This window comes from Nonomuraea sp. NPDC049152, assembly GCF_040648355.1.
Lineage (GTDB): Bacteria > Actinomycetota > Actinomycetes > Streptosporangiales > Streptosporangiaceae > Nonomuraea.
Window position 1 is genome coordinate 1 of record NZ_JBEZDO010000002.1, and the last position, 226,388, is coordinate 226,388.

207 protein-coding genes, 3 tRNA genes, 2 rRNA genes and 1 pseudogene (1 of these 213 running past the window's edge) are annotated in these 226,388 nt (G+C 70.8%); 132 read left to right on the top strand and 81 right to left on the bottom strand.

All coding sequences use genetic code 11. The annotated features are described in order from the left end of the window. Window positions 1–91, top strand: a 23S ribosomal RNA gene (locus AB0B45_RS03735); the annotation flags it as partial. 64 nt (window positions 92–155) lie between these two features. Beyond that, window positions 156–272: ribosomal RNA gene (gene rrf, locus AB0B45_RS03740) — 5S ribosomal RNA — on the top strand. A gap of 154 nt (window positions 273–426) precedes the next feature. Here the strand turns inward: rrf and AB0B45_RS03745 are convergent. Continuing rightward, window positions 427–1,101, bottom strand: coding sequence for a carbohydrate-binding protein (locus AB0B45_RS03745; RefSeq protein WP_358124765.1), 675 nt, complete (start codon window positions 1,099–1,101; stop codon window positions 427–429). 131 nt (window positions 1,102–1,232) lie between these two features. Between AB0B45_RS03745 and AB0B45_RS03750 the strand changes: the two genes are divergently transcribed. The 19 genes from AB0B45_RS03750 to AB0B45_RS03840 all read left to right on the top strand — a co-directional run bounded on the left by AB0B45_RS03750 (window position 1,233) and on the right by AB0B45_RS03840 (window position 25,597). Further along, complete coding sequence (locus AB0B45_RS03750; RefSeq protein WP_358126242.1) at window positions 1,233–2,522, top strand: folylpolyglutamate synthase/dihydrofolate synthase family protein; 1,290 nt, start codon at window positions 1,233–1,235, stop codon at window positions 2,520–2,522. Further along, window positions 2,519–2,860, top strand: a complete 342-nt coding sequence (locus AB0B45_RS03755; RefSeq protein WP_358124768.1) for a DUF4233 domain-containing protein — start codon at window positions 2,519–2,521, stop codon at window positions 2,858–2,860. Before AB0B45_RS03750 ends, AB0B45_RS03755 begins: the two co-directional genes overlap by 4 nt. Before the next feature lie 11 nt (window positions 2,861–2,871). Further along, window positions 2,872–5,031: a hypothetical protein gene (locus AB0B45_RS03760; protein ID WP_358124770.1), complete on the top strand. Its 2,160-nt coding sequence runs from the start codon at window positions 2,872–2,874 to the stop codon at window positions 5,029–5,031. A 100-nt stretch (window positions 5,032–5,131) separates the two neighbouring features. After that, window positions 5,132–5,542 (top strand): nucleoside-diphosphate kinase, encoded by a 411-nt coding sequence (ndk, locus tag AB0B45_RS03765; RefSeq protein WP_358124773.1) that lies wholly within the window; start codon window positions 5,132–5,134, stop codon window positions 5,540–5,542. 1,259 nt (window positions 5,543–6,801) lie between these two features. Then, window positions 6,802–7,833 (top strand): rod shape-determining protein, encoded by a 1,032-nt coding sequence (locus AB0B45_RS03770; protein ID WP_358124776.1) that lies wholly within the window; start codon window positions 6,802–6,804, stop codon window positions 7,831–7,833. A gap of 1 nt (window position 7,834) precedes the next feature. Continuing rightward, the gene (gene mreC / locus AB0B45_RS03775) at window positions 7,835–8,713 is read left to right on the top strand and encodes a rod shape-determining protein MreC (protein ID WP_358124779.1); all 879 of its coding nucleotides are present in this window, start codon (window positions 7,835–7,837) and stop codon (window positions 8,711–8,713) included. Further along, window positions 8,710–9,174 carry a rod shape-determining protein MreD gene (gene mreD, locus AB0B45_RS03780; protein WP_358124781.1) on the top strand — a complete coding sequence of 155 codons (465 nt, stop codon included), beginning with the start codon at window positions 8,710–8,712 and terminating at the stop codon, window positions 9,172–9,174. Before mreC ends, mreD begins: the two co-directional genes overlap by 4 nt. Continuing rightward, entirely contained in the window at window positions 9,171–11,336 is a 2,166-nt protein-coding gene (mrdA, locus tag AB0B45_RS03785) for a penicillin-binding protein 2 (protein ID WP_358124784.1), read from the top strand. The genes mreD and mrdA overlap by 4 nt, the downstream gene beginning before the upstream one ends. Continuing rightward, window positions 11,333–12,496, top strand: a complete 1,164-nt coding sequence (rodA, locus tag AB0B45_RS03790) for a rod shape-determining protein RodA (protein WP_358124787.1) — start codon at window positions 11,333–11,335, stop codon at window positions 12,494–12,496. The genes mrdA and rodA overlap by 4 nt, the downstream gene beginning before the upstream one ends. A 105-nt stretch (window positions 12,497–12,601) precedes the next feature. Then, the gene (locus AB0B45_RS03795) at window positions 12,602–14,512 is read left to right on the top strand and encodes a TIGR03960 family B12-binding radical SAM protein (protein ID WP_358124790.1); all 1,911 of its coding nucleotides are present in this window, start codon (window positions 12,602–12,604) and stop codon (window positions 14,510–14,512) included. A gap of 94 nt (window positions 14,513–14,606) precedes the next feature. After that, on the top strand, window positions 14,607–15,362 hold the full coding sequence (locus tag AB0B45_RS03800) for a TIGR03936 family radical SAM-associated protein (protein ID WP_358124793.1): 756 nt from the start codon (window positions 14,607–14,609) through the stop codon (window positions 15,360–15,362). A gap of 223 nt (window positions 15,363–15,585) precedes the next feature. Continuing rightward, window positions 15,586–18,363 (top strand): Rne/Rng family ribonuclease, encoded by a 2,778-nt coding sequence (locus tag AB0B45_RS03805; RefSeq protein WP_358124795.1) that lies wholly within the window; start codon window positions 15,586–15,588, stop codon window positions 18,361–18,363. Between the two features lie 274 nt (window positions 18,364–18,637). Then, the gene (gene rplU, locus AB0B45_RS03810; RefSeq protein WP_184973140.1) at window positions 18,638–18,940 is read left to right on the top strand and encodes a 50S ribosomal protein L21; all 303 of its coding nucleotides are present in this window, start codon (window positions 18,638–18,640) and stop codon (window positions 18,938–18,940) included. Window positions 18,941–18,955: 15 nt separating this feature from the next. Next, the gene (gene rpmA, locus AB0B45_RS03815; RefSeq protein WP_012893687.1) at window positions 18,956–19,213 is read left to right on the top strand and encodes a 50S ribosomal protein L27; all 258 of its coding nucleotides are present in this window, start codon (window positions 18,956–18,958) and stop codon (window positions 19,211–19,213) included. Between the two features lie 315 nt (window positions 19,214–19,528). Further along, window positions 19,529–20,881 carry a GTPase ObgE gene (obgE, locus tag AB0B45_RS03820; RefSeq protein WP_358124798.1) on the top strand — a complete coding sequence of 451 codons (1,353 nt, stop codon included), beginning with the start codon at window positions 19,529–19,531 and terminating at the stop codon, window positions 20,879–20,881. Between the two features lie 86 nt (window positions 20,882–20,967). Continuing rightward, complete coding sequence (proB, locus tag AB0B45_RS03825; RefSeq protein WP_358124802.1) at window positions 20,968–22,086, top strand: glutamate 5-kinase; 1,119 nt, start codon at window positions 20,968–20,970, stop codon at window positions 22,084–22,086. A gap of 25 nt (window positions 22,087–22,111) precedes the next feature. Beyond that, on the top strand, window positions 22,112–23,392 hold the full coding sequence (locus AB0B45_RS03830; protein ID WP_358124805.1) for a glutamate-5-semialdehyde dehydrogenase: 1,281 nt from the start codon (window positions 22,112–22,114) through the stop codon (window positions 23,390–23,392). A 51-nt stretch (window positions 23,393–23,443) separates the two neighbouring features. Continuing rightward, entirely contained in the window at window positions 23,444–23,620 is a 177-nt protein-coding gene (locus tag AB0B45_RS03835; RefSeq protein ID WP_358124808.1) for a hypothetical protein, read from the top strand. A gap of 78 nt (window positions 23,621–23,698) precedes the next feature. Then, window positions 23,699–25,597: a protein kinase gene (locus tag AB0B45_RS03840; RefSeq protein ID WP_358124811.1), complete on the top strand. Its 1,899-nt coding sequence runs from the start codon at window positions 23,699–23,701 to the stop codon at window positions 25,595–25,597. 57 nt (window positions 25,598–25,654) lie between these two features. Here the strand turns inward: AB0B45_RS03840 and AB0B45_RS03845 are convergent, their stop codons facing one another. Next, window positions 25,655–26,671: a M48 family metallopeptidase gene (locus AB0B45_RS03845; RefSeq protein WP_358124813.1), complete on the bottom strand. Its 1,017-nt coding sequence runs from the start codon at window positions 26,669–26,671 to the stop codon at window positions 25,655–25,657. A gap of 95 nt (window positions 26,672–26,766) precedes the next feature. On the opposite strand from AB0B45_RS03845, the gene nadD reads away from it, so the two are divergent. Next, entirely contained in the window at window positions 26,767–27,381 is a 615-nt protein-coding gene (nadD, locus tag AB0B45_RS03850; protein ID WP_358124815.1) for a nicotinate-nucleotide adenylyltransferase, read from the top strand. 90 nt (window positions 27,382–27,471) lie between these two features. Here nadD and AB0B45_RS03855 read toward each other — a convergent pair whose 3' ends face one another. Then, a complete protein-coding gene (locus tag AB0B45_RS03855; protein ID WP_358124818.1) occupies window positions 27,472–27,897 on the bottom strand; it encodes a nuclear transport factor 2 family protein in 426 nt (141 codons plus the stop codon). Window positions 27,898–27,998: 101 nt separating this feature from the next. Here AB0B45_RS03855 and AB0B45_RS03860 point away from each other — a divergent pair, with 101 nt between their 5' ends. From AB0B45_RS03860 to AB0B45_RS03875, 4 genes are all read left to right on the top strand, one after another. Continuing rightward, a complete protein-coding gene (locus AB0B45_RS03860; RefSeq protein WP_358124820.1) occupies window positions 27,999–28,733 on the top strand; it encodes a helix-turn-helix transcriptional regulator in 735 nt (244 codons plus the stop codon). 208 nt (window positions 28,734–28,941) lie between these two features. Then, window positions 28,942–29,337, top strand: coding sequence for a ribosome silencing factor (rsfS, locus tag AB0B45_RS03865; protein ID WP_358124823.1), 396 nt, complete (start codon window positions 28,942–28,944; stop codon window positions 29,335–29,337). Next, on the top strand, window positions 29,334–29,963 hold the full coding sequence (locus AB0B45_RS03870; RefSeq protein WP_358124826.1) for a histidine phosphatase family protein: 630 nt from the start codon (window positions 29,334–29,336) through the stop codon (window positions 29,961–29,963). The genes rsfS and AB0B45_RS03870 overlap by 4 nt, the downstream gene beginning before the upstream one ends. Window positions 29,964–30,091: 128 nt before the next feature. Beyond that, window positions 30,092–30,164 (top strand) — tRNA-Ala (locus AB0B45_RS03875). 47 nt (window positions 30,165–30,211) lie between these two features. Here the strand turns inward: AB0B45_RS03875 and AB0B45_RS03880 are convergent. Continuing rightward, window positions 30,212–31,531, bottom strand: coding sequence for a serine/threonine-protein kinase (locus tag AB0B45_RS03880; protein WP_358124829.1), 1,320 nt, complete (start codon window positions 31,529–31,531; stop codon window positions 30,212–30,214). A gap of 199 nt (window positions 31,532–31,730) precedes the next feature. Here AB0B45_RS03880 and AB0B45_RS03885 point away from each other — a divergent pair, with 199 nt between their 5' ends. Then, complete coding sequence (locus tag AB0B45_RS03885) at window positions 31,731–32,243, top strand: sigma-70 family RNA polymerase sigma factor (RefSeq protein WP_358124833.1); 513 nt, start codon at window positions 31,731–31,733, stop codon at window positions 32,241–32,243. Then, entirely contained in the window at window positions 32,240–33,499 is a 1,260-nt protein-coding gene (locus AB0B45_RS03890; protein WP_358124836.1) for a hypothetical protein, read from the top strand. The genes AB0B45_RS03885 and AB0B45_RS03890 overlap by 4 nt, the downstream gene beginning before the upstream one ends. A gap of 221 nt (window positions 33,500–33,720) precedes the next feature. On the opposite strand, the gene AB0B45_RS03895 is transcribed toward AB0B45_RS03890, so the two are convergent. Both AB0B45_RS03895 and AB0B45_RS03900 read right to left on the bottom strand, forming a co-directional pair. Further along, window positions 33,721–34,098, bottom strand: coding sequence for a cupin domain-containing protein (locus AB0B45_RS03895; RefSeq protein WP_358124839.1), 378 nt, complete (start codon window positions 34,096–34,098; stop codon window positions 33,721–33,723). Next, the gene (locus tag AB0B45_RS03900; protein ID WP_358124842.1) at window positions 34,098–34,472 is read right to left on the bottom strand and encodes a cupin domain-containing protein; all 375 of its coding nucleotides are present in this window, start codon (window positions 34,470–34,472) and stop codon (window positions 34,098–34,100) included. The genes AB0B45_RS03895 and AB0B45_RS03900 overlap by 1 nt, the downstream gene beginning before the upstream one ends. Before the next feature lie 63 nt (window positions 34,473–34,535). On the opposite strand from AB0B45_RS03900, the gene AB0B45_RS03905 reads away from it, so the two are divergent. Further along, entirely contained in the window at window positions 34,536–34,991 is a 456-nt protein-coding gene (locus tag AB0B45_RS03905) for a MarR family winged helix-turn-helix transcriptional regulator (RefSeq protein WP_358124845.1), read from the top strand. Here AB0B45_RS03905 and AB0B45_RS03910 read toward each other — a convergent pair. Next, window positions 34,982–35,992, bottom strand: a complete 1,011-nt coding sequence (locus AB0B45_RS03910; protein ID WP_358124848.1) for a nucleobase:cation symporter-2 family protein — start codon at window positions 35,990–35,992, stop codon at window positions 34,982–34,984. The genes AB0B45_RS03905 and AB0B45_RS03910 overlap by 10 nt on opposite strands. Window positions 35,993–36,149: 157 nt before the next feature. On the opposite strand from AB0B45_RS03910, the gene AB0B45_RS03915 reads away from it, so the two are divergent. Further along, window positions 36,150–36,602 carry a hypothetical protein gene (locus AB0B45_RS03915; RefSeq protein WP_358124851.1) on the top strand — a complete coding sequence of 151 codons (453 nt, stop codon included), beginning with the start codon at window positions 36,150–36,152 and terminating at the stop codon, window positions 36,600–36,602. On the opposite strand, the gene AB0B45_RS03920 is transcribed toward AB0B45_RS03915, so the two are convergent. After that, complete coding sequence (locus tag AB0B45_RS03920) at window positions 36,589–37,032, bottom strand: hypothetical protein (protein WP_358124854.1); 444 nt, start codon at window positions 37,030–37,032, stop codon at window positions 36,589–36,591. The genes AB0B45_RS03915 and AB0B45_RS03920 overlap by 14 nt on opposite strands. Before the next feature lie 84 nt (window positions 37,033–37,116). Here AB0B45_RS03920 and AB0B45_RS03925 point away from each other — a divergent pair, with 84 nt between their 5' ends. Beyond that, complete coding sequence (locus AB0B45_RS03925; RefSeq protein ID WP_358124856.1) at window positions 37,117–37,881, top strand: NAD(P)H-binding protein; 765 nt, start codon at window positions 37,117–37,119, stop codon at window positions 37,879–37,881. Here AB0B45_RS03925 and AB0B45_RS03930 read toward each other — a convergent pair. The 5 genes from AB0B45_RS03930 to AB0B45_RS03950 form a co-directional block, all read right to left on the bottom strand. After that, window positions 37,863–38,240: a hypothetical protein gene (locus tag AB0B45_RS03930; RefSeq protein ID WP_358124859.1), complete on the bottom strand. Its 378-nt coding sequence runs from the start codon at window positions 38,238–38,240 to the stop codon at window positions 37,863–37,865. The two genes, AB0B45_RS03925 and AB0B45_RS03930, sit on opposite strands and share 19 nt — an antisense overlap. A gap of 99 nt (window positions 38,241–38,339) precedes the next feature. Then, complete coding sequence (locus tag AB0B45_RS03935) at window positions 38,340–39,713, bottom strand: hypothetical protein (protein ID WP_358124862.1); 1,374 nt, start codon at window positions 39,711–39,713, stop codon at window positions 38,340–38,342. An 84-nt stretch (window positions 39,714–39,797) separates the two neighbouring features. Then, a complete protein-coding gene (locus AB0B45_RS03940) occupies window positions 39,798–40,181 on the bottom strand; it encodes a helix-turn-helix domain-containing protein (protein WP_358124865.1) in 384 nt (127 codons plus the stop codon). A gap of 24 nt (window positions 40,182–40,205) precedes the next feature. After that, on the bottom strand, window positions 40,206–41,441 hold the full coding sequence (locus AB0B45_RS03945; RefSeq protein WP_358124868.1) for a phosphoribosyltransferase family protein: 1,236 nt from the start codon (window positions 41,439–41,441) through the stop codon (window positions 40,206–40,208). Between the two features lie 55 nt (window positions 41,442–41,496). Then, entirely contained in the window at window positions 41,497–42,486 is a 990-nt protein-coding gene (locus AB0B45_RS03950) for a serine hydrolase (RefSeq protein ID WP_358124871.1), read from the bottom strand. A gap of 129 nt (window positions 42,487–42,615) precedes the next feature. On the opposite strand from AB0B45_RS03950, the gene AB0B45_RS03955 reads away from it, so the two are divergent. After that, complete coding sequence (locus AB0B45_RS03955; protein ID WP_358124874.1) at window positions 42,616–42,996, top strand: hypothetical protein; 381 nt, start codon at window positions 42,616–42,618, stop codon at window positions 42,994–42,996. Here AB0B45_RS03955 and AB0B45_RS03960 read toward each other — a convergent pair. Then, window positions 42,972–43,466, bottom strand: a complete 495-nt coding sequence (locus AB0B45_RS03960; RefSeq protein ID WP_358124877.1) for a DUF523 domain-containing protein — start codon at window positions 43,464–43,466, stop codon at window positions 42,972–42,974. The genes AB0B45_RS03955 and AB0B45_RS03960 overlap by 25 nt on opposite strands. Before the next feature lie 87 nt (window positions 43,467–43,553). Between AB0B45_RS03960 and AB0B45_RS03965 the strand changes: the two genes are divergently transcribed. The 8 genes from AB0B45_RS03965 to AB0B45_RS04000 all read left to right on the top strand — a co-directional run bounded on the left by AB0B45_RS03965 (window position 43,554) and on the right by AB0B45_RS04000 (window position 49,892). Further along, on the top strand, window positions 43,554–43,916 hold the full coding sequence (locus AB0B45_RS03965) for a hypothetical protein (protein ID WP_358124879.1): 363 nt from the start codon (window positions 43,554–43,556) through the stop codon (window positions 43,914–43,916). Beyond that, window positions 43,913–44,296, top strand: a complete 384-nt coding sequence (locus tag AB0B45_RS03970) for a hypothetical protein (RefSeq protein ID WP_358124882.1) — start codon at window positions 43,913–43,915, stop codon at window positions 44,294–44,296. Before AB0B45_RS03965 ends, AB0B45_RS03970 begins: the two co-directional genes overlap by 4 nt. A 31-nt stretch (window positions 44,297–44,327) precedes the next feature. Next, window positions 44,328–44,954 carry an SRPBCC family protein gene (locus AB0B45_RS03975; RefSeq protein ID WP_358124885.1) on the top strand — a complete coding sequence of 209 codons (627 nt, stop codon included), beginning with the start codon at window positions 44,328–44,330 and terminating at the stop codon, window positions 44,952–44,954. Between the two features lie 595 nt (window positions 44,955–45,549). Then, on the top strand, window positions 45,550–46,809 hold the full coding sequence (locus AB0B45_RS03980; protein WP_358124887.1) for an MFS transporter: 1,260 nt from the start codon (window positions 45,550–45,552) through the stop codon (window positions 46,807–46,809). Then, entirely contained in the window at window positions 46,806–47,642 is an 837-nt protein-coding gene (locus AB0B45_RS03985) for a metal-dependent hydrolase (RefSeq protein ID WP_358124890.1), read from the top strand. The genes AB0B45_RS03980 and AB0B45_RS03985 overlap by 4 nt, the downstream gene beginning before the upstream one ends. A 116-nt stretch (window positions 47,643–47,758) precedes the next feature. Beyond that, complete coding sequence (locus AB0B45_RS03990) at window positions 47,759–48,934, top strand: amidohydrolase (protein ID WP_358124893.1); 1,176 nt, start codon at window positions 47,759–47,761, stop codon at window positions 48,932–48,934. A 209-nt stretch (window positions 48,935–49,143) separates the two neighbouring features. Continuing rightward, window positions 49,144–49,359: a helix-turn-helix domain-containing protein gene (locus tag AB0B45_RS03995; RefSeq protein ID WP_358124896.1), complete on the top strand. Its 216-nt coding sequence runs from the start codon at window positions 49,144–49,146 to the stop codon at window positions 49,357–49,359. Between the two features lie 2 nt (window positions 49,360–49,361). Further along, a complete protein-coding gene (locus AB0B45_RS04000; protein WP_358124899.1) occupies window positions 49,362–49,892 on the top strand; it encodes a Clp protease N-terminal domain-containing protein in 531 nt (176 codons plus the stop codon). Between the two features lie 55 nt (window positions 49,893–49,947). On the opposite strand, the gene sigJ is transcribed toward AB0B45_RS04000, so the two are convergent. Then, window positions 49,948–50,847 (bottom strand): RNA polymerase sigma factor SigJ, encoded by a 900-nt coding sequence (gene sigJ, locus AB0B45_RS04005; protein ID WP_358124902.1) that lies wholly within the window; start codon window positions 50,845–50,847, stop codon window positions 49,948–49,950. A gap of 69 nt (window positions 50,848–50,916) precedes the next feature. Between sigJ and AB0B45_RS04010 the strand changes: the two genes are divergently transcribed. Continuing rightward, a tRNA-Ala gene (locus tag AB0B45_RS04010) sits at window positions 50,917–50,989 on the top strand. A gap of 385 nt (window positions 50,990–51,374) precedes the next feature. Here the strand turns inward: AB0B45_RS04010 and AB0B45_RS04015 are convergent. Further along, window positions 51,375–51,689, bottom strand: a complete 315-nt coding sequence (locus tag AB0B45_RS04015; RefSeq protein WP_358124905.1) for a hypothetical protein — start codon at window positions 51,687–51,689, stop codon at window positions 51,375–51,377. A gap of 447 nt (window positions 51,690–52,136) precedes the next feature. Here AB0B45_RS04015 and AB0B45_RS04020 point away from each other — a divergent pair, with 447 nt between their 5' ends. Continuing rightward, window positions 52,137–52,958 (top strand): nitroreductase/quinone reductase family protein, encoded by an 822-nt coding sequence (locus tag AB0B45_RS04020; protein WP_358124908.1) that lies wholly within the window; start codon window positions 52,137–52,139, stop codon window positions 52,956–52,958. A 255-nt stretch (window positions 52,959–53,213) separates the two neighbouring features. Here the strand turns inward: AB0B45_RS04020 and AB0B45_RS04025 are convergent, their stop codons facing one another. Beyond that, the gene (locus AB0B45_RS04025; protein WP_358124911.1) at window positions 53,214–54,650 is read right to left on the bottom strand and encodes an alpha/beta fold hydrolase; all 1,437 of its coding nucleotides are present in this window, start codon (window positions 54,648–54,650) and stop codon (window positions 53,214–53,216) included. A gap of 52 nt (window positions 54,651–54,702) precedes the next feature. On the opposite strand from AB0B45_RS04025, the gene AB0B45_RS04030 reads away from it, so the two are divergent. Further along, window positions 54,703–55,206, top strand: a complete 504-nt coding sequence (locus AB0B45_RS04030; protein WP_358124914.1) for a hypothetical protein — start codon at window positions 54,703–54,705, stop codon at window positions 55,204–55,206. Between the two features lie 197 nt (window positions 55,207–55,403). On the opposite strand, the gene AB0B45_RS04035 is transcribed toward AB0B45_RS04030, so the two are convergent. Then, window positions 55,404–56,102 carry a class I SAM-dependent methyltransferase gene (locus AB0B45_RS04035; protein ID WP_358124918.1) on the bottom strand — a complete coding sequence of 233 codons (699 nt, stop codon included), beginning with the start codon at window positions 56,100–56,102 and terminating at the stop codon, window positions 55,404–55,406. Between the two features lie 141 nt (window positions 56,103–56,243). Between AB0B45_RS04035 and AB0B45_RS04040 the strand changes: the two genes are divergently transcribed. Further along, window positions 56,244–56,543 carry a hypothetical protein gene (locus AB0B45_RS04040; protein WP_358124921.1) on the top strand — a complete coding sequence of 100 codons (300 nt, stop codon included), beginning with the start codon at window positions 56,244–56,246 and terminating at the stop codon, window positions 56,541–56,543. Here AB0B45_RS04040 and AB0B45_RS04045 read toward each other — a convergent pair. Further along, a complete protein-coding gene (locus AB0B45_RS04045) occupies window positions 56,513–57,235 on the bottom strand; it encodes a hypothetical protein (protein ID WP_358124923.1) in 723 nt (240 codons plus the stop codon). The genes AB0B45_RS04040 and AB0B45_RS04045 overlap by 31 nt on opposite strands. Before the next feature lie 56 nt (window positions 57,236–57,291). On the opposite strand from AB0B45_RS04045, the gene AB0B45_RS04050 reads away from it, so the two are divergent. The 3 genes from AB0B45_RS04050 to AB0B45_RS04060 all read left to right on the top strand — a co-directional run bounded on the left by AB0B45_RS04050 (window position 57,292) and on the right by AB0B45_RS04060 (window position 59,235). Continuing rightward, complete coding sequence (locus tag AB0B45_RS04050) at window positions 57,292–57,927, top strand: hypothetical protein (RefSeq protein ID WP_358124925.1); 636 nt, start codon at window positions 57,292–57,294, stop codon at window positions 57,925–57,927. An 88-nt stretch (window positions 57,928–58,015) separates the two neighbouring features. Then, entirely contained in the window at window positions 58,016–58,804 is a 789-nt protein-coding gene (locus tag AB0B45_RS04055) for an LLM class flavin-dependent oxidoreductase (protein ID WP_358124928.1), read from the top strand. Between the two features lie 35 nt (window positions 58,805–58,839). Further along, a complete protein-coding gene (locus AB0B45_RS04060) occupies window positions 58,840–59,235 on the top strand; it encodes a DUF3224 domain-containing protein (RefSeq protein WP_358124931.1) in 396 nt (131 codons plus the stop codon). Between the two features lie 5 nt (window positions 59,236–59,240). Here AB0B45_RS04060 and AB0B45_RS04065 read toward each other — a convergent pair whose 3' ends face one another. The 4 genes from AB0B45_RS04065 to AB0B45_RS04080 form a co-directional block, all read right to left on the bottom strand. Beyond that, entirely contained in the window at window positions 59,241–60,017 is a 777-nt protein-coding gene (locus tag AB0B45_RS04065) for an alpha/beta fold hydrolase (RefSeq protein WP_358124934.1), read from the bottom strand. Window positions 60,018–60,186: 169 nt separating this feature from the next. Beyond that, window positions 60,187–60,660: a DUF1990 domain-containing protein gene (locus AB0B45_RS04070; protein ID WP_358124938.1), complete on the bottom strand. Its 474-nt coding sequence runs from the start codon at window positions 60,658–60,660 to the stop codon at window positions 60,187–60,189. Window positions 60,661–60,667: 7 nt separating this feature from the next. Further along, window positions 60,668–61,420, bottom strand: a complete 753-nt coding sequence (locus AB0B45_RS04075; protein ID WP_358124941.1) for a YndJ family protein — start codon at window positions 61,418–61,420, stop codon at window positions 60,668–60,670. 110 nt (window positions 61,421–61,530) lie between these two features. After that, window positions 61,531–62,508: a helix-turn-helix domain-containing protein gene (locus AB0B45_RS04080; RefSeq protein ID WP_358124944.1), complete on the bottom strand. Its 978-nt coding sequence runs from the start codon at window positions 62,506–62,508 to the stop codon at window positions 61,531–61,533. 84 nt (window positions 62,509–62,592) lie between these two features. Between AB0B45_RS04080 and AB0B45_RS04085 the strand changes: the two genes are divergently transcribed. The 3 genes from AB0B45_RS04085 to AB0B45_RS04095 all read left to right on the top strand — a co-directional run bounded on the left by AB0B45_RS04085 (window position 62,593) and on the right by AB0B45_RS04095 (window position 67,985). Beyond that, the gene (locus AB0B45_RS04085) at window positions 62,593–63,132 is read left to right on the top strand and encodes a TIGR03086 family metal-binding protein (protein ID WP_358124947.1); all 540 of its coding nucleotides are present in this window, start codon (window positions 62,593–62,595) and stop codon (window positions 63,130–63,132) included. Window positions 63,133–63,220: 88 nt separating this feature from the next. Continuing rightward, window positions 63,221–64,759: a von Willebrand factor type A domain-containing protein gene (locus tag AB0B45_RS04090; protein WP_358124950.1), complete on the top strand. Its 1,539-nt coding sequence runs from the start codon at window positions 63,221–63,223 to the stop codon at window positions 64,757–64,759. 418 nt (window positions 64,760–65,177) lie between these two features. Next, window positions 65,178–67,985, top strand: a complete 2,808-nt coding sequence (locus tag AB0B45_RS04095; RefSeq protein WP_358124952.1) for an FAD-binding and (Fe-S)-binding domain-containing protein — start codon at window positions 65,178–65,180, stop codon at window positions 67,983–67,985. Window positions 67,986–68,077: 92 nt separating this feature from the next. On the opposite strand, the gene AB0B45_RS04100 is transcribed toward AB0B45_RS04095, so the two are convergent. Beyond that, a complete protein-coding gene (locus AB0B45_RS04100; protein ID WP_358124955.1) occupies window positions 68,078–69,763 on the bottom strand; it encodes a right-handed parallel beta-helix repeat-containing protein in 1,686 nt (561 codons plus the stop codon). Between the two features lie 68 nt (window positions 69,764–69,831). On the opposite strand from AB0B45_RS04100, the gene AB0B45_RS04105 reads away from it, so the two are divergent. Further along, complete coding sequence (locus AB0B45_RS04105; RefSeq protein ID WP_358124958.1) at window positions 69,832–70,650, top strand: TetR/AcrR family transcriptional regulator; 819 nt, start codon at window positions 69,832–69,834, stop codon at window positions 70,648–70,650. A gap of 45 nt (window positions 70,651–70,695) precedes the next feature. On the opposite strand, the gene AB0B45_RS04110 is transcribed toward AB0B45_RS04105, so the two are convergent. The 5 genes from AB0B45_RS04110 to rpmG form a co-directional block, all read right to left on the bottom strand. Further along, window positions 70,696–71,340 carry a hypothetical protein gene (locus AB0B45_RS04110; RefSeq protein ID WP_358124961.1) on the bottom strand — a complete coding sequence of 215 codons (645 nt, stop codon included), beginning with the start codon at window positions 71,338–71,340 and terminating at the stop codon, window positions 70,696–70,698. Between the two features lie 125 nt (window positions 71,341–71,465). Then, on the bottom strand, window positions 71,466–71,951 hold the full coding sequence (locus AB0B45_RS04115; RefSeq protein WP_358124963.1) for an EF-hand domain-containing protein: 486 nt from the start codon (window positions 71,949–71,951) through the stop codon (window positions 71,466–71,468). Continuing rightward, entirely contained in the window at window positions 71,941–72,690 is a 750-nt protein-coding gene (locus tag AB0B45_RS04120) for a tRNA-dependent cyclodipeptide synthase (protein ID WP_358124967.1), read from the bottom strand. Before AB0B45_RS04120 ends, AB0B45_RS04115 begins: the two co-directional genes overlap by 11 nt. Before the next feature lie 31 nt (window positions 72,691–72,721). Then, a complete protein-coding gene (locus AB0B45_RS04125; RefSeq protein ID WP_358124970.1) occupies window positions 72,722–72,967 on the bottom strand; it encodes a type B 50S ribosomal protein L31 in 246 nt (81 codons plus the stop codon). Continuing rightward, window positions 72,964–73,128, bottom strand: a complete 165-nt coding sequence (gene rpmG, locus AB0B45_RS04130; RefSeq protein ID WP_358124973.1) for a 50S ribosomal protein L33 — start codon at window positions 73,126–73,128, stop codon at window positions 72,964–72,966. Before rpmG ends, AB0B45_RS04125 begins: the two co-directional genes overlap by 4 nt. Before the next feature lie 116 nt (window positions 73,129–73,244). Here rpmG and AB0B45_RS04135 point away from each other — a divergent pair. The 5 genes from AB0B45_RS04135 to AB0B45_RS04155 all read left to right on the top strand — a co-directional run bounded on the left by AB0B45_RS04135 (window position 73,245) and on the right by AB0B45_RS04155 (window position 76,776). After that, window positions 73,245–73,320, top strand: a tRNA-Ala gene (locus AB0B45_RS04135). A 61-nt stretch (window positions 73,321–73,381) separates the two neighbouring features. After that, on the top strand, window positions 73,382–73,933 hold the full coding sequence (locus AB0B45_RS04140) for an MFS transporter (protein ID WP_358124976.1): 552 nt from the start codon (window positions 73,382–73,384) through the stop codon (window positions 73,931–73,933). A 65-nt stretch (window positions 73,934–73,998) separates the two neighbouring features. Then, on the top strand, window positions 73,999–75,003 hold the full coding sequence (locus AB0B45_RS04145; RefSeq protein ID WP_358124978.1) for an ABC transporter substrate-binding protein: 1,005 nt from the start codon (window positions 73,999–74,001) through the stop codon (window positions 75,001–75,003). 1 nt (window position 75,004) lies between these two features. Next, window positions 75,005–76,012, top strand: coding sequence for an iron ABC transporter permease (locus tag AB0B45_RS04150; RefSeq protein ID WP_358124981.1), 1,008 nt, complete (start codon window positions 75,005–75,007; stop codon window positions 76,010–76,012). Continuing rightward, on the top strand, window positions 76,009–76,776 hold the full coding sequence (locus AB0B45_RS04155) for an ABC transporter ATP-binding protein (RefSeq protein WP_358124983.1): 768 nt from the start codon (window positions 76,009–76,011) through the stop codon (window positions 76,774–76,776). Before AB0B45_RS04150 ends, AB0B45_RS04155 begins: the two co-directional genes overlap by 4 nt. A 28-nt stretch (window positions 76,777–76,804) precedes the next feature. On the opposite strand, the gene AB0B45_RS04160 is transcribed toward AB0B45_RS04155, so the two are convergent. Continuing rightward, window positions 76,805–77,407, bottom strand: coding sequence for a TetR family transcriptional regulator C-terminal domain-containing protein (locus AB0B45_RS04160; RefSeq protein WP_358124986.1), 603 nt, complete (start codon window positions 77,405–77,407; stop codon window positions 76,805–76,807). Window positions 77,408–77,444: 37 nt separating this feature from the next. Between AB0B45_RS04160 and AB0B45_RS04165 the strand changes: the two genes are divergently transcribed. Continuing rightward, window positions 77,445–77,903: a hypothetical protein gene (locus tag AB0B45_RS04165; protein ID WP_358124989.1), complete on the top strand. Its 459-nt coding sequence runs from the start codon at window positions 77,445–77,447 to the stop codon at window positions 77,901–77,903. Between the two features lie 9 nt (window positions 77,904–77,912). Then, entirely contained in the window at window positions 77,913–78,677 is a 765-nt protein-coding gene (locus AB0B45_RS04170; RefSeq protein ID WP_358124992.1) for a class II aldolase/adducin family protein, read from the top strand. Window positions 78,678–78,701: 24 nt separating this feature from the next. On the opposite strand, the gene AB0B45_RS04175 is transcribed toward AB0B45_RS04170, so the two are convergent. Then, on the bottom strand, window positions 78,702–79,652 hold the full coding sequence (locus AB0B45_RS04175) for a helix-turn-helix domain-containing protein (protein ID WP_358124995.1): 951 nt from the start codon (window positions 79,650–79,652) through the stop codon (window positions 78,702–78,704). 72 nt (window positions 79,653–79,724) lie between these two features. On the opposite strand from AB0B45_RS04175, the gene AB0B45_RS04180 reads away from it, so the two are divergent. Together AB0B45_RS04180 and AB0B45_RS04185 are read left to right on the top strand one after the other, a co-directional pair. Continuing rightward, the gene (locus AB0B45_RS04180) at window positions 79,725–81,038 is read left to right on the top strand and encodes an MFS transporter (RefSeq protein WP_358124997.1); all 1,314 of its coding nucleotides are present in this window, start codon (window positions 79,725–79,727) and stop codon (window positions 81,036–81,038) included. Beyond that, window positions 80,980–81,609: an aminoacyl-tRNA hydrolase gene (locus AB0B45_RS04185; RefSeq protein WP_358124999.1), complete on the top strand. Its 630-nt coding sequence runs from the start codon at window positions 80,980–80,982 to the stop codon at window positions 81,607–81,609. The genes AB0B45_RS04180 and AB0B45_RS04185 overlap by 59 nt, the downstream gene beginning before the upstream one ends. A gap of 7 nt (window positions 81,610–81,616) precedes the next feature. Here AB0B45_RS04185 and AB0B45_RS04190 read toward each other — a convergent pair whose 3' ends face one another. Beyond that, window positions 81,617–82,474, bottom strand: a complete 858-nt coding sequence (locus AB0B45_RS04190) for a DUF3616 domain-containing protein (protein ID WP_358125001.1) — start codon at window positions 82,472–82,474, stop codon at window positions 81,617–81,619. Between the two features lie 110 nt (window positions 82,475–82,584). On the opposite strand from AB0B45_RS04190, the gene AB0B45_RS04195 reads away from it, so the two are divergent. The 7 genes from AB0B45_RS04195 (at window position 82,585) to AB0B45_RS04225 (ending at window position 90,305) form a co-directional block, all read left to right on the top strand. Beyond that, a complete protein-coding gene (locus AB0B45_RS04195) occupies window positions 82,585–83,625 on the top strand; it encodes a hypothetical protein (RefSeq protein ID WP_358125003.1) in 1,041 nt (346 codons plus the stop codon). A gap of 109 nt (window positions 83,626–83,734) precedes the next feature. Next, window positions 83,735–85,681 carry an ATP-dependent zinc metalloprotease FtsH gene (ftsH, locus tag AB0B45_RS04200; RefSeq protein ID WP_358125006.1) on the top strand — a complete coding sequence of 649 codons (1,947 nt, stop codon included), beginning with the start codon at window positions 83,735–83,737 and terminating at the stop codon, window positions 85,679–85,681. 81 nt (window positions 85,682–85,762) lie between these two features. Further along, window positions 85,763–86,500, top strand: coding sequence for a DUF937 domain-containing protein (locus tag AB0B45_RS04205; protein WP_358125009.1), 738 nt, complete (start codon window positions 85,763–85,765; stop codon window positions 86,498–86,500). A 57-nt stretch (window positions 86,501–86,557) separates the two neighbouring features. Continuing rightward, the gene (locus tag AB0B45_RS04210; RefSeq protein WP_358125012.1) at window positions 86,558–87,139 is read left to right on the top strand and encodes a nucleoside triphosphate pyrophosphatase; all 582 of its coding nucleotides are present in this window, start codon (window positions 86,558–86,560) and stop codon (window positions 87,137–87,139) included. A gap of 9 nt (window positions 87,140–87,148) precedes the next feature. Further along, window positions 87,149–87,901 (top strand): EI24 domain-containing protein, encoded by a 753-nt coding sequence (locus AB0B45_RS04215; protein ID WP_358125015.1) that lies wholly within the window; start codon window positions 87,149–87,151, stop codon window positions 87,899–87,901. A 314-nt stretch (window positions 87,902–88,215) separates the two neighbouring features. Beyond that, entirely contained in the window at window positions 88,216–88,920 is a 705-nt protein-coding gene (locus AB0B45_RS04220) for a carbon-nitrogen hydrolase family protein (protein ID WP_358125018.1), read from the top strand. 290 nt (window positions 88,921–89,210) lie between these two features. Then, window positions 89,211–90,305, top strand: coding sequence for a DUF4192 domain-containing protein (locus AB0B45_RS04225; protein ID WP_358125021.1), 1,095 nt, complete (start codon window positions 89,211–89,213; stop codon window positions 90,303–90,305). Between the two features lie 228 nt (window positions 90,306–90,533). Here the strand turns inward: AB0B45_RS04225 and AB0B45_RS04230 are convergent, their stop codons facing one another. The 3 genes from AB0B45_RS04230 to AB0B45_RS04240 all read right to left on the bottom strand — a co-directional run bounded on the left by AB0B45_RS04230 (window position 90,534) and on the right by AB0B45_RS04240 (window position 92,286). Further along, entirely contained in the window at window positions 90,534–91,238 is a 705-nt protein-coding gene (locus AB0B45_RS04230; RefSeq protein WP_358125024.1) for a hypothetical protein, read from the bottom strand. A gap of 299 nt (window positions 91,239–91,537) precedes the next feature. Next, window positions 91,538–91,696: a hypothetical protein gene (locus AB0B45_RS04235; protein WP_183654975.1), complete on the bottom strand. Its 159-nt coding sequence runs from the start codon at window positions 91,694–91,696 to the stop codon at window positions 91,538–91,540. Between the two features lie 17 nt (window positions 91,697–91,713). After that, a complete protein-coding gene (locus tag AB0B45_RS04240; RefSeq protein ID WP_358125027.1) occupies window positions 91,714–92,286 on the bottom strand; it encodes a dihydrofolate reductase family protein in 573 nt (190 codons plus the stop codon). 72 nt (window positions 92,287–92,358) lie between these two features. Here AB0B45_RS04240 and AB0B45_RS04245 point away from each other — a divergent pair, with 72 nt between their 5' ends. From AB0B45_RS04245 to AB0B45_RS04260, 4 genes are all read left to right on the top strand, one after another. Continuing rightward, window positions 92,359–92,931 (top strand): TetR family transcriptional regulator, encoded by a 573-nt coding sequence (locus AB0B45_RS04245; RefSeq protein ID WP_358125030.1) that lies wholly within the window; start codon window positions 92,359–92,361, stop codon window positions 92,929–92,931. A 513-nt stretch (window positions 92,932–93,444) separates the two neighbouring features. Then, a complete protein-coding gene (locus tag AB0B45_RS04250) occupies window positions 93,445–93,978 on the top strand; it encodes a hypothetical protein (protein WP_358125033.1) in 534 nt (177 codons plus the stop codon). A gap of 20 nt (window positions 93,979–93,998) precedes the next feature. After that, entirely contained in the window at window positions 93,999–94,547 is a 549-nt protein-coding gene (locus AB0B45_RS04255; RefSeq protein WP_358125036.1) for an RNA polymerase sigma factor, read from the top strand. Beyond that, window positions 94,540–95,391: a CU044_5270 family protein gene (locus AB0B45_RS04260; protein ID WP_358125039.1), complete on the top strand. Its 852-nt coding sequence runs from the start codon at window positions 94,540–94,542 to the stop codon at window positions 95,389–95,391. The genes AB0B45_RS04255 and AB0B45_RS04260 overlap by 8 nt, the downstream gene beginning before the upstream one ends. 632 nt (window positions 95,392–96,023) lie before the next feature. Here AB0B45_RS04260 and AB0B45_RS04265 read toward each other — a convergent pair. Beyond that, a complete protein-coding gene (locus AB0B45_RS04265; protein ID WP_358125042.1) occupies window positions 96,024–96,365 on the bottom strand; it encodes a hypothetical protein in 342 nt (113 codons plus the stop codon). A gap of 196 nt (window positions 96,366–96,561) precedes the next feature. Between AB0B45_RS04265 and AB0B45_RS04270 the strand changes: the two genes are divergently transcribed. After that, window positions 96,562–97,122, top strand: coding sequence for a DUF1707 and DUF4870 domain-containing protein (locus tag AB0B45_RS04270; protein ID WP_358125045.1), 561 nt, complete (start codon window positions 96,562–96,564; stop codon window positions 97,120–97,122). 275 nt (window positions 97,123–97,397) lie between these two features. Here the strand turns inward: AB0B45_RS04270 and AB0B45_RS04275 are convergent, their stop codons facing one another. Then, window positions 97,398–97,688: a septal ring lytic transglycosylase RlpA family protein gene (locus AB0B45_RS04275; RefSeq protein WP_358125048.1), complete on the bottom strand. Its 291-nt coding sequence runs from the start codon at window positions 97,686–97,688 to the stop codon at window positions 97,398–97,400. On the opposite strand from AB0B45_RS04275, the gene AB0B45_RS04280 reads away from it, so the two are divergent. Further along, complete coding sequence (locus tag AB0B45_RS04280; RefSeq protein WP_358125051.1) at window positions 97,678–98,208, top strand: hypothetical protein; 531 nt, start codon at window positions 97,678–97,680, stop codon at window positions 98,206–98,208. The two genes, AB0B45_RS04275 and AB0B45_RS04280, sit on opposite strands and share 11 nt — an antisense overlap. Before the next feature lie 816 nt (window positions 98,209–99,024). Then, window positions 99,025–99,168 (top strand): annotated as a pseudogene (locus AB0B45_RS04285) (IS481 family transposase); the annotation flags it as partial. Here the strand turns inward: AB0B45_RS04285 and AB0B45_RS04290 are convergent. The 3 genes from AB0B45_RS04290 to AB0B45_RS04300 all read right to left on the bottom strand — a co-directional run bounded on the left by AB0B45_RS04290 (window position 99,159) and on the right by AB0B45_RS04300 (window position 102,082). Next, on the bottom strand, window positions 99,159–99,761 hold the full coding sequence (locus AB0B45_RS04290; protein ID WP_358125054.1) for a hypothetical protein: 603 nt from the start codon (window positions 99,759–99,761) through the stop codon (window positions 99,159–99,161). The pseudogene AB0B45_RS04285 and the gene AB0B45_RS04290 sit on opposite strands and share 10 nt — an antisense overlap. A 199-nt stretch (window positions 99,762–99,960) precedes the next feature. Beyond that, the gene (locus AB0B45_RS04295) at window positions 99,961–101,487 is read right to left on the bottom strand and encodes an ATP-dependent DNA ligase (protein WP_358125057.1); all 1,527 of its coding nucleotides are present in this window, start codon (window positions 101,485–101,487) and stop codon (window positions 99,961–99,963) included. Between the two features lie 220 nt (window positions 101,488–101,707). Next, the gene (locus AB0B45_RS04300; protein WP_358125060.1) at window positions 101,708–102,082 is read right to left on the bottom strand and encodes an FKBP-type peptidyl-prolyl cis-trans isomerase; all 375 of its coding nucleotides are present in this window, start codon (window positions 102,080–102,082) and stop codon (window positions 101,708–101,710) included. Between the two features lie 142 nt (window positions 102,083–102,224). Here AB0B45_RS04300 and AB0B45_RS04305 point away from each other — a divergent pair, with 142 nt between their 5' ends. Beyond that, window positions 102,225–102,764, top strand: a complete 540-nt coding sequence (locus AB0B45_RS04305; protein WP_358125062.1) for an SDR family oxidoreductase — start codon at window positions 102,225–102,227, stop codon at window positions 102,762–102,764. Here the strand turns inward: AB0B45_RS04305 and AB0B45_RS04310 are convergent. Continuing rightward, window positions 102,728–104,167, bottom strand: coding sequence for a GuaB1 family IMP dehydrogenase-related protein (locus AB0B45_RS04310; RefSeq protein ID WP_358125065.1), 1,440 nt, complete (start codon window positions 104,165–104,167; stop codon window positions 102,728–102,730). The two genes, AB0B45_RS04305 and AB0B45_RS04310, sit on opposite strands and share 37 nt — an antisense overlap. Before the next feature lie 135 nt (window positions 104,168–104,302). On the opposite strand from AB0B45_RS04310, the gene AB0B45_RS04315 reads away from it, so the two are divergent. Then, entirely contained in the window at window positions 104,303–104,755 is a 453-nt protein-coding gene (locus tag AB0B45_RS04315; RefSeq protein ID WP_358125067.1) for an effector binding domain-containing protein, read from the top strand. Window positions 104,756–104,776: 21 nt separating this feature from the next. On the opposite strand, the gene AB0B45_RS04320 is transcribed toward AB0B45_RS04315, so the two are convergent. From AB0B45_RS04320 to AB0B45_RS04340, 5 genes are all read right to left on the bottom strand, one after another. Next, window positions 104,777–105,304, bottom strand: a complete 528-nt coding sequence (locus AB0B45_RS04320; RefSeq protein ID WP_358125070.1) for a hypothetical protein — start codon at window positions 105,302–105,304, stop codon at window positions 104,777–104,779. Then, on the bottom strand, window positions 105,301–105,495 hold the full coding sequence (locus tag AB0B45_RS04325) for a helix-turn-helix transcriptional regulator (protein ID WP_203946469.1): 195 nt from the start codon (window positions 105,493–105,495) through the stop codon (window positions 105,301–105,303). The genes AB0B45_RS04320 and AB0B45_RS04325 overlap by 4 nt, the downstream gene beginning before the upstream one ends. A 42-nt stretch (window positions 105,496–105,537) precedes the next feature. Next, window positions 105,538–106,308 carry an ABC transporter permease gene (locus tag AB0B45_RS04330; RefSeq protein ID WP_358125073.1) on the bottom strand — a complete coding sequence of 257 codons (771 nt, stop codon included), beginning with the start codon at window positions 106,306–106,308 and terminating at the stop codon, window positions 105,538–105,540. Then, entirely contained in the window at window positions 106,305–107,129 is an 825-nt protein-coding gene (locus tag AB0B45_RS04335; protein ID WP_358125075.1) for an ABC transporter ATP-binding protein, read from the bottom strand. The genes AB0B45_RS04330 and AB0B45_RS04335 overlap by 4 nt, the downstream gene beginning before the upstream one ends. A gap of 69 nt (window positions 107,130–107,198) precedes the next feature. Further along, window positions 107,199–107,729 carry a helix-turn-helix domain-containing protein gene (locus tag AB0B45_RS04340; protein ID WP_358125079.1) on the bottom strand — a complete coding sequence of 177 codons (531 nt, stop codon included), beginning with the start codon at window positions 107,727–107,729 and terminating at the stop codon, window positions 107,199–107,201. 66 nt (window positions 107,730–107,795) lie between these two features. On the opposite strand from AB0B45_RS04340, the gene AB0B45_RS04345 reads away from it, so the two are divergent. Next, the gene (locus AB0B45_RS04345; protein ID WP_358125082.1) at window positions 107,796–109,019 is read left to right on the top strand and encodes an FAD-dependent monooxygenase; all 1,224 of its coding nucleotides are present in this window, start codon (window positions 107,796–107,798) and stop codon (window positions 109,017–109,019) included. On the opposite strand, the gene AB0B45_RS04350 is transcribed toward AB0B45_RS04345, so the two are convergent. Then, on the bottom strand, window positions 108,994–110,094 hold the full coding sequence (locus AB0B45_RS04350) for a CaiB/BaiF CoA-transferase family protein (protein ID WP_358125085.1): 1,101 nt from the start codon (window positions 110,092–110,094) through the stop codon (window positions 108,994–108,996). The two genes, AB0B45_RS04345 and AB0B45_RS04350, sit on opposite strands and share 26 nt — an antisense overlap. A gap of 115 nt (window positions 110,095–110,209) precedes the next feature. On the opposite strand from AB0B45_RS04350, the gene AB0B45_RS04355 reads away from it, so the two are divergent. The 4 genes from AB0B45_RS04355 to AB0B45_RS04370 all read left to right on the top strand — a co-directional run bounded on the left by AB0B45_RS04355 (window position 110,210) and on the right by AB0B45_RS04370 (window position 115,551). Then, window positions 110,210–111,736 carry a serine/threonine-protein kinase gene (locus tag AB0B45_RS04355; protein WP_358125088.1) on the top strand — a complete coding sequence of 509 codons (1,527 nt, stop codon included), beginning with the start codon at window positions 110,210–110,212 and terminating at the stop codon, window positions 111,734–111,736. Between the two features lie 75 nt (window positions 111,737–111,811). Further along, complete coding sequence (locus AB0B45_RS04360) at window positions 111,812–112,780, top strand: NAD(P)-dependent oxidoreductase (RefSeq protein ID WP_358125090.1); 969 nt, start codon at window positions 111,812–111,814, stop codon at window positions 112,778–112,780. Window positions 112,781–112,938: 158 nt separating this feature from the next. Next, window positions 112,939–114,288 carry an FAD-binding oxidoreductase gene (locus tag AB0B45_RS04365; RefSeq protein WP_358126245.1) on the top strand — a complete coding sequence of 450 codons (1,350 nt, stop codon included), beginning with the start codon at window positions 112,939–112,941 and terminating at the stop codon, window positions 114,286–114,288. 3 nt (window positions 114,289–114,291) lie between these two features. Next, complete coding sequence (locus AB0B45_RS04370; RefSeq protein ID WP_358125092.1) at window positions 114,292–115,551, top strand: class I SAM-dependent methyltransferase; 1,260 nt, start codon at window positions 114,292–114,294, stop codon at window positions 115,549–115,551. 52 nt (window positions 115,552–115,603) lie between these two features. Here the strand turns inward: AB0B45_RS04370 and AB0B45_RS04375 are convergent, their stop codons facing one another. From AB0B45_RS04375 to AB0B45_RS04390, 4 genes are all read right to left on the bottom strand, one after another. Beyond that, window positions 115,604–116,164, bottom strand: a complete 561-nt coding sequence (locus AB0B45_RS04375) for a hypothetical protein (protein ID WP_358125095.1) — start codon at window positions 116,162–116,164, stop codon at window positions 115,604–115,606. A gap of 21 nt (window positions 116,165–116,185) precedes the next feature. Further along, a complete protein-coding gene (locus AB0B45_RS04380) occupies window positions 116,186–116,647 on the bottom strand; it encodes a hypothetical protein (protein WP_358125098.1) in 462 nt (153 codons plus the stop codon). A 71-nt stretch (window positions 116,648–116,718) separates the two neighbouring features. After that, entirely contained in the window at window positions 116,719–117,156 is a 438-nt protein-coding gene (locus AB0B45_RS04385; protein ID WP_358125101.1) for a MarR family transcriptional regulator, read from the bottom strand. 104 nt (window positions 117,157–117,260) lie between these two features. Further along, window positions 117,261–118,796 carry a long-chain fatty acid--CoA ligase gene (locus AB0B45_RS04390; RefSeq protein ID WP_358125103.1) on the bottom strand — a complete coding sequence of 512 codons (1,536 nt, stop codon included), beginning with the start codon at window positions 118,794–118,796 and terminating at the stop codon, window positions 117,261–117,263. 111 nt (window positions 118,797–118,907) lie between these two features. On the opposite strand from AB0B45_RS04390, the gene AB0B45_RS04395 reads away from it, so the two are divergent. From AB0B45_RS04395 to AB0B45_RS04405, 3 genes are all read left to right on the top strand, one after another. Beyond that, a complete protein-coding gene (locus AB0B45_RS04395; protein WP_358125106.1) occupies window positions 118,908–120,482 on the top strand; it encodes a GMC family oxidoreductase N-terminal domain-containing protein in 1,575 nt (524 codons plus the stop codon). A 67-nt stretch (window positions 120,483–120,549) separates the two neighbouring features. Beyond that, window positions 120,550–121,779, top strand: a complete 1,230-nt coding sequence (locus AB0B45_RS04400; RefSeq protein ID WP_358125108.1) for a cytochrome P450 — start codon at window positions 120,550–120,552, stop codon at window positions 121,777–121,779. 32 nt (window positions 121,780–121,811) lie between these two features. Continuing rightward, on the top strand, window positions 121,812–122,642 hold the full coding sequence (locus AB0B45_RS04405) for an alpha/beta hydrolase (RefSeq protein ID WP_358125111.1): 831 nt from the start codon (window positions 121,812–121,814) through the stop codon (window positions 122,640–122,642). Here the strand turns inward: AB0B45_RS04405 and AB0B45_RS04410 are convergent. Both AB0B45_RS04410 and AB0B45_RS04415 read right to left on the bottom strand, forming a co-directional pair. Then, window positions 122,608–123,654: a methyltransferase domain-containing protein gene (locus AB0B45_RS04410; protein WP_358125114.1), complete on the bottom strand. Its 1,047-nt coding sequence runs from the start codon at window positions 123,652–123,654 to the stop codon at window positions 122,608–122,610. The genes AB0B45_RS04405 and AB0B45_RS04410 overlap by 35 nt on opposite strands. A gap of 219 nt (window positions 123,655–123,873) precedes the next feature. Next, on the bottom strand, window positions 123,874–125,070 hold the full coding sequence (locus AB0B45_RS04415; RefSeq protein WP_358125117.1) for a beta-ketoacyl-[acyl-carrier-protein] synthase family protein: 1,197 nt from the start codon (window positions 125,068–125,070) through the stop codon (window positions 123,874–123,876). Window positions 125,071–125,196: 126 nt separating this feature from the next. Here AB0B45_RS04415 and AB0B45_RS04420 point away from each other — a divergent pair, with 126 nt between their 5' ends. Beyond that, window positions 125,197–126,438: a cytochrome P450 gene (locus AB0B45_RS04420; RefSeq protein WP_358125120.1), complete on the top strand. Its 1,242-nt coding sequence runs from the start codon at window positions 125,197–125,199 to the stop codon at window positions 126,436–126,438. Window positions 126,439–126,454: 16 nt separating this feature from the next. On the opposite strand, the gene AB0B45_RS04425 is transcribed toward AB0B45_RS04420, so the two are convergent. Further along, window positions 126,455–127,936, bottom strand: a complete 1,482-nt coding sequence (locus tag AB0B45_RS04425; protein WP_358125123.1) for a hypothetical protein — start codon at window positions 127,934–127,936, stop codon at window positions 126,455–126,457. Between the two features lie 555 nt (window positions 127,937–128,491). Here AB0B45_RS04425 and leuS point away from each other — a divergent pair. The 3 genes from leuS (at window position 128,492) to AB0B45_RS04440 (ending at window position 134,877) form a co-directional block, all read left to right on the top strand. Continuing rightward, window positions 128,492–130,948, top strand: a complete 2,457-nt coding sequence (leuS, locus tag AB0B45_RS04430; protein ID WP_358126248.1) for a leucine--tRNA ligase — start codon at window positions 128,492–128,494, stop codon at window positions 130,946–130,948. A gap of 189 nt (window positions 130,949–131,137) precedes the next feature. Then, entirely contained in the window at window positions 131,138–131,656 is a 519-nt protein-coding gene (locus tag AB0B45_RS04435) for a DUF1697 domain-containing protein (protein ID WP_358125126.1), read from the top strand. 125 nt (window positions 131,657–131,781) lie between these two features. Beyond that, window positions 131,782–134,877, top strand: coding sequence for a PDZ domain-containing protein (locus tag AB0B45_RS04440; protein WP_358125128.1), 3,096 nt, complete (start codon window positions 131,782–131,784; stop codon window positions 134,875–134,877). A gap of 271 nt (window positions 134,878–135,148) precedes the next feature. Here the strand turns inward: AB0B45_RS04440 and AB0B45_RS04445 are convergent, their stop codons facing one another. From AB0B45_RS04445 to AB0B45_RS04455, 3 genes are all read right to left on the bottom strand, one after another. Beyond that, complete coding sequence (locus AB0B45_RS04445; protein WP_358125131.1) at window positions 135,149–136,255, bottom strand: aminotransferase class I/II-fold pyridoxal phosphate-dependent enzyme; 1,107 nt, start codon at window positions 136,253–136,255, stop codon at window positions 135,149–135,151. A gap of 215 nt (window positions 136,256–136,470) precedes the next feature. Beyond that, window positions 136,471–137,178 (bottom strand): transcriptional repressor LexA, encoded by a 708-nt coding sequence (lexA, locus tag AB0B45_RS04450; protein ID WP_358125134.1) that lies wholly within the window; start codon window positions 137,176–137,178, stop codon window positions 136,471–136,473. 27 nt (window positions 137,179–137,205) lie between these two features. Further along, window positions 137,206–137,481, bottom strand: a complete 276-nt coding sequence (locus AB0B45_RS04455) for a hypothetical protein (protein ID WP_358125138.1) — start codon at window positions 137,479–137,481, stop codon at window positions 137,206–137,208. Window positions 137,482–138,418: 937 nt separating this feature from the next. Here AB0B45_RS04455 and AB0B45_RS04460 point away from each other — a divergent pair. From AB0B45_RS04460 to AB0B45_RS04480, 5 genes are all read left to right on the top strand, one after another. After that, complete coding sequence (locus tag AB0B45_RS04460; RefSeq protein WP_358125141.1) at window positions 138,419–138,724, top strand: LysM peptidoglycan-binding domain-containing protein; 306 nt, start codon at window positions 138,419–138,421, stop codon at window positions 138,722–138,724. A gap of 228 nt (window positions 138,725–138,952) precedes the next feature. Continuing rightward, entirely contained in the window at window positions 138,953–139,195 is a 243-nt protein-coding gene (locus AB0B45_RS04465; RefSeq protein WP_358125144.1) for an SMI1/KNR4 family protein, read from the top strand. A gap of 56 nt (window positions 139,196–139,251) precedes the next feature. Continuing rightward, window positions 139,252–139,383, top strand: a complete 132-nt coding sequence (locus AB0B45_RS04470; RefSeq protein WP_358125146.1) for a hypothetical protein — start codon at window positions 139,252–139,254, stop codon at window positions 139,381–139,383. Between the two features lie 469 nt (window positions 139,384–139,852). Beyond that, window positions 139,853–140,308 carry a transcriptional regulator NrdR gene (gene nrdR, locus AB0B45_RS04475; protein ID WP_358125148.1) on the top strand — a complete coding sequence of 152 codons (456 nt, stop codon included), beginning with the start codon at window positions 139,853–139,855 and terminating at the stop codon, window positions 140,306–140,308. Then, window positions 140,305–143,109, top strand: coding sequence for a vitamin B12-dependent ribonucleotide reductase (locus AB0B45_RS04480; RefSeq protein ID WP_358125151.1), 2,805 nt, complete (start codon window positions 140,305–140,307; stop codon window positions 143,107–143,109). The genes nrdR and AB0B45_RS04480 overlap by 4 nt, the downstream gene beginning before the upstream one ends. A gap of 101 nt (window positions 143,110–143,210) precedes the next feature. On the opposite strand, the gene AB0B45_RS04485 is transcribed toward AB0B45_RS04480, so the two are convergent. Beyond that, window positions 143,211–143,591: a nuclear transport factor 2 family protein gene (locus AB0B45_RS04485; RefSeq protein ID WP_358125154.1), complete on the bottom strand. Its 381-nt coding sequence runs from the start codon at window positions 143,589–143,591 to the stop codon at window positions 143,211–143,213. An 88-nt stretch (window positions 143,592–143,679) separates the two neighbouring features. On the opposite strand from AB0B45_RS04485, the gene AB0B45_RS04490 reads away from it, so the two are divergent. Both AB0B45_RS04490 and soxR read left to right on the top strand, forming a co-directional pair. Further along, on the top strand, window positions 143,680–144,654 hold the full coding sequence (locus AB0B45_RS04490; protein WP_358125156.1) for a helix-turn-helix transcriptional regulator: 975 nt from the start codon (window positions 143,680–143,682) through the stop codon (window positions 144,652–144,654). Between the two features lie 36 nt (window positions 144,655–144,690). Then, window positions 144,691–145,146: a redox-sensitive transcriptional activator SoxR gene (gene soxR, locus AB0B45_RS04495; RefSeq protein WP_358125159.1), complete on the top strand. Its 456-nt coding sequence runs from the start codon at window positions 144,691–144,693 to the stop codon at window positions 145,144–145,146. Between the two features lie 8 nt (window positions 145,147–145,154). Here the strand turns inward: soxR and AB0B45_RS04500 are convergent, their stop codons facing one another. Continuing rightward, on the bottom strand, window positions 145,155–146,168 hold the full coding sequence (locus tag AB0B45_RS04500; protein WP_358125162.1) for a LacI family DNA-binding transcriptional regulator: 1,014 nt from the start codon (window positions 146,166–146,168) through the stop codon (window positions 145,155–145,157). A 230-nt stretch (window positions 146,169–146,398) separates the two neighbouring features. Here AB0B45_RS04500 and AB0B45_RS04505 point away from each other — a divergent pair, with 230 nt between their 5' ends. From AB0B45_RS04505 to AB0B45_RS04515, 3 genes are read left to right on the top strand one after another with little or no spacing between them, the layout of a single operon-like run. After that, a complete protein-coding gene (locus AB0B45_RS04505; protein ID WP_358125165.1) occupies window positions 146,399–147,709 on the top strand; it encodes an extracellular solute-binding protein in 1,311 nt (436 codons plus the stop codon). Next, entirely contained in the window at window positions 147,706–148,560 is an 855-nt protein-coding gene (locus AB0B45_RS04510; protein ID WP_358125167.1) for a sugar ABC transporter permease, read from the top strand. The genes AB0B45_RS04505 and AB0B45_RS04510 overlap by 4 nt, the downstream gene beginning before the upstream one ends. After that, window positions 148,557–149,363: a carbohydrate ABC transporter permease gene (locus AB0B45_RS04515; RefSeq protein ID WP_358125170.1), complete on the top strand. Its 807-nt coding sequence runs from the start codon at window positions 148,557–148,559 to the stop codon at window positions 149,361–149,363. The genes AB0B45_RS04510 and AB0B45_RS04515 overlap by 4 nt, the downstream gene beginning before the upstream one ends. A gap of 5 nt (window positions 149,364–149,368) precedes the next feature. Here AB0B45_RS04515 and AB0B45_RS04520 read toward each other — a convergent pair whose 3' ends face one another. Next, window positions 149,369–149,806, bottom strand: coding sequence for a hypothetical protein (locus AB0B45_RS04520; RefSeq protein WP_358125173.1), 438 nt, complete (start codon window positions 149,804–149,806; stop codon window positions 149,369–149,371). Window positions 149,807–149,910: 104 nt separating this feature from the next. Here AB0B45_RS04520 and AB0B45_RS04525 point away from each other — a divergent pair, with 104 nt between their 5' ends. Beyond that, complete coding sequence (locus AB0B45_RS04525) at window positions 149,911–151,119, top strand: amidohydrolase (RefSeq protein WP_358125176.1); 1,209 nt, start codon at window positions 149,911–149,913, stop codon at window positions 151,117–151,119. A 270-nt stretch (window positions 151,120–151,389) separates the two neighbouring features. Here AB0B45_RS04525 and AB0B45_RS04530 read toward each other — a convergent pair whose 3' ends face one another. Beyond that, entirely contained in the window at window positions 151,390–151,908 is a 519-nt protein-coding gene (locus tag AB0B45_RS04530) for a helix-turn-helix domain-containing protein (RefSeq protein ID WP_358125178.1), read from the bottom strand. A 44-nt stretch (window positions 151,909–151,952) separates the two neighbouring features. On the opposite strand from AB0B45_RS04530, the gene AB0B45_RS04535 reads away from it, so the two are divergent. Then, a complete protein-coding gene (locus AB0B45_RS04535; protein ID WP_358125181.1) occupies window positions 151,953–153,311 on the top strand; it encodes an MFS transporter in 1,359 nt (452 codons plus the stop codon). Here the strand turns inward: AB0B45_RS04535 and AB0B45_RS04540 are convergent. After that, window positions 153,219–153,791 carry an ABATE domain-containing protein gene (locus tag AB0B45_RS04540; protein ID WP_358125184.1) on the bottom strand — a complete coding sequence of 191 codons (573 nt, stop codon included), beginning with the start codon at window positions 153,789–153,791 and terminating at the stop codon, window positions 153,219–153,221. The two genes, AB0B45_RS04535 and AB0B45_RS04540, sit on opposite strands and share 93 nt — an antisense overlap. A 50-nt stretch (window positions 153,792–153,841) precedes the next feature. Between AB0B45_RS04540 and AB0B45_RS04545 the strand changes: the two genes are divergently transcribed. After that, entirely contained in the window at window positions 153,842–154,693 is an 852-nt protein-coding gene (locus tag AB0B45_RS04545; protein WP_358125187.1) for an alpha/beta hydrolase, read from the top strand. Here the strand turns inward: AB0B45_RS04545 and AB0B45_RS04550 are convergent, their stop codons facing one another. Together AB0B45_RS04550 and aceE are read right to left on the bottom strand one after the other, a co-directional pair. Beyond that, a complete protein-coding gene (locus AB0B45_RS04550) occupies window positions 154,694–155,725 on the bottom strand; it encodes a PrsW family intramembrane metalloprotease (protein WP_358125189.1) in 1,032 nt (343 codons plus the stop codon). Window positions 155,726–155,832: 107 nt separating this feature from the next. Further along, window positions 155,833–158,268 (bottom strand): pyruvate dehydrogenase (acetyl-transferring), homodimeric type, encoded by a 2,436-nt coding sequence (gene aceE, locus AB0B45_RS04555; RefSeq protein WP_358125192.1) that lies wholly within the window; start codon window positions 158,266–158,268, stop codon window positions 155,833–155,835. Window positions 158,269–158,305: 37 nt separating this feature from the next. Here aceE and AB0B45_RS04560 point away from each other — a divergent pair, with 37 nt between their 5' ends. After that, complete coding sequence (locus tag AB0B45_RS04560; protein ID WP_358125195.1) at window positions 158,306–158,911, top strand: GntR family transcriptional regulator; 606 nt, start codon at window positions 158,306–158,308, stop codon at window positions 158,909–158,911. On the opposite strand, the gene AB0B45_RS04565 is transcribed toward AB0B45_RS04560, so the two are convergent. Beyond that, window positions 158,899–160,371 carry an MFS transporter gene (locus AB0B45_RS04565; protein WP_358125198.1) on the bottom strand — a complete coding sequence of 491 codons (1,473 nt, stop codon included), beginning with the start codon at window positions 160,369–160,371 and terminating at the stop codon, window positions 158,899–158,901. The genes AB0B45_RS04560 and AB0B45_RS04565 overlap by 13 nt on opposite strands. Window positions 160,372–160,434: 63 nt before the next feature. Here AB0B45_RS04565 and AB0B45_RS04570 point away from each other — a divergent pair, with 63 nt between their 5' ends. Beyond that, a complete protein-coding gene (locus AB0B45_RS04570; protein WP_358125201.1) occupies window positions 160,435–161,064 on the top strand; it encodes a TetR family transcriptional regulator in 630 nt (209 codons plus the stop codon). A 62-nt stretch (window positions 161,065–161,126) separates the two neighbouring features. Beyond that, window positions 161,127–161,750, top strand: a complete 624-nt coding sequence (locus tag AB0B45_RS04575) for a pyridoxamine 5'-phosphate oxidase family protein (RefSeq protein WP_358125204.1) — start codon at window positions 161,127–161,129, stop codon at window positions 161,748–161,750. Here the strand turns inward: AB0B45_RS04575 and AB0B45_RS04580 are convergent. Beyond that, the gene (locus AB0B45_RS04580; RefSeq protein WP_358125206.1) at window positions 161,747–161,899 is read right to left on the bottom strand and encodes a hypothetical protein; all 153 of its coding nucleotides are present in this window, start codon (window positions 161,897–161,899) and stop codon (window positions 161,747–161,749) included. The two genes, AB0B45_RS04575 and AB0B45_RS04580, sit on opposite strands and share 4 nt — an antisense overlap. Before the next feature lie 380 nt (window positions 161,900–162,279). On the opposite strand from AB0B45_RS04580, the gene AB0B45_RS04585 reads away from it, so the two are divergent. The 8 genes from AB0B45_RS04585 (at window position 162,280) to sthA (ending at window position 175,154) form a co-directional block, all read left to right on the top strand. Continuing rightward, complete coding sequence (locus tag AB0B45_RS04585; RefSeq protein ID WP_358125209.1) at window positions 162,280–165,738, top strand: WD40 repeat domain-containing serine/threonine-protein kinase; 3,459 nt, start codon at window positions 162,280–162,282, stop codon at window positions 165,736–165,738. A gap of 16 nt (window positions 165,739–165,754) precedes the next feature. Further along, window positions 165,755–169,075, top strand: coding sequence for a WD40 repeat domain-containing serine/threonine-protein kinase (locus tag AB0B45_RS04590; protein WP_358125212.1), 3,321 nt, complete (start codon window positions 165,755–165,757; stop codon window positions 169,073–169,075). A 76-nt stretch (window positions 169,076–169,151) separates the two neighbouring features. Beyond that, the gene (locus AB0B45_RS04595) at window positions 169,152–170,255 is read left to right on the top strand and encodes an MFS transporter (RefSeq protein ID WP_358125215.1); all 1,104 of its coding nucleotides are present in this window, start codon (window positions 169,152–169,154) and stop codon (window positions 170,253–170,255) included. A gap of 47 nt (window positions 170,256–170,302) precedes the next feature. Then, the gene (locus tag AB0B45_RS04600) at window positions 170,303–171,055 is read left to right on the top strand and encodes a glucose 1-dehydrogenase (protein WP_358125218.1); all 753 of its coding nucleotides are present in this window, start codon (window positions 170,303–170,305) and stop codon (window positions 171,053–171,055) included. 72 nt (window positions 171,056–171,127) lie between these two features. Beyond that, window positions 171,128–172,234: a hypothetical protein gene (locus AB0B45_RS04605; protein WP_358125221.1), complete on the top strand. Its 1,107-nt coding sequence runs from the start codon at window positions 171,128–171,130 to the stop codon at window positions 172,232–172,234. Continuing rightward, complete coding sequence (locus AB0B45_RS04610) at window positions 172,231–173,427, top strand: S8 family serine peptidase (RefSeq protein WP_358125224.1); 1,197 nt, start codon at window positions 172,231–172,233, stop codon at window positions 173,425–173,427. The genes AB0B45_RS04605 and AB0B45_RS04610 overlap by 4 nt, the downstream gene beginning before the upstream one ends. A gap of 56 nt (window positions 173,428–173,483) precedes the next feature. Further along, window positions 173,484–173,735, top strand: coding sequence for a hypothetical protein (locus tag AB0B45_RS04615; RefSeq protein ID WP_358125226.1), 252 nt, complete (start codon window positions 173,484–173,486; stop codon window positions 173,733–173,735). 15 nt (window positions 173,736–173,750) lie between these two features. After that, window positions 173,751–175,154 (top strand): Si-specific NAD(P)(+) transhydrogenase, encoded by a 1,404-nt coding sequence (gene sthA, locus AB0B45_RS04620; RefSeq protein WP_358125228.1) that lies wholly within the window; start codon window positions 173,751–173,753, stop codon window positions 175,152–175,154. A 35-nt stretch (window positions 175,155–175,189) separates the two neighbouring features. On the opposite strand, the gene AB0B45_RS04625 is transcribed toward sthA, so the two are convergent. Both AB0B45_RS04625 and AB0B45_RS04630 read right to left on the bottom strand, forming a co-directional pair. Then, entirely contained in the window at window positions 175,190–175,726 is a 537-nt protein-coding gene (locus AB0B45_RS04625; protein ID WP_358125231.1) for a hypothetical protein, read from the bottom strand. Between the two features lie 85 nt (window positions 175,727–175,811). After that, window positions 175,812–176,252, bottom strand: a complete 441-nt coding sequence (locus tag AB0B45_RS04630) for a MarR family winged helix-turn-helix transcriptional regulator (protein ID WP_358125233.1) — start codon at window positions 176,250–176,252, stop codon at window positions 175,812–175,814. Between the two features lie 202 nt (window positions 176,253–176,454). Between AB0B45_RS04630 and AB0B45_RS04635 the strand changes: the two genes are divergently transcribed. Then, window positions 176,455–176,847, top strand: a complete 393-nt coding sequence (locus AB0B45_RS04635; protein ID WP_358125236.1) for a DUF1992 domain-containing protein — start codon at window positions 176,455–176,457, stop codon at window positions 176,845–176,847. Between the two features lie 240 nt (window positions 176,848–177,087). Continuing rightward, the gene (locus AB0B45_RS04640; protein WP_358125239.1) at window positions 177,088–177,582 is read left to right on the top strand and encodes a hypothetical protein; all 495 of its coding nucleotides are present in this window, start codon (window positions 177,088–177,090) and stop codon (window positions 177,580–177,582) included. A 268-nt stretch (window positions 177,583–177,850) separates the two neighbouring features. Here the strand turns inward: AB0B45_RS04640 and AB0B45_RS04645 are convergent, their stop codons facing one another. Further along, entirely contained in the window at window positions 177,851–178,429 is a 579-nt protein-coding gene (locus AB0B45_RS04645) for a TetR/AcrR family transcriptional regulator (protein WP_358125241.1), read from the bottom strand. Window positions 178,430–178,506: 77 nt separating this feature from the next. Between AB0B45_RS04645 and AB0B45_RS04650 the strand changes: the two genes are divergently transcribed. Next, window positions 178,507–179,502 (top strand): alpha/beta hydrolase, encoded by a 996-nt coding sequence (locus AB0B45_RS04650; protein WP_358125244.1) that lies wholly within the window; start codon window positions 178,507–178,509, stop codon window positions 179,500–179,502. 122 nt (window positions 179,503–179,624) lie between these two features. On the opposite strand, the gene AB0B45_RS04655 is transcribed toward AB0B45_RS04650, so the two are convergent. Continuing rightward, the gene (locus tag AB0B45_RS04655; RefSeq protein WP_358125247.1) at window positions 179,625–179,855 is read right to left on the bottom strand and encodes a hypothetical protein; all 231 of its coding nucleotides are present in this window, start codon (window positions 179,853–179,855) and stop codon (window positions 179,625–179,627) included. 205 nt (window positions 179,856–180,060) lie between these two features. Here AB0B45_RS04655 and AB0B45_RS04660 point away from each other — a divergent pair, with 205 nt between their 5' ends. From AB0B45_RS04660 to AB0B45_RS04670, 3 genes are all read left to right on the top strand, one after another. Then, complete coding sequence (locus tag AB0B45_RS04660; RefSeq protein WP_358125251.1) at window positions 180,061–181,266, top strand: ROK family transcriptional regulator; 1,206 nt, start codon at window positions 180,061–180,063, stop codon at window positions 181,264–181,266. A 506-nt stretch (window positions 181,267–181,772) separates the two neighbouring features. Next, window positions 181,773–183,548 (top strand): ABC transporter ATP-binding protein, encoded by a 1,776-nt coding sequence (locus tag AB0B45_RS04665; protein ID WP_358125254.1) that lies wholly within the window; start codon window positions 181,773–181,775, stop codon window positions 183,546–183,548. 44 nt (window positions 183,549–183,592) lie between these two features. Beyond that, window positions 183,593–185,446, top strand: a complete 1,854-nt coding sequence (locus AB0B45_RS04670; RefSeq protein ID WP_358125257.1) for an ABC transporter ATP-binding protein — start codon at window positions 183,593–183,595, stop codon at window positions 185,444–185,446. On the opposite strand, the gene AB0B45_RS04675 is transcribed toward AB0B45_RS04670, so the two are convergent. Genes AB0B45_RS04675 through AB0B45_RS04685 form a run of 3 tightly spaced genes read right to left on the bottom strand, consistent with a single transcriptional unit; the run spans window position 185,447 to window position 201,463 of the window. Continuing rightward, window positions 185,447–185,662 carry an MbtH family protein gene (locus AB0B45_RS04675; protein WP_358125259.1) on the bottom strand — a complete coding sequence of 72 codons (216 nt, stop codon included), beginning with the start codon at window positions 185,660–185,662 and terminating at the stop codon, window positions 185,447–185,449. It abuts the gene before it with no gap. Further along, the gene (locus tag AB0B45_RS04680) at window positions 185,659–200,436 is read right to left on the bottom strand and encodes an amino acid adenylation domain-containing protein (protein WP_358125262.1); all 14,778 of its coding nucleotides are present in this window, start codon (window positions 200,434–200,436) and stop codon (window positions 185,659–185,661) included. Before AB0B45_RS04680 ends, AB0B45_RS04675 begins: the two co-directional genes overlap by 4 nt. A 16-nt stretch (window positions 200,437–200,452) precedes the next feature. Continuing rightward, complete coding sequence (locus AB0B45_RS04685; protein ID WP_358125265.1) at window positions 200,453–201,463, bottom strand: iron-siderophore ABC transporter substrate-binding protein; 1,011 nt, start codon at window positions 201,461–201,463, stop codon at window positions 200,453–200,455. Between the two features lie 141 nt (window positions 201,464–201,604). On the opposite strand from AB0B45_RS04685, the gene AB0B45_RS04690 reads away from it, so the two are divergent. The 3 genes from AB0B45_RS04690 to AB0B45_RS04700 are packed head-to-tail and all read left to right on the top strand — an operon-like array spanning window position 201,605 to window position 204,536. Beyond that, window positions 201,605–202,621 (top strand): iron chelate uptake ABC transporter family permease subunit, encoded by a 1,017-nt coding sequence (locus tag AB0B45_RS04690; RefSeq protein ID WP_358125268.1) that lies wholly within the window; start codon window positions 201,605–201,607, stop codon window positions 202,619–202,621. 3 nt (window positions 202,622–202,624) lie between these two features. Next, complete coding sequence (locus AB0B45_RS04695; protein WP_358125271.1) at window positions 202,625–203,698, top strand: iron chelate uptake ABC transporter family permease subunit; 1,074 nt, start codon at window positions 202,625–202,627, stop codon at window positions 203,696–203,698. Between the two features lie 4 nt (window positions 203,699–203,702). Then, window positions 203,703–204,536, top strand: coding sequence for an ABC transporter ATP-binding protein (locus tag AB0B45_RS04700; RefSeq protein WP_358125274.1), 834 nt, complete (start codon window positions 203,703–203,705; stop codon window positions 204,534–204,536). On the opposite strand, the gene AB0B45_RS04705 is transcribed toward AB0B45_RS04700, so the two are convergent. Then, window positions 204,502–205,776 (bottom strand): lysine N(6)-hydroxylase/L-ornithine N(5)-oxygenase family protein, encoded by a 1,275-nt coding sequence (locus AB0B45_RS04705; protein WP_358125276.1) that lies wholly within the window; start codon window positions 205,774–205,776, stop codon window positions 204,502–204,504. The two genes, AB0B45_RS04700 and AB0B45_RS04705, sit on opposite strands and share 35 nt — an antisense overlap. Before the next feature lie 81 nt (window positions 205,777–205,857). On the opposite strand from AB0B45_RS04705, the gene AB0B45_RS04710 reads away from it, so the two are divergent. Further along, window positions 205,858–206,796: a methionyl-tRNA formyltransferase gene (locus AB0B45_RS04710; protein ID WP_358125278.1), complete on the top strand. Its 939-nt coding sequence runs from the start codon at window positions 205,858–205,860 to the stop codon at window positions 206,794–206,796. A 27-nt stretch (window positions 206,797–206,823) separates the two neighbouring features. Here the strand turns inward: AB0B45_RS04710 and AB0B45_RS04715 are convergent, their stop codons facing one another. Continuing rightward, a complete protein-coding gene (locus AB0B45_RS04715) occupies window positions 206,824–207,762 on the bottom strand; it encodes a MerR family transcriptional regulator (protein ID WP_358125281.1) in 939 nt (312 codons plus the stop codon). Window positions 207,763–207,853: 91 nt separating this feature from the next. Next, a complete protein-coding gene (locus tag AB0B45_RS04720; RefSeq protein WP_358125284.1) occupies window positions 207,854–208,501 on the bottom strand; it encodes a helix-turn-helix domain-containing protein in 648 nt (215 codons plus the stop codon). Window positions 208,502–208,606: 105 nt separating this feature from the next. Here AB0B45_RS04720 and AB0B45_RS04725 point away from each other — a divergent pair, with 105 nt between their 5' ends. Continuing rightward, window positions 208,607–209,338: an SDR family NAD(P)-dependent oxidoreductase gene (locus AB0B45_RS04725; protein ID WP_358125287.1), complete on the top strand. Its 732-nt coding sequence runs from the start codon at window positions 208,607–208,609 to the stop codon at window positions 209,336–209,338. Between the two features lie 120 nt (window positions 209,339–209,458). Here the strand turns inward: AB0B45_RS04725 and AB0B45_RS04730 are convergent, their stop codons facing one another. Then, on the bottom strand, window positions 209,459–210,100 hold the full coding sequence (locus tag AB0B45_RS04730) for an NAD(P)H-dependent oxidoreductase (RefSeq protein ID WP_358125290.1): 642 nt from the start codon (window positions 210,098–210,100) through the stop codon (window positions 209,459–209,461). A gap of 88 nt (window positions 210,101–210,188) precedes the next feature. On the opposite strand from AB0B45_RS04730, the gene AB0B45_RS04735 reads away from it, so the two are divergent. After that, window positions 210,189–210,689 carry a MarR family transcriptional regulator gene (locus AB0B45_RS04735; protein ID WP_358125293.1) on the top strand — a complete coding sequence of 167 codons (501 nt, stop codon included), beginning with the start codon at window positions 210,189–210,191 and terminating at the stop codon, window positions 210,687–210,689. Between the two features lie 50 nt (window positions 210,690–210,739). After that, entirely contained in the window at window positions 210,740–211,681 is a 942-nt protein-coding gene (locus tag AB0B45_RS04740) for a DMT family transporter (RefSeq protein ID WP_358125295.1), read from the top strand. A 28-nt stretch (window positions 211,682–211,709) separates the two neighbouring features. Here AB0B45_RS04740 and AB0B45_RS04745 read toward each other — a convergent pair whose 3' ends face one another. Both AB0B45_RS04745 and AB0B45_RS04750 read right to left on the bottom strand, forming a co-directional pair. After that, complete coding sequence (locus AB0B45_RS04745; protein ID WP_358125298.1) at window positions 211,710–212,504, bottom strand: DoxX family protein; 795 nt, start codon at window positions 212,502–212,504, stop codon at window positions 211,710–211,712. 35 nt (window positions 212,505–212,539) lie between these two features. Beyond that, on the bottom strand, window positions 212,540–214,060 hold the full coding sequence (locus AB0B45_RS04750; RefSeq protein WP_358125301.1) for an MFS transporter: 1,521 nt from the start codon (window positions 214,058–214,060) through the stop codon (window positions 212,540–212,542). 175 nt (window positions 214,061–214,235) lie between these two features. Here AB0B45_RS04750 and AB0B45_RS04755 point away from each other — a divergent pair, with 175 nt between their 5' ends. The 7 genes from AB0B45_RS04755 (at window position 214,236) to AB0B45_RS04785 (ending at window position 225,328) form a co-directional block, all read left to right on the top strand. Then, window positions 214,236–215,999, top strand: a complete 1,764-nt coding sequence (locus AB0B45_RS04755; RefSeq protein ID WP_358125304.1) for a hypothetical protein — start codon at window positions 214,236–214,238, stop codon at window positions 215,997–215,999. Window positions 216,000–216,088: 89 nt separating this feature from the next. Continuing rightward, window positions 216,089–218,422, top strand: coding sequence for an AAA family ATPase (locus AB0B45_RS04760; protein ID WP_358125306.1), 2,334 nt, complete (start codon window positions 216,089–216,091; stop codon window positions 218,420–218,422). A gap of 88 nt (window positions 218,423–218,510) precedes the next feature. Then, on the top strand, window positions 218,511–219,491 hold the full coding sequence (locus AB0B45_RS04765; RefSeq protein WP_358126251.1) for an ABC transporter permease: 981 nt from the start codon (window positions 218,511–218,513) through the stop codon (window positions 219,489–219,491). Between the two features lie 2 nt (window positions 219,492–219,493). Further along, window positions 219,494–220,393 carry an ABC transporter permease gene (locus AB0B45_RS04770; RefSeq protein ID WP_358125309.1) on the top strand — a complete coding sequence of 300 codons (900 nt, stop codon included), beginning with the start codon at window positions 219,494–219,496 and terminating at the stop codon, window positions 220,391–220,393. Then, window positions 220,390–222,414 carry an ABC transporter ATP-binding protein gene (locus AB0B45_RS04775; protein WP_358125312.1) on the top strand — a complete coding sequence of 675 codons (2,025 nt, stop codon included), beginning with the start codon at window positions 220,390–220,392 and terminating at the stop codon, window positions 222,412–222,414. Before AB0B45_RS04770 ends, AB0B45_RS04775 begins: the two co-directional genes overlap by 4 nt. A gap of 9 nt (window positions 222,415–222,423) precedes the next feature. Then, window positions 222,424–224,127: an ABC transporter family substrate-binding protein gene (locus tag AB0B45_RS04780; protein WP_358125315.1), complete on the top strand. Its 1,704-nt coding sequence runs from the start codon at window positions 222,424–222,426 to the stop codon at window positions 224,125–224,127. A 103-nt stretch (window positions 224,128–224,230) separates the two neighbouring features. Beyond that, window positions 224,231–225,328 carry a winged helix DNA-binding domain-containing protein gene (locus AB0B45_RS04785; RefSeq protein ID WP_358125318.1) on the top strand — a complete coding sequence of 366 codons (1,098 nt, stop codon included), beginning with the start codon at window positions 224,231–224,233 and terminating at the stop codon, window positions 225,326–225,328. Between the two features lie 36 nt (window positions 225,329–225,364). On the opposite strand, the gene AB0B45_RS04790 is transcribed toward AB0B45_RS04785, so the two are convergent. Then, entirely contained in the window at window positions 225,365–226,222 is an 858-nt protein-coding gene (locus AB0B45_RS04790) for a biotin-dependent carboxyltransferase family protein (RefSeq protein WP_358125321.1), read from the bottom strand. Further along, window positions 226,219–226,388, bottom strand: partial view of an allophanate hydrolase subunit 1 gene (locus tag AB0B45_RS04795; RefSeq protein WP_358125325.1) — the 3' portion only. Its footprint extends 451 nt past the window's final position; only the last 170 of its 621 coding nucleotides appear in the window; its start codon lies off the right edge, out of view; the stop codon is at window positions 226,219–226,221. The genes AB0B45_RS04790 and AB0B45_RS04795 overlap by 4 nt, the downstream gene beginning before the upstream one ends.

Sequence of the window (226,388 nt, forward strand, 5' to 3'; positions counted from 1 at the left end):
CTCCCGGTAGACGACCGGGTTGATAGGCCGGAGGTGGAAGCACGGTAACGTGTGGAGCTGACCGGTACTAATAGGCCGAGGACTTGACCACAAAGCATACTTTTCTTGCTCGCGTCCACTAGGCAATTCTGAGACAGCAAATGGTCTCATGGGGTTGCGGCGGTTATAGCGTGGGGGAAACACCCGGTTACATTCCGAACCCGGAAGTTAAGCTCTTCAGCGCCGATGGTACTGCACTCGGGAGGGTGTGGGAGAGTAGGTCGCCGCCGCGCAATCTTTGTTGGAAGGCCTTGTTGGGGGAAACCCTGGCAGGGCTTTTCGGCATTTCCGGGGGCTTTTTGGGTATGCGCTTTCCCGGTGTTTTTCGGGGTGTTTTGGGGAGGGCTTCACCGGCTTGGTGGGGCCCTTTTGTTATTTCTGGGGATGTCAGACGCGTTGCCAGAGTGCGGGAGTGTTGAGCGGTTCCCGGCCAGCCTGTGCCGCGTGCGACTGGAGGCAGCGGTACGTCTGCCCGCCGTACACGACCTGAGCGCCGGTGGGATACGTCGTGCCCACCCGCCATGTGCCGCTTCCCGGGGGTGGTGACGATGGGGGCGGTGACGACGGTGGACTGCCCGGCACGTTAAGCACGAAGTCGAACGTGGCCGTGCCCGGCTGAGGGACGTTCATGAGCAGTGCGGGGTTGAAGATGCTGTCGGTGTTGTTGCGTGGTTCGCCGGGGAAGTAGAGCTGCGTGGTGAGGACGGGACGGTTCGGCTGGCCGCGCAGGCCGTACCCGACGTTGTCGTAGGCGCCCTGGGCGTCGGCCTGCCAGAAGTCCATGAGCACGTTGGGCAGCGGCTGGCAGGCGAGGCCGAAGACGTAGCCGCTGACCGTCAGGGCGGTGCCGGAGCCGGGAAGGACGGAGCGGCGCGGGGAGTTCGGCTTGAAGTAGGGGCCCTCGGTCTGCGGGGGCGTGGGGTCGTCGCCGTCGTCGCACGAAGGGGTGAGGGCGGGCGGCGCTCCGGCCAGCGCGTGTGCGTGGCTGACGACCAAGGGGAGCGGGGCGGCTAACAAAGCCGCCTTCAGCACGGTTTTCCGGGTGATTCCTTCGCTTTCCATGGGCCAAGAATGGCAACGGCCGGCGGGGCGGCCTACCCTCCAAACGTGCATACGACCGACGTTATGGAAGGGCCTGCCGTACGAGCGGATAGGGTTGTGGGGTGGATTATCGTGCGGTCGAGCGGGCCATCATGGAACGCGGCGTCGAGTGGGACTTCGAGCCGACGCTGGACAGAATCGTGGCCCTCCTGGATCTGCTCGGCTCCCCGCAGCAGGCCTACCCCGTCGTGCACATCGCCGGCACGAACGGCAAGACGAGCACGGCGCGGCTGACCGAGGTCCTGCTGAGGGAGCGCAACCTCCGTGTGGGGCGCTTCACGAGCCCCCATCTGGTCACCATGCGCGAGCGGATCGTCGTGGACGGCGAGTCGCTGGACGAGGAGCGGTTCGCGGCGGTCTACGAGGAGATCGCGCCCTACGTCGAGCTGAACGACACCAAGGGCAGGCGCATCCAGTACTTCGAGCTGCTGACGGCGATGGCCTACGCGGCCTTCGCCGACACCCCCGTCGACGTGGCGGTGATCGAGACGGGGATGGGCGGCACGTGGGACGCCACCAACGTGGTGGACTCCGCCGTTTCCGTCATCACGCCCATCTCGCTCGACCACACCGACAGGCTCGGTCCCGACATCCCGTCGATCGCCGGCGAGAAGGCGGGCATCATCAAGGCCGGTGGCACCACGATCCTCGCGCAGCAGGACCTCGAGGCCGCCGAGGTGCTCATGCGCAAGGCCGCCGACGTGGGCGCGGTGGTGGCGCGCGAGGGGCTGGAGTTCGGCGTGCTGAGCCGCGAGGTGGCGATGGGCGGCCAGCTGCTCACCCTGCGCGGCCTCAAGGGCGTCTACGAGGACGTCTACCTGCCCCTGTACGGCGCGCACCAGGCGAGCAACGCCGTCTGCGCGCTGGCGGCCGTCGAGGCGCTGACCGGGGGCGACGACCCCCTCGACATCGAGCTGGTACGGCAGGCGTTCGCCCAGGCCTCCTCACCGGGGCGCCTGGAGGTCGTCCGCAGGAGCCCCACGGTCGTCATCGACGCCGCGCACAACGTCGGCGGCATGGAGGCCACGCTCGACGGGCTGCATGAGGCCTTCGACTTCGCCAAGGTGATCGGCGTCGTGGCGGTCATGGCCGACAAGGACGTCAGCGGCCTGCTCGAGCTCCTGGAGCCGATCCTGGAGGAGATCATCGTCACCCGGAACTCCTCGCCGCGTTCGATGTCCGCCGAGGAGCTGGGCGAGCTGGCCGTGGGCGTGTTCGGAGAGGACCGCGTGCATGTCGTGGAGCGGCTCGACGACGCCATCGACAGGGGCATCGGCATCGCCGACGCCGCGGGCGAGTTCAGCGGCACCGGCGTCCTCATCACCGGCTCGGTCGTCACCGCGGGCGACGCGCGCCTGCTGCTGAAGGCGGACAAGTCATGAACTTCGAGGTGACCCCCGGCATGCGCCGTCTCGGCGCGAGCGTGCTCGGCATGCAGGCGATCGTGGTCGCGCTCATCACCCCCGTGGCCATCCAGGTCCAGGGGATCTCGGTGGGGGTGGCGGTGACGGTCGGCATCGGCCTCGCCGTGCTGTGCGTGGTCGCGGCGGGCCTGCTCAAGCGGCCTGTCGGCTACGTCATCGGCAGCATCGTGCAGGTGCTCGCGATCGCCACGGGGTTTCTGGTGCCCATGATGTTCTTCCTCGGAGCGATCTTCGGGGCACTGTGGATCACTGCGATATTCGTCGCTCGCCGTGTCGAGGGCGTGACTTCCCGCTAAAGTCGGCCAACATGGCCGTCCCCCCCATCGAGCGGTTCGAGGCCGTCGGCCTCGACGGACCCGCCTCAGGCGCCAGGTTCTCCTGGCTGCTTGACGTGATACTCGGGCTGCTGATCGTCGCCGCGCTGCCCCTGGCGATCCTCGCCATCCCCAACACCGTGTCCCTGGTCTCCGGGCTGCTGCCGCCGGAGTTCGACAGGCTCGACCTGATCAGGGCGCACGGCCTCGCGCTGCCCGCGATGATGCTGACCGTGCCGCTGGCGTCGGTGCTCGTGCAGCGGATGAAAGCCGCGCCGATCCTGCTCACCGGGCTGGCCGTGCTGGCCCTGGCCGACGCGGCGGGCGGCTTCGCGGGATCGGCCTTCCTGGTGGGCGTGCTGCGCGTGATCCACGGCATCGGCGCCGGCCTGCTGGTTCCCGCGCTGCTGATGGCGGCCTGGGAGCGGGCGCCACTACTGCGCGCGCTGTGGACGGGCATGCTCGCCGTCAGCCTGCTCGCCGCCCAGGCGCTGGCGCTGTGGCCGCTCGACGACGTGCGCGACTGGCGGATCACGCTGCAGCCGTACCCGTTGCTGACCGGCATCGCGCTCGGGCTGGCGGCGATCTACCTCGCGCTCGGCGTCGCGACGGGCACCACGAGCACGCCAGGACCCCGCGCGATCGAGCGCACCAGACTGACTCTGACCGCGGTTCCCGCGGCGGGGCTGGCCGTGCTCGCCGTCGGCACCACTTTCGGCTGGCCGCCAGGGCTGGTCATCCTGGCCGCGCTGTTCTCGCTCGCCGCGCTGCTGACGCTGGCCTCGATCGGCACGTTCGAGGGACCTGCGGGCCGCAGCCTCGCCTACGCGATGCTCGCGGTGGGCGTCGTGGTGCTGCCGACGGCTGCCCAGGTCACCTACATGGAGCTGGGCGGCGTCGGCGGGCCGGGGCTCAGCGGCCTGTGGCTGCCCTTCCTCATCTGCGCGCTCATGGGCGCGGGCGCGGCGCTGGCCGTCGGCGTGCTCGACAGGGCGTCGATGCAGCGGCTGTCGCGGGCGGGCCTGGTGACGATCGTGGTGGGGTTGTGCGCGGTGCGGCTCATGGTGCCGGCCACCGACGGCTTCATGCTCGTCGTGCCGTTCGCGCTGCTGGCCGTGGGCGCGGCGGTGGCGCTGACGGCGGCGCTGCGGATGTCGGGGCCGGGGGCGGCGCTCTACGGGCTGTCGCTGTGCTTCCCCGGCGTGCTGGCCGGATACCTGCTCGGCACCGGCGTGCAGATGGTGCTGCTCGGCAGGCCGCAGTCGGCGCAGCAGCTCGTCGACAGGTTCGTGGAGGCGCTGCACCTGTGGGCGCTCATCGGCGGGTTCCTGGTGGTGGCCGTGATCGTCCTGGCGGCTCTGCTGGGACGGCGCTCCGCCGCCCGCGGCTCCACCTCCGAAACCGATTCTGTCTCGGAGACAAACCGCGAGCCCGACGCCGATTCCGGGGCAGACCGCGAGCCCGGCACGGGTCTGGGGGCAGACCGCGGGAGCCGCACCGGTTCCAGGGGAGACCACCAGAGCGGTGCCGGGAGCGGCTCCGAGACCGCCTGCGGCGCTCCAGGGGCTGGGGAGAGTACGGCTTCGGCGTCCGATGCGCTCCGGGCGCCCACGTCTGAGCAGGCTGTTGACGGTTCGCGACGAGAGGGGCCCGAGGAGTTCCCCGTGGCCGGCGACGGTATCGCGCCGGAGGAGCCGGCTGGGGCTCCTGCGAAGCCTAGCCCGACGCCCCAGGGAGAGGACGCGCCGACGGGAGAGGTGCCCAGGGTGCCCGCCTCGCCCGCCAAGCCGGTCCAGCGGACGGTTTCGCGTGACAGGGGCTCCTCCGACGGGGCGTCCGCTGGCGAGAGCCGCCCCGGGTCCTCCTCCCAGGGTGGCTCAACGGGGGCGACTCCATACGGCACCACCTCGTCTGGGGGTGACTCGCAGGCGACGCCCGCATCCGCATCATCCGAGGGTGGAATCCCACTCAAGGCTAAGCGCAAAGACGCCGCTGACGCAGGACCCGTGGATGACGGTGCCGCGTCGGATGGGGCGGTGCGGGATGGGCCGGCGGCGGGGGATGTCGAGGCCGAGCGGCCCGGTGAGGGGACGGGGCCGACGCCGGTGGTGCCGCCGCCCACGCAGTCGCCCGAAGACTCCGCCGCCGACTAGGTGAGAGCCGTCGAGCACGGGGAATTCGCGAGAGGGCGGTAAGCTTCGCGCGTTCGCCGCATTTCGCGACCAAGACATCCAGTTCAAAGGAGAACCACCAGTGTCCGAGCGCACTCTTGTCCTGATCAAGCCCGACGGGGTGAAGCGCGGCCTCATCGGTGACGTGATCGCTCGCATCGAGCGCAAGGGCCTCAAGATCGTGGCCATGGAGCTGCGCCAGCTCGACGCCGAGACCGCCAAGGCCCACTACGCCGAGCACTCCGAGCGGCCGTTCTTCGGCGAGCTGGTGGAGTTCATCACCTCCGCGCCGCTGGTCGCGCTGGTGGTCGAGGGACCCCGCGCGGTCGAGGCGTTCCGTTCGCTGGCGGGTCTGACCGACCCGGTGAAGTCCGCCCCCGGCACGATCCGCGGCGACCACGCGCTGGAGATCGGCGAGAACGTCGTCCACGGCTCCGACTCGACCGACTCCGCCGCGCGCGAGATCAAGATCTTCTTCCCGGACCGCTTCTAAGGTTCGACCCCGAACGCCGGCCCCGCACGACCGCGGGGCCGGCGTTCGGCGTTTGATGGCTTGGGCGATGGCTTTGTGGGGGAGACCTCCTATGTCGGTCCTGTGTGGCGATGGCCTGGGATGCCGGTTCTGGGGGGCGGTGATCCTGGGGGGCCATGGCGCGGGCCATAGAGGGTCCCGACGGAACGGCGCTGCACGGGGGCGAGGGGGGCTGCGGGGCGGGGCGGTCGTGAGCCGAGGCCCGTGCGCTGGGGTGATGGGAGCGGCGGTGCTTATGCCTATGGGGCCATGATGCTCGCCCGTGGGGTTCCCGCGGGAGCGGCGCTGTCCGGGATAGGTGGTGAGGGGGCTGAGTCGCGGGGCGGTGGTTGTGCGAGGGCCTGAGCGGCGGGCCGGTGGTTGTGCGAGGGCCTGAGCGGCGGGCCGGTGGTTGTGCGAGGGCCTGAGCGGCGGGCCGGTGGTTGTGCCTGGGGGCCCGTGGGTGGGGTCATGGGCGGGCGGCGGTGGTCCTGCCGGGGGTTGGTGTGCGCCATGGGGTTTCCGTGTGGGAGCGGTGCTGCTCGTGGGTGGCGAGGGGCTGGGCGGCGGGGCGCTTGGTCGTGCCCGTGGATCGAGGACTTTGGCGCGGCGACCGGCTGGGGTCGTGGGCGGGTGGCGGAGGTTCCTGGCGGCGTTGACGCTGGCCATGGGGTTCCGGCGGGAGCGGTGCTGCGTGGGTGACGGAGTTCCTGGTGGATGTTGGCGCTGACCGTCGGGGTTCCGGTGGCAGTGGTGCTCAGGCTCCGGTGGTGATCGGGTCTGCGCGGTGGGGGTCTGCGCGGCGGGATGTCGAGGGTGGTCGTGGGAGGTGGGGGCGGCGTGTGGTTTGGGGGTCAGTGGGCGGTTTGCGGCGTCAGGGGATGAGGGGTGTGAGGCGATGTTGCGGCACGGGTCCTCGGTGATCTCCCGTGGGGCGACTTTGCGATGTGCTTACCGTGCATCTCTCCGGCGAAAGGGATCAAACGTCACCTCTCAAACCCCTGACGATTCGGGCCAGTCGTCATCTCGGGTCCTCCCGTAGACGGCCCTTGGTGACCGCTCTTGGGGGTGCGCGCACGGCGTGTCGCAGGTGATGGTGATTTGCGGGCAAACGGGTGGTGACGTGGAGGCGACAAGATTTTTGTGGGGCACCCGTGCTCATTGCGCTCCCATGCGGGTACGTCACGTTACGATTCAAATGCGATCCGTAATTATTCGCGAACGACGTTACGGGGCTCCCCATGAGCAGCAGGCTCGCCTTTCTCGGCCGTGACATGGCGGTCGATCTCGGTACCGCCAACACGTTGGTCTACGTGCGTGGCCGCGGCATCGTGCTCAACGAGCCGTCCGTCGTCGCGATCAACACGACCACCGGCAAGATCGTCGCGGTCGGCATCGAGGCCAAGCGGATGATCGGCCGAACGCCGGGCAACATCGTGGCCGTCCGTCCCCTGAAGGACGGGGTGATCGCCGACTTCGACGTGACCGAACGGATGTTGCGCTACTTCATCCAGCGGGTGCACAAGCGCCGCCACTTCGCCAAGCCGCGCATCATCATCGCCGTGCCCAGCGGGATCACCGGCGTGGAGCAGCGGGCCGTGAAGGAGGCCGGCTACCAGGCCGGCGCGCGCAAGGTCTACATCGTCGAGGAGCCCATGGCCGCGGCGATCGGCGCGGGGCTGCCTGTTCACGAGCCGACGGGCAACATGGTCGTCGACATCGGCGGCGGCACCACCGAGGTCGCCATCATCTCGATGGGCGGCGTGGTGACCAGCCAGTCGATCAGGGTCGGCGGCGACGAGCTCGACCAGGCGGTGATCACCTTTGCGAAGAAGGAGCACTCCCTGATGCTCGGCGAGCGCACCGCCGAGGAGATCAAGATGGCCATCGGCTCGGCGTGCGCGTCCGAGGAGGAGTTCCACGCCGAGATCCGCGGCCGTGACCTGGTCAGCGGGCTGCCCAAGACGATCGTGGTCTCCGCCGAGGAGATCAGGAAGGCGATCAGGGAGCAGGTCAACACCATCATCGACGCGGTCAAGACCACGCTCGACAAGTGCCCGCCCGAGCTGTCCGGCGACCTGATGGACAGGGGCATCGCGCTCACCGGCGGCGGCGCCCTGCTCAAGGGGCTCGACGAGCGACTGAGGGACGAGACCGGCATGCCGGTGCACATGGTGGAGAACCCGCTCGACTCCGTGGCGCTCGGCTCGGGTAAGTGCGTCGAGGAGTTCGAGGCGCTCCACGCGGTGCTCGTCCCGGAACCGCGCCACTGAGATGAGAGACACGCGCCGGGCCCGGCTGATCCTCGGACTGCTGCTCGCCGCGGCGCTGGTCGTGCTCACCATCGATCATCGCGCGGGTGGGAGCTCGCCGTTCGGCCCGCTGCGCGGAGTCGGTTCCTCCCTGTTCGGTGCCGCGGAACGGTTCGTCGCCGGTGTGGTGACCCCGGTCAGCGAGTTCGTCGGCGCGATCGCGGGAGCGACGGGAGCCCGCGACAGGATCAAGGAACTGGAGGCGCAGAACGCCAAGCTCCGCGCCGATCTCGCGAGGCAGTCCCTGGACAAGGCCCGGTCGGCGGAGCTGCGCAGGCTGCTCGGCACCTCCCAGCGCGGCGGCTACACGGTCGTGCCCGCCAACGTGGTCGCTCGCAGGGGTCATCCAGGTTTCGAGGACGCGATCGAGATCGACGCGGGCACCAGCGACGGGGTGCGGCCCGAGATGACGGTGATCAACGGTGAGGGCCTGGTCGGCAGGGTGGTGCGCGCCACGGCGAGCAACTCGACCGTCATGCTGCTGAGCGATCCCGCCTCGTCGGCGGGCGCCAGGCTGGAGGGCGGCAACGAGATCGGCGTCATCCACGGTGTCGGCGAGTACGGCAGGCTGGTGCAGTTCCGGCTGCTCGACTCGACCGCGCAGCTGACGCCTGGCACCAGGATCGTCAGCTTCGGCTCGCAGCGCGGCGTGCCGTACGTTCCTGGGGTGCCGATCGGGGTGATCGAGCGGGTGGAGGCGACGCCGGGCGAGCTGACCCGCATCGCCTACGCGCGGCCCTTCGCGAACCTCAGCGCGCTCGACGCGGTGGGGGTGGTGATCGCCGCGCCCAAGCGCGACCCGCGTGACGCGGTGCTGCCCAAGCTGGCGGGGGAACGATGATCGCTGTCCTGGCCGTGCTGGTCGCGCTGCTGGTGCAGGTCACGGTCGTCAACAGGTTCCCGCTCCCGCCCGGCGGCGGGCCCGATCTGGTGCTGCTGGTCGTGATCGGGGTGGCGCTGGCCAGGGGGCCCTCGGCGGGGGCGGCGATCGGGTTCAGCGCGGGGATGCTGGTGGACCTGATGCCGCCGACCGCGCACGTGCTCGGGCAGTACGCCTTCGTCTACGCGCTGGTCGGTTACGTCGCGGGCCGCGGGCTGGGCGGGACGGTCCCGACCGTCATGCTCTGCGTGCTCGCGGCGCCGCTGCTGGCGGCCGCCGTGGGCTGGCTGATCGGCGACCCGCGCGTGACGGCGGCGTCGATCGTGGCGGGCGTGCCCGTGACCGTGTGCTACTCGCTGCTCGCCGCGCCCGCGGTCATCTGGCTGGTGACCATCGGCAGATCGGAGGAGTACGCGGCATGACCAGGATGCGCACCAGGCTCGTCGTGCTCCACGTGCTCGTCGTCACGCTGCTGGCGGTACTGTCCGTACGGCTGTGGCAGGTCCAGATGATGCGGGGCGCGGAGTTCGTCAGCGCCGCCGACGAGACCAGGAACAGGAACGTCATCGTGCCCGCCGTACGAGGGCAGATCCTCGACGCGTGGGGGCGGCCGCTCGTCCGCAACCGGACGGCGCTGGTGATCTCGGTGGACAGGACCGCGCTGATCAGGATGAGCGACGGCGGTGCCGGGGTACTCGAACGGCTCTCGGCCGTGCTCGGCACGCCTGCCAAGCTGCTGGAGAAGCGCATCCAGCCGTGCGGGCCCGGCGTGACGAGGCCGTGCTGGACGGGCTCGCCGTACCAGCCGATCCCCATCGACCAGAAGGCCACCACCCGCGAGGCGCTGCAGATCCTGGAGCGGCAGGAGGAGTTCCCAGGCGTGACGGCCGAGGTGCAGGCCGTCAGGGAGTACCCGGGAGGGAGGTCGGGCGCGCAGATGCTCGGCTACCTGCAGCCGGCCACCGAGGAGGAGCTGGAGAAGCGCGAGGGGCTGAAGGCCGAGTTCTCCGGCGTCGACGTGGTGGGGCGCGACGGCCTGGAGTACGTCTACGACGAGGCGTTGCGCGGCAAGACGGGGCTGCGCAAGGTCCAGGTCGACCGGATGGGCAAGTCGCTCGGCGTGGAGCAGCGGGTGGCGCCCATTCCCGGTGACACGCTGATCACCAGCATCGACGCGCGGATCCAGGGCATCGTGGAGAAGGCCATCCACGGGGCGATGAAGAAGGTCCCGCAGGCCGACGGGGCGGCGGGAGTCGTCCTCGATCCGCGGTCGGGCAGGGTGCTGGCGCTGGCCAGCGCGCCCGGTTACGACCCGGCCATCTGGACGGGCGGGATCTCCGAGAAGGAGTACCAGCGGCTGCTGTCGGAGAAGGAGGGCAAGCCGCTGGTCTCGCGGGCCATCAACGGGCAGTTCGCGCCCGGCTCGACGTTCAAGGTGTCGTCGGTCTCGGCGATGCTGCGCGCCGGATACCCGCTGCACGGCCAGTACGCGTGCCCCGGCTCGTACATGGTCGGCAGCAGGTCGTTCAGCAACTTCCGGGGTATCGGGCTCGGCACGCTCACGCTGCACACCGCGCTGGTGAAGTCGTGCGACACGATCTTCTACAGGTCCTCCTACGAGCAGTGGCTCAAGGACGGGGGGCTGCGGCCGAAGAAGCCGCCGAAGGAGCGCTTCGCCAACATGGCCAGGTCCTTCGGCTTCGGCCGTCCCACGGGTATCGACCTGCCGGGCGAGTCGTCGGGCAGGATCCCCGACAGGACGTGGAAGAAAGAGATGTGGACGGCCACCAGTGCCAACAACTGCCGCCGTTCGCGCACCGGTTATCCGGAGGTGGCCGACAAGGCCAGAGCCGCCTTCCTCAAGCGCCTGGCGTACGAGAACTGCCTGGAGGGCTACCTGCTGCGGCCCGGTGACGCCGCGAACTTCTCCATCGGGCAGGGCGACGTGCTCGTCACGCCGCTGCAGCTGGCGGCCGCCTACGCGGCGCTGGTCGGCGACGGCAAGCTGCGCAGCCCCCGGATCGGGTGGGCACGGGTACGGCCCGACGGCACGCTGGTGAAGAAGATCGAGGTGCCGGTCAGGGGCGAGCTGCCGCTGAGCTCCACCGAGCGGGCCTACATCAAGAACGCGCTCAGCCAGGTCGCCTCCGACGGCACCGCGGCGGGCGCCTTCAGCGGGTTCCCGATGGACAAGGTGAAGGTCGGCGGCAAGACGGGCACGGCCGAGGTGTGGGGCAAGGCCGACACCTCGTGGTTCGCCTCGTTCGCGCCGACCAACAAGCCCAGGTTCGTGGTCGTGGTGATGGTGTCGCAGGGCGGCATGGGCGGTTCCACCGCGGCGCCCGCCGCCAGGGAGATCTACGAGGGGATCTACGGGTTCGGGTCCGGGGCGGACGGCGAGGCCAAGAACCAGGCCATGGACCAGCCCAAGGAGACCAAGAAGCCCGAGGACGCCGAGGACGCCGAGGATGCCGGGGACGCCGGGGACGCCGGGGACGCCAAGGGGCAGCGCAAGGGCGGGCGGCCCGAGCTGCCGACCGGCGAGCTGCCGAAGATCAAGAGCGATGGCACGGTGGCGCGATGACGGCCCGCACGCACCTGAGGCCCCGCAGACCCTTCGCGTTGAAGGCCGTGGGCACGGAGTCGGCGCTGTGGCGGCTCGACTGGGTCATGCTGGTGGCGGTGGCCGCTCTTGGCGTGATCGGCACGCTGCTGGTGTGGTCGTCGACCCGTACGTGGGCGCTGGGGTCCACGGGGCTGGTCAAGAAGCACGCGCTCAACCTGGTCATCGGCGCGGTGATGTGCGGCATGGTGGCGATGGTCGACCACCGGCTGCTGCGGGCCTACGCGCCGATGGCGTACCTGGTGACCCTGGTCGGGCTCGTGCTGGTGGCGACGCCCGTGGGCACGACGGTCAACGGCTCGCACTCCTGGATCATGCTCGGTGGCGGTTTCGCGATCCAGCCCTCGGAGTTCGCCAAGGTCGGGCTCATCCTGATGCTGTCGATGCTGCTCGCCCAGCCGGCTGAGGGCACCGATCGGCCGCGCGGGCTCGACGTGCTGTTCGCGCTGGTGCTGGCGGCTGGGACGATGGGCCTGGTCATGCTCCAGCCCGACCTCGGCACCACGCTGGTGCTGGCCGTCATCACCGCGGCGGCGCTGGTCATCGGCGGTGTCCAGAAGCGGTGGATCGTCCTGCTGACGCTGTCCGTCATGGCGGCAGGGGCGTGCGTGTGGCTCTTCGAGCTGCTGGAGCCGTACCAGATCGCGCGGTTCACCGCCTTCCTCGACCCGAGCGTGGACCCGCGCGGGGTCGGCTACAACAGCACGCAGTCGCTGATCGCGATCGGCTCTGGCGAGTTCTTCGGCAAGGGCCTGTTCATGGGCGGGCAGACGACGGGCAGGTTCGTGCCCGAGCAGCACACCGACTTCATCTTCACCGTCGCGGGGGAGGAGTTCGGCTTCCTCGGCTCGGTCACGGTCGTGGCGCTGCTCGGTGTGGTGCTGCTGCGCGGCCTGCACATCGCCAAACAGTGCGACGACCGCTTCGGCACGCTGGTGGCGGGCACGATCGTGTGCTGGCTGGCGTTCCAGTCGTTCGTCAACATCGGGATGACCATCGGGATCATGCCGATCACCGGGCTGCCGCTGCCGTTCGTCTCCTACGGCGGCACCTCGACCTTCGCCAACCTGATCGCGGTGGGGATGCTCCAGGCGATCAGGATCAGGGAGAGAGCCTTCTGACCTGGGGCGGCGCCCGGCGTGCGGGCCGGGGCGGGTCGTCGCCCGCCCGCCGGGCTCCGGGCCTGACCGACCCAGTGGTGTTGTCGCTCCATTACCCTTGGTGCTATGTCTGTCGAGTCATTGTTCCCACGCCTGGAAGCGCTGCTGCCCAAGGTGCAGAAGCCGATCCAGTATGTCGGGGGTGAGCTCAACTCGACGGTGAAGGACTGGGACGAGGCGTCGGTGCGCTGGGCGCTGATGTATCCCGACGCCTACGAGGTGGGTCTGCCCAACCAGGGCGTGGCCATCCTCTACGAGATCCTCAACGAGCTGCCCGACACGCTGGCCGAGCGCACCTACTCGGTGTGGCCCGACCTCGAGGCGCTCATGCGCGCGGAGGGCGTCCCTCAGTTCACCGTGGACGGTCACCGCCCCGTGCGCGCCTTCGACGTGCTCGGGGTGTCGTTCTCCACGGAGTTGGGCTATACCAACATGCTGACCGCGCTCGATCTGGCCGGCATCCCGCTGATGTCGGTCGAGCGCGGCGACGACGACCCGATCGTGCTGGCCGGCGGCCACGCCGCCTTCAACCCCGAGCCGATCGCCGACTTCCTCGACGCGGCCGTGCTGGGCGACGGCGAGCAGATCGCCATCGCCATCAGCGAGGTCGTCCGCGAGTGGAAGGCCGAGGGGCGGCCCGGTGGCCGTGACGAGCTGCTGATGCGGCTCGCCGAGTCCGGCGGGGTCTACGTCCCGAAGTTCTACGACGTCGAGTACCACCCCGACGGGCGCATCAAGCGCGTCGCTCCCAACCGGAGCAACGTGCCGTGGCGCGTGCACAAGCACACCGTCATGGACCTCGACGAGTGGCCTTATCCGAAGAAACCGCTCGTCCCGCTGGCCGAGACGGTGCACGAGCGGTTCAGCGTGGAGATCTTCCGCGGCTGCACCAGGGGCTGCAGGTTCTGCCAGGCCGGCATGATCACGCGTCCGGTCCGTGAGCGGTCGATCACCACGATCGGCGCCATGGTCGAGAACGGCATCCGCGAGTCCGGCTTCAACGAGGTCGGTCTGCTGTCGCTGTCGTCGGCCGACCACTCCGAGATCGGCGAAGTGGCCAAGGGCCTCGCCGACCGCTACGAGGGCACCAACACCTCGCTGTCGCTGCCCTCGACCAGAGTCGACGCCTTCAACATCGACCTGGCCAACGAGTTCTCGCGCAACGGCCGCCGTTCGGGCCTGACCTTCGCGCCCGAAGGTGGTTCCGAGCGCATGCGTAAGGTGATCAACAAGATGGTCACCGAGGAAGACCTGATCCGCACCGTCACCACGGCCTACAGCCAGGGCTGGCGGCAGGTGAAGCTCTACTTCATGTGCGGCCTGCCCACCGAGCAGGACGAGGACGTGCTCGGCATCGCCGACCTGGCCAAGAAGGTCATCAAGGCGGGCCGCGAGGCCACGGGCTCTCGCGACATCCGCTGCACGGTCTCCATCGGCGGGTTCGTGCCCAAGCCGCACACCCCGTTCCAGTGGGCCGCGCAGGCCGACCACGAGACCGTCGACCGGCGGCTCAGGGCCCTGCGCGAGTCGCTGCGTGGCGACAGGGAGTACGGCAGGGCCATCGGCTACCGTTACCACGACGGCAAGCCCTCGATCGTGGAGGGCCTGCTCTCGCGCGGCGACCGCAGGGTCGGCGCGATCATCAGGTCCGTCTGGGAGGACGGCGGCCGCTTCGACGGCTGGAGCGAGCACTTCTCCTACGACCGTTGGATGACCGCCGCGGAGAAGACGGGCGTCGAGGTCGACTGGTACACCACGCGCGAGCGCGAGGAGAACGAGGTCCTGCCATGGGACCACCTCGACGCCGGCCTCGACCGCGAATGGCTCTGGCAGGACTGGCAGGACGCCGTCACCGAGGCGGAGGTCGAGGACTGCAGGTGGACGCCGTGCTACGACTGTGGCGTCTGCCCGACCATGGGCACCGAGATTCAAATCGGTCCGACGGGTAAGAAGCTGCTGCCGCTCACTGTGGTATAGAGACGGCCTTATCCTGAAAACGAAGTAACTCTGACACGGGAAGGAAGAACACGTTCTGAAGCCTGTTCCCGATGGGCCTCCGCCCGCGCCCACGGTGCAGCGCGTACGCGTGCGCTACGCCAAGCGCGGACGCCTGCGCTTCACAAGCCACCGCGACATCTCGCGAGCCGTCGAAAGGGCGGTCCGCCGTGCCGGCATTCCTGTGGCTTTCAGCGCGGGATTCTCTCCCCATCCGAAGATCTCCTACGCGGGTGCGGCGCCGACGGGTGTCGCCAGCGAGGCCGAATACCTCGAGCTCGGTCTGACCGAGCCGTGCGATCCCGGCAGGATCCGCGCGGATCTCGACGCCTCGCTGCCTCCAGGCCTCGACGTCCTCGACGTCGTCGAGGCGCGCTCTGGAGCGCTCGCCGACCGCCTGGAGGGTTCGGCATGGGAGCTGAGGCTGCCCGGCGCGGACAGTGAGCTCGCGCGCGTGGCGGTGGAGAAGTTCCTCGCGGCGGGCACCGTCGAGGTCGAACGCCTCACCAAGAAGGGGATGCGGCGATTCGACGCCCGCGAGGCGGTGCTGACACTGGCTTCAGAAGGAACCGCAGCTCAGGTGCCAGGACAGTCGTGTGTCATACTGCGCATGGTTGTTCGGCACATGACTCCTGCCGTACGACCCGACGACGTGCTCACGGGCCTGCGCCTTGTGGCCGACTTCGCGCCGCCGGTCCCCCCCGAGGTGACCAGGCTGGCGCAGGGGCCGCTCGACGCCGTATCCGGTGAACCCGCTGACCCGTTCGACCTGGACCGCGACATGACGCGCGGCGGCGAAGCGGGACCGGCAGGCGCGCACGTCGACGGCTAGTGAGAGACGTGACCTGCCGCACTGGCACGAACGTGACATGGCGGTCCCGCGTCTCACACGAGAAGGAAGAGCTTCGCGAGCCCCGCACGGTGGCGGGGATCGAGGGCTCGACCGCTGACAGGACTTGGCGTCCGTGCCTTTCGCAGGCGCGGGCGGACAACGAGACACGAGGGCTCCTGCGCGGCGCGGCGACGCGCCCGGGAGCTGACGGGAGAGCGCCCGCATGCTCGACAACGAGCCCGGTACCGGGGCCCATGGCCCTGACGGGGAAACAACAGAACAGACTGCCGCGCCGAAGCGCCGGCGCTCGGCGAGCAGGCCCGCGGGGCCGCCGCCGGAGATCGACGATGCTCCCACGGTAGTCGTCACCACGCAGGCTTCCGGCCCGGCCGGGTCGGCGTCAACCGATTTTTCCGCCTCCGCCGAGGCGGCCACGGGCCGGTCCAACGGCACGTCAGGCTCCGTCGCCGACGGTACGGCCAGCGTGGTCGAGGAGACCGTGGCCGAGGCCGTGGAGGCGCCCGCCCCCAAGCGCGCCACCAGGTCCAGGTCGACCGCCACGACGGCCACGCGCCGCCGTACCACCAAGAAGGCCGCGGAAGAGGCGCAGGCGGCCGAGGAGGCCGCCGCGGGCGAGGCTCCCGCGGACGTGTCCGCAGGTGGGGACGCGACCGCGGAGGCCGCCGTGGAGGAGGCGCCGAAGCGGCGCCGTACGCGCAAGAAGGCCGAGCCCGAGCCTGAGCCGGAGTCGCCGGTCGAGGCCGTCGTGGCCGCCGAGCTGATGGAGACGCTGCCGGAGAGCGAGCCGCTCGACGACGAGCCGGCGGGCGAGGACCTCGACGAGGAGTCGGTCGGCAGGCCCGCCCTGTTCGCCGACCCGTTCGGCGTCGCCGCGCAGGCGGCTCAGGAGCCGGGCACCGCCTTCCAGCGGCCCGCCGCCGTCTTCACGCCGCTGTTCCAGGCGCCCGACCCGAGCCAGGCCCAGCCCGTCAGGATCGAGCCGGTGCAGCCGGTCAAGCCGCAGGCGGCCGACGAGGCCGAAGCGCTGTTCGGCGAGCCGGCCGAGGACACCGACGAGACCGAGGACGAGGTCGAGAGCGACGAGTCCGAGGACGACGGCGGCAGCCGTCGCCGTCGCCGCCGCAGGGGCGGCAGGGGCCGAGGCAAGTCGCGCGAGCGCGACGAGGACGCGGGCGACTCCGACGACTCGGAAGAGGACGAGGAGGACGCCGACGGCGGCGAGGACGCCGAGCAGTCGCAGGCCGACGAGGAGGAGTCGACGGGTTCGCGGCGCCGCAGGCGCAGGCGGCGCAGGGGCGGCGACGAGACCCCCGAGCCCGCCAGCGACGACCCGCCGAACACGGTGGTGCGCATCCGCGCGCCGCGCACCGGCAGGTCGAGCTCGCTCGACATCTCCGCCGACGGCGTGCAGAGCGTGCGCGGCTCCACCCGCCTGGAGGCCAAGAAGCAGCGCCGCCGCGAGGGGCGCGAGCTGGGCCGTCGCAGGCCGCCGATCATCACCGAGTCGGAGTTCCTGGCCCGGCGCGAGTCCGTCGACAGGATGATGGTGGTGCGCCGCCACGGCGACCGCACCCAGATCGCGGTCCTGGAGGACGGCGTCCTCGTCGAGCACTACGTCAACCGCGAGGCCAGCCAGTCGTACGTGGGCAACGTCTACCTCGGCAAGGTGCAGAACGTGCTGCCCTCGATGGAGGCGGCGTTCGTCGACATCGGCAAGGGCCGCAACGCCGTCCTCTACGCCGGCGAGGTCAACTTCGACACCGCGGGTCTGGAGGGCCAGCCCAAGCGCATCGAGGCCGCGCTCAAGTCGGGGCAGTCGGTGCTGGTGCAGGTCACCAAGGACCCCATGGGCCACAAGGGCGCCAGGCTCACCAGCCAGATCTCGCTGCCGGGCCGCTACCTCGTGTACGTGCCCGACGGGTCGATGACCGGCATCAGCCGCAAGCTGCCCGACAAGGAGCGCACGCGGCTCAAGAGCATCCTGAAGAAGGTCATGCCGGAGAACGCCGGCGTCATCGTGCGCACGGCCGCGGAGGGCGCCTCGGAGGAGGAGCTCGGCCGCGACGTGGCCAGGCTGTCGGCGCAGTGGGAGGCCATCCAGAAGAAGGCCAAGTCCGCCAGCCCGCCCGAGCTGCTGTCGTCCGAGCCTGACCTGACCGTCCGCGTGGTCCGCGACGTGTTCAACGAGGACTTCACCTCGCTGGTCGTGCAGGGCGAGGACGCCTGGGAGACGGTCGACGAGTACGTCAAGTACGTCGCGCCGCACCTGGCCGACCGGCTGTCGCGCTGGGACGAGGACGGCGACGTCTTCGAGTCGTACCGGATCGACGAGCAGCTGGGCAAGGCGCTGGAGCGCAAGGTGTGGCTGCCGTCCGGCGGCTCACTGGTGATCGACCGCACCGAGGCGATGACCGTCGTCGACGTCAACACGGGCAAGTTCACCGGGCAGGGCGGCAACCTCGAGGAGACCGTCACCCGCAACAACCTGGAGGCGGCCGAGGAGATCGTCCGCCAGCTCAGGCTGCGTGACATCGGCGGCATCATCGTCATCGACTTCATCGACATGGTCCTGGAGTCCAACCGCGACCTGGTGCTGCGGCGGATGCTGGAGTGCCTGGCGCGCGACAGGACCAAGCACCAGGTCGCCGAGGTCACCTCGCTCGGCCTGGTCCAGATGACCCGTAAGAGGGTCGGTCAGGGCCTCCTGGAGGCCTTCTCGACGCCGTGCGACTGCTGCAACGGGCGTGGCCTGATCGTCTCGGCCGAGCCGGTCGAGGGCAAGCCGGAGCCGCGCGGCACGCAGGGCAAGATGGCCATCGAGAAGGCGGTCGCGGAGAAGGTTTCCGCGGCCAACGACTCCCTCAGCCGTGATACCGTGACCGGTGCGCTTGATGACGTTCCGGGCACGGAGGACGACCAGGCGAACCAGACTTCAGGCAGGGGGCGGCGACGCTCCCGCCGAGCCAAGTCGGCAGAGTAGCGCCGTCTTCGGCGGCGCCCCGCTCCGGCGGGGCGCCAACCGAGTCGGCCCTTCCGCGTCGGCGTGACCTTCCCTTGAACGGGGGGCACGTCAGCGGGCATGGCCGACTTGTCCGACGATCCAGCCGGTTCGACCGGGGGCCGCTAATCCGGTAACCTAGTCAATCGGTGCGTCCAGTGACGCGCCCTGTTCGCGCGCCCACTCGGTTCGTCGGTTCCAGACAGTGATCGAATGCCGGGCGCAGCATTCAGAGAGTCAGCAGAAGGGTTCCGCGGTGTACGCGATCGTTCGTTGCGGCGGCAGGCAGCAGAAGGTCTCCGTCGGTGACGTCCTCGAGGTGGACAAGGTCGCCGGCGAGGTCGGTTCTTCGGTTTCGCTGCCGACGGTGCTCGTCGTCAACGACGGCGACGTGACCACGGAGGCGGGCAAGTTCACGGTCAGCGCCGAGATTCTCGGCGAGACCAAGGGCCCCAAGATCCGCATCCTCAAGTACAAGAACAAGACCGGTTACAAGAAGCGCCAGGGTCACCGCCAGCGGTACACCCAGGTGAAGATCACCGGTATCAACCAGGCCTGATCGGGAGTTTGAGAGATGGCACACAAGAAGGGCGCGTCGTCCACCCGGAACGGCCGTGACTCCAACGCCCAGCGCCTGGGCGTCAAGCGCTTCGGTGGCCAGCTGGTCAACGCGGGCGAGATCATCGTCCGCCAGCGCGGCACCCACTTCCACCCCGGCGACAACGTCGGCCGTGGTGGCGACGACACGCTGTTCGCGCTGGCCGCCGGCCACGTGCAGTTCGGCGTCAAGCGCGGCCGTCGCGCCGTGAGCATCGTCCCGGTCGCGGAGTAAATCCGTCGCCGACAGGCGTTGTAGCAAGGGGTGGATCGCCATGGTCCACCCCTTGTTCGCGTTCCCGGGCCTTGGAGGTCCGGTACGGCACGCGAGCGACGGGGACGACGGCGGCCACGACAAGACCACGTAAGCGGCCATCGACCCGCCAGGGGGCGACCGGGCGGTCACAGAGGAACCACGGTGGGCGGCCGGTCGGGCCGCGTCACGGTGGCCGGCCACGTGCGCTGGAGCAGCGTCTCCCTGGAGGGACGCCGGCCACGTGGGAAGGGTGGGCTATCGCTGGCCTGCCGTACAGGATGGAGAAAAAGGGCTGTGGCGGATTTCGTTGATCAGGTGATCCTGCATATCAAAGCCGGTGATGGCGGGAACGGCTGCGCGTCCGTCCACCGGGAGAAGTTCAAGCCGCTCGGCGGCCCCGACGGGGGCAACGGCGGCAGGGGTGGCGACGTCATCCTGGAGGTCGACCCCAACACCGCCACGCTGCTCGACTACCACCGCCGCCCGCACCGCAAGGCCGACAACGGCAAGCAGGGGCAGGGCAGCAACAGGGAAGGCGCCAACGGCGGCGACGTGGTCCTGCCGGTGCCCAACGGGACCGTGGTCAAGGACGCGAACAGCGGCGAGGTGCTGGTCGACCTGGTCGGCGTGGGCACCCGCTATGTGATCGCCCAGGGCGGTCACGGCGGTCTCGGCAACGCCGCTCTGGCGACGTCGAAGCGGAAGGCGCCGGGGTTCGCGCTGCTCGGTGAGCCCGGCGACGCGCTCGACGTGGTGCTGGAGCTCAAGAGCGTCGCCGACGTGGCGCTGGTCGGCTTCCCCAGCGCGGGCAAGTCGTCGCTGATCGCGGCGCTCAGCGCGGCCCGACCGAAGATCGCCGACTATCCGTTCACGACGCTGATCCCGAACCTCGGCGTGGTCACCGCGGGGGAGACCGTGTTCACCGTGGCCGACGTGCCCGGGCTCATCCCTGGCGCCTCGCAGGGCAAGGGGCTCGGCCACGAGTTCCTCCGCCACGTCGAGCGGTGCGACATGCTCGTGCACGTCATCGACTGCGCGACCATGGAACCTGGACGCGATCCGATCACCGACTACGAGGTGATCGAGGCCGAGCTGCACGCCTACGGCCAGCTCGAGGACAGGCCCAGGATGGTCGTGCTGAACAAGGCCGACGTGCCCGACGGCCGCGACCTGGCCGACATCGTGCGCGCCGACCTGGAGTCGCGCGGGCTGAAGGTGTTCACGGTCTCGGCGGCGACGCACGAGGGGCTGCGGGAGTTCACCTTCGCGATGGGCGAGTGGGTGGCCGCGGCGCGCGCCAGCAAGCCGGTCGAGGAGCCGACACGGCTGGTGCTGCGGCCGAAGCAGCTCGGCACGGCGGGCTTCAGCGTCCGCAAGGTCAACGACAACCTCTTCCAGGTCACCGGTGAGAAGCCGGAGCGGTGGATCAGGCAGACCGACTTCACCAACGACGAGGCCGTGGGCTACCTGGCCGACCGGCTGGAGCGGCTGGGGGTCGAGGAGGAGCTGGTCAAGGCGGGCGCGGTCGCCGGAGCCGAGGTCGTCATCGGGTCGATGGAGGACGGCTACATCTTCGACTGGCAGCCGACGCTCAGCGCCGAGTCCATCCACACGGGGCCGAGGGGCACCGACAACAGGCTCGGCTGATTTCATGATCGCGGAGAGCGGTAGGGTGTGCGCACGGCCCGGGGGACTCCCGGGCCGGGCAGCGGGCCTCGGATAGGGTTCAGGACGTGCGGGAACAGATCAGCTCAGCGTCGAGGGTCGTCGTCAAGGTCGGCTCCTCCTCGCTCACCACCCCTCAGGGCGTGATCGACGTCGACCGGGTCGACGCGCTGGTCGACGTGCTGTCGGCGCGGCGCCGTACCGGCACGCAGATCGTGCTGGTCTCCTCCGGCGCGATCGCGGCGGGCCTCGGCCCGCTGGGGCTGTCCTCGCGTCCGCGCGACCTGGCCACCCAGCAGGCCGCCGCCTCCGTCGGCCAGGGCGTGCTCGTCGCCCGCTACACCTCCTCCTTCGCCAGGTACGGCATGCGCGTCGGCCAGGTGCTGCTGACGGCCGACGACATGATGCGCCGCTCGCACCACGCCAACGCCCAGCGCACGCTCAACCGGCTGCTGGAGCTCGGCATCATGCCGGTCGTCAACGAGAACGACACCGTGGCCACCGACGAGATCCGCTTCGGCGACAACGACCGCCTGGCGGCCCTGGTGGCGCACCTCATCCACGCCGACGCGCTGGTGCTGCTGTCCGACGTCGACGCGCTCTACGACGGGCCGCCCTCGCGCGCTGGCTCCACCAGGCTGGCCGAGGTGCGCGGACCCGAAGACCTGGTCGGCGTCGAGCTCGGCAAGAACGGCGCGGCCGTCGGCACGGGCGGCATGGTGACCAAGGTGCAGGCCGCGCGCATCGCCACGGGAGCGGGCGTGCCCGTGGTGCTGACCGCCGCCGCGCACGCCGCGCAGGCGCTGGCCGGAGCCGACGTCGGCACGTTCTTCCACCCAGGCGGCCGGCACCCTGGCACCAGGTTGCTGTGGCTGGCCCACGCGACCACCGGGCGCGGGCGGCTGACGCTCGACGAGGGCGCGGTCGAGGCGGTCGTCTCGCGGCGCAAGTCGCTGCTGCCGGCGGGCGTGGTGTCGGTGGAGGGGGAGTTCGCCGCCGGCGACCCCGTCGACCTGTGCGGGCCGCGCGGGCGCGTGGTCGCGCGCGGGCTGGTCAACTTCGACGCCGGCGAGATCCCCGGGCTGCTGGGGCGCTCGACGAAGGAGCTGGCCAGCGAGCTCGGTCCGGAATATGAACGCGAGCTCATCCACCGTGACGACATCGTCATACTGGAGTCCCACAGCTGACAGGCGCGGAGAGAGGACGGGCGCGATGTCCGAGGAGTTCCTGAAGGTTGCCCACGCGGCGCGAGAGGCCGCCGCCGAGCTGGCCCCGCTGCCGCGGGCGGCCAAGGACAGGGCACTGCGCGCCATCGCCGACGCTCTGGTCGAGCACGGCAAGGAGATCATCGAGGCCAACGCCGTCGACGTGGACAAGGCGCGCGAGGGCGGCACCTCCGGGGCCATGATCGACAGGTTGCGGCTCGACGAGGCCAGGATCGAGGCCATCGCGCAGGCCGTCCGCGACATCGCCGAGCTGCCCGATCCTGTCGGCGAGGTCGTACGCGGCGGCACCCTGCCCAACGGCCTGGAGCTGCGCCAGCTCAGGGTGCCGCTCGGCGTGATCGGCATCATCTACGAGGGCCGTCCCAACGTCACCGTCGACGGCGCGGCGCTCTGCCTCAAGAGCGGCAACGCGGTCCTGCTGCGCGGCTCCTCCAGCGCCTACTCCTCCAACACCGCGCTCGTGAAGATCATGCAGGCGGCACTGGAGGCGACCGAGGTGCCCTCAGGTGCCGTCCAGCTGGTGCCCGGCCTGACGCGCGACTCGGTCAAGGAGCTGATGCGGGCGCGCGGGCTGGTCGACGTGCTGATCCCGCGCGGCGGCGCCTCGCTGATCAACTCGGTGGTAGAGGAGTCGACCGTTCCGGTGATCGAGACGGGCGTGGGCAACTGCCACGTGTACGTCGACGCGGACGCCGATCTCGACCTGGCCGTGCAGATCCTGGTCAACGCCAAGGCTCAGCGGCCCTCGGTGTGCAACGCGGCGGAGACGTTCCTCGTCCACGCGGACGTGGCCGAGCGCTTCCTGCCCATGGCGCTCGCCGCGCTGGCCGAGGCGGGAGTCACCGTCCACGGCGACGAGCGCGTGGCCGCCTACGACGGGGTGGTGCCGGCGACGGAGGACGACTTCTACGCCGAGTACCTGTCGCTCGACATCGCCGCCTCCGTCGTCGGCTCGCTGGAGGCGGCCGTCGCCCACATCAGGAAGTACGGCTCGGGTCACACCGACGCGATCGTCACCCGCTCGCAGGGGGCCGCCCGCAGGTTCGTCCAGCGGGTCGACTCCGCCGCCGTCGCGGTCAACGCCTCGACGAGGTTCACCGACGGCGGCGAGTTCGGGTTCGGCGCGGAGATCGGCATCTCCACCCAGAAACTCCACGCACGCGGACCCATGGGTCTTCCCGAGTTGACCTCTACCAAATGGGTCTACACCGGCGAAGGGCATCTTCGCACGTCAAAGGGGACGGTCATCCCGGTCTCCAACGGCTGAGGCGCGTGTCTGAGTTGGCACTCGGCCCCGTTCATGGATTGACTGGCCTTCATGGCTTTGGTGATAGCGATCATTTTCGCGGGTGTGGTGCTGTTCGCCGCCGACCGGGTGCTGCTGTGGATGGAGAGCCGCGGACACATCAACTGGCGCAGGAAGGGCCGTAAGAGGCTCGCGGAGGAGCCCACAACGGGGCTCGATGCGATGCTGTCCGACACTTCCCATCGATGACCGGCGCGCCGCGATCGTAAACGAGCGGCGCACCGCTAAGGTTGTGCCCCTTATGGGCGCGCCGAGCGGGGAGGGAGCGTGAGCAAGCTCGGCAAGGTCGGGCCTTACACCTTGCTCGAACGGCTCGGCCGTGGGGGCATGGGTGAGGTGTATCTCGCCAGCACCCGCAGGGGTGAGCACGTCGCTCTCAAGGTGCTTCACGACCTGATCGAGGATTCCGCCTCGCGCATCCGCCTGGAGCGCGAGGTACGGGCGTTGCGCAGGGTCGAGAGCCCGTACGTCGCCAGAGTGCTCGACGCCGATCTCAGCTGTGCCAGGCCGTATCTGGTGATGGAGCACATCGAGGGCGACACCCTGCTCGATCGGGTACGGCGCAGCGGCCCGCTGCGCGGCGCCGACCTGGTGGAGGTGGCGCAGGGGGTGGCGGCGGCGCTGGCGATCGTCCACGCCGCGGGTGTCATCCACCGCGACCTCAAGCCCGCCAACATCCTCATGGGCGCCGAGGGGCCCGTGCTGATCGACTTCGGCATCGCGCAGGTGATCGACGCCACGAGGCTGACGATGACGGGCACCTTCCTCGGCACGCCCGGATACGCGGCGCCCGAGCTGTTCGCCGACGAGCACGTGGGCGAGCCCGCCGACGTGCACGCGTGGGCGGCGACGGTGGCCTTCGCCGCGACGGGACGGCCCACGTTCGGGCGGGGCACGGTCGAGGCGCAGATGTACGCCGTGCTCAACGGGCAGGCCGACCTCAAGGGCGTGCCAGTGGGGCTGCTGCCGCTGGTGCGGGCGGCGCTCAACAGGGAGCCGGGCAAGCGGCCCACCGCCGCGCTGCTGGCCGACCGGCTGGCCAGGCTCGCCAGGGCGACCGGCGCGGCCACCGATGACGATGTGAAGGCGCTCAGAGGCAGGGCGGCCGACGCGGCCAGGGCGGCGCGGGTCCGCGCCGACGAGGAGGTCAAGCCGGTCAGGGGCAAGACCGAGGAGCCCAAGGTCGTCAAGCCCAGGGTCGCGGAGGACGGCAAGGCGGCCCGGTCGAGGGCGGTCGAGGAGGGCAAGGTCGTCAGGCCGCGTCCCGCCGCCGACGACGGCAAGCCGGTCAGGCCAAGGGCCCCGGAGGACGGCAAGGCCGTCAGGCCCAGGACTCCGGAGGACGGGAAGGCCGTCAGGGCCAGGACCCCGGAGGACGGCAAGACCGGTAGGTCCAGGGCCTTGGAGGAGGGCAAGGTCGCCAGGTCGCGTGTCGCCGACGACGCCAAGGCGGGGCGTGGCCGGGTCGCGGAGGAGCCGAAAGCGGCGCGCGGGCGGGCGGCGGAGGATCCGAAGATCGTCCGAAGCCGCATGCCTGGGACCTCGCGCGGCCGTACCGCCGACGACGGCAAGGCGGCCGCGCGGGCGCGGGCCAGGGTGACGCGCGTCAGACGGACCTCGGCCGCGCAGGCGGAGGCGGCCTCGACCACCCTGCCCGCCGGCAACGCGGCCCTGCTCCTGCTGGCCGTGCTGGCCGTGCCGTGCGTGGTGGCGACGGTGATCTGGCCGATCGCGGGCGTGGCGATCACCGGGGTGTTCGTGGTGCTGGTGCGCACGGTGTGGACCGGCCACTGGATGGTCAGGAGACGCACCTCGAAACGGGTGCGGGTGTCGCTGCGGGTGCTGCTGTTCCCGATCGCGCTCGCCGGTTCGGCGATCACCTCGGCCGGCTGGCCAGGCCTGCCCGTCGCCGCGGCGGCCGGCGGGGTGCTGTGGATGGTCGCGGGCGGCGAACTCGGGCCCGACTGGTGGCAGCAGCCCGCGCCGGTGACCGCGGCGGGCGTCGTGTTCGGCGTGCTGTGCGGGGCGATCACCGGCAGGGAGGTCGAGCGGGTCGGCACGAACATGCCCGATCTGCGCAAGGAGGGCCTGCGCGCCCTGGCGGTACTGGGCGGCTTCGTCGCCGTCTGCGCCGCCGCCGTCCGCGCGATCGCCCTCCTGCTCTAGACGAGCACAGGGAAAAGGTCTGGAAGGTATCGCTTCCAGACCTTTTTCGTGGGTCGGTCAGTTGCCGTCGCGGCGGGAGAAGCGGTTGAAGATGCGCTCGCCCGCGTTGACCGCGCCCTCGGCGACGTCGCGCAGGACGCCGATGAACGGGTCCTGGGACTCCGACCAGGAGCGGCGGTAGGACTCGGCGGCCGCCTTGACCTCGTCGGTGACGCGGGCGTTGGCGTCGTCCTCGCGGCGAGGGTAGTCGCCGCCGATGATGCGCTCGTAATCGCCGCTGCGCTGCCACTTGTCGAGCTCGGCGACGCGGACCACCGCGAAGGGGTGGGTGGTGCCGAGCAGGTTGAGCACTTTCAGGAAGCCGTCCCGCAGGTCGCCCGCGGTGTCGTACTCCTGGTACTGGGCCAGGAAGGCCTCGATGTTCATCTCGTTGGTGTAGTCGCCGCCCGCGAGCTTCATCAGCGCGCGCTTGCCGGCCTCCGGGTCCTGCCCGGTGAGCAGGCCGCCGCGGTCGGCGGACAGCTCCGACTTGCGGTACCACTCCTCCAGTCCCGCCACGATCGCGCGCAGGCCGATGTAGCCGAGCGGGATCCAGGCCACACGGGTGGCGAGGCGGGTGAGGATGTCGAGCATCGTCCGGTAGACGGCGTGACCCGACAGGATGTGGGCGGTCTCGTGGCCGATGACGAAACGCTGCTCCTCCTCGTTCATGAGGTTCAGCAGACCCGTCGTCACCACGATGAACGGGTCGTCGAAGCCGATCGCCTTGGCCTGGACCTGCGGATCCTGCTGAACGTAGATCTCAGGGACCCGGTGCAGATCGAGGATGTAGGCGGCATCGCGGCCCATGTCGTATAGGGAGCGGAACTGGGTCTCGCTCACCCGTACGGCAGAGGCTAGGTACATAAGGCGCAGCCGGCGCTCGCTGATCAGCCCGGACATCTGCTTGAGAACCGTGTCGAACCCACTGAGCTTGCGCAGAGCGACCAGAGCGGACCTGTCTGCGGGGTGTTCGTAGGCACGGGACGAGATGCCGGGCAATTGCACGCGGTTGCGATCCGGGGTGGTCGTCATGTCCGGCATGCTACGTCGGCGGCGGGTGCGATGCGCGCTTCTCCTCAAGGGGGGTGCTTAATGCTTGCGTCGGACATCCGCGTAAGGTCCGTTTCATGATGAACGTTCCCAGGGTCCAGGGAAAGCGACGCGTGGGGGTAATGGGAGGAACCTTTGACCCGATCCACCACGGTCACCTGGTCGCCGCGAGCGAAGTGGCCCATCACTTCGACCTCGACGAGGTCGTCTTCGTGCCGACGGGCCGGCCGTACCAGAAGGCGGAGAGGGAGGTGTCGGCGCCCGAGGACAGGTACCTGATGACGGTCATCGCCACCGCGTCGAACCCGCGCTTCTCAGTGAGCAGGGTGGACGTGGACCGGCCGGGGCCGACGTTCACGATCGACACCCTGCGTGACATCAAGCGGATCTACGGTCCCGAGGCCGACCTGTACTTCATCACCGGCGCCGACGCGCTGTCGGCGATACTGGACTGGCAGGACGCCTCCGAGCTGTTCGAGCTGGCCCATTTCGTGGGCTGTACCAGGCCGGGGCACACGCTGCTCGATCCCGGGCTTCCCGAGGGAAAGGTGAGCCTGATCGAGATCCCCGCGCTGGCGATCTCCTCCTCCGAGTGCAGGCACAGGGTGTCGAAGGGCGAGCCGATCTGGTACCTGGTGCCCGACGGGATCGTGCAGTACATCGGGAAGCGCGGGCTCTACCACGCGGGCTAAGCGCGTGTCCTGTAGATCACGAGGCCAGATCCGCGGGCCGCGGCCTCACCCGCTCGCGACCCCCTTGCCGGGCAATCGGGCGCTCCTGCGTCACCTGGAGTGTTCGCCGCTCTTGATCATGTTGACGCTGAACCAGCCCCAGTACACCCGGTGGTGCTGGATCAGACCGTCGCGGACCTCCATGACCTCGACGATGTCCATCTGGTCACCATCAGTGGTCTGACGGGGATACTCCCAGGTCACCCGGGCGCCGTCGGAGAGAAACCCGGCCCGGAACCGGCGGCGTTGCGGAGGCTGGTGGGCGAAGACCCGCTCGACGAATCGGCGCAGCGCATCGCGGCCCCGCACCACCCCCTCCTCGACCCCGAGCAGGTGGCAGATCAGCGGGCTCTCCAGGGTGGCGTCAACGTGATAGAGCGCCATCGCGGCGTCCAGGTCCTTGGCGCCCAGCGCCTCGTCCCACGCCTGGAAGATGTGCTCGATCGCGCCGGTCGCGTCGTCGTGTCGTCGGCTCATGTCCGCTCCTCATCGCGCATGGTCCATGTGGAGTACACCGCCGACGCTAAGGGCGGGAAATTTTGGGATGGGGCAAAGCGTGCTTGTGTCAGTGTGAGGACATGACCGAGATGACCTCACTCGCCCAGCCGCACGATCGCGACCTGGCGCCGGTGGCGGCGCTGTTCGGGGATTCGACGCGGGTGAAGATGCTGACCGTGCTGGCTGACGGCCACGCCTTGCCAGCTGGGGAACTCGCCCGGAGCGCGGGCGTGCACCCGGCGACCGCGACCGCTCACCTGCGTCGCCTGGTCGAGGGCGGGCTGGTCCGCGTGCGGGTGCAGGGGCGCCATCGCTACCACGAACTCGCCGGCGAGCATGTCGCGGCGGTTCTTGAGGCCCTGGCCCAGGTCGCTCCGCCGGCCCCGGTCCGGTCCCTTCGTCAGCACCGCGACGTGGCCGCGCTCACCGAGGCGCGCACCTGCTACGACCATCTCGCCGGGCGGCGAGGCGTCGAGCTCCGCGACCGGCTGCTCGCCGCCGGCGCACTGCGCCCGATCAACGACCGTGACCACGTCATGACCGCTCAGGGCATGCGGCTGATCGCCGAACTGGGGATCGACCCCGACCGCATCACGGCCACCCGGCGGGTCTTCGCTCGCTCCTGCGTCGACTGGACCCACCGGCGCCCCCACCTGGCCGGAGCCCTGCCCGCTGCCATCACCGGTCAGCTGCTCGCCCGTGGATGGCTCTCCCGCAACACCGGTCGCGGCCTACGAGTGGCACCCGACTACGATCAGCAACTCGGGCAATGGCTCTCATCCCAGCCAGAGGCCATCGAAACGGAACATCCTTAAGAGGTCGCGCAAAGCGGGGCGGTGGGCGGACCGTATCTCCGTTCTCGACCAGGGCAGGGTCGCGGAGAAGGGCGCTGATGGCCCGGGGCGGGATTTGCGGCAAGATGTACGGCCTGCGCGCACGGAGCTATATCTGGCAGCAGCCGGGGATACTATCAGGGTAAGCGTGGGCTATACACGTAGTCACACAGGAGGACAGACCCACATCGTGACAGCAACCGAAAGATCCGTTCAGCTCGTCAGAGTCGCGGCCGAGGCCGCCGCCGACAAGCTGGCCGACGACATTCTCGCTTACGACGTGAGCGACCAGCTCGTCATCACCGACGCCTTCGTCCTCTGCTCCGCGACCAACGACCGTCAGGTGCGCGCCATCGTCGACGAGATCGAGGACAGGCTGCGCATCGAGTGCGATGCCAAGCCGGTCCGCCGCGAGGGCGAGAGGGAGGGGCGCTGGGTGCTCCTCGACTTCGTCGACATCGTCGTCCACGTGCAGCATGAAGAGGACCGCACCTTCTACGCGCTCGAGCGCCTCTGGAAGGACTGCCCCGCCATCACGCTGCCGGAGAGCGTCACCCAGACCGCCGCCCAGAGGTCGCGTACGTGAGCAAGCGGATCGTCTGCCTGCGCCACGGCCAGACCCTGTGGAATGTGGAGCACCGCTTCCAAGGTCACACCGACATCCCGCTCGACGAGACGGGCCTCGCCCAGGCGGCGAGGGCGGCCTCGCTGCTGGCCTCGCTGCGGCCCACCATGATCGTCTCCTCCGACCTGCGGCGGGCCAACGACACGGCGCTCGCGCTCGGCCGGCTGGTCGGCCTCGACGTCTCGGTCGACAAGGCCTTCCGCGAGCGCGGCGGCGGCGCGTGGGAGGGCCTGACCCGCGAGGAGATCGCCGAGCGCTGGCCCGCCGAATACGTCTCATGGGAAGCGCCCGACGGCGAGCCCGTGCCGGAGGTGGCCGACCGGGTCGGGGCGGCCCTGCGCAAGTGGGCGGGCGAGCTCGACGACAACGGGCTGCTGGTCGTCGCCTCCCACGGGGCGGCGCTGCGGCTCGGCATCGCCCACCTGCTCGGGTTGCCGCAGGAGCTGTGGTCGGCGCTCGGTGGGCTCGGCAACTGCTCGTGGTCGGTGCTGGAGGAGGGGCGCAAGGGCTGGCGCCTGCTCGAGCACAACGCGGGCACGCTACCCGAGCCGATCAACAGCGACGACACCCCCGAAGCCGCGTCCTGACCGTCGGGGGGCGCTCACGCGTCCCCTGACTGCAGGTGAACGGGGTCGGAACTCTCGATTATGTGAATCGGGAGAGATGGTTATATGCTCTGCGAGCGCCGCAACGGGAGGACTCGGAGCGGTGACCAGGGGCTATAGCGCAGTTGGTAGCGCACCTCCATGGCATGGAGGGGGTCAGGAGTTCGAGTCTCCTTAGCTCCACAATCTGAAGGCCCGGTTCCGTCATCGGAACCGGGCCTTTTCGCTGGTCAGGTGGCGTGATGCGGACGTCGCGACTGCCTGGACTCCCAGGCCCAGCCGGCCGCGATGAGAACGATGATGGTGATCACGGTCAGCGAGATCGTCGCGGCGGACTCTCCGTCGTCGCGCAGCATCGTGCTCCGGAGAATCTCGGCGACGCCGTCAAAAGCGGAAGCGGTGGCGCCGCCGCCGAAGAGGAATGCGGCGACACCGACGACGACGGCGACGGTCTGGCCGGCGCTCGGCGGTATGAATCGTGCGATTCCGGCGCACAGCACGCCGGTGAAGAGGGCGTCGACGATGATGGCGACCAGCATGGCGACTTCGGCCGGGTCACCGGGTTCCAGATAGTCCTCGAGATAGTCCCAGGCGACGCCGAGGTTCATGAGACCGACGACGCCGAGTGCGACGATGATCGCGATCATCACCGCAACGCCCTTTCGCTGCCACTTCGGGGGTTCCGGCGTAGTGAGGATCTTGGTGTCACGCTGCGGGTGGACATGAGTGGCCGGCTGCTCGCCCGCCATGGTCAGTGCCTCGGCGACCGTCGGCCTCTTGTCCGGGTCCTTGTCCAGCAGCCGGGTGACGAGCGGCGTGAGCTGCCCGGCTTGTTGCGGCGCCGGGGCCTCCTCCAGGAGGACCGCGGTCAGCGTCGCGGTCTGGGTGTCGCGGTGGAACGGCGAGACGCCCTCGACGGCCTGGTAGAGGGTCGCGCCGAGGGAGAACAGGTCGCTGGCGGGGAGTCCGTCGGTGCCACGTAACCGTTCGGGGGCCATGTACTCCGGCGAGCCGACGAACATCCCTGTGGCGGTCAGGGTGGTATCGGTGCTGTGGACCGCGGTACCGAAATCGGTGAGCAGGACCTTCCCGTTCTTGGCGAGCATGACGTTGGCCGGCTTGATGTCGCGGTGCACGACACCTTCCCGGTGTGCCACGCCGATCGCCTCCAGCAGTGCCACGGCGACGTTCGCGGCCCGCTCCACCGGCAGCGGTCCGTGCGTCTTGATGTGCTCGTTCAGCGAGCAGCCGTCGATCAGCTCCATGACGATCCAGGGGAGGCCGTCCTCGACGACGACGTCGTGGATCGCGACGATGTTCTCGTACGTGCGCAGCCGAGCGGCGTTGCGGGCCTCACGCGTTGCGCGCGCGAGCCGCTCGGCCTGCTCGGCCTGTGACGTCCCCGGCAGCAACCGCAGTTCCTTGATCGCTACCTCGACGTCAAGGGTCTCGTCACGGGCCTGCCAGACCCGCCCGAAACCGCCGGATCCCAGTTCGGCGACCAGCCGGTAGCGTCCGCCGACCACATGACCGGCCCGCGTCGTTGTCATGGCCACCCCCGCCTTGCTAGCGCGACAGTTGATCAGATTACATCCGCCGGCATGAGCGTCGTTCCCGCTCGCTCATACCTCGGCCAATGGCCTCGCCTCCGGGCTCTGGTACGGGAGCCGCTCGTGCCGGCGTGGCGTGAGGACGGTGTGAATTCTGGTTGGGCGGTAATCGGGAGGGCCCTCCGAGACAGTTCTAGATGTGGACGATCCAGAAGAACGATTCACCAACCTCTATGACCGGCATTATCGGAACGTGCTGGGCTATGCCCTGCTTCGTGCCGAGTGGGCCATGGCGGAGGACCTGACCAGCGAGACCTTTCTGGTCGCCTGGCGGCGTCTGGACGATCTGCCAGATCCGCCGTTGCCGTGGTTGCTCGGCGTGACCCGCAACCTGCTGCGCAACCATCGTGTCCGCCGGCTGCGCGGTGACGAGCTGATCGCTCGGCTCGCCGGGCTGAGCACCTTCGTCGAGGGCGACGTGGCCGAGCGGGTCGCCGGCCGGCAGGAGGCCCTCGCCGTACTGGCCGGTCTGCGGGAACAGGACGTCGAGGCGGTGGTCCTGGCCAACTGGTACGGCCTGACCCCGGAGCAGGCGGCTCAGGCGGCGGGCTGCTCGCCGCGCACGTACAACGTCCGGCTGCACCGCGCACGTCGTCGCCTGGCCGACGCGCTCAAGCCCTCGCCTCGCTTCAACTTCCAGGGACAGGCATGAACGAAAAAGACGCCATCGACGAGCTCATCGCCGCACTACGTCCGGACGCGCTCACCGAGGACGCCTATCGGCGGCGCCGCTCGGCGGATCTGGCTCGCGCGTTCGAGTCACCTCGTACACCCCAACACTTCCGGAGGTTCTCCATGGCTCAGCGCCGACCCCTGCTCGTCATTGCCGCCGCGGCCGCGGGGCTCGCGGCCGCGGCGATCGTCGTTCCGCAGTTGGTCTCGCAGGACGCATCGCCCAGCGGCCCGGCCACTGCCCAGCAGCCCGGGGTGCGAGCGCCCTCGGTGGACGCAGGGGCGAAGGCCACGACCACCGGTACCGCCGCGAACACCCGGACGATCCTGCTCGCGGCGGCCAAGGTGGCCGCCGAGGAACCGATCACGTCGGGCACGTTCTGGTACTCCAGGGTGCGCACCGCCCAGAAGGTCACCACCGCCCCGGAGGAGTACATGGCCAAGCTCGAACCACTGCTCGACGAGTGGAAGGCCAAGGAGACGGAGCTGAAGGACAAGCCCGCCGAGCTGAAGGCCGCCAAGAAGGAGTTCGACGAGAAGGTCCTCCAGCTGAAGACGGCGAAACTGCCGTACACCGCGATCCGCAGTGAAACCACCGAGATGTGGCTGTCGCGCAAGGACGCGAGCGGCCGCCGGGTGAAGAACCAGGACGTGAAGGTCGAGTTCGCGACTCCGGAGGACGAGGCCAAGTGGAAGCAGGCGGGCTCTCCTCGCCTCTCCGACGATGACCGGCCGCGCACGAAGGAAGGTGCGCCTGAGGGCATCATGTCGATCGGCAACGACAGCCTCACCTGGTCCAACATCTCCAAGCTGCCGACGGGCAAGGAGGAGTTGAAGGCGAAGCTGCATGACCTGTACGACCAGTACGACCAGAGCGACAGGTCGGTCCCGCTCGCCATCTACATGTGGCAGACGGGCACGGATCTGCTGTCCGCGCCGATCACGCCGGGCACCAGGGCGGCCCTCTACCAGGTGCTGGCCGACTCCACGTCCGGTCTGAAGTCGCAGACGGGAGTGGCCGACGGCATGGGGCGCACGGGAGTCGCCCTGGAGACGACCGGGCCCGACGACGCCGGCGTGGCTGACGGGATCACCTACCGTCTGATCTTCGACGACAAGACCGCCAAGCTCCTGGAGCTCGACGTCGTCGAAGCGGGGTCCTCGACGCCGCTGCTGCGGCAGACCTACGAGGCCATGGGCTACGTCGGCGAGCTGGGCGCGAAGCCGGCCCAGTGACCCGGGCCTGATCCTGCAGGCGTCGGGCGGGGGCCGACGTCTGCGGGATCGGTCCTCCGGCACCCTCATCTCTCTTTCGGCACCCTCAGTCGCGGAGACCTCGGTGGAGACCGGGGTCTCCGCTTCTTCGCGTGCTTGGCCGTGCGGAGGCGTCCCGGCACTGAGCCCACCGCCACGAGAAGCTCGTCCCGCCGATCAGGCCCTGTCGAGGCCTGATGGGTTCACCGCGCCCACGGCGGGACGAACGGTTCCATGCCCTGCATGATCGCCTGACCGCCGACGGGCAGCACCGCGACGAGCTCGGCGGGCTCGTCGTGCGGGTTGCCCACGGCGAACGGGGTGTGCGGCGGCACGATCAGCGCGTCGCCCGCGGTGAGCTGGTGCTCCTCGCCTTCGAGCGTCGCGGTCAGGCCGCCGGACAGCACGACGAAGATCTCCTCCCTGTCGACCATGTGGACGTTGTCGGCGGGCGTGCCCGCGTCCATCGTGAAGCGCCACACGCAGGTCTCGCTCGCGCCCCTGCTGGGGGCGGCGAGACCGATGGCCGTGACGTGCGGAACGGTGAAGGTGGGCGCGTCGGCCCCGTGGATGACGGCCATCACACCGCCGCCGGGGGAACGATGGTGGTGCCGTCGGACAGGCGGGCCAGCGCGCCGACCGGCAGCGCGACGATCAGCTCGAGCGGCTCGTCGTGCGGGTTGCCCAAGCCGAACATGACCTCCGCCGGCACGACGATCGCGTCGCCCGAGGTGACGGGGTGGTCGGTGCCCGCGAGGCGCGCCACACCACTGCCCGAGACGACGACAAGGACCTCCTCGCGGTCGAAGGAGTGCTCGTTCGGCACGGTGCCGGGCGCGACGGTGGTGCGCCAGACACAGGTCTCCTTCGCGCCCCTGCTCGGTGACGCCAGGCCGGTGAAACGGGTGGCGCCGATGGTGAAGACGGGAGCCGTCGCTCCGCTGATGACGGGCAAAGGTGTATCCTTCCAGAGATCTACAACCAAGGTGTTCAACCATGGTTGTCTATCTTGGGAGGGATGTCAATGGACTTCGGTGTCCTGCTCGGGCTCGCCTACAACCAGTACGTCGCCGAGCTGCACGAACACCTGGCCGAACGCGGGTTCACCGACCTGCGGCAGACGTTCGGCTTCGCGCTCAAGGTGCTGGCGGTGGAGCCCCACACGACCAGCAGGCTCGCGGCCAAACTGCAGGTCACCCCGCAGGGCGCCGCCAAGACGGTCGAGGAGATGGTGGCCGCCGGATACGTCGAACGGGTCCCCGACCCCTCGGACGCGCGGGTCAAGATGCTGCACCTCACCGACACCGCGCGCGCCCTGCTGGCGGTCGCCCACGACTTCCACGTCGACTACGAGCGGCGGGTGGCCGCCGAACTGGGCGAGGACCGCGTGGCGGCGCTGCGTGAAGTGCTCACCGCGGTGGTGGCTCGCAGCGACTCGCCCGAGGGCCTCGCTCGCACGCTGCGTCAGCTCTGAGCGACGGCCTTCCTGTCCGTGTGGTTGAACAGCAGGTTGAGCAGGATCACCGCGACCACCCAGCGGCTCTTCACCCCGGTCAGGCCGACGAGGCCGACGTTCTGCGCGAAGGCGGTGTAGGGGAAGGTGTTGAAGACGCCGCCGAGCGCCGTTGACAGGCCGTCGGCGCGCAGGCCGTCGGCCAGCCGCCCGGGCGGCAGGTCCGACTCGGTGATCTCGGCGACGGCGATGAAGTCGCCCGTCGTCTCGGTCATCGACACCAGCATCACGATGATCATCGAGACGACGGCGGCCACCTCGAAGGTGGGCAGCCCGAAGTGGAACGGCGTGCTGACGCCGATCAGGGCGGCCTGGCCGACGTGGGAGAAGTCGGTGAAACCGAATGGGATCGCCACCAGCGTGCCGACCACGATGCCCAGCAGCACCGCGATCCGCGACAGCGCGGGAGGCGCGAACCTGTAGAGGGCGATGACGAGCGCGAGGACGGCCGCGGCGAGCGCGATGTTGCGCGGCTCGCCGTACGAGGGGGAGCCGGCTCCTCCCGCGGCCCACGTGGCGGCCACCGGCAGGAGCGTAATGCCGATGATGGTGATGACCGTGCCGGTGACCAGCGGGGGGAAGAAGCGCAGGAGCCGGCTGAAGAACGGCGCCAGCGCCACCACCAGCAGCCCCGAGACGATCACGGCTCCGTAGATCGCGGGCAGCCCGCCGCCCGCGGTGCCGATGAGCACCATCGGGGTGACGGCGGCGAACGTGCAGCCCTGCATGATCGGCATGCGGACGCCGAAGCGCCACACGCCGACGCACTGGATGAGCGTGGCGATGCCGGAGACGAGCAGGTCGGCGTTGATGAGGTAGGCGAGGTCTTCGGGCGGCAGCTTCATCGCGCCGCCGACGATGAGGGGCACCGCGACCGCTCCCGCGTACATCGCGAGCACGTGTTGCAGGCCGAGCGCGGCGGTCTGGGGGAGGGGCAACCGCTGGTCCACCGGGTGTGTCATGTGGCTCTCCGGAGGTCGGGGATGCGGTCAGTACATCAACCGTGTGTTTCCCGCGCGTGTCCCCCGCTCACGAAACTCCGGCCCGTGGAACGTGGCGGTTTTGGAGGATCCTCCATGCTGACAGGAGATGTCAGTGGATGAGGCTTACGGTCCTGGCATGAATGATTTCGACTTCTTCGTCGGCACATGGAACGTCCACAACCGCCTGCTCGCCGAGCGGCTGGCGGGCAGTGACGAGTGGGAGGAGTTCCCCGGCAGGTCCACGGCGCACCGCCCCTTCGACGGCGCGGCCAGCTTCGACGAGATCACCTTCCCCACCAAGGGGTTCTCGGGGCTGACGCTGCGGCTGTTCGACCCCGTCACCGAGGAGTGGTCGATCTACTGGGCCAACAGCAAGTACGGCAGGCTCGAACAGCCGCCGGTCGTGGGCCGCTTCGACGGCGACAGGGGCGAGTTCTACGCCGACGACCAGCACGAGGGCAGGCCCGTGCGCTGCCGTTTCATCTGGACGGTCATCGACAAGGATCGGTGCAGGTGGGAGCAGGCCTTCTCCGAAGACGGAGAGGTGACGTGGGAGACGAACTGGACCATGGACTTCACCAGGGCGTGACGTCCTGGGCGGTGGCAGCGGTGCGGCCGGTGCCCGCCGCCGCCTCGTTCAGCCTGATCGCCCCGAACACCAGGGCAGCCAGCAGGACCAGGAACAGGATCACCCCGATCACCATCCGTCGCCAGCGTGGTTTCGGCGGCGGCGCGTAGACGACGGGCGGAAGCTCGTCCGGTGTGTACGGCAGGCGCACCGTCCCAGGACCCTCGAACGCGGAAGGGTCGTACGGCGCCGCGGCCGGAGGCACCCCGGGCCCGGTCGGTTGAGCTCGGGGGGCGGGCGGCTGGATGCCCGGCTCCGTCGGCTGTCCTGGATGGGGCCGGGCGGGCGGTCCTGCCGGCGGTGGGGGCTGGACCGGCAGCGGCTGGCTCACCTGGCCCGGCTGCGGCCGACGGATCCGCACCGTGCGGTTGGGATCGCCCTCTGACGTCATGAATGCCCCCGCAAGCCTCGCCGATCTCTCCCGCCGAATATAGCCAGGTGTCACAAATCGCGATACCGCTCCGTCTCTCCTCGCATGACACGAATTCTGGTGACAGGCGCCAGCGGCAGGCTGGGCACGGCGATGGTACGGCGGCTGGCCGAAGCGGGCCACGAGGTGCGGGCCACGAGCCGCCGGGCCAGGCGGGCGGGCGGAGGGGTGGCCGAGTGGGTCGTGGCCGACCTGGCCACGGGCGCGGGCCTCGCCGAGGCGGTCGAAGGAGTGGCCGCGGTGCTGCACCTGGCCTCCGCTCCTTACAAGGGCAGGTACACCGACGAAGTCGAGCTCGACGGCACCCTCGGGCTGATCGAGGCGGCGGCGAAGGCGGGTGTGGGACACCTGGTCTACGTCTCGATCGTGGGCGCGGACAAGGTGCCGTGGGGGTACTTCAGGAGCAAGGTCAGGGCGGAGCGGATCGTCGCGGCGGGCGCCGTACCGTACTCGATCGTGCGGGCGACGCAGTTCCACGAGTTCGCCGACCAGGTGTTCGCCAAGCTGCCCGTACTGCCGGTGGACGCGGGCGTCAAGGCGCAGCCCGTCGACGTGCGGGACCTGGCCGGGCATCTGACCGAGCGGGTGGCGCTGGGCCCTTCGTCGGGAATCGGAGAGTACGGGGGGCCCGAGGTGCTCACGATGGCCGAGCTGGCCGGGCGGTGGCGCGCCGCGCGGGGGGCGCGCAGGCCGGTCCTGCGGATGCGGGTGCCGGGGGAGCTGGGGCGCGCCTTCAGGGCCGGACACCTGACGACGCGGGCCGAGCCGTACGGGCGGATCGGGTGGCGGGACTACCTGGAGGGCCACTGATCGGAAGGCGGCTGCTGCCAGCCCTGCGCCTGGGGGTACTGCGGGGTCTGCGGCGGGTTGCGGCGGGCGACCACGCCCATGATCAGGAAGCCGGTGCCGGCCAGGTTGACCACCAAGAACACGAAGCCGGTGACGGCGTTGACCACCTTGAAGATCTCGAAGCCGCCGGACTCGACGATCGAAGGCAGCATGACCTGCCAGGCACCCTGCAGGATGGAGCCGACCAGCAGCACGACGCAGCCGATCAGGCCGAAGGTCGCGGCTCGTCCGTGCTCGCCTCTGGCACGAGCGGTCAACACGATGCCCACGACCAGGAGGATCACCGTCGGGATGACGAACAGGATGGCGCCTACGCTCATAAGTCGTGGATGCTACGGCATCGGGCATCACTCGCGCAGGACCCCTCGGGCGGGTGGCTGCTTGCCGGGGGTACGGCAGACCGTACCCCCGGCCGGCCGTCAGAGGGCGCGCAGGTAGGCCAGGGAGGGCATGAAGAAGTACTCCCCGCCGAGCATCGTCACCGTCTGCGTGACCTGGGTCTGCGGGGGCGACATCTCAGGCTTGCCCCAGACCTTGGGGAAAGTCACCTTGATGTCCCGGACGCCCTGCCCGATCACCGGGTCATGCCCGGTGGCCGGGTTGAGGAAGTCGGGGTTGTTCGCCCAGTCGCGCTGGGTGAACTCGAACTGGTTCTCCAGGCTTGAGTTGAACGCCATGAACAGCAGCCCGACGCCCGCGCTCGGCCTGGTGGCCGGCGCGGCGTCGTCCCACGGCCGGTCGGCGCGCTCGCCGTACGTCTGGCCGCGCCGGGCCATGAGCACGTTCCTGATGCCGTCGAACCGGGGGTTGGTCTTGCGGATGTGCCCGCTGAACGGGCACTTGCCTCCCTCGTCGGCGTCGAAGGTGAAGTCGTTGGCGACGGGGCCGCCGCCCGCCTTCGCCTTCGACGTGACCGGCGTGCCGTCCTTGAAGCGGCCGACGAGCATCGCTCCCGCGCGCTCGCGGTCGGCGCCGGTCAGCCCGAGGGCGTCGGCCAGGTCCTGCTCGATCTCCTTGAACGCCCTGACGTTCTGCTCCAGCTTGCGAAAGACGAAGTAGCTGCCGAAGTGCCGGTTCGCGTTGGGCGCGAACGGGTCGGCGACCAGCACGTTGCCCAGCGGGAAGGCCGGGTTCCAGTGCGCGCGCGGCTCCTTGTCGACCTCGTCGGCGACGAACAGCGGCTGGCTGCGGCCGTCGACGTAGCCGAAGTGCTCGATGCCGTCGCCCGCCGGGTTGCGCATGCCCTTGCCCGTCTCCTCGCCGAGGACGCGGGCGGTGTCGGGCAGCAGGTCGAGGATCTCCTTCCGCAGTCTGGCGACCGGCTCGGGGCCGGAGTCGCCGATGAGGACGACGGCGTGGATCTCGCGCTGGTAGGCCGTCTCCCACTCGGTCACGGCGGGGTCCTTGACCTCGGCGATCCTGCGCTTCATGCCGTCGCGGAAGGTGCGGTCGCCGAACCTGCGCAGCTCCTCGACGCTGTGGCCGAGGTCGCGGTAGCCGGCCTTGCTGATGCCGAGCCCCACGTACGGCGTGCCGGGCTTCCTCCCCTTGGAGAATTCCCTGACCTCTTCGAGGTGCTTGCGAGCGGACTTCATATGCCTGGTGGCAATTGTCCGCAAAAAGCGCCTTCCATCCGAAATGTCGTTAAATCTGATGAAGAGTAGAGAAAGGTGCTCGCGGACGTGAGCGCGCAGGATGTTCGGCTGGAGATTGTCCAGCATCTCCTTGGTGTCCGCGTCGAGCGTGGCCGAATCCCAGGCCAAGGGTCGTGCGTTGTCGAGGTCGACAGGCATGTGTCGAATCCCTTCCCCGTTGCGATGTGTCGCCGGGCCCCCAAGTCCGGTATGTCATTCTGACTCAGGAATATGGGGAAAGGTTCAGATTTTCGCGTCGTGTTGTTTCTGGGCGGCGACGATGTCGGTGGCGCGCAGCGCGATCCAGTCGAGCAGGCCCCGAAGTGGCGCGGAACCCTCCTCGCCGAGCGGCGTCAGCCGGTAGGAGACCTTCGGCGGGATGTCCGGCTCGACCATGCGCTCGATCAGCCCGTCGCGGGCCAGGACGCGCAGGTTCTGCGAGAGCATCTTCTCGCTGATCCCGCCGATGCGGTCGCGCAGCTGGTAGAAGCGGAGCGGGCCTTCACGCAGCGCGGCCAGCACGAGGATGCCCCACCTGCTGGTCACGTGGTCGAACACCTCCCGGCCTGGGCAGTCGCCGTTGAAGGCGTCGGTGCTCGGGTCGGGCTCCGCCGTACTAACTTCCATGCACCGAGCTTACCCCTGGAAAGCTCAGCGGTTGAGGTGTCGCACGAACCACGCGCTGGCCAGCTCGGCCACCACCTGCAGCGTGCCCGGCTCCTCGAACAGATGGGTCGCGCCGGGCACGATCTCCAGCTTGTTCGGGCAGTGCAGCTGCTGCTGGGCCGCCCGGTTCAGCCCGAGCACCTGCTGGTCGCGCTCGCCGACGATGAGCAGGGTCGGCGCGGTGACCTCCGACAGGCGGGCGCCCGCCAGATCGGGGCGACCCCCGCGCGAGACGACCGCGGCGATCTCGTCGCCCAGCTCGGCGGCGGCCAGCAGCGCCGCCGCCGCGCCCGTGCTGGCGCCGAAGAAGCCGATCCGCGCCGTCGGCATGCGCTCGCGCACCCACGCGGTACCCCTGCGCAGCCGGACAGCGAGCAACGGGATGTCGAAGACGTCCTCGCCTGGGCGGGTCAGGTCGAACAGCAGCGTGCCGAGTCGCGCGTGGTTGAGCGTCGCCGCGACCCGCTGGTTGCGCGGGCTGTGCCTGCCGCTGCCGCTGCCGTGCGCGAACACCACGATCCCGCCCGCGCCCTGCGGCGCGGTCAGCTCGACCTCGCCCTCGAAGGCGTCGGTCCCCGACACCGTCTCGTGCGGTACGGCCACGGCCGCCCGGTCCAGCAGCGCGATCACCTCGTCGTCGTCCACCTGGTCGAAGTTCTCGTACCACTCCGAGATGGACCGCAGGCCCTGCGGCTCGCTCAGGCAGAACACCTCGTCGGCATCGGGCAGCGTCGTGCCGGGCGCGCGCACCGGCGCCGCCACGACCACCTTCGCCGCCCTGTGCATCCTGGCCATCTCGCAGGCCGCCCTCGCCGTCGAGCCCGTGGCGATCCCGTCGTCGACCACGATGACGGTGCGGCCGGCCAGCGGGACCCTCGCGCGCCCCGCCCTGACGCGCGCGGCCTGCTCCTCGATGGCGGCCTTCTCCCGCTCGGTCACCCGCGCGGCGTCCTCGGACGTCACGCCCGCCGCCCGCATCACGGACTCGTGCACGACACGCACGCCGTCCTCGCCCAGGGCGCCGAACCCCAGCTCGGGCCGGCCAGGCACGCCCAGCTTGCGGACGAGCGCGACGTCCAGGGGGGCGTCGAGCGCCTTGGCGATCTCGAAGGCGACCGGCACCCCACCGCGCGACAGTCCCAGGACGACGGGGTTCTCCTTCGCCAGGTGCCGCAGCTGTGCGGCGAGCCGCCGCCCCGCGTCCGCGCGATCGATGAACATGTCTTGGAGCTTCCCCAGCGCCCGGATTTGACACCGAATGCCCTGGTAACGGGGGTCAATCCTTGACACGCGCCTCGAACAGCTCATCCAGGACGGCCTGCGGGGTCTCCCACTCGTCGGGGGAGTCGTAGCGGCCCGCGGTGATGACCACGACCAGGCCGAGATCGGGGTAGAGGACCAGACGCTGCCCCCCGTTGCCGTTGCCCGCCGCGAACGGGGGCTGCTCCGTGCCCAGCCACCACTGGTAGCCGTAGGCGGCGCCCTCGCCGATCTCCACCTGCGGGCTCAGCGCCCTGTCGAGCCACGACGAGGGAACGACCCCCGCGCCGCCGTCGAGCACGGCCCGCCCGATCCTGGCCAGGTCGCGCGGCGCCAGCCGCAGGCCCGACGCCGCCGAATGCACCCCGTCGTCGCCCGCCAGCCACTCGAACGAGCCGATGCCGAGCGGCTCGAACAGCCGCTTGCGCGCGAACTCCGGCAGCGTCTCGCCCGCGCCCTTCACGATGAGCCTGGCCACGATCGCCGACGCGCCACCACAGTAGTGCCACCGTCGTCCGGGCTCCTTGACGATCGGCCGCTCCAGCACGAAGCGGTGCCTGTCGGGCGCGAGCTCCATCGCGATCTCGCTGTTCTCCGGTGTGGTGTACGGCAGGTCCTCACGCCACTCGACGCCGAGCGTCATCGTCAGCACGTGCTCGATCCTCAACGCCGCCCTGCGCGGGTCGGCGGCCAGGTCGGGGTATTCGGGGAAGTGCGCGAGCAGCGGCTCCTCCGGCGCGGGCACCAGGCCGTCGGCCAGGGCGATGCCGTACAGGAGGCTGACGACGCTCTTGGTCACCGACCTGAGGTCGTGCAGCGTGTCGGGGCCGAAGGAGACCACGCCGCGGGAGACGCCCCACGATTGGTCCTCGCCCTCGCCGTACCGCTCGAACAGCAGCCTGCCGTCCTTCAGCACCACGAGCCCGTGCAGGTCGCCGAACCTGCCCGCCAGCCGCTCCTCCAGGTCGGGTACGAAACCGGCTTCGCCGGGCGTGATGCGTTTCATTGGCTCCATGTCCTCAGGAATAGCCCCTGACACGGCGTCAGGGGCAAGTGGTCGGTACGCCCTGCGGTGTAGCCGCGATGCCCACACCGGGGGGATTGCGGCAGGCCGCCGGATTGCGAGCGTGGAGCTGTGAACACTCTCAGAAAGAGCCTCGCAGCGCTCGCCGTCGTCTACGCCGTCAGCTTCTACCTCGGCGCCGTCCTGCACGCGGGGGTCGTCATCGGTCCCGTCACCGAGCCGGTGGTCCTGCCCGCCATCGTCGTCGAGACCGTCTGCGGCACCGCGCTGCTCGTCGGCGCGTACGGCGCGTTCGCCGCCAAGCCGTGGGCGTGGACGGGCCTGCAGGTCAGCCACGCCGTCGCGCTGGGCGGCGTGCTGCTCGGCATCGTAGCCATCGCGTTCGCGGGAGGCGAGTCCACCCCGCTGAACGACTGGTACCACCGGATCATCGCGACCCTGCTCGTACTGAGCCTGGCGGGATCCCTCTACGTCTCGAGGGCGCGCAGGTAGTCGCCAGCCTCGGCGATGTGGTCCTCGGTGAAGACCTTGATGCCGTGCAGCTCCAGCAGGCTCGTGGTGACTCCCTGGCCTGGCAGCCTGCGCCCGCGGAAGGTGCCGTCGTAAATGGCCAGCGCGCCGCAGGAGGGGCTGCCCTCCTTCAGGATCGCCATCTTGATGTCGAAGGAACCCGCGACCGCGAGCGCGGCCTGCGCTCCGGCGAGGAAGGCGCCCGTGACGTCCTGGCCGTCGGTGGCCAGCACGCGGGCGGCTCCCGCCAGGACGGCGGCCCCGCCCGCCCCGCCCTCGATCTCGGCCGCGGTACGCGGCGTCGGCAGCCCGCCCTCGACCTCGGGGCAGAAGGGCACCAGCCTGCCCTGCTCACGCCACTCGGCGAGCAGGGCGTCGGTGCTGGTCTTGGCGCCCCCGTCGTAACGCACGCGGCGGCCCATCAGGCAGGCGCTGACCAGGATTCGTTCCATTCCATCAATCGTATGCCCGGGCTCGCGGCATCAGCAGAACGGGGACCAGCGCGAGACCGACCTGAGTGCGCGGTAGCCTGTCCCGCGATGAACACCACCCTGGCGACCTGCGTGATCGTCGGCGCCCTGCTGCTGGCCCTGGTGAGCCTGATCGTCGCGATCCGTGACCGTGCGATGGGCATGGTCCTGCTGATCGGCTTCGCCGTACTCGAAGTGGCCGTGCTGGTGCAGGCGGGCGTGGCGATCTCCGCCGTGGTGGGCGGGCAGGGGCCGCAGGAGAAGGCGACGCTCTTCGGCTACCTCGCCGGCACCGCGCTCATCCCGCCCGCGGGCGTGTTCCTCGCGCTGGCCGAGCGCAGCAGGTGGGGCTCGGCGATCCTGGTCGTCACCGGGTTCGCGATCGCGGTGATGACCGGACGGCTGCTGCAGATCTGGCAGGGCGTCGCATGAACGACCGCGTCGGCATCGCGACCGGCCCGGGGCGGGCGCTGCTGGCCCTCTACGGGTTGTTCGCGCTGGCCGCGGGGTCGCGGGCGGCCGTGCAGATCCTCACCAAGTTCGGCGAGGCGCCGCTGGCGTACTCGCTGTCTGCCTTCGCCGCAGCCGTCTACATCCTGCTGACCGTGGCCCTCGCCCGCGGCGCGCGCCGCCTGGCGCTCTGGGCGCTCGGCATCGAGCTGGCGGGCGTCCTGGTCATCGGAACGGCCAGCCTGCTCGCGCCCTCCGCCTTCCCGCACGACACGGTCTGGTCCGGCTACGGCAAGGGCTACCTCTTCATTCCCCTCGTGCTCCCGCTCGTCGGTCTCTACTGGTTGCTGCGCAGGCGTTAACGCCGCGTGCTGATGGGCAGTTCACGCTTCCATGAGCACCATCGAACATTCAGTTGACGTCAAGGTCCCCGTCCCCGTCGCATACAACCAGTGGACGCAGTTCGAGAGCTTCCCCGAATTCATGGAGGGAGTGGAGTCGGTCAAACAGCTGACCGACACACGCACCCAGTGGCTGGTCGACATCGCAGGAGTCACCAGGGAGTTCGAGGCCGAGATCACCGAGCAGCACCCGGATGAGCGGGTCGCGTGGCGCTCGGTCGACAAGCCGCACCAGGCCGGTGTGGTCACCTTCCACCGGCTCGACGACACCACCACCAGGGTCACGCTCCAGATGGAGTACGACCCCGAGGGCTTCGTCGAGACCGTCGGCGACTGGCTGCAGATCGTGCGGGCGCGAGTGCGCGGCGACCTGGACCGGTTCAAGGACTACATCGAGTCCCGTGGCGGCGAGAGCGGCGCGTGGCGCGGCGACGTGCCGGGCAGGCACCAGCCCGGCTCCGGTTCGGGCGCCGCGTACGGCGAGCCGGAGCCGCCCCGCACGGTCGGCGACGACTACCCGCCGGAGGTTCCGCTTCCCCCGCCCGGCCCCGGCCCCGTCCCTCCCGCCGGGCGCCGTCTCGGCGAGGAGCCGCCGCCCGCCCCCGGTCCGATCGTCTAGCCGCTCGCGTACGGCATCCCGTTCGGACGGCATCCCGTTCGCACAGGATCGCTCGTCGTAAGGCATCTCCTCTCGCAGGGGATCGCCTGCCGTAAGGGATCGCTTTTCGTACGGCATCGCGTTGTCGGGCGGGTGCGTGGTCGTCGCGCACAAGGGCCCCCGTGGCGTCGCCACGTGACCCGTGGACACGCGGATGCCGGACGGGCCGGGCCTCGATCGGCCGGTCTCACGAAGAGCAGGTCTCCTCAGCCCCCATCCCACCCCGGGATGGGGGCTCTCTTCTGCCCGGCGAAGCTCCTGTGCGGGCCGGGCGCACCTTCGCGAAACGCACCCGCACGCGGGGCAGACCTCTTGAGACGCCGGCCGCATGCCCGGGGCGACCTCCTGTAGACGTCGGCCGCATGCCGGAAGGGGTCCGTTTCGTGGTGCGGGGGACGGGTGTCGGTCGCGTGCCGAGAGGGTGGACGGCGTGCGAACATCCGCCTCAGGGTGGGGTTTCTCTCATGATTCAGGAATAAACGGCTGTTTCAGTCCTGTTAGGCTGATGACTCATCAAGTCATCCCATGATTCAACGACTGGAGGAATCGGTCCGGCATGAGCGTGCTCACCCAAGAGTCCAGAGGCGGCAGAACCGGCTCGTTGGCCTGGCTCCTCGTGCTGGGAATCGTCCTCGCGGCGCTCAACCTCCGCACCGCCGTCACCAGCGTCGGCCCCCTGCTCGACCAGCTCGCCGCAGGTCTGGGCATGTCGAGTGTCGGCACGGGGCTCCTCACCACCCTACCCGTGCTCGCCTTCGCGACGGTCGGCGCGATCACTCCGTCGCTCTCCCGCAAGATCGGCGAGCACCGCCTCCTGCTGCTGGCGCTGATCACGCTCGGCATCGGCCTGGTGGTCAGGGCGTCGGTCGCCTCCGCGCCGGTGTTCCTGGTGAGCAGCGCGGTCGCGCTGTCCGGCGGCGCGGTCGGCAACGTGCTCATCCCGACCCTGATCAAGCGTCACTTCCCCGCCCGCGCGGGGGTCATGACCACCGTCTACACCACCGCGCTCGCGGTGGGCACCATGCTCGCCGCCTCCGCCACCGTCCCGATCGAGCGCGCCACCGACGGCAACTGGCATGTCGCGCTCGGCGTGTGGGCGGCTCTAGCGGTTGTCGCCGCCATTCCGTGGCTTGCGCTGTTGCGCAGTGAGCCGGAGCGGGACAACAGCAGGTCGGAGGCGACTCCCGGCCGCCTCGTGCGCAGCAAGCTGGCGTGGGCGGTGGCCGTGTACTTCGGCACCCAGTCGATGATCGCCTACATCATGTTCGGCTGGCTCGCCAAGATCCTCACCGACGGCGGCTACACCACGAGCCAGGCCGGGATGATCCTGGGCGTCTTCACCGCGCTCAGCATCCCCGTCTCGCTGGTGCTGCCCTCGCTGGCCACGCGGTTCCGCGACCAGCGGCCCGTCGTCGCGGGTCTCGTGGGCTTCTACGTGGTCGGCTTCCTCGGCCTGTGGTTCGCGCCCTCGTCGACCGCCTGGGTGTGGGTGCTGTTCGTCGGCATCGGCATGGGCTCGTTCCCGCTGGCGCTGACCATGCTCGCGCTGCGCACCCGCACCGCCGCCGCGACCGCGGCGCTGTCGGCCTTCGGGCAGAGTGTCGGGTACCTGATCGCAGGCGCGGGCCCGCTCCTGGTGGGCGTGTTGTACGAGGCCACCGGCGGGTGGCAGGTGCCGTACCTGATGATGCTCGTGGTCGTCGGCGTCCAGCTGCTCACCGGCTGGTACGCCGGAGGCAACCGCTTCCTCGAGGACGAGGGCGCCGGCCGCCCCGCGCGGGTCGAGCAGGACAGGGCTGACAAGATAGCGGCGTGAGATCCACTGTTGTCACTTTCCCAGAAGGCCAGGTCAGCGGGTATTCGGAGATCGTCGGGTCCGTGCCGACGGGGGTACGGCACGGCCTCGTCACCGCTCTGACGCCCTTCCACCCGCTCGACCACACCTGGCCCGACCAGCCCGCCGATCTGGGCACGATCGGCGGGCTTCCTGTCGTCGACTGCGTGACGGGCGCCATGTCGGCCGACGGCGAGGTCCTCCTCGGCGAGGACATCCCCGTACGGCGGGGCGCCGAGGGCTGGGAGTGGCTGGTCGTGCACGTGACGGACACACCGATCGAGGTCGGGACCCAGGTCGAGCTCGCGGTCGACGCCGCGTACCGTCAGTCGCTGTCGGCCGGGCACACCGCCTGCCATCTGGCCGCGCTCGCACTCAACGCCGCGCTGGCGGGGCACTGGCGCAAGGAGTCCAGGCTCGACGCCCTCGGGCACCCCGACTTCGACCAGAGCGCGATCACCTCCTCCCGGATCACGCCGAACGGCAGCCTGGACGAGTACCGGCTCGGCAAGTCGCTGCGCAAGAAGGGCTTCTCCGCCGAGGGGCTCGACCTCGACGAGGTCGCCGGCCGGGCCAACGACACCCTCAAGACGTGGGTCGGCGCCGACGCGCCGGTCTGGATCGACGTGCCGGGTCCTGGGCTCACTGCCCGGCGCACCTGGCACTGCGCGCTGCCCGAGGGTGAGGTCTCCATCCCGTGCGGTGGCACGCACGTGGAGCGCACCTCACGGCTGGGTTCGGTGACCGTGGCGCTCTCGCTGTCGGAGGACGGGAGCGCGCTCACGATGCGCACGACCGTCGCCCCTGGGGGCTGACGTCAGGGCGGGGGCCGGAGTCCCGCTGGAGTGGCGTGATGGACGGGCGCCCGCCGGTGACCGCGGTGGGCTCTCGGGTGCCTGCCGTACCAAATAGCGGTATACCATTAAATTCCATGACGACCGAGCTGCTGCTGCGCAACGCCAACCTCTGGGGCAAGGGCCCCGCCGACGTGCTGATCAGGGACGGGCGCATCGCCGGGACAGGGGCAGGGCTCCCGGGCGCGGCACACGTCGAGGACCTGGGCGGCAAGCTCGTCATCCCCGGCCTCATCGACGGCCACGCCCACATCGACAAGACGCTGTGGGGCGGCCCCTGGGCGCCCCACAGCTCCGCGCCAGGCCTCATGGGCAAGATCCGCGGCGGTCAGGAGCGCCGCCCCGAGCTCGGCATCCCCAGCGCCGACTACATCTCCGCCCTCCTGGAGAACATGATCACGCTCGGCACCACGCACGTCCGCACGCACGTGGACGTCGACACCGTCATGGGCCTCGACGCCGTTGACGCCGTCCGGGAGGCGTTCGAGCGCCACGAAGGCCGCATCACCGGGCAGCTCGTCGCCTTCCCCCAGGCCGGCCTGCTCATCGCGCCGGGCACCGACCGGCTCCTGGAGGAGGCGCTCATGCAGGGCGTCGACCTGATCGGCGGCCTCGACCCCGCCGGGCTCGAGGACGACGCGATCAAGCACCTGGACCTCGTGTTCGGGCTCGCCGACAAGTACGGCGTCGGCGTCGACATCCACCTGCACGACCGTGGCTCCCTCGGCGAATGGCAGTACCGCCTCATCATCGAGCGCACGAAGGCGCTCGGGCTCAATGGCAAGGTGACCGTCAGCCACGGGTTCGCGCTCAGCGACGCGGCGCCCGCCGTACGGGCCGAACTGCTCGACGGGCTCGCCGCGGCGGGGATCTCCATCGCCTCCATCGCGCCGCCTGGGCGCGCGATGCCGCTGAAGGAGCTGGCGGCGGCGGGCGTGGCGATGACGCTGGGCAACGACGGCGTGCGCGACCTGTGGAGCCCGTTCGGCACGGGCTGCATGCTCGACCGCGCGCTGCTGCAGGCCCAGCAGACCGGGCCGCTCGACGAGGACATCGAGCTGGCCCTCGACGCGGCGACGTACGGCGGCGCGCGCGTCACCGGGCTCGCCGGCTACGGCCTCGGCGTGGGCGACCTCGCCGACCTGGTGGTGGTCGACGCCCGCAACGCCGCCGAGGCGGTCTGCGTCCGGCCTGTCAGGTCGCTGGTGCTGAAGGCCGGCCGCGTCGTCGCCCGCGACGGCTCCCTCGTCTGACGGCGACGACCGCCGTACCCGCGAGTGGCCGCCTGGATCGTGCACCTGGCCGACCCTGCCGTCACCTGGATCGGCCAGGTCCTCACCGTCGACGGGGGCCTGGAACTCACCTGAGGTTCGCGCCGTGACGGGCCACGGCACCAAGCCCGGCCGCGCCGGGTGTCAGCTTATGTTGACAAGCACCCGCTTGTCAGCTCATGCTGACACCTATGAACGTCACCGAACTGGCCGAGGCGGCCGGAGACACGGACCCCGGCGCGGGGCTCGCCGCGGTGGCGGCGCTTCGCGGCCTGCTGGAGGAGCTGGAGGCCGTCCACGTCACCAACGCGCGGGCACAGGGCTGGTCGTGGGAGCAGATCGCCGACGCGCTGGGCGTCAGGCGGCAGTCCGCGCACCGCAAGCACGCCCGCAGGATCGGGAGGTAACCGTGTTCGCCAGATTCACCGACCCCGCCCGCCGCGCCGTCATGCGCGCGGGACTGCTGTCCATGGACGCGGGCCGTACCACGCTCGCCCCCGACATCCTGCTGCTCGGCCTCGCAGAGGAGCATCCACTGCCCCACCTGCCCGACCCCGAGGCGCTCCGCCCCCACCTCGACACCGGCCGCACCCGCGAGCTGCTCGCCGCGATCGGCATCGACGTCGACGAGGTACGGCGGCGCACCCGCCACGGCGTCGACGACCCAGCGCTCTGGCGCCTGGGCCGCTCCCGCGTCAACCCGCTGCGCGTCACGCTGTCGGGCCCGCTCGGCGTGCTCCCGCTGGAGACGCACGCGCGCAAGGCCGTCGAGGTGGCGATGTGGAAGCCCGGTCCTGTGACGGGGGAGCGGCTGCTGTGGGGGCTGCTGGCCGACGGGGCCAACGGCATGGCCCGCCTCCTGCACCGCTCCGGCGCCGACCTGCGCGCCCTGGTGCGGGTCGCGGGCATCCCCGTCCACCGGTCCCGCCGTACGGCTTAGCTCCTCCCTGGTCCCGGTCCCCGCGGACACGGGCGGGGACCGGGCAGGGCGGCGCTCAGGAGGGCGGGGTGAGGTGGCCGATCTTGTCGGGGTTGGCCATGAGGTAGATCGTGTCGACCTTCCCGTCCGAGATCACCAGTGACATCACCGTGACCACCCGGCCCGCGGCGACGCCCACCACGGCCGGCGCGCCGTTCATCTCGGTGACCACGGTCTCGAGGCCCGCGTACTCCTCCACCCCGATCGACGCCATGAACTTCTCGATCCCCGCCGCCGTGGTGACCGCGGTGAGGAAGCGGACCACGTTCTCCTGGCCCGCCAGGACCCTCAGCGGCGAGCGAGCCTTGCCGCCGCCGTCGCTGACCAGCGTGACCTCCTGCGACAGCAGCGCGATCAGCGCTTCGAGGTCGCCGCCTGTCGAGGCGTCGATGAACCGCTCGGTGATGTCCCGCCGCCGCGCCCTGTCGGTGTCGAACCTGGGCCGCTTGTCGTTCACGTGGTCGCGGGCGCGCTTGGCCAGCTGCCTGGTGGCCGCCTCGCTCCTGCCGACCACCTCGGCGATCTCGGAGAACGGCAGGTCGAACGCTTCGCGCAACACGAACACCGCCCGTTCGAGCGGCGACAGCGTCTCCATCACCACCAGCAGCGCCAACTCGACGGTGTCGGTCAGTTCGGCGCGCTCGGCCGCGTCCGGCGTGGTGCCGATCGGCTCGGGCAGCCAGGGCCCGACGTACGACTCGCGCCGCGACCGCGCCCACCGGAGCCGGTCGATGGCCAGGCGCGAGGTGACGCGGATCAGGTACGCCTTGGCGTCCTCGACCGTCGCGTGGTCCACCCCCGCCCATCGCAGCCACGACTCCTGGACCACGTCCTCGGCGTCGGCGACGCTGCCCAGGATCCTGTAGGCCACTCCGGTGAGGAGCCTCCGATGCTCTTCGAAAATCTCCGTCGACATGGACAGAGCGTTGCACAGTCACTGATTCGTGGTGAGCGGCGGATTCGGCTACACTAACCAACGTCGCAAGGGGCTATAGCGCAGTTGGTAGCGCACCTCCATGGCATGGAGGGGGTCAGGAGTTCGAGTCTCCTTAGCTCCACCCAAGACGTGTTACTCGAACACCCTCTTCGAGGGCGGAAGCGAGTGGCGCGGAAGTTTGAGAGACGGCGGTGTCCTTTGGGGGCATCGCCGTTTTTGCGTTGGACGTGCAGGAGCGGGGCGAAGGGTTCCGTGGGATCGTCGGCGCTGACATCGGGCGTTAGGTCGGTGTCGTCGGCGTCGATGTAGAGGCGTGTGAAGAACGCCTGGTTGAGCAGGCGGCGGGCGGTCTCGTCGGCGGTGCCGTACAGCTCGTGAGGGTTGCTCAGGAGGTCCAGCACGGTCGTGAGGGGTGAGGTTGGGGTGTTCGCTGCGGGAGAGTCGGGCTTCGAGGCTGGCTGAGATAGTTATGGTGCTTGCGGGCGCATGCCCGCCCCGTGCAGTCATCAGGCCAGCGCCAGGCACAACAGGAACGGCATAGGGATGAGCACGGCCGCGCTGAGCCATGCCGCTAGCCGCCGTCCGCGCCAGAGCGGGAGGGCCACGTTGGTCACGACCACCGCTGTCAATGTGAACAGGCCGGTCACCACCAGGAGAATCATGATGATCGGGGCGTGGTCTAAGGTGTGGTAATCGCAGTTGGTGAGACCGGGGTTGGCAAGGTCTTTCACGCTTTTGCAGTCCATCGGCATGTACTCGGTCAGTAGCCACCACGCCAGATAGAGCGGCACGATCGCAGGTACACCGAGTCCGAGGTTCACCACAGCGGGCACCCAGAGGTCACCCCATACTCGGACCTTGCGACCGGCATGTGTATCAGTCCTGTACGCGCCCATCGTCACGCTCTCCCGCTCGTGCTCCTGCTCGCCCGCGGCTTTTCTCGCGCATTTGAGCCTCTACCGTGCCACAAACGGCGACAGGACTTGCCCCACAACACCGTCGCAAAGGTCGCGTAGGGTCTGGTCAAGCCACGCCTCTTGGCCCCGGGATCGGCGGGGCCTCCACCTTCGGGAGATCGCCGGCACTCAGGTGTGCCGCTTTTGCGGAGAATATCTTGATGAAGTAGCGTGACCTGCGTGACTGCCGGGTCGGCCTTGGGCCACGCACCAGAGAGCAGCCCGGCTGACGCTTGATCGCCGGGCGGGCCCGCGGCCCGCCGTCCTCTTCTCCATTCAGTACGGCACAGCAGGAACCACCAATGGAGAAGAATGGATTTCAACAAGCAGGTCATCGACGAGTTCCGCGCCAACAACGGCCAAGTCGGTGGCTATTTCGAGGGAGCGAGGCTGCTCCTGCTCACCACTACCGGCGCCCGCTCGGGCAAGCCACACACGACCCCGCTCGCCTACCTGCCCGACGGCGTCGAGCGCATGCTGGTCATCGCCTCCGCCGGGGGAGCGCCGAACCACCCGGCCTGGTACCACAATCTGAAGTCCAACCCGCGCGCCACCGTGGAGACCGGCGTCCTCATCTTCGATGTCGAGGCGGAGGTCCTGGAGGGCACCGAGCGTGACGCGGCGTTCGCCCGCGCGGTGGAAGGCGACCCTGGCTGGGCCGACTACCAGGCCAAGACGACGCGCACCATCCCGGTCGTCGCACTTCGCGTGACTGGTCCGCCCCGGGATAGCGCACCGTCGGGCGGTGCGTACCTCAAGCTGGTGCACGACGGCTTCCGCCGAGAACTCGCGCTGATCCGCAAGGAGCTGTCCGATTCAGGACGGCCAGGGCTGGGCGTGCAGCTGAGGATCAACTGCTTGACCGTCTGCCAGGGGCTGCACCATCACCACACGGGTGAGGACACCATGATGTTCCCCGGCCTGGCCGAGCAGCATCCCTCGCTCGCTCCGACCTTGGAGCGGCTGGCCAAGGAGCACGAGCGCATCACCGTACTCCTGGAAGAGCTGAAGCAGGCCCTTTCCGGTGAGGATCCGCTGAAGGTACGGGCCGAGATCGAACGGCTCGTCGATGAGCTCGAAGCGCACCTGGCGTATGAGGAGGAGCAACTGATCCCGATTCTCGACCTGGCCTGAAGTCCGAGAAGTTGGGAAACGATCTCGGACCAGCCGGGAAGCGATCTTCTTTGCCCCTCTGAATACACAGCTCAGCCATCCTCGTGAACACCCCACCCAGGTCAAAGGCCGCTTCTGAGTGATCAGAGGCGGCCTTTTCCGTGCTCGGGTGGGCCGGGATGGCCACGGCTCCGCCGCGCCGCCTTCGGCTCGCCCCTGGCGTGGGAGCGAGGCCGCCGACGGCATGGTCGGAGCCGTGTCAAAGCCGGTCGGAGCTCAGTCGGACGTCCTGGACGTGCCGCCGGCGGTCGTGGTCGGCTGCAGGCGGGAGGAGGTGAAGAGCGGAGCGCCCCAGGGAAGGTTGTCCGTCGGCCACAGCTCACGCTGCTGCTTCTTGACCATCATCTCGGCTCTGCCGCCCACGGGGCAGCGGAAGCCGTGCGGAGGCAGGGTCAGCGAGATCAGGTAGTTGTCGATCGGCACCGTGCTGCACTCGTCCTTGCCGTAGATGCGGTGACCCCAGCCCTCGTAGGTGATCAGGCGCGCCTTGGGGCCAAGCTGACGGGCCACGTTGGCGGACCAGGAGTACGGGGTGGACGGGTCGTGCAAGGAGTTGCCCAGCAGGATCGGAGCACTGCCCGTGTAGCGCAGCCGGTGCTGCGGGTTGGTGGTGGGGTGGTCGAGGCAGACGGGCAGGTCCTCGATCGGCATCGGGTTGTGGCGCATGTCCGGGGCGCGGCGGTTGGAGCTGCGCAGCAGCCAGGCGTATTCCTTGTAGTTGCGCACCCGCAGGGTGTAGTCCTGGCAGAGGACCGCGGTGGGCAGCTGGGCGACTTCCCCTGAAACGGGCTGCCGGCCGGGTAGCGGGGGCACCCACGACGGCGGCTCACCGCCGTCCAGGGCGCGAAGCATCTCGCTCAGCAGCTGCCAGGCAGGCCCTTCGGTGCCCAGCACGCCCTGCCACAGGACCTGGATCTCGGTCATCGGGCGGTCCGTGACGCCCGGGTAGTACAGCCGGCCGCTGCGCGCCTTGGCCAGGATTCTCTCCCACACGGCCCGGACGTCCTTGCCATGCAGGGCGCAGCCGGGCTCCTGGTCGCACCAGCCGACGAACTGGTCGAAGGCGTCCTCGACGGCTGAGGCCTCGCTGTCGAGGAAGGCCTTGACGCCAAGGCTGTGGTCCATGTTGCTGTCCAGGGCCATGGCCCGGATCCGGTTCGGGAACAGCTCGGCGTACATCTGGCCGATCAGCGTCCCGTACGAGATCCCGTAGTAGGTGAGCTTCTCCTCGCCCAGCGCGGCGCGCAGGGCGTCCATGTCGCGTGCGACGTTGGCCGAGTCGACGTGGTCGTACAGCGGGCCGGTACGGGCCCGGCAATCCGCACGCAGCTTCTTGGCGTAGGCGGTCCAGCGGACGAAGTCGGCCTGGCTTTTCATGACGGCGTACGGCATCTGGTTGTACACCGACGCCGAGCAGATCACCGGGTGGCTGCGGCCCACACCCCGAGGGTCGAAGCCGACGATGTCGAACCGCTTCCGCAGTTCCTCGGTGAAGAAGTCCGGAGCGCCGAAGACGGCCTCCACGCCCGACCCGCCAGGACCGCCCGGGTTGATCACCAGGGATCCGACGCGGGCCGCGGGGTCGGTGGCCTTGCGGCGGGCGATGGCCAGGTCGATGGTGAGTCCGTTCGGACGGGACCAGTCAATCGGCACCGCCAGCTTGCCACACTCGGCGGACGGCTCTTCCTGGCACGGAGTCCAGGCGATGCGGCCCTTCGCGGGGGCCGGGGTTGCAGAGGTCGCCGGAGTCGCGGATGCTGTCGGAGTCGGCGATGCCGTCGGAGTTGACGATGCCGTCGGGGTTCCCGAAGCGGTCGGAGTCGCCGTGGCTCCGTCTCCAGGGACCGCCGCGACCGCCGACGATATCGGTAACAGCGTTGCCATTGCCACGAAAGCGGCGGCAAGCAGAGAAGACCTTCTTCGCACAGTGCTCCAATCGTCGATCGGCCGACCGGCCCGCTCATGCGGCCCCCGGTCGGCCCTGATCACCTCGGTCGACAGCCGCGACGGCGCAGAAGCCGGCGGCGGCGAACGCGGCCCCCGTCTTGACCGCGACAAATCGACGGCAGCACGTTACAGCAGCAGCATCCAGAAGATCCTGACAATGGCGGTTAAGATCGCAGTTGCCAGTCCATGTACGGATTCACGACGTCAGCTGACCTGCGAATCCCCCGAGGACCCCCGTCGGCGATCGGTCCCCCTGGCATGAACGCACCCGAGACCCAGACGGATCTGGCCGAAGGTAGCGCAGCCCGCCCGGACCGCCGCCCCCTTGCCGACGGTGTCGAGCCTGATGACGGCCACGCCGTGCACGGCGCGACAGGTCGCGGGCCGGCTCCCACGTGCCGTCCGTGGTGTTCGTGATGGCGCTGTGGGCGACGAACGGCACCCCCTCCACGGTCGAGGTCATGGACGCCGCCGCGAGCGGGCCATCAGCGAGACGCCCGGCAGCCACGAGACGGGCAGGTACCGCTCGGCCGTCACGACGGCGGTCAGCGCCAGGTTCACGGGGCCGGGCAGTTCCTCCAGGTCGCAGCCGGTCGCGTTGCGCCTGCGGAAGGCCGCGACGGGCCGCAGCAGGACGTTCCAGCTCCACAGCCGCTCGATCTCCAGCCCTGCGCCCCGGATCACCTCGGCGAGGTTCTCGCGGGTGTAGCGGCGGTGGTGGCCAAGGGCGACGTCGTGCGCCGACCACAGGCGCATGTCGCACGGCACGGCGACGAACGCGGTGCCGCCGGGCTTCAGCACCCTCGCGATCTCGGCAGCCGCGGCCCGGTCGTCGTCGATGTGCTCCAGCACGTCCAGCGCCGTCACCAGGTCGAACTCGGCGTCGCCCATGGGGAGCGCGCGAAGGTCGGCCTTGACGGCGTCGAGCCCGCGTTCCCTGGCGTAGGCGACGGCGGTGTCGGACTGGTCGGCTGCGAGTGCGTGCCAGCCGTACCGCTGGAAGACCCTGGTGTTGCCGCCGCCCGCGGCGCCGACGTCGAGCGCGCGGCCAGGACGCCCGATCCTGCGCAGCTCGCGCGCGAGGATGGCCCGCCGCTCCCTGTACCACCAGTGACGGTCCTCCAACTCGACCGCGCGCCTGATCTCGGCGGCTTCCATTGCTCTCCTCAGGTGCGGCGACACACGCGATTCCAGGCAGCATCCTGGCGGCTGGGCGGCGCGCGATCCAAAGTGAGTGGCAAGTAGTCACGAATCTTGACTATAGTTTGGAGCTCAAGGACTTATCGGGAGGAGAGCGAGATGTTCGTCGAACTGACCCGTTTCACCGCGACACGCGCCGCCGAGCTGCTGGCCGCGCGGCCGCAGATGGTCGCCGACTTCGCGGCCGACCGCGCCGGCTTCCTCGGCGCCAGGCTGGTACGACTGGCCGACGACCAGTGGCTGGACATCGTCGACTGGCGCTCGGCCGACGACTTCGCCGCCTCGCGCGCCAAGGGCCCCAACCTGCCGGGCATCGCCGCCTTCTTCGCCGCGATCGACGCGCTGGTCAGCGACGAGCAGGGCGAGGCTCAGACCCTGGACAGCGTCCGCAGGCCCTGAAGCAGCAGCGCCCGCTCCGCCTCCGCCAGCATCCCGTACGGCACCGCCGCCCGCAGGTTGGTGTCCCGCTCGACCGCCTCCCACAAGGGTCCCTCGTACAGCGAGGCGACCTCCTGGGCGGTGAGCCCGGCCGCCTGCCAAGCGGCGGCGTGCGCGTCGGCCCGGTGGTAGCGGAACGCGGCGACCCTGTTGAACAGCACCACCCCGGGCGAGACCCCCTCAGGCTCGTACGGCGGAGCCATCAGCTCCAGCGCCCCGCCCGGCACCCGCGAGGCCCCGTCCAGCAGCCTGCCGAGCAGCGCGGCCAGCTCGGACGCGAGCGCTTCGTGCCCGGCCCACAGCTTGGCCGTCGCCCGCCCGTGCAGGTCGTAGAGCCCCTCGATGAAGGCCAGCGTGGCCGGCGTGGCGTGCAGCCCGCCGTGCTCGTCCTCGCGCAGGGCTCCTTGAAGGAGCTGCGCCGCCACCTCGTCGGCCCGCTCCTCGGCCGTGCCGTACCGGTAGACGATCGCCAGGCCCGCACGGGTGAGGGGCCGCAGCGGCAGCACGTAGCGCTGGTCGATCAGGAAGCCGACGCGCAGTCCCGACCGCCGCACGTACTCCACTCCGGTCTGCCGGTCGGCGGCGTGGACGTCGATGTGCACGGCGTCGATCAGGGGCGCGATCGCCGCCGCATAGTCCGCAAGCTCCTGCATGGTGGGTCATTATGGTGATCTGTTCGGATGGACGGAAATCACTACGATGGTCGGCCATGATGACAGCCGCGGTAAGCGCCTTACTTCTGATCGCCGCTCCTGACCCCGTCGTCGCGCTCAAGCAGCAGTTCGTCCCCGGCCACGGGGTGACGTTCACCGAGCGCGCCAAGACGATGATCGACGGCGATCCTTTCAGCAGCAGCAAGCGCAGGGGCGTCGTGCAGTTCGACCGCTCCGGAGTCGTCTCCTACGACGTCAAAGCCAGGTCGGGACTGGCCAAGGGAGCCGTCCGCACGATCGCCGTGGGTGAGGCCACCTACCAGCGGGGCGGGGTGATCGGCAAGAAGTGGGTCAGGTCGCCCAGCAAGCCGGGCGCGCGGACCCCCTTCTTCAGCCCGATCCTCGTCCTCGACCCCTCCGCCATGAAGGCCATGCTCGCGACCAAGGGCATGATCACCGGGAGCGCCCTCTACGAGGCCTCGCCCTCCTTCCGCGCCACGGTGCAGAGCGCGAAGGAGGCCCCCTCCTCCATCTTCTGGAAGCTGTCCACCGACCCCGAAGGACGGCCCGCCAAGCTGGTGACCTGGTGGACCGAGCCGCCGGGCGCGCTCGGCAGCGTCTCCAAGAAGAGCACGCTCCGCTTCACCTCCTGGGGCGTCCCCGTGAACATCACGGCTCCGCCTTCCTCCTGACGGAGTACGCGGACCGTCAACTCCTGGAGGATGCCGCACCGGCGGCCGACGGGCGATCGTGGGGGCACATCCGACGAAGGAGACCCAAATGACCACGCGCCCTTTCAGGTTCGGCGCCGTCGCGGGCTACGCGCCCAGTGGTGGAGCATGGACGGGGCTCGCCCGCCGCGCGGAGCAGCTCGGCTACGACACCCTGCTGATCCCTGACACGTTGGGCACGTTCGCGCCGTTCCCCGCGCTGGCCGCCGCTGCCGCCGTCACGACCGGCCTGCGCCTCGGCACCTACGTACTCAGCGCGCCCAACCGCACGCCCGGCCAGGTGGCGTGGGAGGCGCGCGCCCTTCAGAGCCTGTCGGACGGCCGCTTCGAGCTGGGCCTCGGCGCTGGCCGCCCCGGCGCCGAGGCCGACACCGACAAACTCGGCGTCCCGTACGGCACGCCCGCCGAGCGCGTCGCCCGCCTCACGGAGACCATCGACGCGGCGGGCGAGATGCCGATCCTCATCGCCGCCGCGGGACCCCGCCTGCTCCGCCTGGCCGCGCGCAGGGCCGACACCATCGCCCTCGCCGTGCCCGCGCAGTCCACCGAGGAGCAGCTCGCCGCCAAGCTCGACGAACTGTACGAGCTGGCGGGCGACCGCTTCCCGAAGCTGGAGCTCAACCTCAACCTGGCGGCCATCGGCGAGGACCTGCCGCCGTGGCTCAGGCAACAGGTCGGCGGCGAGCCGCACGGCGTGGGATTCCTGAAGGGGTCGGTCGAGGAGATGGCAGAGACGCTGCAGAAGCGAAGGGAGCGCCTCGGCATCTCCTACATCTCCATCAACGCCTACTACCTGGAGGCGTTCGCGCCGGTGGTGGAGCGGCTCTCCGGTACCTGACACAAGATGGCAGGTATGAGGGGGACGATGGATCCATGACCGCACAAGGAACCTTTGACATCTTCGGCTGGACCCCCCAGGAGCCCTACGACGTCGCCGACGGGGTGTCACTCGCCTTCGTCACCCTCGGCAAGACCTTCGAGGGCGACCTGAAGGGATCGAGCACCGTCACCATGATCATCTCGTCGTCGGAGCGTGAGGAGTCCAAGTCGTACGTGGCGATGGAACGGGTCTCGGGCGCGATCGGCGATCGCTCCGGCACGTTCGTGCTGCAGCACAACGCGGTCAGCGACGAGGGCGAGGACTCGCTTGCCTGCACGGTCGTGCCGGGCTCCGGCACCGACGGGCTGAAGGGGCTGCGAGGCGAGCTGCAAATCCTCATCGCGCCCGACGGCGGCCACTCCTACGTCTTCGACTACCGGCTGCCCTGACGCGCTCACCGCGCCAGGGCCACGACGGCGGCGATGAGCTCGGGGCCGTCGAGCAGCGACCTGTCGTTGTGTCCCGCCCCCTCGACCTCGACCAGCGTGACCGGTCCTCCGGCGGAGGCGGCCACCGTACGGCTCAGCGCGGGCGGGACGATCGTGTCGCGGGAGCCGTACACGACCGTGGTGGGCACCCGCACCGAGGCGAGCGGGCCCGCGACGGGGAGGCGGTCGCGCAGCAGCAGGCCGACGGGCAGGAACGGGTAGTTGTGGCGGCCCGCCGCGGCCAGATCGGTGAAAGGGGAGCGCAGCAGCAGGCCCATGGGCGGCTGCCGGACCGCCAGCGCGGTGGCGACGGCGGCGCCCAGGCTCTCGCCGAAGTAGATGACCGGCCCCTTCACCAGGGCGCGCGCGGCGAGGGCGTCGCGCAGCAGGCCGTCCTCCGAGGGGGAACCCGGATTGCCGCCGTAGCCGCGGTAGTCCATGAGCAGCACGTCGAACCCCTCGCGGGCCAGGGCGGCGGCCAGCGGCGCGCGATGCAGGCGGTTGCCCGCGTTGCCGCCCGTCACCAGGACGGTCACCCCTCGGCGCCCGCCCGTGACGTGCCAGGCCGTCAGTGTGAGGCCGTCCGAGGTGGTGAACGTGACGTCGTGGGCGCCCGGCAGGACCGAGCCCGCCGACGGCACGAGGCTGGAGTCGGGCAGGTAGATCAGGCGGCGCTGGAACACCCACAACAGGGCCAGCGCCACCGCGCCGACCGCCAGGACGGCGAGCACGGCCTTGATCACGTCAGGCCCTCGCCCGGTGCGCGCACGCTCACACTGTCCGATCCTGGTCGCCGCGCGTCCGTCAGTAAAGGGCGGGCGCGCGGACCTGCAGGGGCAGTCAGCAGAGGGCCGGCGCGCGGGCCTACGGGTGCGGTCATCGAAGGGCCGGCACGCGGGCGTACTGGCGCGGTCATCGAAGATCCAGAGCGCGGGCGTACAGGCGCAGGAAGACGCGCTGGACCAGGGGGACGAGCGGGCCGCCGAGCCGGGTGAGCAGGCTTCCTGGACGGCTGAACACGGTGATCGTGACCTTGGCCCTGCCGTCCGGCAGGCGCTCCACGAGGAAGCTCTCCTCGCCGCTCTCGGGGTGACCGGGCAGCGTGCCGTAGGCCCAGCCGACCCTGTCGGCCTCCTCGACCACCCAGACCACCCGGCAGGGGGCGTCCAGTACGGCCAGCCGTACGGTGATCTCCACACCCGGCGCCGCCCTCGGCGCCGAGACGCGCGGGCGCAGGCCGACGCGGCGCTGCGCCTGCCAGGTCATCAGCGCCTGCGCCGCCTCCTCGAAGGAGGCCCTGAGCACCCGGGAGTGACGCAGGTGGTGGTAACCGCCGGGCAGCTCGCCGGTCAGCGTCGCGCCGACGTCGGGATAGGTGTAGTCCATCGAAGCCTCACAGGGGATCGAGCCGCCGCAGCGCGGCGACGGCGCAGAGGGCGAAACCGAAGGCGTTGCCGACGCCGTGCGTGGCGATCATCGTCTCCAGCGATGGGTGCGGCAGCCCCGTCGCCTGGCCGACCGCCCACGCCATGGCCAGCGCCATGGTGACGGCGAGCACGGCTCCCGACAGCAGGAAGACGCCGCGGAAGCGCCGCCAGGCCAGCCAGCCGACCCACCACATGCCCGCCGTCAGCACCGAAGAACCGGCCAGTTCGGCCCAGTCGCCCACGAAGTAGCCGCCCAGGACGAGCAGCGTGCCCGCGGGAACGGTCAACGCCGCGACCGGCGACCGCGACTCCCGGCCGACCAGCCCGGCCACCAGCGCGGCGGCGAACCCCGCGAAGTGGAAGTGCGCGACTGTGAGGGCGAGCATCCGCGGGGTGTAGCCGAGCAGGTCGTAGCCGCCGCGCTCGGCGAGCAGCGCGACGGCGGCGACGGACGGGGTGGCCAGCGCGGTGGCGGCCGCGAGCCTGGCGGGGTCGAGGGCGCGCAGGCGGGGGAGCGCGTGAAAGGCCAGGTAGAGTGCGGCGACGCCGTACACGGCGGCGAGCGTCACGGCGACGGGGCCGCGTGGCAGCCAGAGCGACAGCGCGCCCGCCGCCGCGCCGATGAGGAACGGCCAGGGCCGCACGTCGAGCAGGCGCAGGCCGAGCGGGATGACGACCAGCATGCCGAGGGTCACGATGACGCCGACCAGGGGGGTCACGCGCGCCTCCTCCGTCGTTTGAACGTGTTCAAACACGACGATAGCCCAGCCCGGAGACGGGCGACCGGGCAGGTGGCCGCGAGGCAGGCCCGGCCTTCAGCGGTGGAGTCTCAGCGGGCGGCGCCGAAGGCGCGCCGGTAGGCCGAGGGGGAGGTGCGCATCGCGCGGCTGAAGTGGTGGCGGAAGGTGACGGGGCTCTCGAAGCCGACCGCCGCCCCGATCTCCTCCACCGGGGCGCCCGTCGACTCCAGCATCGGCAGGCTGGCCGCGACCCGCTGCGAGATCACCCAGCGCAGCGGCGAGGTGCCAGTCTGCGCCTTGAAGTGCCTGATGAACGTGCGCTCCGACAGGTGCGCCACCCTGGCCAGATCGGCCACGGTGATCGGGTCGGCCAGGTGCGCCATGGCCCACTCCATCGCCCTGGCCACCGCGTCGTCGTCCTCCACCGCCGTCACGGCCGCCTGGATGAATTGCGCCTGCCCGCCGTCCCGGTGCGGCGGGATGACCAGGCGGCGGGCGACCGCGTTGGCCACGTTCGCGCCATGGTCGTTGCGGACCAGGTGGATCAGCAGGTCGAGACCCGCCGCGCTGCCCGCGCTCGTCAGGATCCGGCCGCCGTCGACGTAGAGCACGTCAGGGGTGACGCGCACCGAGGGGAAGCGGAGCTGGAGCAGGTCGGCGTACTTCCAGTGGGTGGTCGCCTCCCTGCCGTCAAGCAGGCCCGCGGCGGCGAGTGCGAAGGCGCCCGAACAGATCGACACGATCCTGGCCCCTCGCGCGTGGGCGTCCCTCAGCGCTTCGACCAGCACGGCGGAGACCGGGCCCCGCACGTCCGCCACCCCCGGCACGATCACGGTGTCCGCCGCCGCCAGCACGTCGAGGCCGTGGCCGGCCCGCATGCTGAACCCGCCGACCACCCGCAGCGGGTCGCCGCTCTCCGCGCAGACCTTGAGGTCGTACCACGGCACCCGCAGCTCGGGCCTGGGCAGACCGAAGATCTCCACGACGCAGCCGAGCTCGAAGGGCGCCATGCCGTCGAAGGCCAGCGCGGCCACCGTGTGCAGCCGGGTGGGCAGCGGAACCAGCATGTCAGGATCGTATGCGTCCGGCGCCGGCCGCTTCGGTGCGGGGCGGCGTGCCGACCTGCGGGCGTGGCTGGCACGCTGAATGTCATGGACGACATGCTCAAGCACCTGACCTCAGCCTCGCGGTCAACGGTCGCGCTCGTGCGTGATCTGAGCGAGGAGGAGCTCGCCCTGCCCACGCCGTGCGCCGACTTCGACGTGCGCCGCCTTCTCGCGCACCTGGAATGGGTGGCGGAGATGTTCGAGTCGATGGCCGCCAAGGGGCCGAGGCCTGAGCAGGGCGAGTACACCGGCGACTTTCCCGAGCGGATGGGACGGGCGCTCGCCGCATGGTCAGAGCCGGAGGCGTGGGAGGGCGAGAGCTCGGTCGGCATGCCCATGGCCACGACCGCCCACCTGCTGCTCGTCGACCTGATCGTGCACGGCTGGGACCTGGCCGCCGCGACCGGCCGCCCCTACCAGCAGGACGAGCAGGCGGTGGAGAAGGCGCTGGCCTTCACCGAGCAGATGGCGCCGATGGGCAGGGCGAAAGGCGCGTTCGGCCGGCAGGTCGAGGTGCCCGGCGACGCGGCCGCCCTCGACCGGCTGCTCGGCGTCACGGGGAGGGACCCGGCCTGGACCCCGTGATCACGTATTGAACACGGTTTGCGCTCGCTTACGTCAAGCCCCCGGCCATACTCCTGACCGCCCCGTTGAGGCGGTGGAGGTGGTTGCGATGAGACTCAGTCCCTTACTGGTGATCGCGTTGTTGCTGGTTCTCGCCGCGTGCGGCGGCGGGCCCGAAGGGTCGGTGAAGCCGGCGAGCGAGCGCGCCGCGCCGATCCAGCCGCCGGGCGTCAGGGCGACGACGGCCCCCCTGCCCAGCGCCAGCGCGGGATCCGACCAGAAGGCGCCGGCCGAGTCCAGCGCCGCGGCCGAAGCGGAGGCCGACGCGGCGACCGACACCGAGACCGACACCGAGGCGTCGCAGGTGTCGACGTTCGCTCTCGACGTCGACACCGCGTCGTACGGCTACGCCCGCCGTACCCTCGGCGAGGGCCGCTGGCCCGAACCGGCGCAGGTGCGGCCCGAGGAGTTCGTCAACGCCTTCCGCCAGGATTACGCGCAGCCGCCCGACGACGGGTTCACCGTCCACGTCGACGGCGCGAGGCTGCACGACGACAACACCGTGGTGCTCAGGGTCGGCCTGCAGACCAGGGCCGCCGACGCCGCCGCCAGGCGTCCGGCGAACCTCACGTTCGTCGTCGACGTGTCGGGCTCGATGGCCGAGCCCGGCAGGCTCGACCTGGTCAAGCAGGCGCTGCACACGCTGGTCGACCAGCTCGCCCCCGGCGACCAGGTGTCGATCGTCTCCTTCAGCGACGAGGCCAGGCTGGTCGCCTCGATGACCCCGCTGACCGCCCGCGCCGACCTGCACGCCGCCATCGACAGACTCGCCGTCGAGGGGTCGACCAACCTGGAGGACGGGCTGGTCACCGGCTACCGGGAGGCCGAGCGCTCCTACCGCTCCGCCGCGACCAACAGGGTCATCCTGCTGTCCGACGGCCTGGCCAACACCGGGAGCACCGCCTGGCAGGCCATCCTCGACAGGGTCAAGGAGTACGCGGGCAAGCGGGTCACGCTCCTGTCGGTCGGCGTGGGCAGGGACTACGGCGACGAGCTCATGGAGCAGCTCGCCGACAACGGCGACGGCGCCGCGGTCTACGTGAGCACCGTCGAGGAGGCGCGCAAGGTCTTCGTCGAGCAGCTGCCCGCCAACCTGGAACTGCGCGCCCGCGACGCCAAGGCGCAGGTCGTCTTCAACCCGTCGGTGGTCCAGAGCTACCGGCTCGTCGGCTACGAGAACCGCGCGCTGTCGAGCGAGGACTTCCGCGACGACGCCAAGGACGGCGGCGAGGTCGGTCCAGGGCACTCCGTCACCGCGCTCTATTCGGTACGGCTGCGCGCGGGCGCTTCGGGCCAGCTGGCCTCGGCGACCGTACGCTGGCAGGAACCCGACACCCGCAGGCCCGCCGAGGTCAGCACGTCTATGGCCGCCGCCGACCTGAGCGGCGCCCTGTGGAAGGACTCGCCTTCCCGGCTGCAGGTCGACGTCGTGGCCGCCGCCTTCGCGCTGTACATGCGGGACAGGGAGGCGTTCGGCATGGACCTGCCGACGCTGGGCGAACACGCGGGCCGGCTGGCGTCCACGACCGAGGACCCCGCGGTGGCCGAGCTCGCGGGCCTGATCGAGAAGGCCAGGACGGTCGCCTGACGGCATGGGCCTACGTCGTCGTCAGGGCGGCCGCTCCCCAGCGGCGGCCGCGAAGACGCCGGCGCTCCGCTCGGAGGTCAGTCCCAGCCGGGGGTCGGCGGGAGGGGCCAGGTGGGTGGGTCCGGCAGTGGGCGGTCGGAGGACGGCGGCGCGCTGGACGCGCGCCCGCTGAGCCAGCCGAGGAGGCCGTGGCCGGGCCCCGTGACGACGGGGCCGGTCGGCGACGGGATCCAGGATCGGCCGAGGTCGGCGGCTTCGACGCACGGTAGTGGCAGGCTCGGCTCGCCTGGCCAGGGACTGCGGTGCCCCGCATGCGCTGTTCCGATGAGATCGCTCTAGGGGTATCGTCCTCCATAGTTCGAAATGTCAGACCATAGTTCCATTTATCGGAAAATGGTCCGCGGGAAACGGGTGTGATGTGACCGTCGAGAACCACTGGACACTGGCCGACCTGGAGACAGTCGTTCCCGGCGGCGTTCGGACACGCGCCACCGATCGGCTGCGCCTGGCCCACGACGCGTCCCACTTCCTGCTGCACCCTCGCGCGGTCGTCACCCCGACCGACCCCGCCCAGATCGGTCAACTGCTCCGGTTGAGCGGCCGGCACGGCATGCCGCTGACCTTCCGCTCGGGCGGCACCAGTCTCAGCGGGCAAGGCGTCACCGAGCACCTGCTCGTCGACACCCGCCGAAACTTCAAGGACCTGCAGGTCCTCGACGACGGCATGCGGGTCAGGGTGCAGCCGGGGGTCACCCTGCGCCAGGTCAACCTCCGGCTCGCCCCCTACGGCCGTAAGCTCGGCCCCGACCCCGCGAGCGAGTCGGCGTGCACGATCGGCGGCGTCGTCGCCAACAACTCCAGCGGCATGACCTGCGGAACCGAGCACAACACCTACCGCACCCTGGAGTCACTGCTGCTGGTGCTACCGAGCGGCACCCTCCTCGACACCGGCGCCCCGGACGCAGACGAGCGGCTGCGCGCCACCGAGCCCGGCCTGTTCGCCGGCCTCGAGCGCCTGCGCGACCGGGTGCGCGCCGACCCTGACTCGGTGAGACGCCTCAAGGCCCAGTTCGCCATGAAGAACACCATGGGCTACGGGCTCAACGCCTTCCTCGACCACACCTCGCCGAGCGAGATCCTGACCCGTCTCGTGGTCGGCAGTGAGGGAACGCTGGCCTTCGTCGCCGAGGCGACCTTCCGCACCGTCCCCTTGCACCGCCACGCCGCCGCGGGGCTGCTGGTCTTCGAGACCCTCGGGCAGGCGATGGCGGCGATGCCCGCGCTGGTGGCCGCGGGACCCGCCGCCATCGAACTGCTGGACGCCGTGGCCCTGCGCGTCGCCCAGCTCGACCCGAAGGCCGACCCGATCCTGCGCGCTCTCACCGTGCGCGAGCATGCCGCTCTGCTCGTCGAATGGCAGGAGAGCGACCCCGGCGTCCTCGATGATCGCGTGCGCGCCGTCGGCGCGGTCCTGGCCGAGCTGCCCCTCGCGAGCCCGCCGCGGCTCAGCGGCGAGGCGACGGTACGGGCGGCGCTCTGGCACATCCGCAAGGGCCTCTACGCCGCCGTGGCCGGTGCCCGTCCGCCGGAGACCACCGCTCTCCTGGAGGACATCGCGGTCCCCGTACCCGCCCTGGTGGAGACGTGCGCGCAGCTCACCGAGCTGTTCGGGCGGCACGGCTACGAGGACAGCGTCATCTTCGGCCACGCCAAGGACGGCAACCTGCACTTCATGCTCACCGAGCGTTTCTCCAGCGGAAGGGCGCCTGAGCGGTACGAGGCGTTCACCGAGGACATGGTGGACCTCGTCCTCGCGCACGGCGGCACGCTCAAGGCGGAGCACGGCACCGGCCGCGTCATGGCGCCGTTCGTCCGCCGCCAGTTCGGCGACGAGCTCTACGAGGTCATGCGCGAGCTCAAGACGCTGTGCGACCCCACCGGCATCCTCAATCCCGGCGTGCTGATCAGCGACGACGCCGCGGTCCACCTGCGCCACCTCAAGTCCGTGCCGACAGTCGATCCCGAGGTGGACCGATGTGTCGAATGCGGTTACTGCGAGCCCGTCTGCCCCAGCAAGGACCTGACCACCACACCGAGACAGCGCATCGTGCTCCGCCGTGAGATCGCCGTTGCCGAGGCGGCCGGCGACCGCAGGCTGGCGCGTGAACTGCGACGCGCGTACTCCTACGAGGCCGTCGACACGTGCGCCGTCGACGGCATGTGCGCCACCGCCTGCCCGGTGCTCATCAACACGGGCGATCTGATGAAGCGCCTGCGTGCCGAGCGGCGCAAGCCCGTCGCCCGGGCCGGATGGCGGGTCGCGGCCGGCCGGTGGGCAGGTGTCACCCGGGGCATGGCCCTCGGACTCGACCTGGTCGGCAAGCTCCCTCCGGCGCTGCCCGAGGGCGTGACGCGCGCCGCCCGTGCCGTCTTCGGAACGGGACGCGTGCCCCAGTGGCAGCGCGACCTGCCGAGGGGAGGCCGCGCCAGGAAACCCCACGCGGTGGCGGACCCCCATGCCGTCTATGTCCCGTCCTGCCTGGGAACGCTGTTCGCGCCCGCCGACGGCGGTCAGGGCGTCGACGCGGCGCTGACGGCCCTCGCCGAGCGGGCGGGGATCCGCCTCCTCGTGCCAGGCCCCATCGCCGGCCTGTGCTGCGGCACTCCCTGGTCGTCCAAGGGGATGTCGTCGGGGTACGCCGCCATGCGCGATCGCGTGCTTCCCGCGCTGGCGGAGGCGAGCCTCGACGGCAGGCTGCCCGTGGTGAGCGACGCGGCCTCATGCACGGAAGGATTCGAGCGGCTGGTCGGCGCGGGCGGCGGCAAGGTCCACGTCGTCGACGCGGTCGCCTACGTCGCCGAGCAGATCCTGCCCCGGTTGACCGTACGGCGCAGGCTGGCCTCACTGGCGCTGCACCCCACGTGCTCGTCCACCCGGCTGGGGCTCAACGACGCGCTCCGGGCCATCGCCGAGGCCATCGCCGACGAGGTCGTGGTGCCGGACGGCTGGCAGTGCTGCGGGTTCGCCGGGGACCGAGGCTTGCTGCATCCCGAGCTGACCGCCGCCGCGACCCGCGAAGAGGCTCAGGGAGTGGCGGTCAGGGACTTCGACGCCTACGCCTCGGCCAACCGCACCTGCGAGATCGGGCTCGCCCGCGCCACCGGCCGGCCGTACCGCCACCTGCTCGAACTCCTGGAGGAGGCCACCCGCGAGACCGGCCGGTAGCGCGGCGGCGTGAAGGGATGGTGACGGCTGCCGTCGCCGGCGGATCGCCACCATCCCTCGCCTTGCCGTTCCCGCGGGAACGAACGAGACGTCTAGCGCGGAGCGGCCAGCCCCGCGCAGGCCACGATGGCGGCGACCGTCGGGTCGTCGTCGAACGCGCCCTTCGGGAGCGTCGTGTTGTCGAGGAGCGTCACGCCCGCCGGGGGCTCACCAGGGTCGGCGTCCCAGAAGTTGCCGATGAACGCCACGTGCTCCATCGGCGGCGACACGTTCAGCACCACCGGGTTGTCGGCCCGGTGGACGACGTTGCCCTGGACGGTGACCCATGCGGCCCCGTAGTCGGTGTAGAGGCCGAAATTGTAGGGCGTGATCGTGTCGCGGACGACGTTGCCGCGGATCAGCGCGCCGCCGGCGTACGAGTCGCCCTGGCTGCCGGACAGGTAGATGCCGCCGCCGTCGGCCAGCACCAGCATCGTGTCGTGCACCAGGTTGTCCAGCACCTGGGCGCCCCGCCCCTCGTACACCACGATGCCCGCGTGCGGCACGTCGTTGACCTGGTTGTGCGACACGACGGTGTCCCTGGTGCCGGACAGCAGGACGGCCGGTGAGCCGTGGTAGTCGCGGCCGACGTGATGGACGTGGTTGTTCTCTAGCCGGTGGCGGCGCGCCCCCGAGCCGATCACCACGCCGCCGCCGGACACCTCGTCGACCACGCTGTCGCGCAGCACGTTGTCCGCGCCGTCGCCGCGGAACTCCAGCGCGACCGCGCCCAACCGGGTGAACCGGCAGCCCTCCAGCGTGACCCGCGACGCGTTCTCGAAGATCACGTTGCCGGGCATGGTGGCGGCGTCGCCTGGGACGGTGACCTGTCCCTGGCCCTCGGCGAAGGTGACCGTCTGGAGCGCGCCGCCGTCGTAGTAGCCGTTGCCGTGGTAGTGCAGGAACCCTTCGGGCGCGCTGGGCCGCAGCCAGGTCGCCTCCGCGAACGTGATGCCGCGGAAGGCGACGTCGTGCACGTCGCGGGCGTGCAGCAGCGTCTCCAGAACCGGCGCGACCACGTCGTCGAGGTCCTCGCCGGGAAGCGGCAGGTAGTGCAGGACCGCGCCGCTCAGCGCGAAGGTGCCCTCGGTCAGGAACGCGGGGCTGTTCTCAGCCGAGGTCGGGGCGTCGGCGCCGTTGGACTCCCCTGCGCCGGGGCCGTCCCAGCTGATGACCGACTGGTAGAGCCGCGCGGCCCAGCCGAAGGCAGGCTGCGCCATGGTGACGGTGGTCGAGCGCTCGTCGCCGGAGATCCGCGACGCTTGGCAGCGGCCCTCGGACCAGGGGTAAGCGCCCCGGTAGACGAACTCCACCTCGCCCTGCCACGCCCCTGGCGCGGGGTCGTCGATGACGTAACCGGTCTCGGTCCTGGTCAGCCGGTGGTCGAGGGCGGTGGAGGCGCGGGCGGCGCGCCGCCCGGAGACGTAGAGCTGGCGAGTGGCCAGGCCGGGTACCTCGGCCTGGCAGACGCCGTCCTCGCCCCGGCTCCAGCCGGTGATCCGCCGGCCCCCGCTGATGACGACCTCCTCCTGTACGGCGGTGCCGTAGCCGTAGGCCTGGTAGACGACCCCGGAGTCGGCGGCCGAGAGCCGGAACGGCTCGGTGAGCCGGTAGGTGCCGGCCCTGAGGGTGACCACGGTGCCCGGCGCCGCCGCCGAGCGGGCCCGGTCCAGCGTTGCGAACGGCCGCTCGATCGTGCCGGGACCCGAGTCGTCACCCGCTGGATCAACGAAGAACATGAAAGACGCCCTCTCGTGTGTATGCTGTACACATCTGGTATACAGCATAGACAGGGAGGGGAGTCAAGATGGCGAATCCGGATCGCAGCACCGAACTGCTGTGGGGGGCGGGGTCCAGGCGCGGCCTCAGCCTGGAGCGGATCGTGCGAGCCGCGATCGAGCTGGCCGACGCCGAGGGACTGGCCGCGGTTTCCATGCGAAAAGTCGCCGAACGCCTCGGCTTCACCACCATGTCGCTGTACCGGCACGTGCCGGGCAAGGCGGAGCTGATCGACCTCATGCGCGACGAGGTCATGGGGGAGAGGCCGCAGGCGGAAACGGGGCAACGGCAGGGCTGGCGGGCGGAAGCGGAGGCGTGGGCGCGGGCCCAGCTGGCCCTCTACAAGCGGCACCCCTGGCTGATCGAGTCGTCGGGGTCGCGCAGGGTGCCGGGGCCGAACGCGGTGGCGGGCTTCGAACGGGCGCTGGAGGTGGTGGCGCGGACCGGGCTGCCGCCCGCGGAGGTGGTGGCCGTGGTCACTCTCGTCGGCGGGTTCGTCGAGAGCGCCGCCCGGCAGGTGGTGGAGACCGCGCACGTCGAGCGGCGCACCGGGGTCAGCGAGCAGGAGTGGTGGGGGGCCCGCGACTCGCTCTTCGAGCACCTGGATCGGTATCCGACGCTGAGCCGGATCTATCGGGAGGGGGGCTACGACGCGCCGCTCGACCCGTTCGAGTTCGGCCTGCAGCGGGTGCTCGACGGGATCGAGGCACTCATCCGTGATGGAAGTCGTGATGAAACGCGATGTGTGGTGTGCGGTAAGACCGTGGACGCCGCCGCCACGGGCAGGCCGCGGGACTACTGCTCCCGCGCCTGCCAGCAGCGCGCCTACCGGATGCGGAAGAGCTGACCGCTCGGGCCTGGCCGCCCCACGCGCACCTAGCCCACCGCCCGGCTATTCCCCCTGGTGATCGAGGTGGAGCAGGCCCGGCGGCAGCCCGGGCAGGGTCAGCCCTCGCAGCCGCATGCTCTCCCGCAGGTGGGACAGCCGCTCAGCGGCGTGTTCGGCGCGTTCGCCATGGGCGCGCGCCGCCTCGGCCCACGCGCCCTCGTGCGGGTCGTCCTCGTCGCCGGCATGGTCGAGGGCGGCCGCGACGGCGCGAGCCCTGGACGACCACTCGCCGACGAGCCGCCGGTGGTCACGCAGCATCTGCAACTCGGCACGGGCGTCGGCGCCTTCGTCCTCCTGGCCGTCGGGCAGCGGGGCGGTGCCGTCGATCCAGAAGACGGCTTCCTGCGGGGCGGCCTCGATGCCGGGAAGGATCTCCACGCTGTCGGAACGGCCGAGCGGGGTCAGCAGGAGCAGCGGCGGTGTGTGGAGGGCATGCGCGAGCACGAGGAGCTCGGGAAGGGTCATCGAGGCCCGATGGCCGCTCTCCAGCTTGGCGAGGTTCGCGCGTTCGAGCGGGTAGCCGAGCACGGTGCAGCGGTCGGCGAGGGCCTGCACGCTCAACCCCTGTCGCCTGCGGTGATGCCGGACGTTCTCGGCCACCTGGCGGGTGTAGGCGGCGGTCCAGCGGGTGGCGCTCGTTCCTGACACGAAGGGTCCCTTCCGGCTCAGGGTGGGCGACCGGAAGGGCTCACGCTAGACGATCTTGAGTGTCCCGCACAACTGGAGTTGACCACCCATCGTCATGACGGCGAATCCGGCATGGCCCGCACCGGTCAGCGGCGGCCGAACAGGGGCACGTCGACGTGAATTCCGTAGTAGTGGTCGTAGATCGCCTGAGCGAACTCGTCCTTCGACAGCCGCCCGTCGAGGTTGGCGTCGAAGCACTCGAACGCCTCCCTGGCCGCCCTGCCCTCCACGTCGTACGCGGCCCATAACCGAAGGTACTCGGCCCTGGTCAGCTGCTCGTCGCCATCGGCGTCGAGCGCGTCCCACAGGGCGTCGCCGATCGGCCAGGCCACGCCGGCGACGAACGCCACCTTGTCGATGGCGCGCGAGGTGGCGTGGCGGATGTAGGCCTCCCTGCTGATCCTGCCCTCGTCGTCGGTGCCGATCACCGCGGCCACGTGTTCCCACACGCCGGTGTACGCGGCGATCACCGCCTCGCGCTGTGGCGAGGGGTCGGGAATGCCGAGCCGGTCGCAGACGGAGACGCCGACGACGAACAGGTCGTCGCGATCGAGATGTCCGTCATGGTTCATGTCGCTCGTGTCGAAGGCGTTGCCCGCGTTGCGTGCCTGAGAGTTCATGACCACCCCGGCCATAATGGTCCGCATCTGCGACAACCCTTGTCAATCGGGTGGTAAGAATTCCCTGCCCGCGACGGGGGAAGACGGGCAGCGTGCCGGAGTAGAGGCGCTCGGCGAGCGGCAGCAGACGGGGATAGCAGAACACCGAGCTTCGGGTGCCGAGGATGCCGGGGCTGTCGAGGACCAACGGAAGCTCGGCCAGCAGGAAGGGCATCGCCTTGTCGATCTGTTCCCGGCTCGGCGGGCCGGTCGCCACGAGCGGTGCGACGGCTTGGACGCAGTGCTCCTTGAAGGCCGAATCGGTGGCGAACAGCCGCCCGACCTCGGCGTGGAGCCGGCGATAGGCGGGGTTGTCGCGCAGGTCGGTCCAGGTGAAGACGCCCACTTTCGGGTCGCCGAGCGAGGCGAGCGCGCGGGCGACCCTGTTGCGGGTCCTGTTGGTCTCCTTGCGGGAGCGGCTGCGCGCCTTGTCCGGGTCGTATCCCCGCGCCGCCAGGGTGCCCGCGAGTTCGGGTCCTGGCAGCAGCACGTCGGTTCTCGCGAAGCGGGCCAGGGCCCAGCGCAGCAGCTCAGTGACCGCTTCGAGGCTGAAATAGCCGTTCAACGCGCTGACGCCGAGCAGGGCGTGGTCCCGCTCGGCGTAGATGCGCGCGCAGCGCGCGGTCAACGGGGTGGCTTTCACCGTCTCCATGCCACGCACCGTAGCAACTCATTACTGAGTGTCAGCTCTTACCGTACCTCTGCTTGAACTTCTCCACCCGGCCAGCGGTGTCGATGACGCGGCCACGCCCGGTGTAGAACGGGTGGCTGCCGGAGGAGACGTCGACGTCGACCACGGGGTAGACGTTGCCGTCGGTCCACTCGACGGTCTTGGCGCTCGTCGCGGTGGACCTGGTCAGGAAGGCGTAGTCCGCGCTGGCGTCCCTGAAGACGACGGGACGGTACTCGGGGTGCAGGTTCTTCTTCATCGTTCCTCCTTGAAGGTGACGTGCCGGCGGACCACCGGGTCGTACTTGCGCACTTCGAGCCGGTCCGGGTTGTTTCTGCGGCTCTTGGTGGTCACGTAGGTGAAGCCGGTTCCCGCCGAGGACCTGAGCTTGATCACTGGCCGCTGGTCGTTTCCAGCCATCTCACGCCTCCTCGCGGTTGAAAACGGTAATCGTTGTAACCAGGGGCGAGCGTCCGGCATTCCCGTCACCGACCACCTCTGGAGTCCTATAGACTGGCTACGCGCCGAGGCGCAAAGGGGCTATAGCGCAGTTGGTAGCGCACCTCCATGGCATGGAGGGGGTCAGGAGTTCGAGTCTCCTTAGCTCCACCATCAGCGAACGGCCGGTGAAACTCTCACCGGCCGTTCGTTATTCCATGGGATGATCGTTGCCGTGTCAGCCCGCCTTCCCCTGCGCCTCGCGCGTGTCGCGGCCTTCGCCGCGGTGTGCGTGCTGCTGGGGATCGTGGCACACGCGGTGGCGGGTGGCGCCGTCGCCGGCGGTACGGCGGTGCTCGGCTTCGCGGTCTCCATGGCGGCGGGCCTGCCGATCGCGGGACGCGAGCGCGGACTGCGCGTCATCCTTCCCCTGCTGGCCGCCGTGCAGGCCATGCTGCACGTGATCTTCTCCACGGCCCACGCGCCCGACCCCGTCCAGGTGCTGACGGGCCACGCCCACGTGGGCGGGCTGACGCCAGGCTCCGGCATGCTGCTCATGCACGGCTGGGCCGTCGTCATGGCCGCCATCTGGCTGGCCAGGGGCGAGGCCGCGCTGTGGGGGCTGCTGCGCCGCCTCGGGGCACGGCTCGTGCGCCTGCTCCTCGCCTGGTCGGCCGTTCCAGGGCCGCGTCCGCTGACCGGCTTCGCCGAGCCGCTCGTGCTGCGGACGGCGATGCTCCATCGAGGGATCAGCGAGCGAGGGCCTCCTCTGCCGAGGGCTCGATAACGCCATCCGGGCGGCCGCTCTGGTCGGCCCGGCGCTTGCCGTACCCCCGAGAACAGAGGACGTTCATGTCTCGCTTCGCCATGCTCGCCGCCGCCTGCCTGATGGTGGCGGCCTGCGGAACCCAGACCTCCGCGACACCGTCCAGGCCCGCCGCCGCCCGTGAGCCCGGATACCCGGTGACGATCAAGAACTGCGGCCACGACTACACCTTCAACGCCCGCCCCAGCCGCGTCGTCGTCATGAACGGCGGCTCCATCGGCGAGGTCTCCTCGCTGCTCGCCCTCGGCCTGGGCGACCGCATCCTGGCCAACACCCAGTCCTACGGCGCCTCGGACGAGCCGGGCTGGGCCGCGGCCGTGGCCGCGCTGCCCAGCGGCGGCTTCAAGCGCACCAGCTTCAACGACATCCCGCGCGAGTCGATGCTCGGCCTCAGGCCCGACTTCGTCCTGGCCACCTCGGGCCGGCAGTTCGAGCCGCGCGACGGCTTCGCCACCCGCGAGGAGCTGCGCGCCGCCGGAGCGCCCACCTACACGCCCGAGAGCACCTGCGGCGAGGGCGTCAGGCGGGGCCAGTCGATCGAGGACAGCTACACTCTCCTGCGGGACCTGGGCCGGATCTTCCAGGTGAGCGACAGGGCCGAGAAGCTGATCGCGGAGTCCAAGCGGCGGATCGCCGCCGTCTCAGCCAAGGTCGCGGGCAGGCCCAAGCCCAAGGTGATGCTGATCATTCCCGGCATGAGCATGGGGTCGAACGCCTTCAGCTCGATCGGCGCGAAGGGCATCTGGAACGACATCTTCGCCAAGGCGGGCGCGGTCAACCCCTTCGAGAACACGACCGACGACCTGTTCACCAACCTCAGCAAGGAGCAGGTCGCGGCCACCCAGGTGGACGCCGTCGTCATCGTCGACTGGCTCAACCCCGACCCCGACGCGGAGGCGAGGAAGCTGTTCGCCCAGTTCCCGCACTGGGGCAAGCGCTACGTCGTGCTCGCAGACTCGGCCTACGTGGCGCCCAACAACGCCACGGCCGTGGAGAAGATCGCCAAGGTCATCCACCCGGAGGCGTTCTGACATGCGCCTGCCTCTGCTGCCCAGCGTGGTCGTCCTCACGGCCACGCTGGTCTTCGCCATGGTGGTCGCGGTCGGCATCGGCTCGGTGAACGTCCCGATCGCCGACACGTGGCACATCCTGACCGGCGGCACGGGCGGTGACCCGATCCAGGACCAGATCATCTGGCAGTACCGCCTGCCCAGGGTGCTGCTGGCCGCGCTCGCGGGAGCGGGGCTGTCGGCCGCGGGCGTCGTGCTGCAGGCGCTGGCGGGCAACCCGCTCGCCGATCCGCAGGTCCTCGGCGTCTCCTCGGGCGCCTCCGTCGGCGCGGTCCTGGTGATCACGCTCGGCACCGGCGCGGCGGGCGGTCTCGGCGTCTCCTCCGCGGCCTTCGTCGGCGCGATGGGGGCCGCCGTGCTCGTGTTCGTCCTGGGCCAGCAGCGCGGCAGGCTCACCCCGACCCGCCTCGTGCTGGCGGGGGTGGCCGTCGGCTACGTCCTGCTCGCCGTCACCAGCTACATCCAGCTCCAGGCGACGCCCAACGAGCTCGGCGCGGTGATGTTCTGGATGCTCGGCAGCGTCGCGGGAGCCCAGTGGGACCAGCTCGGTCCGCTCGCCGCGCTCGTGGCCTGCTGCGGGCTCTTCATCACCCTGTACGGCAGGCGGCTCAACGCCCTCGTCACCGGTGAGGAGTCGGCCACCGCGCTCGGCCTCAACGTGCGGCGCGCCCGCGTGGGCCTGCTGGCCGCCTCCTCGCTGCTGGTCGGGGCGGTCATCGCGGTCGCGGGCGGCATCGGCTTCGTCGGCCTGATGATCCCGCACGTGGTCAGGCTGTGCTTCGGCACCGACCACCGCAGGGTCGTCCCCGTGTCGGCGCTGGTCGGCGCGGCCTACCTGGTGCTGGTCGACCTGCTGTCCAGGACCGTCGACGCGCCGAACGAGCTGCCGCTCGGCATCCTCACGGCGGTGTTCGGCGCGCCGTTCTTCCTCTGGCTGCTGCGCCGCGACAGGAGCGTGACGGCGTCATGAAGCTGGTCGTGGACGAGGTCGCCGTCACGCTCGAGAGCACGCCCGTGCTGCGGGGCGTGAGCGTCGAGGTGGAGCGCGGAGCGATCGTCGGCCTGGTCGGGCCCAACGGCAGCGGGAAGTCCACGCTGCTGCGGACCGTCTACCGGTCGCTGCGGCCCGAGCGGGGCGCCGTACGGCTGGGCGGCACCGACGTGTGGGCGATGTCGGCCCGCGAGTCGGCGCTGCGCACCGCCGCCGTGCTCCAGGACAACACCATCCCCGCGGGCATGACCGTGGCGGAGGTCGTGGAGCTGGGCCGTACTCCTCACCAGGGCGTCGAGCGCGCGCCCGTCGCGGAGGCGATGCGGCGCACGGGGACGCTCGCGCTGGCAGGGCGGCCGTTCGGCGCGCTGTCGGGCGGTGAGCGTCAGCGGGTGCTGCTGGCCAAGGCGCTGGCGCAGAGCCCGCTGCTGCTCGTGCTCGACGAGCCGACCAACCACCTCGACATCAGGGCCAGGTTCGAGCTGCTGGAGCTCGTGCGGGAGCTGGGCGTGACCACGCTCGCCGTCCTGCACGACCTGGATCTGGCGGTGCGCAGCTGCGACTCGCTCGTGGTGCTGCACGAGGGTCGCGTCGCCGCGGCGGGGCCTCCGCTCGACGCGCTGACACCCGGCGTGCTGAGCGACGTGTTCGGCGTGGTGGGCGAGGTGGCCGCGCATCCCGACGGGGTCGTGCGCGTCACCTACGCCGCCAGGCCGCTCGCCACCGGCCTCGTTCTCTCGTAGGAGGGGAGGGCGCGGGGAGCCCGCGCCCTCATCGGGTGAGGCTCTGGAGGTGGCGGCGCAGGACTCCGGTCATGAGGTCGGCGTCCACGCGGTCGGGGTGCAGGACGGCGTGCACGGTCAGCCCGTCGATCAGCGCGCACAGCCGCTCGGTCTCCACCTCCAGGTCGGCGTCCTCGTGCAGGCGGTCGAGCCTGCGCGCGCCGTCCAGCACCCTGAAGACCAGGCGGCGCATGCCGTCGTAGCTCTCCTCGGCGTGCGGGCGCAGCTCGGGGCGGGTGCGGGCGGCCGTCGCGAACGCCAGCCAGATCGTGGCCTCCTCGCGCCGCCGCTCGTCGACAGGGAGCAGCTCGGCCAGCATCGCCTCCGCGACGGGGAAGCGGTCGTCGGCGGTCGTCAGCTTCTCGACGTGCTCGAGGAGCCGTCCCATCACGCGCTCGGCCATCGCCTGCATCGCGAAGACCATCAGCTCGGTGTGCCCCGCGAAGTAGTGCCTGACCGAGCCGATGGCGAGCCCCGCCTCCTCCGCCACGTTGCGCAGCGAGGCATGTTCGAGCCCCTCGCGGCGCACGACGCGGAAGAGGGCCTCCACGACCTCCTCGCGGCGGGACTCCGGATCGACGATTTTCGGCACGTTTCTTTTATAGCACGCCTCTGCTATTTTATTTAGCATGACCGTGCTAAATATCGTGCTGATCGTCGGGCTCGTCGGCTACGTCGTGGTCAGGCGCATGATCGGCGAGCCGCTTAACGCCCGCGACGTCTACGTTCCGCCCCTCATCCTCATCGGCCTCGGGGTCCACGCGCTGTCCGGCGTGGCGCTCACGCCGGTGGACGTGTTCTGGCTCGTGGCCAGCGGCCTGGTCGCGCTGGGCTTCGGCGGGGTGCGCGCGTCGACGACGGGACTGTTCGAGCGGGACGGCGTCCTGTGGCAGCGCTACACCTGGCGGACGCTGGTCGTCTGGGTCGTGTCCGCCGCGGCCAGCGTCGGCGTCGGCGTGCTGGCCACGCGGTACGGCCTGCACGAGCAGGCGCGGCCGATGTCGCTGTCGATCGGCGTCGGGCTGGCGGGGGAGGCGCTGGTGACGGCGGTCCGCGCGCGCGTGATCGGCGTGCCGTACGCGAACTAGAATATTGTTATGTCCGAGAATCTGATCTTCCGCCTCCCCCCGTCCTTCGACAACGTGGAAGAGGAGCGGCGCCACCGCAAGGAACGCCTGGCCGCCGCGCTGCGCGTCTTCGGCAAGCTGGGGTTCGAGGAGGGCGTGGCGGGTCACATCACCGCACGCGACCCCGAGCTCAGCGACCATTTCTGGGTCAACCCGTTCGGGATGTCGTTCAAGCACGTCAGGGTCAGCGACCTCATTCTGGTCGACCACGAGGGCAAGGTGGTCGAGGGGCGCTACCACGTGAACGAGGCCGCGTTCGCGATCCACTCACAGGTGCACCAGGCCAGGCCCGAGGTGGTCGCGGCCGCCCACAGCCACTCGGTGCACGGCAGGGCGCTGTCGGCGCTCGGGCAGACCATCGAGCCGATCACCCAGGACGCGTGCGCGTTCTACCAGGACAACGGGTTGTTCGACGACTATACGGGCGTGGTGACGGACCTGGAGGAGGGCAAGAGGATCGCCGCCGCGCTCGGCTCGCACAAGGCGGTCGTGCTGCGCAACCACGGGCTGCTGACGGTGGGCGACAGCGTGGACGCGGCGGCGTGGTGGTTCATCACGATGGAGCGGTCGGCGCAGGTGCAACTGCTGGCCAAGGCGGCAGGACAGGTGGTGCCCATCTCGCACGAGAACGCGGTGCTGACACATCAGCAGATCGGGAACGACCTGGTGGGGTGGATCAACTACCAGCCGCTGCACGACCAGATCACCAGGGAGCAGCCCGACCTCTTCGAGTGACCCATTGTTGCGAATCATTCGCAACTAGCTGCCCCTGAACGTCTGCCGGTAGGCCAGCGGAGACACGCCCACGGCGGCGTGCAGGTGCTGCCGCAGCGAGACGGCGGTGCCGAAGCCCGAGCGCCTGGCCACCTGGACCACCGCCAGGTCGGTGGTCTCCAGCAGGTGGCGCGCGTGCTCGACCCGCTGGAGCGCCAGCCACCTGGCGGGGCTCAGGCCCGTCTCCTCGCGGAAGCGCCTGGTGAAGGTGCGCACGCTCATCCGCGCGTGCGCGGCCAGAGCGGCCAGGTCGAGCGGCTCCTCCAGGCGCTCCAGCATCCAGTCCCTGGTCGCGGCGGTGCCGTTGCCGTTCGCCTCGGGGAGCGGCCGGTCGATGTACTGCGCCTGGCCGCCCTCCCGCCAGGGCGGCATCACGCAGCGGCGGGCCGTACGGTTGGCCACCTCGCTGCCGTGGTCGCGGCGGATCACGTGCAGGCACAGGTCGAGCCCCGAGGCGACGCCCGCGGAGGTGAGCACGTCGCCGTCGTCCACGAACAGCACGTCAGGGTCGAGCAGCACCTTGGGGAACAGCCGGCGGAAGCGGGCGACGTTCATCCAGTGGGTGGTGGCGGGACGCCCGTCCAGCAGCCCCGCCGCGGCCAGCACGAACGCCCCCGTGCAGATCGACATCACCCTCGGCCGTCCCCGCAGCGCCTCGCCGAGCGCGGGCGGGATCGTCCCCGATAGCATCGCGGGCCCGCCGTGGACGCCGGGCACCAGCACGGTGTCGGCGCCGTCGAGGGCCTCGAGGCCGTGGTCGGGCAGCACCTGGTAGCCGGCGTGCGTCCTGACGGGGGCGCCGCCGACGGAGCAGGTCACCACCTCGTACAGCTGGTTGCCGTCGCGGTCGCGCGCGGACCAGAAGACCTGGCCCGGAATGCCCAGGTCGAGCGGGGCGAATTCGTCCAGGACGACGACCGCGATCCGATGCGCCATGGCCTGATTGTTTCACATATTGGCTATCCGGCCACTCACGTCGTTTTCGCGTGACTGTGGATGATGGGCGGCATGAAGTTGCACCGCGCGTGGCTGGTGGCGGGGGTCGCGTTCGTGGCGATCATCGGCGCCGCAGGGTTCCGCGCCACCCCCGGCGTCCTGATCACCCCGCTCGAGGAGGAGTTCGGCTGGTCGACCGGCGAGATCTCGCTCGCCGTCTCCGTCAATCTCGTCCTGTACGGCCTGACCGCGCCGTTCGCCGCGGCCCTCATGGACCGCTTCGGCATGCGCAGGGTCGTCTCGGCCGCGCTCACTCTGGTCGCGCTCGGCAGCGGCCTGACCGTCTTCATGGGGGCGAGCTGGCAGCTCGTGCTCTGCTGGGGCCTGCTGGTGGGCCTCGGAACCGGCTCGATGGCGCTGGTGTTCGTCGCGACGGTGACCGACCGCTGGTTCGTACGGCACCGCGGCATCGTCACCGGCATCCTCACCGCCGCGGGAGCGACGGGACAGCTCGTCTTCCTCCCCCTCCTCGCCTGGCTGGCCGAAGGCCCAGGCTGGCGGATCGCCTCCCTCACCGTCACCGGCGCGGCCCTGCTCGTCGTGCCGCTCGTGTGGGTGTTCCTGCGCGACCACCCCGCCGACGTCGGGACGACCGCGCTCGGCGCCACCACCTCCTTCAGGCCCGAGCCGCCCAAGGTCAACGCGGCGGTCAGGGCGCTGACCGTGCTGCGCTCGGCGGCGGGGACGCGCCCCTTCTGGTTCCTCGCCGGCGGCTTCGCCATCTGCGGCGCCAGCACCAACGGCCTGGTCGGCACCCACTTCATCCCCGCCGCGCACGACCACGGCATGCCCCAGGCCACCGCGGCGGGACTGCTCGCGCTCGTCGGCATCTTCGACGTCGTCGGCACCGTCGCCTCGGGCTGGCTCAGCGACAAGGTCGACCCGAAGGTGCTGCTCGGCGTCTACTACGCGCTGCGCGGCCTGTCGCTCATGGTGCTGCCGGGTCTGTTCGCCGCCACCACCGAGCCCAGCATGCTGCTGTTCATCATCTTCTACGGCCTGGACTGGGTGGCGACCGTGCCGCCCACGGTGGCGCTGTGCAGGAAGATCTACGGCTCGGACGGAGCTGTCGTCTTCGGCTGGGTGTTCGCCTCCCACCAGGTCGGCGCCGCGGTCGCCGCCGTCGGCGCGGGGCTCACCCGCGACCACATGGGCGCCTACGACCTGGCGTGGTACGTGGCGGGCGCGCTGTGCCTCTTGGCCGCGGGCATGTCCGTGGCCATCTCGTCGCGGAGCCCTCAGCCCGGCATACGGCATGCTGGAACCCATGATGGTGCTCCCGCTGGTGGTCAGGATCGAACGCGCCGCCCCTCCCGAGCGAGCTGACGCCCTTGAGGCGACCGCCATGGCCGTGCTCGACCTCCTCGCCGACCCCGGCGAGTGGGCGGAGGAGCTGGAGACCTGGCAGTCGAGCGGCAGGATCCGCAAGGTCGTGCGCAGGGCGCGCGGCGCCGAGTGGCGCAGGGCGCTCGCGCTGCCCGGCCGTACGATCGGGCATCGGACGGCGGAGGTGCGCGTCTACCCGCCGGTCCCGCTGGACGACTGGCCGAAGGACCTGGCCCGGCTGCAGGTGGGCGGCACCGAGCTGGTGGACTCCAGCGACCTCGGTCCCGCCGACCCGCCCGTCCTGTGGGAGAACCCGGCGCTGGAGATGTCGGCGGGAAAGGCGATGGCCCAGGCGGGGCACGCCGCCCAGCTCGCCTGGTGGGCCAGCTCGCCCGAGGAGCGGGCGGCCTGGCGCGACCAGGGGCTGAAGGTGTCGGTCCGCGCCGCCGCCGACTTCGACGCCCTGGCGGTGAGCGGGCTGCCGGTCGTGCGCGACGCCGGGTTCACCGAGATCGCGCCCGGCTCGTGCACGTTCGTCGCCGATGTGCCGTGGCTGCGCGTCAGAACATGACACGGCATCAGATCGTGATGATGTCGGCCAGCACGCCGCCCTCGGGGGTGAGCCTCTCGGGGGCGGGGCTGTCGTAGACGACCATGAGCCTGCCGTCGCCGAGCACGGCCAGGCCCTCGGGATGGTCGCGGCCCACGCCGTGCGGCAGGTCCTTCACGAGCTTCGCCTGGCCCTCGCCGCTCCACCGCATGATCCGGACGGGCCCGTCCAGGTTCATGGTCGGGCCGGTCAGCAGCAGCAACTCGTCGCCGTAGGGGCACAGATCGCGCACGCCGAGCCCGTCCAGGTCGAGGAAGTGCTTGCGGTAGCCCCGCAGGCGCAGCCGGTCAGGCCCGTCCTCGCGCACGTCGATCTCGAGGACGATCGCCCATCCGCGCAGCACCGGCCCGCGCAGGCCGAGGAAGACGCGCTCGCCGAGCACCGCGATGCCCTCGACGTCGAGCCCGTTGTCCTTGCCGGGGATCGCGGTGAACGGGGCCAGATGCGGGTCGTCGGCCAGCAGGTCGGCCAGTCCTGTGAGGATCGCGCCCTTGCCCACCGTGTCGGGGCCCTCCAGCGGAAGCCGCACCACGATGAACCTGTTCGGCTCGCGGATGATCGTGGCCAGCCGCTTGGCCGCCTTGGCAGGGTCGGCCGACTTGACCTTCCTGCGTTTGAGGCTGTGCGAGCCGACCGCCCACAGCCAGCCGTCGGCGCGCGCGATCCCCTCGATGTCGGCCTCCTCGTCCCTGCCCGCCGGCAGGTCCACGTAGTCGGCCAGATGGAAGGTCCGTTCGTGGTCGTAGCGCTCTCCCGTCCAGGTCAGGCGCTCGATGGTGGCGGTCTCGTCGCCCGCGATCCACAGGCCGGAGGCGTCGACGCGCAACGCGGACAGGTTCGTATGCGTTTGCGCGTCTCGTGACGCCTGGTCAAATCGGAGTTCCACCATGCGTGCTTTGTACACGCAATCCGGCGATATGTCGTACGCTCCCGATCGTGCTCGATGGGGAGAGTGGGGCCGCAGGGCCTCAGGTGAAGTATCAGGCGAGGCCCACAGGCTCTCCGCTCAAGCGCAGTCGCCTGGGTGACCTGCGGATGGGCGTGGTCTACCGGGTCGTGGCCGTCGTGGCCGCGCTGGCCGTGGTCGTGGCGGGCGTGCTCGCCATCGCACTGTCGGGAGGGGCGGACGAGGTCGCCGCCCGGCCGGTCGCCGCGCCACCGGCCGTACCTTCCTCGTCCGCCCTCTCGCCACACGCGTCGGCCGGTCCCTCGGCCGGCTCCTCGCCCGCGCCATCGGCCTCGGACTCCGTCTCGGCCGCGCCCTCCTCCGGGCCTTCGGCCTCGGCCGCGCCCTCGGACGATCCCCTTGCCGGGGTGGCCGACCCGCCGTCGGCCACCGCCTCGGCCGTCGCCGCGCCGGTCTCCTCGGCCGTTCCCTCCGCTTCCGCCCCGGCGCCCTCGGCCACGCCGAGCCCAGGAGCGAGCATCGCGCCCGGATACACCGCGCTCGAGGCGCTGGCCGCCGACCGCAGGGTGCCGAAGCTGCCGGGCCGCATCAGGCTGCGCGCGCTGCCGGGCAAGCCGATCGCGACCAAGGGCACGATCAAGGACGTCAAGGCGGGCGTGTCCGTGCCCCGCCTGCTCGGCCCGTGGAAGCGGTACGGCGCCGCGCCCTTCACCTCCAAGCAGGTGCTGCCCAAGGCCGGCACGAGCCCGAGAGGGATGCTGGTCAGCTGCCCCGTGCCGATCGAGGCGCAGGAACGGTTGCGCGACACCGCCCTGCTGGCCGCCCGATGGACGCTGAACCACCACCCCAAGGGCGCGGTGATCCGCTGGCTCGGCACCCAGCCGATCAAGAAAGGCTGGACGCTCTACTACCAGGTGAAGTACGGCAAGCGCTCCTCGGCCGCGGCCGTCGCCGTACTGGACGCAGGTCGGGACAGGCCCGCGCTGGTCTTCGTCTCGATCCCCGACGCCCAGAAGAAGCGATGGGCGGATATCCGACGCGTCATGTCGGGAGTTCGTGTTCTAGGCTGACGAATGAGAAACGTGCGCACAGACGGCCGAAACCGTGTGGCTCGGTCAATGGCGCGCGTTTCTTATTGTGAAGCGACAGAGAATACGGCGATGTTGGGGGAGTGACGCCGTGGCTGAGCGTTCGAGCTTGCCGAAGAAGGAGCCGGACAAGGAGCAGCCCAAACCCTGGCGTGCCGAAGGTCTGCCCGGCGGAGGGGCGGGTGGCCGACCCAAAATCAACTGGTGGCGCTTCGTCATCACCCTGCTGGTGGTCTACGCGGGGTTTTTCCTGATCTCGTCGTTCTTCGACGATGGACAGATGGAGACGATCTCCTACAGCCAGTTCACCAAGCAGGTGACGGGTGGCAACGTCAAGGAGGTCTACGCCCAGGGCTACTCCGTCACCGGAGACCTGAAGAAGGCCGCGACCGACCCTGACAGCTCCAACAAGTCGTACGCCAAGTTCGTCACCGAGATCCCGGTGTTCGCCAACGACGACCAGCTCTACCAGCAGCTGACCGCGGCGGGTGTGGAGATCAAGGCCGAGCCCATCAGCACGGGCAGCCGCGGCTTCCTGCTCAACCTGTTGCTGTCGCTGCTGCCGATCGCCGTCCTCGCCGGTCTGTGGATCTGGGTCATGCGGCGCGGCGCCAGCATGATGGGCGGCGGAGGGCTCGGCGGTCTCGGGAAGTCGAAGGCCGCCAAGCCGATCGAGAGCGACAAGATCCGCGTCACGTTCGAGGACGTGGCGGGCATCGACGAGGTGGAGAACGAGCTCGTCGAGATCGTCGACTACCTGAAGGACCCGGACAAGTACCGCCGTCTCGGCGCCAAGCTGCCCAAGGGCGTCCTGCTCGCGGGACCGCCCGGAACGGGCAAGACCCTGCTCGCCCGCGCCGTCGCTGGCGAGGCCGACGTGCCGTTCTTCTCCGCCAGCGCGTCGGAGTTCATCGAGATGATCGTCGGCGTCGGCGCCTCCCGTGTGCGCGAGCTGTTCGAGGAGTCCCGCAAGGTCGCCCCCTCGATCATCTTCATCGACGAGATCGACGCCATCGGCCGCGCCCGCGGCGGGGCCAGCGGCATCGGCGGGCACGACGAGCGCGAGCAGACGCTCAACCAGATCCTCACCGAGATGGACGGCTTCTCCGGGGCCGAGGGCGTCATCGTGATCGGCGCGACCAACAGGCCGGAGGTGCTCGATCCCGCGCTGCTGCGTCCGGGACGGTTCGACCGTACGGTCATGGTGGCCCCGCCTGACGCGGCGGGCAGGATCGCCATCCTGCAGGTGCACACCAGAAGCGTGCCGCTCGACGGCGACGTCAGCCTGGAGCAGCTCGCCAAGACCTCGCCCGGGATGACCGGCGCCGACCTGGCCAACCTCGTCAACGAGGCCGCGCTCCTCGCCGCCAAGCGCGGCAAGGAGAAGGTCTCCTCCGCCGACTTCGCCGACGCGCTGGAGAAGGTGCAACTCGGCGCGGTCCGCTCGATCGTCATGCCGGAGGACGAGCGCACCAGGACCGCCTACCACGAGGCTGGGCACGCGCTGCTCGGCATGCTCCAGCCGGGCGCCGACCCGGTCAGGAAGATCTCGATCATCCCGCGCGGCAGGGCGCTCGGCGTCACGCTGTCCACGCCCGACACCGACCGCTACGCGTACGACGAGAAGTACCTGCGGGGGCGCATCATCGGCGCGCTCGGCGGCATGGCGGCCGAGCAGGTCATCTACGGCGTCATCACCACGGGGGCGGAGAACGACCTCGAGCAGGTCACGATGATCGCGCGCGGCATGGTCGGCCGCTGGGGCATGTCGGAGCGGATCGGCCCGCTGACGATCCTGCCGAACGACGGCCAGCCGCAGGCCGCCCCGCACACGCTCGCCGCGCTGGACGAGGAGGTGCGGCGGATCGTCGACGAGTGCTACGAGGTGGCCGTCAGGGTGCTCGACGAGAACAGGGACAGGCTGGAGGCGATCGTCCTGGCGTTGCTGGAGCAGGAGACGCTGGACGAGGCGCAGGCCTACGCGGCGGCGGGGCTGCCCCGCGCCAACAGGCCCGCCATCGAGCCCAAGCCGCACTAGTCGGTCAACGCGGGTCGCTCGGCGACCCGCTTTGACCGCTTTGTGGTCTTATTGGGGTGTTGCGTCGGGCAGGTGCCCGATGTGACTCTCAATGATGAAATCTTCGACCGCCTCGGAGATCCGGGACTCGAGCGGATCGCCGGACTGCTCGGCATCGACACCACGCAGGCCCGCACCGCGGTCGAGGCGGCAGTCGGCACCATCGTCGGCGGCATGGCCTACAACACGGGCGACTCGCAGGGCGCCGAGGCCCTGCGCACCGCGCTGGACGACCACGTCGACAGGGACCCGTTCAGCGCCGACCCCTCCGACCTGGAACAGGAAGGTCACGGCATCCTCGGCCACGTGCTCGGCCGGCAGGGGAGCGAGCAGGTGGCGGACGGGATCTCGCAGTTCGCCGGGCTGAACTCGGCGACGGTCATGAAACTGCTGGCCGCGCTGGCGCCGATCGTGATGTCGATCCTGGCCGAGAGGGCCAGCAAGCAGGGGATGGACGCGGGCGCGGTGGCCGACGACCTCAACAAGGAGCAGTCCTCGGCTCCCGGCGGAATGAACGAGGTGCTGGGCGGGCTGCTCGGGAGCATCTTCGGCGGCGGCGGCGCGGCCGGCGCAGGCGCCGGCGGCCTGGGCGACCTGCTGGGCGGGCTCCTGGGCGGGCCACAGCCCTCACAGGAGTCGTCGCAGTCCCGCGAGCCCTCACAGGGGTCGTCGCAGCCGCCGTCACAGGACCCCGATCAGGAGGCTCAGGCCGAGGCGCCCGCGCCGCGGCAGCGCCCGCCGCAGACGGCAGGCCAGGAGAACACCAATCCCGACTGGTGACGTCGCCTCTTCCCGTAGCAGGGCGGACCGGGGACGGGGCCCGGATAAACTGACCGCGTGATCGTGCTTGCCTCAGCCTCTCCCGCCCGCCTCGCCCTGCTCCGCAGCGCCGGGCTCGATCCCAAGGTGATCGTGAGCGGGGTCGACGAGGAGGCGTTCACCGCCGTCCTTCCCGCCGACCTGCCGCTGAAGCTCGCCGTCGCCAAGGCCGAGGCCGTCGCCGAGGGGCTCAGCGAGGGCCTGGTCATCGGCTGCGACTCCGTCCTCGAACTGGACGGCAGGCCGTACGGCAAGCCGGCCACCGCGGACGAGGCGCTGGCGCGCTGGCGGATGATGCGCGGCAGGACGGGCCGGCTGCTGACCGGCCACTGCGTGATCGACGTGGCCACGGGACGGCGGGCCGCCGAGGTGGCGTCCACGGTGGTGCGGTTCGGCATGCCGTCCGAGGCCGAGATCTCCGCCTACGTCGCCAGCGGCGAGCCGCTCCACGTCGCGGGGGCCTTCACCCTCGACGGGCTCGGCGGCTGGTTCGTCGAGGGCATCGAGGGTGACCACGGCAACGTCCTGGGCATCTCCCTGCCGCTTGTCCGCGAGCTTTTCGCGGAGCTTGGTTACGCGGTGACCGACTTCTGGCGCTAGTTTCTCCCCATGCGATCATTGCGGGAGTTCACCGGTGGCATCGGGTTCTTCTTCCAGGGCCTCGGCTGGGTGGCGAAGAACGGCAGATGGTGGGGTTTCGGGCTCATCCCCGCGCTGATCGCGTTCGCGCTCTACGTCGTCGCGCTGGTCTACCTGGGCAACAACGCCGGCGAGATCGCCGACTTCCTGACCCCGTTCGCCGACGGATGGTCTCCTGGGTGGCGTGACTTCTTCAGGGGCGCGCTGGGGGTGCTGCTGTTCATCGGCGGGCTGGCGCTGGCGGTGCTGACGTTCACCGCGCTCACGCTGGCGATCGGGGAACCGTTCTACGAGAAGCTGTCGGAGAAGGTGGACCCCCTGCATGGGACGGACGACGTGCCGTGGTGGCGGTCGGTCCCGCGCTCGCTCAGGGACAGCCTGGTGACGCTGCTGTACGCGTTGATGTTCACGATTCCGCTGTTCATCCTCGGGTTCGTGCCGGTGGTCGGGCAGACGGTGGTGCCGGTACTGGGCGCCCTCGTGTCCGGATTTTTCCTGACAGTGGAGCTGACGTCGCTGGCGATGGAACGGCGAGGCATGAACCGTCGTGCCCGCTTCGGGGTGCTGCGCGCGAACAAGGCGCCGGCGCTGGGGTTCGGGGTGGTGGTCTTCCTGCTGTTCCTGGTGCCCTTCGTGGCGGTGGTCGCGATGCCCGCGGCGGTGGCGGGGGCGACGCTGATGGTCCGCTCGCGGCTGGTGGCCCTTCCTCCTGCGCATTCATAGCCTTTAGGAAACATTGCGGTAATACCCTCGCCGTACGATCAGTCCATATAAGTGCCCTCTTGTCGGCTTTTATGGAGACTTTCGAGGGGACTCTTCTTGGAAGCTGAGAGATGCTGCCCGGACGCATCAGGGATGCCGACGGACGCATCGCGGATGCACCCGGGACGCATCAGGGATGCCGACGGACGCATCGCGGATGGAACCTGGGACGTAGCAGAGATGCGGACGGGAGCGCATCACGGATGCTGACGGGACGCATCGCGGATGCACCTGGGACGCATCGGGATGCTGCCGGGACGCTGATGGGAGTTCGTATGCGTATGCCGCTTGTCATCGCAGTCGCCCAGCCGGTGTGCGCGCCGTACGACGTGGCGGCGAACGCGGACGCGCACGCGGCGACGATCCGCGCCGCCGGTGCCCGCGTGATCGTGTTCCCCGAACTCTCCGTCACGGGGTATCACCTCGACGCTCCGGTGATCACAGCCGAGGACCCGCGACTGGCGCCCATCGTCTCGGCGTGCGCGGAGACGGGATCCCTCGCGCTGGTCGGTGCGCCCGTCGCCGACGAGGAAGGCAGCCCGCACATCTCGATGCTGGCCGTCGACGGCGGCGGTGCCCTCGTGGCGTACCACAAGCTGTGGCTCGGCACGACCGAGGCCCAACGATTCGCTCCGGGCGCCAAGCCGGCCGTACTCGAGGTCGACGGCTGGCGGCTCGGCCTCGCGATCTGCAAGGACATGGGCGTACCCCAGCACGCGTCGGACACCGCCGCCCTCGGAATCGACGTCTACGTCGGAGGGACCCTGAAGCACGCGGACGAGACGACGCTCCAGGACGAACGCGCCCGCCGGGTCGCGATCGAGCACGGGGTACGGGTCGCGGTGGCGAGCTTCGCAGGGTCGACAGGCGAGGGCTACACGTCGGCCGCGGGCCGCTCGGGCATCTGGTCCGCCGACGGCAGCGTGATCACCCAGACCGGCCCGGAGCCCGGCGCCCTCACCCGCACCACCCTCCGCTGACCCCCGCCTTCCCGCGCACCCCACGCGACCCGCACGCTTGCGCCCTCGCGCCGCACGCCCCCCAGCGCCTGCATTCTCGGCACCCTGGCGCGACCCTCCGCCGCCCTCGTGCGCCCTCCCGCGCTCGCATCCCTCCGACAGACACGGCGTCCGAGACGTCGGAGGAGCAGATCGGCCCCGTTCGATGGACTCGGGGTCATCCACAGCCCCCGCCGGCACGATCCCCCGCCATCCACAGAACCACGCTCGCCCGAAAAGTCCCCACCCCTCTCCCGGCACCCTCATGTCCCATGAGCACCGACCTCTCCGAACCCGCACTCACCCTGACCACCCCCGCCGACATCCTGGCCGCCGTGCCGTACATCGTCGGTTTCCACCCCACTGACAGCCTGGTCGTCATCGGGCTGGCGGGCAGAGTCGGCCAGGGCGAGATGCGCGTCTGCGCGCGCTGGAACCTGCCCCTCCCTCCAGGCTCGCTACGCCCCCTCGCCGCGCTGTTCGCCAGAGAGTCGATCACCCACCTCGTCGCCGTCGGGTACGGCACGCGCGCCCACGTCACCCCTGCCGTCGACGAGCTCAGCTCCATCGCCAAGTGGTGCGGCGTCGTCCCCTGCGAGGTCCTGCGCGCCCACGAGGGCCACTACTGGTCCTACGTGTGCGACCTGCCCGACTGCTGCCCACTGGACGGCACGCCGTACGACACCTCCACCAGCCAGATCGCCGCCGAGGCGACCGTGCAAGGCCTGGTCGCCCTGCCCAACCGCGCCACCCTCGAGGCCACGATCGCGCCCCACACGGGCCCCGTGCGGCTGTCGATGCGTCAGGCCACCGCGGGAGCCGTCGCCGCCCTTCGCGCCGCCATGGCCGCCGCCCCCGACGCCGACCGCTTCGCCCAGAGGTTCGTCGCCGACGGCCTGGGCAGGGTCCGCGCAGCCATCGAGACAGCCAAGGCCGGGGCGAGGATCGACGACAAGGAGGCCGCCCGCCTGGGGCTCGACCTGTCCGTGATCAGGGTCCGCGACGAGGCCTGGACCCTCCTCGACGAGGCGACCCAGCCCGCTCACCTCACACTCTGGAAGGACCTTACCCGACGGCTCGAACCGCGCTTCGTCCCCCCGGCCGCCTCCCTGCTCGCGATGGCCGCCTGGCGCGGCGGCGAGTGCGTCCTGGCGACCATCGCCCTCGAACGCGCCCTGGCCATCGACCCCGACTACTCGATGGCCAACCTCCTCATGCACGCGCTCCAGCACCTGCTGTCACCCACCGTGCTGCGCGACCGCATGCCGAGCCCCGCCGAGCTCGACGCCGCCATGGGCGCACCTCACGCGAGCTGGCTGCTCCCGCTCACCGCCATCCTTGATGAGAAGGAAGAGGCCCTCTCCTGAGTCTCCGCTCGCACGGCTCAAAGCCCCGGCAAGCAGTCGTCCCCGGCCAGGACCTGAGCCGCCAGCGACACCCTCTTCACGTTGCACGACCGGACCGCCCCCGGCGCCGGTCGTGCTATCACGCCAGCGCTTTCCCTGTTGGATCGGCGCCGTCACCCTCGACGGGAGCGGGCGCCTGGCGGTGACCTACAAGTGGGACATCGCGGTCTTCGAGCTTGGCGCGCCGCCCTAGGGTTTCATGATCTCGCGCATGGGGTGCAGGCTGGCGTCGCGCGGGACGCGGTCGCCGAGCGGCCGGCTCAGCTCGACCGTGTACGGCGTGGCCGGGTTGCCCAGGCAGTTGTGGAAGTCGCCCGCGGCGCGTTCGACGCCGATGATTAGGCGTACGTCCCGGTCCGTCTCCTCCAGGCCGACCACCCGGATACGCCCGTCGGCCGACTGCCCGCTGACGCAGGCCTGTTCGGTCACCAGCAGGTGGAGGCTGTTCCTGGTGGCCGGCTTCGCCGGGTCGAGGGCGACCTCGGCGACGCCCAGGTCGCCCAGGTCCCGTTGCAGGTTGCAGCCGCCCGAGCTGCGCATGTGCCAGCTCGGGCGGCCGTCCGCGGCCGGCGCGCTGAAGCGCTCGACCACCAGGAAGTCGTGGGTGACCGTCGCCCTCCCGCGCTCCTCCGGCTCGTCGAACTCCTTGATGAGGGCCACGCGCTCGCCGGTCTCCTCGACGATGCGCCACTTGTCCATGTCTTTGACCGGGCGGACCTCGTGCCCCTTGAGCGCGGCCCGCCCGTCGGGGCCGAGCTGGGTCGCCGGGCGGCCAGTGCTCATCACGTCCAGCGGAATCGGCCGGTCATGGCAGGTATAGGTGGGCTCGGCGGCATCCGCCAGGGGCGTTCCGCAGCCGGCGACGAGGAGCAGGAGCGCGACGATTCGCTTCATGTCCTGGACGACGTGGTCATGGGCCGCCCGGTTCACAGGACAGCCGGGAAGTCGCGGCAGTAGCCGCGGGGGTGTGGCGCCGATCGCGCTGTACAGATGCGTGCGCAGTGAGGCGGCGGTGCCGAAGCCGGCCAGCGAGGCGATGCGGTCGACCGTGAGGTCGGTGCTCTCCAGAAGGTGCCGGGCCCGCTCTACCAGGAGCCGTTCTTGAGACGGCTGGACTGAAGTTGACGGGATCCCGTCCGATCGATTGATCGGACGGGATCTTGGTCGTTGTGGTGGGTGGAGCGTCGGCTCGCTCAGTACCCGCTGCGGCGAGGGGCGGCGGTCGGGCGGCGGGAGAGGTTGGTCCGGCCTGTGGGCTTGAGGTCGCGCGCCGGTTGGTCGTGCCGGTGTGGCGATCGGGCCTGGTGCTCGGTCTTGGCCTGGGTGATCGTGGCGGGGAGTTTGATATGCATGCTTCCTCCTTGGGGTGCTAGGCCCTGGTGAGCCAGGTGACCTGGGTGCCGTTGTCGAAGGACTCGCGCCGGGTGGGGGTGAACAGGGTGGGGCTGAACTGTCCGGAGAACATGGGGATGCCCGCGCCCGCCACCACGGGGTAGCTCTTGAGGATGATCTCGTCGATCTCCGGGAGCAGGGAGGCGGCGAGCCTGCCGCCGCCGCAGAGGTAGATGTCCATGCCGGTGTCCTCGGCCTTCAGCCGCCGGACGAGCTCGATCGGGTCGCCGGCCTCCACCTGCACCGTGGGGTCGTCGATCGTCAGCGTGCTGGAGACGACGTACTGGCGCAGGTGGGAGTACGGGCTGGTGGTGGGGACGTCCAGGGCCGGCTCGTAGGTGCCGCGGCCCATCACCAGCGTGTCGAAGACCTTGTTGGGCACGCCCTCGAGGCCGACAAGCTTGCGGACGTGGGTGGGGAGCGTCTCGGGGTAACGGTCGTTGATCCAGGCGGCCATCTGGTCCGACACGGGGTAGAAGTCGAACTCGGCGTTGGGGCCCGCGATGTAGCCGTCGAGCGAGACGGCGATGTAGTAGACAAGCTTTCGCATATCGATCAACTCCCGACGTAGTACTCTGTTTGGAGTGGTCAAAACGTAGTACTACAGACGGAGTGGTGTCAAGTGCGGAGGAATCCCGAGCGGCGGCAGGCGCTGATCGACGCGGCCATCGAGGTGCTGGCCAGGGAAGGAGCGCGGGGGCTGACCTTCCGGGCCGTCGATGCGGAGGCGGCCGTGCCCCCGGGCACGGCCTCCAACTACTTCGCCAACCGCGACGACCTGTTCACCCAGGTCGGCGGGCGTATCTATGAGCGGTTGCTGCCCGACGAGGCCACGATCGCCCGCAGCCGGGAGGGCGTGCAGGACCAAACCCGCTATGCCGAGCTCATGCACGAACTGGTGGATCGGGTCTCCGCCTTCAACTCCGGCTACCTGGCCCTGCTCGAGCTCCGGCTGGAGTCCACTCGGCGCCCCGAGCTGCGCGCCGTGCTGACCAAGCGCATCCGCGAGGACATCGACGCCAACATCGGCCACCACGCCGCCTCGGGTCTGCCCGGCGACTCGACCTCGGTGGTGCTCCTCTACCTCGCTCTGAACTGGCTCATCGTGGAGCGGCTGACACTTCCCGACATCTTCACCGAGCAGGAGATCCACGAGCTGGTGGACGCCGCCGTGCGAAGAGCGCTGAATGCCTGACGCGTAAGGCCACCCGGCGATACTGGGAAACGATCACTCCTCGCGTGGGAAGCGATCTTTGGACGCTCCTATTCCGCCTGGTCATCCGCTCCCGTGAACGCCTCCTCCACGCGCACACTGCGGGCAGGCCGCACATCCGACAGGCCCCACCGGGCGACGGCAGCCGCTCCACGCTGCTCACGGGCTCCGGACCTGCCCCCAGCGCATGAGCCCGCCGGTGACCAGCCCGTCCCTCCGAGCGGCAGCCAGTTCGGTTTTGCGTTGACACTCGGCGTCGGCGAGATCGGGTGGGACGCGCAGGCCGAGGTTCGGTCCATGCAGTGCCAGCACCTCGTGGGCGGCGCTGGCGCAGTCGCGTCAGACGGGGTGGCCGGCTCCGGAGGATCCCGCCGGTAGTGATGATGAGGAGCTGGACGGCCGCGACAGCATCGCCGAGCGCCTGGTCGACGAGGTGCGTTGGGTGCTGGAGTGCGCCGAATGGGTCGACCGGCTCGCCGGCGACGGGTCCCCCCGGTGGTGAACCTGCGCCCGGCCGATGATGAGGACGCCTACCACGTCGAGGTGGACCTGGCCCGAGTGGCCGGGGTGCTGCGCCGGATCGCCTACGACATCGACGAGCTGGCCCGTGCCCGCGCGGTGGCCGACCTGGACCAGGCCGCCATCATCAGCGACCGGCGCGCAGAGGCAGGCGGGCGCGCGCTGGAGCATCTGTCGGGACAGGTCAAGCGCGAGCGTCCAGGGAACGAGCGTGCCAGCAGGGGGTGTGCTGGCCGGTGCCCAATCCGATCTCCACGCATGGCCGGCCGGGCAGCGGGCCGCCTTCCCGCGCCAGGGCGTCGGCCGGGAAGTCGGTACGGCCGGTGGCGTGCTCGGCGTCGGCACTCAGAGAGATTCGGAACGGAATCCGGCGTTACCAGGGTTCCGCTGGTCAGCGAGCCCAGCATTTCCTTTTCGGGCGCGGGGGAAGACGATTCCGGCTGCGGCGAAGGATGGGTGATCGTGACCGCCGACCGGAGGGCCGACCTTATGCCGGAGAAAAGAACGTGAGCGCCGAAGTGAGCGAACAGATGACCGACGCTGAGCTCGTCGCCCGGTACCGGCGCGACCCCGACCTGTTCACCGCCGTCCACGACCGCTACTACCGCGACATCTACCTGTACGTCGCCGGCCGCCTGGACGCGCAGATCGCAGAGGACCTCGCCGCCGAGACGTTCCTGCTGGCCTTCGACCGGCGCGACCGGTACGACCCGGAACGCGGAGACCTGCGGCCCTGGCTGTTCGGCATCGCCACCAATCTGATCGCCAGGCACCGCCGCAAGGAGACCCGCCACTACAAGGCGCTGGCCAAGCTGGGGCCCGAGCCCGTCGTGGAAGGCCACGAGGACCGGGTCGTCACCTCCATCACCGCCGAGCGCATGCAGCCGCACCTGGCCATGGCGCTCGCCGCCCTGTCCGGCGGCGAGCGCGACGTGCTGCTACTCGTGGCCCTGGGTCAGCTCAGCTACGACGAGGCGGCTCAGGCGCTCGGCATCGCCGTCGGCACCGTGGGCTCCCGGCTCAGCCGGGCCCGCAGCAAGATCCTCGCCCTCATTGACAAGGAGAACGCCCGTGGATGACCTGAACGCCGTCGCGACCCTGCTGGCCAAGCCCGAACCGTCCACCGAGGCGATCACCCGCAGCAGGGGACGTCTCCAGGACAGGATGACGCGGGGCCGCGCCCGACGGCGCCGCGGCTGGCTCCTGCCGGTGCTGGGCATGGCGGTCGCCGCCGCAGCGGCCGTCGCCGTGATCGTCACCAGCGTGGCCCCGCCCGCCTCCGCGCCGGTCTCGGGCAGGGACGTCCTGCTCATGGCCGCGGCCAGCGCCGAGCACATCCCGCGGGGCACGGGGACCTATTGGCACATCACGCGTACGTGGCAGGGCCCGGATGCGCCCCAGGTGCAGGAGAGCTGGACCACCCGCGACGGCCACCGCTGGTCCAGGAACGAGCCGTACGCCACTCCCGGCGCCGTCGTCGAGGACTCGGCCCCGTTCACACTCATGGGCGCCGAGATCGGTTTCGAGGAGCTCGAAGGGCTTCCGTCGGATCCGGAGGAGCTGAAGGAGCGCATCGCCGGGCTTCCGCGGAATGACAGCGCCATGACCCCTGCCGATCGGCAAGGCGAGCTCGTCTCCCCGCTGATCACCCTGATCACGGAGCTGCCGACGCCCCCGCAGGTCCGCTCGGCGGCGTTCGAGGCCCTCGCCGCGACGCCGGGGGTCAAGAACGCGGGGCCGGTCGAGGGCGGGCAGGAACTGCTGGTCCCGCTCTCCGAGAGCCTGGAGATCAGGATGGTCGTCGATCCCGAGGCCGCCCGGGTGGCGCGCGCCAACATCTTGCTGACCGCCGAAGGGGGCTCGGCGATGAGCAACTCGTACATCTCGGTGACCACCGAGTGGACGGACGAGCTCCCGCGGTGAAAACCGATGGACGGGCCGGCGCGGACGGTTCTGGGTGGTCGTGGCCCAGGGGAGGATCCGCATCATCGTCGCCGCGCCCGGGTCCGCGCTCGGCCGCTATCCCGAGGGTACCTGGCCGCGCCACCATGGGCCTGACCCAGCCAATGCCCCTGCCCGAGGGCCTGGCCGCGCTCCTGCAGGCCACCGGCTGACGGGCGCCCGGCGATGCAAGCGCGGCCGCGCTCCTGGCCGCGGCGCTGGGCGTGATCCTGGCCTCGGCCGGTGTGGCGCTGCTGTACTGGACCATCGTGCTGTTCCACCGGGTCGGCAAGGGCACCCTGTCCCGCTGGAGCCCACCCGCGCCCTGGTGGTGACCGGCCCCTACCGGCATGTGCGCGGCGCGGTCATCTATGAGTGGCAGCGCACCACGGCGGCGCATCCGGTGCTTTCACGGTCCTCTGCATAGATCACCGAAAGCCCAGGACATCCGTGCACTCGACTTCGGAAAAGGACACACCCCATCGGCACCGCCTGCCTGCGCCCCCCGCGCCCGTCAGCGGGTCACGATCCCTGGTGAGCTGCACGGTCGCACGAACACGGGAACGGCTCGGCCGACGTCACGTGGCGGAGATCCGCCGAGCTGACGGGGTCCGTCAGCCCAGATCCTCGCGCTTGCGGCGCTCATTGTAGGCCCGCATACGCGGCGGGTAGCCGGTCAGCTGGACATCGTAGACAGGCAACGCCAGATCCCGCGCCACCTTGCGGATCACCTGAGGTGAGCCCACCCGGCGCCTGGTCCACTCGCCATCGTCGGCGATCGCGACGGCCGTCGTGTCGGTGGCAAAGGTCTCGGGCTCGACGTAGAACTCCACGCCGCGCCGCGACTTGGCGAAGGCGATGAGCGCCTCGATATCGGCGTCGGTCGCTTCACGGTCGAACTTCGCGACCTTGTTCCCGCGCCAGCGCCGCAGTCCGTAGCGATCTCGCCATCTCATGCCTCCTTTTTATATCGTTCCGCGCCCCACTGCGTCGGGGCTGTTATCGGGGAGAGATCGGGGTTTCTCCCGATGTACCCCAACGAGGGCGTGGAGGAGGATGACCTCAGATGGCCCGTCGAGGAAAGGCATGGCATTCATGGCATCGGCACAAACACCAGCGCCGACATCCCGGGGGCACGGAAAGGTGCCGCCGATGGAGTTGCGCGTCACCAACCAGGACCGCGAGCACGTGGTCGAACACGTCAAGGCGGCGTACGCCGAGGGACGCTTCGACAAGTACGAGTTCGACGAGCGCCTCGGCAGGGCCATGACCGCGCGCACCCACGGCGACCTCATGCCCATCATGACCGAGCTGTACGGCCCGCAGAGCCATTGGCACTCGATCGCCGCGCCGCCCAAGGTCGCTCCCCGTCCCGCGCCCCGGCCGCACGGCCTGCCCGCCGACAGCAACGAACGCGTCGGTGGCGCAGCGGCCCACCTGCTGGGACTGCTGGGCCTGATCATCGTCGGTCCGCTGATCCTGCTGCTCACGGGAGGCAAGACGTCGCCGTACATCCGGCACCACGCGATCGAGGCGCTGAACTTCCACCTGACCCTGCTGGGTGCGACGGTCCTGCTGCCGTTCACGATCGTGGGCGTCGTGCTCGTCCCGGTGATCTGGGTAGCCGCGTTCGTCCTGGCGATCGTCGGCGGTGTGTCGGCGCTGGCCGAGAACGACTTCCGCTACCCGCTGACGGTCCGCCTGGTGAAGTGACCCACCGCCCGCCGAGACGTGCGTGCTGGGTGGGGGCGGCGTCTTCCGGGTGGTGCCCGGGGGGTGCGGGATGAGGTACGCGCTGGGTGGGGGTGATGCGCGTGGGGGCGGACGTGGGCACACCCGCGTGCGGTTGGGGGCGATGCCGCGCGGGGGAGGCTTCGGGAGAGAACGGGCCGAGTGGGGGGACGCGGCCGGGTGCCGTCGTTGGGGGATGACGCGGCGTGGCGTCCGACGGGACCCGGCCGCGAGTTCGTGCCCGCAGGGAGAAGCGGCTAGGCGGCGAGGACCTGGTACTTGACGGTCATGACACCCGAGCCGGTGCTCCCGATGGCGGAGAAGGCGGCCTCGGACAGGTCGAGGCAGCGTCCGCCGGCGTAGGGGCCGCGGTCGTTGATGCGCACCACGACGGCCTTGCCGTTCGAGGGATTGATGACGCGGACCTTGCTGCCCAGCGGGAGCGACTTGTGCGCCGCGGTCAGGGCCGACGGGTCGAAGCGTTCGCCGCTGGCCGTCATCTGGGGCTCGTCGTAGAACGACGCGCCGCACCTGCCCGTGGAGACCACGCGGGCCTTCTGCTTGGCGGGCCTTTGGGCGACCTTCGAGGAGTCGGCCGAGGTGGCGCGCCTGGATGTCGCGCTCTTCTCGCGCTTCGCGGACGATCGGCGGTCTGAGGCGGAGGTGGAGGTCGACGCGCGGTCCGCGTTCGAAGACGACCCGCGGTCGGCGGTCGTGGTCGACTCCTTTCCGGAAGCCGAAGCCGAGGAGGCGACCGGCGCGGAGGGGGAAGCCGAGGTGGGGGTGACGGCGGGGGTCGACGCGGAAGGTGACGCCGAGGTGGTCCGGGCCGAGGCGGCGGACGGCGAGAGCGACGGGGTGCCGGTGGGGGAGGCTCCGGGGGCGACGGCCGCGGAGAGGCCTACGGCGGCGGTCTGGGGGGAGTCGCCGTTCGCGACGGCGGCCCATGCGGTGGTGGACGCGGCGGCCAGTACGGCGGCGCCTGCCGCGACGGTGGTCCAACGACGCCTGCCGGGGGCGGTGAGACGGCCCAGCGGGTTCTTGCCGGACGGCTTGGTCGAATGCTGACCCAAGGGAAACCACGGTCCTAGATAGGAGACAGGACAGGGACGGGCCAGACGGGGAGGGGGATGGGGACGCGCGTCGGCCTGATCCCTAAGCGAGGCGAAGAGCGCTTCGCAATGCGCCCGAACATACGTGACAAAGGGCGCGTAAAGGCAACTTAATGGGACGTCCCGTGATATATCCCACTTTGGTCATGAAGGGGTTGCCGAGGATCGACACTACGCCCTTGATCTTGGGTTTTGTCGAGAACCGCACGACGCAGAGAACCAGTGGGCGTCGGACATCAGGCCTGGGTAGGCGGCGGATCCCGAAGCGAGCGAAACCCTGGCTCAAGATGCAATGGCGGGGTAAAGAACCTCATGGATCGGAGCCCGTGGGTCATCGGAAGACTGGGGGCCATCTCAGACCATGGGACGTCGGGAGAGCGGGTGTTGTCCCAGGCCGTGGGGAGCCCGGGGGCTATCTCAGGCCGTCGGTCGTCCGGAGGCCGGCGGTTTGCCCGGTGGCTGCAGGTTGTCGCGGCGGCTGGTGGGAGAACCGGGTTGAGGCATCGGCGCGTCGATCATCCCCAGCCCTGTGGGTGCATCGAGCAGCCACCGCATGGCGATCGTGAAGCCTTCAGCGCGCGGTGCAAGCACTTCGGCCAGGGGCTTGCAGTAGGGGGCCGGTCGGGACACGGGATCACTTCGGCGTCGAGGCCGCGACGGAAGCAGACGGTCTCGACCCTTCGGTCCTCGATGTAGGGCGAGTTCGGCCTACTCATGTGCGTGCCCTCGATGCCGGGCACGGTTGCCCGCGTGAGCAACGATCTCGCCCGTCTACCAGCGTCCCTCCACCAGCAACGACGAACGCACGGCAGCTCCGCAAGACTTCCTGCACGCCTGCGACCACCATCGCTGCCACACCGCACTCGGAGGCCGTCCTCCGATCAGCCGTGCCAACAACCCTGCGGGTCAATACGTCTGGCGGGCACTGCCGTCGATTTCTGCCAGTCGTGCGGACCAGCGCGCCCACCCCTCGCGCTGGCCGAATCGGTTCTCGCATTCGAGCTGGAGGCGGCAGGCGAGCGCGGCCAGCTCTGGCAGGCGGTGTCGGGCGGCTTCGACGATCGCCTCTACGTCGCCGTCCCAGGCAGGGTTGACGAGCGGTTCGAGGATGCGGGTGCCGATCTCCATGGCGAGCTCCGGCGGGTGGGCCGAGCCGTTCTCCAGCGCGTACGCCAGGAGCCAGGCGGACAGGCCGGTGGTCGCCAGCAGGCCCAGCAGTCTTTCGACGGTTTCGGTGTCGCCGGTGCGGGCGTGCAGGAAGGCCAGATCGATCGCCACCTCACTGGCCCAGGAGGTTACCAGGTCGCCGCCGAGGCCCTTCAGGATCTGCTCGGCGCGGGCGAAGTCGCCCTCATACAACGCCAGGCCGAACGAGGCGACGCAGGCCGAGCCGTCGTCATACGCGGTGCGAAGCTCGGCCGCCGCTCGGGAGAGGTCGCCCGCAGCGGCGAGCCGGCGGCCGTGCTCGGCGGGGCTCTCCATATTCGCGCGGCGGCGCGCCTCGGCCATGATGGAGGCGTCTCCGTGGAGGACCGCCAGGCAGTACGCGGCGCGCGCGTCCTCATGCAGTCCGGCCGAGAACAGTCGGACGCACAGCTCCAGGGCGGCGCGGGCCCGGTCGTCCTCTTCCTCTCGCCCGGCCAGCAGGTCGCCCAGGTCGAGACGTGCTTCGATGATCGGGACCTGCGAGGCAGTCGGAGCGGGCGGGTTACAACATCAGTGAGCGTACGGTCTCCACCGTGTCGGCTTCCTCGGCCCGCTTGTCCGGCCGGTACCGCAGCACTCGTGCGAACCGGAGCGCCATCCCGCCCGGATAGCGCGGCGAACGCTGAACGCCGTCAAAGGCGATCTCCACCACCAGCTCGGGCTTGAGCGCGACCGTCCAGCCGTCGGTGGGGCCGTCGGCGATCTCCAGGAAGCGCTCGGTCTGCCAGGCCAGCAGTTCGTCGGTCAGCCCCTTGAACGTCTTGCCCAGCATGACGAACGCCCCGCTGTCAGGGTCGCGCGCGCCCAGGTGGAGGTTGGACAGCTTGCCCTCGCGTCGCCCGTGGCCCCATTCGGCGGCCAGCACGACCAGGTCGAGCGTGTGGCGGGGCTTGACCTTGATCCAGCCCGCCCCGCGCCGCCCTGCCGCGTAGGGGGAGGTGAGGGACTTGGCGACCAGGCCCTCGTGGCCCCGCCGTACGACCTCGGTGAAGAAGGACTCGGCGGAGGGCAGGTCGTGGGTGACCAGGCGGGGGGTGAGCAGTGCGGGGGGAACGGTGGCGGCGAGCCGCTCCTGGCGCTCGCCGTACGGCAGGTCGAGCAGGTCGGCGCCGTCGATCCTGAGGGCGTCGAAGAAGAAGACGCTGAGCGGGGTCTCCTCGCGCAACCTGGGCACGTCGGTCTTGCTGCTGACCCTGCTCGCCGTCAGCTGGAACGGCTGTGGGCGGCCGTCGGGACGCAGTGCGATGACCTCGCCGTCGAGCACCAGATCGGACGAGGGCAGCGCGAGCACCGCCTCGACCAGCTCGGGCACCTGGTCGGTGATGTCGTCGAGGGTGCGGGTGAAGACCCTGACGTCGTCGCCCGAACGGTGGGCCTGGACGCGGATGCCGTCGAGCTTCCACTCCAGCGCCGCTTCGCCGCCGATCTTCTCGAGCACGGCGGCGACGCTGGGCGCGCTGCCGGCGAGCATGGGGGCGACGGGGCGGCCCACCTCCAGCTTGAAGGCACGCAACGCCTCGATGCCGCCCGACAGCGCGGCCGCGCCGACCGCGGGGAGCCAGCCGCGCAGCGTGAGCGCTCGCCGTACGTCGGCCGAGGCCGCGCCGGAGGCCTTGGCGACGGCCTCGATCATCACGCCGTCGAGGGCGCCCTGCCGTAGTTCGCCGGAGAGCAGGCGCAGCAGGAAGGACTGCTCCTGGCTGGTGACGGCGGTGAACAGCTCCTCGACCATGGCCTTGCGGGCGGCCTGCGAGCCGGGGCCCGAGACGGCCTTGATGCGGGTGAGGAGGGCGTCGACGTCGGTGAGGGTCGCGGTGGCGACGAGTTTGGGCGGGGGCGGGTCCTGCAGAGTGCGCCAGCCGACGCCGATCTGGCGCTGGGGGAGCTCGCCGGACAGGTAGGCGATCGCGATCTCCGCCTCGTCGGCGCCGACGCGACCCAGCAGCTCGGCCAGATGGCCGATCTTGCCCAGCCGGGCGGAGGTCCTGGCCACGGCCTCGGAGACACGGACGACGTCGATCAGCAGCACACCGCTTATGTTGCCCTACGGACCCGACAAAAGTCGCGCCGGACCTTCCTGGGAGGGCGGCCCTGCCCGCCGGCGCGTGGCCGGGGTTCTTCGGGATCGTGGGGCGGCGCCGAGGGTGGGCGGGTGCGGCCCCGCCCTGGGGCGGGCTGGGATCTTCAGGCGGGCCGGTCGGGGGCGGCGGTGTGGGGTACGGCGGGCCGTACCCCACTTCGCGCGAGGGTCAGCGCACGCCGAGCAGGTCGACGACGAAGATGAGCGTCTCGCCCGGCTTGATGGCCCGGCCGGCGCCACGGTTGCCGTAGCCGAGGTGCGGCGGGATGACGAGCTTGCGCCGTCCCCCGACCTTCATCCCCGCCACTCCCTGGTCCCAGCCGGCGATGACACGGCCACCGCCCAGCGGGAACTCGAACGGCGTGCCGCGGTTCCAGGACGAGTCGAACTCCTCGCCCGAGGAGAAGGAGACGCCGACGTAGTGCACCTGGACGCTCTGTCCAGACTTGGCCTCGGGGCCGTCCCCCTCAACGATGTCGACGATCTCCAGGTCAGAGGGCGGGTTGCCCTCCGGGAAGTCGATCTCCGGCTTCTCGAGTGCCACGATGTTCTCCTTGGTGGATGTCTTCTGACGCACAGACTCTATGGCAGCCCGCCGAGCGGCCTGAGGACGCGGCCTGAGGACGCGGCCCCGGAGTGCGGGCGGATCGTGGTCAGCCCCGTCGGTTCCGTGGTGAACTGATCGCATGGCCACCTCGCTGAGCGGACGAGTCGCTGTGATCACCGGCGCGGCGGGTGGCGTCGCGGAGACGCTCGCGGGGATGGGCGCGACCCTCGTCGTCTGCGGTCCCGCGCCGGGGGAGCGGGCGGCCGCCGATCTGGCCCTGACGCTCGACCTGGCCGACCCGATGGCGCTCAACGTGCTCGCGACGGCCGTCGAGGAGCGCTACGGCAGGATCGACCTCCTGGTCGCCGCCGCGACGGGCGCGACGAAGGCGCCGTTCGAGTCGGTGATGGCCAGGGCCGAGCGCGCTGTCGTGGAGGAGAACTTCACCAGGGTCACCGCGTTGATCAGGCGGCTGCTGCCGCTGATGGGCGGCGGCTCGTCGATCGTCGTCCTCGTGCCGGAGGAGGCCCGCCACGCTCTCGACGCCGCGATGAAGGCCGCTGTCGAGAGCCTGTGCGAGGCGCTGGCGGTGGAGCTGGCCCCGCGCGGCGTCGATGTCGGCGCCGTCACGGAGGCCGCCGCCTACCAGCTCTGGTGCAGCGGCATGCCCTCGGTGTAGCCGGACGAGCTCTGGATGCCGACCACGGCCCGCTCGTGGAACTCCTCCAGCGTCGTCGCGCCCGCGTAGGTGCACGAGGAGCGCAGGCCGGCCACGATCGCGTCGATCTGGTCCTCGACGCTGGGCCGCTGCGGGTCGAGGTACATGCGGGAGGTGGAGATGCCCTCCTCGAACAGTGCCTTGCGGGCCCGCTCGAACGGGCTGTCCTCGGCGGTGCGCAGCCGTACGGCACGCGCCGAGGCCATCCCGAAGTTCTCCTTGTACTTGCGGCCGTCGGCGTCGGTGCGGGCGTCGCCCGGCGACTCGTAGGTGCCGGCGAACCACGAGCCGATCATGACGTTGGCCGCGCCCGCGGCCAGGGCGAGAGCGACGTCCCGCGGGTGCCGTACGCCTCCGTCTGCCCACACGTGGCGCCCGAGGCGGCGGGCCTCGGCCGAGCATTCGAGGACGGCGGAGAACTGCGGCCTGCCCACGCCCGTCATCATCCTGGTCGTGCACATCGCGCCGGGGCCGACGCCCACCTTGACGATGTCGGCGCCGGCGTCGACCAGGTCGCGGACGCCCTCGGCGGTCACGACGTTGCCTGCGGCGACGGGCACGGCGGGGCCGAGCGCCCTGACGGCGCGCAGCGCGGAGATCATCTTCTCCTGGTGCCCGTGCGCGGTGTCGACGACGAGGCAGTCGATGCCGGCGTCGAGCAGTTCCTTGGCCTTGGCGGCCACGTCGCCGTTGACGCCGACGGCGGCCGCGACGCGCAGTCTGCCCTGGGAGTCGAGCGCGGGCTGGTAGAGGGTGGCGCGCAGCGCGCCTGTGCGGGTCAGGATGCCGACGAGGCGGCCCTCCCCGTCGACGATGGGCGCCAGGCGGTGGCGGCCCTCGTGCAGCATGTCGAAGGCCTCGCGCGGGTCCAGTCCCACGGGCAGCGTGAGCAGGTGGGCCGACATCACCTGCGAGAGCTGGGTGAACATGTCGACGCCGTGGCAGTCGGCCTCGGTGACCACGCCGACGGGGCGGTTGTCCCAGTCGACGACGATGACCGCGCCGTGCGCCCGCTTCGGCAGCAGCGCCAGCGCCTCGCCGACGGTGTCGTGCGGGGTCAGCGTGAGCGGCGTGTCGTGCACCAGGTCACGCCTCTTCACCCAGTCGACGACGTCGGCGACCACGTCGATCGGGATGTCCTGCGGGATGACGGCGACGCCGCCCCTGCGGGCGATGGTCTCGGCCATGCGACGGCCCGCGACCGCGGTCATGTTGGCGACCACGAGCGGAAGAGTCGTACCCGTGCCGTCGTTGGTGGACAGGTCGACCGCGAGCCTGGAGCCGATCGAGGAGCGGGACGGGACCATGAACACGTCGCTGTAGGTCAGGTCGTATGACGGCTCGAGTCCGTTGAGAAACTTCACGTTCGTCCATCCTACTTGCGAAAATGGGACATGCCGCGCAGGTGGACAAGGCATGCGCTGACTGGTCACCAAGGGTCTTTCCCGCTTTCGATGGCCATATGATCTGCGGGACGGATCTGGGGGACGGAGGACGCGGTGGACATCGTTGAGCGGTCGGAGGTGGTGGTCGTCGGCCATGCCGTACGGACCACGAACGCCGATGAGATGGACCCGTCGAGGGCGAGGCTGCCGGGGCTGTGGCAGCGGGCGGGGGCGCCGGGGGCGTTCGCGCACGTGCCGGGCCGCCTCGACGAAAACCTTTACGCGGTGTTGACCGACTACGAGAGCGACCACCACGGCGCCTACACGCAGATCGTCGGGGTCGGCGTGCGGACCGTTCCACGGCTGCCCGAGGGCATGGTCGCGGTACGGGTGCCCGCGGGCCGGGCGCTGAAGGTGGCGGCCAGGGGGCAGATGCCGCAGGCCATCATCGACGCCTGGCAGCAGGTGTGGAAGCACACCGAGTCGGGCGGCACGCCCGCCAGGTCGTTCACCACCGATCTGGAGGTGCACCACCCGGCGGGAGCCGATCTCTACGTCGCGGTGTGAGCCCCGGCCGGGACGGCGGGATCACTCGTCGTCATCGTCGGGCGGGTCGGCCACCCGCCAGGCCGCGGTAAGCAGCGGGATCGTGTAGTGCGTCACGAACAGCGTCAGCGCCAGCGGCGCCAGCAGGGCCACCGGCACGGTGAGGGTGAGCTGGCCGTCCTTGTAGCTCCAGAGGTTGGCCAGCACGAACAGCGAGCCGAGCACCACGCTGGTCGCGCGGTGGGCGGAGGTGAAGGCCCTGCGCCGATCGTGCAGTTGCCGCTCGTCGAGGAAGCGCTCGGGCAGGTACAGGACGCCCTTGGTGGCCGCGTGGAGCCAGCCGACCACGGGAAGACCGACCAGCAGGCTGATCCCGAACATCGACAGGTAGACGTTGCGGGCCAGGTCGCTCGGCGCGTAGCGGGCGATGACCACCAGCCCGGCCCACAGCACCACCAGCGCCGCCGCGGCGACCGCGACCAGGCGGCGACGGGCCGGCCTGGTCGCCCACAGCCGGTTGGCCGGCATGTTCTCCAGGCGGTCGCGCCGCTTCTCCCACGTTCCCATCACGACCCCAGCCTGGCGAACGGATGGAGCGAGAAGACGACCTCCACCGGCACCTCGAAATATTCGGCGATCTTCAATGCGAGGAACAGCGAGGGGCTGTACTCGCCCCGTTCCAGGTAGCCAACCGTCTGGTAGTGCACACCCAGCGCCGCGGCCAGGTCCTTACGGGAGATCCCGCGCTCGGCCCTGAGCATCGGGATCCTGTTGTAGACGACCTCGTTCGACACCGAGAATCCTCACTTGCGAGTGACCCTGCGCAACAGCCACGGTGCCAGCACCATACCGGCCACCGCCCAAGCCCCCATCACCATCGCCGCGGTGCCGAGCTCCCACACGCCGTGCAGCTCGCCCGCCGCCGAGTCGAAGAACGCCGCCCGCAACGCGTGGGCCTGCCAGTAGAGCGGGAAGGCCTGCGCGATCCACTGCACCGCCTCGGGCATCATCCGCAGCGGGATCATCACCCCCGACATGATCATCAGGAGCATCGTCGGCAGTCCGATGACCGCCGCCGCGGCCTTCGCGGTCGGCAGCATGGCGCCGATCGCCGTGCCGAGCGGAACCACCGCGAGCGCGCCGAGCCCGACCACCCACAGCAGCGTCAGCCAGTTGGAGGGCGCGCCGAGCCCGCCGAGCGTGGCGCCGAGGACCATCATGATCGCCGAGTTCGCGATGATGTTCACCAGCAGCGAGACCGCCCTGCCGGTGACGTAGACGGGCAGGCCTTTCGGAAGCGCGCGCAGCCGCAGCAGCGCGCCCTCCTCCCTGTCGGCGGCGATCAGCATCGGCAGCGACATCACGCCCGCGGAGAACACGGTGAAGGCCATGAAGCCCACCGTCATGAAGGCGGTCATCCCGACCCCGCCGCCCGCCGGGTTGTCGCCGATCCACAACATCAGCAGGACGAACATCACCAGGCCGGCGAGCTGGCCGCTGAGCTCCTTGCCGTCCCGCATGATCGAGCCCTGCTCGATGAGGCCGCGCTTCACTCCCAGCGTCAACGTGTTCACGCCGCGCTCCTTTCCACCAGGTTGAGGTAGCTCTCTTCGAGGGTCGGCCGCCTGATCTCCAGGCCGGGGACGGGCCCGCCGTACTGCTGGTGCAGCCGCCACGCCAGCTCGGAGGGCTCGCCCGTCTGCTCGGCCCCGTCCCTCCAGCGCACCAGCGAGGGCGCCTGCACGGCGTCGGCCAGCTCGGCGGGCGTGCCGAACACCGCGATCCGCCCTTCGACCAGGACGGCGATGCGGTCGGCCAGCTTCTCGGCCTCCACCAGGTCGTGCGTGGTGAGGACGATCGTCGTGTCGAGGCTCTCGATCAGGTCGTGGAACTCCCTGCGCGCCTCCGGGTCGAAGCCCGTGGTCGGCTCGTCGAGGAAGAGCAGCTCGGGCCTGCCGACGATGCCGAGCGCCACGTCGAGCCTGCGCCGCTGGCCGCCGGACAGCCGGCCGACCTTGCCGGAGGCCTGCCTGGCCAGGCCGAGCGCCCGCAGCAGCTCGCCGGTGTCCCAGGGGTCCTGGTAGTGCGCGGCGACGTGGTCGATCAGCGTGGCGACCCGCCAGCGCGGGTGGTCACGCCAGTCCTGCAGCACCACGCCCAGCTTGGACCTCCAGGCGTCGTCGCCCCTGGCGGGGTCCTCGCCGAGCACCTGGACCTCGCCGCCCGTGCGGTGCCTGAAGCCCTCGAGGATCTCGATCGTGGTCGTCTTGCCCGCGCCGTTGGGTCCGAGGAGCGCCATGGTCTCGCCGCGCCGTACATCCAGGTCGACGCCGCGCAGGACCTCGCGCTTGCCGTACGACATCCGCAGCCCGCGGACGTTCACCACAGTATCCATGCTCTCGAATGTAGTACATCTACTACATTCGAGACAAGTTCTATGACGGCGCTGGCCGGATGGAAGGCTCTAGAGGCCGAGGGCCGCCATGGCGGAGTCGACGGCGGGCGGGCGCACGACCTCGGCGGGGAGGTCGGCGAAGGCCCAGGTGCAGTCGGCGAGCCCGCCCAGGGCCACCACCGCCCCCACCTGTGCGGCCAGGGGCGCGTCGGCGCCGACGAGCATCACGCCGAGTCGCTCCCGCCACCCGGTCACGGTCTCCAGCAGGCCGAGGTCGTTCAGCGTCGTCATCTCCCGCACCGCGAGCATCATGATGTCGCGATGGCGGTAGTGGAAGTCGAAGTAGCCCTCCAGCAGCGCCCTTGGCTCCATCTCCCGGTGGGCTGTCGCCTCCTCGAGGAAGGCCCTGCCGTCCTCGATCAGCGGCACGATGATGCTGCGCACCAGCTCCTCGCGTGAGGCGAAGTGGTAGTAGAGCGCCGGCTTGGTGATCCCCAGCCGGTCGGCGATCTCCTGGAGGCTGGTCCGCTGCACGCCCTGCGTGATGAACAGCTCGCGGGCCACCTGCTGAATGCGTTCTCTGGTGTTTCCTCGTGCCACGCGACTCAGCTTACTTATCGATCGGTAAAGACGTATGCTTACTTATCGATAAGTAAGGAGGGCTCCATGAACATCCTCATCTCCGGAGCGAGCGTCTCCGGCCCGGTGTTGGCCTACTGGCTGAAGCGCTACGGATTCCCCCCGACCGTCGTGGAGAAATCGCCCACCCTGCGTAAGTCGGGTGGTCACGCGGTCGACCTGTTCAAGCCGGCCATGGACGTCGTCGAGCGCATGGGCGTGCTGGACGCGATCACGGAAAGGAGGACGGGCACCGAGTGGCTCACGATGATCAGGCGGGGCGCCGCCAAGCCGGTGAGCATCCAGGTCTCCAGGCTGATGGGCGGCATCTCCGCCAGGCACGTCGAGATCATGCGCGACGACCTCGCCGAGGTCCTCCACGACGCGACCAAGGACGACGTGGAGTACCTCTTCGGCGACTCCATCACCTCGATCTCCGACGACGGCGAGGTCACCTTCGAGCAGGCCGCGCCGCGCCGCTTCGACCTGGTGGTCGGCGCCGACGGCCTGCACTCCAACGTGCGGCGGCTGGTCTTCGGCCCGGAGTCCGGCTTCACGCGGTGGCTGGGCGCCTACATCGCGGTCGCCACCATCCCCAACTACCTCGGCCTCGACGGCAGGATGGCCGGTATGCCCACCGTCGACAGGATGGTCGGCGTCTACGGCGCCGGCACCATGGACGACGCACGGGTCTTCTTCTTCATGCGGCCCGCCGGGCAACTCGACTACCACTACCGCGACACCGCGCGGCAGAAGGCCCTGCTCCGCGAGCAGTTCGCGGACCTGGGCTGGGAGACGCCCAGGCTGCTCGACGAGATGGACCGCGCCGAGGTGTTCTACTTCGACTCCGTCACCCAGCTGCGCATGGACACCTGGTCACGCGGCAGGGTCACGCTGGTCGGCGACGCGGGCTACTGTCCGGGGCCGGCGGTCGGCGGCAGCACCAGCATCGCGGTCGTGGGCGCCTACGTGCTGGCAGGGGAGCTGGCCCGGGCGAAGGGTGACCACACCCGCGCCTTCGCCGCCTACGAACATGAGATGTCGGAATACGTGCGGCGAAGCCGCGCCTTCGCCGTGACCGCCGCCAAGCGCCTCATCCCCGGCAGCAGGGCCGAGGTATGGGCGCTGATCAACGGCGCGCGCCTGTTCACCAGCCTGCCCACCGCCCTCACCAGGGCGATCACCAGGCGCGGCGGTGGCAACCTCGGCATGCACGACACGTTCGAACCGAAGGACTACAGCGCTCTCACGCCAGCACGCCCGCCTGCCTGAGCTTGGCCGCCCGCTCCCGGTCCAGCCCCCACGCCGTCAGGTCCTCCAGCCTGGTGGCGGGGGACAGGTCCGGTTCGGGGGTGCCGAGCAGGCGGGGCGCGGGCACGGGCTGGGTGACCTCGCCGACCGTGGTGAACGCGCCGCGCGCGGTGTTGTGCGGGTGCGCGGCCGCCTCCGCCATGGACAGCACGGGTGAGACGCACGCGTCCGAGCCCTCGAAGACCGCCTCCCACTCGGCCCTCGTCCGCTCCTTGAAGGCGGCCTCCAGGCGGAGCCTCAGCACGGGCCACTGGGCGGGGTCGCCCCTGTCGGGCAGGTCGTCGAGGCCCGCCCTGGACACGAACTCCGCCCAGAACTGGGGCTCCAGCGCGCCCAGCGCCATGAACCCGCCGTCGGCCGTCTCGTAGGTGTCGTAGAACGGCGCCCCCGTGTCGAGCAGGTTGGTGCCGCGCGGGCCCCATCCCGACCGGTAGAACATCGCGAACAGCATGGCCGCGCCGTCCACCATCGCCGCGTCGACGACCCTGCCCCTGCCGGTCCTCTCGCGCTCGAACAGGGCCAGCAGCACGCCGTACGCGAGCATGAGGCCGCCGCCCGCGAAGTCGCCGAGGATGTTGATCGGCGGCGTGGGCTTGTCGCCCGCGCGCCCGAGCATGGACAGCACGCCCGAGATCGCGATGTAGTCGATGTCGTGGCCGGCGGTCGTGGCCAGCGGCCCCTCCTGGCCCCAGCCGGTCATCCTGCCGTAGATCAGACGCTCGTTGACCGCGTGCATGTCGTCGGGGCCGATGCCCAGGCGCTCGGCCACGCCGGGCCTGAAGACCTCGATGACCACGTCGGCGTTCGCGGCCAGCTCCTTGAACGCCGCCACTCCCTCCGCCGACTTCAGGTCGAGCCCGATCGTGCGCTTGCCGCGATCCATCACGTCCGTGCGCGGACGGTCGGAGACGGCCGCCACCCTGTCGACGCGCAGCACCTCGGCCCCGTGGTCGGCGAGCATCATCCCGGCGAAGGGCCCGGGCGCGAGCCCGGCCAGCTCCAGCACCTTCACTCCTGCCAGCGGTCCATGAGTCATGTTCAAGAACTTTATTCGGTACGGCTGCGCCGCGACAGTCCCAGTAAGATCGACACACCGCTCTGTCGGGCGGACGGCCCGCACGCTTGGCAGGGGTATGGGAAACTTGCGCCTTATGGCTTCGGAATCCGATCAGCTGATCGCCCATCGCTACCGCCTGGCCAAAGAGCTGGGCAGGGGCGGCATGGGCGTGGTCTGGGAGGGCCACGACACGCTGCTGAACCGGTCGATAGCGATCAAGGAGGTGTTACTCCCGCCCGAGCTGCCCAAGCCCGACAGGGAACGCCACCTGATGCGCACCGCCCGCGAGGCGCGCACGGCGGCCAGGCTCAACCACCCGAGCGTCGTGGCCGTCTATGACGTCGTGGAGGAGGACGGCCGCCCGTGGATCATCATGGAGCTGGTCCGCGCGCCCGCCCTCGACGAGGTCGTCGCCACCCACGGCGCGCTGCCGATCAGGGAGGCCGCCGACGTCGGCCGCCAGGTGCTGTCGGCACTGAAGGCCGCCCACGAGGTGGGCATCCTGCACCGCGACGTCAAGCCGAGCAACATCCTGCTGTGCGACGACGGCCGCGCGGTCCTGACCGACTTCGGCATCGCCACCGCCGAGGGTGACAGCTCCCTCACCAGGACCGGCATGGTCACGGGCTCGCCCGCCTTCCTGGCGCCCGAGCGGGTCCGCGGCCTCGAGGACATCGGCCCTGCCTCCGACCTGTGGTCGCTCGGCGCGACCTTGTACGCCGCGCTCACCGGGCGCTCGCCGTTCGAGCGGGGCGAGCCGATGGCCACCCTGTCGGCGCTGCTGGGGGAGGAGCCCGACTACCGCAGGATCCCTCCCGCGCTGCACCCGGTGCTGAAGGGGCTGCTGAAGAAGGAGCCCGAGGAGCGGCTGACCGCGGCCGAGACCGACGCGCTGCTCCTCGCGATCGGCGAGCAGCAGGCCGCCAAGCACGACGACGATGACGACCGGCCGCCCTCCCGCAGGCGCGGCAGCCGTACGACGCTGATGGCGGCCGCGGTGGCGGTCCTGGTCGTGACCGTGGGCGCGGGCGCCTACCTGAAGCTCGCCCCCGAGGCGGCGCAGGGCAGCGCGCGAGTGCCGCAGGCCAAGGCCAGCACCCTGGCCTCGACGCCGCCCGCCACCCACGCTCACTCGGCGACGCCCTCGCCCACCCCCACGCCGACCGTCTCCAGGACGCCCGTCGCCCTGACCCGGCTGTGGACCTCGCCCGACGGCTGGTCGATCCAGCGGCCGACCAGGTGGAGGGGTGCCCGTGCCCAGGCCTACACGCAGTGGACCCGGCCCGACCGCTCCGCCCATCTCGGCGTCGAGGAGCAGTACGCCACGCTCGACCCGCACCAGATCCTGCGCGACGCGGAGGAGGGCATGACCGCGGCCACCGACGTGCGGACCGTGCGCCGCAAGGCCGCCGCGCAGGGCGCGGTCGACTGGGAGTTCACCTGGACCGCCGCCCCCGGCCACCCGTGGGCGACGGAGGGGCGGCTCTACCATGAGGTACGGCGGGCGATGGTGGCGGGGAACACGGCGTACGTGGTGTCGTGGACGGTCGCCGAGGAGCAGTGGCGGCGGCACGGCCGGATGATGCGCCAGGTGATGGGCAGCTTCACCCCGGGCACCTGAGGCGCGACCAGGCTGCCGCGGCCGGGGGCCCGGCGGGTGTGGTCAGGGGCCTGTCGCCGTCCTAGGGTCGGCCTCATGACCCCATGGAACCTGCTGGCCCTCGCCCCGCTGCCGCCCGACGCCCTGCGCGGCCTGCTCGCCCCGCTCGGCGAGCGCGTCACGCTCGTGACCGCGCGCGACAGGGCCGCGATGGAGGCCGCCCTCCCCAAGGCGGAGCTCGTGCTCGGCGACTGGAGCGGCAGCCTCGCCATGGACGCGGCCGCGGTCGCCGCCGCCCCGCGCCTGGCCTTCGTCCAGCAGCCGTCCGTGGGAGTCGACGGCCACGACCTGGCCGCGCTGTCGGCGGCGGGGGTTCCGCTGGCCAACACCGCGGGGGTCAGCGCGACGGCGGTGGCCGAGTGGTGCGTGGGCGCGGCCCTCGCCCTGGCCCGCCGCCTGCCCGCCGCCGACGCGGCCGTCCGCGCAGGCGAGTGGCCGCAACTCGACCTCGGCCCCCGCGAGCTGTCAGGCTCCCGCGTCGGCATCGTCGGCTACGGCCCGATCGGCGAGCACTGCGCCCGCCTGTTCGAGGCGTTCGGCTGCCAGGTCTCGCACTGGACGCGGACGCCGCGCGGCGCGGGCTACGCCCCGCTCGACGAGGTCGTCGCCACCTCCGACGTGCTGGTCGTGGTGATCGCCCTGTCCGACGAGACGCGCGGGCTCGTCGATCCCGCCGCGATGAGGAAGGGCGCATACCTCGTCAACGCCGCCCGCGGAGGCGTCGTCGACCAGCGGGCGCTGGCCGCCGCGCTGCGCGAGGGACACCTGGCGGGCGCGGCCCTCGACGTCTTCGAGAGCGAGCCGCTGCCGGACGGAGACCCGCTGCGCGACCTGGAGAGCGTTCTGCTCTCGCCGCACGTGGCGGGCGTCACACCTCAGACGACCGGTCGGCTGATCTCCGCGGTCCTGTCCAACCTGGCGGCCGCGCTCGACGAAACCAAGATCATCAACGTCGTCAACGACGCCCCGACGCAGGTCCGCAGGCGGGTCGCGTCTGGTAAGTAGAGTTTCCTGTCGGTTCGCCGACCGGTAGGGGCTTTACCTGGGACGATAGGAAGTTTTCGGGCGTTTAACGACCCCGACCTGTTCGATGCTGATTTGGAGAGATACGGTCTCTACGGACGATCTCGACCACAGCTTCTGGGGGTGTTTCTGTGACAACGATGTCGGCACACCAGCGGGCCGTCGAACAGATCAGGCAGTCCTACGCCGAGATTCCCGCGGACGCGGCTCCTCGGCTGGCCAAGGCGACCTCGAACCTGTTCAGGTTCCGTGACTCGGGCAAGGCCGCCAAGCTGTCGGCCCGCGACCTCGACGAGGTCATCAGCGTGGACCCGGTCAGCATGACCGCCGAGGTCCAGGGCATGACGACCTACGAGGACCTCGTCGACGCCACGCTGCGGCACGGGCTCATGCCGTACGTCGTGCCGCAGTTGAAGACGATCACGCTCGGGGGAGCGGTGACGGGGCTCGGCATCGAGTCGACCAGCTTCAGGGACGGCCTGCCGCACGAGTCGGTCGAGGAGTTGGAGATCCTGACCGGCGAAGGGCGCATCGTGGTCGCTCGCGACGACAACGAGCACCGCGATCTGTTCAGGGCCTTCCCCAACTCCTACGGCACGCTCGGCTACGCGCTCAGGATCCGGATCAGGCTCAAGAAGGTCCAGCCGTACGTCAGGCTGACCCACCTGCGCTTCACCGACGCCGCCAAGTGCATGCTGGCCATGCAGGAGATCTGCGAGCAGATGGTGCACGACGGGGAGCCGGTCGACTTCGTGGACGGCGTGTTCTTCGACCCGTCGGAGATGTACATCACGCTCGGCCGCTTCGCCGAGCGCGCGCCGTACACCTCCGACTACACGGGGATGCGCATCTACTACCAGTCGATCCAGAAGCGGGGCCGCGACTGGCTGACCGTCCGCGACTACCTCTGGCGCTGGGACACCGACTGGTTCTGGTGCTCGCGGGCGTTCGGCGTGCAGCAGCCGCTGGTGCGGTCGCTGATGCCGCGCAAGTGGATGCGCTCCGACGTCTACCGCAGGCTCGTCGCCCTCGACCGCAGGTACGGCGTGGTCGCCAGGGTCGACAGGTGGCGCGACGCCCCCGTCCAGGAGTCGGTCATCCAGGACGTCGAGACCCCGGTCGAGCGGGGTGCGGAGTTCCTCGAGTTCTTCCACGCCAAGGTCGGCATGACCCCGGTGTGGATGTGCCCTCTCCGATCGTCGAGCGAGTGGCCGCTGTACCCGTTGGAGACGGGCAAGCTCTACGTCAACTTCGGCTTCTGGGGCATGGTCCCGCTGCCGCGCGGACAGTTCGACGGCTACTACAACCGGCTGATCGAGAACGAAGTGCACGACCTCGACGGGCACAAGTCGCTCTACTCGACCTCTTTCTACGCCCGTGAGCAGTTCTGGCAGCTGTACAACGGCGATGCTTACTGGCCGGTCAAGCGGGAATACGACCCGAACGGTCGCCTGCTGGACCTGTACGACAAGTGTGTGCGGGGAAGGTGAGAGATGGCTCTGGCGAGCATCTTTGAGAAGATCGTTGGTGCGAACACCAACATCGCGTTCATGGCCTACGACGGTAGCAAGGCCGGTCCTGACGGCGCCGACGTGCGCCTCGAGGTGAAGTCCCCCATCGCCGTGGCCTACCTGGCCCAGGCGCCGGGCGAGCTCGGCCTGGCCAGGGCGTACGTGTCGGGACACATCGACGTCCACGGCGACATGTACACCCTGCTCGACCGCATGTGGAACATCACCACCAACGACCTGACGATGGCGGAGAAGATCGACGCCGTGCGGGCTCTTGGCACGAAGCCGCTGCTGATGCGCGTTCCTCCGCCGCCTCAGGAGATGCGCAGGAGCACGCTGGCCAGGCTCGGCTCACGCCACGCCAAGCAGCGTGACGCCGAGGCGATCCACCACCACTACGACGTGTCCAACCGCTTCTACGAGTGGGTGCTCGGGCCTTCCATGGCCTACACCTGCGCCGTCTTCCCCCGTGAGGACGCGACCCTCGAAGAGGCTCAGTACACCAAGTTCGACCTGGTGGCCAAGAAGCTGGACCTCAAGCCCGGCATGCGCCTGCTCGACGTCGGCTGCGGCTGGGGCGGCATGGTCATGCACGCCGCGCGCGAGTACGGCGTCAAGGCGATCGGCGTCACGCTGTCCAAGCAGCAGGCGGAGTGGGCGCAGAAGGCGATCGTGGACGCGGGCCTGCAGGACCTGGCGGAGGTCCGCTTCATGGACTACCGCGACGTGCCCGAGGGCGACTTCGACGCCGTCAGCTCCATCGGCCTTACCGAGCACATCGGCAAGGACCAGCTGGCCGGCTACTTCTCCGGCCTGTACGGCAAGCTCAAGCCGGGCGGCCGGCTGCTCAACCACTGCATCACCCGCCCGACCAGCACCGAGAAGACGATCAACAAGGGCGGCTTCATCAACCGCTACGTCTTCCCCGACGGCGAGCTCGAGTCGGCCGGCTACCTCATCTCGATGATGGAGAACACCGGCTTCGAGGTCCGCCACGAGGAGAACCTGCGCGAGCACTACGCCCGCACGCTGAAGTTCTGGTGCGACAACCTGGACGACAACTGGGAGGACGCCCTCCAGGAGGTCGGCCAGGGCACCGCCAGGGTCTGGCGGCTCTACATGGCCGGTTGCATCGTCGGCTTCGAGCGCAACAAGGTCCAGCTCCACCAGGTCCTCGGCGTCAAGCTCGACAGGGACGGCGGCGCGGACGTGCCGCTGCGCCCCTCCGTCGACTGGCCCTGATCAGCACGTCGAGAGGACCGCGTCGCCCGGTGGGCGGCGCGGTCCTCTCGCGTCACGGGGTGGGGGAGAGCGCGGCCAGGCCTCTTCTGGCGTAGGTGATGCTGCCCGAAAGGAGCGTCACGCCCGACAGCACGCCACTGACGAACGGCACCCATGCCAGGGCGGAGGTGAACGACATGACCAGGCCGATGATCCCGAGGACGGTCAGCACCACGCCGGGGATCATGATGCTGGGCTCCTTCCACACCGGAGCCAGCGCGACGAAGTGGACGCCCACGATCAGGGCGATCCACGCGACGTTGGTCTCCACGGGGCGCTCCATCACGCGCAGCACCTGCAGGCCGCCGAACAGCAGGATCGCCTCCGCGGCGACGATCAGTAGATAGCCGCGGCCGAACATGGTGCCGCCCTCGGGCGGCTGGGGAGGCTGGGCGCCCGACCTGAGACGGCGTCCGGCGCTGAACCACAAGAAGAGCGCATACGCCGCGGCGAGAGCCGCGGCCACGCGGAGGACGGTCGCGATCACGGAGCCGAGCGGTCCCGGCGCGTTGACTATCACGAATACCGCCCCAAAGACGGCACCGACCAGCATTCCGGTCAGACGATTCTGCATGACCGCAAACGATACCGCCTGTTATCTTCTTTCGCGGAAGTATGCGTTCGCCGCAGAACTGAACATCAGCACCATTGCTCCCAGTACTGCCGCCAGGTGCAGGACGCGGCTGAGGGTGAAGACGTAAGTCAGCACCTCGGCGGAGGCGTAGAACTCCGTGACGGAGTTGCCCGCGAGCAGCCACCGGATGGGCTCGATCACCAGCGACAGGGTGCCGAAGACACCGAGCGTGACGGCCAGCGCGATCCTGGCCCAGTTACGGCCCTGGCGCAGGCACACCGCCAGGAAGACGGCGCCGGCGAACACCGCCAGCCGGAACGCGAGGCCACCGGCGAATGAGGAGAAGGACTCGCCCGCCGACAGTGCCTGACCGACGGCGAGGGCGGCCTCGAAGGCGCCCGCGCCGACGGCGGCGAACCAGAGGGTGGAGGAAGCCCTGACGGGAGCGGGGACGGGCGCGGGGGCCGTCTGTGTGGGGACCATGCACCCAGTGTTCACGCGCGCCCATGACCGGATCAGCCCTGCCCGCACCCATGTCGGGGGTAGGGAGCGCCCTACCCCCGATCGGAGGTGATCTCGTCGGTGGCCTCCTGGAAGGCGTTCGCGGCCTTGCCGAAGTAGTCGAACAGCGTCGCGCGCTGCTCCTCGGTGTAGTCACCGAGCAGCTCCGCCAGTCGCTGCCTGGCGCCCCTGAGCGCCTCGTCGAGCCGGGCGGGCCTGCCGGAGGCCTCGACGATCACCTTGCGCCGGTCGGTGGGGTCGGCGACCCGCCTGACGTACCCGCTCTGCTCCAGGCGGTCGATCAGCCTGGTGGTCGCGCCCGTCGTCAGCCCCGCACGCGTGGCCAGCTCGCCCGAGGTCAGCGGACCCGACAGCTCCAGCGTGTTGAGCGCGTAGAGGTCGGTGGCGTTGAGCCCCGCCGATTCGGCGCTGGCCAGGCTGTGCAGGACCACCGCGCTGAGGTAGTGCCGGAAGACCACGCTCGATTCCATCGGGGGATTCCTCTTCTCGCGCAAGTGTTGCACTAAGGAAGATATCATTTCCGCGGGGATGTCTCCGAGCGCGTCCGCAGGCCGGGCGGTGCCGGGCGGCGCCGTCAGCGCAGCTCGCGCTTGAGGATCTTGCCTGTGGCGGTCATCGGCAGGCTCTCGCGGAACTCGACGATACGGGGGTACTTGTACCCGGCCATGTTCTCCTTGCACCAGGCGACCAGCTCGTCCTCGGTGATCGAGGCGCCCGCGTTCAGGATGATGTACGCCTTGACCTCCTCGCCGTGCGACTCGTGCGGGATCCCGACGACCGCGGCCAGCGAGACCGCGGGGTGGGTCATCAGGACCTCTTCGAGCTCGCGCGGGTACACGTTGAACCCGCCGCGGATGATCATGTCCTTGGCCCTGTCGACGATGGCGTAGTAGCCGTCCTCGTCGCGGGTGGCGATGTCGCCGGTGCGGAACCAGCCGTCGTTCATGACCTCGTCGGTCGCCTCGGGCCTGTTGTAGTAGCCCTTCATGACGTTGTGGCCGCGGATGGCGATCTCGCCGGGGCCCTCGCCCTCGATCGTCTTCCAGTCGCTGTCGACCAGCCTCATCTCCACGCCCCAGATCGGCGTGCCGATGGTGCCCGGCTTGGTCGGCCGGCCGAGCTGGTTGAAGCTGGCCACGGGGGAGGTCTCCGACAGGCCGTACCCCTCGAGGATGCCGATGCCGAAGGTCCGCTCGAAGTCGCGCAGCACCTCGACGGGCGCGGAGGCGCCGCCGGCCACGGCGAGCTTGAGCGAGGTGGGCACCTCGGCCCCCTCGGCGTGGATCTTGGTGAGCATGCCCCAGAACATCGTGGGCACGCCCGCGAAGAACGTCACGTTCTCCTTGAGGATCAGCCCGAGGGCCTCGCCAGGGTCGAAGCGCGGCATGAGCACGAGTGTGCCGCGGCGGCGGAAGCCGGTGTTCATCACGACGGTCTGGCCGAAGGAGTGGAAGAGCGGGAGAACGGCCAGGTAGATGTCGCCGCCGGGCGTGCGCGGGAACATCTCGTCGCTCACCATGGCGTTCATCAGCATGTTCTGGTGGCTGAGCTCAGCGCCCTTGGGCTGGCCCGTCGTGCCGGAGGTGTAGAGGATGACCGCGGTGTCCTCGGGAGCGGTCTGCACGGTCTGGAACTCGCCCGGCATGCCGTTCAGCGCCGCCCAGATCGACTCGCCGTACTCGGACTCGGTGGCCAGCGGCGTGGCCGGCAGCACGAAGAAGTGCTCGCACCGCTCGGCGGCCTCGAAGCCCGCCTTACCGCGCTCGCCGAGCGGCAGCTCGGGGGTGCCCTCGAAGCAGAACAGCGCCTTGGCGTCGCTGTCGTCGAGGTGGTAGGCGATCTCCCTCGACTGCAGCAGCACGTTCAGCGGCACGACCGTCGCGCCGGCCTTGAGGATGCCGAAGTAGACGAAGGGGAAGTAGGGCACGTTCGGGCAGGCGAGCGCCACCTTGTCACCCTTGCCGACGCCCCGCGCGACCAGCAGGTTCGCCACCTGGTTGGCGATCGTCTCCACCATGGAGTACGGCAGGCGCAGATCGCCGAAGACGACGGCCGTGTCGTCGGGCGCGGTGCGGGCGCTGTCCTCGAGGACGATCGACAGGTTGAGCATGGGCAGGCCTTCCTCCCTCGCGCTTACTCCTACGCGCGACATCTTGGCAGCAACTACATACCAGCCGGTAGGTAACAAAGGTTACAGATGCATATGGACGAGGTGCGCCGGGTGAAGTATGCACGTCCTGTGGAGTATGACTACGTGATCGTCGGCGCGGGCTCGGCGGGCTGCGTGCTGGCCAACAGGCTTTCCAGGAACCCCTCGGTCACAGTGGCGCTGGTCGAGGCGGGTGGGCAGGACGACAGGCTGGAGATCCGCATGCCTGTCGCCTTCGCCAAGCTCTTCAAGAGCGACCTCGACTGGAACTACTCCACCGCCAAGCAGGAGGAGCTGGCCGGGCGCGAGCTCTACTGGCCGCGCGGCCGCGTGCTCGGCGGGTCCTCCTCGCTCAACGCCCAGATGTGGGTGCGCGGCCACCGGCGCGACTACGACCAGTGGGGCGTTCCCGGCTGGGGTTACGACGACGTCCTGCCGTACTTCCGCAGGGCCGAGCGCCGGGTCGGCAGCAACACCGGCGGCGTGTACGGCGAGGCGGGACCCGTGCACGTCTCCGAGCTCCGCAGCCCCAGCCCCGCCACGCTGGCCTTCCTGAAGGGCTGCGAGGAACTGGGCATGTCGAGGCTCGACGAGCTCAACGGGCCGTCGAACGAGGGCTGCAGCCCCACCCCCGTCACGCAGAACCGCGGCCGCAGGTGCAGCGCCGCCGACGCCTACCTCAAGCCCGTCCTCAGGCGGCGCAACCTGACCGTCGTCACCGGCGCGCGGGTCGAGCGCGTGGTCTTCGACGGCAGGCGGGCGGTCGGCGTCGAACTGGCCGCCGCTCAGAACGGCGGCACCAGGATCACCGCCAGGCGCGAGGTCGTCCTGTCGGCGGGCGCGATCGGCTCCCCGCACCTGCTGCTCCTCTCGGGCGTCGGCGCGGCGGGCGAGCTCGGGCAGGCCGGCGTGCCGGTGGTCCACGACCTGCCGGAGGTCGGCCGGAACCTGCAGGACCACCTCGCCTCGGCCGTCTACATGAGCTGCCCGCAGCCGATCACGCTCACCAAGGCCGCGGAGAGTCTCGGGAACCTGCTGCGCTACCTCGTGCTGCGCGACGGCCCGCTGACCACGAACGTGGGAGAGGCCGTCGCCTTCGTCAGGACTTCGCCCGACGAGCCCGCACCCGACATCGAGCTGGTCTTCGCGCCCGGGTTCTTCTTCGAGCACGGGCTCGTCGCGCCCACCGAGCACGGGCTGACCATCGGCGCGGTGCTGCTGCAGCCGGAGAGCAGGGGAAGGGTGGCGCTGAGCGGCCGCGACGCGGTCATCGATCCCCGCTATCTGTCGGCCGAGGCCGATCTGCGCAGGCTGGTGGCGGGGTTGGGGACGGCCAGGAGGATCTTCGAGACCGGTCCGCTCCGGCCGTACGTCTCGGGGCCGATGGCGCCCTACGCCGGGCAGAGCGGCGACGAGGAGCTGGCGCAATGGGTGCGCGAGCGCGCGGAGACGCTCTACCACCCGGTGGGCACCTGCAGGATGGGCGCGGACGCCGACTCGGTGGTGGACCCCGAGCTGCGGGTGCGCGGCGTGGAGGGGCTGCGGGTCGCCGACGCCTCGATCATGCCGACGCTCAACCGCGGCCACACCCATGCCCCCGCCGTCATGATCGGCGAGAAGGCCGCCGACCTGCTGACCTCCACCTGACGAAGGGCTCTCACCGGACGGCGTGGACCCTTGACGTAAGTGAACACTTGCGTCAACGATGGACGGCATGGACATCGATCTGTCGCAGATCCCGTTCTGGGGACTTCCACAGGCCGAGCGGGTGGACGCCTTCAGGCGGCTGCGCGAGCTGGACCGTCCGGTGTTCGTCAAGGAGAACGTGGTCCCCTTCATCGGCGCGGGCGAGGGCTACTACGCCCTGGTACGGCACGCCGACGTGACCGAGGCCAGCCGCAACGCGGGGGTGTTCAGCAGCGAGCCGTGCTCCAACAGCATCCCCGACATGCCGCGCTGGCTGGCCGTCTACTTCGGTTCGATGATCAACATGGACGACCCGCGGCACGCCAGGCTGCGCAGGATCGTCTCCAGGGCGTTCACGCCGCGCATCCTGGCGAAGATGGAGGACGACCTGGCCGTGGCGGCGGCCGAGATCGTGGACGCGGCGATCAAGGAGGGGCCCGGCGACTTCGTCGAGCAGATCGCCGCCAGACTCCCGGTTCGCGTCATCTGCGACATGATGGGAATTCCACCGAAATTTCATGACATGGTGCTGCGCCGTACCAACGTGATCCTCGGCAACGCCGACCCCGAGTACACCGGCATCAGCCCCGACCTCAACCGCTGGAACGTCGCCAAGGGCCTCGGCAAGCTCCTGCACGCGGGCCACTCGCTCAACCGGCTGGCCGCCGCGCTCGGCGACGAGCGGCGCAAGCGCCCCACGGGCGACCTGGTCAGCCTCCTGGTCAACGGCGAGGAGCGGCTCACCTCCCAGGAGCTCGGCTCGTTCTTCATCCTGCTGGTCGTGGCGGGCAGCGAGACCACCCGCAACGCCATCGCCTACGGGCTCAAGCTGTTCACCGACCATCCCGAGCAGCGCGAGCACCTCATGGCCGACTTCGACGGGCGGATCGTCAAGGCGTGCGACGAGATCGTGCGCTACTCCACCCCGGTGATCCAGTTCCGCAGGACCGTCACCCAGGACCACGGGATGTACCGGAAGGGCGACAAGGTGCTGCTCTTCTACAACTCCGCCAACAGGGACGAGTCGGTCTTCACCGACCCCGACGCCTTCGACATCACCCGCGACCCCAACCCGCACGTCGGCTTCGGCGGTCCTGGGCCGCACTACTGCCTCGGCGCGCACCTGGCGCGCAGGGAGATGACCGTCATGTTCCGCGAGCTGTTCACCAGGCTGCCCGCCATCCGCGCCGTGGGCGAACCCGACTTCCTGCTCTCGAACTTCATCAACGGCGTCAAGCACCTGCGGTACGCGCACTGATGGGAGAGGAGGGGCGTGGCACACTTGCCGCCATGGAGATCAGGACTGTCCATGCCAACGGGCTGGAGTTCGCGTATCTGGCGTTAGGCGAGGGCCCCCTCGCCCTCTGCCTGCACGGCTTCCCCGACACCGCGCACACCTGGCGTCACCTGATGCCGGAACTGGCCGAGCGCGGCTACCGCGCGGTCGCGCCCTTCCTGCGCGGCTACGCGCCCACCGAGATCCCCGCCGACGGCGCCTACGAGGCCGCGGCGCTCGTCGCCGATGTCCACGCCCTGCACGAGGCGCTCGGCGGCGACGAGCGGGCCGTGGTCATCGGCCACGACTGGGGAGCCGTTCCCGTGTACGGCACGACCGGCCGCTTCCGCAAGTCGGTGGCCATGGCCGTGCCGCCGATCGGCGCGCTGCTGGCCGGGTTCATGGAGTACGAGCAGCTCAAGCGCTCCTTCTACGTCTTCCTCTTCCAGACGGGCCTGGCCGAGAGCGCCGCCGCCGCACCCGGCTTCATCGAGGGGCTGTGGCGCGACTGGTCCCCGGGCTACGACGCCACCCGCGACCTGGAGTTCATCAGCAGGAGCATCGGCGCGCCCGCCAACCTCGCCGCCGCCATCGGCTACTACCGCGCCATGCTCGGCACCACCCCGCCCTCGGGCCGCTATCCCGTCCCTCTCGCCCCCGACAGGCCCGTCCTCTACCTCCACGGCGCCCAGGACGGCTGCCTCGGCGAGCACCTGGTCAAGGACGCGCTCGCGCATCTGCCCGAGGGCTCCAGGGTGGAAAGGGTCGCGGGGGCGGGCCACTTCCTGCAGCTGGAACGCCCCCGCGAGGTCAACGACCTGATCCTCTCCTGGCTGGAGGGCTGAGGACCGCGATCGCCGGGTGCCTGCCCATGAGGCTCAGCCGGATCGCCCTGTCCACCGCGAATCCCGGCGGTTCGACGGCGTCGGGCAGGAGGGCGACCACCCTGCCCTGGGGCGTCAGCACCCGCCGCAACTCCCGCCAGAGCCTGTCGTGGTCGGCGGAGAGCAGCCCTCCCGCGGCCACCTGGCGTTCCCACGGCGGATTGACCAGCACGACGTCGACGCTGCCCGCGGGCAGCGGGACCCGGCCCGCGTCGGCCACCAGCCACCCGATCCGATCGGCGTCCGCCGTGTTCCCTGCGGCCACCCGCACGGCCTCGGGGCTGAGGTCCGCGCCGAGGTAGCGGGGCGAAGGGGCCGACGCGCGGGCCTCGATGAGCGTCGTGCCCGCTCCGCAGCACGGGTCGAGCACCGAGCGCGCCCGCTCCAGCCCCGCCAGTCTGGCCATCGCCGCCGCCACCGGCGGATGCAGCGTGCCGGGCACCGTGGCGATCTTGTACGGCCTGCGGTGCAGCGGCCGGTCGGCGATCCGCAGGCCGATCACCGCCTCGTCGCCCTCCACGCTGACCCGCCAGGACAGCGTGCAGGGCGGCGGCGGTCCATGCCTCCTCGAGTGGTACGGCACGCCGAGCCGCCCGGCCAGCTCGGCCCCCACGGCGTCCTCGATGTCGTAGCGCGTGAACGTGCGCCTGCCGAGGAAGGAGGCGGACACGTCCACGCCCTTCACCTCCGGCGAGCCGCCGAAGGCCGCCTTCAGCGCCACCACCGCGGCGGCGTCCACCTCGCGCGCGGCCGCGCGCAACCGGGTGAGGGCGGCCTTGGTGTGTCCGATCCGCCCGGCCACGGCGGCCGCCAGCAGCACGTCGTCGGCCGTCCGCAGTCCCAGCACGCCGGCATCGGGGACCGTACGCCTGAACCACACCTCGCGGTGCCTGTGCCGGACGGCACCGCCGATTTCCTCGGCCACCAGCGGCTCCAGGCCGCGGACAGTCCTGGCCACCAGGAGCGTATGCACTTGTCTTCTCCCACGTCGCGACCCGGGGCGGCGGCATGCCGTCCCGCATCACCGGCGGTGGGCTGGTGTTCGCATCATGCGGCCGCGGCCCGCCGGCGGATCGTCAACGTCGGAAGAAGAACGTCACGCGGCAGAACCTAGCGGGCGCCGCGAGGCCGGTTCAACGCATTTACGGCCGCAGGCCGACCCCGGGCACGACCGCCTCGGGCGCCACGGCGTCTACCTGCCCAGCACGAGGCTGACGTTGTGCCCGCCGAACCCGAACGCGTTGACGAGGACCGCGCCGTGGGGGAGCGGAGCGGCCGACCCCCGCACCACGTCCAGGTCGATCCTCGGGTCGAGCGAGTCCAGGTTGATCGTCGGCGGCACGAGGCCCTCCACGATCGAGCGCACCGCCGCGACCGCGGCCACGCCGCCCGCGCCCCCGCACAGGTGGCCGAGCATCGACTTGATCGCCGTCACCGAGGGATGCCCGCCGACGGCCCTGCCGATCGCCTCCGCCTCCACCGGGTCGCCCTCGGGGGTGGAGGTGGCGTGCGCGCTGACGTGCCCCACGTCGACCGGGTCGAGCTCGGCCTCCCGCAGCGCCGTCGTGATGGCCCTGGACTGCCCTTCGACGTCGGAGGCGGTGATGTGGACCGCGTTCGACGTGACCGCCGCCCCCGCCAGCGTGGCCAGCACGCGGGCGCCGCGCGCGGCGGCGAACTCGGCCCGCTCCAGCACGACCAGGCCGGCCCCCTCCCCCAGGACGAAGCCGTCCCTGCCCGCGTCGAACGGCCTGGAAGCCCGCTCCGGCTCGTCGTTGCGCTTCGACAGCGTCCTGGCCTGGGCGAACCCGGCCAGCGTCAGCGGGTGGACGCACGCCTCCGCGCCGCCCGCGACCACCACGTCGGCCCTGCCGAGCCTGATCAGGTCGAGGCCCATCGCGATCGCCTCGGAGCCGGACGCGCACGCGCTCACAGGAGCGTGGGCGCCGCCGCGCGCGCCGAGCTCGATGCTCACCCAGGCGGCGGGGCCGTTGGCCATGAGCATGGGCACCGTGTGCGGCGAGACCCTGCGCACGCCCTCCTTCTCCAGGATGTCGTCCTGGCCGAGCATGGTCGTCGCGCCGCCCGTGCCGGTGCCGATCACCACGGCCAGCCGTACCGGATCGACCTGGGGGCTGCCCGCGTCCGCCCACGCCTCCCTGGCCGCGACCAGGGCCACCTGTTCGCATCGGTCGAGGCGGCGGGCCAGCGGCCTGCCGAGCACCTCGGCGGGATCGTCGGCCAGCAGCGCCGCGATCCGCGCGGGCAGGTCCCACTCCGTCGTCTGGACGCCCGAGCGGCCGGCCAGCAGCCCCTCCCACGTCGTTGTCACGTTCCCGCCCAGCGGGGTGGTCGCGCCGAGCCCGGTGATCACCACGTCAGATCTCATGCGTTCCACGCTGCAGGGTGATGATCGCCCGCGGGGATGACGCAACCGACGAACGTCGGCGCCGGATCTTGTCGGACTCGCACACAATCTTGACGTAAGTGGTCACTTTCGCCAACTATGGAGTTCATGACGCTTGTGGACTTCGACCTGTCGGACCAGGCTTTCTGGGCGCTGCCCATGGCCGAGCGCGAGGCGGCGTTCGCCCGGCTGCGCGCACTGGACGAGCCCGTCTTCTTCGAGGAGATGGAGGTGTCCTTCGCGCCGAAGGGCCCCGGCTACCACGCTCTGGTACGGCACGCCGACATCCTCGAGGCCAGCCGCAACCCCTCGGTCTTCTGCTCGGGCGACGGCGGCGCGACCAACATCCCCGACATGCCCGCCGAGTTCACCGAGTACTTCGGCTCGATGATCAACATGGACGACCCGCGGCACGCCAGGCTGCGCCGTATCGTCTCGCGGGCCTTCACGCCCAAGATGATCAAGCAGTTCGAGGCGGACGTGGAGTCCGCCGCCGCCCGCATCGTCGACGACCTGCTGGCCAAGGGGCCAGGCTGCGACTTCGTCACCGAGGTGGCAGCCCGCCTGCCGCTGAAGATCATCTGCGACATGATGGGCATCCCGGAGAAGGACTACCAGTTCGTCTTCGACCGCTCGAACTTCATCCTCGGCGGCTTCGACCCCGAATACACCGGCTCGGACGTCAGCGACATCGCCACGCGCCTGCTCAACGCGGGCTTCGAGCTCCAGCAACTCGTGCAGGACCTGGCCGCCTACCGCGCCGACCACCCCACGGCCGACCTGACCTCCTCGCTGGTCAACGCCAACCTCGACGGTGAGCGACTCACGCTGCAGGAGCTCGGCTCCTTCTTCATCCTGCTCGTCGTCGCCGGCAACGAGACCACCCGCAACGCCATCTCCTACGGACTGCGCCTGCTCACCAAGAACCCCTCCCAGCGGGCGCTGCTGGTCTCCGACATGGAAGCGCACCTGCCCGGAGCGGTGGAGGAGATCGTACGGCTGGCCTCGCCCGTCAACTTCATGCGCCGCAAGGTCACCCGCGACTTCGAGATGAACGGGCACCTCTACAAGGCGGGCGAGAAGGCCGTCCTGTTCTACTGGTCGGCCAACAGGGACGCCGCCGTCTTCACCGACCCCGACGTCTTCGACATCACCCGCAGCCCCAACCCCCACGTCGGCTACGGCGGGCCAGGCCCGCACTTCTGCCTCGGCGCCCACCTGGCCCGCAGGGAGATCACGGTGATGTTCCGCGAGCTGCTGCACAGGGTGCCCGGCATCGAGGGCGGCAGGCCCGATCGCCTGCACTCCGCCTTCATCAACGGCATCAAGCACATGGAGTGCACGTTCTGACGCCGCTTCCGCGAGGTCAGGAGGCGGCGGTCGCCTTGATCTGCTTGAAGACGCTGTTGATGTCGGGCAGCAGTTCCTTCTGCTCCGACGGCACCGACATGTAGACGATCGCGGGCATGTCCGCGCCCGTGCTGATCGCGGCCGCGACCACGGTCGTCTTCACCCCGTCGACCGTGATCTCGTAGGCGTTGAGCTGCGCGGGCAGGCCGCCGACCTTCAGCGCCTGGGTGGCGGTCTTCTTGGCGTCGTTCGGGGTGGAGAAGTACAGCTTTCGGGCCGACACCACGACGGCCTTGATCACCGGCTCGAGGTTCTCAGGCGAGGTGTAGGCGCCGGCCAGCTTGGCGGGCAGTGGGCCCGTCATCACCTGGGCGACGATCTGCTTGCCCGCCGCGTCGGTCCCCGCAGGGGCGAACTGGCGGGTGCTGTAGCCGAACGTGGACTTCATGGTGCTGCGCAGGTCAGGCTTCCACGGGCCGCCGAGGCGCGGCACGGAGATGCCGGCGGTGGGATCGGCGGTGAGGCCCGTGACGGGGGACGGGTCGCCCTGGAACCGGGGCAGGCGGCCGACGGACGGCTTCTTGGTGGGGGGATTCTTCTTTGGGGGCGCCGACGAGGAGGGCTCGGCGGACGGGGCGGCCGACGAGTCGGAGGCGAGCGGCCCCGCGATGAAGGCCCACACGAGGGCGGCGACCAGCGCGATCGCGACCGAGCCCGCCAGGGCGTAGATCCAGACGGGCTTGCCCGGTCCTTCGTCGGCGTCCTCCTCGCCCATGGCCTCGTAGTTGTCGCCGAAGACGGTGTTCCAGAGCTCCTGCTGGCGCTCGGGAGGAGGGGTGCGGGAGCCGCTGATCTGCCCTGCGGTGACGAAGCGGTTGTCGGGGTCGGAGGGGTCGCGGCTCAAATTGGCGCCTGGGCGCGGCTCGCCGGGCGCTCCCTGCGGTGGGGCGTCGGGAGCGGGCATGCCGGGTGCTGCCGCGTGGCCGTTGCCCATGGCGGTGGGATCGGCGGGGTGGTGCTGCGGCGGGCCCTGGACCGGCGGCATCCCGGGCTGCGGCGCGAGCCCCGCCTGGCCGCCCGCCACGCGCGGGTCGACCGCCTGCGGGTGGCCCACGGGCGGGTAGCCCCCCTGCGGAGGGGCCGGCGGGTGGGCGCCGAGCGGATCGCTCGCCTGCTGGTGGGGCGGGGGCGGGTCGAGGCGGGGGTGGGAGGGGCTGGTCCCCGCTCCGAGCGGGTCGGCCGGGTCGATGCCGAGCGGGTCGTGTCCCTGAGGCGCGATGCCGGACTCCCTCGGCGGCCACGGCGCGGGCGTGGACAGGTTGGACCAGGCGGGCAGCGGCTCACGGGTCGGTGGCGACTGTTCGGGCCAGGCGGGCGACGAGCCACCGGCGCGAGGGGCGTCGGGCCACGAGCCCGAGGCGGGCTCGATGCGCCCCGCCTCCGGCCAGGAGGTGGGAACGGGCTCGTCACGCGGGGTTTCGGGCCACGACGTCGGCACATCAGGCCAGGACGGCGGCAAGGGTGACGCTCCGGAATTCTCCGTTGCCATTGCTGCCGTACCTCCCGAGGTTATGTCCGGATTGGACGCACCCGGCATGATCTCATGCGATGCCGGTGGTTCCGCAGCAAAACGTGAGAAGCCAGTGGGATCGGTCGGCGGGTCCTGCATGGGCAGGTCGTCGGGGTCCCATCCGGGCTCAGCTGGGCGCGCCACGGTAACGAGAGTAATCTAAAGGGACATAAGAGGTCACATGGGGCGTAGGTGCTCGAGTGGGGAGAGCGAGGACCGAAGCAGGCGCGGTTGGGAAACGCTGCATACATCACCAACAGGTCTCGCAGGAGCAGAAGCGTCCATTGTGCCCGGGGATCCTGGCCTGGGCGTGGCTTTCCCGGAAGACGAGGGGTTGCGGGCTGCGCTAGTCTTGACGTATGCGTTCCGCGACCCAGCTCCTTAGCGGGCCGCGACGGCCGTCGAGCTGAACTCCCGCCGTCGCGGCAACCCCTCGTTGCGGGACGAGGGGTTTTCTTATGGGTCAAATCAAACCGAAGGAAAATCGCCGTGAGTGAGTACGATCCGCAGGCGCTGCAGGCCAAGTGGCAGCAGCGATGGGAGGAACAGGACCCCTTCCGGGCGAGCGAGGACGCCGCCGACACCCGGGAGCGGCGCTATCTGCTGGACATGTTCCCGTACCCCTCTGGCGACCTCCACATGGGCCACGCGGAGGCGTTCGGCCTGGGCGACGTCGTGGCGCGCTACTGGTTCCAGAAGGGCTACAACGTCCTGCACCCCATCGGCTGGGACTCCTTCGGCCTGCCTGCGGAGAACGCGGCGATCAGGCGCAACGCCCACCCCGCCGAGTGGACCTACGCCAACATCGAGACCCAGGCGGCCTCCTTCAAGCGTTACGCGATCGCCTTCGACTGGTCCAGGCGGCTGCACACCAGCGACGCCGAGTACTACAAGTGGACCCAGTGGCTGTTCATCCGCTTCTTCGAGCGCGGCCTGGCCTATCGCAAGGGCGGCCTGGTCAACTGGTGCCCCAACGACCAGACCGTGCTGGCCAACGAGCAGGTCGTCGCCGGCAGGTGCGAGCGCTGCGGAGCCGAGGTGGTCCGCCGCGAGCTGACCCAGTGGTACTTCAAGATCACTGACTACGCTCAGCGGCTGCTGGACGACATGGACCAGCTGCAGGGCAGCTGGCCCGACCGCGTGCTGGCCATGCAGAACAACTGGATCGGCCGCTCCACGGGCGCGGACGTGCGGTTCGAGATCGAGGGCCGCGACGAGCCCGTCACCGTCTATACCACCCGCCCCGACACCCTGTACGGCGCGACGTTCTTCGTCGTCGCCGCCGACTCTGCGCTGGCCGACGAGATCTGCGACGACGTCCACAGGGAGGTCTTCGAGGCCTACCGGCGCCGAGTGGCCAAGCTGAGCGACATCGAGCGGCTGTCCACCGAGAAGGAGAAGACCGGCGTCTTCCTGGGCCGCTACGCGATCAACCCGGTCAACGGCGAGCGGATCCCCGTCTGGGCCGCCGACTACGTGCTGTCCGACTACGGCCACGGGGCCATCATGGCCGTGCCCGCGCACGACCAGCGCGACCTGGACTTCGCCCGCACCTTCAACCTGCCGGTCAAGGTGGTCGTCCACACCGGCATGGCCGACCCCGGCGAGACCAGCGTCGCCACCCCCGGCGAGGGCCAGCTGGTCAACTCGGGCCCGCTGGACGGCCTGAGCAAGATCGAGGCGATCGCCAAGATCATCGAGGTGCTGGAGGAGCGCGGCGCCGGCACCGCCACGGTCAACTTCCGCCTGCGCGACTGGCTGCTGTCGCGCCAGCGGTTCTGGGGCACCCCGATCCCGATCATCCACTGCCCCGACTGCGGAGAGGTCCCCGTCCCCGACGACCAGCTGCCCGTCACGCTGCCCGACGTGCGCGGCGAGGCACTGGCCCCGAAGGGCATCTCCCCGCTGGCAGGCGTGAGTGAGTGGGTCAACGTCGAGTGCCCCAAGTGCGGCGGCGCCGCCCAGCGCGACACCGACACGATGGACACCTTCGTCGACAGCTCCTGGTACTACCTGCGCTACACCGACCCGGCCTACGCCGACGGCCCGTTCGACGTCGAGAAGGTCCGCGAGTGGGGCCCGGTCGACCAGTACGTCGGCGGCGTCGAGCACGCGGTGCTGCACCTGCTGTACTCCAGGTTCTTCACCAAGGTGCTGTACGACATGGGCATGGTCGACTTCACCGAGCCCTTCACGCGCCTGCTGAACCAGGGCCAGGTCATCAACCAGGGCAAGGCGATGTCCAAGTCGCTGGGCAACGGCATCGACCTGGGCCAGCAGATCGACGCGTTCGGCGTCGACGCGATCCGCCTGACGATGGTGTTCGCCGGTCCGCCCGAGGACGACATCGACTGGGCCGACGTATCGCCCTCCGGCTCGCAGAAGTTCCTGGCCAGGGCCTTCCGTGTCTTCACCGAGGTGGAGAGCGAGCCGGGCGTCGCCTTCGAGGGCGGCGACCTGGAGCTGCGCAAGGTCACGCACAAGACGGTCGACGAGGTCACCAAGCTGATCGAGACCCACCGCTTCAACGTGGCGGTGGCCCGCATGATGGAGTTGACCTCGGCCCTGCGCAAGGCCATCGACTCCGGTCCTGGCGGCTCCGACCCTGCGGTCCGTGAGGGTGCGGAGGCGCTGGCCGTCATGCTGTCGCTGGCCGCGCCGTACACCGCCGAAGAGGGCTGGGAGCGGATGGGGCGCAGCGGCTCGGTGTTCCACGCGGGCTGGCCCGTCGCCGAGCCCGCGCTGCTGGTGGAGGACTCGGTGACGTGCGTCGTGCAGGTCGCGGGCAAGGTCCGCGACCGGCTGGAGGTCTCGCCCGACATCTCCGAGGGCGACCTGCTGGAGCTGGCGCTGAGCTCGGAGAAGGTGCGGGCGCTGGTGCCCGGCGAGCCGCGCAAGGTGATCGTCCGCGCGCCGAAGCTGGTCAACATCGTTCCGTAGCGGTTCCCGTGCGGTGCGGCTCTTCTGAGCCTCCCGTACGGCACGCGGGGTCACGGCCACCGGGGTCACCCGGTGGCCGTCCGCTTTTCACGCGTGCTCCAGCGTGACTTCGCGGCTCGCCGTCACGTCCGGTTCCCTGCTCCTCATACCTGACAGGCCGTGGCAGGTATGCGGCGTAACGTGTGAGGCATGCGATACGTGGCCTTCCTGCGCGGTATCAACGTCAACCCCGGCACCCAGGTCGACATGGCCGCCCTGCGCGCGATGCTGGAGGGCCTCGGCTACACCGACGTCAGCACCCACCTGCGCAGCGGCAACGCGGTCTTCACCGCCGAGAGCCAGCCCAGGGAGAAGATCGAGAAGGCGATCCGCGACGGGCTGGACCTTCCCGTCGCGGTGATGGTGCGCACGGCGGAGGAGTTGCGGGCCGTGGTCGAGGGCAATCCTCTCCAGGTGCGGGAGCCCGCCAAGTTCGGGGTGGTGTTCCTGTCCGAGCCGCCCGACCGCGAGCAACTCGAAGCCATCGACCCGGACGGCTACGCGCCCGAGGTGATGCGGATCGGCGAGCGCGAGCTGTACATCGACTTCCCCAACGGCCTGGCCAGGACCAAGCTGCCCGCGCTGCTGGAGAAGAAGTCGAAGAACGCCGGCACGATGCGCAACTGGAACACCGTCGTGAAACTGCTGGCGCTGGTGACAGCTCGCTGAGCCGCCGCGTGGTGATCTGGCCGCGGAAAATCTTCGGCTGCCGGCGAGGTGAGCATTAGTGTTCATCTGTGACAATTGGCGCTTACCTAAGGTATCCGCATCTGTACGGAGACCTGATCACGTTCGTGGCCGACGACGACGTCTGGCTCGCCCCTCTGGACGGAGGAAGGGCCTGGCGGTTCACCGCCGAGCGCACTCCCGTCTCGTATCCCCGCTTCTCGCCCGACGGCACGCGGCTGGCGTGGACCAGCACCCGTGAGGGCGCGCCCGAGGCGTTCGCCGCCGAGATCGACGGGCCCGAGGGCGAACGGCTGACCCACTGGGGCAGCGCGACGACCGGCGTGCGCGGCTGGACGCCCGACGGCAGGGTCCTGGCGATCAGCGCGACCGGTCAGGCCTCCCGCGACAGGACGTGGGTCTACGCCGTACCGCTGGACGGAGGACAGGCCGAGCTCCTGCCGTACGGGTGGGTGAGCGACGCGTCCGCGAACGCCGACGGCGGCGTGGTGACCGTCTCGCCCGTGTGGCGCGAGCCCTCGCAGTGGAAGCGCTACAGGGGCGGCACCGCAGCCAAGATCTGGATCGACGCCGCGGGGTCGGGCGTGTTCACCAGGCTGTTCGCCGACAGCATCGCGCAGTACTGGTCGGCCATGTGGGTCGGCGACAGGATCGCCTTCCTGGCCGACCACGAGGGCGTCGGCAACCTCTACTCCACCCTGCCCGACGGCTCCGACCTGCGCAGACACACCCCGCACGAGGAGTTCTACGCCAGGCACGCCGCCACCGACGGCACCAGGGTGATCTACAGCCACGCGGGCGAGCTGTGGGTGCTCGACTCGCTGGACGGCGAGCCGTACCGGCTGGAGGTCAGGCTGGGCGGCCCCCGCCCCGCGCGGGCGGGACGCCCCGCGCCCAGCAGGATCGGCGACTTCGCGCCCGACGCGGGCGGCAGGGCGAGCACCGTCGAGATCCGCGGCAGCGCGCACTGGGTGACCCATCGCGACGGCCCCTCAGGGGTGCTGCGCGCCGAGCCGGGAGTCAGGGTACGGCTGCCGCGCGTCCTCGGCGAGGACGGCCTCGCCGTCTGGGTCAGCGACGCGACCGGGGAGGACGCGCTCGAGATCGGCCGCGTCGGCGGCGAGATCCGCACGCTGGCCTCCGGCGAGATCGGGCGGGTGCTAGACCTGGCCGCCGCGCCCGACGGCAAGCACGTCGCACTGGCCACCCACGACGGGCGGCTGCTCACCGTCGACATCTCGACCGGCGCGATCAGGGAGCTCGACAGGACCGCCAACGGCGACATCAACGGCATCACATTCTCGCCCGACTCCGCCTGGCTGGCCTGGTCGCACCCGCACCACGAGCCGCTGCGCCAGATCAAGATGGGCCGCGTCGACGGCACCTCCACCATCGAGGTGACCTCGCAGCGCTTCAGCGACTACGCGCCCGTGTTCACCAAGGACGGCAAGCACCTGGCGTTCCTGTCGATCAGGACGTTCGACCCCGTCTACGACGCGCACGTGTTCGACCTGTCGTTCCCCGCCGGGGCCAAGCCGTACCTGGTGCCGCTGCAGGCGGCGACGCCCTCGCCGTTCGCGCCCTCGCTCGAGGGCCGCAGCTTCAACGGCGCGGAGTCCGCCGACTCCTCCGATGACGGCAAGGGCAAGAAGGACGCCAAACCCGTCACCGAGGTGGACGCCGAGGGGCTGCCCGCCCGTGTCGTGGCCGTCCCCGTCCCCGCCGGCCGCTACACCAACCTGCGCACCGCCAAGGACGCGCTCCTGTGGCTGCGCCACCCGCTGGCCGGTGAACTCGGCGACGGCAGCGACCGCGAGGAGGTCGTGCTCGAGCGCTACGACCTCAAGAAGCGCGCCAAGTCCGAGCTCGGCAAGGAGGTGCGCGCCTTCGAGGTCAGCGGCGACGGCGCCCGCCTGGTCACCAACGGCAAGAACGGCCTGCAGACCCGCTCGGCGAGCGAGGGCGACGAGGTCATCACCATCGACCTCGACCGGATCACCGTCACCATCGACCCGGTCGCCGAGTGGCGGCAGTCCTACCACGAGGCGGGACGCCTCATGCGCGACCACTACTGGCGCGAGGACATGAACGGCGTCGACTGGGCCGGCACCCTGGCCCGCTACGCGCCGCTGGTCGAACGGATCGGCTCCCACTCCGAGCTGATCGACCTGCTGTGGGAGGTGCAGGGCGAGCTGGCCACCTCCCACGCCTACGCCCGCCCCAACGGCGCCGCCGTCGACCCCAAGCGGCGTCAGGGGTTGCTGGGCGCCGACCTCGAGCTCCGAGACGGCTCCTGGGTGGTCGCCAGGATCCTGCCCGGCGAGTCCTCCGACCACGCGGCCCGCTCGCCGCTGCTGGCCCCCGGCGTCGCCGTCCGCGAGGGCGACGCGATCGTCGCCGTCGGCGGCCGGCCCGTCGACCCGGTGCGCGGCCCCCAAGCCCTCCTCGCCGGTACGGCGGAGCACCCCGTCGATCTGACGATCAGGCCCGCCTCAGGTGGCGACACCAGGCGCGTGGTCGTGACGCCGCTGGCCGACGAGACCGCGCTCCGCTACCACGACTGGGTGGAGAACCGCCGCGCCTACGTCAGGCAGGCCTCCGGCGGCCGGCTCGGGTACCTGCACGTGCCCGACATGGTGGCCAGCGGCTGGGCCCAGTTCCACCGCGACCTGCGCACCGAGATGCCGCAGGAAGGGCTGATCGTGGACGTGCGCGGCAACAGCGGTGGGCACACGTCCGAGCTGATCCTCGAGAAGCTGTCGCGCAAGGTGTCGGGGTGGGCGATCTCGCGAGGGTATGAGCCCATGCGCTACCCGGAGGACTCGCCGCGCGGCCCGATCGTCGCGGTCACCGACGAGTTCGCGGGCTCCGACGGGGACATCGTCAGCGCGGGGATCAAGAACCGCCGCATCGGACCGCTCGTCGGCACCCGCACGTGGGGCGGGGTGATCGGGATCGACGGACGCTACCAGCTGGTGGACGGCACGATCGTCACCCAGCCCCGGTACTCGTTCTGGCTGGACGGCGAGGGATGGACGGTGGAGAACTACGGCGTCGACCCGGACATCGAGGTAGTCATCACACCTCAGGACCGCGTGGCCGGGCGTGACCCGCAGTTGGAGAAGGCGGTCGAACTGGCGTTGGCCGCCCTGAACGAGCACCCCGCCGCCACACCCCCCGCCCTGCCCCCCGCCATCCACTAGCCGTACTGACCACAGGCCACCTGCCCGCCTTCGCATCGCCAGCCCGTCGTCTACCCACCTGCCCGCCTCTCACGAACCGGCGCCGATTCCACCGGCCTGCTCTGCATCATCGGCGTCGATGCCGCCCCACGAAGTAGGCGACATCGGTGTCGCCCGCCGTAGGAGGCAGGCGACAGTCGGTGCTGGAGTGGAGCACGCGGGAGGTTGGGGAGGTGGGCGCGGGGTGGCTGAGCCTGAGGTTGGGCCGCTCCTGCGGTGGGGCACGCAGGGGTTAGGGGAGGTGGGCGCGGCGTGGCTCTGGCTGAGGTTGGGTTGCTCCCGGCATGGAGCACACGCGAGTCAGGCGGTCCAGGACTTCGGTGAGGATCGCCGTCGAGGTCGCGAAGTTGACCCGGACGAACGTCTCCCCGCCTGGCCCGAAAGCAGCGCCGTCGCTCACCAGGATCCGCGCCTCCCGCTCCAGCACCTCCGCCATCCCGGGGCGGCCCAGGTCCAGCCACGCCAGATAGGTCGCCTCAGGCACCACGTACCGAGGCACCCGCGAGGCGATCAGGCGCCGGTTGCGGTCCAGGACGGCCATGGTGTCGCGCAGCCACCCGTCGGCGTGCTTCCAGGCGGCCACCGTGGCCTCGACGCCGAACACGTTCGCCCCGCCGTACAGGAAGGAGGGAGGAGACCCGAGCGCCTCGCTGACCCGCGGCGGGCCGAGGTGGGCCAGCGCGCAGCGGACGCCGCCGAGGTTGTAGGCCTTGGTCGCCGACGTGAGGGTGATCGTGCGCTCGGGGAGGATCGAGGCGAACGGGATGTGCTCGGCAGGCGAGTACACCAGGTCGGCGTGGACCTCGTCGGAGATGACCAGCAGGTCGTACCGTTCGGCCTGCTCGGCCAAGGCGAATAGCTCGGACCTGGTGAAGACCTTGCCCGTCGGGTTGTGCGGGTTGACGAGAATGAGCGCGCGGCAACCGGCCAGATCAGACAGATCTGTGCGCAGCACGCGACCCATCTCCTCGAGTGTGCCGAGGAACGGCGGATAGGCCGGGGCGTGCATCGCGATCGTGTCGCCCGGCTCGGTGGCGACGTGGAGCATGACCTGGAGCGCCTGGTTGAGGTCGGAGAAGGCGCGGACGGCCGACGGGTCGGCTGCCCAGCCGTACCGGACGAGCATGCGTTCGGCGAACGCCTCGGCCAGCGGGCCCGCCTGCGGTTCGGCCGCCCACGCGGGGTAGCCCAGGTCGCCGCGGGCACGTCGCTGGAGTACCTCGACGATCGCGGGGGCGGTGGGGAAGTCCATGTCGGCGATCCAGCAGGCGATGACGTCAGGACCCGCGTTCGCCCACTTCAGGCCGTCTTTAGCGGGCCGGGGGAAAGTGTCGTCCACCCGATCAGTGTCACCCAGGACGCGCCAAATGCCCGATAGGCCCGGATGGCGATAGTCGCCCGCTCGAGAAACCCACAAGGAGGCCGGCTCTGGACCGCCCGGGGAAACCCGCCGCGGGCGTGCGTCATGAAGGTCTCACTCCGAGGCCGTGAAGGTGTACGCCGACTCGATCGACCCTCGGGAAAGGTGAGGGCCGATCGAGCGGCGAGATACGGCTAGAGGCGGCGGAGGACCGCGACGACCTTGCCCAGGACGCTGGCCTCGTCGCCGGGGATCGGGTCGTAGTTGGCGTTGTGCGGGACCAGCCAGATGTGGCCGTCCTTGCGCTTGAACGTCTTCACCGTCGCCTCGCCATCGATCATGGCGGCCACGATGTCACCACTCTCGGCCACCGGCTGCTGCCGTACGACCACCCAGTCGCCGTCGGCGATCGCCGCCTCGATCATCGAGTCACCGGCGACCTGGAGAAGGAAGAGAGTGCCCTCGCCGACGAGTTGCTTGGGCAGCGCGAAGACGTCCTCGACGCTCTCCTCGGCCAGGATCGGACCACCGGCGGCGATGCGGCCGACCAGCGGCACGTAGGCGGCCGTCGGCCTGCTGACCGGCGACTCGTCCTCGCTGCCGTCGGGGTCCACCCACAGCACCGGCTCGCCCGGGAGCCGGACCTCAAGAGCACGGGGGCGGTGCGGGTCACGCCTCAGGTAGCCCTTGCGCTGCAACGCGGTCAGCTGGTGCGACACGCTGGACGTGCTGGTCAGCTGCACGGCCTCCCCGATCTCGCGCATGGACGGCGGATAGCCGCGCTGTTGCACCGAGTCGCGAATCACCTCAAGGATCTTGCGTTGCCTGGGCGTCAGGCCCAGTGCGTCGCGACGGCGGACCGCAAGGTCGCTGACGCCATTGCCGTCACTCGGCTCGCTCATGCTCTCCTCCTCGCCCGGCGGCATGCCTCACCGGCCCGCCTTCCGGTCCGTGGTCTTCATGTCGCACACAGCGACCGTACCGCCGATGAAGATCAACTTCAAACAATTGTTCGAGTCTTCCTCGAATTCGTCGGTGACGTGGTGTACAACATCGTACGGGAGTTCGATCGACACCGTGTTCGATTCGCTGATCTTTGTTTGACCTTTTCCTTGGGTCGACGGTGGCGGGAGGTCATCAGTGCGGGCGACCACAACGACAGATTCGACCGGCAATGACGAGCAACTCACCTTGATCGCGGACATCACGAGAGAGGAGCGCGGGCGCCCTCCCGCTCCTGGAGGTCACCTCCGCCTGGTTCCCCCACCTCGCGGTACGGCAGGGCACGGCACGGCGCCTCGCACGGCGAAGGGGCGCGGTCCGAGGGGGACGTCCGCGGGGGCGGACGATCGGGGGGCTCTGACGACCGATGGCGGGGGTCAGGGCAAGCAGGTCGGCGGACGGCCCGCGGGGCCACGCGAGGCCGGAGGTGGGCGGTCTGCCGGGTCACGAGGGGCATCGGGCGGACGATCCACGGGGCCACACGCGGCAGGAGGCGGGTGGTTGCGGGTCGTCCGCGACCGGGGGGTTCCGGGTCCGGGCGCGCGGGAGGGCGCCGGCGGGCCTGGGGGCAGAGCAGAAGAACCGGGGGCGGAAATGTACGGCATGCGGGACCAGGAGGTCGCTCGAGGCGACCGATCAGGAAGGAACGGCCGCGGCGAGGGGCCGCGCGCAGGGCGGGAGGCCCGCAAGGGGCGCCCGCGAGACAAGGCCGGCAGGCTGCGCGGAAAGACCATGGGCCGGGGCCGGGGGACATGGCGGCGGAGGAGCGCGAGGGACGGCGACTCCACGCTGGACCCAACCCAGGGGCAAGGGCCTCGATCGGGTGCGGACCGACCTCAGGACGCCCGATCGGGTGTGCCTCGACCCCTGGTGGTTCGATCGGGTGCGGACCGACCTCAGAAGGTGCGTTCGGCTCCGAGTCGACCTCAGGAGGTGCGGTCCGCCGCGAGTCGACCACAGGAGGGGTGGTCGGCTGCGAACGGACCTCGGGAGGCTTGTTCGGCTGCGGATCGAGTGGAGGCGAGGACGCGCCGGGCGCGGCGGATGCGGTCGGGCGCGGTCCGGGAGCGGGGTGGGCTTCGGGTGGTTCCGGCCGGGGGCGGGGTGGGGGCGCGCGAGGAGCCGGTCACGCACCCTCCCATGAGGCTGACCAGGCGGGGGAGGGTCGTGCTCGTGGGGTTGTTCGCCGTGCTGTCCCTGGGTGGGTTCGTGCTCGGCGCCAAGGCCACCAGCTGGGCCATCGCGCAGGAGACGACCGGTACGGGTCACGAGGGGCTGCCGTGGGTGGTCGTGGAGAAGGGCGACACGCTGTGGACCATCGCGGCGGCGGTCTCTCCCGGAGACGACCCGTCTGCAGTGGCAGGGGAGATCATGCGGCTCAACGGGCTGGACAGCTCGCTCGTCCGTCCAGGCGGTCGGCTCTATCTCCCCGACCGTTCACCCTGATCGACGCGCCTCGGGGGCTCGCGCTCGGTGGGCGGGCGGTTCGGCAGCGTGCCCTGGAGCGGTCGTCATGTCGACGGTGACGGCCGTCGACAGCACCCCGGTGACGCGTCGGGTGGGCGTCATCCGTCTCGGGCTCACCCGCACAGGGCGCGCGCGTCGGCCGGCCCGAAAATGTCGGTGGCGTCTGATGGGATGGATTCCATGTCGGCGAGGTGAAGGAGGGGCGGCATGAAGATCGACACGTGGTGGCCGTTCCTGAAGTGCTGGAGCGAGGAGTGGTTCTCCATTCACGCGATGGTGCCTCGGTCGGCGTTCGAGGAGCCGGTCATGGCCGGGCGGCTGGGCTTCTGGCCCGGCTCGGAGGAGGAACCGGACGCGGCCGAGACGCGGCTCGGGTGCGCGCTCCCGCCGTCGTTACGCGCGTTCCTCCTGGTGGCCGACGGCTGGCGGACCGCGGGCGGCCTCGTCTAGGAGCCCCGTGGCGCCACGAGCGACCTCGGGTGGCTGCGCGAGCGGCCTCGGCGTCGATGCGGATCAAGACCTACGGCGAGCTCGACGAGCGTGACGGCGTCGTCCGGCCGCGGTCGCTGCTGACCTCTGCGAAGGCGGACCCGGTCGTCCTGCGGTCTCGAGAGGCGTTGGGCCGGTCGTGCTGCTGATCTCGGCGGAGGCGGACCCGGTCGTGCGCTCCTCGATCCAGGAGACGCCGGCGAGTGCGGCGAGGGGACCGCGTGCCGGCTGGGGGCGGCTCCGGCGGCGTGGGTCGGTCTTCGAGTCGATGCTCGGCGTCCGCTCCGGTCGTTGAGAAGCGGCGCGAGCGCGACGTCCCCGAGCGGCCCCGTGGGCGGTCGGGCGGTGAGTCACAGGAGCATGCGCGCGTCACTCGGGTGCGACACGCCCGGCCCTGTGTGGCTGATCAGCGACTTCGATTCGTCGGGCCCGGCCAACTTGCGTTCATGGTCGCTCGCTTCTACGGTTGGACCACAACATCTAGTAGTTACACCGATGTAGTTCACCACAAATTGTGTTTCCGTGACCGCTCCATGGCAGCCCGTGGAGTGGGCGCGAGCATCTGCCGACGAGCATTTTACGAGTGGTGAGCCAGGTGGCGTGTCGAGGAGGCGAAACGTGCACTGTCCGTTCTGTCGTCACCCGGACACGAGGGTCATCGACAGCCGCTCCACGGACGACGGGGGCGCCATCAGGCGTCGCCGTACCTGCCCTGAATGCGGGCGCAGGTTCACCACGCAGGAGACGGTCCTGCTGATGGTGAGCAAGCGCAGCGGAGTGACGGAGCCGTTCTCGAGGGACAAGGTGGTCGCGGGGGTACGCAGAGCGTGCCAGGGGCGGCCTGTCACCGAGGACTCGCTCGCTCAGCTGGGGCAGCGGGTGGAGGAGGCCATCAGGGCCAGAGGCGCGGCCGAGATCCCCTCCAACGAGGTCGGCCTGGCGATCCTCGGGCCGCTGCGTGAGCTGGACGAGGTGGCGTACCTGCGGTTCGCATCGGTATATCGCGGTTTCGAGAGCCTGGCGGACTTCGAGGCCGAGATCAAGCAACTTAAAGCCGAGAAGGGGGAGTCATGACGGAGACGGTCAGCGGGTCAGTGACGCGTGGGGGCAAGCGCAAGGGGTTGAAGATGAAGAGGATCTTCACCAAGCCCGGCGTGCATCCCTATGACGAGATCACGTGGGAGCGCCGTGACGTTGTCATGACCAATTGGCGCGATGGCTCGATCAACTTCGAGCAGCGGGGCGTGGAGTTTCCCGAGTCGTGGTCGGTCAACGCGGCCAACATCGTGACGACCAAGTACTTCCGTGGCGCGGTCGGCACCCCGCAGCGCGAGTGGAGCCTGAAGCAGCTCGTCGACCGCGTGGTCGGGATGTACACCAGGACCGCGGTCGAGAACGGCTACTTCGCCACGGACGAGGACGCCGAGATCTTCGACCACGAGCTGAAGCACGCGCTGGTCAACCAGGTGTTCGCCTTCAACTCGCCGGTCTGGTTCAACGTGGGCACGCAGAGCCCGCAGCAGGTCAGCGCCTGTTTCATCTTGGCCGTCGACGACACCATGGAGTCGATCCTCGACTGGTACAAGGAAGAGGGTGTGATCTTCAAGGGCGGTTCGGGCTCGGGCGTCAACCTGTCCCGCATCCGCTCTTCCAAGGAGCTGCTGTCGAGCGGCGGTACGGCCAGCGGCCCCGTCAGCTTCATGCGCGGCGCCGACGCCTCCGCGGGCACGATCAAGTCGGGCGGCGCGACCCGCAGGGCCGCCAAGATGGTCGTCCTCGACGTCGACCACCCCGACATCGAGGAGTTCATCGAGACGAAGGCTCGCGAAGAGGACAAGATCCGCGCCCTCCGCGACGCCGGGTTCGACATGGACCTGGGCGGCAAGGACATCGTCTCGGTCCAGTACCAGAACGCCAACAACTCCGTCCGCGTCTCCGACGAGTTCATGCGCGCGGTCGACAAGGGCGACAAGTTCAGCCTGCGCGGCCGCCTGACGGGCGAGGTCATCGAGCAGATCGACGCCAAGGACCTCTTCCGCAAGATGGCCAAGGCCGCGTGGGAGTGCGCCGACCCCGGCGTGCAGTACGACGACACGATCAACGACTGGCACACCAGCCCCGAGACCGGCCGCATCACCGCGTCCAACCCGTGCTCGGAGTACCTGCACCTGGACAACTCCTCGTGCAACCTGGCCAGCATCAACCTGATGAAGTTCCTGAAGGACGACAACTCCTTCGACATCGCCAACTTCGTCAAGCTCACCGAGCTGATCATCACGGCGATGGACGTGTCGATCACGTTCGCCGACTTCCCGACCGAGAAGATCGGCGAGACCACCCGCGCCTACCGTCAGCTGGGCATCGGCTACGCCAACCTGGGCGCGCTGCTCATGGCGACGGGCCACGCCTACGATTCCGACGGCGGCCGCGCGGTGGCCGGGGCGATCACCTCGCTCATGACCGGCGTGTCCTACCGACGCAGCGCCGAGCTGGCCGCGGTGGTCGGGCCGTACGACGGCTATGCCAGGAACGCCGACGCGCACAAGCGCGTCATGCGCAAGCACGCGGGCGCCAACGACAGCCTGCGCACCATCGGCACGATGGACGGCAAGATCCACACCGAGGCGTCCAAGCAGTGGTCCGACTGCCTCAGGCTGGGCGAGAAGAACGGCTACCGCAACGCGCAGGCCTCCCTGCTCGCGCCGACCGGCACCATCGGCCTGATGATGGACTGCGACACCACCGGCATCGAGCCCGACCTGGCGCTGGTGAAGTTCAAGAAGCTCGTCGGCGGCGGTTCCATGCAGATCGTCAACCAGACGATCCCGCGGGCGCTCAAGCAGCTCGGCTACCAGCAGGAGCAGATCGAGGCCATCGTCGAGTACATCGGCGAGCACGGCCACGTCGTCGACGCCCCCGGGCTGAAGCGCGAGCACTACGAGGTGTTCGACTGCGCCATGGGCGAGCGGGCGATCGCCCCCATGGGCCACGTCCGCATGATGGCCGCCGCGCAGCCGTTCCTGTCCGGCGCGATCTCCAAGACCGTCAACCTCCCTGAGTCGGCGACGATCGAGGACATCGAGCAGGTCTACATGGAGGGCTGGCGGCTGGGACTGAAGGCCCTGGCCGTCTACCGCGACAACTGCAAGGTCGGCCAGCCGCTGTCGGCCGCGGGCAAGAAGGAGACCCCTGCCGCCACGGCGCAGGAGCCCGAGGTCAAGGTCATCGAGGTCAACAGGCCGACCCGGCGCCGGATGCCGAACCAGCGTCCCAGCACCACCACCCGCTTCACCGTGGGCGGCGCCAAGGGCTACATGACCGCCTCGTCCTACCCCGATGACGGGCTCGGCGAGGTCTTCCTCAAGATGTCCAAGCAGGGTTCGACGCTGGCCGGCGTCATGGACGCCTTCTCCGTGGCGATGTCCATCGGCCTGCAGTACGGCGTGCCGCTGGAGACGTACGTCAGCAAGTTCGTCAACATGCGCTTCGAGCCCGCCGGGATGACCGACGATCCCGACGTGCGGATGGCGACCTCGGTGATGGACTACATCTTCCGTCGCCTGGCGCTCGACCACCTGCCCTTCGACGAGCGGGCCGCGCTCGGCATCTTCTCCGCCGCCGAGCGTACGGCTCAGCAGCGAGGCGAGGACCCGGCGGTCGACAGGGAGGAGCTCGCGCAGTCGGCGCCGATCGAGGCCAAGGCTGTCGAGCCCGCCGCTCCCGCCCCGGCGCGGGAGACGAAGGAGCTGACGCTGGAGAGCCACCAGCGCTTCACCGCCGACGCGCCGCTCTGCATGACCTGCGGCACGAAGATGCGTCCCGCGGGTAGCTGCTACGTCTGCGAGGGCTGCGGCTCCACCAGCGGCTGCAGCTGATTCGGAGCGCCGTCAGGCGTGAACGACCTGTTCAGGCGGGGTGCCGGAGAGACCCGGCACCCCGCCGGAGCGTTCAAGGAAGGTACGCGCCTAGCCGGCGCTCAGAACATCCCGTTGGGGATTTCCGCAGGCTCTGGCACAGGCTGGACGACGTCCCAGTGCTCGACGATCAGTCCGTCCTCCAGCCGCCAGATATCGACGACCGCGGTGCCGCGCTCCTCCCCCTGCGGGGTCATGAGGTAGTGCATGACCACGTACTGTTCGTCGGCAATGGCGCGCTTGAGCTCCAGTTGGGCACCTGCCACCGGAGCGTGCGCGATGAAGTCGATGAACGCGTCTCGGCCGGAGGGGTTGCCTGGGCTGTGTTCGACGAAATCCTCCGCCAGCAGAGTGCGAAGGATGTCGATGTTGCCTCTGGCGAACTCCGCGAAGCCCTCGAGCACGAGCTTCCTGTTGCGTTCCGTCTTAGTGATTTCTGGCATGCAGGTAACGGTGGCAGCGCCGGGACCGCGCCGTCGATTACATCCCATGTAATGGCGATGGGTGCGAGGTCACGATAGAACCGAGCCCATGTCACGAGATCGGCCTGTCGGTGAACTCCTGCGCGAGTGGCGCCGTCGTCGGCGGCTGAGCCAGCTCGATCTGGCCATCCAGGCAGAGGTCTCCAGCCGCCATGTCAGCTTCGTCGAGACCGGCCGCACGGTTCCCAGCCGTCCGATGGTCTTGCGTCTGGCCGAACACCTGCAGGTTCCGCTGCGCGACCGAAACCGGCTCCTGGTCGCCGCGGGATACGCGCCTGTCTATCAAGAACGTCCGCTGGACGACCCGGATCTGACAGCGGCGGGCGAAGCCCTCCGTCAGATCTTGCGGGGGCATGAGCCGAACCCCGCGCTGGTGGTGGACCGCCGTTGGAACCTGGTACTTGCCAACTCCGCCGCCGGTGTGTTCCTGGACGGTGTCGCATCTGCCCTGCTAGAACCGCCGGTCAACATGATGCGGCTGGGCCTGCATCCCGCCGGGTTCGCGCCTCGCCTGCTCAATCTGGGTCAGGTTCGTGGATTCCTGCTGCCACGCCTGGCACGACAGGTGCAACAGACCGGGGATCCGCAGTTGACCGACCTCTACTCGGAACTCGTCTCCTATGGTGCTCCCGACCAGATGCTGCCGCCGGATCCCGCTGACATCGCGATGCCCATCCGGATCCGGCATCGAGGGGTGGAGTTGAGCTTCATCAATACGATCACGACGTTCGGTGCCGCTTTCGACGTCACGCTCGAAGAGATCGCGATCGAGGCTTACTTCCCCGCTGACGCCCGCACCGCACTCGCATTGCGCAGCGGGGCCCACTCGGTGACGCCGAATACCACAGTCTCCGAAGGCCAGGACGGCGGGGCTGCGGGCTTGGCGGGGTGGGGCGCCGAGGTCGACGACCAACGCGTCGTCCACCAGGTCGGTGAGCGGGGTGAGAGGGGCGCGCGAGACCATGGCGTGGGCGCGGCTGTCGATCCGACCGGACCTCGGTCTTCGAGGAGACCAGGCTCATAGCTAAACCAAGGTTGAAGTCAAGCTAGGGTGGACGGCGTGCCGGAGCCCGCAGCGATCACCAAGGAGCTCACCATCGGTGAGCTGTCGCAGCGCAGCGGCGTGCCCGCCTCCGCGTTGCGCTTCTACGAGCGGGAAGGCCTCATCGGCAGCCGCCGCACCACGGGCAACCAGCGCCGCTACCATCGCAGCACCCTGCGCAGGGTCGCGTTCATCCGAGCCTCGCAGAGCGTCGGCATGCCGCTGTCGGTGATCGGCGGGGTGCTGAGCTTCCTGCCGGAGGGCGTGTCACCCACGCGGGAGTTCTGGCTGAGGGCCTCGGAGTGCTGGAGCGAGGAGATCAACGCCAGGATCGAGAAGATGGAGCGGATGCGCGACAGGTTCACCGAGTGCATCGGCTGTGGCTGCCTGTCGTTCGAGCAGTGCGCGCTGGTCAACCCCGGGGACACGCTCGGTGAGCAGGGTCCTGGGCCCCGCCGTCTGCTGGAGCCCTGACCGGGGGTTCAGGTCGACAGGCGCACGACGAGCTTGGGGTCGATCGTCATCGCCGCGACGCTCGTGCCCTGGGGCGCGGCCATGACCGCCGCGACCTGTTCCACCGCCAGGTGACCGAGCCTGCGCTTGTCGATGTGGATCGTGGTCAACGGAGGGTCGACCAGTTCCCCGATCGCCAGCCCGTCGAAGCCGAGAAAGGCGCAGTTCCCCGGTACGGCCAGGCCGAGCCGCATGGCTCTCCGCATCGCCCCGATGGCGATGTAGTCGTTGTAGGCGAAGACCGCGGTGACGTCGGGATGCGCCGCGAGCAGCTCGTCCATCGCCGCCGCGCCGCCGTCCATGGAGTTGACCGCGGGCTGGATCCACGTCTCGTCGACCGGCAGCTCCCGTTCGGCGGCGAAGGCGAGGTAGAGCTCCCTGCGCGCGTTGTGCGTGCCAGGCCGGGCGTGGGCGTGGTCGTCGATCATCGCGATGCGCCGGTGCCCCTGCGCCATGAGATGGTCGAGCCCCTGCCTGATGCCGCTGGCGAAGTCGATGTCCACGCCCGCCACCCCGGGTGTGCGGCCGCGCCGGTCGAGCAGCACGAAGGGGATCCCCGAAGCGGCGATCCTGTCGATGGCGCCGGTGTCGAGCAGGAAGCCGACGCACGCGTCCACGTGGTTGGGCACGCTCTCGGCGACCGCGAGCTCCTTGTCCACCTCCGAGCCCGTGGCGTACACGACGACCTGCCAGCCGCGCTGGTCGGCCGCCTCCAGCACGCCGGAGACCACCTCGGGGAAGAAGGGGTTGAGCACGTCGGCGATGATCAGCCCGAGCGTGGTGACGTCCTGGCGCACCATGCCGCGGGCGAACCTGCTCGGCCGGTAGCCCATCTCCTGAGCGACCTGGAGCACGCGCCGCCTGGTCTCGGGGTCGATCTCGGCCTTGTCGTTGATGGCCCGCGACACCGTCTGGCGGGAGACGCCGGCGGACCGTGCCACGTCGTCGATGGTGACCCTGCGCGACTTCTTCGTCCCTGGCACGACTGAGACTTTAGCCTCCTCTGGCAGTGCCCACCCCGCCACCTGGAGGGGGGGAAGGCATGAGCGGGAGCGCTCACGTGAACGCTCACGGGCCGATCATCGGTCCGTCGCACGCCACTGTCAACCACCCCTTGACATCACCGTCGTCACGCCGGAGGCTGCTCGTGAGCGTTCACGTGAACGCTCACGGACAGCTCCGACGTTCGCCCCCAGACGGAGGTAGTTCCGCCATGTCCCACCACCGCAGAGCAGTCCTGGCGCTCGTGGCGATCGCGGTCACCACGACCGCGTGCACCGTGGGGGAGACGGCCCAGTCCGCCCCCACCGGCAGTGGCAGCGGCAGCGCTCCCGCGCAGCAGCAGGAGATCAGCTTCCTGACCTTCGAGACGCCCAACCTGACCCCGGAGTACTGGGACTCGGCCATCAAGCGCGTCACCGACAAGTACCCGGACATCAAGGTGAAGAAGCTGGTCGCGCCGACCGTCGACCGCACCGGCTACGCCAAGCAGCTGCTGACCTCCGGCCAGTTCCCCGACGTGATGCTGGCCGTCTCTCCCGCCGACATCGGCGCCGCCCAGAACCTCTACGCGTGGAAGCCGGAGGAGCTCGGCGACTTCCTGGTGCCGGACGGCGGCGCGATCGACGGCAAGGTCTACCAGCTGCCCGCCAACACCCAGACGATCCCCAACGTCTACTACCGCAAGTCGATGTTCGAGAAGGCGGGCGTCACCGCCCCGCCCAAGACCTACGCCGAACTGCTGGAGGCCGGCGCGAAGCTGAAGGCCAAGGGCATGACGCCGTTCGTGGTCGGCGGCGGTAAGGAGGCCTTCCCGAGCGTCCTCCCGCTCACCGCGACGGTGGCGACGGAGGTGTACAGGAAGAGGCCCGACTGGATGACCGCCAGGAGGGCGGGCTCGGTGCAGTTCGCCGACCCCGACTTCGTCCAGGCCCTCACCCTCGTCGGCGACCTGGCCGGCAAGGGCTACATCGACAAGGGCATGCTCTCCCTCGACTACGCCGCCACCGAGCAGGCCTTCCTCAAGGGCAAGGGCGCGATGTACCCGATGGGCTCCTGGTTCGCCGCCTCGGGCGACAAGAGCGACATCAAGGACGACCTCGGCGTCTTCGCCTGGCCGACGGCCGACGGCGCGCCGCTCCTTCCCGGCTACACCGGAGGCGGGCTCGAGGTCAGCGCCAACTCCAAGCACCTGGACGCGGCCAAGAAGTTCGCCCTGGCCTTCCAGCTCGACAAGAGCAACCTGGACAACTCCGTGAAGTCCGACGCGCTCTTCCCCGCGATCAAGGGCTACACCCCGCCCGCCGACACCGGACCCGTCTTCAAGGCCACCTACGACCTGTGGTCGCAGAACGTCCAGGCGAACGCCGTGGTGAAGGCCTTCTCATGGGAGACCGGCGGCGACTCGCTGATCTCCGGTATGACGCCGAAGGTCTACGCCGCGGTCCAGGACGTCATCCTGGGCAGGAAGAAGCCCGCCGAGGCCGCCGCCTATCTCGACACGGAATGGGACAAGGCCTCTTGAGGAGACTCGCGCACTTCGGCGTGTTCGCCGCACCCGGCATGCTCGTCTACCTGTGCTTCGTGCTCGCGCCGATCGCGGTGAGCTTCGGTTACAGCCTCACCAACTACAACCCGTTCAATCCGCCGAGCAGGTTCGTCGGCCTGCGCAACTACCAGTCGCTCCTCACCGACGAGGAGTTCCTGACCGCGCTGAAGGTGACGGTGATCCTCACGGCGATCATCGTCATCGTGCCCAACGTCGTGGGCCTGGCCATCGCGGTCCTCCTCGACCGCAACGGCTGGTTCTACAACGCGTGGCGGGCCACGTTCTTCGTGCCCGTCGTGCTCAGCTCGGTCGTGGTCAGCGTGGTCTGGACCCGCATGCTCGCCGACGACGGCATCGTCAACCTGGTGCTCGGCACCCACATCGGCTGGCTGTCCGATCCCGACCTCGCGCTCTACTCGCTCGGCGGCATCATGTCGTGGCAGATGCTGGGCTTCTGCGTCGTCGTCTACCTCGCGGGGCTGCAGGCCGTACCGCACGAACTGCAGGAGGCGGCGGCCATCGACGGCGCGGGGCCCGTCGCCCGTTTCCGCAAGGTGACCTGGCCGATGCTGGCTCCCGCGCTCACCATCAACACCGTCGTCATGCTGATCACGGCGTTCAAGGCCTATGACCACATCCAGGTCATCACGAACGGCGGGCCCGGGGCGGGGTCGACGGCCACGATCGCGTTCGTGGTGCTGCAGACCGGGTTCGTGGCCAACAGGCAGGGCTACGCCTCGGCGATGGCCATCGTGATGCTGGTGATCATCGCGGCCGCGTCGGCGGTGGCGCTGAGGCTGCTGCGGCGACGGGAGGTGGATCTATGAGGGCCCTGGTGACGACCGTGGTCGGGGCGCTGTTCGCGGTACCGCTGTACGTGGTGCTGGCCAACGCCTTCAAGGACGGCCCCGACATCGCGCCCGACCCGTTCGGGCCGCCGCTCCCGCCGACGCTGGACAACCTCGCGGCGGTGGTGTCGCGGCCCGACCGGCTGTTCTGGGCGAGCCTCGGCAACAGCCTCATCGTGACGGCGCTGTCGGTGGCGGTGCTGACGATCCTGTCGGCGATGCTCGGGCACTACCTGGCGCGCACGCCGTCGCGGTGGGGGAGGGCGGCCACGCTGCTGCTGCTGTGCGGGCTGATGATCCCGCCGCAGGTCATCCTGCTGCCCGTGGTACGGGTGCTCCAGCTGTTCGACCTGATGACGACTGTGCAGGGGCTGGTGCTGTTCAACGTCGGCTACTACGTGCCGTTCGGCGTGTTCGTCTTCTCGGGATTCGTCCGCACGATCCCGATCGAGATGGAACAGGCGGCCGCCATCGACGGGGCGGGCCGCCTGGCCACCTTCTGGCGGGTGGTGTTCCCGCTGCTGCGCCCGGCCTCGGCCAGCGCGATCATCTTCTTCGCGGTGTGGATATGGAACGACTTCCTCAACCCGCTGATCATCCTCGGCCCCAGCCAGGGAACGACGGTGACGACCGGCATCTATCGGGCGGTCGGGCAGTACCAGGTCGACTTCGGCACCGTGTTCGGGTTGATGTTCCTGGCCACGCTACCGATCCTGGTGTTCTACCTCGCCCTGCAGAAGCACTTCGTCAAGGGATTGACCAGCGGGGCCACCAAGGGATGAGGGGATCAGCCGCCGCAGTTGGTGAACGCGCGGTTGCCGCCGCTGAAGATCTTCGACTTGCGGTAACCGTCGGACATCGTGCCGATGAACTGCACGCACCTGTTCTTGCCCTCGAGCTTCACAGGCCCGGCGTAGTACTTGAAGTTGCCGGTGTCGGAGTCACTCTCGATGCGGTTGCCGGGGCCGCGCTTGACCTGCAGTTCGACCGTGGTGCGGGTGCTGAGACCCTGGAGCTTCGACTTGATGGTGACCGCGCAGTTGAGCCCGTTCCTGCGGTTGTAGAGCAGGTAGACGGTACCCAGTGAATCCACCGGGGCCCGGTTGACGACGGCGAAGCCGTTGCCGCAGATCCCTTCGGGGGTGTATCCGGCGGCGTTGGCGGACGCGGGGACCGCCAGGACCCCACCGATGATCACCGCAGCCGCGAGAGCAGACTTGAGCACGCTCCGTTTCCTTTCGTCAGACTGCGGATCATCATGCCGGACATCTCCTGACAGTGAGGGAGGAATCAGGAAAACAGGCTGGTCAGTTCCGCTAGGTTGCATGCATGGATATTGCGATTACCAGCGGATATGTGGTTCCTGTCGACGGCGATCCCATTGACGGCGGCACCGTGCTCATCCAGGACGGCAAGATCGTGGCCGTTGGGCGGGACGTCGTCATCCCCGATGGCGTGCGGACCGTCGACGCGGCGGGCGGCTGGGTGTTGCCCGGCTTCGTCGAGGCGCACGGTCACCTGGGCGTCCACGAGGAGGCCGACGGCTGGGCCGGCCAGGACACCAACGAGATGACCGACCCCAACGGAGCCAGGCTGCGCGCGCTCGATGCCATCAACCCCGGCGACCTCGGCTTCGGCGACGCGCTGTCCGGCGGCGTCACCACGGCGGTCATCAAGCCGGGCTCGGGCAACCCGATCGGCGGCCAGACTGTGGCGGTCAAGTGCTGGGGACGCACGGTCGAGGAGATGCTGGTCCGCGAGCCCGTCAGCGTGAAGAGCGCGCTCGGGGAGAACCCCAAGCGTGTCTACGGTGACCAGAAGAAGCTGCCTTCCACGAGGCAGGGTGTGGCCGCGGTGATCCGTGACGCCTTCCGCAAGGCGCAGGACTACCGGGCCAAGCGCGACCAGGCCGAGGACGAGGGCAAGGCGTTCGACCGCGACGGCACGCTCGAGGTCCTGGTGAAGGTCCTGGACGGGGAGCTGCCCTGGTGCCAGCACACGCACAGGGCCGACGACATCGCCACGGCGCTGCGTCTGGCCGACGAGTTCGGCTATCGCGTGATCATCAACCACGGCACCGAGGGTCATCTGATCGCCGACCTGCTGGCCGAGCGGCAGATCCCGGTGATCATCGGCCCCCTGTTCACCAGCAGGTCGAAGGTGGAGCTGCGCAACCGCTCGCTGCGCAACCCCGGCATCCTGGCGCGCGCGGGCGTGGAGCTGGCGATCACCACCGACCACCCGGTGGTGCCGATCCACTTCCTGGTGCACCAGGCGACGCTGGCGGTGAAGGAGGGGCTCGACCGTGACGCGGCGCTCCGGTCGATCACCGTGAACCCCGCGAAGATCATGGGCCTTGACGACAGGGTCGGCTCGTTGACGCCGGGGCTGGACGGTGACGTGGTCATCTGGTCCGGCGACCCGCTGGACGTCATGAGCAGGGCGCTGCGGGTGTTCGTGGACGGGCGGGAGGTGTACTCCTACTCGACCGACACGGGGGAGGGCACGGTCGCCGACCCGTACTACCGCGAGTCCTGAGATCGCGCGAGGCCTGGGGGCAGGGCTCTCCGGCGCAACCCCAGGGCCCCGTGGCCGTGTCCAGGTCGCCGGCGCCGCCGGATCGCCCCGGACGCGAGGAGGGCGGGGCCGCATGATCCCGATCTCCAGGTCTCCGGGCCCTCCCGTCCGGGGTTATGGACGCTCGGATGTGCCGGTCCTCCGGATCCGACGTCTCCGCACAATCCGGCATCTCCGCAAAACTGCCGGGTGCCGTGGGGTGAGGGCTGGCGGACTTGACGGGGGCGGCCGTCAGGGAAGGGGTTCGAGCATGCGGTGCGGCCCGCGGAGCGCCACGCTCACCGGGTCCACCCTGGAGGTCTCCAGTCCCGGCCCCGGCCGTACCTCTGTCTCCTCGAGGTCCACCCGCACCCCGCACGCCGAGCAGTGCGCCGCCTGGTCCAGGCGGGTCCCGCAGGTGGCGTGGAAGAACAGCCGCCGCGCCCCGGTCGAGGTCAGATGGCGCTCGCCCCACTGCGCCAGCGCCAGCACCGGCAGCCACAGCTCCCTGCCCACCTCCGTCAGCACGTACTCCTCCCGCGGCGGGTTGTCCTGGTAGCGCCGCTTGTCCAGGAGCCCCGCCTCGACCAGCGCGCCCAGGCGCTGTGACAGCACCGCCCTCGGGATGTCGAGATGGGCGAGGAAGTCGCCGTAGCGGCGCACGCCGTACATCGCGTCCCTGATCACCAGCAGGGTCCAGCGCTCCCCGACCAGTTCGAGCGCCTTGGCCAGCGAGCAGTCCTGCGCCTCGTAGTTCTTGCCCAGTGCCATGGCCCCAGTTTAGTTCATTCATTGAACCATGCTAGGTTCAATGAATGAACCGACTGTCCGTGGCGGCCTCGGCGCCGCTGCTCGTGCTCACGAACTACACGGCCCCGATGGTCACCCTGCCCGACACGGCGACGGCGCTGGGCGCGGGACCGACGGGGCCGGTGTGGATCCTCAGTGCCATCGCGCTGGGCCTGTCGTCACTGTTGCTCGTCGCCGGTGGTCTGGCCGACGACTACGGGAGGAAGCGGACGCTGGTCGCGGGCACGGCCGTCCTCGCCGTGGCGAGCGTGGTGGCCGCGGCCGCGCCGACCGTGCCGGTGTTCGTGGCCGCGCGGCTGGCGCAGGGCGCGGCCAGCGCGGCCATGCTGGCCGCCAGCCTCGGCATCGTCGGCCACGCCTTTCCCTCCGGAGCTCCGCGGCTGCGGGCCACGGCCGTCTACGGCGCGATGATGGGCCTGGGCACCGCCGTCGGGCCGCTGCTGTCAGGTGTGCTGGCAGTCCTGACGAACTGGCGGGCGGTCTACTGGGTGGTGGCCGTCTCCGCGCTCGCTCTGACGGTCGCGGCGGCCGTGACGTTGGAGGAGTCGCGGGCCGCCGAGCGGCGCAGGATCGACCTGCCCGGCGTGATCCTGCTGACCCTCGGCGTCGCCGCGCTGGTCGCGGGGGTGACCGAGGGGCGCATGGGCTGGACGCGGCCGGTCGTCGCCTTCGCCTTCGCCGCCTCCGCGCTTCTGCTGGTGGCCTTCGCGGTGGCCGAGCGCCGCCGTCGCGAGCCGCTGCTGGACCTGGCGCTGTTCGGGCGGCCGCGGTTCCTGGTCGCCACCGGTGGCGCGCTGGTCGTCGGCGCCGCGGTCATCGGCCTGCTCAGCTACCTGCCCAGCGTGCTCCAGGCCGCCCACGGGATGACCCCGCTGACCACCGCGCTGCTGTTCGGCACCTGGTCCGGCATGTCGTTCGTGTCCTCCCTCGCGGCGAGCAGGATCCGGCTCGGCGCGAGCTCGCGCCTGTCGCTCGGCCTGCTGCTGAGCGCCGTCGGGTTCGCGGGGCTGCTCGGGGTGGTCACGCACTTCTCGCTCCCGCTGACCCTCGCGGGACTGGTCGTCAGCGGAGTCGGCAGCGGCCTGATCAACTCCTCGCTCACCCACCTGGCGATCGAGAGCGTGCCGCAGCACCGCGTCAGCATGGGCTCGGGCGCGAACAACACCGCCCGCTACATCGGCTCGTCGCTCGGCGCGGCGGCCATGGCCGCCCTGATCGGCGCGCAGGGTGTGCAGACGGGCACGCTGCTGACCCTGATCGCCTGCATCGTTCTACTGCTCGGTACGGCGGGCGCGGTGCAGGCGCACCTTCTCGCGGTTCCCGCACCGCTTCATCGAGCACCACTGCCTGGTCCCCGCGTTTGACCTGTCGGCGAAGCGCAGCCCGCACGTGGGCGAGGCGCACACCCGCACCTGGCGCAGGTCGGGTCCGCCGATCAGCTCGACGGCGTCGCTGGCGATCTCCGCCAGCGCCGCCACCACGGGGTCGGCGGGCGGGAGCCGTACGACGGACAGGTCGGGACCGAGCGCGACCAGCGAGGGCTGCCGGCGCGCGGCCCAGCGGTTGATCGGCTCGGGGAAGCCGTTCTCGCCCGCGACGGCCGCGTCGACGCACCGGCAGATGGCCTCCCTCAGCTCTCGGGCCTGCGCCAGCAGCGTCACCCCCGCCACCGATGACTCCTGAGGGCTCGGGCAGAGCGGCAGGTCCTCGGGTAGTCCGAGCCAGGCCAGCAGGTCCTCCGGCTCGCGCAGCAGTTCCCTGCCGCCGATCTTGCGGTCTCGGTAGGTGTTGACGAAATCCAGCGAAGGACGCCCGCCGTCCCACGCCCAGTCTCGCGTTCGCATACCTCTAACCATATGATGGGGTTAACCCTGTAACCATACGATGGAGTTACATGATGGTGGAGTCACGGATGGCCCAGGTCGGAGACCTGCGCATGCACTACCTGATCGAGGGCGAGGGACCGCTGCTGATGCTGCTGCACGGGTGGCCGCAGACCAGCCACTGCTGGCGTCACCTCATCTCCCCGCTCGCCGAGCACTTCACGGTCGTGGCGCCCGACCTGCGCGGATACGGGCTGACCGACAAGCCGCGCACGGGGTTCGACAAGCGCACGATGGCCGCCGACGTTCGCGAACTGGCAAGGCGGCTCGGCCACGAGCGGGTCACGCTGGTCGGCCACGACAGGGGAGGGCGAGTCGCCCACCGCTACGCCCTCGACCACCCCGGCGAGGTGGAACGCCTGGTCGTCATGGACATCATCCCCACCAGGGAGATGTGGCGGCGCTTCGACATGACCTCGGGCGTCGCACTGGGCACCTGGCACTGGACCTTCCACCTGCAGCCCGACCTGCCCGAGCGGCTCGCGGGCGCCGACGTGCGGGGTTACCTCGGTTACTTCTTCGAGAAGTGGACCGTCCAGCGGGCCGCGCTCGACGTGGAGGAGTACTACCGGGCTTTCTCGCAGCCGGGGGCGCTCAGGGCCGGGTTCGACGACTACCGTGCCTCCTTCCCCGACGACGCGGCGCACGACGACGCCGACCACGACGCGGGCAAGCGGCTGGAGATGCCGGTGCTCACGCTGTGGGGGTCGGCGGGCCTGCCCGCCCGCGTCGGCGTCGAGGAGGTGTGGCGTGACTACGCCCGCGACGTGCGGGGCGCGGAGATCCCCGACTGCGGCCACTTCCTGGCGGAGGAGCGCCCGGACGTCGTGCTGTCCCACCTGCGCGACTTCCTGAAGGTGTAGTCACCAGCGCCGGGCGGCGCCCATGACGTGCAGCAGCGCCTCGCGCTGCCCGGTGAACTCGGCGGGCGCCATGCCCTCCCGCTCGGCGCGGAGGTGGAGCATCGCCAGCTCCGTCGCCGCGTGCTGGTAGTCGGACATGGCCTTGGACAGTCCCGTCCTCTTGGCCCACTTGCGGGCGTGCCTGCGCGCCTTGAGCGAGCTCAGCATCCCGACGTCCTGCTGGGTGACGACGCCGGTGGGCTGGTAACCCGGCAGGACCCCGCCGATCTTGCCGAGCACCCTCCTGCGCTCCATCACGGTCACCACCACGAGCACGACGATCACCGCGAGCTCCAGCAGGTAGGCGCCGCCCAGTGCCGGAAGGCTGCCCAGCGTCGCCGCGCCGTTCCATGCGCCGTGCAGCAGGATCGCGCCCAGGTAGCCGAGGGGGATCGCCAGCCACCTGGCAGGGTGGCGCCTCGTGGCGGCGTAGGCGACGCCGAGCCCGATCATCGAGGTGTAGACGGGGTGGCCGAGCGGCGAGATGACGCCGCGCAGCACGAACACTCCCACCGCGTCGTCCGCCCCACCCTGGACGAAGGCGACGAGGTAGTAGCCGACGTTCTCCACGAGCGCGAACCCGAGGCCCGCCATGGCGGCGTAGATGATGCCGTCGGTCAGCCCGTCGATCTCCTTGCGCCTGCGCAGGAGCAACAGGAGCGCCGCGCCCTTCAGACCTTCCTCGATGACGGGGGCCAGGACGACGACGCCGATGTTGCCTGCCACCGCCTGGCCGTACCCGGCGCGCAGGACCAGCGCCTGTCCGGCCATGCTCAGCACGACGGCCAGCAACACGGCGACGCCCGCGCCCCAGACGAAGGCGAAGGCGAGGTTGAGCTTGGGCTCCGGCTCCAGCCTGTCGAGCGCCAGCACGGCGGCAAGCAGGATGGGGAGGGGCGCCACGGCCATGAGCGCCGCCAGGCCGAAGCCGGAGGGTTCGTTGGACAGGAGCATCGAGGCCAGCACCAGCAGGGCGCAGATGCTGGAGACCACGAGGCCGATGATGAGCGATTTGCTTGGTCGCGGATAGAGCACCGCCGGGCGTGTCACACTTGTCACGCTCTCACGGTGGCCCCCTCCGATAGACGGACGGTTGACGCCTACTTACCGGCCTTGAGCACCGCCTCGACGATCGAGCGGGGGTCGACGCCGAAGTGCTCGCGGACGGCCTCGCGGGTGTCCGACAGGCCGAACCCGTCGGTGCCCAGTGAGGTCCACGGCCGCTCGATCCACGGGCTGATCTGGTCGGGAACGGCCCTCATCCAGTCGCTCACCGCCACGATCGGCCCGTGCGTGCCCGCAAGAGCCTGCTTCACGTACGGCACGCCGCCCGTCGACATCGCGTCGCGGCGCAGCTCGCTCCACGAGGTGACCGACCAGACGTCCACTCCGACGCCGTGCTCCTCGGCCAGCAGGCGCTGAGCCTCCAGCGCCCAGTGGATCGCGGTGCCGCTGGCCAGCAGGTGGGCCTCCCCTCCGCCCTCGGAGAAGCGGTACATGCCCCTGACGATCCCCTCCTCCACGCCTTCCGGCATGGCGGGCTGGGGCAGCGGCTCGTTGTAGACGGTGAGGTAGTAGAAGACGTCCTCGCCCGCCTGGCCGTACATCCTCCGCAGACCCTCGCGCACGATGACGCCGACCTCGTAGGCGAAGGCGGGGTCGTAGCTGAGACACGCGGGGTTGGCCGAGGCGAGCAGCTGGGAGTGGCCGTCGGCGTGCTGCAGCCCCTCGCCCGTCATGGTGGTACGGCCCGCGGTCGCGCCGATGAGGAACCCGCGCCCTAGCTGGTCGGCCAGCGCCCACATCTGGTCGCCGGTGCGCTGCCAGCCGAACATCGAGTAGAAGATGTAGAAGGGGATCATGGGCTCGCCGTGCGTGGCGTAGCTGGTCGCCGCGGCGGTGAAGGAGGACATCGAGCCGGCCTCGGTGATCCCCTCGATGAGGATCTGCCCGTCGGCCGCCTCCCTGTAGGCGAGCAGGAGGTCCCTGTCGACGGCGTCGTAGCGCTGGCCGTGCGGGGAGTAGATCTTCGCGGTGGGGAAGAGCGACTCCATGCCGAACGTCCTGGCCTCGTCGGGCACGATCGGCACCCACCGCCTGCCGGTCGCCGGATCCTTCATCAGGTCCTTGACCAGTCTGACGAAGGCCATCGTCGTGGCGACGGGCTGCTTGGAGCCCTTGGCGAGGGCGGCGAACGGCGCGGAGGGGACATCCAGGCCGCTCGGCGTCACGGTGCGCCGCGGGATCGGCCCGCCCAGCTCGGCCCGGCGCGCGGCCAGGTAGCGGACCTCGGGCGAGTCGGGCCCCGGGTGCAGGTAGGGCGGGAGCTCGCCGTCCAGGGAGGGCACGGGCAGCCCGAGCCGCTCGCCCATCACCCTGAACTCCTCCTGGGTCAGCTTCTTCATCTGGTGGTTGGCGTTGCGGGCCTCGACGCCCGCTCCCAGCGTCCAGCCCTTCACGGTCTGCACGAGGACGACCGTGGGCACGCCCTTGGTGTCGAGCGCCCTGCGGTAGGCGGCGTACACCTTGCGCGGCTCGTGGCCCGCCCGCGAACCGCCGACGACGCGGCGCAGTTCCTCGTCGGTGAGGCTCGTCTCGATGCCCTCGAACAGGTGCTGCCTGATGTAGGCGCCGTCGGAGGCGGCGAACGTCTGGAACTGCCCGTCGGGTACCGCGTCCAGCCTGGCCACGAGCTCGTCGGACTCCAGCAGCGGATCCCACTCGGCGCCCCACAGCGCCTTGACGACGTTCCAGCCCGCGCCGCTGAAGACGCTCTCCAGCTCCCGCACGATGCGGGTGTTGCCGCGCACCGGGCCGTCGAGCCGCTGGAGGTTGCAATTGATCACGAAGGTCAGGTTGTCGAGCCCCTCCCTGGCGGCCAGCGTGAGGGCGGCGGTCGCCTCTGGCTCGTCCATCTCGCCGTCGCCGAGGAAGGCCCACACGTGGCCGGACGAGGTGTCCTTGATGCCGCGGTTGTGCAGGTAGCGGTTGAACCTCGCCTGGTAGACGGCGTTCAGCGGGCCGAGGCCCATCGACACCGTGGGGAACTGCCAGAAGTCGGGCATCGCGCGAGGGTGCGGGTAGGACGACAGCCCGCCGAGGGTCTCCCTGCGGAAGTTGTCGAGCCGCTCCTCGCTCAACCGGCCTTCGAGGAAGGCGCGCGCGTAGACGCCCGGCGAGGCGTGCCCCTGGAAGTAGACCTGGTCGTCGGCGCCGTGGAAGAAGTGGTTGAACCCGACCTCGTACAGCCAGGCGGCCGAGGCGTAGGTGGCCATGTGGCCGCCCAGGCCCAGCTTGCTGCCTCTGGTGACCATGGCGGCCGCGTTCCACCGGTCGTAGGCGGCGATGCGCTCCTCCAGCTCCAGATCGCCCGGGTAGGGCGGCTCCTCGGCGGTGGGCACGGTGTTGACGTATCGGGAGCTCGTGGATAGCCGCCTGACCAGGTAGTCCGCGCGCTCATGCCCCTTGGCCCTGATGACCGCCTCGAGCGACTCCAGCCACTCCGCGGTCTCCTGGGGGTCCAGATCCATCTGCATGTTGCCATTAAACACCCTATGATCGATCATTGGGTGAATGAGGCCCGTCATGCGGTCGCCGTTGCGCGACCAGATCCGTCAGCTGGTGCTCGAAGGGCTGGTCAGCGGCCGATGGGCGCCAGGCGACCGCCTGGTAGAGCGGCGCATCGCCGCCGAGCTCGAGGTGAGTCAGGCGCCCGTCCGCGAGGCGCTGCGCGAGCTGGAGGCGCTCCGGCTGGTCGAGTCCTCGCCCAACAGGGGCGCGAGGGTCCGCGCGTTCACCCGGGCCGACCTGAGCGAGGTCTACCAGGTGCGGGCCGGTCTTGAGGAGACCGCCGCCCGCCTCGGCGCCCCCGACCTGGAGGCGCTGGAGCGGCACACCGCGCTCCTGCACGAGGCCGCCGCCGCGGGCTCCCTCGACGACCAGGTACGGCACGGCGTCGCCTTCCACCGCGAGATCGTCGCCGCCTCGGGCAACGGGCTCCTGCTGTCGGTGTGGGAGTCGCTGGGCATCGAGGTCTGGACCCACGTGTCGATCCGCCTGTTCCGGGCCGAGCTCCACGAGAACGCCGCGGACCACGAGCCGATCGTCGAGGCCTTCAGGAGGAGGGATCCCGACGTCGGCCGGCTGGTCCGCGAGCACATCCTCGGCTACGCGGACTGACCCGCAGCGGGCTGACCCGAAGCGGAGGGGCCCGACGTGGGCCGGCCCGGCGCGGACGGGCGCAGCATCGCGTGGATGCCCGCCGCCATCGCCAGGGCGATCACGGCGACCGCCCACAGGACGAGGTGGAAGGCGCCGGTGAACTGCTCCCCATGGCCCGCACCGCCCGCCGCGATCCTGCCGGCCAGTTCAGCGTCGCCCACTTCGCCCTGGACGAGGCTGACCAGGGCGGAGCCGTACACCGCGATGACGATCGCCTCGCTGCCGATGCGCAGCGTGTTGACGAAGCCCGCGGCCATCCCGGCCCGCTCGGGCTCCACCATGCTCATCGCCAGCCCGTCGCCGACGCCGAAGCCCAGACCCGCGCCCACGCCGACCAGCAGCATCGGCACGGCGGGCAGCGCCGCCTCCGTCATCGCCAGCCACGCGTTGCCCACCCCGAACAGCAGCACCGCCACGGTCACCAGCGTCCTGGCCGGCACGCCGCGGTTCAGCAGCCAGCCGCCGGCGGGCGGGGCGATCAGCACGGGCGCGGTCATCACCAGCATCCACAGGCCCGCCTGCTGCGGCGAGGCGCCGTGGACGCCGGAGAAGTAGGTGGGCAGGTAGGTCAGCAGCGTCACCATGCCGAAACTTGTCGCGACGGGCACGAGACTCAGCGCGAGGAAGCGCCGGTTGCGCACCAGGGTGAGGTCGAGCACGGGGTGGGGACTGCGCCGCTCGACCCGCGCGAACGCGATCAGCAGCGCCACGGCCGCGACCAGCAGGACGAGCACGCCGGGGCTGTCCCAGCCCGCCTGCGGCCCCTGAACCACCGCGACCGTCAGCAGGGCGAGCCCCGCGACGAACGTCACCGCGCCCTTCACATCGACCCTCGGCCGTCGCTCCGCGCGGGACTCGCCGACGAACGGGATGGCGGCCAGCGAGAGCACCAGGATCAGCGCGTTGGACAGGAAGATCGCCCGCCAGCCGAGCCCGCCGGCCAGCCAGCCCGAGATCGTCGGGCCGAGCGCGAGCCCGACCCCCGCGACGGTGCCGAGCAGCGCGAACGCCCTGGTCCTGGCCGGGCCGTCGAATGTGGTCGCCAGGATCGCCGCGCCGCTGGCCATCACACCCGCGGCGCCCACACCTGACAGCGCCCTGGCCACGTCCAGCAGCCAGATGCCGCCCGACAGGGCGGCGACCACCGAGCCCGCCGCGAAGATCGCGGCGCCTGCCGCGAACACCGCGCGTCGCCCGAACAGGTCGGCCAGCGACCCCGCGACCAGGGTGAAGGAGGCGAAGGTGAGGTTGTAGGCGTTCATCACCCACTGCAGCGGGGCGCCGGCCGCGTGCAGGTCGGCGCCGATGGCCGGCAGCGCGACGGCGGCGCCGGAGATGGACATGGGGACGACGAGGAAGCCCAGCAGGACCACGGCCATGGTCAGGGCGGGGCGCTGAGTTCGTGTTCTGGTTGCCACTCAGCAGAAAATGCCACCGAGTGGCCTTAGCTGTCAATTGGCACTTTGCGGTAGGGTGATCGCATGGATCTGCGCGAGCTGCCGCTCAGGGAACGCAAGAAGGCCCGCACGAGGCAGGCCCTGACCGAGACGGCGCTGCGGCTGTTCACCGAGAAGGGGTTCGACCACACGACGCTCGACGAGCTCGTCGACGCGGTGGAGGTCTCCAAGCGCACCTTCTTCCGCAACTTCCCCAGCAAGGAGGACGTGGCGCTGGCCGCCGACACCGAGCTGTGGTCAACGTTCCTGGCGGAGGTCGACGCGATGGAGGTGTCAGGGCTGGTGCTCGACGCCTTCAGGTCGGCGCTGCGGGTGAGCCTCGCAAGGATGGACGAGGGGTGGGGCCCCAGGTTCCTCGCCACCAGGGCGCTGTGCGCCGTGACTCCCGCGGTCGAGGCGCACAGCCTGCGCTACTGCGACCAGACCACGCAGGCGGCCTTCGCGCGGATGGGCGCGAGGACGGGGTTCGACGCCGGCGACGTCCGGCTGAAGCTGGTGATCGAGGTCGCGATCGCGGCCTGGCGGCACGCGGCCCTCAGCTGGACGGCCGACGGCGGCCCGGGAGGACTCGCGGGCCTGCAGCGGCGCCTCGACGCGGCCTTCGCCGCCATTCCCGAGAGCATCGCGCTGACCGGGACGAACGCGACCCGGTAGCGGTCGAGTCATGGACATGGTCAAGAATGGGCAAAGCGGCTGAATCCGGCAGAGAGGATCCCATGGACTGGGATGAGATCACGTCCGAGGAAGAACTGCGCGACCTGCTGGGCGAGGTGATGCCCAGAGCTGTGACCAAGGAGCGGGTCGCGCTCCACGAACGCGACAGGGAATGGCTGGCCAACTCGCCGTTCTGCCTGATCTCCACCGCGGGCGCCGACGGCAGCTGCGACGTCTCGCCCAAGGGCGACCCCGCGGGCTTCACCCACGTCATCGACGACACGACGATCGCCATTCCCGACCGCCCGGGCAACCGCAGGGCGGACGGGTTCCACAACGTCCTGGTCAACCCCCATGTCGGCCTGCTCTACGTGATCCCTGGGCGGGGCGAGACGCTGCGCATCAACGGCAGGGCCAGGCTGGTCAAGGAGGCGCCGTTCTTCGACGAGATGATCGTCAAGGGCCACCGGCCCAGGCTGGCGCTGGTCGTGGAGATCGAGCAGATCTTCTTCCACTGCGCCAAGGCGTTCCTGCGCTCGAAGCTGTGGGAGCTGGAGACGTGGAACCCCGGCGCGATGCCGTCGCACGCGACGATCGTCAAGAGCCTGCAGAAAGTGGAGGAGTCCCTCGAAGAGCTGGAGCGCTACTACGGAGACTCCTACAAGGAGAAGCTGTACAAGGCCTAAGCGGCGGGCGTGGGCCCCGACGGCAGCCGAATGACGTTGCGGCCGCTGTAGGCGCTCAGATCGACGACAGTGCTGTCGGTCTGGGCCGGCTTACGGCGGCCGGCCTCCCTGATGTCGCGGATCTTGTGCCGAGCCACACGCGGTGGCACCACCTCAAGCCTCGTCCTCACTGAGCCCCCCGGCGTAATGTTTTCGTTACATCCCATTACTTACAGATTGCCCCATAAGCACCATGTAAAGATGGCGTCAGTACGGAAGCTTTCGCCCGGACGGCGAGCGCATATCCAGGTCCTGAGGCCGGGACGGCTGGCGCTTGGACGGTGTCTTGACGATCCTGATGCTCTTCATGGTCTGCCCCCTTCGACTGCCTCAACCATGGACCCGGCCGCTTGACAGGCGCTTGGCGTGCGCTTGCGGTCCGCCTTCGCGTCAAGCTAACGGGCTCGCTTACCGGCGCTCAACGGATTTTGACCGCTCCCGTCGCCTCGGCCCGCGCAACTTCTCGGCCTTGACGGGCGTCTAATCCGCCGTGGCGGATCCGGAGCGCATCGGGGACTCCTGGCTGGCGGGGCGGCTCGGCGAGGGCGGCCAGGGAGTCGTCTACGAGGCCTATGACGGCGATGGCCGCAGGGTGGCGGTCAAGGTGCTGCACACCGCCGACGCGGGACGGCTGGCCAGAGAGGCGACCGCGGCCCAGCGGGTCGCCTCGTTCTGCACCGCCCGCGTCCTGCACGTCGAGACCGAGGGGCCGCGGCCGCACATCGTCTCCGAGTACGTCGAAGGGCCGAACCTGCGCAAGGCGGGACGTGTCTTCGCCGGCGACGACCTCCACCGTCTCGCGACCGCCGTCGCCACGGCGCTGACCGCCATCCACGAGGCCGGTGTGATCCACCGTGACCTCAAACCCGACAACGTGCTGCTCAGCCCCGACGGCCCGCGGGTCATCGACTTCGGCATCGCCAGGACCGCGGACATGTCGCTGACCAGGAGCGGCGAGGTCGCGGGCACCCCCAGCTACATGGCGCCGGAGATCTTCACCGGCCAGCGAGCGACGCCCGCGGTCGACGTGTTCGCGTGGGGCGCGGTCGTGCTGTTCGCCGCGACGGGCGAGGACCCCTTCCGCGCCGACCACCTGGGCGGCGTCATGCACAGGGTGCTGTCCGCGCAGCCCGACCTGAGCGTGCTGCCCGAACGGCTGGCCATGCTGGTGGCCGCGGCGATGGACAAGGATCCCGCCGCCAGGCCCCCCGCGAGGGACCTGCTGCTCGCGCTGGTCAGCGGCGCGGCGAGCGACACCAGGGGACTGCTGGCCGCGGGCAGCCGCTCGGCCATGGGCGTGCACGTGGGGGACACGGCCGACCCCGCGCTCGGCACGATCGCCGAGGACGCCTACGGGGCACTCGGCCCGCAGGAGCGCGAGCTGGCCCCCGAGGTGTTCCTCCGCTTGGTCGCCGTGGACGAGGACGGCCAGGAGGCGGGCAGGTGGACGCCCAGGTCGGAGCTGCTCGACGGGAGCAGGAGCGAGTCGGTCGAGCGGATCCTGCGCGCCTTCTCCTATCTCGTCACCGAGAAGGACGGCATGGTCGCGCTCTCCCGCCCCGCCCTGCTGCGGGCCTGGCCCAGGCTGCGGAGGTGGGTGGACGCCGAGAAGGAAGGGCTCGCCGTCCTCACCCGGCTCAGCAGCGCCGCCAGGCAGTGGGCCGACCACGGCCGCCGCGACGGCGACCTGCTCCAGGGCAGCCGCCTGGAGAGCGTGCTGAGCTGGGCGGCCACGGGCCGCAAGCACGTCACGCTCACCCCGACGGAACGCGACTACCTGCGCGCGGGCACCGAGCTGACCAGGAGGCGCGCACGCAGGCGCAGGATGACCACGGCGGCGCTGGCGGGGCTGCTCGTGGCCGCGCTGGTCGCCGGAGGGCTCGCGGTCTGGCAGGCCAGGCGCGCGGACGGCCAGCGCGACGCGGCCACCGCGCGCAACGTCGCGGTCGAGGCGGCGTCGCTGCGGGCAGGCGATCCCGTCAAGGCGATGCTGCTGACCGTCGCCGCCTGGCGGATCTCGCCCGACGCCGACACCCGTTCCGCGCTCGTGTCCTCCTACCAGCAGAGCGAGCGGGCCGCCTTCCACGATCCGCCGGTCGAAGGGGTGGCGCTGCGCACGCTCACCCACGACGGACGCTCCCTGGTCAGTGTGAGCGAGCGCGGCGTGGCGATCTACGACGTGCGCTCGAGGCGGAAGACCCGCAGCTGGGCCGTACCGGGGCTGGGCAGCGAGTACCTCTTCGACGTGTCGGTCAACGGCAGCGGGCGGCGCGTCGCCGTGACGACCGAGAAGAAGATCACCGTGTGGGACGTCGCGACGGGCAGGCTGGTGGCCGAGAAGGCGATGCCCGAAGGATCGGGCGGGCGCGGCGCCGACTACGGCGACAGCGAGTCCACGCTGGCCGTCAGCCTCACCGACGAGCTGATCCACCTGTGGGATCACGAGAAGGGCCGCACGTTCGGCGGAGTCCTCGACGAGGGGTATGCCGCGTCGCAGCACCCGCTCATCGACAGGACGGGGCGGTTGCTCGTCGTTCCAGGCGATCCGCGCTTCTACGTCCGCCGCCTGCCCGCGTGGACCAAGGACGACAGGCTGAGCGCGGCGTGCGAGGGCCAGCCGTACGCGGCGGCTTTCAGCCCCGACGGCAGGACGCTGGCCTGCGCGGGAAAGGAGATCCAGCTCGTCGACCCCGCCACGGGCCGGAAGCTGCCGCTGCCGGGCAGAGACCATCAGTTCTGGCCCGCGGCGCCGTCCTGCGAGCTGTGCGACGCGGCCGCCACGGGCCTGCGCTTCAGCCGGGACGGCCGCTACCTGGCCATGTTCGCCGACAGGTCGCTGCGCGTCTGGCAGGTCGCCGACCAGCGACAGGTCCTCGCCTACCAGGCCGAGGGCGAGCTGACCGACGTCAGGTTCGACGGCCACGTCCTGCGCTACCTCCTCGACGACACCGTCGTCACCCTCGATCTGGCACCGCGCGTCACCGACTTCCGGGCCACCCGCGCGCGGTGGGGCACCGAGCTGAGCCCCGACGGCAGGTGGGCCATCGTCAGACCGGACGAGAACACGATGGCGCTGTGGGACCTGGCCGCCCGGCGACAGGTCTGGACCATGCGCGCGCCCGGCCGGACGGTCTTCGACCGGCAGGGCGAGCGGCTGGTCACCATCCCCGACAGCGGCGAGATGACGCTCTGGGACCTCAGGACCCGCCGGCGGCGCTGGTCGGCGCCCGTGCCGTTCGGCATGCCGGCGGTCCAGGCCGAGTTCACCCGCGACGGCCGCGCGCTGGTCCTCACCACCTCGCTGACGGAGACCCCGACCGGCTCCAGGCTGACCCGCCTCGACGCGGGGACGGGCGCGGTGCTCGGCACGTCGACCATCCGCAGCCCCGGTGGCGTACTCACCCCCGACGGGAGGCGCATGGCCTCCGTCGACGGCAGGTTCTACGACCTGGCCACCGGCAGGCCAGTCGGAGCCGGGTTCGGCTCCGGCGTCCTGGCCGTCAGCGACCGGTCGGTGATGGCCGTCAGCGGCGACCGCGCGGGCAGGATCGCGCTGCGCACGCTCCACGGCCAGGCCACGTCCACGCCCATGCTCAGGGGCGTGAGCGAGCGGATCGCGTACCTGGCGTTCTCGCCGGGAGGCGACCTGCTGGCCACCGTGGGCGACGAACCCGGCACGCTGCAGCTGTGGGACGTGCCGGCCCGCCGGCGGCTCGGCGGCCCGGTCAGCGCGTACGCCGACGGCCTGCCCGGCGAGGGAGGTCTCGCCTTCGGCCCGGGCGGGGGAGTGCTCTACGTCGCCGAGCACGACGGCCTGATCCACGAGTTCGTGGTGGACCCGGCCAGGATGGCGGCACTCGTCTGCGAGAGGGCGGGACGCGAGCTGACCGAGCCGGAATGGCGGGAATATTTCGATCAAGTGCCCTATCGCCAACTTTGCGGCTTCTGAGAGCATCCAACCCGCCATGGGTGATGCGTTGATCGACGGGGACCCGCAGCGGCTGGGCGGCTACTGGCTCGCGGGCAGGGTCGGAGAGGGTGGTCAGGGAGTCGTCTACGAGGGTTACGACGCCCAGGGCGAGCGGGTGGCGATCAAGGTGCTGCGCGGCGACCCCTCGACCCAGCCGCGCCTGGCCAAGGAGGCCGCCGCGGCCCGCCGCGTCCCGGCCTTCTGCACCGCCAGGGTGCTCGACGCCGACCTGGAGGGCCCGAGGCCCTACATCGTCTCCGAATACGTCGAAGGGCCCAGCCTGCGGCAGGCGGCCAGGCTGTTCCGCGGCGACGAGCTGCACCGGCTCGCCACCGCCATCGCCACGGCGCTGACCGCCATCCACGACGCCGGCGTCGTCCATCGCGACCTCAAGCCTGACAACGTGCTGCTCGGCCCAGACGGGCCGCGCGTCATCGACTTCGGGGTGGCCCGCACCCTGGAGATGTCGCTCACCTCGGCGCAGCTGCTCGCGGGCACGCCCGGCTACATGGCGCCTGAGGCGTTCTCCGGCGAGCGGGTGGGCATGCCCGCCGACGTGTTCGCGTGGGGCGCGACCGCGCTGTTCGCCGCGAGCGGCCAGGACCCGTTCAGAGCCGACTCGCTCGGCGCGGTCATGCACCGCGTGCTCTCCCACGAGCCCGACCTGTCGGCGCTGCCCGACCCGGTGCGCTCGCTCGTGGCCGCCGCACTGGCCAAGGACCCCAGGCAGCGGCCCACCTCCAGGGAGTTGCTGCTCGCGCTTGTCAGCGGCGACGGCCTCGACACCGCCAGGCTGCTCGCCCAGGGCGCGGGCTCGGCCTCCGCGATGGGAGCCCACGGCGCCCCGCACGACCCCGCGCTCGGCACCCTCGCCGAGGACGCCTACGCCGCGCTCGGCCCTGCCGAGCGGGACCTGGTGCCCGAGCTGTTCCTCCGCCTGGTGACCGTCACCGACCACGGCGACCTCTCCGTACGGCAGGCCGCCCGCGCCGAGCTCCCCGCCGGCATCGACACCGTCCTCGACAGGTTCGCCTACCTGGTGTCCGGCGGCGACCCCGTCAGGCTGCTGCGCCCGGCCCTCCCGCTGGCCTGGCCGAGGCTGCGCGCGTGGATCCAGGCCGAGAAGGACGGCCTGGCCGTGCACAGGCGCATCGCGACCGCCGCCGGCAACTGGGCCTCCGGCGGGCGGAGGGAAGCAGACCTGTTCCACGGCAGCACCCTCGACGACGCTCAGCGCTGGGCCGCGGCCGGCCGCAGGAACATCACGCTCACCCCCGACGAGCGTGACTTCCTGGAGGCAGGAGCGGCGCTGGTCAGGCGAAGGGGGCGCAGGTTCAGGGTGATCTCGGTCGCGCTGGCCGTGCTCCTGGTGCTGGCGCTGGCCGCAGGCGGCTTCGCCGTACAGCAGAGCAGGCAGGTGGCCGCGCAGCGGGACGTGGCCGAGTCGGGGCGGCTGGCGGCGCTGGCCGACTCCGTCCGCGCCAAGGACCCGGTGCTGGGCATGCTGCTCGGCGTCGCCGCCCACCGGGTGGCCGGCACGCCGCAGGCCCGGGCGGCGATGTACCGCGGTCTCACCTCCGCGGCCACCAGGTCCTTCACCGACCCCGCCGCCGTGGCCGAAAGAGCGTTGAGCCGGGATGGCCGCCGTCTGTTCAGCGCGTCCGACGGCGAGGTGAGGGTGTGGGACATGGTCACGGGCCGCAAGACAGCGGCCTTCCGCCACCAGGCAGGAAAGGTCCTGCGCATGGCGGCCAGCCCTTCGGGCCGCACGCTCGCGGTCGCCACGGACAAGGGCGGCCTCCGGCTCTGGAACGCGGTGACGGGCGCGGCCCTCAGGCCGCGGCTCGAGGTCTACACCGATGTGGGCGACTTCAACGTGTCCTACAGCTGGTCGGAGGACGTCGTGGTGGTCGTCGCAGGGCAGGGGGTGACGTTCTGGAACACGAGGACGGGTGCCAGGTCGAACGCGGCCACGCTCGGCGGTCCGATGGAGGTGCCGGCCGACGGCACGGCGGTCGTCCGCGCGTTGATGGGAAAGGGATTCCGGCAGCCGCTGCCCAGCGGCGAGTCCCGGACGCTGTGGCGCGGCTGCGAACAGTGCAACGGGTTCGCGCTGAGCCGAGACGGAAGGACACTGGCCGTCCCCGGACGGGAACAGGACCTGGTCCTGCGCGACGCCCGCACGGGCAAGGACACGCGGACAGAAAACCTGAGCCCGTGGAACGGCGGCACCGTCTCATGGAGCGGCGACGGCAGGCTCATCGCCTCGCTGGGCACCAGTGGACTGCAGGTATGGCAGGTCGGCGAGGTCACCCCGGTGCTCGACGAACCGGTCGCGCCCGGCGCCATGAGCCTCGCGTTCGACCCTGACGGTCACACGCTGCGCTACCTCGCGAGAGACACCGTGATCAGCGTGGAACTCGACCTCGAGCCGCCCAAGGGCCCGAAGGCCACACTGCTCAGCCCCGACGGCGCTCGCCTGCTGTCCGGCCGCCAGGTCCGCACCCTCGCCACGGGCGCGGCGATCACCCTGCCGGCTGACCCCTCCTCCCACGTCTTCAGCAGGAACGGCGCCGCGATCGCCACGACAGGCGAGTCCTCCGTCTTCGTCCACGACACGACGACGGGCAGGCGGACCGCCGAGCTGCCCTTGCGCGGAGAGTCGGCCCAGGGCCTGGCCTTCAGCCCGGATGGCACGCGCCTGGCCGTCTCGACGCAGACCTACCTGAGCGTGGTCGACCTCGCCGGCGACAGGCAGGTGTGGCGGAGACGCTCCGATCTCGTCAGCCGTCTCGCCTTCACGCCTGACGGGCGCTACCTCGCCACCGACGAGAGCTTCCTGGACGCGGCGACCGGGCATTCCGCCACCCCGCAGCCACTCGGCAAGGGGGTGCGCGGCCTGGGGTTCTCCACCGAGGGCGCCTTCTTCGGCCGGCCCGACGGCTCGACCCGGCTGGCGTACTGGCGACAGGGGATGGCGGCGCCATCCTCGGCCCCGCTGCGCGACCTGCCCGCGGAGATGGAGCCGGTGTTCTCGGCCGACGGCTCCCTTGTCGCGACCGTCGACGCAGGGGTGAGGGTGTACGACGTCGCGTCCGGGGCCGAGGTCGCCACCATCAAGGAGTCGGACGTGGCTCAGGTCGCGTTCTCCGCGGGCGGGTTGCTGGCGATCGTCGAAGGGAAGCTGGTCGGGTATCCGCTGGATCCGGCCCTGGTGGCGGCGAAGGTGTGCGCGAAGGCGGGGCGGTCGCTCAGCGCGGAGGAGTGGGCGGAGTACGTGCCAGGCCTGCCGTACAGGGAGGTCTGCCCGGGGTGAAAGCACCTGCGCCCGGCGGTGCGCCCACATACGCTACGGCCATGACGCGGATCACTCCCCACGACGTCACGTTCGCATGACGCTGGCCAGGCTCCTCGCCGTCTGCTCGGTCTGGGGCGTGTTCTGGGGGTCGTGGTCGGCGCTGCTGCCCGCCGTACAGACCCAGATCGGAGCCACCACCGCCGATCTCGGGCTGGCGCTGGCGGGCGTGCCCGTCGGGGCGATCCCCGCGATGGCGCTCACCGGCCGGCTGGTCAGGGGCAGGGAACGCACGGCGCTCGCCGCCTCCACCGCGCTGTTCGCCGTCGCGGTGGCGGGCATCGGCTTCGTCACGAGCCCGCTCACGCTGGGCCTGGCGCTCGTGGGGCTGGGGGCGACCAGCGGGGCCCTCGACATCGCGCTCAACACCGCGACCGGCAGGGCCGAGCGAGAGTCGGGGCGCAGGCTCTTCCAGCCGGTTCACGCCTCCTTCCCCGTCGCCGTGATCGTCGCCGCGCCTGCCACGGGGCTGGCCCGCTCCCTCGGGTACGGCCCGGCGCAGGTGCTGGCCGTCACCGCGGTCCTCGTGCTGGCCTGCGCGGTGTTCGCGCTCGGCCTCTCGCTGGGCAGGGGCGTCCAGCCGGTCGGCGAGGCCAAGCCGAAGGGCGCCTGGCGGCACGCCGTCGTCCTCGGCGCGCTGGCCGCGGGCGCGCTCGTCATCGAGAACTCCGTCGAGCAGTGGTCGGTCCTGCTTCTCGAGGACCATCGGGCCGCGCCCACCCTGCTGGCCAGCGCCGCGCCCGCCGTCTACATGGGCGCGCTCACCGTCGGCCGCCTGACCGCGCAGGCGCTGCCGCGGCTGGGCCTGCGCACCCTCTACCTGCTGGCGGGGTTCGGCGGCGGGGGAGGGATCGCGCTGGCGGGGCTCGCTCCCGCGGCGTGGCTGTCGCTGGTCGGGTTCGGGCTGACCGGGCTGGCGCTGGGGCCGCTGGTGCCCGCCATGCTCAGCAAGGCCGCGGTGGGCGACGAGGACGGCACGCTGGTGTCCGCGGTCTCAACGATCTCCTACGCCGGGTTCGTCATCAGCCCGTTGCTGGTCGCGGCGCTGTCGGCGGCCTTTTCACTGCCGGTGGCGCTGGCGCTGCTCGGGCTGCTTGCCGTACCGCTCCTCGGCGGATATTTGACCGATCGTTCTCGATAGGGCATATTCGAGACCGTTCGTTCTGGATTTTTGACGGAGGAGTGGTCATGCGATTCAGTGGCAAGGTCGTGCTCGTGACCGGTGGCGGATCCGGCATCGGGAGGGCGAGCGCGCAGGCGTTCGCCGACGAGGGGGCGACGGTGGTGGTGGCCGGCCGGAGCGCCGGGCCGCTGGAGCAGACGGTGAAGCTCATCACGGAGTCCGGCGGCACGGCGAGCCACGTGCCGGCCGACGTGGCGAGCGCCGCCGACGCGGAGGCGATGGTGGCCGAGGTGGTGGCGCGGTACGGCAGGCTCGACGTCGCCTTCAACAACGCGGGCGTCTTCGCCGGTGGCGCGGTCACCGACCTCGACGAGCAGACGTGGGCGCGGGTCATGGACGTCAACGTGACGGGCGTGTGGCTGTCGATGAAGTACGAGATCGAGCACATGCGCCGCAACGGGGGCGGCGTCATCGTCAACACCGCGTCCAACCTGGGGGCGCACAAGCGCTACAGCGGGATGGCCGCCTATATCACCTCCAAGGCCGCGGTGAGCGCGCTGACCAGGGCGGCGGCGCTGGAGTACATCGGGGAGGGCATCCGTATCAACGCCGTCAGCCCGGGGCCTTCGGAGACGGCGATGTCGCTGCGGCCGGGCGAGAACGAGGCGGACAGGGACGAGCGGATGAAGTCGGCGCTGCCGCTCGGCAGGGTGGGCAGGCTGCAAGAGATCGCGGGTGCCGTGCTGTACCTGGCGTCGCCCGAGGCAGGCTTCACGGTGGGCACCGACCTGGTGGTAGACGGCGGGGCGTCCGTCTGAGACCACTGATCGTTCTGTCGGCGGGGGGAGATAGGGTCGGACGCGCTCGACGGCCGTGCGACAGGAGTGACGATGACGTATCCCCCGCCCACCGGTCAGCCGGGCGCGCCCGGACCCTGGACGGGACCCCACTCTGAGCAGCCCCCTCCGCCGGGCCAGTGGCCGCCGGCACCGCCGTACCCCGCCGACGCCTCGTGGGGCGCTCCCCCCGCCCCCGGCTATCCCCCCGCCCCCGGCTATCCCCCCGCCCCCGGTTATCCGCCCGCTTCCGGCTATCCGCCCGCGCAGGGGCAGACTCCCCCTCCCGGTCATCCGCCTGCTCCCGGCTTTCCGCCTCCAGGGGATCCATGGGGGCCGCCGCAGCCGGGTCATCCCGGCCACCCGCCTGTCGGCGCGCCTCCAGGACAGGCGCCGCCCGGGCCAGGGGGGCACAGGGCCGAGGGGCCGCCCAAGCGCGGTGCAGGGCGGATCGTCCTCGGGGTGCTGGTCGCCGGGTTCGGCGTGCTGGCCGTGCTCGGCGGTGGCGGCGTCATCGCCCAGGCCTACGGCAACAGCCGCCAGATGATCCCCAACGAGCGGTATCTGACCAACCTCTGGCACAACGTCCCCGTCGAGACGCTGTTCCCCGCCACGATCGGCCGCCCCGACCCCGACGGTGAGATCACCGGCGACCTGGGCTGGACCAGGGTCGCCGTCTCCCAGGACACTTCGTGCAAGTCCGCCCTGTCGGGCGCGATCGCCAAGGAGGCACAGGAACGCGGCTGCGTGGCCGCCCTGCGCGCCACCTACCTCGACGGGTCGGGCGGCACCGCGGCCACCGCCGCCATCCTCGCCTTCCGCGACGAGGACGACACCCGCGACCTGGAGCAGATCGTCCACGACGAGCAGGAGAAGTCCGACCACGCCGTGCGCGCGCTGGCCGCGCAGGGCCTGCAGTGGAAGGACGCCGCCCGCGCGGGCAGCGGCGGCAGGGAGGCGATCGACATCGGCTTGCCGTACTTCGTGGTGGTCAGCGCGGGCCCCGCCGACGGGCGCAGGCCTGGGCGGCTGCCCGAGCCGTGGGGCCGCAGGGCGATCCCGCAGAAGCAGGACCGCTCGCCCTGGGCGGACACGGCGAAGGGCGTCGCTGAGGCGCTGGCCAGGAGGCTGGCCGACGAGGGAAGGAAGGCCAGGGCGTGACCCTTCTCAAGATCGTTACCGTCGCCGCCCTGATCGCGGGGCCCACGCTGACCGCGACCGCGGCCTCGGCCCCGGCGCCGCAGGGCTGGGAGCAGACGGCCATGCGGGTACCGGCCGCGCAACGGCTGGCCCAGGGCAAGGGCGTCACGGTCGCCGTCCTCGACACCGGCGTCGTAGCCGGGCATCCCGAGTTCAGAGGCCGCGTCACCAGCGGGCCCGACTACATCGGCGGCGGCGCCAGACCAGGACAGCCCTACTGGGGCGAGCACGGCACCTCGATGACCTCCAGCGTGTTGAAGGTCGCGCCGCAGTCCCGCGTCCTGTCGGTGCGGGTCATCTGGGACCATCTCGACCCCGCCCGCAAGAAGGTCGACGAGTTCATCAAGGACAACGACTTCAAGTCGGCCGAGAAGGTCGGCAAGCCAGGCAATGCGCTGGCCAAGGGCATCCACTACGCCGTCGACAAGGGCGCGAAGGTCATCTCCATGTCGCTGGGCAGCGACGAGTGGGGCTGGGGCGGCTACGAGGACGACACCGCAGCGGCCGTCGACTACGCGCTCGGCAAGGGCGTCATCCTCCTGGCCAGCGCGGGCAACGGCGGCTCGACCGACAGGAACGACATCGACGCCAACAACGTCGTCTCCTACCCCGCGGCCTACCCCGGCGTGATCGGCGTGGCGGCCTCAGGGCCCACCGGCAGGCGCGCCGACTTCTCCCAGGTCCACACCTACACCACGATCGCCGCGCCGGGGGTCGACATCTGGGCGGCCAACAACAAGGGCGCCTACGACAGCGGCAACGGCACCTCGCCCGCGTGCGCGCTGGCGGCCGGGACCGTGGCGCTCATGCTCTCCCGCAACCCCGACCTCACCCCGCGCCAGGTGCGCGACATCCTGGTCACGACCGCCAAACGGCCCACCGCCACCTACACGACCTTTCTCGGGTTCGGGGTGATCGACGCCGCGGCCGCTGTCCAGGCCGCTGGTGGTGCGAAGGCCGTCAAGGCCGTGCCGTACAAGGGGAAGAAGTACTTCGGGCAGGGCCCCACCGACCAGACCACGAAAAACGCGCCTCTCGATACCGAGTACCTCGTCATCGGCGGCGTGGCGGCCGGCATCGGGCTGATCTGCCTGGTAGGCGCCTTCTTCCTGCTGCGACGTAGATCATCGGCCAAGAGTGGGCACAGGCGATGAATGCGGTCCTCCCTCTGGGTATCTCCGCTGGAGTGACCCGAGAGCGGAGGACCGACATGGCCGTCTGTGAAGTGTGCGGCAACGACTACGACATGAGCTTCGAGGTGCACGCCCAGGGAGCGGTGCACACCTTCGACTCCTTCCAGTGCGCCATCCACGCGATGGCGCCCATCTGCGAACACTGCGAACAGAAGATCATCGGTCACGGCGTCCAGGCCGATCGCCGCTGGTTCTGCTGTGCCCACTGCGCCCGCCAGGAGGGGGCGACGGCGATCGTCGACAGGGTGATGGCGGGGACGTCCGCTTAGGGGCAGACTGGCCTTGTGGCCGACTTTGACGTACTTGTCGTGGGCTCAGGCCCTGGTGGGCAGAAGGCGGCCATAGCCGCCGCCAAACTCGAGAAGCGCGTGGCCGTGGTCGAGCGCCGCAACATGATCGGCGGCGTCTGCATCAACACCGGCACCATCCCGTCCAAGACGCTGCGTGAGGCCGTGCTCTACCTGACCGGTCTCAACCAGCGGGAGATGTACGGCCAGAGCTACCGCGTCAAGGACGACGTCACCGTGGCCGACCTCGGCATCCGCACGCAACATGTGATCGGCCGCGAGGTCGACGTGATCCGCAGCCAGCTGTCCCGCAACCACGTCGCGGTCCTCACCGGGTCGGCGCGCTTCGTCGACCCGCACACCGTCGACGTCATCGACGAGCACGGCCGCGACATCAAGGTCACCGCCGACAAGATCGTCCTGGCCGTCGGCACCAGGCCCGCGCGCCCAGGCTCCGTCGAGTTCGACGAGGAAACCATCATCGACTCCGACGGCATACTCAACCTGCCCGCGGTGCCCGACTCCCTGGTCGTCGTCGGCGCGGGCGTCATCGGCATCGAGTACGCCAGCATGTTCGCCGCCCTCGGCACCAAGGTCACCGTCGTCGAGCGGCGCGAACGCATGCTCGAGTTCTGTGACCTGGAGATCATCGAGGCCCTGAAGTACCACCTGCGCGACCTGGCCGTCACCTTCCGCTTCGGCGAGACGGTCGCCGCCGTCGAACGCCGTGCCCGCGGTGCCATCACCCTGCTGGAGAGCGGCAAGAAGATCCCCGCCGCGACCGTCATGTACTCCGCGGGCCGCCACGGCATGACCGACGACCTCGGACTCGAGGCCGCGGGCCTGACCTCCGACGAGCGCGGCCGCATCTCCGTGGACTCCTTCTACCGTACGGCGGTGCCGCACATCTACGCCGTCGGCGACGTCATCGGCTTCCCCTCCCTGGCCGCGACGTCCATGGAGCAGGGCCGCATCGCCGCCCACCACGCCTGCGACGAGCCGCTCCCCAGTATGTCGACCCTGCAGCCGATCGGCATCTACACCATTCCCGAGATCTCCTTCATCGGGCAGACGGAGGACGAGCTGACCCGCTCGCACGTGCCGTTCGAGGTGGGCATCTCCCGCTACAGGGAGCTGGCCCGCGGCCAGATCATCGGCGACACGTACGGCATGCTCAAGCTGCTCGTGTCCCCCGAGGACCGCTCGCTGCTCGGCGTGCACGTGTTCGGCACGGGGGCGACGGAGCTGCTGCACATCGGCCAGGCGGTGATGGGCTGCGGAGGCACGATCGACTACCTGGTGGACGCGGTGTTCAACTACCCGACGCTGGCGGAGTCGTACAAGGTGGCGGCGCTGGACGCGATGAACAAGCTGCGGCGGGTGGCGCGGTTCGAGCTCTGACGGCCTGTGGTCCTCGCCGGGGCGCGCGATGGCGCCTACGTGGGGGCTCCCGGGCGGACGATCATGAGGACCACGACGATCGCCCACAGAAGGTTGTAGATCCCGGCGAGCGTGCTCAGGGTGCGTAGCCGCCTGCCGTCGTCCGGGGCGGCGAGGGCGTCACGTTGACGCGGATAGATCTGCAGCGCGAGCAGCCCGCCCGCCACGGCGGTGAGGACCATGGAGATGGTGATCCAGGTCTCGCCCATCCGCCCCTGGACGAGCGCCAGGGTGATCCCCGCGACGGGCACGACGACGCCGAGGACGCCGTAGCCGCGGGTGATGCGATGCAGCGCGAGGGCCACGGCCCGGTTGCGGTCTCCCTGGGGCTCCGGTTCAGGGTCGGTGGGCGCGCCCGCGACGGCCCGGTTGTGATCTCTCTGGGTCTCCGGTCCCGAGCCCGCGGCGGCCCGGCTCGCCGTGACACTCGTGGCGACCGGGGCGTAGCGGGGGAACAGGCTGGTCGCGATGCCCGAGCCCCCCACGAACACGATGCTCGCGAGCACATGGATCGACAGCAACACGGCATCCACGGGGTTCCCCTCCCGGCCAACAACCTTCAGACAGCCTGAAGCTTAGCAGGCGCTTCAGTTCGCCTGAAGGTGGGGGTCTCACGCGTCAGGGGCGAGCCTCGAACGCGGCGCGCACGGCGTCGGCGATCTGACGCTGGATCGGGTCGGCGTCCGGGCCGAACAGCCGCTCGTCGACCCCGGCCAGGGCCTTCGTCGCCTCCCGCATGAGGCGCTCGCCCTCGGACGTGATCTCGATGGCCGAGGCGGACCCGGCGCGAGCGGTGTTGTCACGAACGAGCCCGGCGCCGGACAGCGCCTTCACCGCCGTGTGCACGCTCTGGACGGTGATCCCGGACATGCGCGCCAAGTCGCTGAACGACGCACCGGGCACGCCTGCGATGTGCGCGAGCAGGCCGAGCCTGCTGACCGTCAGTCCCAGCGGCGCGAGGGCGGCGCCGAGCTCGGTCTCGATCCTGTGCGCCAGCGTGAGCAGCACGATCGAAGGGCTGGTCACCGGCGGACCCGGACGGGCGTTCTCGATGGTCACCCCCCAAGTCTCCCGCACCACCCCTCGATCGGTTTCGGGCTGGTCGGGTCGGCCGGCGCCGACGATGGGTTCGCCGCGGACGCTGCCCGTGGAAGACCTCCCCCTGCGGACCACGTCGAGCCGGCCGGGCCGCCCCCTCCACGGGACCGATCTTCCCGCGTGTCAGGATGGCAGCATCGCCTGATACGCGGGAGGAGCGCCCATGACCGATCGCATCGAGACGTTGATCGACCGGCAGATCCGTGAAGCGCAGGAGCGCGGCGAGTTCGACAATCTGCCCGGCGCGGGCAAGCCGCTGCCGAACAGGAACGAGATGAACGACGAGCTCTGGTGGGTGAAGCGCAAGCTCGCGGAGGAGAATCTCACCATGCCGCTGCCGCCTTCGCTCGCCCTGCGCAAGGAGGCGGAGACCGCCCTGGCCGAGGCCCGGACGGCCGCGACCGAGGACGAGGTCAGACGCATCCTCGACGAGATCAACGGGAAGATCGTCGAGGGCAACAGGAAGGCGATGTCGGGCCCACCGCTCAACCTGATGCCCTACGACGTCGAGGAGTTCCTGGACGGCTGGCGCGCACGCCGGTCGGGCGGCTCCTGACCGTTTCGGCTCCGGCACGACACGAAGCCGCCGTAGCCCATGAGCCTGTGACGGCGCGTCCTTCACGACCTCCAGATACTCTCGCTCGAAGGGTAGGCCGGGCCGTCGGGTACGGCGGGCTCGATGCGCCACCTGCCGCCCGGCCTCTCGTTCGTCTCGGGGTTGAGGGCGATCTCTGCGAGATTGTGTGCTCAGTGCGGTTTGGTGAGTGATTGCTGGACGGACACGATGGGGGGCGGCGTGATAATCGTGCAGCGGATCGTGATCCGGTGGACCAAACGAGCGCGGGGCGCCGAGGAGGCCACGCGTCGAGGCGAAACTCCCTCTGCGTTCGAGATGCCGCCGACGCCCGACGCGCCGCTGATCGTCCACGATCTTCTCGCCGACGAACGGACCGGATACGTGCCCACCGCCACTGTCGGCAGTCGTTCATTCCCAGCGCAGCTCAACGGGCTGCGGTTCCAGCTGTCTGGAGCGGCGGTCGAGGTGGGGCGAACCCCGGTGTGGGCCGCGTACCCGACCAACCGTCACCCCAGCCGGGTATTCCTGCTCCACCCAGGTGAGCGTGCGCGTTACCGGGCCAACTTCCGCTTCAGCGGCTACAGCACCCAGTGGTACTACGAGCAATGGACCGTCAACATCGCACACGAGCCATGGCGACGCGACCTGTTCCTGGCAGGGGAGGTGGACCACGACAAGGACGAACGAGTGTCTTTGTACGGCGGGCATATCTGACCCACGCGCGACATAAGTCAAGACCGGTGGGTAGGCCGGGAGCCCGCGCCAAACCGCCCCGCCTCGATGAGCATCTGGCTGCGCGCGCCGAGCTGTTGCACGCCACCTAGGCCGAGATCGCCGAGCGACTGCCCGGCAACTCTCAGGTCCGGCCGCCGATACCGAGATGATTTTCAATCGGCAGGTTGGCGGTGAATCCCAGGAGCCGTAGTGCAGAGCTCTGGCCGCGTCGTCGCTGTCGGAGGCGATCGCCGGTTCGGCGGCAGGTCTAGGTGTGACCGGCACCGTCGGCGAAGCGCGGCAGAACCATCTCGACCAGCGCGGCGACGTCGGCGTCGTCCATCGGCTCGCCGGTCATGCCCATCCGGTGGAGCAGGGTTCCGACGACGACGTCGATGAAGAACAGGACCCGGTTCTCCGGCTCGCCGAGCGCGTCTTGGAGGGCGAGCCGGTACGGGTCCTGCAACCGAGCGGACAGCACCTCGCGCAGAGCGGGATCGCTGACGGCGTCGCTGAACACGCCCGCGAACGCGTCGCCTACGCCGGGCTCGCCGATCTTCGCCGCGATCCAGCGGATGGCCGAGGACATGAGCTCGGCTCGACTGGCGCCCTCCAGCGGCACCGGGCCGAACGCGTCAAGGAGGCAGTCCACGATCAGCGCGCCCTTCGACGGCCAGCGACGGTAGATCGTCGTCTTCGCGATGCCGGCCGCGGCGGCGATGCGGTCGACGGTGGCACGCGCGTAGCCGAGCTCGTGGACCGTGCTCAGCGTGGCGGCGAAGACCACGTCGGTGACGCCGGATCGCGGGCGACCAGGTGGTCTGCCGGATGTGGTCGCTTGGGTCATGGCCACACGATAACTTATTACGCTACTATCGGTATCGATACTTTTGGTAGCGAAACTATCTGACCCGTGGAGGGGACATGAGTGAGGTCACCGTTGCGGAGCGGCCGCCGCTGGGCATCCGGTTGCTGCGTGCCCTGGGAAAGGATCCGGACTGGTTGGCGATGACGGCCGAGGAGCTGGTCGCCTACCGTGACGCGGAGAACCGGAAGCGGGCATCCCGTCTGGGGCGGGTGGTCACAGGGTGTCCGGACCGCGGCGCCGCGATCCAGTGGCAGGAGGTGGCACTGCCCGGCCTCACGCTCCCGGTCCGGGTGTACCGGCCGTCTCCCGGGCGCGACGGCGGGCGTGACGGCCGGGCCGGCCTGCCGCTCGTGCTCCACGTGCACGGAGGCGGGTTCGTGGGCACGGCGGCGCAGAGCGACTGGGTGAACAGCCACCTCGCCGTGCGGCTGCCCGCGGTCGTCGTCTCGGTCGAGCACCGCCTCCTCGACCCGGACACTCCGCTGTCGGCGGCCGTCGACGACGGCTGGGACGTGCTCCGGCACCTGCTACGCCACGCCGCGCAGTGGGGGATCGACCCGGCGCGCACCGCCGTCTTCGGTGAGAGCACCGGCTCGATGATCACCGCCTTGGTCGCGATCCGGGCCAGAGAAGCCGGCCTGCCCCTGCGGGCGCAGGTGCTGGTCAACCCCGCTGTCGACCTGACCTCGACGATGTACGACCACGCCTCGTTCACCGAGCACGCCAACAGCCCGACCCTCACCATGTCGTACATGCGGCTGCTCCGCCGGTTCGCGGTTCCGCCGGGAACCGATCCTCGTGCGATGTCGCCGCTGTATGCCGACGACCTGAGCGGGCTGGCCCCCGCGCTCGTGGTGGTGCCGACCATCGACCCGCTGGCCGATCACGGCCGCAGCTACGCCGAACGACTGCGCGCGGCCGGGACACCCGCGAGGCTCGCCGAACATCCCGGAGCGACGCACGCGTTCCTCAGCATGCCCGGCGTGGTGCCGCAGGCGAAGGCCGCGCGGAAGGAGATCCTCGAGTTCCTCCGGGGCGCGCTCGCTGGGTGACGAGTCCCGGCGTGCCGTTTCAGTTCCACCTCATCAGGTCCAACCGGGATACGAGGATGTTCCTCAACCCCATGGCGTGCCGGGCACAAACGTCCAGCCGCCGACCGCCGGCGCAGCCGCGTTCAGGGCTGATCGTCACCGGTGGGCTCGCCCCTGGCCGGACCTGCCAGGAAGGTCGGCAGACACACCCCGACCGCGGCGGCGAGGCGCAGGTGGCGTACCTGCCACTGCCGTTCCGGCTCCGGTCCTGGGGGCGGCCCTTGAGCAGGCGCGGCAGCAGCCGCCAGGATCGCTCGCCTGGTGGGGTCGGCGAGCGCGGCGAACGTGGCGCTGAGCGGGTCGGTCCGGCTCATCACTTTCCCGATTGGTGGATTGACTTGGGAACCATGCCGAAGACTGGCCGCTGTCGGCCTCCTCCTTGATTGGTTCGGCCAGTGTCCGAACAAACCCTTCCTGTGGAATCGCTCCCACGTGGGAGGGGGCGCGAGGATTGGTCGACGGACGCCGTCGTGCGGCATGATGGGGCAGCCTGGCCGATCGTCGGGAACGGGGCTGACCTTGATCACTTCCTCAGCGGGTCCGCGGCCCGCGGACTTCACCGACGTCAGAGCGGCCAACCTCGCCGTCGTCCTGAGGTTCGTGCGGGACAACGCGCCGTGCTCGAGGGCCGACATCGCCGCCTCCACCGGGCTCAACAAGGCGACCGTGTCCAGCCTGGTCGCCGATCTCATCGACCGGCGGCTGGTGCGCGAGGTGGGCCTGACGGAGAACCGCGTCGGACGGCCCGCCACGATGCTCGTCCTGGACGGCTCGCCGTACGCGTCGATCGGCCTCGAGATCAACGTCGACTACCTGACTGCGGTCGCGGTGGACCTGGCGGGGGAGCGCCTGCTGTCATGGCGGCGCTCCTTCCCCGGGGCGACGGCCACGCCCGCGCAGGCCGTGTCCGCGATCGCCGCACTCACCAGGCGCGTCATCAGCCGCATGACCAGAGACCGGCGGCAGGTGCTGGGCGTGGCGGTCGCCGTTCCCGGCCTGATCGGCCTCAGCGGCACGGTCGTGGTGGCGCCCAACCTCGGGTGGCGCGAGGTGGACCTGGCGGGCGACCTGGCCATGGCGCTCGGCGATCCCGGCTTCCCCATTCAGGTGGAGAACGACGCCAACCTCGCGGTCCTGGCCGAGCACCGGTTCGGCCCGCTCGGCGGCACACCGAACCTGGTGTACCTGACCGGCGAGGTGGGTGTCGGCGCCGGAGTCATCCTCGACGGACGGCTACGGCGCGGCGGCCAGGGGTTCAGCGGGGAGATCGGGCACGTCCAGATCGACGCCGACGGGCCCGCGTGCCGCTGCGGCCGTACCGGGTGCCTGGAGGCTGTCGCGGGCATCGGCGTGTTCGTCTCGGCCACCGACCCCGCGGAGGTCGAGCCTGCGATCGAGGAGGTCGTCCGCAGGGCGAAGGCGGGCGACCGGCCGACCCTCGACCTGCTCGCCAGGGTCGGCCGCGACCTCGGAAAGGGCATCGCGATCGCCACGAACCTCCTCAACCCCGAGGCGGTGATCCTGGGCGGCTACTACGTCCCGCTCGCCCCATGGCTGCTGCCCGCGGCCGCCGCCGAGGCGAGGGGCCGGACCATCGCGGCCGACCTGGGCGGCTGCCAGATCGTCGCCTCCACCCTCGGGTACGGCGCCGCGGCCCTCGGCGGCGCGGCGCGCGTCCTGGACTCGGTCGACTCAGGCCGCCTCCCCTCGCTCCACGCTTCCTGACCCGAAGCCCAACCACCCCGACCCGGCCATTCCCTGACCCGGAAGCCCAACCGCCCCGACCCCGGCGTTCCCTCCGACCTCGACGCCGGCTGGACCGGACATTCCATCGACGCCGACGCCGACGCCGACGCCGACGCCGACGCCGACGCCGACGCTGGCCGGGGCCGGATATTCCGCCCGGCCCAACTCCAGGTGCGACGAGAGGGCGCTCCGACGCGAGCGGGATGACGGGCCCAGGTGCGGGTCTGACGACCAGGCCCGGCGTAGGTGGAAGGGCCAGGTGAGAGTGCCACCCCCAGCGTGGGTGGGAGGACCGGGCCCCTGGCGTGAGGGGATGAGGTGTTCCTGGCGCGGGCCGGAGGATGCGGGCCCGGCCTGGCGTGGGGTGACGGATCCGGCGGTGGGGGGCGCGTGTTGGGGCGAACCAGCCCTCCTGTGTGAGATCTAATTAGGTTAGGCTCACCTTAGTGCGAATCCCGCGCGTGATGACCGGAGGAGCCGGAGCAGTGCCCATCGAAGGCCGTGACGTCCTGCGACGTGCCATCACCGGACAGTGGAAACAGAGCGCGGGCGGAGCCGTGCTCGCCGCGAGCCATCAGACAGGGGAGGCGCTGGTCCCCGTCGTGGTGGGCGTGGTGATCGACCAGGCGATCTCGGGCGGCGACGGTCGTGCCCTCGTCACCTGGATCGCCGTCCTGGCGCTGGTGTTCGCCGTACTGTCCTCCAGTTATCGTTTCAGCGCCCGCGCCGCGGAGAAGGCCGCCGAGCTGGCCGCCCACGAGCTGCGCCTGGCGTTGACCGGCCGGGTTCTGGAGCACAGGGCGGGCGCGGAGACGGGCCGGTTACCGGGCGAGCTGGTCTCCATCGCCACCTCCGACGCCAAGCGGGTGGGTGCGGTCAACGTCGCGCTGGCCTCCGGCGTCGCAGCGCTCGCGGGCCTGCTGGCCGGAGGCGTGGCGCTGCTGATGGTGTCCGTGCCGCTCGGCCTGCTGGTGCTGCTGGGTGTCCCGCCGCTGCTGGCGCTGGCGCACCTGCTGGGCAGGCCGCTGGAACGGCGCAGCGGCGCCGAGCAGGAGCGGGCCGCCAGGGCCTCGGGAGTCGCCGCCGACCTGATCGCGGGACTGCGGGTGCTCAAGGGGATCGGCGCCGAGCGGGCGGCGGTCGACAGGTATCGCGTGACCAGCAGGGACGCGCTCGCCGCGACCGTACGGGCGGCCAAGGCGCAGGCCTGGCACGACGGCGGCATGCTGATCCTGACCGGCGTCTTCATCGCGGTCGTGGCGCTGGTCGGCGGGCGGTTGGCCGCGCAGGGCGACATCAGCGTGGGCGGGCTGGTGGCCGCGGTGGGTCTGGCGCAGTTCCTGCTCACCCCGCTGTCGATCCTGGCGTGGGCCAACGGAGAGTTCGCCCAGGGCCGGGCGTCGGCGGCCAGGATCGCGTCGGTGCTGTCCTCGCCCCCCGCGGTGGCGGGAGGCGAGGGCGATCTGCCGGCGGACGTGCGTGGCGGGCTCGCGCTGAAGGGGGTCTCCTACGGCGTCCTGCGCGAGGTGAGCGTCGAGGTGGCGCCGGGCGAGCTGCTCGGCGTCGTCACCACGGACCCCTCGGCCGCCATCGCGCTGCTGAAGGTGCTCGGCAGGGCGGCCGATCCCGAGTCGGGTGTGGTCGAGCTGGACGGGGTGTCGTTGTCGAGCATCGAGCCTGGGCAGGTACGCAGGGCGATCGTGGTGGCCGAGCACGACGCCGACCTGTTCGAGGGCACGCTGCTGGAGAACGTCAGCGCCGCCGCCGCGGCGGCGTCTGCCGAGCCCGGAACGGCGGTGACTGCGGGGCCGGGGTGGGAGGTGTCTGCCGGGTCTGGGAGCGACGTGGCTGCCCTCCGCGCCATGGCGACGGCCGGGCGTGCGATGGCGGCGGCCGCGGCTGACCAGGTCGCGGCCGCGCTGCCGTACGGGATGGACACCCCGCTCACCGAGCGGGGCCTGTCGCTGTCGGGCGGCCAGCGCCAGCGGGTGGCCCTGGCAAGGGCGCTGGCCGCGGCGCCGCCGGTGCTGGTCCTGCACGACCCGACCACCGCGGTCGACGCGGCCACCGAGGCCAGGATCGCCAAGGGGATCAGGACCGCCAGGGAAGGGCGCACCACGATCATGGTGGTCACCAGCCCCGCGCTGCTGGCGGGAGCCGACAGGGTGATCTTCATGGACGGCGACGGCCGGATCACCCACGGCACCCACGCCGAGCTCGTCCACGACCACGAGACCTACCGAGCGACGGTCCTGACCTGACCGCCAAGGAAGACGAGCACGCGACCACCGGCACGACCGAGCACGTGACCGCCAAGGGAAACGAGCACGTGACCGTCAAGGGAGGCGACGAGGGCGTGACCGCGGAGACGAACGAGCATGCGACCGCCACGAGGAGAGGGCCGATGACGAGCGAGGAACGCGAGCTGCTGCCGACCGCCACCGCGGCACAGACCAGGGCGGCGGTGTGGCGGCTGGCCCGCCCCCACGGGCTCGCGGCGCTGGGCGGCTTCGCCGTCCTGGTCGTCGCGACCGGGATCGGCCTGCTCACCGCGCCGGTGCTCGGGCACATCATCGACCTGGTCACCCGGGGGCGCCCGGCGGAGGCGATCACCGAGCCGGTCGTCTGGCTGGTGGCGATCGCCGTCGGCTACGGCGTGGCGACCGCGATCGGCGTCTCGCTCGTGGCGCGGTTGGGCGAGGGGATGCTCGCCACGCTGCGCGAACGCTTCGTGGACACGGCGCTGGGGCTGCCGTTGGACCAGGTCGAGCGGGCCGGTTCCGGCGACCTGACCGCCCGAGTCACGAGCGACGTGGCGGTGATCACCAACGCGGTCCGCGACGCGCTGCCGGCGCTGGCCCGCTCGGTCCTGACCATCGCGCTCACCCTGGTGGGGATGGCGGTCCTCGACTGGCGCTTCCTGCTCGTCGCGCTGCTCGCGGTGCCCATCCAGGCGCACACGCTGCGCTGGTACGTGCGCCGCGCCGTCCCGCTGTACGCGTCGCAGCGGGTGGCCGTCGGCGTCCAGCAGCAACTGCTGCTCGGCACGGTCGGCGGCGCGGCGACCGTGCGGGCGTTCAGGCTCGCCGACCGGCACGTGTCCATGGTGGGGACAGGCTCACGGGCCGCGGTCGACCTGGCGGTGGCGGGCGTCAGACTCGTCACCAGGTTCTACGGCAGGCTCAACCTGGCCGAGTGGGTCGGGCTGTCGGCGGTGCTGGTAACGGGCTTCCTGCTGGTGCGCGGCGGAGGGGTCACCATCGGTACGGCAGGCGCCGCCGCCCTCTACTTCCACAGCCTGTTCACGCCCGTCAACATCGCCCTCGGCCTGGTCGACGACGCCCAGGCCGCGGCGGCCGGCCTGGCCAGGCTGGTCGGGGTGGTCGACGCCGCGGCCGCCCCCGCCCCGCCGCCCGCCTCCGGCTCGCCCGCCGTGGACGTCCGCGTCTCAGATGTCCGGTACGCCTACAGGAGCGGCCATCCGGTGCTGCGCGGCGTGAGCCTGGACATCGCGGCCAAGGAGAAGGTCGCCCTGGTGGGCGCCAGCGGAGCGGGCAAGACCACGCTGGCCAAGCTGATCGCGGGCATTCACGCCCCCGACAGCGGCTCGATCACCGTCGACAGCGGCTCGGTCACCGTCGGCGGCGGTGACAGGAAGGTCGCGCTGCTCACCCAGGAGGTGCACGTCTTCACCGGCCCGCTCGCGGACGACCTGAGGCTCGCCAAGCCCGAGGCCGACGACGAGGAACTGGTCGCCGCGCTCGACCTCGTCGGCGCGCTGGCGTGGGCGCGGGCGCTGCCTGAGGGGCTCGAGACCGTGGTGGGGGAGAGCGGTCACCGGCTCACCGCCGCCCAGGCCCAGCAGCTGGCGCTGGCCAGGCTGGTGCTGGCCGACCCGCCGGTGGTGGTGCTGGACGAGGCCACGGCGGAGGCGGGCAGCGCGGGCGCGAGGGCGCTGGAGGCGTCGGCCGCCGCCGCGATGGAAGGCAGGACCGCGCTGGTGGTCGCCCACCGGCTCACCCAGGCCGCGTCCGCCGACCGTGTCGTGCTGCTGGAGGAGGGCAGGGTGGCCGAGACCGGCACGCACGACGAGCTCGTGCGTGCCGGCGACCGCTACGCGGCCCTGTGGGAGGCCTGGTCCGGCCACCGCGAGGGATGATCAGTCCTGCCCCATGGCCTCGACGAGGCTGCGGGGTCGCAGGTCGGTCCAGTGGGTCTCCACATACTCAAGGCAGGCCTCGCGCGTCTCCTCGCCGAACATCACCTGCCATCCCGCGGGCACCTCGGCGAACGACGGCCACAATGAGTGCTGGCCCTCGTCGTTGACCAGCACCAGGAAACGGCCGTCCCTGTCCTCGAACGGGTTCGTGCTCATGCCTCGCTCCTCACTTCGGTGTTCAGAATGCGGACCAGCTCGTCCGCCATGGACTGGATCGTGGCCCGGTCGAACAGGCCGGTCGCGTACTCCAGCAGGCACTCCACTGGACCGTCGCCGCGCGGCTCGAAGAAGCTCAGCGTCAGGTCGGCGTTGAGCGCCCCCGTCGGGACGTGCTCGAAGGCGAGCTCGCCCGTGTCGGCCTGCTCGTGGTGGACGATCATCACCTGCGGGGCCCGCAGGCCCAGCGCCCCTGCCACCCTGTCGAACGGCACGTCCTGCCGGTCGAGCGCGCTCAGGTCGGTCTCCCGTACCCTCGCGAGCAGCTCGCGGAAGGACGGTCGCCCCGAGGTGTCGGTGCGCAGGACGACGGTGTTGAAGAAGCAGCCGACCAGGCCGGTCAGCTCCTCCTCGGTACGGCCCGCCACCAGCGAGGCGATCGGCAGGTCGGTGCCCGCCCCTCGCCGGGTAAGCAGGGTCGCGAACGCGGCGTGGAGCACCATGAACATGCTGGCGCCGCTCTCGGCGGCGAGCCTGTCGATGCCCCTGTGCAGCTCCGCGTCGAGCGCGACGCCGACGTGGCCGCCCTTCCCGCCCTCGCCCGCCCCGTCGTACGGCAGCGCCACCACCCGCGGCATCCCGTCCAGCGCCCGCCGCCAGTGGTCGAGCTGACCGTCGTCGGCCACCTCGTGCGCCCACCGCGTGTAGTCGGCGTAGCCGACCGGCAGCGGCTCCCACGTGGGGGCGGCGCCCCGCAGCCTGGCCTCGTAGGCGGCGGCGAAGTCGCGCACGAGCGGCACCACCGACCACTCGTCGACGGCGAGGTAGTGCATGGTCAGCAGCAGCGCCCGCCCGCCCGACTCGTCGGTGAGCAACCTGGCCCGCAGCGGCGGACGCCCCTCCAGGTCGGCCGGCTCGGTCGCCAGTTCGTGGAGCCCCTCGTCGAGGTCGCGCACCTGGACATGCTCCAGCCACTGCGCGGCGGGCACCTGGACGAGCCTGCCGTCGCGGCGGGCCAGGGCCGTACGGAGCGGCTCGTGGCGGGCGGTGACGTCGGCGAGCGCCGCGGCGGCGGCGTCGACGTCAGGGGAGCGCAGCGCGAACGCCATGTCGTAGGGCGACCCGTCCCCGTGCCTGGACCACTGCCACTCCTGGGGCGGCGCGGCGGGCAGGTCCCGCCGCCGCAGCCTGGCCCGGTCGCCGAGGTCGTCCTCGTCGAGCCTGGCGGCCAGGGCGGCGACGGTGGGCGCGTCGAAGACGGTCCGCAGCGTGAGGCGGGCGTCCAGCGTCGTGCGGATCCTGCCGAGCAGCCGCATGGCCGACATCGAGTGGCCGCCGAGCTCGAAGAAGTTGTCGTGGACGCCGACCTCGGGCAGGCCGAGCACCTCGGCGAACAGCTCCGCGAGCCGGTGCTGCCGCCCCGTCCGCGGCCGGGCGGCGCCGGTCAGCGCCGACCAGTCGGGCGCGGGCAGCGCGGCGCGGTCCAGCTTGCCGTTCGGCGTCAGCGGCAGCGGCCGCTCGAGCACCACCACCGCGGACGGCACCATGGCGGGCGGCAGCAGCGCCGCCACGTGCGCCCGCACCCGCGCGGGGTCGAGCGGGCCGGCCGTCGAGACGGCGTAGCCGACCAGGCGCGGCTCGGGCCCGCTGGTGTCGGTGACGACGGCCGCCTGGGAGATCGACGGGTGCCTGGTCATCGCGCCCGCGATCTCGCCTGGCTCGATCCTGAAACCGCGGATCTTGATCTGGTCGTCCGCCCTGCCGAGGAAGTCGAGGTTGCCGTCGGGCCGCCAGCGGGCCCTGTCGCCCGTGCGGTACATCCTGGCGCCTGGAGGGCCGAACGGGCAGGCGACGAACCGCTCGGAGGTGAGGCCGTGCCTGCCGAGGTAGCCGCGCGCGAGCCCGCGGCCGGCGATGTACAGCTCGCCCGCCACTCCTGGAGGCATCGGCCGCAGGCGCTCGTCGAGCACGTAGGCGCGGGTGTTGGGGTCGGGGACGCCGATCGGCACCGCTCCTGCCCAGCCGGGCTCGGCCGCCCACAAGGTGGAGTTCACCGTCGCCTCGGTCAGCCCGTAGGCGGCCAGCAGCCGCAGCCTGCCCGCCCATCGCTCGATCACGTCCGGCGGGACCGTCTCCGTTCCGACCAGCACGGTGCAGCCCTCCGGGAGCTCGCAGCCGGCGGGCAGCGCCGCCACCAGGGAGGGGGGCAGGATCGCGTGGGTGATCCGGCGCTCGTTCATGAAGTCGGTCAGCTCCGGGCCGGGCACCCTTGCGGCGTCGGGGACGAGCACCAGGCTGCCGCCGTGGCACAGCGCCATGCTCAGCTCGAAGGCGGTGACGTCGAACCCGATCGAGGCGAAGTGCAGCACCCTGCTGTCGGGGGTGAGCCCCATCCTGTCGACGGCTGTGGCGACCAGGCTGCCGATCCCCTCGTGGGTGACGAGCACGCCCTTCGGCCGTCCCGTCGAGCCCGAGGTGTAGATGACGTAGGCGGCCTGGTCGAGCGCGACCTCGGGGTAGGCGGGCGTCCGGCGCTCCCCGGCGAGGGCGTCGCCGAGCAGCAGCACGTCCAGTCCCTCGACCGGCTGGGTGGCCACGACCACCTTCGCCCCCGAGTCACCGGCCATGTACGCCAGGCGGTCCGCGGGATGGGCCAGGTCGAGCGGGAGGAACGCGGCGCCGAGCTTGAGTGCGCCGAGCATCACCGCGACCATGTCCACCGAGCGCGGCACCGCCACGCCGACCACGCTCTCCTCCCGGACACCGTGGTGGGCGAGCATCCCCGCCATCCGGTCGGAGAGGGCGTCCAGCTCCGCGTAGGTGACCGAACGGCTCCCCTCGACCACCGCGACGGCGTCGGGGCGCTCGGCCACCCTGCGCAGGAACATCCCGTGCATGGTCTCCTCGGCCACCTGGCGGTCGGTCGCGTTGAAGCCGGTCACGACCAGCTCCCGCTCGGCGGGCGTCAGCACGTCGATCTCCCCGACCTGGACCGACGGGTCGGCGGCGACGGTGCCGACGAGCCGCGCCAGCCGCGCGCCCATCGTGGCGACCGTGGACCTGTCGAACAGGTCGGAGCGGTACTCGATCACGCAGGAGATCGCGGCGTCCTCGACGAAGCCGAACACCAGGTCGAACGTGGCGGTGCTCGCGTCCACGGGCGCGGGCAGCACCTCGAGGCCCTCCAGGGCGAAGTCGTCGGCCGCGCGGTAGCGGTAGCCGACCATCACCTGGAACAGCGGGTTGCGGCCGGGTGACCGTACCGGATTGAGCTCCTCCACGACCGCCTCGAACGGCACGTCCTGGTGGGAGAAGGCGGCCAGGTCGTGTTCCCTGACCCGCGCGACCAGCTCGGCGAACGTCGGATCGCCCGACACGTCGGCGCGCAGCACGAGCGTGTTGACGAAGAACCCCACCAGATCGTCGAGGGCCTCGTCGGCGCGGCCCGAGACCGGCACGCCGAGCGGGAGGTCGTCACCGGCGCCGAGGCGGTGCAGCAGCGCCGCGACCGCCGCGTGGCAGACCATGAACATGCTCACGCCCGACCGCTGGGCCAGCAGCCGCAGCCGCTCGCTGTCCTCCACGCCGAACTCGACCCGCAGCTCGCCCCCCGCCGCGGCCGGGCGGGCGGGGTGGGGCCTGTCGGTCGGCAGTTCGAGCCGCTCGGGCGCGCCGCGCAGCGTCTCGGCCCAGAACGCGAGCTGGCGGGCGGCCAGACTCCCTGGGTCGGACCTGTCGCCGAGCAGCCGGCGCTGCCAGAGCGTGTAGTCGACGTACTGCACGGGCAGCGGCTCCCAGGCGGGAGCCGCCCCCCTGAGGCGGGCGGCGTAGGCGGCCGACAGGTCGCGCAGGAACGGGCCGTCCGACCACTCGTCGGTCGTGATGTGGTGCAGCAGCAGCGCCAGCACGTGATCGCGCTCACCCAGCCTGACGACGGTGGCCCGCAACGGCAGCTCGGCCGCCAGGTCGAAGGGCCTGGCGACGATCGCCTCCAGCGACGCCTCGTCCGCCTCGACCAGCTCCACGGAGGGGATCGCCTGGCCCACCGGCACCACGCGCTGGAAGGGACGCCCCTCCCGCTCGACGATCAGCGTGCGCAGCGCCTCGTGGCGGGCAGTCAGGTCGGCCAGCGCCGCCCGAAGCGCCTCGACGTCGAGCTCGCCGCGCAGCCGCATCACCAGCGGGAAGTTGTAGACCGCCGAAGGCCCCTCCAGCTGCTCGATCACCCACAGCCGCTGCTGCGCGAACGACAGCGGGGGCTCGGCGGGACGCTCGGTCACGGCCGTCAGCGCGGGACGAGGGTCCTGCTCCGTCAGCCTGGCGGCCAGCTCGGCGACCGTCGGCGCCTCGAACAGGTCGCGGATCGCCAGCTCCGCGCCGAGCGCCGCGCGGGCCCTGCTGACCAGGCGGGTGGCCAGCAGGGAGTGCCCGCCCAGGTCGAAGAAGTCGTCGTCGACGCCGACGCCCTCCACGCCCAGCAGGTCGCCGAACAGCTCGCACAGCACGCGCTCGCGCGCCGAGCGGGGCGGGCGGCTCTCCCCGCCGCCGCTGACGGCGGGCCTGGGCAGCGCCCGCACGTCCAGCTTGCCGTTCACCGTGAGCGGCAGGCGGTCCACCGCGACGAGCGCGGCGGGCACCATGTAGCCGGGCAGCCGCTCCTTCAGCGACGTGCGCACCTCGGCCAGGTCGCCGCCCTCGGTCTGGAGGACGACGTAGCCGAGCAGCCGCTTGCCCTCGTCGGCGACGACCGCCGCGTGGGAGACGTGCGGGTGCTCCTCCAGCGCCGCCGCGACCTCGCTCGGCTCGACCCGGTAACCGCGGATCTTCACCTGGTCGTCGGTGCGGCCGAGGAAGTCGAGGTTGCCGTCGGGGCGCTGCCGTACCAGGTCGCCCGTGCGGTACATCCTGGCGCCCGGCGGGCCGAACGGGTCGGCGACGAAGGCGGCGGCGGTCAGCGCGGGACGGCGGTGGTAGCCGCGGGCCAGGCCGACGCCCGCGATGTGGAGCTCGCCGGGGGTGCCGGGCGGCACCGGGCGCAGCGCGGAGTCGAGCACGTACGCCCGGGTGTTCCAGATCGGCCTGCCCACGGTCGGCGTCGCGCTGTCGTCCGTGGATGCGCCCAGCGTGTTGATCGTGTACTCGGTCGGCCCGTAGAGGTTGTAGCCGAAGGTGGAGTCGGTGTCGCGCAGCGCGGCCCACACCGTCTCGGAGACGGCCTCGCCGCCCAGCAGCACCAGCGGCGGCCGGTGCCCTTCGAGCAGGCCCTGCTCGATGAGGTGGTGGGCGTAGGTGGGCGTCACGTTGACGACGTCGACGCGCTCCCTGTCGCAGTAGGCCACCAGTGCCTCGGCGTCGCGCCGCAGGGTCTCGTCACAGACGTGGACCTCGTGCCCCTCGACCAGCCACAGCAGCTCCTCCCACGACATGTCGAAGGCGAAGGAGACCGTGTGGGCGATGCGCAGCCGCCGCCCGCCGGCGGCGGCGATCGCCGGCTCGAAGATGGCCTCGCGATGGTTGAACTGCATGTTCGTCAGGCCCCTGTACGGCGTGACGACACCCTTCGGCCTGCCTGTCGACCCCGAGGTGAAGATCACGTAGGCGGGGTGCTCGAGCCGGTGCGACAGGTCGCGGGCGAAGCCGGGCCGTTCGGCGTCGGCCAGCTCGCCCGGCGGCAGCTCGGCCAGCCGCGCGGCGACGGCGGGATCGTCGAGCACGACGCGCGGCACGCCGGTCTCGGGCAGGGCCACGGACCCTGTGGTCACCACGCAGGCCGGCGAGGTGTCCTCCATCATGAACGCCAGCCGCTCCGCCGGGTACTCCAGGTCCAGCGGCAGGTAGGCGGCGCCGGTCTGCAGCACGGCGAACAGCGCCGCGACCATGTCGGCCGAGCGGGGCAGCGCGAGGGCGACCACCCTCTCGGGCGCCGCGCCGTGCTCGATCAGCAGCCTGGCCATCCTGTTGACGCGGGCGTCGAGCTCGGCGTAGGTCAGCCGCTCCTCGCCGAAGACCAGCGCCACCTCGCAGGGAGTGCGCGCCGCCTGCTCGGCGAGCAGCTCGGCGACGGTCGCCCGCGGCAGCGGCCTGGACGGGTCCGCGTCCCCGCGCTCGCCCTCCAGCAGCAGGTCCACGGTGCCGACCAGGGCGTGCGGCGCCGCCACCATGCGGGCCAGGACGGCGGTGAAGCGGTCGAGCACGCGCCCCGCCTCGTCGCCGCCGAACACGTCGGGCCGGTACGACAGCGTCACCCGCAGGCGGGCGCCCTGCGTCACGATGAGCGTGAGCGGGTAGTGGGTGGCGTCGACCGCCGTCACGTTCACGATGCCGTGACGGCCGGTGAACTCGCCCATCCGCTCCTCGCCGCCCGCCTCGCGCAGCACGAAGAGGGTGTCGAACAGCCGCCGGTGGCCGCTCTCCCTCTGCAGCTCGCCCAGCCCCAGATGCTCGTACGGCATCAGCGCCACGCGCTCGGCCTGCACCCGCCTGGCCAGGTCGAGCACCGACTCGCGAGGGTCGAAGCCGATCCGCACGGGCACCGTGTTGAGGAACATCCCGATGATGGTCTCCACGTCGGGCACCGCCACCGGCCTTCCTGCCACGGCCGCGCCGAACACCACGTCGTCACGGCCGACCGTGGCCGTGAGCACGAGCCCCCACGCGGCGTTGAGCAGCGTGTTGAGCGTCAGCCCCGTCTCGCGCGCCATCGCCCGCAGGCCGTCGCCCAGCTCGGCGGGCAGCACGACGTCCAGGCCGACCGGGATCGCCGGCCGCAGGCCGTCGTCGGCCGGTCGTACGAGCGTCGGCTCGTCCAGCCCCGACAGGGCCGCGCGCCACGCGCCGAGCGCCTCGCCGTCCCGCTGCGCGGCCAGCCACGCGAGGTAGTCGCGGTAGGTGCCGGGTGACGGCGGCGCGGCGTCGCCGAGGAGCTGTTCGAGCACCAGCCAGCCCGACCAGCCGTCCCACAGGATCAGGTGGTGGCTGAGCACCAGCAGGTCGCGCTCGCCGAGGCGGATCAGCAGCAGCCGCATGAGCGGCGGTGCGGCCAGGTCGAACCGCGTGGTCCTGTCCTCGGCCAGCAGGTCGGCCACCGCCCTGTCGCGCTCGTCCCGCGGCATCCCCGACAGATCGAGCTCGCGCAGCGGCACCTCCACCTCGGTGCCGATGACCTGCAGGGGACGCGGCAGCCCCTCGGCGGTGAAACCGGCCCTCATGCTCGGGTTGCGCGCCAGCATCGCCGCGCAGGCCGCGCGCAGCCGGTCGATGTCGACGGGCCGCTCGAACTCGAAGACGTCCTGCGAGGTGTAGACGTCGATGGCGTCGGCGTCGTAGCTGGCGTGGAAGTAGATCCCCTCCTGCAGAGGGGAGAGCGGCCAGACGTCCTCGACGGTGACGGGGACGGCACGCCGTACGCTCTCGCTCTCCTCGCCGGTCAGCGTGATCAGCTCGGCCGGGGCCGCCTCCTCGACGGCCTCCGCTGTCGCCGCCGCCAGCGCCGCGGGCGTACGGCAGGCGAAGACGTCACGGGGGCTGACCGCCAGACCCGCCTTGCGGGCGCGGCCCGAGACGGCGATCGAGGCGATGCTGTCGCCGCCGAGCGCGAAGAAGTCGTCGTCCACGCCGACCTCGGTGCCGAGCACCTCGGCGAAGATGTCGCGGAACAGCCGCTCCCGCCCGGTCCGCGGCGCGCGCACGCTCCTCGGCGCGACCTCCGGGACGGGGAGCGCCTCGCGGTCCAGCTTGCCGTTGATGGTCAGCGGCAGCTTCTCCAGCGTCACGACGGCGCTCGGCACCATCGGCGCGGGAAGCGCCGCCGCCAGCGCGGCGCGCAACCGCGCGCCGTCGATCACCGCGTCCCTCTCGGGGACGGCGTAGCCGATCAGGCGCGTGGCCTCGCCGTGGTCGCGGGCGACGACCACGGCCTCCGCGACGCCTTCGAGGGCCGCGAGGCGCGCCTCGACCTCGCCGAGCTCGACGCGGTTGCCGTGGATCTTGACCTGGTGGTCGGTCCTGCCGACGTACTCGAGCGCGCCGTCGTGGCTCAGCCGTACCAGGTCGCCGGTGCGGTACATGCGCGTGCCAGGCGGGCCGAACGGGTCGGCGACGAACCGCTCGGCGGTGAGGGGGAGCCTGCCGTGGTAGCCGAGGGCGAGCTGGTCGCCGGAGACGTAGAGCTCGCCTTCCGCCGCGGGTCGCAGGCACACGTCCAGGACGTAGAGCCCGGTGTTCCAAACCGGCCTGCCGATCGGCACCGTCTCGCCGCCGTCCTCGTCGCCGTCCCACCAGGTGACCTGGACGGTGGCCTCGGTGGGCCCGTAGGCGTTGTCGACGGGCACTCCGGTCAGCTCCCGCCAGCGGCGGGCCAGCTCGCCGGTCAGCGCCTCCGCGCCGCCGAAGACCCTGCGCAGGCTCGCCGCCCAGCCTGGATCCCGCGTGACCTCGTCGGTGGCCAGGAAGGCCCTGATCATCGAGGGCACGATGTCGAGGACGCTCACCCGCCGGTCCCTGATGAGCCCCGCCAGGTAGGCGGGGTCGACGTGCCCGCCGGGCTCGGCCAGCACGACGGCGGCGCCCGAGCACAGCGGCCAGAAGATCTGCCAGACGGAGGCGTCGAAGCTCGCCGAGGCCTGCTGCAGCATCCTGTCGCGCGCGTCCATGGCGAACAGGTCCTGCGCCCACGCCAGATGGCCGACGATCGACCGGTGCGTGACGACGACGCCCTTGGGCAGGCCCGTCGAGCCCGAGGTGTAGATCAGGTAGGCGGGGTCGCCCTGCGAGGCGGGCCGCGGTTCTGCCGCGGTCTCGTCGGGCTCGCCGACGACGACGCGTTCCACGCCCTCGTGCCCGGCGAAGGAGGGCACGGTGACGACCACGCGGGCGCCGCAGTCGGCGAGCATGTACGCCAGCCGCTCCGCGGGATGGTCGGGGTCGAGCGGCACGTAGGCCGCGCCCGCCTGCAGCACTCCGAGCATGGCGACGAGCAGGTCGGGCGAGCGGGGGAGCGCCACCGCGACGAACTGCCCAGGGCCGACCCCCCGGCCCGCCAGCCGTACGGCGAGGGCCCGCGCCCTGCGGTCCAGCTCGGCGTAGGAGACCTCCTCCGCGCCGAAGAACACGGCCGTCGCGTCGGGCGTCCTGGCCGCCTGCGCCGCGAACGCGCTCGCCAGCGTCGTGGACGGCGCCTCACGCGGACCTCCCACCAGGCGCGCGTCGTCGAGGTCCATCAGGTCGAGGCGGCCCACCGGGCGGTCGGCGTCGGCGACCATCCCTTCCAGCAGGCGCTTCAGCCCTTCGGCCAGCCGGGCGGCGGCCGTCTGTCCGATGGCGTGGTCGAGCCTGAACGCGATCCGCCGCCCCGGCACGACGGTGAGCGACAAAGGGTAGTGGGAGCCGTCGCGGACGTCGACCCCCGAGATCGCTCCCGTGTCGCCCTCGACGGGATAGTTCTCGACCGCCACCAGCGTGTCGAACAGGGTGGTGAACCCAGCGATCCGCTGGATCTCCGCCAGGCCGAGGTGCTGGTGGTCGAGCAGGTCCGCCTGCGCGTCCTGGAGCCTGGACAGCAGGTCGGCAGGCCGGTCCTCGGGACGCCACTCCAGGCGTACGGGGACGGTGTTGACCAGCAGGCCGACCATCGACTCGACGCCCTCGACGTCTGCGTGCCTGCCGGAGACCGTGCTGCCGAAGACGACGTCGTGCCGTCCGGTCAGCCTGCCGAGCAGCAGCCCCCACGCGCCCTGGACGACCGTGCTCAGCGTCAGCCCGCGCGCCCGCGCCCATGCGGCCAGGTCCGCGTCCACCTCGAAGGCGATCTGCCCCGCCCGCCCGGCTCCGCCCGGGGTGCCGAGCAGCGTCGGCTCGTCGAGCCCCGCCATGGCCCGCCGCCACGCCTGCCTCGCCGCCTCGTCGTCGCGGCTCAGCAGCCAGGCGAAGTAGTCCCGGTAGGGGGTGACGTCGCCGAGGTGCTCGCCCAGCAGCTCGCGCAGCATGATCGGCACCGACCAGCCGTCGGCGACCAGGTGGTGCAGCGTCAGGACGAGCGTGCGCCCGTTGACCAACACGGCTCTGAGCAGCGGCGGCGTGGCCAGGTCGAAGGGGCGCGCGCGTTCGCGTCCTGCGACCTCCTCGACGTCGGCGGCCGTGACCTCCTCCCATGGGACCGCGACACGGCGGACGACGTGCTGCGCCACCCTGCCGTCGGCGCGCTGCACGAAGCCCGCGCGCAGCGGAGCGTGCCGGTCCACCAGGCGCTGAACCGCGCCGCGCAGCGCGGCCGGGTCGACGTGCCCCGCCAGTTCGACGACCTGCTGGACGGTGTAGACGTCCGGGTCGGACAGCGAGTGGAAGAACAGGCCCTGCTGGAGCGGCGTCACGGGCAGGACGTCCTCGAGCTCGCGCGGGAGCGCGTCGATCTCCTCCTGGTCGAGCGCGACCATGGGGAAGTCGGACGGGGTGTGCCCGCCCGCGGAGGGCCCCGCCACGTGGGCGGCGATCCCGCGCAGCGCCTCCAGCCACGCGTCGGCCAGCTCGGCGACGTCGGCGTGGTCGAGGACCCCTTCGGGCCACGACCACGTGGCGCTCAGCTCGGGCCCCGACGCGCCGTCGCGGACGATGACGTTGATCTCCAGGTGGTGGGCCAGCGGCATGCCGGGGTCGCGCCCGGCCGACAGCGGGTCGGCCGCGCCCACGGGCTCCCAGTCCGCGTCGCCGCCCGCTCTGAAGCGTCCGAGGTAGTTGAAGAGCAGCTCGGGTGCGGGCAGGTCCCCGAGCGCGTCGCGCAGCAGGCCGAAGCCGAGGCCCGACGAGGGGACGGCGCGCAGTTGCTCCTTGACCCGCTTGAGCGCGTCGCCGACCCCTGGGCCGCCCGCGCGGAACTCCTCCCAGGCCGGATCGCCGCCGTCGATCCTGACGGGGAACAGGCTGGTGAACCAGCCGACCGTGCGGGTCACGTCGGCCTCGCCCGCCACCTGGTCCTGCTCGCGGCCGTGTCCCTCCAGGTCGACCAGCAGCCCTCCGGCGCCACGACGGCGGGAGAAGGCGGCGGCGAGCGCGGTCAGCAGGACGTCGTTGACGTTGCCGTGGTAGGCGGCGGGGGCGTCGGTCAGCAGCGGAGCCGTCTGGTCGACCGGCAGGCCGACCGTCAGCCTGCGCTCTCGCGCGGCCGTGTCGGTCGAGGGGTCGAGGGGCCGCAGCCCGAGGGACGGCACGGGCTCGGCGAGCGTCGACCGCCACACCTCCAGCTCGGCCTGGACGGAGGGGGCAAAGCCTGCCTCGGCCAGCAGCCGTGACCACCGCGCGAACGAGGTGGCGACCGGCGGCAACACGACCGGCTCGCCTGCGGCCACCGCCCGGGCGGCCTGGGCCAGGTCGGCCAGCAGGATGCGCCAGGAGACGCCGTCCACGACGAGGTGGTGGGCCACTAGCGACAGCCGCCGCTCGGCCGCCGACCACCCGGCCCGCAGCATCACCCCCGCCGCGGGATCCAGCCGCGCGACCGCCGCCTCGACGTCGTCGGAGGTCAGGAGGTCGGCGGCCCGGACGGTGCCGGGCGGCGGCACCTCCATGCGCCAGCCGTCCTCGCCGCGCAGCAGCCTGGCGCGCAGCATGCCGTGGTGGTCGAGGACGGCCTGCAGCGCCCCGGTGAGCACGCCTTCGTCGACATCGGCGGGCACGCGCACCGTCACCGACTGGTGGAAGCCGTCGATCGGCCCGCCCGTCTCGCGCAGCCACGCGACGATCGGCGTCTCCTCCACGAGGCCGACGCCGGGATCATGGGTCTGCTCGGGTACGGCCTCGCCGCGCCCCTGCGCCAGCGCGGCCACGGTCCTGTGCAGGAAGACCTCGCGCGGCGTGATCGCCAGACCGGCCCGCCTGGCCTTGTTGACCAGCTGGATCGCGACGATGCTGTCGCCGCCGAGCTCGAAGAAGCTGTCGTGCACGCCCACCGAGGCCAGCCCGAGCACCTCGGCGAACAGCCCGGCGAGCGTCCGCTCCGCGGGGGTGGCGGGGGCGGCGCCGCCCGCCTGCGCCGTCCACTCGGGCAGGGGGAGCGCCCGCCTGTCCAGCTTGCCGTTCGGCGTCAACGGCAGCGGCCCCTCCAGCACGACGATCGTGCCGGGCACCATGTACTCGGGCAGCGAGCTCGCCGCCAGCCGCCGCAGCGGCGCGGGGTCGAGGTCGCCGCCGCCCGTCACGTAGCCGACCAGCCGTTTGACGCCCCTGTGGTCCTCCACCGCGATGACCGCCGCCTGCGCGACCGAGGGGTGGCTCATCAGGACGCTCTCGACCTCGCCCGGCTCGATCCGGTAGCCGCGGATCTTGAGCTGGCCGTCCTCGCGGCCGAGGAAGTCGATGGTGCCGTCGGCACGCCGCCTGGCCCTGTCGCCCGTGCGGTACATCCGGTCGCCCGGCTCGCCGAACGGGTCGGCGACGAACCGCTCGGCGGTCAGCGCCTGCCTGCCGAGGTAGCCCCTGGCCAGGCCGCGGCCGCCGACGTACAGCTCGCCGGTGACGCCCGGCGCGACGGGGCGCAGCGCGGAGTCGAGGATGTGGCAGCGGGTGCCGGGGTCGGGCACGCCGATCGGCACCGGGCCCGCCCAGTCACGCTCGGCGAGCCAGAGCGTGGAGTTGACCGTCGCCTCGGTCAGGCCGTAGGCGACCACGACCCGCATGCGCTCGCCCCAGCGGGCGATCAGCTCGGCGGGGACGGTCTCGGTGCCCACGACGAGCACACCGCCCTCGGGCAGCTCGCACTCGGCGGGCAGCGCCGCCACCAGCGACGGCGGCAGGATCATGTGGGTGACCCTGTGCTCGGTGAGGTAGCCGGTCAGCTCCACGCCCGCCACCCGGCGCTCGGACGGCACGACGACGACCGTCCCGCCCACGCACAGCGACATGACCAGGTCCCACACGGCCACGTCGAAGCCCACGGAGGCGAACTGGGCGACCCTGCTGGAGGAGTCGACGCCCAGCCGTTCGGTGGCGGTGGCGATGAGGGCGCCGACGCCGTCGTGGGAGACCACGACGCCCTTCGGCCGGCCCGTCGAGCCGGAGGTGTAGATGACGTAGGCGGCCCTGTCCAGCTCGCCTTCGGGCAGGTCGCACTCCTCCGGCGCATGCGGCAGGTCGTCCATGAGGAGCCGGGGCAGCGGCAGGTCGTCGGCGTGGCCCGTCACCGTGACGAGCAGGCGCGCCCCCGCGTCCTCCACCATGTACACGAGCCGGTCGGCCGGATGGTCGGCGTCCAGCGGCAGGTAGGCGGCGCCCGCCTTCATGACGCCGAGCAGCGCGACGACCATGTCCGCCGAGCGGGGCACGGCCACCGCGACGACGTCCTCCGCGCCGACACCCTCGGCGCGCAGCGCGCGGGCGAGCCTGTCGGACCTGGCGTTCAGCTCCGCGTAGGTCAGCCGCTCCGACTCGCAGATCACCGCGACCTTGCCTGGCGTGAGCGCCGCCCGCTGCCGGAAGGCCGCCGTCCATGAGACCTCCCGCAGATCGGGCAGCGCGGCGAACGGCGGGACCGGCGCCAGGTCGATGACGCCCAGCGGCAGGTCGGGCCGCTCCGCGATCGCCTCCAGCACCAGGAGGAAGCGCCGCTCGTGCTCGGCGAGCTCGCCGGGACCGCAGATCGCGGCGTCCGCGTCGAAGTCGATCCGCAGCCCCTGCCCCGCGGGCCGGTCGTAGACCGCCACCGACAGGTCGCTGACGGGTCCGAGCGAGAGGTAGCTGATGGAGCAGCCGCCGTCGCCGAACCTGATCCCCTCGTGGTACGGCATGACGTTCACGGTGGGCCCGATGAGCGAGCGCAGCCCGTCGACCCTGCCGAGCTCCCTGGCCAGGTCCTCGCCCCGGTAGCGGGCGTGCGCGGCCACCTGCCCGACCTCGCCGGCCACCGCCGCGACCAGCTCGGCCCCCGTGGTGCCCGGGCGAACGGCGAGCCTGAGCGGCAGCACGTTGGACATCAGCGCGGGGGAGTCCTCGCCCCGGAGCCTGCCCGTGACGGGGAGGCCGAGGACCACGTCGCGCTCGCCGCTCGCCCTGTGCAGGTAGGCGGCCACGGCGGCGATGGCCATCCGCGACAGGCGGGTGCCCAGGGTGGCCGCGGCCGCCCTCAACCGGTCGGAGCGCTCCGGCGACAGGTGCACGGTGCGTCGCACTGAGCTGACCGCCTGGGCCGGCGGGCACGCCACCAGCCTGGCGGGCTCGTCGGGCAGGCCCTTCAGCCTGTCGTGCCAGAAGCCGGCGTCGGCCGCGTGCTCGGCCGAGGCGCGGTAGTCCGCGTCGGCCGCCACCAGCGTGGGATACGACCAGTCGACGTCGGCGTGGGGGCCCGCGCCGTACAGGTGAGCCACGCGCTGGATGAGGCGCAGCACGCCGACGCCGTCGGTGACCAGGTGGTGGTAACGCTGGTACCACCACACCCGGCCGTCGCCGAGCCTGAGCAGCGCGTGGGCGAACATCGGGCGGCGGGCGAGGTCGGTGGTCCGCTTCAGGTCGGCCGCCATCCACGCGCGGGCGGCCTCCTCCGTCAGGTCGAGCAGGGGAAGCGGCCACTCGCCCGCGGACCCGGTGATCTGGACGGGACGTCCCTCGTCCTGGGCGAACACCACGTGCAGGCTCTCCGCCTCGGTCACGGCCCGTCTGATCGCGACGGCGAGCCGAGGCGCGTCGGCGGAGAGCTCCACGTAGCAGCCGATGGTGTAGGCCGGGCTGTCCGGCTCTATCTGCTGGGCCAGCCAGATTCCGGTCTGGGCTCCGGTCAAAGGAAGTACGGACATCTGGCTGCCTTTCACGTCACTTCTCGAGAAGCGGGACGACCTGGTCGATGGCGTAGGGGATGCTGAGCACCGTGTTGAAGGACAGCGCCGCGCCGATCGGCGGGTCCTGGTAGGTCAGGAAGAGGTCGCGGCCCTGCTTGGCGACCTTCAGCTCCTTGTAGACGCTGTCGTTCCTGATCCGCTCCCACGGCTCCTTGCCTGTGGTGAGCCAGACGAGGCGGTCGACCTCCAGCAGGTTCAGGCCCTCGGAGCCGAACTCGGCCACGTTGGACTTGCCCGCCCGCTCGGTGATCCGCTCGGGGATGGTGAAGCCGAGCTCGGCCAGGAACGCCGACTTGGGATCGCCCTTCTGGAAGGCCGAGTACTGCCCCGCCTTGAAGCTGTCGGCGGCCACCGCCGTCTGCCCCTTCCACTGCGGGTGGTCCGCGCGGACCTTCGCGAACGTGTTGGCGATGCCGATGATGAGCTCCTTGGCCCTGGCCTCCTCGCCCAGCGCGCGGCCCGCCAGCAGCGTCATCTCCTGCCACGGGGCGGCGTAGGGGTCGTAGCCCTTCGGCTGGGCGACGACGGGAGCGATCTGCGACAGCTTGTCGTAGTGCTCCTTCTGGATGCCCGAGTACATAGCGAAGATCAGGTCGGGCTTGAGCGCGACCAGCTTCTCGAACTTGACGCCGTCCTCGCGCAGGCCGAGCACGGTGGGCTCGGTGCCGCCCCACTTCTCCTTGGCCCACGGCCAGTCGGAGAACGGGCTGCGCTGGAACCAGTCCACGACGCCGACCGGCTTGAAGCCCAGCGCGAGGACGGGCTCGTGGTCGCTGAGACCGATGGTGACGATCCGCTCGGGTCTCTTGGCGATCTCGGTCGTGCCGTAGAGGTGCTCGACCTTCACAGGGAAGGCCGCTCCGGACGGCGGGGCGGACGGAGCGGGCGCGGGCGCCGCCGTACTGGCTGGGGGGCTGGAGGTGCCGCAGCCGGCGGCGACGGTCAGCGCCAGTGCGGCGAGCACCGTCGAGAGACGCTTGGACATGGTTTTCCTCTTCCGGATCTGGAGTGTCACCGGCACGCAGACTAAGGTAAGCCTTACCTATCTTCAAACGCCTGAAAAGTCTTGCGCAGGCGGCTTTAGTGAGGTATGCCTAACCTAAAAAGACGGCTAGAACGGATCTTCGTGACACAGCAGAAAACCGCGGCGCAGCGTCCGCTCCTGATCGCGGCGAGCGCGGGCGTCCTGCTCGTGCTCTGCACGCTGTCCCTGGCCATCGGCAGCAGGGCGATCTCACTGGACCAGGTCTGGACGGCCCTCGTCGACCCCGAAGGCGTCGACCCCGAGGTCACGGCCATAGTCGCCGGGACCAGGCTGATCCGCACCCTGGTCGCCGTCCTGGCCGGCGCGGCCCTCGGCCTCGCGGGAGCGCTCATGCAGGGCCTGACCCGCAACCCGCTGGCCGACCCCGGGCTGCTCGGCGTGAGCGCGGGCGCCGCGTTCGGCATCGTGCTCGCCGCGGCCGCGCTCGGCGTGAGCGGGCTGCCGTCCTCGATCTGGTTCGCCTTCGGCGGCGCCGCGGTCGCGAGCGTCGCGGTCTACCTGCTGGGCAGCAGGGGCAGGGGCGGCGCCACCCCGGTCAAGCTCGCGCTGGCCGGCGTGGCCGTGACCTACCTGCTCGACTCTCTGACCGGCGGCATCGCGCTGACCGACGCCGAGGCCCTGGACCGCTACAGGTACTGGTCGGCGGGCTCGCTGACCGGCCACGACGGCCGGACGCTGCTGATGGTCCTGCCGTTCCTCGCCTTCGGCACGCTGCTGGCGCTGAGCACCGCGCCCGCGCTCAACAGCCTCTCCCTCGGCGACGACGTCGCCGCCGCGTTGGGCCGCAAGCTCGTCCTGGTACGGCTGCGCGGCGCGCTCGCCGTCACCGTGCTGACCGGGGCGACGGTGGCCGTCACGGGGCCGATCGTCTTCGTCGGGCTCGTCGTCCCGCACGTGGTGAGAATGATCACAGGCCCCGACCACCGCCGGCTGCTGCCCGCCTCCATGCTGCTCGCGCCGTGCCTGCTGCTCGTGGCCGACATCCTCGGCCGCGTCGTCGTGCGTCCCACCGAGCTCGACGTGAGCCTGATGGCAGCCTTCCTCGGTGCCCCGTTCTTCATCGCCATGGTCCGCCGCCGCAGGCTCGCGGAGCTGTAGCCGATGTCCGGACTCCACCTGACCCGCTCCCGCGGACGCCTGGCCTTCCGCGCCGGCAAGCCCGCGGTCTCCGGCGTGCTGCGTCCCCGGCTCGTGCTGACCTGGCTCGTGCTCGCCCTCGTCGTGTTCGCCGCCCTCTGCCTGACCGTGAGCGTGGGCGCGGGCGACTACTCCATCTCGCCCGCCGCCGTCGTGCGCGCCCTGTGGGGAGAGGGCGAGCGCGCCGACCGGTTCGTCGTCCGGGAGCTGCGCCTGCCGAGGGCGGTCGTGGGCCTGCTGGCGGGCGCCGCCTTCGGACTGTCCGGCGCCATCTTCCAGGCCGTCACCCGCAACCCCCTGGCCAGCCCCGACATGCTCGGCATCACCCAGGGGGCCGGCGCCGCCGTCGCCGCGGGCATCGTGCTCGGCCTGGGCACGGGCCTCGGACTGCAGGGGCTCGGGCTCGCCGGCGCCGTCGCCACCGGGCTGCTGATCTACCTGCTGGCCTGGAAGCGCGGCACCACCGGCTACCGGATCGTGCTGGTGGGCATCGGCATCAGCTGGATGTGCGGCAGCCTCACCTCCTACCTGCTGAGCAGGGCCGAGCTCCACCAGGCGCACAAGGTCCTGGGCTGGCTGGTCGGCAACCTGAACGACAGGGGATGGGCGCAGGCCGGGCCGCTCGCCGCGGCGCTGGCCGTCCTGCTCCCCGTGGTGCTCCTGCTCGTACGGCTGCAGCGGACGCTGCGCCTGGGCGACGAGGTGGCGGGAGGGCTCGGCACCCCCGTGCAGCGCACCCGCCTGGCCCTCCTGCTGTGCGGCGCCGCCTTGGCCGCCTTCGCCACCGCCGCCGCGGGACCGATCCTGTTCGTCGCGCTGGCCGCGCCCCAGATCGCCCAGCGCATGTCCCGCGCCGCCGCCCCGCCCGCCACCGCCGCCGCCCTCGCCGGAGCGACGATCGTCCTGGCCGGCGACCTGATCAGCCAGCGGCTCATGGCCGACTCCGTCCTGCCCGTCGGGGTGGTGACGGGAGTGCTCGGCGCGCCGTTCCTGTTGTGGCAACTCGCCCGGGCCAACCGCATGGGCACTGGAGGATGAACACGTGACACACCCGTCGCTGCGGGCCAGCGGGCTGAAGCTCGCCTATGACGACCGCGTCGTCGTCGACGGCCTGGACCTGGAGGTGCCACCGGGGAAGATCAGCGCCATCATCGGCGCGAACGCCTGCGGCAAGTCCACGCTGCTGCGCGCCCTGGCCAGGCTCCTGTCCCCGCGCGAAGGCGCCGTGCACCTCGACGGCCGCGCCATCCACACCATGCCGACCCGCCAGGTCGCCCAGCGGCTGGGCATCCTGCCGCAGTCGCCCGTCGCCCCCGAGGGGCTGACCGTCACCGACCTCGTCGGGCAGGGCAGGTCGCCGCACCAGACCTGGTGGCGGCAGTGGTCGTCGGCCGACCAGGACGCGGTCACCCAGGCCCTGGTGGCCACGGGAATGCTCGAACACGCCGACCGGCCGCTCGACGAGCTGTCCGGCGGCCAGCGGCAGCGGGCCTGGATCGCCATGGCGGTCGCCCAGGGCACGCCCGTGCTGCTGCTCGACGAGCCGACCACGTTCCTCGACCTGGCGCACCAGATCGACGTGCTGGATCTGGTCGTCGACCTCAACCGCGACCAGAGCCGCACCGTCGTCATGGTCCTGCACGACCTCAACCAGGCGTGCAGGTACGCCGACCAGGTGATCGTGATGAAGGCGGGTCAGATCGTCGCCGAGGGGCCGCCCGCCGAGGTGATGGACGCCGAGCTGGTCGAGCACGTCTTCGGCCTGCGCTGCCAGGTGGCGGCCGACCCGGTCAGCGGAACCCCGCTGATCATCCCGATCGGCCGCCACCACGCCGGCGTCGTCAGCTCCGGCCCGCGTACGAGCGCTCGCGGGTGATCGAGCTCACGATCTCGCCCACCCGCACCGCGGTGTTCGACAGCAGCGTGGAGGTGATGCCGTGCGTGTGCTCGGTGGCGCCCTGCACATAGATGCCGCAGCGCATCGCCTCCGTGGTGGCGACGCGGTAGTCACGCTCGATGCGCAGGCCGCCCCCTGGCAGCCGCACGCAGTGCTCGCCCGCCTCGCCCAGCAGCGTCAGCGGATCGCCGGGCCGATAGCCGGTCGCGTAGACCAGGAGGTCGGCGTCCAGGACCGTGCGCTCTCCCGTCGGCAGGAACTCCACCGTGACCCGGGGCCCCTCCGCGACCTCGGCCACACGGGAGGCGTTGAAGATCCGCAGCCGCTCCACGCCGCGCACCTTCTCCTGGTAGTGCCGCCGGTAGAGCTCGTCGATGAGCTCCAGGTCGACCACCGAGTAGTTGGTGGACGCGTGGTAGTCCAGCAGCCGCCGCTTCACGGCGTCGGGGGCGGTGTAGAAGTGGTCGACGGCGGCGGGGTCGAAGATCCGGTTGGCGAACGAGCTGTCGTCGGCCGGGGTGTAGCCGTACTTGGCGAAGACCGCGCACACCTCCGCGTCGGGGAAGGTGCTGTGCAGGTGGTCGGTCACCTCGGCCGCGCTCTGCCCCGCGCCGACCACGACCACCCGCCGCGGGTCGCGCAGCGACGGCAGCCGGTCGAGGAGTTCCTCGCTGTGCCAGACGCGCTCGCCGCTCACCACGCCGGGCGGCAGGACCGGTTCCAGGCCCGCGGCGATCACCACGTTCCTGGTCCTCCTGGTCGTCAGCTCGTCGGAGCAGCCGCCCTGCCGTACGACCACGTCGAGGTACTCGACCATGCCGTCGACGGTCACCGGGGTGAGCGCGACGACCTCGGAGCGGTACTCCACCTGGTCGGCGAAGGGGGCCGCCGCCCACTCCAGGTAGTCGTGGAACTCCAGCCGCGAGGGGAACATCGTCTTGTGGTTGATGAAGTCGACGAGCCGGTCCTTCTCGCGCAGGTAGCTCAGGAAGCTGAACTCGCTGGCCGGATTCCGCATGGTGACCAGGTCCTTCAGGAAGGACACCTGCATCGTCGTGCCTTCCATCAGCATGCCGCGATGCCACCCGAAGGCCGGCTGCTTCTCGAAGAACACGGCGTCGACCGGAGCGTGTTCGCGTAATGCGATCGCCAGAGAGAGGTTGGAGGGACCGAAACCGATGCCCACGAGATCGTGGACGCGCTGCTCCGACGGGGGCATTGATGACCTTTCGTAGTTAGGTTAGCCTGACCTAATTAAGGGGAGCCTAACTCGTTCCGATCCCCCCTACAAGGAGACGCCATGCGGGTCGTGATGTTCGGCTACCAGACCTGGGGCCACCGCACGCTACGAGCGCTGCTGGACTCGGGCCACGAGGTCGCCCTCGTCGTGACGCATCCCAAGAGCGAGCACGCGTACGAACGGATCTGGAGTGATTCGGTCGCCGAGCTCGCCGAGGAGCACGGTGTCCCCGTGCTGTTGCGCAACAGGCCCGACGACGACGAACTGATGGTCAAGCTCAAGGAGGCCGACCCCGACCTCATCGTCGCCAACAACTGGCGCACCTGGATCCCGCCGGAGATCTTCGCGCTGCCCCGCCACGGCACCCTCAACGTGCACGACTCGCTGCTGCCCGCCTACGCCGGGTTCTCGCCGATCATCTGGGCGCTCATCAACGGCGAGAAGGAGGTCGGCGTCACCGCGCACATGATGGACGCCGAACTCGACGCGGGCGACATCGTGCTCCAGCGAGCCGTACCCGTCGGGCCCGACGACACCGCCACCGACCTGTTCCACCGCACCGTCGACCTGATCGGGCCCATCGTCGCCGAGTCGCTCGAACTGATCGCCTCGGGGCGCACGGACTGGACGCCCCAGGACAGGACCAAGGCCAGCTTCTTCCACAAGCGCGCGATAGAGGACAGCCGGATCGACTGGACCTGGACCGCCGAAGAGATCGCCAGGCTGGTCCGCGCCCAGTCCGACCCCTACCCCAACGCGTTCACCCACTACAACGGCGCGCGGCTCAGAGTGGTGAAGGCGTCGGTCTCCACGGGCAGGTACGGCGGCACGCCCGGCAGGGTGTTCATCCGCGAGGGCGACGGCGTGGTCATCGTCGCAGGCGCCGACGCCCGCCGCGGTCGCGGCCACGGCCTGGTGATCGAGCGGGTCCGCACCGACGACGACCTCGACCTGCCCGCCACCGAGATCTTCAAGACGATGGGCGGCTACCTCCGCTGACGGGGCCCTTCGCTCGAGCGGGACCGGCTACCCCGGTATGCGGGCGCGCAAGGCCTGGATGAACCAGTCGAAGACCGGTGCCAGGCTCTCGGGGGCCGGCCAGCCGTTGATCACCGCGAGCAGCCGCAGGTACTGCTCCCTGCGCGGGTCGTTCGCGCTCTCCAGCCGGGTCAACAGCCGGCGCCGAAGGCCGAGGTCGTCGGGGCGGCCGAAGACGTGCGCGTACTGCGCCGTGACCGCCGCGACGACCGGATCGGCCTGCGGCGAGGCCGGGTCGACGCCGGCCGCCAGGGCGGGGCCGGCGTGGTCGCGGACCATCGCGGCGGAATCGCGGCGCAGCAGCGTGGTGTCGCCCTGGGCGCGCTCGGCCGCATGGTGCTCGGCCATGCGCCGCACACTGGCGCGGAAATCCGGGTCCTGGGACAGTTCCGCCAACTCCACCCACGCCTCGACCTGCTCGGGCTCGGGGTTGTCGGGCAGTTCGGGGGTCATCGAGCGCCTGATCCCCGCGAAGGCGGCGTCGGCGTCGGGGCCGCCGAAGGCGGTGTCGAGGAAATCGCCGATCAGACGTCGGCGTTCGTCCTCGGAAAGCTTGGCCAGCTTGTGCATGAGCTCCATCTCCTCAGGGGTGGACCCGCGCCTGGCCACCGCCGTCAGCACCGCGCGCCGCAGGCGCAGCGTGCGGATCTGCACCGCCAGTGCCTCGGCGTGCGCCGCGGCGACCTCGGGAAGCGAGACCTCCCTGTCCACGACCTTCCGGATCGTGGGAAGGTCCAGTCCCAGGTCGCGCAGCGTCCGCACGAGGTCCAGGCGTGCGACGGCGTCGATGCCGTAGAGGCGGTAGCCGGCCGGGCTGCGGCCGATCGGCGGCACGATCCCGCGGTCGGAGTAGAACCGAATGGTCTTGACCGTCAGCCCGGTCCGTCGGGCCAGGTCACCGATCGAGTAGAGCGTGTCGCCTTCCATGCCGCTCACTCTCGCGTCTCCCCCTGATGGAGACTCAAGCCCACCCGCCTGGCGGCGGCGAACCGACGGCACCGCAGCCGCGGAGCAGACCTCAAACCCGGTTCGCCGAGGCCTGGATGACCTCGTCCAGCTGCCCCTGCGTCAGCACCGGCACCGTGATGGGGTGAGCGGCGTCGGCCCGCAGCCCGTCCAGGAAGAACGCCAGGCACCGCCGCCACGCCTGCGGCGCCACCGCCATCGACTCCCTGATCACCTGCGACATCGCCCACACCAGGGTGGCCACGTCCTGCGGCTCGAAGTCGGCGCGCAGCCGCCCGCCGTCCTTCGCGCGCCTGACGATCTGATCAACGTGCTGGAATCCGCGGTGGCAGGCGTCGCTCACCTCGGCGGTCACCGGGAACCGCCTGGCCAGCGCGTCGTTGAGCCCGTGATCCTCGGCCTGCAGGGCGAAGAGCCCTTCGAGGAAGCCGACGAATCCGTCCCAGGGGTCGGGGTCGGCCAGCGCCGCGGCGGCGATCCGGTCCAGGGCCGCCAGCCGCTCGGGGAAGATCGCGTCGAAGAACGCCTGCCGCGTGGGGAAGTGGTTGTAGAGCGTGCCGATGCTCACTCCGGCTCCGCGGGCGATCTCTTCCAGGGGTACGTCAAGGCCTCGCTCGCCGAACAGCTGGGTGGCGGTGACCAGCAGCTTGTCCCGATTGCGCGCGGCGTCGGCCCGCAGTGGTCTCGCTCCAGTCGCCATGGCTCCATCCACCGAACTCGAGGGCACCCTCAAATTCATGATACCGTCGACACAACTTGAGGGTCACCTCAAGTTACTTTGGAACGCGACTCGGAAGGCAGCACTGTGTCCATTTCCACGCGCAAGACCGCCGTCGTCATCGGGGTCGGCCCCGGGCTCGGCATGTCCATCGCCCATCGCTTCGGCCGCGAGGGCTACACCGTGGCCCTGGTCTCCCGCAGCGACACCCGGCACGCCGCATACGTCTCGTCCCTGGCCGAGGAGGGGATCCAGGCCGGCTCCTTCACCGCCGACGTGCGCGACCGCGACCAGCTGCTGTCCGTGCTGGACGCCGTCGCCGAGCGCTACGGAAGCATCGACCTGGTCTACTACGGTCCTGGCGCGACCGATCCGGATTCCCATCCCAAGCCGATCATCCAGACGGACACCGCCGCCGTCCAGGAGGCGATGAGCTGGGTGTACCCGGCCATCGACGTGGTGGGCAAGGTGCTGCCCGGCATGATCGAGCGGGGCGTGGGCGGCCTGCTGTTCGCGAGCGGGCTCAGCGCTGTCGTGCCGATGCCCTTCCTCGGCAACCTGGCGGTCTCCTCGGCGGCGCTGCGCAACTACGCCCTGACCCTCAACGCCGGGCTGGCCGAGATGGGGATCTATGCCGGAACCCTGACCATCGGCGGGCTCATCGAGCGCGGGGACATCTACCAGCTGGTCAAGTCCCAGCCGGAACGGTTCGGCGACGTGGGCGACAAGTCCCTCGACCCGGACGCCATCGCCGACACCGCCTGGGAGCTGTACTCGGCACGCGACCGTGCCGAGGCGACGTTCAGCGCCTTCGCCTGAGACCGGGACGGGGGAGTGGTCCGGCGCGGCGGGTGAGGGCCGACCCGCGGAGCCACGGCGCTGTGCGCCTCGGGCTCCCTGAACCCCGAGGCGCACGGCGCCCGGCGGAGGCCCGTGCGGTCAGACGAGGGCTCTCGCGCTGAGCTTCCTGGCGTGGTCCCTGGCGGCGGTGTGCGCGGCGGCCTGTGAGGCGGCCGCGGCCTCGCGCAACGGTGCCATCGCGGGGTTGGAGTCTGCCAGCGTCAGCTCGGCGGTGATGACGCGCAGGTCGAGACCGAACACCTCGGTCAGGATCTTGCGCAGGTAGGGGTCGACGAAGTCCCAGCCCTCCTTCGGCGTGCCGGGGCCGTACGCGCCGCCGCGCGACAGGACGAGCGTCGCGGGCCGCCCCGCGACGGGGCTGTCGGCCGGCGTCATCCCGAAGGTCCTGCCGGGGATCATGACCTGGTCCAGCCACGCCTTGAACGTCGAGGGCGCGCCGTAGTTGTACATCGGCACCGCGAACAGGTAGGTGTCGGCCTCCTCCAGCTCCCTGGCGAGCCCGTCCTGCAGGAAGGCGGCCGTCGCCTGCTCGGCGTCGTGGTCCGCGGCGGGCGCGAAGCGGGCGCTGATGCCGGCGGCCGTGAGGTGCGGGATCGGCCGCGCGCCCAGGTCGCGGTAGGTGACGGTGCCCTCCCACGCGTCCCTGAACGTTTCGGCCACGTCCCGCGAGACCGATCCGCTGGCTACGGCGGACGCGTCGATGTGCAGCAGGTGAGTCATGGCTGACCCTTTCATCGGTTGGCAAGATAATCTGTAGAACAGATTGTCTGTCCAACAGCTTATCTGTCAAGTGACGTAGAATCCGACCATGAAGACTGATCGCGAGCTTCCCGCCGGACTCGACGAGACGATGGGATGGCTCATCGGTCAGGTCTTCCACGCCCATCTGACGTGCTCACAGCGGGCGCTCGCCGATTTCCCCGGCACGCAGCGCGGCTACATGGTGGTCAACGCGGCCGTCAACGGCTGCGCCCGCAACCAGATCGACATGGCCAAGCAGCTCGGCCTCGACCGCACGGTGATGGTCTACCTGGTCGACCAGCTCGTGGCCGCGGGCCTGGTCGAGCGCATGCCGGACCCCAATGACAGGCGCAGCAGGATCATCGTCGCCACCGACCAGGGCAGGGCCAGGCTGGGTGAGGCGACCCAGATGCTGCGCCAGGTCGACGACCACGTGCTCGGCTCGCTCGACGCCGACGAGCGTCAGCGCTTCCGCGACATGCTCCAGCGCGTCACCGCCCACTACCTGGCCGGCGGTGGCGACGAGCGCGACGCCTGCGTGGTCGCGGCGGCCGCTGCGGACAAATAGGGATATATCCCTACGTCCCTCGCGAGGCTCACGAGTACGCTCCTGACCTCGTGAAGAGCACCCCCGTGGGCCGCTGGCTGCCCGCTTTCCTCCTCCTCGCCCTCATCTGGGGCAACAGCTTCTTTTTCATCAAGGTGGCCGTCGGCGTACTGCATCCCCTCCAGGTCTCGTTCGGCCGGATGGCCATCGGCGCGCTGACCCTGCTGGTCGCGCTGGCCGTCAGTCGCAGGTCGCTGCCGCGCGACCCCCGCCTCTGGGGCCATTTCCAGGTGGCCTCCGTGGTGCTCACCACGCTGCCCTTCACCCTCTTCGCGTACGGCGAGCAGTACGTCTCGTCGGTCGTGGCCGCGATCTGGAACGCCACCACCCCGCTGTGCACGCTCGCCTTCACGCTGCTGCTGCGGGCGGAGAAGCCGAACGCCGGCAGGATGGCGGGGCTCGGTCTCGGGTTCGCGGGCGTGATGGTGGTGCTCGGGGTATGGCAGCCGATGGACGGCGGCCAGTTCGGCGGCAGCCTGGCCTGCTTCGGCGCGGCGCTCTGCTACGGCATCGGCGGCTCCTATCTCGGCCGCTTCGTCACGGGCCGCCGCACGGAGGCGCCCGTCGTCCTCGCCGCGGGGCAGCTGCTGAGCGGCACGCTCCAGCTCGCGGTGATCACCTCACTGGCGGGGGTGGCGCTGGTCGACCTCTCCGCGCCGCCCGCCGTCTGGTGGAGCATGCTCGGCCTCGGCGGTCTCGGCACCGGCATCGCCTACCTGCTGCTGTACGGCGTGCAGGCACGGGCGGGCGTGACCACCACCTCGACGGTGACCTACCTGCTGCCGGTGGTCGCCGCCGCCTCGGGTGTGGTCGTGCTGGGGGAGAGCATCACGTGGAACCAGCCGGTGGGCGCGCTGGTGATCCTGCTCGCCATCGCGATGACCCAGGGCCTGGTCCGCCTGAGCCGCGCCCCTTCGGCCCCCGTCGCCGAGGGCGAACCCATCAGAACCTGACAGGGGGCGCGGTCCGCGCCGGCCTGGTTCACTCTGCCGGGTCGGCGGCCTTTCTCGACCTGCCGCGCCCGCCCCTGGCGGTGCTCGTGGTCTTCCTGCCCGCCACGAGCGTGTCGCCCGGCAGCGGCGGCTCCGAGGGCTCGGGCCCCGGGGCCGGCGGCCGCGGATGTGGCGCCGTGTCCTCACCGGGCCCGCCGTCCTGGTCCTTCCCCGATGGCGGGGCGCCGGGGTCGGGCTTCCCCGATGGCGGAGCGCCGGAGCCGGGCTTGCGCGGCGGCGGCGGGGGAGGGTCAGGTTCGCCCGTGCCGGGCTCGTGGAAGGTCTCGGGTTCGCGGTGGGCCTCGGGATCGCGGAAGGCCTCGGGGTCGCGGAGCGAGGCGATGACGTCGTCGGCCTCGTTGTCCGCGGCGAACTCGTCGGCCGCCTGCGCGTCCCTGCGCCTGATCACCACCATGTGGTCCACCGAGATCCGTCCCGCGCCGGTCACGGCCAGCAGCACCGAGGCCGCGCCCAGCGCCACGATCAGGTTGGTGTCGATCGGGTTCAGCGGCCTGGCGATCAGGAACACGGCCAGCGTCTCCGCGAACAGCACCAGCCCCATCACGGGCGTGAACAGCCCGGCCACCAGCAGCGCGCCACCGATCAGCTCGGTGAGCATGGTGACCGCGGCCCACGCGCCGGGCGCCGGCGCGCCCTGTGCGGCGAACTGGGTGCCGGTGGCGGTGAGGCCCACTTCGAGCTTGTGCCAGCCGTTGGCGAAGAAGAGGCCGCCGACCCCTACGCGGGCGGCGAGCGTGGCGAGATCGTGGAGGGTCCGTCTCACGGTATTCCTGTGACCTGATCGGGTCATTCCAAACCTCAGTCGCGTCGGATGAGCAGGGCCACGGCGGCCGCGGTGGCTGCGAGCAGCACGACGCTGACGATGATCGTCGTGTGCAGCGCGTGGACGAACGCCCACCGCGCGGCCTCGAGCAACGTGGCCCCGGCGTCGCCGCCCGTCTGCCGCGCCACGTGCGCGGCGGCGGCCATCGACTGCCGCGCCTGCTCCATCCCCTGCGCGGGCACCCCGTTGACGACGGGCACGCCCGGCGCGTAGACGACCGCGGTGATCGTGCCGAGGACCGCGACCCCGAGGCCCGCGCCGAGCTCGTAGGCGGTCTCCTCGATCGCGGCCGCGCCGCCGGCTCTGGATTCCGGCGCGGCCGACATGATCGTGTCGGAGGCGGCGAGCAGCGCCACCTGCAGCCCGAAGCCGACGCCGACGAAGCAGATCGCCAGCAGGAACGAGTGAGGCTCCACCCCCCACGCCAGCGTCGGCGTCAGTGACACCGCCACCAGCGCGAGGCCGCCGCTCATCGTGGCGCGCATGCCGATCCTGCGCAGCACCGCCGCGGCGGCGAGACCTCCGGCGATCGCCGACAGGACCAGGGGAAGCATCCTGAGCGCGGCGCCCAGCGGGCTGTCGCCGAGGACGAGCTGGAGGTACTGGGCGAGCATGAGCTGCAGCCCGACCAGGGAGAAGACGCCGAACAGCACGCCTGCCACGCCGGTGGCGAACGCCCTGTCCTTGAAGAGGCCGACGTCGAGCAGGGGATGGGGCAGGCGCCGCTGCCGCCGTACGAACCAGAAGAGCAGGCCCGCGCCCGACAGCAGGACGACCAGGGCGCCCAGGTGGCCCGAACCCGCCTCTTTGAGGCCGAAGGCGACGGCCAGGATGCCGAGCACGGACAGGACGGCGCTGGTCGCGTCCCATGGACGGCTCGTCCGCTCCCTCGACTCGGGCAGCAGGCGCCGGGCGGCGGGGAGCAGCGCCAGCAGGATGGGCACGTTGATGAGGAAGACCGCGCCCCACCAGAAGTGCTCGACCAGCAGCCCGCCGAGGAGCGGGCCGACGGCCGCGCCCGCGGCGGCCACCGCGCTCCAGACCCCCAGCGCGATCGCCCGCTCGCGCCGGTCGGTGAAGACCTGGCGGATGATGGACAGCGTGGCCGGCATGATCATCGCGCCGCCCACGCCGAGCAGGCCCCTGGCCAGGATCAGCGTCAGCGGCGTCGGCGCGAACGCGGCGGCCGCCGAGGCCAGGCCGAACACCGCGTATCCCCACAGGACCAGGCGCTTGCGGCCGTGGCGGTCGCCGAGCGTGCCGAACATGATCAGGAGAGGTGCGACGACCAGCGAATAGGCGTCTATGATCCACAGCAGCTCGACGGAGGACGGCTCCAGCGCCGCCGTCAGCGCGGGGACGGCGATGTGCAGGACCGTTGCGTCGACGGTGATGAGGAGCAGGCTGAGACAGAGCAGGACAAGGATCGACCAACGGTTGGCCACGCGCATACCCTCGGCCCGCCGCACACCTGGTGCGCTCTGCAGGATCGTCATGCGGCGTCCATGACGGGTTCGGCTCGGTCATGGAACATGCGTGGCAGCTTAGGCGATGTCCGGTACGTCGCACACCCGTATCGACTGATCACGTGGCGTGCATGCACCTCTCTAGAGAGATACAGCAATATGTCCTGATCTATCGCGATAACGTGGGCGAACGGATCATGGAGCGGTGGGGAGCGACGGCGAGGACCCGGATTCCGCTGCCGGGTTGCGCGCCGTCGCTCTCGCCCATCTGTCCGCCGACCGGCCCGAGGCCGCGCTGACCGCCGCCCGCCGGGCCGTCACTCTCGATCCAGCCCACGAGTGGGCCCACCGCCTGGCCAGCCTCGCGCTCGAACGGCTCGGCAACGACGCCGAGGCCGTACGGGAGGCGGAGGAGGCCGCGCGCCTTGCTCCCGGCTCGTGGCACGCCCGGCTGCGGCTCGGCGTCGCGCTGCGCCGCGTCCCTGGACGCTGGCGCGAGGCCGCGGACAGCATCGCGGCGGCGGCCAGGTTCGCCCCCGAGGAGCCCGAGCCGCACGCCATGGCGGGCGACCTGGCGCTGCTGCGCGGCGAGCACCGGCGAGCGGAGGCCGCCTACCTGGCCGCCCTGCGCAGGAACGGCGAGCACACGCTCGCACGCGTCAACTACGGGCTGGCCCTGCTGCGATGGGACCCTCCGCGGGCCCACCACGACCCCGCCTGGAGCATCGACCCGCGCGAGACGGGAAGGGCGCGGCGCGCCCTCGAGGTCTGGTCGCGCCAGGCCCGCCTGCTTCCCGCCGTCGCCACCGCGGTCTCGGGCGCGCTCGTGGTCACGGGTCCCGTCCCCGACGTGCCGCTCGGCCTGGCGGGGGTCATCGCCCTCGTCCTGGTGGGCGCGCTGACGGTCCGCCAGGCGCGCAGGGTGCGGATCTGGTCCACCGTCCCCGTCATGCTCGGCCGCGACAGGTGGCTCGGGCTGTCGGTCGCGACGGCGGGCATCGCCGTCGTGGCCTACACCGCTTCCCTGCTCGTCCCCCTCACCGACCCGCTCTGGGCGGGGCTCGCGGGCATCGTACTGCTCAACGCCCCCGCGCTGGCCGCCCTCCGCGTCCTGTCGGAGGCATGGCGCGGCAGGCCGGTGCTCGCGCTGGCCCAGCTGTCGACGGCGTACGGCGAGCGCGCCGCCCGCCGCGACCTCGGCGTCACGCTCTGGATCGTGCTGGTGAGGGCGTGGTCGGCCCTGGCGGCGCTCGCGGCGACCGCCGTCGTGGCGCACCCCGCTGCAGGGCTGGCCGCGCTCGTCGTGCCGTACCTGCTGGTGAGGGTCCGGGACAGGGGAGCGCTCGCGGGCCTCGGCGCGCTGCGCGCCGACAGGTGGCTGGCCGCGGCCGTCGCGCTCGCGCTCACGGCCGCGCTGGCCTGCGTCGCCGCGGCGGTGGCGAGCCTGATGACGGCGTTCGTGCGCGGCGCCGAGCAGGTGGGAACGTGGGCATGGCGGGTCGCCTTGGCCGCGCTCGCCGCGGTGGCCGTCGTCTTCGTGCTGCGCGCCCTCAGGGCCTGGTGGCGCGGCGCGCCTGGCCCGTGGCGGACCTCCCTGATCATGGCCGAGCCGGTCATGGAGGGGGCGCGGGAGCCGGTGACGCTCACCCCGGAGGTGTTGAGGGCCTTCACCTTCTCCCGGGAGGTCGTGCTCGCCTGCGCCGACGCTCGCGGCCCCAGGGCGCTGGCCGTCGGCGCCGTCACCTCCGTCACCCCCTCGGGCGAGCTGCGCCTGATCGCCGGAGCCGAGGCGTGGGAGGCAGCCGAGCGCGACCCGCGCGTCGCCCTGTTCGCCGCCGACCCGCTCCACCGCCGCTTCTGGGCGGAGGTGCGCGGCGTGGCGCTGCCCGACCCCGAGACCGACGTGCTGCGCGTGACGCCCAAACAGGTCCTGGTGGGTGAGTTCCCCGGGCGGCACCAGCGCCGATAGCGACTCTCCCAATCGCCGCATTCGCGCGCGCCGTATAGCGCGTCGCCCGCGCCCGTGCGGTATAACCGGGGTCGAACCGGGGAGGCGTGATGCGGGACTCCGACAGGACTCGCTCTGCGGGGCGGGCCGCGGCGCGGGATCTGTTTGAACAGGTACGGCTGCGCTATTTCCACCTTCCCCCCGCCGTGCGCAGGGTGATGCACGCAGGCGTCCTGGTCGGCGCCGTCGGACTGGCCGCCGCGATGGGCTGGGACCTGTTCAAGACCTTCCTGATCACGCTCGTCCTGCTCGGCTTCGTCGCGCTCACCCTGCGCTTCCCCCGCGCCGCCGCCACCGCGCTCGTGCTGCTGGGGTGGGCGTGCCTGCTGCCGGTGTTCATGGCGCTGTTCGTCGAGCGGTCGATGGCGCCCACCTTCCTGATGGTGCTCGCGCTGCCCGTCGCCGCCGGCGCGCACCTGATCCGCTGGGTGCCGCCCTGGGTGACCACGCTGATGGCGCTGGTCCCCGCCGGGGCGCTGGCCGCCGCGCTGTCACCCGTCTCCGAGGGCACCGCCGTGTGGGCGGCCTACGGCGCGGCCGCCGCCATCCTCGTCTACCGCTTCGTCCAGGCCCGCAGGGCCCGCGCCGACCTGGTGGAGGAGCCCGTCAGGGTGCGCGCGCGCGAGTTCCAGCCGGGCCATCCGCAGCAGGTCGACAGGACCGCGCCGCCGCCGATCTCGGTCGAGGACGCGCTCGCCGAGCTGGAGAGCATGATCGGCCTGGCTCCGGTGAAGGAGCAGGTCCGCTCCATCGCGGCCTCCATCGAGGCCTCCAGGCTGCGCGCCGAGGCCGGATACCCCGCCGACCGGCCGACCAGGCACTTCGTCTTCGTCGGCCCGCCCGGCACCGGCAAGACCAGCGTCGCCCGGTCCTTGGCCAAGATCTTCTACGCGTTCGGCCTCCTCGAGACGCCCTACGTGGTCGAGGCGCAGCGGGCCGACCTGGTGGGAGAGTTCCTCGGCGCGACCGCGATCAAGACCAACGAGCTGGTCGACAGGGCGCTGGGCGGCGTGCTGTTCATCGACGAGGCCTACAGCCTCATCAACTCCTCCGAGGGGCAGCCCGACAGGTTCGGTGCGGAAGCCGTGCAGACGCTGCTGAAGCGGGCGGAGGACGACCGCGAGCACCTGATCATCATCCTGGCGGGCTACGAGCAGGAGATGACCACCTTCCTGGCCTCCAACCCCGGGCTGTCGTCGAGGTTCGCCACCAGGGTGCGCTTCCCCAGCTACTCGCCTGCCGAGCTGCTGGAGATCACCGACCTGCTGCAGAAGCGGCGCGGCGACCGGCTCGCCCCCGAGGCCAGGCCCGCGCTGCTCGGGCTGTTCGAGGACGTCCAGCGCCGCGGACTGGTCGACGAGCTCGGCAACGCCCGCTTCGTGCGCAGCCTGGTGGAGGCCGCCGCGCAGGCTCGCGACGTGCGCGTGGTGGGGGCGGGCGGCACGCCGACGACCGAGGACCTCACGACCACGACGGTCGCCGACGTCACCAAGGCCTTCAACGAGCTGACCGCCCGCTTCCGCGGCTACGCGGCCACACCCACGCTGGAGGAGGCGCTGGCCGACCTCGACCGCATGGCGGGGCTCGAACCCGTCAAGCGGCAGGTCCACGCCATCGCCGCCCAGCTCCAGGTGGCCCGCATGCGGCAGGAGCGAGGGCTGCCCACGCCACCGCAGATGCGGCACTTCGTCTTCGTCGGCCCGCCCGGCACCGGCAAGACGACCGTCGCCCGCGTCATCGGCCGCATCTTCGCCGCCCTCGGTCTGCTGGCCAGGCCCGACGTGGTCGAGGCGCAGCGCGCAGACCTGGTCGGCCAGCACCTCGGCGCGACGGCGATCAAGACCAACGAGCTGGTCGACAGGGCGCTCGGCGGCGTGCTGTTCGTCGACGAGGCGTACAGCCTGGTCAATCCCGGCTACGCGGGCGGCGACGCCTTCGGCGCCGAGGCCGTGCAGACGCTGCTCAAGCGGGCCGAGGACGACCGCGACAGGCTCGTCGTCATCCTGGCCGGATACGAGCGGGAGATGGACAGGTTCCTGTCCACCAACCCCGGCCTGGCCAGCCGCTTCAACCAGAGGGTCGCCTTCCCCAGCTACGCTCCGCGCGAGCTGGCCGAGATCGCGGTTTTGCTGGCCGAGCGCTCGGGCGACCGCTTCGACGAGGCCGCACGCACCGACCTGGACGAGGTCTTCACCTGGGTCTGCGGCGAGCGCCTCATCGACGGCCTGGGCAACGGGCGCTTCGCCCGATCCCTGTTCGAGCGGGCGGCCATGCGCAGGGACGTACGGCTAGCCGCGCTGGGCGACACAGCCAGCGAGTCGGAGCTGACCACTATCACCAGCGACGACGTCCGCGCCGCCGTGGACGAGCTTTCGGGACGCTGAGCAGACCTCTCTTTGACGCTTCGCGGCCACCGGCCGATCACATGGTGTAGCAATATGGCTACGATCGGTGGGCGTCGAGAGGGGGACGATGGCGCTGTTCCTGCTGCGCAGGCTGCTCAACTACGTGGTGCTCGTCGTGGTCGCCACCAGCCTGGCCTACATGCTGGCGGCCGGCGCCCTCGACCCGCGCGCCAACTACGAGGGCCGCAACCCGCCGCTGCCGCCCGCCGTCATCGACGCCAGGCTCGACGAGCTCAACCTCAACCCCGACAGGCCGCTGTTCGAGCGCTACGTCACCTGGGCCGGTGACGTCCTCCACGGCGACTTCGGCAAGACCGTCGACGGCGACTCGGTCAACCGGGATCTCGGACGGCGCGCGGGCGTCACGTTCCGGCTCATCATCCTGGGCGTCGTGTTCGGCAGCCTGCTCGGCGTGGCCGTGGGCGCCTACGCGGCCGTCAAGCAGTACGGCTGGTTCGACAGGATCACCACCACGTTGGCGTTCGTCGTGCTGGCCGTGCCGGTCGTCGTGCTGGCCAACATCCTGATCCTGGCGGGCGTGTCGTTCAACGACGCGGTCGTGCGCGTCTTCGAGGTGAGCGGCGAGTTCACCCCTGGACTGGACGGCGACTTCCTCGACCAGGTCACCGACAGGCTGAAGCACCTGCTGCTGCCGACGATCTCGCTGGCGCTGCCGCTCATCGCCACCTTCAGCCGCTACCAGCGCAACATGATGCTCGACGTGCTGGGCGCCGACTTCGTCCGCACCGCGATGGCCAAGGGCCTGTCCAGGAGGGCCGCGCTCACCAGGCACGCGCTGCGCACCGCCCTCATCCCCGCCGCCACCTACTTCGCCTTCACCTTCGGCTCGCTGCTGGTGGGCGCCACGATCACGGAGAAGATCTTCGGCTGGCACGGTCTCGGCGAGCAGCTCATCGACTCCATCAACAGGAGCGACGTCAACACCGTCGCCGCCATCGCGTGCCTGACCGCGCTGTCGGTGCTGGCCGCCTCGCTCATGTCCGACGTGCTGACCGCGGCGCTCGACCCGCGCGTGAGGGTGGCCTGACGGTGAGCATCGCGGACGAGGAGCAGGCCGAGCAGGTCGCCAGGATCAGGTCGACCTCCAGGGGCAGGGTCGTGGCGGGGCGCTTCTTCCGGATGCGGCAGGGGCGGCTCGGCTTCGCGCTGCTCGCGCTGATGTTCGTGCTGGCCTTCGCGGGGCCCCACCTGACCCACTGGACCTACACCGACCAGGACTTCACCGCCTTCCTCCAGCCGCCGTCGGCCCGCCACTACTGGGGCACGCTGCAGACCGGCGCCGACGTCTTCGCCGTGACCCTGCGCGGCATGCAGAAGTCACTGATCGTCGGCCTGCTGGTGGCGGTCATCGCCACCGCGCTGGCCGCGGTCGTCGGCGCGTTCGCCGGTTACTTCCTCGGCTGGACGGACAGGGTGTTGATGTGGGCGGTCGACCTGCTGCTCGTCCTGCCGGGCTTCCTCATCCTGGCGATCATGTCGCCGCTGTTCGCGGGCGGCGCGTGGCTGCTGTTCGTCATCATGCTCGCGCTCTTCCTCTGGATGATCACCGCGAAGGTCGTGCGCGGGATGACGGTGTCGCTCAAGGAACGCGAGTTCGTCAGCGCGGCCAGGTTCATGGGGGTGCCCGCGCCGACGATCATCTTCCGGCACATCATCCCCAACCTGTCGTCGCTGCTGATCGTCGACGCCACGCTCAACGTGAGCGCGGCCATCCTCACCGAGACCACGCTGTCCTACTTCGGCTTCGGCATCCAGCCGCCCGACGTCTCCCTCGGCAGCCTGATCGCCGACGGCTCCAAGACGGCCGTGTTCGCGCCGTGGACGTTCTGGTTCGCCGCGGGCCTGCTGATGGTCACCGTCCTGGCGGTCAACCTCATCGGCGACTCGCTGCGCGACGCCTACGACCCCACCGCCGCGAGGGCCTCATGACCTCACCCGTGCTGCAGGTCGGCGACCTGCACGTGCGCTTCGGCGACCTGCACGCCGTACGCGGCGTCGGATTCGAGGTGAACAAGGGCGAGGTGCTCGGCATCGTCGGCGAGTCGGGTTCGGGCAAGTCGGTGACCTCGCTGGCCGTGATGGGCCTGTTGCCGCCGCACGCGCGGGTCACGGGGTCCGTCAAGGTGCACGGCGCCGAGCTCCTGGGCGCCAGGGAACGGACGCTCACCCGCCTGCGCGGCGGGACGATCTCCATGGTCTTCCAGGACCCGCTGTCGGCCCTCACCCCCGTCTACCGGGTGGGCGACCAGATCGCCGAGGCGGTCAGGATCCATCAGAAGGTCACCAGGGAGCAGGCCGCGGCCAGGGCCGTCGAGCTGCTCGACCTGGTCGGCATACCCAGCCCCAGGCAGCGGGCCAGGGCCTTCCCGCACGAGTTCTCGGGCGGCATGCGGCAGCGCGTGGTGATCGCGATGGCCATCGCCAACGACCCCGACGTCATCATCTGCGACGAGCCGACGACCGCGCTAGACGTCACCATCCAGGCGCAGGTGCTCGACGTGCTGAAGACCGCGCGGAGGGAGACCGGCGCGGCGATCATCATGATCACCCACGATCTGGGGGTGGTGGCGGGGCTCGCCGACCGGGTGCTGGTGATGTACGCGGGGCGGGCCGTCGAGGTGGGCGCGGTCGACGACATCTACTACCGCACGCGCATGCCGTACACGATGGGGCTGCTCGCCTCCATCCCCCGCCTCGACGAGGGCGGGCGGCGGGCGCTGGTGCCGATCGAGGGGCAGCCGCCCTCGCCGGCCGCGCTCCCGCCGGGCTGCCCGTTCGAGCCGCGCTGCCCGCACGCGATCGCGGCGTGCTCGGACGCGGAGCCCGCGCTCGAGCCCGTCGACAGGCCAGGACACCTGGCGGCCTGCATCAGGGCGAGGGAGCTTTCCGCCGCCGCCGCGCCCTCACCTCCGCCCCCACCTCCGCCTCCGCCTCCGCCCCCGCCGCGCGAGAGCCGTGACGTGGTGCTCGCGGTCGACGGCATGGTCAGGCACTACCCGGTGATGAAGGGGGCGGTGTTCAGGCGCAGGGTCGGCACCGTCCACGCGGTCGACGGCATCACCTTCGACCTGCGCGAAGGCGAGACGCTCGGCCTGGTGGGGGAGTCGGGCTCGGGCAAGACGACCGCGCTCATGCAGATCCTGGAGCTCGCGAGGCCGCAGGGCGGCCGGATCGTCGTGCTCGGCCGCGACGTGGCGGACATCGGCGCCCGCGAACGGGCCGCGATGCGGCGCCACCTGCAGGTCGTCTTTCAGGACCCGCTGGCCTCGCTCGACCCCAGGATGACCGTCTACGACATCCTCGCCGAGCCACTGCGCACCCACGGCGTGCGCGACCAGGGGCGGCGCGTGCGCGAGCTGCTCGACCTCGTCGGCCTCGACCCCACCCACGCGGCCCGCTACCCGCAGGACTTCTCCGGCGGGCAGCGCCAGCGCATCGGCGTCGCCAGGGCGCTGGCGCTCGAACCCAGGCTCGTCGTGCTCGACGAGCCCGTCTCCGCGCTGGACGTGTCGATCCAGGCGGGCGTGATCAACCTGCTGCGCGACCTCAGGCGCAGACTCGGCCTCTCCTACCTGTTCGTCGCTCACGACCTGGCCGTCGTACGGCACATCGCCGACCGGGTGGCCGTGATGTACCTCGGCAGGATCGCCGAGATAGGCGGCGTCGAGCAGGTCTACGGGACGCCCCTGCACCCCTACACCCAGGCTCTGCTGTCGGCCGTCCCGCTGCCCGACCCCGTGAAGGAACGTTCCAGGCGGCGGATCCTGCTCGAAGGCGACCTGCCGAGCCCGGCCGACCCGCCGTCGGGATGCCGCTTCCGCACCCGGTGCCCCCTGTTCATGACCCTCACCGAGGACGAACGCGTCCTTTGCGTGACGGTCGAGCCCGAGATCAGGCGGCTCGGCGAGGACCATGGCGTGGCCTGCCACTACGCCGACCAACCCGACTAGGAGGAACACGTGAGAACACCCAGGCTCGTCGCGGTCATGGCCGTGGCAGGTGCGCTGGCCCTGACGGGCTGCGGAGGCGGCGGCCAAGGAGCCGCCAACAGCGCGCCACAGTCGCAGGGGGCCGCGGTCAAGGCCTTCGACATCAACTCCGCCGGCCGCGCCAAGATCAAGGACGGCGGCACGCTGCGCTGGGGGATCAACCAGTATCCGACCCAGTGGAACCTCAACCACGTCGACGGCAACCTCGCCAACGTCAAGAGCGTCGTCGACGCCCTCCTGCCCTCGCCGTTCCGCAGCGACGAGAAGGCGGTCATCAGCGCCAACCCCGCCTACCTCCTCGAGGGCAAGGTCACCGCCACGGACCCCAAGCAGGTCGTGACGCTGACGCTCAACCCGAAGGCCGAATGGTCGGACCGCAGGGCCGTCACCTGGCAGGACTACGAGGCCCAGTGGAAGGCGATGAACGGCAAGAACACCGACTTCCGCGTCGCCTCCACCATCGGCTACCAGGACATCGAGTCCGTCGCCAGGGGCAAGGACGACTACGAGGTGGTCATCACCTTCAAGAACCACTTCGGCGACTGGCAGTCGCTGTTCGCCCCGCTGTATCCCAAGTCCACCAACGACTCGGCGGCGGCGTTCAACAGCGTGTGGCTGAACAAGATCCCGGTCAGCGCCGGGCCGTTCAGATTCCAGGCCTTCGACCAGACCGCCAAGACCGTCACCCTCGTGCGCAACCCCGCGTGGTGGGGCGAGCCCGCCAAGCTCGACCAGATCATCTTCCGCGCGATGGACAGCGACTCGCTCGTCGGCGCCTTCAGCAACGGTGAGATCGACACCTTCGACATCGGCCCCTCCGCGCCCGACTACGCCAGGTCGAAGGCCACCCAGGGAGCCGTCGTACGGCAGGCGGCCGGCCCCGACTTCCGGCACATCACGATGAACGGCGAGAGCGCCTTCCTCTCGGACGTCAACGTGCGCAAGGCGCTGGCCATGGCGATCAACAGGCAGGCGATAGCCCAGTCGGACCTGCAGGGTCTCGACTGGCCGATCACGCTGCTGGACAACCACTTCTTCATGAACACCCAGGAGGGCTACCAGGCCAACGCGGGCGCGCTGGGCTCCTACGACCTGGAGCGGGCCAAGGCGACCCTCGACGCGGCGGGCTGGAAGCTCAGCGGGCAGACCCGCGCCAAGAACGGCAAGGAGATGAACCTGCGGTTCGTCATGCCGTCGGGGCTCCAGCTGAGCAAGTCAGAGGGGGCGCTGGTGCAGAACATGCTGATCCAGCTCGGGGTGAAGGTGACGCTGCAGGCGGTGCCTGTCGACGACTTCTTCACGAAGTACATCATTCCCGGCAACTACGACCTAACGGCATTCTCATATGTCGGTACCCCCTATCCGGTTTCGAGTGGGTACGGCATCTACGCCGACGCGACGACCGACTCCAAGGGCACGCGGCAGTGGAACGCGAACCTGGGCCGCATCGGATCGCCCGAGATCGACCAGGCGATGCAGCGGGCGACCTCGGAACTGGACGTCGCCAAGGCGCGCCAGGCGACCAACGTCGCCGACCGGCTGATCTGGGACGTGGTGAACGTCCTGCCCCTCTACCAGCGGCCGCAGAACGTCGCGGCGAAGGCGACGCTGGCCAACCTGGGGGCACGCGGGTTCTACGACCTGCGATACCAGGACATCGGCTTCACCGGCTGACCGCCCGGCGCCCCCGGCCACCCCGGGGGCGCCCTCGTCTCCCAGGAACACCGACCCGGTACCCGCGGGCGTGGTGTCGGTGGCGCGGTGTAGAAGTGGATCCGTGAATCTGACCTGGCCCCACGTCCTCGCCTGGCGACTGCGCCGCCAGTTCGTCGCCGCCGCCGACGGCCCCGGCGCGGTGGAGATCGCCCGCAGACTCTGCGGCCTGCAGAACCAGGTCGCCTCCTCCACCAGGCAGGCCGTCGCCGTCCGCAGCGCCACCCCCCGGCCAGGCGAGCTCGACCGCGCCCTCTGGCAGGACCGCACGCTGGTCAAGACGTGGGTCATGCGCGGCACCCTCCACCTCCTCCCATCCGAGGAACTGGCCGACTACTGCGCGGCGCTGGGCACGCTGCGCTTCTGGGAGAAGGGCTCGTGGCAGCGCGGTCACGGCGTCACCGCCGCCGAGACCGAGGCGATCATCGACGCCGTCCCCAAAATCCTCGAAGGCGCGCACCTGACGCGCGAGGAACTGGTCGAGGCCGTCGTCGAGTTCACCGGGGACGACCACCTCAGACAGGCCCTCACCTCGGGCTGGGGCGCGCTGCTCAAGCCGCTGGCCCGCCTCGGCGAGCTCTGCTACGGTCCGCCGCGGGAGCGCAGGGTGACCTTCACCTCCCCCCGCGCGTGGCTGCAGTCGTGGCCCGCCGAGCTCCCGCCCTACGAGGAGGCCGGGGTACGGCTGGCGCGCGCCTTCCTCGCCGCCCACGGCCCCTCCACGCCCGAGGCGTTCGACACCTGGCTGTTCGGCGGCGTGGTGAAGAAGGCCGTGCTCAAGGGCTGGTTCCGCGACCTGGCCCCTGAGCTCACCGAGGTCCACGTGGACGGCGCCACGCTGCTGGCCCTCACCGAGCACCTCGACGACCTCGCCGCCACCGAGCCATCGCGTGACGTCCACCTGCTGCCCGGTTTCGATCAGTACATCCTGGGCGCTCCCCGCAACCTGGAGCCGCTCATCCCCTCCGCGGTCAAGGCGAAGGTGAGCAGGGCCGCCGGCTGGATCTCGCCCGTGGTGATCTACGAGGGCCGCGTGGCGGGCGTGTGGGAGGGCAAGAACGGCGAGCCCGCTCTGGAGCTCTTCGAGCCCGTCCCCGAGCAGCCGCTCGCCGACGCCGTGGCCAGGCTGCGGGCCGCGACCACGCTGGAGGCCGCGGACTGACGCGGACTGACGCTGACTGACGCGCCTGGGCGCGCGTCAGTGGCCGACAAGTCTGAAGGACAGGCCGTCGCCAGGGCGGGCCTGGGCGGCGATCGGCAGGTCGGCGGCGAGCACCACGCCGATCACCGGGTAGCCGCCGGTCGGCGGGTGGTCGGCGAGGAAGACGATCGGCTGCCCGCTGGGCGGCACCTGCACGGCGCCCGTCACCACGCCCTCGCTCGGCAGCTCGCCCTGACGCGCCCACGTCAGCGTGGTGCCGCGCAGCCGTACGCCGACCCTGTTGCTGTCCTGGCTGACCTCGTACGGCCGCGCGCACAACCCGGCCGGCGCGTCACCGGCGAACCAGTCGTCGCGCGGCCCCCGCAGCACCCGCAGCACCGGCGGCGACGGCGGGGGCGGAGGGACCTGGTCCACGCAGATCGCGGCGAGCGATCCCGTGTCCCCCACGGGCAGCGTCGTGCCCGCCCGCAGGGGAGCGGGCCCGAGCCCCGACAGCGAGTCGGTCGAGCGGCTGCCGAGCACGGGCTCCACGTCGATTCCGCCGCGTACCGCCACGTAGGTGCGCAGGCCCGAAGCGGGCGTGCCGATCCCCAGTTCGGCGCCGGGCGGCATCCAGAAGGGCACCCGCATGCCGTGCGCGCACGTCTCGGAGGCCGTCAGCGGGCAGGGCGCCCCGGTGATCGCGATCCACGCGCCCGTCACGAAGCGCAGCCTCGCGCCGCCGAACGTCAGCTCCAGTCCCGCGCTGCCCTCGTGATTGCCGACCAGGCGGTTGGCCAGGCGGAGGCCCGCGGCGTCGGCGGCCCCCGAGCGCGGCACGCCCAGATGCGCGTAGCCGGGACGACCCAGGTCCTGAACCGTCGCGTAGGGACCGGGGGCGAGCACTTCGATCATGTCGCCTCGAAGCGGACGCGGGTGCCGGGCGGCAGCAGCGACGGCGGGTCGGCCCGGACGTCCCACACCCGCAGCGACGTGCGCCCCAGCAGTCGCCACCCGCCGGGCGAGGCCGTCGGGTAGACCGCCGCGTACGGCCCGGCGACCGCGACCGAGCCCGCGGGCA

Excerpts from the sequence above, each read along its gene's own strand:
- AB0B45_RS03745 (WP_358124765.1), bottom strand. The coding sequence starts at position 1,101 with ATGGAAAGCGAAGGAATCACCCGGAAAACCGTGCTGAAGGCGGCTTTG.
- AB0B45_RS03750 (WP_358126242.1), top strand. The coding sequence starts at position 1,233 with ATGGAACGCGGCGTCGAGTGGGACTTCGAGCCGACGCTGGACAGAATC.
- AB0B45_RS03755 (WP_358124768.1), top strand. The coding sequence starts at position 2,519 with ATGAACTTCGAGGTGACCCCCGGCATGCGCCGTCTCGGCGCGAGCGTG.
- AB0B45_RS03760 (WP_358124770.1), top strand. The coding sequence starts at position 2,872 with ATGGCCGTCCCCCCCATCGAGCGGTTCGAGGCCGTCGGCCTCGACGGA.
- AB0B45_RS03770 (WP_358124776.1), top strand. The coding sequence starts at position 6,802 with ATGAGCAGCAGGCTCGCCTTTCTCGGCCGTGACATGGCGGTCGATCTC.
- mreC (WP_358124779.1), top strand. The coding sequence starts at position 7,835 with ATGAGAGACACGCGCCGGGCCCGGCTGATCCTCGGACTGCTGCTCGCC.
- mreD (WP_358124781.1), top strand. The coding sequence starts at position 8,710 with ATGATCGCTGTCCTGGCCGTGCTGGTCGCGCTGCTGGTGCAGGTCACG.
- mrdA (WP_358124784.1), top strand. The coding sequence starts at position 9,171 with ATGACCAGGATGCGCACCAGGCTCGTCGTGCTCCACGTGCTCGTCGTC.
- rodA (WP_358124787.1), top strand. The coding sequence starts at position 11,333 with ATGACGGCCCGCACGCACCTGAGGCCCCGCAGACCCTTCGCGTTGAAG.
- AB0B45_RS03795 (WP_358124790.1), top strand. The coding sequence starts at position 12,602 with ATGTCTGTCGAGTCATTGTTCCCACGCCTGGAAGCGCTGCTGCCCAAG.
- AB0B45_RS03805 (WP_358124795.1), top strand. The coding sequence starts at position 15,586 with ATGCTCGACAACGAGCCCGGTACCGGGGCCCATGGCCCTGACGGGGAA.
- rpmA (WP_012893687.1), top strand. The coding sequence starts at position 18,956 with ATGGCACACAAGAAGGGCGCGTCGTCCACCCGGAACGGCCGTGACTCC.
- AB0B45_RS03830 (WP_358124805.1), top strand. The coding sequence starts at position 22,112 with ATGTCCGAGGAGTTCCTGAAGGTTGCCCACGCGGCGCGAGAGGCCGCC.
- AB0B45_RS03835 (WP_358124808.1), top strand. The coding sequence starts at position 23,444 with ATGGCTTTGGTGATAGCGATCATTTTCGCGGGTGTGGTGCTGTTCGCC.
- AB0B45_RS03845 (WP_358124813.1), bottom strand. The coding sequence starts at position 26,671 with ATGACGACCACCCCGGATCGCAACCGCGTGCAATTGCCCGGCATCTCG.
- nadD (WP_358124815.1), top strand. The coding sequence starts at position 26,767 with ATGATGAACGTTCCCAGGGTCCAGGGAAAGCGACGCGTGGGGGTAATG.
- AB0B45_RS03855 (WP_358124818.1), bottom strand. The coding sequence starts at position 27,897 with ATGAGCCGACGACACGACGACGCGACCGGCGCGATCGAGCACATCTTC.
- AB0B45_RS03860 (WP_358124820.1), top strand. The coding sequence starts at position 27,999 with ATGACCGAGATGACCTCACTCGCCCAGCCGCACGATCGCGACCTGGCG.
- AB0B45_RS03880 (WP_358124829.1), bottom strand. The coding sequence starts at position 31,531 with ATGACAACGACGCGGGCCGGTCATGTGGTCGGCGGACGCTACCGGCTG.
- AB0B45_RS03890 (WP_358124836.1), top strand. The coding sequence starts at position 32,240 with ATGAACGAAAAAGACGCCATCGACGAGCTCATCGCCGCACTACGTCCG.
- AB0B45_RS03895 (WP_358124839.1), bottom strand. The coding sequence starts at position 34,098 with ATGGCCGTCATCCACGGGGCCGACGCGCCCACCTTCACCGTTCCGCAC.
- AB0B45_RS03905 (WP_358124845.1), top strand. The coding sequence starts at position 34,536 with ATGTCAATGGACTTCGGTGTCCTGCTCGGGCTCGCCTACAACCAGTAC.
- AB0B45_RS03910 (WP_358124848.1), bottom strand. The coding sequence starts at position 35,992 with ATGACACACCCGGTGGACCAGCGGTTGCCCCTCCCCCAGACCGCCGCG.
- AB0B45_RS03915 (WP_358124851.1), top strand. The coding sequence starts at position 36,150 with ATGAATGATTTCGACTTCTTCGTCGGCACATGGAACGTCCACAACCGC.
- AB0B45_RS03920 (WP_358124854.1), bottom strand. The coding sequence starts at position 37,032 with ATGACGTCAGAGGGCGATCCCAACCGCACGGTGCGGATCCGTCGGCCG.
- AB0B45_RS03925 (WP_358124856.1), top strand. The coding sequence starts at position 37,117 with ATGACACGAATTCTGGTGACAGGCGCCAGCGGCAGGCTGGGCACGGCG.
- AB0B45_RS03930 (WP_358124859.1), bottom strand. The coding sequence starts at position 38,240 with ATGAGCGTAGGCGCCATCCTGTTCGTCATCCCGACGGTGATCCTCCTG.
- AB0B45_RS03935 (WP_358124862.1), bottom strand. The coding sequence starts at position 39,713 with ATGCCTGTCGACCTCGACAACGCACGACCCTTGGCCTGGGATTCGGCC.
- AB0B45_RS03940 (WP_358124865.1), bottom strand. The coding sequence starts at position 40,181 with ATGGAAGTTAGTACGGCGGAGCCCGACCCGAGCACCGACGCCTTCAAC.
- AB0B45_RS03945 (WP_358124868.1), bottom strand. The coding sequence starts at position 41,441 with ATGTTCATCGATCGCGCGGACGCGGGGCGGCGGCTCGCCGCACAGCTG.
- AB0B45_RS03950 (WP_358124871.1), bottom strand. The coding sequence starts at position 42,486 with ATGAAACGCATCACGCCCGGCGAAGCCGGTTTCGTACCCGACCTGGAG.
- AB0B45_RS03960 (WP_358124877.1), bottom strand. The coding sequence starts at position 43,466 with ATGGAACGAATCCTGGTCAGCGCCTGCCTGATGGGCCGCCGCGTGCGT.
- AB0B45_RS03965 (WP_358124879.1), top strand. The coding sequence starts at position 43,554 with ATGAACACCACCCTGGCGACCTGCGTGATCGTCGGCGCCCTGCTGCTG.
- AB0B45_RS03970 (WP_358124882.1), top strand. The coding sequence starts at position 43,913 with ATGAACGACCGCGTCGGCATCGCGACCGGCCCGGGGCGGGCGCTGCTG.
- AB0B45_RS03975 (WP_358124885.1), top strand. The coding sequence starts at position 44,328 with ATGAGCACCATCGAACATTCAGTTGACGTCAAGGTCCCCGTCCCCGTC.
- AB0B45_RS03980 (WP_358124887.1), top strand. The coding sequence starts at position 45,550 with ATGAGCGTGCTCACCCAAGAGTCCAGAGGCGGCAGAACCGGCTCGTTG.
- AB0B45_RS03990 (WP_358124893.1), top strand. The coding sequence starts at position 47,759 with ATGACGACCGAGCTGCTGCTGCGCAACGCCAACCTCTGGGGCAAGGGC.
- AB0B45_RS03995 (WP_358124896.1), top strand. The coding sequence starts at position 49,144 with ATGAACGTCACCGAACTGGCCGAGGCGGCCGGAGACACGGACCCCGGC.
- sigJ (WP_358124902.1), bottom strand. The coding sequence starts at position 50,847 with ATGTCGACGGAGATTTTCGAAGAGCATCGGAGGCTCCTCACCGGAGTG.
- AB0B45_RS04020 (WP_358124908.1), top strand. The coding sequence starts at position 52,137 with ATGGATTTCAACAAGCAGGTCATCGACGAGTTCCGCGCCAACAACGGC.
- AB0B45_RS04030 (WP_358124914.1), top strand. The coding sequence starts at position 54,703 with ATGCGGCCCTTCGCGGGGGCCGGGGTTGCAGAGGTCGCCGGAGTCGCG.
- AB0B45_RS04035 (WP_358124918.1), bottom strand. The coding sequence starts at position 56,102 with ATGGAAGCCGCCGAGATCAGGCGCGCGGTCGAGTTGGAGGACCGTCAC.
- AB0B45_RS04040 (WP_358124921.1), top strand. The coding sequence starts at position 56,244 with ATGTTCGTCGAACTGACCCGTTTCACCGCGACACGCGCCGCCGAGCTG.
- AB0B45_RS04045 (WP_358124923.1), bottom strand. The coding sequence starts at position 57,235 with ATGCAGGAGCTTGCGGACTATGCGGCGGCGATCGCGCCCCTGATCGAC.
- AB0B45_RS04050 (WP_358124925.1), top strand. The coding sequence starts at position 57,292 with ATGATGACAGCCGCGGTAAGCGCCTTACTTCTGATCGCCGCTCCTGAC.
- AB0B45_RS04055 (WP_358124928.1), top strand. The coding sequence starts at position 58,016 with ATGACCACGCGCCCTTTCAGGTTCGGCGCCGTCGCGGGCTACGCGCCC.
- AB0B45_RS04060 (WP_358124931.1), top strand. The coding sequence starts at position 58,840 with ATGACCGCACAAGGAACCTTTGACATCTTCGGCTGGACCCCCCAGGAG.
- AB0B45_RS04070 (WP_358124938.1), bottom strand. The coding sequence starts at position 60,660 with ATGGACTACACCTATCCCGACGTCGGCGCGACGCTGACCGGCGAGCTG.
- AB0B45_RS04080 (WP_358124944.1), bottom strand. The coding sequence starts at position 62,508 with ATGCTGGTTCCGCTGCCCACCCGGCTGCACACGGTGGCCGCGCTGGCC.
- AB0B45_RS04085 (WP_358124947.1), top strand. The coding sequence starts at position 62,593 with ATGGACGACATGCTCAAGCACCTGACCTCAGCCTCGCGGTCAACGGTC.
- AB0B45_RS04090 (WP_358124950.1), top strand. The coding sequence starts at position 63,221 with ATGAGACTCAGTCCCTTACTGGTGATCGCGTTGTTGCTGGTTCTCGCC.
- AB0B45_RS04100 (WP_358124955.1), bottom strand. The coding sequence starts at position 69,763 with ATGTTCTTCGTTGATCCAGCGGGTGACGACTCGGGTCCCGGCACGATC.
- AB0B45_RS04105 (WP_358124958.1), top strand. The coding sequence starts at position 69,832 with ATGGCGAATCCGGATCGCAGCACCGAACTGCTGTGGGGGGCGGGGTCC.
- AB0B45_RS04115 (WP_358124963.1), bottom strand. The coding sequence starts at position 71,951 with ATGAACCATGACGGACATCTCGATCGCGACGACCTGTTCGTCGTCGGC.
- AB0B45_RS04120 (WP_358124967.1), bottom strand. The coding sequence starts at position 72,690 with ATGGAGACGGTGAAAGCCACCCCGTTGACCGCGCGCTGCGCGCGCATC.
- AB0B45_RS04125 (WP_358124970.1), bottom strand. The coding sequence starts at position 72,967 with ATGAAGAAGAACCTGCACCCCGAGTACCGTCCCGTCGTCTTCAGGGAC.
- rpmG (WP_358124973.1), bottom strand. The coding sequence starts at position 73,128 with ATGGCTGGAAACGACCAGCGGCCAGTGATCAAGCTCAGGTCCTCGGCG.
- AB0B45_RS04145 (WP_358124978.1), top strand. The coding sequence starts at position 73,999 with ATGTCTCGCTTCGCCATGCTCGCCGCCGCCTGCCTGATGGTGGCGGCC.
- AB0B45_RS04150 (WP_358124981.1), top strand. The coding sequence starts at position 75,005 with ATGCGCCTGCCTCTGCTGCCCAGCGTGGTCGTCCTCACGGCCACGCTG.
- AB0B45_RS04155 (WP_358124983.1), top strand. The coding sequence starts at position 76,009 with ATGAAGCTGGTCGTGGACGAGGTCGCCGTCACGCTCGAGAGCACGCCC.
- AB0B45_RS04165 (WP_358124989.1), top strand. The coding sequence starts at position 77,445 with ATGACCGTGCTAAATATCGTGCTGATCGTCGGGCTCGTCGGCTACGTC.
- AB0B45_RS04170 (WP_358124992.1), top strand. The coding sequence starts at position 77,913 with ATGTCCGAGAATCTGATCTTCCGCCTCCCCCCGTCCTTCGACAACGTG.
- AB0B45_RS04175 (WP_358124995.1), bottom strand. The coding sequence starts at position 79,652 with ATGGCGCATCGGATCGCGGTCGTCGTCCTGGACGAATTCGCCCCGCTC.
- AB0B45_RS04180 (WP_358124997.1), top strand. The coding sequence starts at position 79,725 with ATGAAGTTGCACCGCGCGTGGCTGGTGGCGGGGGTCGCGTTCGTGGCG.
- AB0B45_RS04185 (WP_358124999.1), top strand. The coding sequence starts at position 80,980 with ATGATGGTGCTCCCGCTGGTGGTCAGGATCGAACGCGCCGCCCCTCCC.
- AB0B45_RS04215 (WP_358125015.1), top strand. The coding sequence starts at position 87,149 with ATGCGATCATTGCGGGAGTTCACCGGTGGCATCGGGTTCTTCTTCCAG.
- AB0B45_RS04220 (WP_358125018.1), top strand. The coding sequence starts at position 88,216 with ATGCGTATGCCGCTTGTCATCGCAGTCGCCCAGCCGGTGTGCGCGCCG.
- AB0B45_RS04225 (WP_358125021.1), top strand. The coding sequence starts at position 89,211 with ATGAGCACCGACCTCTCCGAACCCGCACTCACCCTGACCACCCCCGCC.
- AB0B45_RS04230 (WP_358125024.1), bottom strand. The coding sequence starts at position 91,238 with ATGAAGCGAATCGTCGCGCTCCTGCTCCTCGTCGCCGGCTGCGGAACG.
- AB0B45_RS04235 (WP_183654975.1), bottom strand. The coding sequence starts at position 91,696 with ATGCATATCAAACTCCCCGCCACGATCACCCAGGCCAAGACCGAGCAC.
- AB0B45_RS04240 (WP_358125027.1), bottom strand. The coding sequence starts at position 92,286 with ATGCGAAAGCTTGTCTACTACATCGCCGTCTCGCTCGACGGCTACATC.
- AB0B45_RS04255 (WP_358125036.1), top strand. The coding sequence starts at position 93,999 with ATGACCGACGCTGAGCTCGTCGCCCGGTACCGGCGCGACCCCGACCTG.
- AB0B45_RS04265 (WP_358125042.1), bottom strand. The coding sequence starts at position 96,365 with ATGAGATGGCGAGATCGCTACGGACTGCGGCGCTGGCGCGGGAACAAG.
- AB0B45_RS04270 (WP_358125045.1), top strand. The coding sequence starts at position 96,562 with ATGGAGTTGCGCGTCACCAACCAGGACCGCGAGCACGTGGTCGAACAC.
- AB0B45_RS04290 (WP_358125054.1), bottom strand. The coding sequence starts at position 99,761 with ATGGCCGAGGCGCGCCGCCGCGCGAATATGGAGAGCCCCGCCGAGCAC.
- AB0B45_RS04305 (WP_358125062.1), top strand. The coding sequence starts at position 102,225 with ATGGCCACCTCGCTGAGCGGACGAGTCGCTGTGATCACCGGCGCGGCG.
- AB0B45_RS04325 (WP_203946469.1), bottom strand. The coding sequence starts at position 105,495 with ATGCTCAGGGCCGAGCGCGGGATCTCCCGTAAGGACCTGGCCGCGGCG.
- AB0B45_RS04335 (WP_358125075.1), bottom strand. The coding sequence starts at position 107,129 with ATGGATACTGTGGTGAACGTCCGCGGGCTGCGGATGTCGTACGGCAAG.
- AB0B45_RS04345 (WP_358125082.1), top strand. The coding sequence starts at position 107,796 with ATGAACATCCTCATCTCCGGAGCGAGCGTCTCCGGCCCGGTGTTGGCC.
- AB0B45_RS04350 (WP_358125085.1), bottom strand. The coding sequence starts at position 110,094 with ATGACTCATGGACCGCTGGCAGGAGTGAAGGTGCTGGAGCTGGCCGGG.
- AB0B45_RS04355 (WP_358125088.1), top strand. The coding sequence starts at position 110,210 with ATGGCTTCGGAATCCGATCAGCTGATCGCCCATCGCTACCGCCTGGCC.
- AB0B45_RS04360 (WP_358125090.1), top strand. The coding sequence starts at position 111,812 with ATGACCCCATGGAACCTGCTGGCCCTCGCCCCGCTGCCGCCCGACGCC.
- AB0B45_RS04365 (WP_358126245.1), top strand. The coding sequence starts at position 112,939 with ATGTCGGCACACCAGCGGGCCGTCGAACAGATCAGGCAGTCCTACGCC.
- AB0B45_RS04370 (WP_358125092.1), top strand. The coding sequence starts at position 114,292 with ATGGCTCTGGCGAGCATCTTTGAGAAGATCGTTGGTGCGAACACCAAC.
- AB0B45_RS04375 (WP_358125095.1), bottom strand. The coding sequence starts at position 116,164 with ATGCAGAATCGTCTGACCGGAATGCTGGTCGGTGCCGTCTTTGGGGCG.
- AB0B45_RS04380 (WP_358125098.1), bottom strand. The coding sequence starts at position 116,647 with ATGGTCCCCACACAGACGGCCCCCGCGCCCGTCCCCGCTCCCGTCAGG.
- AB0B45_RS04385 (WP_358125101.1), bottom strand. The coding sequence starts at position 117,156 with ATGGAATCGAGCGTGGTCTTCCGGCACTACCTCAGCGCGGTGGTCCTG.
- AB0B45_RS04390 (WP_358125103.1), bottom strand. The coding sequence starts at position 118,796 with ATGCTCAACCTGTCGATCGTCCTCGAGGACAGCGCCCGCACCGCGCCC.
- AB0B45_RS04400 (WP_358125108.1), top strand. The coding sequence starts at position 120,550 with ATGGACATCGATCTGTCGCAGATCCCGTTCTGGGGACTTCCACAGGCC.
- AB0B45_RS04405 (WP_358125111.1), top strand. The coding sequence starts at position 121,812 with ATGGAGATCAGGACTGTCCATGCCAACGGGCTGGAGTTCGCGTATCTG.
- AB0B45_RS04415 (WP_358125117.1), bottom strand. The coding sequence starts at position 125,070 with ATGAGATCTGACGTGGTGATCACCGGGCTCGGCGCGACCACCCCGCTG.
- AB0B45_RS04420 (WP_358125120.1), top strand. The coding sequence starts at position 125,197 with ATGACGCTTGTGGACTTCGACCTGTCGGACCAGGCTTTCTGGGCGCTG.
- AB0B45_RS04435 (WP_358125126.1), top strand. The coding sequence starts at position 131,138 with ATGCGATACGTGGCCTTCCTGCGCGGTATCAACGTCAACCCCGGCACC.
- lexA (WP_358125134.1), bottom strand. The coding sequence starts at position 137,178 with ATGAGCGAGCCGAGTGACGGCAATGGCGTCAGCGACCTTGCGGTCCGC.
- AB0B45_RS04455 (WP_358125138.1), bottom strand. The coding sequence starts at position 137,481 with ATGTCCGCGATCAAGGTGAGTTGCTCGTCATTGCCGGTCGAATCTGTC.
- AB0B45_RS04460 (WP_358125141.1), top strand. The coding sequence starts at position 138,419 with ATGAGGCTGACCAGGCGGGGGAGGGTCGTGCTCGTGGGGTTGTTCGCC.
- AB0B45_RS04465 (WP_358125144.1), top strand. The coding sequence starts at position 138,953 with ATGAAGATCGACACGTGGTGGCCGTTCCTGAAGTGCTGGAGCGAGGAG.
- AB0B45_RS04470 (WP_358125146.1), top strand. The coding sequence starts at position 139,252 with ATGCGGATCAAGACCTACGGCGAGCTCGACGAGCGTGACGGCGTCGTC.
- AB0B45_RS04480 (WP_358125151.1), top strand. The coding sequence starts at position 140,305 with ATGACGGAGACGGTCAGCGGGTCAGTGACGCGTGGGGGCAAGCGCAAG.
- AB0B45_RS04485 (WP_358125154.1), bottom strand. The coding sequence starts at position 143,591 with ATGCCAGAAATCACTAAGACGGAACGCAACAGGAAGCTCGTGCTCGAG.
- AB0B45_RS04490 (WP_358125156.1), top strand. The coding sequence starts at position 143,680 with ATGTCACGAGATCGGCCTGTCGGTGAACTCCTGCGCGAGTGGCGCCGT.
- AB0B45_RS04505 (WP_358125165.1), top strand. The coding sequence starts at position 146,399 with ATGTCCCACCACCGCAGAGCAGTCCTGGCGCTCGTGGCGATCGCGGTC.
- AB0B45_RS04515 (WP_358125170.1), top strand. The coding sequence starts at position 148,557 with ATGAGGGCCCTGGTGACGACCGTGGTCGGGGCGCTGTTCGCGGTACCG.
- AB0B45_RS04525 (WP_358125176.1), top strand. The coding sequence starts at position 149,911 with ATGGATATTGCGATTACCAGCGGATATGTGGTTCCTGTCGACGGCGAT.
- AB0B45_RS04530 (WP_358125178.1), bottom strand. The coding sequence starts at position 151,908 with ATGGCACTGGGCAAGAACTACGAGGCGCAGGACTGCTCGCTGGCCAAG.
- AB0B45_RS04535 (WP_358125181.1), top strand. The coding sequence starts at position 151,953 with ATGAACCGACTGTCCGTGGCGGCCTCGGCGCCGCTGCTCGTGCTCACG.
- AB0B45_RS04540 (WP_358125184.1), bottom strand. The coding sequence starts at position 153,791 with ATGCGAACGCGAGACTGGGCGTGGGACGGCGGGCGTCCTTCGCTGGAT.
- AB0B45_RS04545 (WP_358125187.1), top strand. The coding sequence starts at position 153,842 with ATGATGGTGGAGTCACGGATGGCCCAGGTCGGAGACCTGCGCATGCAC.
- aceE (WP_358125192.1), bottom strand. The coding sequence starts at position 158,268 with ATGCAGATGGATCTGGACCCCCAGGAGACCGCGGAGTGGCTGGAGTCG.
- AB0B45_RS04560 (WP_358125195.1), top strand. The coding sequence starts at position 158,306 with ATGAGGCCCGTCATGCGGTCGCCGTTGCGCGACCAGATCCGTCAGCTG.
- AB0B45_RS04570 (WP_358125201.1), top strand. The coding sequence starts at position 160,435 with ATGGATCTGCGCGAGCTGCCGCTCAGGGAACGCAAGAAGGCCCGCACG.
- AB0B45_RS04575 (WP_358125204.1), top strand. The coding sequence starts at position 161,127 with ATGGACTGGGATGAGATCACGTCCGAGGAAGAACTGCGCGACCTGCTG.
- AB0B45_RS04590 (WP_358125212.1), top strand. The coding sequence starts at position 165,755 with ATGGGTGATGCGTTGATCGACGGGGACCCGCAGCGGCTGGGCGGCTAC.
- AB0B45_RS04595 (WP_358125215.1), top strand. The coding sequence starts at position 169,152 with ATGACGCTGGCCAGGCTCCTCGCCGTCTGCTCGGTCTGGGGCGTGTTC.
- AB0B45_RS04600 (WP_358125218.1), top strand. The coding sequence starts at position 170,303 with ATGCGATTCAGTGGCAAGGTCGTGCTCGTGACCGGTGGCGGATCCGGC.
- AB0B45_RS04605 (WP_358125221.1), top strand. The coding sequence starts at position 171,128 with ATGACGTATCCCCCGCCCACCGGTCAGCCGGGCGCGCCCGGACCCTGG.
- AB0B45_RS04615 (WP_358125226.1), top strand. The coding sequence starts at position 173,484 with ATGGCCGTCTGTGAAGTGTGCGGCAACGACTACGACATGAGCTTCGAG.
- AB0B45_RS04635 (WP_358125236.1), top strand. The coding sequence starts at position 176,455 with ATGACCGATCGCATCGAGACGTTGATCGACCGGCAGATCCGTGAAGCG.
- AB0B45_RS04645 (WP_358125241.1), bottom strand. The coding sequence starts at position 178,429 with ATGACCCAAGCGACCACATCCGGCAGACCACCTGGTCGCCCGCGATCC.
- AB0B45_RS04650 (WP_358125244.1), top strand. The coding sequence starts at position 178,507 with ATGAGTGAGGTCACCGTTGCGGAGCGGCCGCCGCTGGGCATCCGGTTG.
- AB0B45_RS04655 (WP_358125247.1), bottom strand. The coding sequence starts at position 179,855 with ATGAGCCGGACCGACCCGCTCAGCGCCACGTTCGCCGCGCTCGCCGAC.
- AB0B45_RS04675 (WP_358125259.1), bottom strand. The coding sequence starts at position 185,662 with ATGAGCACGAACCCGTTCGAGGACAGGGACGGCCGTTTCCTGGTGCTG.
- AB0B45_RS04680 (WP_358125262.1), bottom strand. The coding sequence starts at position 200,436 with ATGTCCGTACTTCCTTTGACCGGAGCCCAGACCGGAATCTGGCTGGCC.
- AB0B45_RS04685 (WP_358125265.1), bottom strand. The coding sequence starts at position 201,463 with ATGTCCAAGCGTCTCTCGACGGTGCTCGCCGCACTGGCGCTGACCGTC.
- AB0B45_RS04695 (WP_358125271.1), top strand. The coding sequence starts at position 202,625 with ATGTCCGGACTCCACCTGACCCGCTCCCGCGGACGCCTGGCCTTCCGC.
- AB0B45_RS04705 (WP_358125276.1), bottom strand. The coding sequence starts at position 205,776 with ATGCCCCCGTCGGAGCAGCGCGTCCACGATCTCGTGGGCATCGGTTTC.
- AB0B45_RS04710 (WP_358125278.1), top strand. The coding sequence starts at position 205,858 with ATGCGGGTCGTGATGTTCGGCTACCAGACCTGGGGCCACCGCACGCTA.
- AB0B45_RS04715 (WP_358125281.1), bottom strand. The coding sequence starts at position 207,762 with ATGGAAGGCGACACGCTCTACTCGATCGGTGACCTGGCCCGACGGACC.
- AB0B45_RS04720 (WP_358125284.1), bottom strand. The coding sequence starts at position 208,501 with ATGGCGACTGGAGCGAGACCACTGCGGGCCGACGCCGCGCGCAATCGG.
- AB0B45_RS04730 (WP_358125290.1), bottom strand. The coding sequence starts at position 210,100 with ATGACTCACCTGCTGCACATCGACGCGTCCGCCGTAGCCAGCGGATCG.
- AB0B45_RS04735 (WP_358125293.1), top strand. The coding sequence starts at position 210,189 with ATGAAGACTGATCGCGAGCTTCCCGCCGGACTCGACGAGACGATGGGA.
- AB0B45_RS04750 (WP_358125301.1), bottom strand. The coding sequence starts at position 214,060 with ATGACGATCCTGCAGAGCGCACCAGGTGTGCGGCGGGCCGAGGGTATG.
- AB0B45_RS04760 (WP_358125306.1), top strand. The coding sequence starts at position 216,089 with ATGCGGGACTCCGACAGGACTCGCTCTGCGGGGCGGGCCGCGGCGCGG.
- AB0B45_RS04765 (WP_358126251.1), top strand. The coding sequence starts at position 218,511 with ATGGCGCTGTTCCTGCTGCGCAGGCTGCTCAACTACGTGGTGCTCGTC.
- AB0B45_RS04775 (WP_358125312.1), top strand. The coding sequence starts at position 220,390 with ATGACCTCACCCGTGCTGCAGGTCGGCGACCTGCACGTGCGCTTCGGC.
- AB0B45_RS04790 (WP_358125321.1), bottom strand. The coding sequence starts at position 226,222 with ATGATCGAAGTGCTCGCCCCCGGTCCCTACGCGACGGTTCAGGACCTG.